The organism is Actinomadura macrotermitis (assembly GCF_009604375.1).
GTDB lineage: Bacteria > Actinomycetota > Actinomycetes > Streptosporangiales > Streptosporangiaceae > Spirillospora > Spirillospora macrotermitis.
Genome location: NZ_WEGH01000003.1, coordinates 456,937 through 676,261, shown reverse-complemented (window position 1 = coordinate 676,261; position 219,325 = coordinate 456,937). Strand labels below are relative to the sequence as shown.

Below are 219,325 nucleotides of genomic sequence, written 5' to 3'. Positions count from 1 at the left end.
CCAGGAACAGCCCGACGCCGGGGGTGAACTCCGACGGCTTGAACACCACGGTGTTGCCGGCCGCGAGCGCGTAGGCGATCGAGCCCATCGGGGTGAAGATCGGGTAGTTCCACGGGCCGATGACGCCGACCACGCCGAGCGGCTGGTACTCCAGCACGCACTTGTGGTTGAGCGCCATCAGGCCCGGGTAGACGCCGCGCGGGCCGAGCACCTTCTCGGCGTTGCGGGCGGCCCAGTCCAGGTGCGTGATCGCCATGATCGTCTCGAGCTGCGCGTCCTGCAGCGTCTTGCCGGTCTCCTGGTGGATGAGCTCGGCCATCCGGCTGAGGTTGCGGGTGAGCGACCCCTTGACGTTGAGCAGCCGCAGCCGGCGCTCCTTCCAGCCGAGGGCGCCCCACCAGGCGGCCGCCTCGCGGGCCCGCTCGAGCGCCTGCCCGACGGCCGCCGCGTCGTGCACGGGGTGCTCGGCGACGACCTCGCCGGTGGCGGGGTTGAGCGAGGAGAAGGTGGCGGGGTTCTCGGTGACCACGGACATGGGGACCTCCGGGACGAGGTAAGTGAATGCTTGCGGCGACTTACCGGCTAGTAAATCACCTTAGGCCAGGAATCTCCCCAGGGGCCGGGGAACCCCTCAGGCGTCGGGGATCCAGCTGCCGTGGAAGCCCGCCGGGACGCGCCGCGGCAGGTGCACGGTGGCGGTGAGCGAGAGGTCGGCGGCGTTCAGGACCCGCAGCTCGGAGCCCTGCCCGGCCCGGTCGGACACGATCGTCAGCAGCCACCCGTCATCCTCGGCGCGCGCGCTCTCGGCCGGGACGAACACCGCCTCACCTGCGGCCATGCCCTCGCCGAGGTCGTGGGCGGAGGAGGAGGGGCGCTCCAGGTCGTACTTGACGATGGCGTCGTCGGCGACGGTGTAGAGGTAGCGGTGGCCGTGCCCGGTGCGGGTCTCGTTGTGCGTGGGGAACTCCACACCCCGGTCGTCCAGGGCCTCCTCGGACACCTTCCCGGTGGCCGGGTCCAGCGTCCAGCGGTGCAGCCGGGCCGACTCGGTCCCGGCGGCGGCGCGCGCCGGGTCGGGGGCGCCGCCGATGTCGGCCCACAGGCCGGCGAAGTCGGCGTCGCGGTAGCGGGCGCCGTCCACGACGATCCGCCCGGCGGCGTCCTCGTAGGCGTTGCCCACGTGGAAGACGTAGCAGGGGTCCACCTCGAACCAGCGGACCGGGCCGCCGGCGCGGGGCATCACGCCGAGCCGGGCGCCGTAGCCGTCGTCCCAGCGGTAGGGCATGCCCCCGCCGGTCAGGGCGAGGTCCAGGTCGAACACCACCGGCAGGTCCAGCCAGACGACGTGGTGCCCGGTGATCGCGAAGTCGTGCATCATCGTCGGCCCCGGCACCTCGATCTCGCGGCTCTCCACCAGCTCCCCGGCGGCCGACAGCCGGTGGTAGGTGAGGTAGGGCGGCAGGAAGCCGGTGCCGAAGAACAGCAGCTCGCCGGTGACCGGGTCCTGCTTGGGGTGCGCGGTCATCGCCGATGTCAGCCGGCCGCCGAAGTCGCACGGGCCGACGGTGTCCAGCCCCGGCGTCACCTCGTAGGGGAAGCCGACCTCGACCAGCGTCAGGATCTTGTCCGCGTGCGCGATGACGTGGGTGTTGGCGGGGACCGCGGTGCGGTCGAAGGTGAGGTCGTCGCGGACGAACCGGGCGTCCTCGGTGAACCCGCTCGTCCGGATCCAGCGGTTGCGGTACCACTCGGCGCGCCCGTCGCGCAGCCGCAGGCCGTGCAGCATGCCGTGCCCGAGGAACCAGTGCTTGCTGGGCTCGCCCGGCCTGGGGTTCGGGCCGTTGCGGAGGTAGCGGCCGGTCAGCTCGGCGGGCAGTGTGCCGGTGACGGCGAGGTCGGTGGCGGTGATCTCGTCGGGGACGGGGGCCAGGTGGCCGGTCAGCCAGCTCTCGGTCATGCCGTGCTCCTTCGGTTCCGGGGGAGGGGGGTCAGCGCGCCTGTTCGTACGCGGCCTCGTCGATGCCGTGCTCGGCGAAGTGGCGCTTGCGGGCGGCCTCGGGGTAGCGGGCGGTGAACACGGCCGGGACGGCGAACCCGGCGACCTTGACGGCGATGAGCAGGGCGGTCTGGTGCGGCGCCCAGTGCTGGACGCAGGCGAGCGCGATCGCGGTGAGGGTGAACCCGGTGGCCCAGACGACGGCGATGACGGTCACGATGCTGCGGAACAGGCCGGTCGCGGCGACCTCGGCGGTCACGTCGCGGCGGGCGATGCCCTCGGTGAAGGGGCGGCCGATCGCCAGGCCGCCCCAGGCGGTGACGGCGAGCCAGCCGATGGCGAGGGCGGCGCCGTACTTCAGGATCCCCGCGTCCGGGGCGCTGACGGCGAACGCGGTGAGCGCGGCCATGTAGACGGCGGTGGAGCACTCCAGGATCTGCGCCCCCCACGGCTGGCCGCTCCGGCGCTGCAGGACCAGCACGGCCAGGGCGACGGCGAGGCCGGCGGCGGCGCCGGCCCGGTCGTCGATGTCGGCGACCACGGCGAGGGTGATCCAGGGGAGGAAGGTGAGGCCGTAGTACTTCAACATCGGGGGGCCTTTCGGGACGTTCCAAGTTCGACATGTCAAAAGTTAGACGTTCCACAAGTGACATGTCAATAGAGACATGTAGAGTGAGGAGCATGAGTCTTCGACACGCGGTACTTGGACTGATCGCCGAGCTGGACGGTGCCAGCGGATACGACCTGCTCAAGATGTTCGAGATCTCGCTCGGCAACGTCTGGCCGGCCACCCAGAGCCAGCTCTACGGCGAGCTCGGCAAGCTCACCGACGCGGGCCTGATCGAGGTCGTGGGCGAGGGGCCGCGCGGCCGCAAGGCCTACGGCATCACCGAGGCGGGCCGCACGGAGCTGCTGCGCTGGATCACCGAGGTGCCGGTCAAGCCGGCCCGCCGCGACGACGCCATGCTGCGGGTGTTCTTCCTCGGGCAGGTCGACCCCGCCAAGGCGCAGGAGTTCCTCGGCGGGCAGGCGGCCGTGCTGCGCGAGCGGACCGAGCAGCTGAAGGCGCTGGAGGGCGCCATCGACTGGGACGACGACAACCTGTCGGTCTACGGGCGCCTGGTGATGGAGTACGGGCGGCGGTTCCTCGCCATGCGCGGCGAGTGGTACGCGTGGGCCGCGGAGGAGATCGCCGAAACGGAGCCGGCGCGCCGGGCGGTCAGCTCACCCAGAACTTGAACAGCAGGTGCCCGATCCGGATGGACATCTCGCCGAGGCCGATCGCGTCGCAGATCCAGTAGGTCAGGTCGAAGAACGCCTCGTTCAGCGGCCGGACCAGCCACAGCAGGGCGAGCAGCACCAGGAACGCGTACCCGCCGTACTGGTTCGCCGTCGCCACCCACGAGCGCGGCAGGTAGGGCTCGACGATGCCGAAGCCGTCCAGCCCCGGGATCGGCAGCAGGTTCAGCAGCGCGGCGGTCACCTGCAGGAACCCCAGGAACGCCAGGCCCGCCCAGAACACCGCGTGCTCCTTGTGCGCGAAGTTCTTGAAGATCACCGCGATCATGATCGCGAACAGGACGTTGGTCAGCGGCCCGGCGGCCGAGACCAGGCTGTGCCGCAGCCGGCCCCGGATCGCGCCCCGGTCGATCCACACCGCGCCGCCGGGGAAGCCGATCCCGCCGAGCAGGATGAACAGCACCGGGATGGCGAAGCTGAGGATGCCGTCGGCGTACTTCAGCGGGTTCAGCGTCAGGTAGCCGCGGGTCGCCACGCTGTGGTCGCCGGACCGGTAGGCCAGGTAGGCGTGCCCGAACTCGTGCACGCACAGTGTCACGATCCAGCCCGCCACGACGAACGCGAACAGCGCGATCCGGGCGGGCCGGTCCACGATCGTGCCGTACCGCCAGGCGATGAGGCCGGTCAGCACGGTGACCGCGACGATCGCCAGGAAGAGCGGGCTCGGGCCCGCCGCCGGACGGCGGTCCCCGATCCTGTGCACCGTGCCCATGCCCCGTACCCCTCTCCCCGATGATCTGCACTCGCGACGCTACCGTCCCCGCGGTAGGGCCCGTGTCAAGGCCCGGTGAGGACCGGCACGACGTAGGTGCGCAGGAAGGCGCGCAGCCCGCCGGCGTCGCGCTGCCGGTCCATCGCGATCAGCGAGGTGATGATCCGGAACAGGAACTCCACACTGCCCTCCACCTCGATGTCGGCGCGCAGCATCCGGTGCCGCTGCGCGATCTCGAAGGACGGCCGGACGTACTCGCAGCACAGCGACAGCACCTGCTCGGCGGCCGCCGCGACGGCGGCCTGCATGTGCCCGGCGGCCTCGGGGACCAGGAACCGCGCGATCGTCGGGTCCTCGCGGACGAACGCGACCGCGCCGACGATCCCCTCCACGATCGCGTCCGGCACCGACCGCTCCCGGCGCAGCCGCTCGGCCAGAAGGTCCAGGAAGCGCCGCAGGTCGCGCAGCACCACGCCCAGGATCAGCTCGTCGCGGCCGCCGGGCACCGCCCGGTAGACCGTGGCCCGCGACAGCCCGGCCTGCGCCGCGATGTCCTCGACGGTGGTCTTGGCCACGCCGAAGCGGGCGAAGCACTCCCCGGCGGCGTCGATGATGCGCTCACGGGTGCGGTCGGCGGTCGCGGCGGGGCCGGCGGGCGGTACGGCGGGGGGCACGGCGGCGGACATGGCAGCAGGGTACGCGTTCACTTACCCCGGCTCACCACCTAGCCGAGGGTGTACTCCAGCGACCAGGCGTGGCCGCCGTCGGGGCCGGCGATGATCTGCCCGCTGCCGCGGATGCCGGCCAGCTCCCCGGTGCCCGAGGCCGGCACGATCAGCCAGTGCAGCCACTGGGTGGCCTCGCCGCCGTCGTCGCTGCCCGCGCTGTGCTGCAGGACGAAGCTCCCCTCGCGGCCGTGCAGGATCCCGCGGACCGTCTCCATCCCGACGTAGGCGGCGGGCCCGGCCTCGGTCCGCACCGTGATCAGCTCGGCGGTGCTGGTGCCCACCAGGTCGCCGTGGAAGGTCTTGCGGACCTGCACCCGGGTGAGCGTCACACCGTCGTGATCCTCATAGGGCTTCTCGGCGTCCCAGGCGTCGATGTCGAACGTGCCGTCGGCTTGTGCGGTCATGGTCGTCATCATGCCACCGGGCACCCTCAGAACAGGGTGCCCTCGTGCTCGATGCCGCGCAGCGCGTCGTAGTCGAGCGTCACGCAGTCGATGCCGCGGTCGGCGGCCAGCACCCGCGCCTGCGGCTTGATCTCCTGGGCGGCGAACACGCCGCGGACCGGCGCCAGCAGCGGGTCGCGGTTCAGCAGCTCCAGGTAGCGGGTGAGCTGCTCCACGCCGTCGATCTCGCCGCGCCGCTTGATCTCCACCGCGACGGTGGCGTTGCCGGCGTCGCGGCACAGGATGTCGACCGGGCCGATCGCGGTCGGGTACTCGCGGCGGACCAGGGTGTAGCCGGGGCCGAGCGTGGTGATGTGCTCGGCGAGCAGCTCCTGCAGGTGCGCCTCCACCCCGTCCTTGATCAGGCCGGGGTCCACGCCGAGCTCGTGGCTGGAGTCGTGCACGATCTCGTGCACGGTGAGGATGAGGCGCTCGCCGGACTTGCCGTGGGTGACCGTCCAGCGCGCGACCGCGCCGGTCTCGTCGGGCTCGGGGAAGGGCTCCTCGCGCAGCGAGCAGGGCGGGTTCATCCAGTTCAGCGGCTTGAAGGCGCGGTCGTCGGCATGGACGCTGACGCTGCCGTCGGCCTTGATCAGCACGAGCCGCAGGGCGAGCGGGAGGTGGGCGGTGAGCTTTCCGGCGTAGTCGACGCTGCACCGGGCGATTACGAGACGCACGTTGGCCGAGCTTAGTGAGCCCGCGGGGTGCTCGGGGCCGGTCCGGCGCAGAAGGCGGGATGAGCGGGGCCGATCCGGGGTAGACGAAGGCAATGGCCGTACGTCACCACTTCATCGACGCTCCGCCCGACGCCGTCTGGGCGGCCCTGGCGGACGGGTCCCGCTACGCCGACTGGGTCGTCGGCACCAAGCGCATCCTGCGGGAGGACCCGCAGTGGCCGCAGGTGGGCGCCGAGATCAGGTTCGAGTTCGGCGCCGGGCCGCTGACGTTCTCCGACCGCACGGTGGTGCGGGTCTGCGAGCCGCCGGAGCGGCTGGAGCTGGAGATCAAGGCGCGGATCTTCGGCACGGTGCGGATGGCGTTCAGCCTCACCGCCTGGGGCGAGGGCACGCTGGTGATCGCCGACGAGCATCCGCTGACCGGGCTCGGCACCGGCCTGCAGGGCCCGCCCGCCGAGCTCGTGCTGAACCTGCGCAACCGGCTGATGCTGCGCAACCTGGACGCGGTCGTGCAGGACAAGCGGCGCAGCCCCGCGGTGCGCGTCTGAGCCGTGCCCGCCCGCTCGCCCGCCTGATCAGTCGCCCGCCAGCAGCCGCTGCGCCGCCGCCAGGCCCGGCCGCAGGACGTGCCGACCGAGCACGCCGTTCGCGCGCAGCGCCGCGCGGGCGGCGTTCGAGCCGCACGCGCCGTGCACGCCGCCGCCCGGGTGCGCCGACGCCGACGCCAGGTACAGCCCCTTCACGGGCGTCTCGGGGCGCCCGGTGCCCGGCACCGGGCGGAACACCAGCTGCTGGTGCGGGGCCGCGGTGCCGCCGTTCAGGGCGCCGTTGACCAGGTTGGCGTTGATGCCCTGCAGGTCGCCGGGCGCGAGGATGCGGCGCTCGGCGATCCGCTCGGTGAACCCGGGCGCGTAGCGCTCGACGACGGCCTCGATCCGCGCGGCCATCGCCGCGCGCTCGCGCTCGTCCCAGGAGCCGGTGATGCCGTCGGGCCCGGCGTCGCCGCGCACCCGCTGCGGGACGTGGGTGTAGGCCCAGACCGACTCGGTGCCGGCGGGGGAGCGGGACGGGTCGGCGGTGGTCATCTGGCCGAGCAGCGAGAACGGCTCGGCGGGCACGTGCCCGGTCGCGATCTGGGCGTTGAAGTCGGTGAGGGCGTCCATCCCGGACGCCAGGTGCACCGTGCCCGCGCGCGCGGCGTCCGGCGACGTCCACGGGATCGGGCCGGTCAGCGCCCAGTCGACCTTGAAGGTGGCGTAGTCCCACTGGAAGCGCTTCATGTCGTCGCGCAGCAGGGCCGGCAGGTGCTCCCAGCCGACCAGGCCGCCGTACAGGGCGGGCGCGGACACGTCGGCGAGCACCGCGCGGGTCGCGCGGACCGCCTCGCCGGAGGCGGTGCGGACGCCGAGCGCGCGGCCCTCGCGCACGACGACCTCGGTCACCGGGGTGTCGCAGCGGACCCGGCCGCCCTTGCTCTCCAGCCGCCGCACCAGCGCGGCCGACAGCTCGCCCGCGCCGCCCTGCGGCACTGGCCAGCCGACGTCCTGGCCGAGCATCGCCAGCAGCCACCCGAAGATCGAGCCGCCCGCGGACTCGGGGAAGAAGTCGGCGTGCAGCGCCGCGCCGGCGAACAGCAGCGGCGCGCCTTCGCCGGTGAACTCCTCCTCGCCGAGGCGCCGTACGGGCAGGACGGCGAAACGGGCCAGCCGCAGGCCGCCCACCGCGCGCGCTTTGGCGACGAGCGAAAGCCCGGCGCGGACGGGCGGGAACGGGCTGAACAGCGCCTTCACCAGGTCGTCGCCCAGGTCCTCCCAGATCCCGTACAGGCGCAGCCACGCGTCGCCGTCGCCCTTGGACAGGGCGTTCAGCCCCTCGGCGGTGCGCTGCGGGTCGCGTTCGAGGACGGCGCAGCTGCCGTCGGGCAGCGGGTGCGCCATCACGGCGGGGGCGTGCAGCCACCGCAGCCCGTGCTCCTCCAGCCCGAGCGCCCGGACGGCCGGCGAGGCCACCCCGAGCGGGTAGAACGCGCTGCACAGGTCGCTCACGTAGTCGGGGTGGACGCCCCGGTCGCTGCGCACGGCGCCGCCCGGTGTGGGCTGCGCCTCCAGCACCTCCACGTCCCACCCGGCGTCCGCCAGGACGTTCGCCGCGACCAGCCCGTTGGGGCCGCTTCCGATCACCACTGCGTCGGCCATGCCTCTCCGTCTACCCCATCTCGGCCCGGATAAGGCGGCGGCGCGCGATGACCGGAGCATGGCCTACCCCGGCCGTAAAGGGTGCTGTCAACCCTGGAATTCTTACTGGGACGTGGTTAGCGTCACGGGAGTTGGGTGCTCGTCACTATCCGTGAAAGGAACCCAGTCATGTCCCTTGAGGTGTCCCCCGAGCTTCTGGAAACGGCTCGGCAGGGCGAGATCGACGACGCCGCCTTCGTCGAGTGCATCCGCACGTCGCTCCCGTACGCGTGGGAGATGGTCACCGGCCTGGTGGCGCGGCTGCAGGTCGACGGCGGCGAGTTCGCCGACAACCACACCCCGCCACCGGACGAGCAGGCCCGCGGCCAGTTGCTGCGGGTGCTGGCCAGCGACGCCATGCGCGGCTGCCTGGAGCGCTACTTCGGCGTGAAGCTGGCCTTCCAGAACTGCCACCGGCTCGCGGTCTTCCCGACCGGCGACTCGGCGGCGTACCGCACGTTCGTCACCGCACGCGAGCAGATCCTGAACCAGTCGCCGGAGCTCCGCGACTGCTGAACCGCCCGGGGGCCCGGGACCGCGCGGCGGTCCCGGGCCTTCGTTCATGTCGCGGCACGGTCATAGCGCGGCACGGACGCGGGGGAGGACCTCGGCGCCGAGCCGGGCGATGTTCTCCAGCGTCCGTTCGGCCGACCCCGCCGCCTCCACCAGCAGGATGAAATGGCCGATACCGGTCCGTTTCGCGGTCCGGAGGAGCGAGTCGGCGCAGTCGGCGGGCGACCCGACCGGATGCCGCCCGAGCAGCTCGCGCACGTAGCCCGCCGGATCGCGCGGGGGTCGGGGGCGGTCGTCGACGGGGACGTAGCCGTCCAGCCCCGGGCCGAGCCAGCGCGGCATCTCCCGCATCAGCAATTCCTCGGCCTCGCGGCGCGAACCGGCGACCTGCGCCAGATGCGTGGAGACGTGCGGCGCCGGCGGGCCGTAGCGCGCGACGGCCGCGGCCTTCTCCTCGTCGCCGACGTGCATGCCGAGCAGCATCGGCAGGCCCCGCTCCGCCGCCAGCCGCTCGGTCGCGGGCGAGGTGCAGGCGACCAGGACGGGCGGCGGCTCCGGCGCCCGCGGCACGACCGGGACCTCGCGGAACGCGAAGTGCTCGCCGTCCCAGCCGAGGCGCTCGGCGCGCAGCCACGCCAGCAGCAGGTCGAGCGACTCGGCGAAGCCGCGCTCGTAGCGGTCCAGGCCGGAGCCGAGCACCTCCAGCTCCCGCCAGGGGCCGCCGCGGCCGACGCCGAGCCGGAACCGGCCGCCCGAGACCAGCGCGAGCAGCGCGGCCTGCTCGGCGAGCGCGACGGGGTGGTGGACCGACAGGACGCTGACGGCCGTCCCCACGTGCACCCGCCGGGTGCGGCCGAGCAGGTGCCCGGCGAGCGCCGGCGCGGACGGCACCACGCCGTAGGACATGAAGTGGTGCTCGGCCAGCCACACGTCGTCGAAACCGGCCTCCTCGGCCGCCACCGCCGCGCGGACCGTCCGGTCCAGGGCGGCGGCGTCGTCCTGGCCGGGATAGCGGGCGGCGAGCAGGAAGACTCCGATGCGCACCCCCGGGTTCTACCCCGCGGGGCTTCTGGGAGACTGCGGGGCATGAGTGGCGTTTCGTTCAGCAAGGTCGGCGTGGTCGGACTGGGCACCATGGGCGCGGGCATCGCCGAGGTGCTGGCCCGGGGCGAGCTGGCCGTCGTCGGCATCGAGATCAACCGGGACGCGCTGGAGCGCGGCCGCGGGCACCTGGAGAAGTCCACCGGGCGGGCGGTGAAGCGGGGCCGGCTGACCGAGGACGGGCAGCGCGCGATCCTGGACCGCATCGCGCTGTCCACCGACTTCGGCGACCTGGCCGACTGCGACCTGGTCATCGAGGCGGTGCCCGAGCGGCTGGACCTGAAGCGCAAGGTCTTCGCCGAGCTGGACCGGGTCTGCCGCGCCGACGCGGTGCTGGCGACCAACACCTCCTCCCTCTCGGTCACCGACATCGCGGTGTCCACCGGCCGGCCCACCAAGATCGTCGGGGTGCACTTCTTCAACCCGGCGCCGGTGATGAAGCTGGTCGAGGTCATCGGCACCGTGCTCACCGAGGACGGCGCCGTCGGCCGCGTCGCGGACCTGGTGACCGCGCTCGGCAAGACCCCCGTGGTGATCGGCGACCGGGCCGGGTTCGTCGCCAACCGGCTGCTGTTCGGCTACCTCAACCAGGCCGCGGGCATGCTGGAGGCCGGGCACGCCACCCGCGACGACATCGACGCCGCGATGAAGGTGGGCGGCGGCCTGCCGATGGGCCCGTTCACCCTGATGGACCTGATCGGCCTGGACACCTGCCTGGAGGTGCTGGAGGCGATCTACGCCGAGTCCCGCGACCGGCGGCACGCCCCGGCGCCGGTGCTGCGCGAGCTCGTCACCGCCGGGCTGCTCGGCCGCAAGACCGGCCGCGGCTTCTACTCCTACGACGCGCCCGCCGAGGCCGAGGCCCCGGCGGACGCGCCCCGCCCGGTCGTCGGCGTCGCCGGCGACGGGGACGCTCCCGCCGCGCTCGGCGAGGTCGTGCGCGGCGACCTGAGCGGCGCGGACCTGATCGTCGCGCTGGACGAGAAGGCGCTCGCCGAGGCCGCCGCCGCGGCCAGGCCGGACGCCGTCCTCGCGGTCACCGGCCCGGTGATCGCCGCCGCCGTCGCGTCGGGCCGTCCCGCCGACGTGGTCGGCCTGCACTTCCCCGAGGCCGACCGCCCGCTCGCCGAGATCGCCACCACCGTCGTGACCGGCGAGGGCGTCGCCGACCGCGCCGCCGCCCTGGTCGCCGCGCTCGGCCTCACCCCGGTGCGCTGCCGCGACCGGGCCGGCCACATCGTGGACGCGCTGCGCTTCCCCTACCTCAACGACGCCGCCGCGATGCTCGGCGCGGGGTACGCGGACGCCGACTCCATCGACGCCGCCATGCGGCTCGGCTGCGGCTACCCGATCGGCCCGATCGCCGACCTGGACCGGCTCGGCCTGGACCGCGCCGTGGCCGTCCTGAACGCCCTGTACGCCGAGACGCGCGAGCCCGCCCTCGCGCCCGCCCCGCTGCTGGAGGAGCACGTCACCGCCGGGCGCCCGCTGCGCTGATCGCCGAATACGCTTGTTCGCATGAGCCCCCGCAAGAACCGCCGCGCCGTCCGACCCCCGTCGGGCGGCGCCGGCGGCGCATGGTCGCAGGAGACCGAGGACGGCCCGGACGGCGAGTGGATCGTCCGGTCCATCGCGGGGGCCAACGCCACCAAGCCCTACCGCTGCCCCGGCTGCGACCAGGAGATCCCGCCGGGCGTCGGGCACGTCGTCGCCTGGCCCGCCGACGGGCGCGGCGACGCCGACGACCGGCGGCACTGGCACCGTCCCTGCTGGCAGGCCCGCACCCGGCGGGGGCCGCGCATCCAGCGTTCCCGTAACGCGCCCCGCTACTGACGGGTCCTTTGCGAACTCCTGCGGCCGGGGCGGCGTCACAGGGAACGTGATCAGAACAGCACAGCTGAAGCGCGCCACCGCCGCCGCTGCCGTCGGCCTCTCCATCGCCGCCGTGGCGGCCGCCACCGAGGGGACCGCCGCCGCCGGGACCACCGTCGTCCAGCAGGCCGCCGCACAGGCCCGGCCGGGCACTGCGGTCAACCTCAAGTTCTCCGAGTCCCTGCGCAAGACGCTGGGCGACCGGTACTACACCGGCTACTACCACCGCCACCACCCGAGGACGCCGCGCAGCCGGGTCGTCGGGCCGAAGGGCGTCTACTACGGCAAGATCGTCGGCCGCTCGGCCGCCTCCACCGTCTACTACGCGGTCGGCGACATCCGGGTGAAGGGCGACCCGATCAGCGGCCAGGACGGCCCGCACATCTGGCGCAAGAAGGGCAACGGCAAGTGGGCCTATGTCGGTGACACCGGCGGCTACGTCTGCCCGACCGTTCCGCGCGCGCTGCTGCGGGTGTGGCACAAGGGCTGCGGCTGGTACTAAACAAGCGGTCATAAGGTGTCAGGGATCGGCGGAGAACATTCCGCCGGTCCCGTTTTCATGTGGAAAGAGGTGCCCGATGGGTGAGATCAGGGCGGCCACCGTGCTGCCGGCGCGGCGCGAGGAGATCACGCTGCACACCGGTGACGGGCTGGAGCTCGTCGGCGAGCTGGCGCTGCCGCCGGAGCGGCCGCCCGTCGCGACCCTGGTCTGCCTGCACCCGCTGCCGACCGCCGAGGGCATGATGGACAGCCACGTGCTGCGCAAGGCGTCCTACCGGCTGCCCGCGCTGGCGGACGTGGCGGTGCTGCGCTTCAACACCCGCGGCACCACCTCGGCGCGCGGCACCAGCCAGGGCGAGTTCGGCCACGGCGAGACCGAGCGCCACGACGTCGCCGCCGCGCTGGAGTACGCCGAGTACCACGACCTGCCGCACCCGTGGCTGCTCGGCTGGTCGTTCGGCACCGAGCTGGCGCTGAAGTGGGGGCGCGACCCGCTGGTGGAGGGCGCGATCCTGCTGTCGCCGCCGCTGCACCGCGCCACCGACGCCGACCTGGACGCCTGGGGCGCCGACGGGCGGCCGCTGGTCGCGCTCGTGCCCGAGTTCGACGACTACCTGCGGCCGGCCGAGGCGCGCGAGCGGTTCAAGCGGGTGCCGCAGGCCGAGGTGATCGGGGTGGACGGCGCCAAGCACCTGTGGGTCGGCGAGCCGTACGTGCGGATCGTGCTGAACGAGATCGTCCGCCGGGTGGCGCCCGCCGCCGCGCCGCTGCCCACCGAATGGGACGAATCGGACAATTAAACCCGGACGACCGATCACGGCCACTCACGTCTCAGCACCCCCGATCGGGGTGACGATTATCTGGCCGCCACGTGCACGGCGGATGCAGGGGGGTCGAACGGGGAGGTCGGTACCACCATGACCGTGCAGCTTCACGCCAGGGACGTCGGGGCGGGCACGCCGCTCGTACTGCTGCACGCGTTCCCGCTGTCGTCGGCGATGTGGCTCGCCCAGCGCGAGGGGCTGGGCGGCCGGTTCCGCGTCATCACCCCCGACCTGCGCGGCTTCGGCGGGTCGCAGCTCGGCGCGGACGAGCCGTCGATCGACGCGATGGCCGACGACGTCGCCCGGCTGCTCCGCCGCCTCGGCCTCGCCCGGGTCGTGCTCGGCGGGCTGTCCATGGGCGGCTACGTCGCGATGGCGCTCTGCCGCCGCCACCCCGACCTGGTCACCGGCCTGGTCCTCGCCGCCACCCGGGCGACCGCCGACACGGACGAGGTGCGCGCCGGCCGGCTCCGCCAGGCCGAGCGGCTGGAGCGGGAGGCGACCGTGCGCGTCCTGGTCGACGAGGTGCTGCCCGGCCTCGTCGGCCCCACCACCTACCGGCAGCGCGCCCTGGTCTACGGGCGGGTGCGCGGCCTGGTGCAGGCCACCCCGGCGCGCGCCGCCGCCTGGGCGCAGCGCGCGATGGCCGCGCGCGGCGAGGCGTTCGAGACGCTGCGCGGGCTGAAGGTCCCCGCCCTCGTCATGATCGGCGCCGAGGACGTCCTGGCCACCGAGGACGAGGCGCGCGCGATGGCGGACGCCCTCCCGAACGCCGAGCTGCTGGTGATCCCGCGCGCGGGCCACCTGATCCCGGTCGAGCAGCCCGACCTGTTCAACCAGGCCGTCGCCGAGTTCACCGCCGCCCTGTCCCGCGGCGCGCCCGGCTAGAGCGTCTCCTGGCGGGGCAGCACCACTTCGCGGATGAGCAGCGAGATCGCCGCCGCCGTCGGGATCGCCAGCAGCGCGCCGACCACGCCGAGCAGCGTGCCGCCGATCAGCGCCGCCACGATCGTCACCGCCGGCTGCACGTCCACCGTCCGCTTCATCACCCGCGGATAGACCAGGTAGTTCTCCACCTGCTGGTAGACCACGTAGAAGATCACCGCGGCGATGCCCTCGTAGGTGCCGGTCAAGAAGGCCACCAGGCACACCACCGTCGCGCCGATCGTCGCGCCGACCAGCGGGATCAGGTCGGTGACCGCCACGATCAGCGCCAGCGCCAGCGCGTAGGGGATGGAGAGGATCTCCAGGAAGATGTAGGACGTCACGCCCGCGATGAACGCGATGGTGAACTGGCCCGCCACGTAGCCGCCGATGCGCTCCAGGATCTCGTCGCCGAGCAGCGCCACCCGGGCCCGTCGCGAGCGCGGCGCCAGCTGGTAGAAGAACGTCTTGATCTGCGGCAGCGAGCCGAGGAAGTACAGCGACAGGATCAGCACCGTCAGCGTCTGGAAGGTGCCGCTGAGGGCCTGCTTGCCGACGTCCAGCGCGTACTTGGCCGCGTCCTGCTGGAACTTCGAGTCGTTGATCTTGTCCTGGATCTGCTGGAGCATGTGGTAGCGCTCGTCCCAGCGGGCGATCCGCTGGTTGCGGCGCAGCTGGGTGATGTAGTCCGGGACGTTCTTGGTCAGGTCGGCGACCTGCTCGGTGAGCGGCGGGATCAGCGACGCCACGAACCCGGCGAAGAACAGCAGCACCAGCAGGAACACCACGGCCACCGCCCACCCGCGCGACAGCCCGATCCGCTTCAGCCGCTCCACCGCCGGGTTCAGCCCGACCGCCAGGAACAGCGCCACCACGATCATCACCAGCACCGACCGGGCGTTGGTGGCGGCCTTCACCAGCAGCCAGGCGGTGATGACGCCGAGCGCGGCGGTGAACCCGAACACGAACGGGTGCGCCCGCCCGAGCGGCAGGCCGGGCCGGCCGAACGGGAACCGGTGGTCCACGCCCGCCTCGCGCCGGCGCTGCTCCACATCGTGCGCCGGGTCGGGCGCGGGCTCGGCGGCGACGACGGGTCCCTCGGCGCCGGCGGGCAGCGACTCGCGGGTGGACCCCTCGGCCTCGTCGCCCTCGCGCACGCTCTCGTCGCGGGCGTGCCGGGCCTCGGCCAGCTTGGCCCGGGCGCCCTCGGCGGCCGCCCCCAGCCGGGCCCGCACCCGGCCGCCCTTGCCGTCGCCGTCCTCGTCCGCGCCGGCGCGCGGCGTCGGCACGGGGGACGCCCCCTGGGGCTCGGCCGGGGGAGCCGGGGGCGGAACCGAGCCGCCGTCGCCGGGGCGCGCCTCCTCCTCCGACACCTCGGGGCCCTGCTGGGAAGTCTCGTCGGCCACGCCGCTCTCCTCGTCCGTGCTGTCACCCGATGCCCACGGCCCGGGAGGGAACCGTATATATCGGTTGAGATGCCGAAAAGCCTAGAGGTAGTTGCCCACCTCTAGGCTTTTCAGTCGATTCCCCCGGCGGACGTTCATCCGCCGTTCGGCGTCGCTACTCCTGCCACCAGTCCTCGTCGTCCTCGTCGGACTTCTTGGCCTGCGGGCCCTTGGCCTGCTGCTGCTGGGGCTTGGCGGCCTGCTGCTGCTTGGCCTGCTGCTGGGCCGGGGCCTGCTTCGGCTCGGGGGCCGGGGCGGGCTTGTCGGCCGGGGCCGGCGGGGTGTCCTCGACGCCGCCGAGGGCGGGCGCCACACCGCCGATCAGCTGGCGCAGCTGGTTCAGGTGGCTGGTGATGCTGTCGCGCTGGCGGGTCAGCTCGTCCACCTGGCGCTGCGCCGAGGTGCGCACCCGGTCGGCCTCGGCCTTGGTCTCGGCGAGCAGCTGCTCGGCCTGCGACTTGGCCTCGGCGATGACCTGGTCGGAGTTCTTGCGCGCGTTCGCCATGAGCTGCTTGGCGTGCGAGTCGGCCTCGCGCCGGGTCTGCTCGGCCTGCTGGGTGGCCTTGGCCGCCCGCTGCTCGGCGGACGCGGCGCGCTGCTCGGCCTCGGCGACCAGCTTCTGCGTGGCGGCCTGGGCGTTGGCGTGCCGCTCGGCGTCCTGCCGGTCGGCCTCCTCGCGGCGGGCCGCCAGCTGGATCTCGAACTCGGCCTCGGCCTGGGCGCGCTGGGCCTCGCTCTCCTCCAGGATGCGCTGGGCCTGCGCGCGCATCTCGTCGGCCTGCCGCTTGGCGGTGGTGAGGATCTCGTCCCGCTCGCGCTTGGTGGACGCCCGCAGCTGGGCGACCTCGCGCTCGGTGGTGGTGCGCAGCTTGGCGATCTCCCGCTCGGCCGCGGCGCGCTTCTCGGCGACCTCGTGGTCGGCGGTGGCGCGCAGCTTGGCGACCTCGCGCTCGGTGGTGGAGGTCAGCTCGTCGGCCTCGCGGCGGGCCGAGGTGCGCACCTCCTCCGCCTCGCGCTCGGCGGCGTTGCGCATGTCGTCGCCCTCGCGCTGGGCGGTGGCGCGCAGCTCGCCGGCCTCGTTCTCGGCCGTGGCGCGCAGCTCGGCCGCGTCGACCTTGGCCGCGGCCTTGATCTCGTTGGCCTCGCTGCGGGCGGCCTGGACGAGCTCGGTGGCCTGCTCCTCGGCGAGCCGCAGCAGCTGCTCGATGCGGGCGCCGAGACCCGAGTAGGTCGGGCGCTCCTGTTCCTGCAGCTGCCGGTGGGCGTCCGAAAGCTCGCGCTGCAGCGCCTGAGTGTCCTCGCGGGTCTTGCGGACCTCGGTCTCAAGCGCCTTGATCTGCTCATCGACCTGGTGCCGGTCGTAGCCGCGGAGCACCACATCGAACTCGCGTGGGGGCGTGTCCTCGAAGAAGTTGCTGAGCTGGGCGTCGATGTCGGACTGCATGTGGCTCAATCCTGGTGTGACGGGGCGACGGGTGGGGACCCTCCCCGCGTGCGCGGGGAGGCACGTACGGTACCGGGGACCGGTTGATCGCCTGGCTGAACGGATGCCGTGCCCCAGACCTCTTCCGGCGACAGAAGCGTACTCCGGGCGCTGCCGTGTTGGGGGCTCATCTTGACGCACTGCGCATTTTGTCGCTTTTGTCGTGGTGTGCTGGGTCACCTTCGCGGGCCCGGCAGCCCCGTGGCAAAAGCACCAGAGGTATCCGAACCGCTACAGAGTAGCGGCCTTCACGCTCCGTGATATCGATCACGTCACGATTTCGGGATCAGGCCTTCTGTACCAGTTCGGTGAGGACCCCGTGCGCGTCCTTGGGGTGCAGGAAGGTGATCCGTGACCCCATCGAACCGCGCCGCGGGGCGTCGTAAAGGACGCGCACGCCCTTGGCCGCGATGCCGTCGGCCTCCTCCTGGACGTCGCCGTCGGTGCCGAACGCGATGTGGTGCACGCCCTCGCCGTTCTTGGCCAGCCACTTGGCCACCGTCGAGTCGTCGCGGATCGGCTGGATCAGCTGGATGTAGCTGGCCGCCCCGTCCCCGGTCTCGTTGATCTTGAGCATGGCCTCCCGGACGCCCTGCTCCTCGTTCACCTCGAAGTGCACGTCGGTGAAGCCGTAGGTGGCGCGGTAGAACTCCACGGTCGCCTCCAGGTCGTGGCAGGCGATGCCGATGTGGTCGATGCGGGTCAGCATGCTGGTTCCCCTCCAAGGGCGGCGGACGGCGTGCGGGGTCGTCGTGGGTATGGTGGCAAACGTCGCCGTGTCACCCTGATGGAGGCCCCCTCATGTCTGCGAACTCCGTGATCGTCGCCGGAGCGCGTACCCCCGTCGGCCGCCTGCTGGGCTCGCTGAAGGACTTCTCCGCCGCCGACCTCGGCGCGCACGCGATCAAGGCCGCGCTGGAGCGCGCCGGCATCACCGGCGACCAGGTCCAGTACGTGATCCTCGGGCAGGTGCTGCAGGCGGGCGCGGGCCAGATCCCCTCGCGCCAGGCCGCGGTCAAGGCCGGCATCCCGATGAACGTGCCGTCCATCACCATCAACAAGGTGTGCCTGTCGGGCCTGGACGCCATCGCCCTCGCCGACCAGCTCATCCGGGCCGGCGAGTTCGACATCGTGGTGGCCGGCGGCATGGAGTCGATGACCCAGGCCCCGCACCTGCTGCCCAAGTCGCGCGGCGGCTACAAGTACGGCTCGGTCGAGGTGCTCGACCACATGGCGCACGACGCGCTCACCGACGCCTTCGACGGCGTCTCCATGGGCGAGTCCACCGAGCGGTACAACGCCAGGCTGGGCATCTCCCGCGAGGAGCAGGACGAGTTCTCCGCCCGCTCGCACCAGCGCGCCGCCGAGGCCGTCAAGAACGGCCTGTTCGAGGACGAGATCGCCCCCGTGGAGATCCCGCAGCGGCGCGGCGAGCCGGTCGTGTTCGCCACCGACGAGGGCGTGCGCGGCGACACCACCGCCGAGACGCTCGGCCGGCTGCGCCCGGCGTTCGCCAAGGACGGCACCATCACCGCCGGGTCGTCCTCGCAGATCTCCGACGGCGCCGCCGCCGTCGTGGTGATGTCCAAGGCCAAGGCGCAGGAGCTCGGCCTCACCTGGCTCGCCGAGATCGGCGCGCACGGCAACGTCGCCGGGCCGGACAACTCGCTGCAGTCCCAGCCGTCCAACGCCATCAGGCACGCCCTCGGCAAGGAGGGCATCGGCGTGGACGACCTGGACCTCATCGAGATCAACGAGGCCTTCGCCTCGGTCGGCATCCAGTCGATGCGCGACCTCGGCGTCGGCCCCGAGAAGGTCAACGTCAACGGCGGCGCGATCGCCCTCGGGCACCCGGTCGGCATGTCGGGCGCCCGCATCGTGCTGCACCTGGCCTACGAGCTGAAGCGCCGCGGCGGCGGCGTCGGCGCCGCGGGCCTGTGCGGCGGCGGCGGCCAGGGCGACGCGTTGATCATCCGCGTTCCCTCCGCCTGATCACTGCCCCGCGGGCTGGACGGTCACGGTCTTGAAGCCGAGGGCCTTCAGCATGTTCTCCAGCATCTGCTTGGTGTTCTGGTCGGCCCGGTCGCGCAGGCCGCTCTCGTTCGCGGCGGCCTGGATCTTCTGGCCCGCCAGCACGTAGAGCTGCTGCTGGTCGTTGGGGTTGCTGCCGAAAGCGTCCCCGATGCGGTTGAACAGGCCGCGCTGGGCCGAGTAGACGTAGCTGCGCTTGGGGTCGACGTTGGTCGGCTCCAGCTCGGCGCGGGGCAGCCGGACGGTGGCGGCGGTGCGGTCCTTGTTCACGGTGATCGCGCCGTCGCCGACCTTGCCGAAGTCCACGTAGGCGTCCACCGAGCCGTTGCCGATGAACAGGGTGCGCTTGCCCTGCAGCGAGCCCGGCAGGTACTTGGCGTCCTTCTCCAGGTCCACGATGACCTGGAAGTTGCCGCTGGCGGCCTCGTAGCGGTGCAGGTCGCGGATGGACTGCAGCAGCGCCGGGCCGCTGCGGTCCTTGGTCTCCTCGGCGAACGGGTTCAGCCACTTGGGCAGCATGTGCAGCGTCTGCTGCGCGAGCAGCACGAGCGCGACGGTCGCGACGACGAGCACCAGGGCGGTGCCGAAGCCGCCACGGCGGCGGGGGCCGGGGGGCCGAGGCGCCCGGAGCTTGCGACGCGCCTCGGTGTTGGGGGTGTCCCCCATGGAGGCGGGCGCCGGCGCGGCCGCCAGCTCCGGCTTGTGCTCCCGGAGGGGTTTGTCTTTCGGTTCGGAGCGTGCCATGTACCGGTGCATTCCCCTCAGGGCGCGCTTTCACCTCACCCGGCGGTGTCGGTCCTGACGTCCTGGTGATGCCGCAGGTCGGCGTCGTGCCCGGCGTGCTCGACCTCCAGCAGCGACTCACTGCGCAGGTGCGCCTCGTGCGCCGCGCGCCCGCCGCGCACCCCGAACAGCCGCTTGGTGACGACGATGTAGACGATCAGCCCGATGTTGATGACCAGCGCGCCGATCCGCACCACGGTGACCCGCTCGGCCAGCTCGTAGATCTCCACCGGCAGCCCGAACGAGGTCGCGATGACCGCGAAGTACTCGCCCCACCGCTTCAGCAGCCAGAGCCCGACGGCCTCGATGAGCTCGACGGCGGCGTACACCACCAGCGCGACCGCGAGCCAGCGCAGCGTCTCGGCCTTCATGTCGAACACGTGCCGCGCCGACTCCACCATCTTGGAGTGGTCCAGGTCCCAGCCGACCTGTTTGGCGATCGGCCGCAGCAGCGGGATCTCGTCCTCGAAGATCCGCTGGATCGAGCCGCGGCTCTCGGCGAACCGCCACACGCCGTAGGCGGCGACCAGCACCAGCAGGCCGCGGACGGCGCGCTCGACCGCGAAGAACCGCATGATGAACGCGTCCCGCAGCTCCTTGCCGCGCTTGACCAGCGGCGCCCGGTCGGCGGGTCCCGAGCCCTGCGGGGCGCCGGGCACGTAGGTGCCGCAGCGCAGGCAGCGCCACGCCTCGCCGACGGGGGTGCCGGTGGTCAGCCGCCGCCGCAGCTCCGGCTCGTCGGGGGCGTACGTGATGTGATCCCTGCGCGCGCAGGTCAGCAAACTCCAGTCCACGCAGTGACCTTAGACCCCCGGGGACGAATGTGACCGGGGTCATGAGACCGGCGGAAACCCTGCGCGTGAGCCGGTACGTTGGCCAACCGTGGACTTCGTACGTGTTTTCAAGCTCGCCTCGATCGCCGAGGCGACCTCGTTCCTGCTGCTGCTCCTGGTCGCGATGCCGCTGAAGTACCTGGCCGACCAGCCGCTCGCGGTGTCGATCGTGGGAATGGCGCACGGAGTCCTGTTCATGGCCTATGTCGGCCTGGCGATCGCGGCGCGCTTCCTGCTGCGCTGGTCGAACGGCCGCACGTTCCTGGCGCTGGTCGCCTCGGTGCTGCCGGTCGCGCCGTTCTTCGTCGAGCGCCACTGGATCAAGCCGGCCGCGCAGGCCGCGCACACCCCCGGCCAGAAGGTCGGGGTCTAGAGACTTCTGCATGGCCGCGGCGGGTCTGGGGGGTCCCGCCGTGGTCATGCAGAGGACGGCCCGCTCCCGTGCTTGCCGCCCTTGTGCCGGCCGGCCGCGGGCCCGGTGAACGACGAGGCGCGCAGCGCGCAGTCGCGGTAGGCGGCGAAGTGCACCCGCAGCCAGGCGCGGCGCCGGTCCTCGCTCCAGCCGCCGAACCGGCGCGCGGCGGCGGTGGCGGGCGCCTGCGGCGGGGGCTCGCCGAGCAGCCACGCGTCGACGAGGGCGCGGTAGCGCACCGCCGCCGGTGAGGCGCACGCCCGGGCGGTGACGAGCCCGTCCCTGATCTGCCGGACGGCCCGCGTCTGGTACCCCGGCGCCAGCTCCTCGTCCAGGTGCACCGTCGCGACACCGCCCGCGACCACCGTGGGCTCGGTGAGCGGGCGCTGCTCCACCCGGGTGAACCCGGCGGGCGTGCCGTTCAGCCGCGCCGCCAGCGGCACCGCCGCCGCCGTCAGCGTCGGCAGCGCCGCGCGCTGCGCCGGGTGCACGCAGACCGTCAGCGGCCACTCCCGGCAGGCGGGCGCGACCGGCGCGGCCTGCACCGCGCGGCCGCCGGTGGACGCCAGCCGCACCGTCGCCACCGCCGTCACCGCCAGCGCGACCGCGAGCGGGACGGCGACGAACGCGCGCCGGTTCGTCCAGCCCGCGTACGCCAGCACCAGCGCGGCGGTCAGCCCGGCCGCCCACACCAGCTGGTCGGCGAGCACGCCGGGCCGCAGCCCGGTGAACAGCGCGACCCGGCCGAACGCGGGCGGCGGCAGCAGGCTCAGCCAGGACCGGCCCGGCTCGCGCAGCATCGCCCACGGCCAGCTGAGCGCCAGCACCGCCACCGGCGTCGCCGGGCGCGGCGCCACCCGGCCCGCCAGGTACCCCGCCACCACGTGCAGCACCAGCGCGGACGCGCCGACCGGCACGCCGAGCGGGTGCAGCGGCCCGGCCCCCGCCCGCGCCAGCGTGCTCGTCACCACCACGGCGGTGACCGCGGTGTAGGCGATCAGCGCGCCCGCCGCGAGCAGCAGCAGGTCCAGCAGCGCGGCGGTCGCCGGCGAGCGGGCGGTGAGGTCGCGCAGGTAGTCCAGGTTGCGCTCGCGCACCGCCGCCCACGCCGACAGCGCGGCCGCGACCGGGCCGAGCAGCAGGACGGCGTTCAGCAGCGCCACCACCGAGTTGTCCCAGTAGGCGACGCCGGGGACCAGCGAGAGCCAGGCGGCGATCACGCCGGCCCCGGCGAGCGCGGGGACCGCGACGAGCAGCGCCGAGCGGCGGGCCTCCACCCGGAGCACCCGCCCGAACTCAGACACCGGCGCCGCTCCCGGCGGCCATGCGGCCGAGGACGATCCGGGGGAGCAGGGCGGCCAGCGGGCGCACGGACGGCCGGCGGCGGCCCGGCGCCGCGTCCGGGGCGGCGGGCAGCGGGACGGGCCGGCCGGCGCCGTGCGGCGGCAGCTCGGCCAGCCGCCCTCCCTCCAGCGCGAGCACCCGGTCGCACCAGGGGGTCAGCTCGGCGGCCGACCCGGCCGTCACCACGACCGTGGGCGCGAGCGAGCGCAGCACCGGGATCGTCTCGGCGGCGGCCGCGTCGCCGAGGCCGTTCAGCGGCTCGTCGAGCAGCACCAGCGCGGGCGCGTGCACACAGGTCGCGGCGAGGCCCGCGCGCAGCCGGACGTCCGGCGGCAGCAGCGACAGCTCGGTGCCGGCCGACTCGGTGAGGCCGAGCCGTTCCAGCGCCTGGTCCACATCGGCGGCGCGCATTCCTTTGTAATAGGCGGCATAGCCGATGAACTCGCCCGCCGTCATGGTCTCCGCCCAGCAGAAACGGCCCGGCAGATAACCGATCCGGCCGCGCACCGCGCGCAGCCCGGCGGAATTGCCGGTGTCGTGCCCGAGGATTTCCAGCACACCGGCCTGCGGCCGGCGCAAGGTCGCGAACGTGGCCAGCAGTGTGGATTTGCCCGCGCCCGGTGGACCGGCGATGCCGATCACGCCTTCGGCCATGCCGAAGGCCACCGGACGCAGCAGCCACCGCCCCCCGCGGCGGACACCCATGCCTGTGGCCACGATCGCGGAATTGCCCGCGATCATTTCTTACCCCCCGTTGTTCGCCCGGCTCGGCGCGGCGGCCCGTGCCGGCCGGGACTCCGCAAGGGTCCCGCGGCGGGCCTGATCTGCCGTCGCTTCCGGGCTTCGACCTGGTGACTATAACCAGCCTTGGTTATCGCTGTCAGCCCGCTTTGGCTGTTGGGCGCCGGGCCCCGGATTCTTTGCCCGGCGGAAAAAGGAGCGAATTTGCGTCATTGTTCCACTGTGTCCGGCCGGCCGGACGGCCCGCTCCGCTGGGAGCGGACGCGCGCACGGGGAGCAGGGGGATGAGGCAGGATGGACCCATGCCTTCTCGGGACTTTTCGTTGCACGGCGCCGTCGACCTGGGAGCCCGCCAGGCGGCCGCGAAGAAGCAGCAGGAACGCCAGGCCCAGGCCGGGCGGCCGCCCCAGGCCGGGGGCGCGCCGGGCGCGGCGGCCGGCCCCGCCGTCGTGGACGTCACCGACGAGACCTTCAACGCCGAGGTCGTCGAGCGGTCGCAGTCGGTGCCGGTGCTGGTCGACTTCTGGGCCGAATGGTGCGGGCCCTGCAAGCAGCTCGGCCCGATCCTGGAGAAGCTGGCGGCCGAGGCGGCCGGCCGGTGGATCCTGGCCAAGGTCGACATCGAGGCCAACCCGCAGCTGAACGCCTACATGCAGCAGATGGGCGTGCGCGGCATCCCGTTCGTCGCGGTGGTGGTGGCCGGGCAGCTGCTGCCGTTCCTGAACGGCGCCGCCCCCGAGCCGCAGGTGCGCGAGGCGATCGAGCAGCTCTTCGACGCGCTGCGCAAGGAGGGCATCCTCCCCGAGGGCCCGCCGCCCGAGGCCGGCCCCGGCGGCCCGGGCCTGCCGCCGCAGCCCGAGATCGACCCCGTCCTGCTGCGGGCCGAGCAGGCGCTGGAGAGCGGCGACCTGGACACCGCGGCCACCGCGTTCCAGCAGTACCTGGACACCCACCCGCAGGACCCGCACGCCCGCAGCGGCCTCGCGCTGGTCGAGCTCAGCCGCCGGGTGCAGGGCGTGGACGCGGCGCGGGCGCTGCAGGAGGCCGGCGAGCGGCCCGCCGACGCGCAGGCGCAGATCCGCGCCGCCGACCTGGACATGATGACGGGGAACGTGGACGGCGCGTTCGGCCGCCTGGTCGCCGCCGTGCGCGTCACCGCCGGCGACGACCGCGAGGCCGTCCGCAAGCACCTGCTGGCGCTGTTCGAGGTGCTGCCGGCCGACGACCCGCGCATCGGCAAGGCGCGCCGCTCGCTGCAGTCCGCCCTGTTCTAGGGGCCGTGGTGCCGAGGGCCCGTGTTCCGGCAGGCCGCGGGATGGGCATCACCACGGGGTGAGCGCGCGCGTGGTGACCATCTCCGCGGCCTACGGCGCGGGCGGCGCCGCCATCGGCCCCGCCGTCGCCGCCCGGCTCGGCCTGCCGTTCGTCGACCGCGCCATCCCGGCGGCGGTGGCCGCCGCGATCGGCTGCCCGCTGGAGGAGGCGCTCACCCACGACGGCCGGGCCGAGAGCGGCCTCGGCCGCATCCTGGCGGGCGCCGCGCGGCTGCCCACCGTCAGCTTCGCCGGGATCGACGCCTACCTGCCCGAGCAGGCGATCCTGCCCGAGGAGGAGTTCGTCCGCCGGACCGAGCGGTTCATCACCGCCGTCGCGGACGGCGACGGCGGGGTGATCCTCGGCCGGGCGGGCGCGGTGGTGCTGGCCGATCGCCCCGGTGTGCTGCACGTGCGGCTGGACGGCACCCGTGCGGCCAGGCTGGAACGGGCCGCGGCCGCGGCGATCGGGACGCCCCGGCGCGACGTTGAGCGTATGCTCGACGACAACGACCGCGCCCGCGCGGCCTATGTGAAGCATTTCTACGGGGCCGATCCCGCCGACCCGCGGCTCTACCACCTCGTGCTGGACACCGTGCGGCTGCCCGAGCCCGCCGCCGTCGAGGTGATCACGGCCGCGGCCGGGGCGGTCTGAGCGTCCCCGGACGAACCCGGTAGCAGAGGGAGCAATAGTCGTGGCCAGCGTGCCCAGCGTTTCGTACTCCATCACCGTCCGCCTGGAGGTGCCGGCCGGCGGCAAGGCGGTCAGCCAGATCACCCACGTGGTCGAGAACGCCGGCGGCATCGTCACCGCCCTGGACGTCAACACCGCCGGGCACGAGACGCTGCGCATCGACGTCACCATCGCCACCCGCGACACCGACCACGCCGAGGCGATCTCCGCCGCGCTGGAGAAGATCTCCGACATCCGCATCCACAAGGTCAGCGACCGGACCTTCCTGATGCACCTCGGCGGCAAGATCGAGATGCAGTCCAAGGTGCCGCTGCGCACCCGCGACGAGCTGTCGATGGCCTACACCCCCGGCGTCGCCCGGGTGTCGCTGGCGATCGCGCGCAACCCCGAGGACGTGCGCCGCCTCACCATCAAGCGCAACAGCGTCGCGGTCGTCACCGACGGCTCGGCCGTCCTCGGCCTCGGCAACATCGGCCCCGAGGCCGCGCTGCCGGTGATGGAGGGCAAGGCGGCGCTGTTCAAGCGGTTCGCCGGCATCGACGCCTGGCCGATCTGCCTGGACACCCAGGACACCGACGAGATCGTGCGCACGGTGCAGATCCTGGCGCCGGCGTTCGGCGGCATCAACCTGGAGGACATCTCCGCGCCGCGCTGCTTCGAGGTGGAGGCGCGGCTGCGCGAGCTGCTGGACATCCCGGTGTTCCACGACGACCAGCACGGCACCGCGATCTGCGTGCTGGCCGCGCTGACCAACGCGCTGCGCGTCGTCGGCAAGGACATCGGCGAGGTGCGCATCGCGATGGCGGGCGCGGGCGCGGCCGGCAGCGCGATCCTGAAGCTGCTGATGCACGCCGGCGCCCGGCACGTGGTGGTCTGCGACTACCGGGGCGCGGTCCACCTCGGCCGCGACGACCTGGACGACTCGCTGCGCTGGATCGCCGAGCACACCAACCAGGGCGGCTACGACGGCGACCTGCGCGGCGCGGTCAAGGACGCCGACGTGTTCGTCGGGGTGTCCGCGCCGGGCATCCTGACCGGCGACGACATCGCCACGATGGCCGACGACGCGATCGTGTTCGCGCTGGCCAACCCCGAGCCCGAGGTGTCCCCGGACGAGGCGCGCGAGCACGCCGCCGTCGTCGCGACCGGCCGCAGCGACTACCCCAACCAGATCAACAACGTGCTGGCGTTCCCGGGCGTCTTCCGCGGCCTGCTGGACGCGCAGGCCAACGGCGTCACCCAGGGCATGCTGCTGGCGGCGGCCAAGGCGCTGGCCGAGGTCGTCACCGACGACGAGCTCGGCCCGAACTACATCGTGCCGAGCGTGTTCCACCCCGACGTCAGCCCGCGCGTGGCGGGCGCGGTGCGCGAGGCCGCCGGCGGCCGCCCGCGCACCGAGGCGTAGGCGCGCGGCTAGCGGGTGCGGCGGACGGGCGCGGCCCAGTCGCCGCGTCCGCTGCCCGGCCAGAGCATCCCCCAGAACAGCAGCACGCCGCCGCCGGCGAGGCCGCCGACGACCATCCAGGCACCGGCGGACAGGCCGGGGCCGGTGTGCGGGAGCCGCGAGCCGGGTCCCTCGGCCTTGGCGTGGGCGGCCTCGCCCGTCTCCCCGCCGTGGCGCCCGGCGTGCCGTGCGGCGCCTTTGCGGCAGTGCGCGGTGCGGCGGGTCGCGGCGATGACGCGGCCCCCGGACCGGACGGTGACCATGGTGCGCTGGCCCTCGGCCAGGCGCACCGTGCGGGTGACCGTCCGGTTCGCCGGGACCTGCTCGGCCCGGACGCGCTCGAAGCCGGTGAACAGGTCGTAGGGCAGCGCCTCGCCGGTGCCGTTCACCACCGTCACCGGGACCTGCCGCGCCGGGCAGCCGACCTGGCCGATCACCGCGGTCAGGGACGGCTGCGGCAGGGCGGCCGAGGTGGACGCGGGCGTGGGCGGCGGCAGCATGAGAACCGGGATCAGCACGGATTTCCCCCCGAAATTATCCGTGTACGGATCTGTCGGGGGTGATCTACCCGTTCCGCGCCGCCGGAAGTCCTCGCGGGCCGCCGGGCCGGCTACTCGCCGCCCTTGCGGCCGAAGACCTGCTCGCGGCGGCGCGGCCAGATGCCGCCGTACCAGATGATGATCAGGCCGGTGATCATGGCGGCGCCGCCGGTCGCCGCGCGCGCCCACAGCAGCGCGTTGTCGGGGCCGGTGTGCGGCAGCTTGGTCGGCTTCCTGGTCGGCGCGGGCGCCGCGGTGCTGCGGTGCTTGCAGTTCGCGGTGAGGGTCTTGGCCATGACCGGCTCGTTCTTCCAGGTCACCTGGAGGCGGGTGCGGCGGTCCTCGCGCAGCGTCAGCGTGGTGGTGCGGGACGCGCCCGCCGCGATCGTGCCCGGCGTCGCCGCCGAGTCGTCGTCGCGCTCGATGGCGTAGTTCTCACTGCGCGACCCGGAGTTGCGGACGGTCACGTCCACCTTGCGCGCCGGGCAGCGCACCTGGCCGATGGTGATGGTGAGCGGCTGCACCGGGGCGGTGGTGGGGGGCTTGGGCGACGACGTGCCCGGCGAGGGGGAGGCCGGCCTGCCCGGGGTGTGGCTCGTGGAGGGCCTGGCGGTGGGGGTCTTGCCGCCCGACGGCGAGGCGCCGGGCGAGGCGGGCGCCGACCCGGAGGCGGAGGGCGATGGAGAGGTGGTGCCGGCGGCCTTCGACTCCGAGGTCCAGTCGATCAGCGGGGGGATGGCGATCAGCACCCCGATCACGAAGAACACGGCGGCGATGATGACCCTGGGCAACTGCATCGCGTCCTCCCCGGCCCGCCGGCGCTGCCGGACGGGTGGCCGATGATCCTAGATCATTGTTCACCTAGGCCCGTATTGTGCCCATTTCCTTAACGATAGGAACAGGTACCAGGCTAACGAGCGGGGGGTCGTACCGCTGGCGGTCCGCACAACGCATCATGGTTGGCATGGATGACGGCATCAGGGTGGGGCTCCTACTGGTCGCGACCCCGCAGCTCGACGACCCCAACTTCCGGCGCACCGTCGTCCTGGTCGTCGAGCACGACAGCGACGGCGGCACGCTCGGGGTCGTCCTCAACCGGCCGACCGAGATCCCGGTCGACCGGGTGCTGCCGCCGTGGGCGGAGCTGGCCACCGGGCCGCCCGTGCTGTTCCAGGGCGGCCCGGTCGCGCTGGACAACGCGCTCGCGCTCGCCCGGCTGCCCGGCGACGACGAGCCGCTCGGCTGGCGGGCGCTGGACGGCGACTCCGAGGTGGCCCGGGTCGGCCTGGTCGACCTGGACGCCCCGCCGGCGCTGCTCGCCCCCGAGCTGCTGCAGCTGCGCGTCTTCGCCGGCTACGCGGGCTGGACCGAGGGCCAGCTGCTGGCCGAGATCCAGGACGGCGCGTGGTACCTGGTGCCGGCCGAGGCGGGCGACGTGTTCGCCGCCGATCCGGACCGCCTCTGGCAGGAGGTGCTGCGCCGGCAGGGCGGCGACCTGGCGTTCGTCTCGACGTACCCTGACGACCCGACGCTCAACTAAGGTGGCTGACGTGAGCACGAAGATCCTTCCCGACCAGGACACCCGGACCGACCAGGTACCGGATCTCTCGCACGGTGACGGCGACCACGAGCGGTTCGCCCACTACGTGAAGAAGCAGAAGATCACCGAGAGCGCGGTGACCGGCACCCCGGTGATCGCACTGTGCGGCAAGGTCTGGGTGCCCAACCGCGATCCCAAGAAGTACCCGGTCTGCCCGGAGTGCAAGGAGATCTACGAGTCGATGCAGCCCGGCGGCAAGGGCGACGGCGACAAGTAGCGGGTACGCGTACGGCGAAGCGCGCACTGAACCGGTGACCGGCGGGGGATGATCGGTCACACGATTCACGTCTTTCGGCATCGGGGGATACATGAGGCGCGGCTTCGCCGTTTCGCTGTGCGCACTGTCGGTCACCTTCTGCGTCGCTTCGGGCGCGGCGAGTGAGCAGAGGCCGGTACGGGGGAGGGCGCTGGCGCAGCCCGCGTGCCCGTCCGCGCCGCCGGGGGCGCGGGTCGCGACCGGCCCGGGCGCGGGCCCGGAGGCGGGACCGGGCGGCGGCCCCGACCGCGACCGCCCCGGCCTCGGCGCCGGGCAGGCGACGGCGATGCTGGACGACCTGCGCGGCGTCCTGCGCCTGCGCTTCGGCAGCGACGACGAGCAGCGGCTGGAGGACGCCCGGCGGGTCGCCCGGCACATCACCGTCCCGGTCCGGCTGCACGTCGTCACCGCCGGCGCGGTGGGGCGGCTGTCGCGGGCCGCGCTGGACCGGCAGATCGCCACGCTGAACGACGCCTACGGCGGGCGCCGCGGCGGCGCCGACACCGGCGTCCGGTTCAAGCTGGTCGCCACCGACGTGACCGACAACGCGGCCTGGTTCCGCGCCCCGCAGCGGTACGAGCGGCCGATGAAGGCGGCGCTCGGCCGCGGCGGCGCCGGTACCCTCAACCTCTACACCGCGGCGGGCGAGGACGACGTGCTCGGCTTCTCCACGTTCCCGCAGGCCTACGCCCGCGACCCCGGGATCGACGGCGTCGTCGTCGACCACCGGACCCTGCCGGGCGGCCCGCTGCGGCACTTCGGCCGCGGCTACACCGCGGTGCACGAGATCGGGCACTGGCTCGGGCTGCTGCACACCTTCGAGAACGGCTGCGAGGAGCCGGGCGACGGCATCGCCGACACCCCCTACGAGGCGCGGCCGGCCGCGGCGTGCCCGGCCGGGCGCGACAGCTGCGAGCAGCCGGGTTACGACCCGGTGCACAACTTCATGGACTACGGATGGGACGAGTGCATGCGTGAATTCACCGGGGGCCAGGGACGGCGCATCCGGGCCGCCTGGGCGGCCTACCGCGCGCCGGGCCGCAAGTCGCTGCGGCTGCCGTTGACGGCCACCGGGGCGCGATCTGTCGGTGGGGATCGGTAGCCTTCGATGACCGTGAGCACTTTCGCCGCACCCGACATGCCCCCCGCGTTCCCCGAACGGGCCGCCTGGGGGACCGCCCCGTCCCTGCGCGCCTGGCAGCAGCAGGCGCTGGAGGCCTACTTCGGCTCCGACGGCCGGCAGCCGGGCCCGCGCGACTTCCTCACGGTCGCCACGCCCGGGGCCGGCAAGACCACCTTCGCGCTGCGCCTCGCCCGCGAGCTGCTGGAGCGCCGCATCGTGCAGGCGATCACGATCGTGTGCCCGACCGAGCACCTCAAGCGGCAGTGGGCCGAGGCGGCGTCGCGCGTCGGCATCAAGATCGACCCCGAGTTCCAGAACGCGCAGGGCAAGGCCGGCAAGGACTTCGACGGCATCGCGGTGACCTACGCCACGGTCGCCGCGCGGCCGCCGCTGCACCGCAACCGCACCGAGGCCCGCAAGACCCTGGTGGTCTTCGACGAGGTGCACCACGCCGGCGACGGCCTGTCGTGGGGCGACGCGGTGCGCGAGGCGTTCGAGCCGGCCACCCGGCGGCTGTCGCTGTCGGGCACCCCGTTCCGCACCGACATCAACCCGATCCCGTTCGTGCAGTACGAGGAGGGGCCCGACGGCATCCGCCGCAGCCGCGCCGACTACACCTACGGGTACGGGCCGGCCCTCGCCGACGGCGTCGTCCGGCCGGTGATCTTCATGGCGTACGCGGGCGAGATGCGCTGGCGCACCCGGGCCGGCGACGAGATCACCGCCACCCTCGGCGAGCCGCTCACCCAGGACCAGACCGCGCAGGCCTGGCGGGCCGCGCTGGACCCCAAGGGCGACTGGATCCAGCAGGTCATCGCCGCCGCCGACCGGCGCCTCACCGAGCTGCGCCGGGCCATCCCCGACGCGGGCGGCCTGGTCATCGCCACCGACCACGAGACGGCCCGCGCCTACGCCAAGATGCTGCGCGCCGTCTGCGGGCAGGGCGCCACCATCGTGCTGTCGGACGACCCGGGCGCGTCCAAGAAGATCAAGCAGTTCGCCGACTCCGAGGACCGCTGGATGGTCGCGGTGCGCATGGTGTCCGAGGGCGTGGACATCCCGCGGCTGGCGGTCGGCGTCTACGCCACCTCCACCAGCACGCCGCTGTTCTTCGCGCAGGCCATCGGCCGTTTCGTGCGCGCCCGGCGGCGCGGCGAGACCGCGTCGGTGTTCCTGCCGTCGGTGCCGACGCTGATGGGCCACGCCGCCGAGATGGAGACCGAGCGCGACCACGTGCTGGACCGGCCGGTGCGCGAGGACGGCCTCGACGACGACCTGCTCGCCGAGGCCAACCGCAGCCGCGACACCCCCGACGACCTCGGCGAGGAGTTCGCGTTCGAGACCGTCGAGGCGTCGGCGACCTTCGACCGGGTGCTGTACGACGGCGGCGAGTTCGGCATGCAGGCCGCGCCCGGCTCGGCCGAGGAGGAGGAGTTCCTCGGCATCCCGGGCCTGCTGGAGCCCGACCAGGTGTCGCAGCTGCTGCGCAAGCGGCAGGCGCAGCAGATCGCCAACGAGCGCAAGCGCAAGACCGGCGACCCGCGCGAGGACCGCACCGCCGCCGAGGACCTGCACGCGCTGCGCAAGGAGCTGAACGGCCTGGTCGGCGCGTGGAGCCACCGCACCGGCCAGCCGCACGGGGTGATCCACAACGAGCTGCGCCGCACCTGCGGCGGGCCGCCGCTGGCCGAGGCGTCCGGCAAGGAGGTCCGGGAGCGGATCGCCAAGATCCGCGACTGGGCCGCCAAGCGGCGCGGCTGAGTGCGCGCTACCGCTGGTCCGGGACGAGCCCGAGCCGGTCGACGATCTCGTCCACGATCCGCTCGGGCGAGTCCGAGACCGGGATGTACAGCGCGTGCTCGTCGGGGGCCGGCGGCTGCAGGTCGGCGAACTGGCTGTCGAGCATCTCGGGCCGGAAGAAGTGCCCGGTGCGCGCCTTGATCCGGGTGGCGATCAGCTCGCGGTCGCCGTCCAGGTAGACCAGCCGGACGCCGCGCATCATGTCGCGGTAGGAGCGCTTCAGCGCCGAGCAGGACACCACGCCGGGGGAGGTCCGGTCCGCGATCCACTCGGCGATGGCGCGCAGCCAGGGCGCGCGGTCGGCGTCGGTGAGCGGGACGCCCTCGCGCATCTTGGCGATGTTCTCGGGCGAGTGGAACTCGTCGGCCTCGGCGTAGGCCCAGCCGAGCCGCTCGGCGAGCAGCCGGCCGACGGTGGTCTTGCCGCTGCCCGAGACGCCCATGACGAGGACGACGGTCGCTTCGTCCGCCATGGCCTCAGGACCGGACCACGGGCGAGCCGGCCAGGTCGGCGCCCGCGCCGGCCAGTTCCTCCAGGGCCCGGTCGACGCTGTCCTTGGCCACGCCCGCGGTGAGATCGAGCAGCACCCGGGTGCGCAGGCCGTCGCCGACGGCGTCCAGGGCGGTCGCGCGGACGCAGTGGTCGGTGGCGATGCCGACGACGTCGACCTCGTCCACGCCGCGGGCGCGCAGCCAGGCGCCGAGCGGCGTGCCGTCGTCGGCGGCGCCCTCGAACCCGCTGTAGGCGGCGGACATGCGGCCCTTGCTGAACACCGCCTCGATCGGCGCGAGCGCCAGGTCGGGGTGGAAGTCGGCGCCGGGCGTGCCGATCACGCAGTGCGGCGGCCAGGTGGTGGCGTAGTCGGGCTCGGCGGAGAAGTGGCCGCCGGGGTCCAGGTGCAGGTCGCGGGTCGCCACGATGTGGCCGTACTCCTCGCGGTGGCCGGCGACGTACGCCGAGATCCCGGCCGCCACCTCGGCCCCGCCGCCCACCGCCAGCGACCCTCCCTCGCAGAAGTCGTTCTGCACGTCCACGATGATCAATGCCCTGCTCACGATCACTCCTCGGCCCGGTTCCCGGATATGTCCCCAGCCAACCGGAACGCTACTCATGGCGACCGGCCGGTCATGGGGGATCAGTGGCGCGCGAACTCCGTCGGCAGCGCCGGGTCGCCGCCGGACAGCTGCAGCGCGGTCGGCGGCAGCTCCGCGACCGAGGCCAGGTGCCGCTCCCGGGCGGCGCCGAGCGGCTCGCGGCCGACGACCTCGCCGCCGCGCACCAGCGGCACCTGCAGCACCCGGTCGCGGGCGCCGGGCGCCGGCTCGCCCACGGTGATCTCCTCGACGGCGGCGGTGCCGTGCGCGTCGATGCGGCGCACCGCCGCCTTGCGGCCGCCGCGGCTGGGCTTGCCCGCCGAGCGCTTGGCGACCGGCCGCATCGGCGCGTCCGGGCCCGTGCCGTCGGCACGCTCGACGAGCTTGTAGACCAGCGACGCGGTGGGCGCGCCCGAGCCGGTCACCAGGGACGTGCCGACGCCGTAGCCGTCCACCGGGGCGGCGGCGAGCGCGGCGATGCCGTACTCGTCCAGGTCGCCGGTCACCACGATGCGGGTCTGGTGCGCGCCGAGCGCGTCCAGCTGCTCGCGGACGCGGCGCGCCACCACGCCGAGGTCGCCGCTGTCGATGCGCACCGCGCCGAGCGACGGCCCGGCCAGCTCCACCGCGGTCCGCACCGCCCGCTCCACGTCGTAGGTGTCCACCAGCAGCGTGGTGCCCTCGCCGAGCGAGTCCAGCTGCGCCTGGAAGGCGTGCCGCTCGCTGTCGTGCAGCAGGGTGAAGGCGTGCGCGCTGGTGCCGGCCGTCGGCACGCCGTGGCGGCGGCCCGCCTCCAGATTGGAGGTGGTGGTGAACCCGGCGACGTAGGCGGCGCGGGCGGCGGCGACGGCGGCCCGCTCGTGGGTGCGCCGCGACCCCATCTCGATCAGCGGGCGGCCGTCCGCGGCGTGCGCCATCCGCGACGCCGCCGCCGCGATCGCGCAGTCGTGGTTGAGGATCGACAGCACGAGCGTCTCCAGCAGGACGGCCTCGGCGAACGTCCCCTCGACGGTCAGGATCGGCGAGTCGGGGAAATAGCACTCGCCCTCGGCGTATCCCCATATGTCGCCGGTGAAGCGGAACGTGCCCAGCCACTCGGCGGTGGGCTCGTCCACGATGCCGTCGCCGGTGAGGAACTCCAGCTCGGCGGGGCCGAAGGCGAACGCCTCGACGGCGTCCAGCAGCCGTCCGGTCCCGGCCACCACGCCGTACCGGCGGCCCGGCGGCAGCCGCCGCGCGAACACCTCGAACACCGCGCGCCGCTCGGCGGTGCCGCTCTTGAGGGCGGCCTGCAGCATCGTCAGTTCGTACCGGTCGGTCAGCAGGGCCGTGCTCTCACCAAGGTCCACAGACCGCACCCTACGGCCCGCCCGCCCGGCGTGTACGAGCAGGCCACTCCACCCCGGGACCGCCGGGGCGCATAGCATCGGGGTAGCGCGGCGGACGGGCCAGAAGGGATGAGTCAGCGGATCCATGAGTACCGCACCTGCACCGGTGGAGCTCGACCGGCCGGACACCGAGGAGGACGTGCGCGCCGACCGGCCGTGGCTGGCGATCGTCTGGAACGACCCCATCAACCTGATGTCGTACGTCACGTACGTGTTCCAGACCGTGTTCGGCTACCCCAAGTCCAAGGCCGAGAAGCTGATGATGGACGTGCACCACAAGGGCCGCGCCGTCGTGGCCAACGGCACCCGCGAGGAGATGGAGCGCGACGTGGAGATCCTGCATTCCTACGGGCTGTGGGCGACCGTGAAGCGCGACGACTGATGAGCGCGAGCAGCCGCGCGGCGGCTGGACCGAGGAGCCTGCGACGAGGGAAGCCGTCGCGTGAGGCGGCTGCGAGCCGCCCCGCGTCGTCTGGACTGAGGAGCGGCGGGAGCTTGCGACCAGAGCGACGAGGGAAGACGGCGTGTGAAGGGGCGGTGAGCCGCCGAGCGGAGGCTAGGCCATGGGCACTGCGCCGCCGAGCGGAGGCGAGGCCGTGAGCACCGTGAAGAGGACCCGGCGCGGGATCGTGGTGCGGCTGTCGGGCGAGGAGGCGTCGCTGGTCAAGGCGCTGATGGAGCAGCTGCAGGAGCTGCTCGGCGACCCGCCGGACGCCACCGGCGACCTGGCCGCGATCGGCATCGCCGAGAACGCGGTGACGCCCGAGGACCCGGTGCTGGCGCGGCTGTTCCCCGACGCCTACCGGGAGGACGGCGCGGCGGCCGGGGAGTTCCGCCGCTACACCGAGATGGGTCTGCGCGAGGGCAAGCGCGAGGCCGCCGACGTGGTGCTGGACACGCTGAAGGGCGCCTCGGACACCGGGGTGGAGACCGTCCTGGACCAGGCGCAGGCGCAGGCGTGGCTGAAGGCGCTGAACGACGTGCGCCTCGCCCTCGGCACCCGGCTGGACATCGGCGAGGACTGGTACGACGAGGTCGGCGAGCTGGACCCGGGCGACCCGCGGATGCCGATGTACGCCGCCTACGACTGGCTGACGATGGTGCAGGAGAGCCTCGTCCGCGCCCTCTGGTAGGCGTGGCCGCCGTCACCCCGGCCGGACGGGGCGCGCATACCGGCGGGCGGTAATCTTCGGCCATGCTGACGATCGAGCGAGCACTGGTTGACCGGATCGTCGCGCACGCGCGCGCCGACCACCCCGACGAGGCCTGCGGCGTCATCGCCGGGCCGGTCGGGTCCGACCGGCCCACCCGCTTCGTCGCCATGACCAACGCCGAGCGGTCCCCGACCTTCTACCGCTTCGACTCGCTGGAGCAGCTGAAGGTGTGGCGCGAGATGGACGACCGGGACGAGGAGCCCGTCGTGATCTACCACTCGCACACCGCCACCGAGGCCTACCCCTCGCGCACCGACGTGTCCTACGCGGCCGAGCCGAACGCGCACTACGTGCTGGTGTCCACCCGCGACGAGCACGAGACCGAGTTCCGCTCGTTCCGGATCGTGGACGGCGAGGTGACCGAGGAGCCGGTCACCGTCATCGAGCCCGGCGCCTGAGCCCGGGTCCTTGAGTCGGTAAACTGATGGTCATGTGGACGAGCGGGCAGACGGAGGGCGCACGGCGCCGTCCGGGCTCCGCCATGCCCCCCGTGCAGAGCTTCCTGTTCGGGCACTCGCGGGCCGAGGTCGTCTACGACTGTCGCCGAGCGCGCTGATCAAGCCCGGAATCATCCCGTCCCCCGCCCGGTTGTGCCAGGCGGCGGGGCCACCTTCACGACTCAAGGAGATCACGCGATGGCGATCGAGGTCCGGATCCCGACGATCCTGCGCAACCTGACCGGCGGCGAGAAGGCCGTCGAGGGCAAGGGCGCCACCCTGGACGAGCTGTTCGCGGACCTGGACGTCCGCCACCCCGGTCTGCGCGACCGGCTGGTGGACGCCAAGGGCCTGCGCAAGTTCGTCAACGTCTACCTCAACGACGAGGACGTGCGCTTCCTCGGCGGGCTGGAGACGGCCGTGTCCGACGGTGACAGCGTCACCGTTCTCCCGGCCGTCGCCGGCGGCTGAGTCCCGGAACCCGTGCCCATGCGTTTCGACTCGCTGCTGGACTCGCTCGGCCGCACGCCCCTGGTGGGCCTGCCCCGGCTCTCACCGAGCCAGGACGTGCGGCTCTGGGCCAAGCTGGAGGACCGTAACCCGACCGGTTCGGTCAAGGACCGGCCCGCCTTCCACATGATCGCCAAGGCGGAGAAGGAGGGGCTGCTCACCCCGGGCTGCACCATCCTGGAGCCGACCTCCGGCAACACCGGCATCTCCCTCGCCATGGTCGCCAAGCTGCGCGGCTACCGGATGGTGTGCGTGATGCCGGAGAACACCTCGGCGGAGCGGCGGCAGCTGCTGCGGATGTGGGGTGCGGAGATCATCTCCTCGCCGGCGGCGGGCGGCTCCAACGAGGCCGTCCGGGTGGCCAAGGGCCTGGCCGCCGAGCACCCCGACTGGGTGATGCTCTACCAGTACGGCAACGAGGCCAACGCGCTCGCCCACTACGAGACGACCGGCCCCGAGCTGCTGGAGGACCTGCCCACGATCACGCACTTCGTGGCCGGCCTCGGCACCACCGGGACGCTCATGGGCGTCGGCCGCTACCTGCGCGAGCAGGTGCCCGACGTCAAGATCGTCGCGGCCGAGCCGCGGTACGGGGAGCTCGTCTACGGCCTGCGCAACATCGACGAGGGCTTCATCCCCGAGCTGTACGACGACTCGGTGCTGACCACCCGCTTCTCGGTCGGCTCGCGGGACGCGCTGCGGCGCACCCGCGAGCTGCTGGAGCAGGAGGGCATCTTCGCCGGGATCTCCACCGGCGGCGCGCTGCACGCCGCGCTCGGCATGGCCCGCAAGGCCGTGCAGGCGGGCGAGCGCGCCGACATCGCCTTCGTCGTCGCCGACGGCGGCTGGAAGTACCTGTCGACCGGCGCCTACAACGGCACCCTGGAAGAGGCCGAGGCCGCCCTCGAAGGCCAGCTCTGGGCCTGACGGCAGAACCCTTTCACGCGCGGCCGCGGGGCCCGAGCCTGACGGCTCGGGCCCCGCGGCCGCGCGTGGGCGTACGTCGCGCCCGTCTCGGCCGAGCGGGCATCGTACGGGCGTGATCGTGGCGGCTGCCATGAAGTGCCTGTTCCGGGGGCGGTGTACGCGCATGATGGCGGTGGCTGCCGCGAAAAGCCTTGTTCCGGGCGGGTACGCTGCCTATTCGAACGAGATTCTAGTTTTGGGGCCGGGAGAGTGCGGATGAGCAGGTTCGGCGACGCGACGACGATCAAGCAGGTCGGCGAGGGCCGCTACGAGGCCGAGCTCGACGGCGCGTTCGGCATGGCCGAGGCCGTCAACGGCGGCTACCTGATGGCGCTGCTCGGCAACGCCGCGGTGGACGCCACCCCGCACGCCCACCCCGTCGCGACCGCGACGAGCTTCCTGCGCACCGCGCATCCCGGCCGCGCCGAGATCGTGGTCGACGTCCGCAAGGTCGGCCGGACCGCCGCCACCGCCCGCGTCACCCTGCGCCAGGACGACCGCGACGCGGTGGAGGCCCTCGTCACCACCGCCACCCTGGACGCCGCGACCGAGCCGTCCTTCCTCGGCGAGCCGCCCGCGCCCCGGCTGCCCGCGCTCGGGGACTGCGTCACCTTCGAGGACGCCGACCGCAACCCCGAGAGCTTTCCCGGGCAGGTCGAGATGCACTTCGACCCCGCCACGATGGGCTGGCTGGACGGCGAGCCGTCGGGCCGCCCCGAGCTGCGCGGCTGGTTCCGGCTGCGCGACCCGCACCCCAACGACGCCGCCGCGCTCGCCCTCGCCGTGGACGCGCTGCCGCCCGTCGCGCTGAACGCCGGCGCCCGCGGCTGGTCGCCGACCGTCGAGCTGACCTGGCACATGCGGGCCGTCCCGGCGCCCGGCCGGCTCGCCCTGCACGGCACCGGCCGGCTGGTCGCCGGCGGCTGGTTCGACGAGGAGGTCGAGGTCTGGGACGAGGCCGGCCGGCTCGTCGCGCAAAGCCGGCAGATCGCCCGGCTCGGCCGCGGCCCCGCGGCCTGACGGCCCCGCCGCGGCCGGGAGTGGCCGGTTTCACGTAAGTGACCATGTGATGTCGGCCGCATGAAGCACTTACTGACGGGCTTCGTCGCCTAGCCTTGGGGACCATGTCAGCTCTGCCCCTGGGAGCGGACCCCGAACCAGGGGCGCCGCCCGCCGATGCGCCGATCGGCATCTTCGACAGCGGTTTCGGCGGCCTCACCGTGGCCCGCGCGATCTTGGACCAGCTGCCGAACGAGCCCGTCGTCTATCTCGGCGACTCGGCCCGCCAGCCCTACGGCCCGCGGCCGATCGCGCAGGTGCGCGCGTTCGCGCTGGAGATGCTGGACGACCTGGTCGCGCAGGGCGTCAAGATGCTGGTGATCGCCTGCAACAGCGCCAGCTCGGCGATGCTGCGCGACGCCCGCGAGCGCTACGACGTCCCGGTCGTGGAGGTCATCAACCCGGCCGCCCGGCGCGCCGCCCGCGCCACCGCCAACGGCCGCGTCGGCGTGATCGCCACCAAGGCGACGATCAACAGCCGCTCCTACGACGACGCCTTCGCCGCCGCCCCGCACATCGAGCTGACCAGCGCCGCCTGCCCGCGCTTCGTGGACTTCGTGGAGTCGGGCACGACCGCCGGCCCCGAGCTGCTCGCCGCCGCCCGCGAGTACCTGCGGCCGATCGTCGAGGCGGACTGCGACACCCTGATCCTCGGCTGCACGCACTACCCATTGCTTACCGGCGTCATCTCGTATGTCGTCGGCGACGGGGTCACACTGGTCTCAAGTGCCGACGAGACAGCCAAGGACGTGTACCGCGTGCTGCAGGACCGCGGACTGGCCCGGGCCGAGGGGGCGCCCGCGCCCCGGCACCGGTTCCGCGCGACGGGGGACCCCGCCGTGTTCGCCGCGCTCGGCCGCCGGTTCCTCGGGCCCGAGATCGGCGCGGTGGAGACCTCCGCCGGCCGGGCCCTGACCACCTGATCCTCGGGGACAACGGAAGCGAGGAGGAGTGAGCGTGCGGGTCACTGTGATCGGCTGCTCCGGCAGCTACCCGGGGCCGGACAGCCCGGCGTCCAGCTACCTGGTGCAGGCCGACGGCTTCAACATGCTGCTCGACCTGGGCAGCGGCGCGCTCGGGACGCTGCAGCGGTTCCATCCGCTGTACGACATCGACGCCATCTGCATCTCCCATCTGCACGCCGACCACTGCCTGGACCTGTGCGGGTACTGGGTGGCGCGCACCTACTGCCCGGACGGCCCGGTGCCCAAGGTCCCGGTGCACGGGCCCGAGGGGACGGCGCTGCGGATGGCCAAGGCCTACGACCTGGACCCCGATCCCGGCATGACCGAGACGTTCGACTTCCTGGACCTGCGGCGCGGCCCGTACGAGATCGGACCGTTCCGCGTCACCACCGCGCTGATGCCGCACCCGATCGAGGCGTACTCCTTCCGTATCGAGCACGACGGCAAGGTGCTGGCCTACTCCGGCGACACCGGGGTCTCCGACACCCTGGTCGACGTGGCCCGGGACGCCGACCTGTTCCTGTGCGAGGCGTCCTTCCTGGAGCAGGAGAACCTGCCCCCGGACCTGCACCTGACCGCCCGCGAGGCCGGCGAGCACGCCGCCCGCGCCGGCGTCGGCAAGCTGGTGCTGACCCACCTGGTGCCGTGGAACGACAGCGACTGCTCGCTGGTGGAGGCCAAGTCCAGCGGCTACTCCGGCGAGATCGAGCTGGCCCAGGTGGGCGCGGTCTACGAGCTGTAGACCGGGCCGCGGGCCGGGGCCGTTAGGGTGGACGTCATGGCACGTCCTGACGATCGCGCACCCGACCAGCTCCGGCCCGTACGCATCCAGCGCGGCTGGCTCGACCACGCCGAGGGCTCGGTGCTCATCGAGTTCGGCGGCACCCGGGTGCTCTGCGCGGCCTCGGTGCAGGACTCGGTGCCGCGCTGGCGCCGCGACAGCGGCCTCGGCTGGGTCACCGCCGAGTACGCGATGCTGCCGCGCGCCACCAACACCCGCAACGACCGCGAGGCCGTCAAGGGCCGCATCGGCGGCCGCACCCACGAGATCTCCCGGCTGATCGGCCGGTCCATCCGCGGCTGCCTGGACCTGAGGAAGCTCGGCGAGAACACGATCCAGCTCGACTGCGACGTGCTGCAGGCCGACGGCGGCACCCGCACCGCCGCGGTCACCGGCGCCTACATCGCGCTCGCCGACGCCGTCTCCTGGATGCGGGGCAAGGGCCTGGTCAAGGCCGACCCGTTCGTCACCTCGGTCGCCGCGGTCAGCGTCGGCGTGGTGGACGGCGAGCCGCGCCTGGACCTGTGCTACACCGAGGACGCCGCCGCCGAGACCGACATGAACGTGGTGTGCACCGGCGACGGCCGCTTCATCGAGGTGCAGGGCACCGCCGAGGGCGCCCCGTTCGACCGCGCCGAGCTGGACGCGCTGCTGGACCTGGCCGCCGGCGGCTGCGCCGAGCTGACCCGGCTGCAGAAGGAGGCGCTGGCGTGACCACGATCGTGCTGGCGTCCCGCAACGAGGGCAAGATCGTCGAGCTGCGGCGCATCCTGTCCGGCATCGGCGTGGTCGGCCAGCCCGGCGACGCCCCCGACGTGCCCGAGACCGAGCTCACCTTCGCGGGCAACGCGCTGCTGAAGGCCCGCGCGATCGCCGCGCACACCGGGCTGCCCGCCGTCGCCGACGACTCCGGCCTCTGCGTCGACGCACTGAACGGCATGCCCGGCGTCCTGTCGGCGCGCTGGTCGGGCCGCTTCGGCGGGGCGGCCGGCGCGGGCAAGGACCGCGCGAACCTGGAGCTGCTGCTGGACCAGCTCGCCGACGTCGCCGACGAGGCGCGCGGCGCGCACTTCTTCTGCGCCGCCGCGCTGGTGGTGCCGGGCGGCGGCGAGCACGTGGTGGAGGGCCGCATGCACGGCCGGGTCGTCCGGGCGCCGCGCGGCGAGGGCGGCTTCGGCTACGACCCGATCTTCGTGCCGGTGGACGAGACGCGCACCACGGCCGAGCTGTCCCCGGCGGAGAAGGACGCGATCAGCCACCGCGGCGTCGCCTTCCGCGAACTGGCGAAGATCATTCCGGACGCGCTGGCGGCGGTGCGCGGCACCGGCTGAACCCCGGCCGGCGCGCGGCGGCCGAGGCCGTCGCCTGATCCGCCGAGAAACTCCGGATGTGTGACAACCGGGCGGCGTGCGGCGGGGGTTGTAGGGGGTGAAGGTCGTTCTTCCTCCCAAGGAGCACCATGAGCCACAAGCGCCGAACCCGCCGCCTGGCGATCACGATCGCCTCCGTGGGCGGGGCCGGGGCGCTGGCCGCCGGCCTGTGGGCCGGCGGCGCCGGCACCGCCGCGCCGCAGGCCAGGCAGGTCGCGGCCCAGCGGCCGCTCGCGTCCCCGAAGTCCCCCGCCCCGTGCCCGCCGGGCACGTCCAGGCCGCCTGTGACGAAGGCGCCATCGCCTCGTCCGGTGCCGCCGGGCGCGACGAGGCCGCCTGTGACCAAGGCGCCGTCGCCTCGTCCGGTGCCGCCGGGCGCGACGAGGCCGCCTGTGACCAAGGCGCCGTCACCCCGCCCGGTGCCGCCGGGCGCGGCCAGGCAGCCTGCGGTCAAGGTGCCGGAGCCCCGTGTGGTGTGGCCGCGCGCGTCCAGGCCGCCTGTGACGAAGGCGCCGACGCCCCGACCGGCGCCGCCGCGCGCGTCCAAGCCCCCGACGGTCCGGCCCGTGCCGCCGCGGCCGACCGCGGCCCCGGCCCCGGCGCCCTGCGGCACCCCCGGCAAGCCGCGCCGGTCCCCGGCGCCCGTCCCGCCCGCGCCGGGCGGAGTCCTGCCGACCGGCCGAGAGTAGGACCGTCTGTCCACGATGAGCGTCCAGGAGACCCGCGGGGCCGAGTTCACGTTCGAGGAGTTCGTGACCGCCTCCGCGGGCCGCCTGCTGCGCACCGCCGTCTTCCTGGTGTACGACCGGCACCTCGCCGAGGACCTCCTGCAGGTCGCCTACGAGCGCGTCGCGCGCCGCTGGAAGCGCGTCGCGGCCGGCAACCCCGAGGCCTACGCCCGCAAGGTGCTGGTCAACCTCGCCATCGACGAGGGCCGGCGCCGCCGCGACCTGCCGGTCGGCTCGGTCGCCGACGTCGAGCGGGTCGCGGGGGCGCCCGCGGCGGCCGGCGTCCCGCACGGCGAACTGGACGAGGTGCTGCGGGCGCTGCCCGCCAAGCAGCGGGCGGTGGTCGTGCTGCGGTACTGGTGCGACCTCGGCGAGCACGAGATCGCCGAGGCCCTGGGGATCTCCCGGGGCACGGTGAAGAGCCACACCTCACGCGCGATGGCCGCGCTGCGCGAGCACATGAAGGAGGGCCGGGCCGGTGGACGATGAGCTGGAGTCCCTGCTGCGCGCCCACTACCGGAACGCCGCCGACGACATTCAGGCGGGCCCGGACACGCTGCGGCGGCTGCGCGCCGCCCGGCCCGCGCCGCGCGCGCGCCGCTGGGGCCTGCCGCTCTGCGCCGCGCTGGTGACCGCGGCCGTCGTCCTCGCGGCGGCGGTGCTGGTGTGGCCGCGCGGCGAGCGCGCCGAGCCGGCCCGTCCCGCCGGACCGCCGGCGCCCACATCGACGCCCGCACCGGCGCCCACGCCTTCGGTCACCCGGCCGCCCGCGTCGCCGCGCCCGGTCCGCTCTCCCGGCGCGCGCAAGCCGCCGGACTCCACGGCGGGCCCGTCCCTGCTCCCGACGGCACGGCCGAAGCACTCGGTGCGGCCGTCCACGCGGGTCACCCCGGTCCCCCCGCCCCCCGGCAGGCCGACCGCCGAGCCGACCACGGGGCCGCGGTCGCGCTGACCGGTCAGCCCTGGACGCCGAGGCGCAGCCCCGGCAGCATGCTCCAGCCGACGGTCTCCATGACCGCGCGCAGCTGCGCCGGCATCCGGTCCAGCACCAGCGCGTGGCCGGCGCGGCGGGCCGCCACCTCGGCCAGCATGTTCAGCGCGCCGAGGTCGATGAACGTCAGCCCGGACAGGTCCAGGTGGATCTCGGCGCCGTGGCCGCCGGCCATCACCATCGCCAGGGCCTGGTCCAGCACCATGTGCCGGGAGGCGTCCAGCTCGCCGCTCAGCGCGAGGCCGCGCGGCCGGAACGTGCGGGTGATCCGCAGCACCAGGTCCTCGAACTCGGGGTCGGGGTCCACCAGCACGGCGTGCGCGCCGCCCACCGCCGCCAGCTCGTCCGGCGAGCAGGCGGCGCGGTCGAACTGGCAGACGACGGTGACCTGGGCGCTCGGCCGGGCCGTCTGCTCCAGCAGCCGCTCGCAGCACAGCAGCCGGTCCAGGCCGTCCGCGCCGCGCAGCGCCCACGTCAGGTCGGCGGCCACCCGGATGGCGCGGAAGCCGAGCGCCTCCGCCGCGGCGACCTCGGCGGCGAGCGCCGCCATCGCGGTGCCGGGGTCGGGCGCGCCGTCGCCGCCGCACAGCCGCGCGGGCGGGACGACCGTCAGCAGCGTCTCCGGCGGCGGCCCCACCACGCCCGGGACGAGCTCGTCGCCGGCGCCGAGGCAGATGACCTTCTCGCGGGCGAGCAGCCCGTCGCGGACGAACGCGCCCACCACATGGCGCCGTTCCTCCTGGCTCACGTACCCCAGCCAGGCGTGGTCACCTGGCCGCAGGTCGCGGACGGGTCTGCGAACGGTCCCCAAGGTCTCCATAGCGCCTTCCACCGCACTCGCGCACCGGGCGGGTCCAGCCTACGACGTCCGTACGACAGCGAGTAGCAGGACGTTCACAGTTTTCTGTCGCCATGTGAACCAGGGCGCGCGTTCCGGCGGACGTGCAGCCGGACGAACGTGCCGTCCCAGCCCGGCCGCAGCTCCAGCAGGTCGACCAGCAGCCGCACCGTCCACAGCCCGAACCCGCGCTGCAGCGCGGTCTCCGGCGGCAGGAAGCCGGTCAGCGCGCCGCTCTCCGGCCGCCAGAAGCCGTGATCGCCGATCTCGCAGAGCAGCTCGTCGCCGTCCGGCCACACCCACACGCCCATCGGCGGGGTGCCGTGCTGCAGCGCGTTGGCGGCGATCTCGTTGACGGCCGTCATCAGGTTCCCCGCCGCCAGGGCGTCCAGCCCGTGCGCGAGCGCGCGCTCGCCGACGAACGCCCGCAGCTCGTGCAGGTCGTCGGACTCCAGCGGCAGGTACTCGGCGGTGGGCGGCCGGTCGAAGCGCAGCCCGCGGTCGCAGCCCGCGCCGAAGGCCTTCGGCGGGACGTAGCGGTCGCTGCGCCGCGCCGCGCCGGCCGTCAGCAGCAGCGGATGCGTCCGCCGCGCCTCCTCGACGATCGCCGGCGGCAGGCCGACCCGGTCGTAGGGGCACAGCGCCGACGCGCCGGAATCGCCGAACACCTCGTTGATGAGGGACTCGTAGCGGATCCACTCCATGAGCTGGCGCGGCTCGTGGCCGTGCCACACCGGCTCGGCCAGCGCGAACACCCGCCGGGGCGACTTCTCCTGCACCAGGTACTGGTACTGGTTCAGCGTCCGGACCGGATGCTCGTAGAACTTCTCGGACTGGTAGAACTCGATGTGGTTGCGGCAGTCGTCGAGCGCCTCCTGCAGGACGGCCACGTTGACCGCCCGTGCGACGACGACGACGGCGCGGTCCTCCTCCAGGCCGCGGCGCAGGAAGGGCACGGCGCCCGTCAGGAAGTCCTCGGTGCCGTCGTACAGGAACGCCCGGTGCTCCAAGCTCCCCATCAGATCACTTCCCCACCGGCGCGGCGGTCACGTCCTCGTATCAGGCCGGGCATGCGGTGCCAGCCGATCAGGTCGATGGTGCTCGCCACGTTCGGCGGCAGGTCGTCCAGCACCACCGGGTCGCCGCCGGGGCGGTCCGCGGCGTACTGGACGAGCAGGTTCAGCCCGCCCAGGTCGAGGAAGCCGAGCCGGGACATGTCGATGTGCACCGGCCCCGGCAGCAGGCAGATCTGCGCGAGCTCCTCGGCGAACCTGGTCTGCCGCGCGTGGTCGAGCTCGCCCTCGATGCGCAGGCCCGGCGGCGCGTACGTCTGCACGATCTTCAGGGTGCCGTCGTCGAAGCGCGGGTCGTCCTCGATCAGCACCTCGTGGGTGTCCTGCAGCGCGGCGTACCGGTCGGGCGGGCAGCGCCGCCGGTCGACCTGGCAGACGGCCATCACCATCGTGCTCGGCCCGACCGCGCCGGCGATCTGGTGCTCGCAGCCGATCACCTGGGACAGGTCGATGCGGCCGTGCAGCAGCCAGCTGTTGTCGGTGGTCCAGCGCATCGCCCGGTAGCCCTCGTCATCGGTCCGGGCGAGCTCGGTCCGCAGGGTCTGCACCAGCTTGTCGGGGTCGAACCGGCCGCGCGAGTCCAGGCAGGCGTCCTCGCGCCGCACCACCACCAGCTGGCGCGTCTCGGTGTACCCGTGCAGCTGCAGCTTGGTGCGCGGCCCGATGCCGGGCAGCCGCTCGGGCTCGGTGTCGGTGACGTAGACGACCTTCTCGTTGTTGCCGAGGGCGTCGCTCATGAAGGTGGACATGACCCGGTTGCGCTCTTCCGGCCCCGAGTAGGGGAGGATCCCATGGTCGCCGGGACGGACGCCGCTGACGGCTCGCTTGGTGTACCAGGTTTCCATCGTCTGCCCACCGAGGTCGATGCGGATTGGTCCAGCGTACGCCGGACCGCCGTTCTGGGAAGCCCCTTCCACGAGATTTCCTCACGCCGGGTATGCGGTCAGCGACTCTGTGACCCGGACCGGGGGGAGCCCGACCCGCAGCCGGACGACGGTGGCGCCGCGGCCCGTGCGGATCTGGACGTGCGAGCAGAGCAGCCGGACGGCCCACAGCCCGAACCGCCCGGGCCCGTCCGACGGGGGCGGCAGCAGCCCGAACCCGGTGCCGCCGTTCCAGTCGCCGGCGTCGCGGACCTCGCAGACGAGCGCGGCGGGCTCGGTCCACAGCCGCAGGTGGATGGGCGGCGCCCCGTGCAGGGTCGCGTTCGTCATCACCTCGGTGACGGCGACGAGCAGCCGCTGCAGGGCGTCCTCGGGCAGCGTGGTCTGCCGCGCGAAGTCGGCGACGTAGGCGCGCAGCCAGTACAGGTCGACCAGGTCGATGCGCATGCCGTCGGCGTGCTCGGGCGGCGGCGGCAGCGGCTCGCGGTCGCACGCGGCGTTGTAGGCCCACGGGTCGAGGTAGCCGGGGTTCGGCACGGCCTGGGCGCCGCGCACCGTCTCGGGGTGGGTCTTGCGGGCGCCGGCGATGACTCCGGCGGGCAGCACCCGCGCCGAGTAGGGGCAGAGCAGCCTCGCGCCGGTGTGCGCGAGCGCCACGTTCGCCAGGGCTTCGGCGCGCTGCCACTCCAGCACTTCCAGCGGCGCGCGGCAGGTCCACACCGGCTCGCCGAGCAGCCGCAGCCGCCGCCCTTGGCCGGCGGCCTCCTCGGCGCGGGCGAGGCAGTCGGCCAGCGTCCGCGACGGGTGGGCGTACCAGGTGTCGGCCTGGACGAACTCGACCCGGTCGGCCGCCGCGCCGAGCGCGTCGCGCAGCAGCATCTCGCTGCCGAGGCAGGTGGCGGCCATGACCCGATCGCCGGCCGCGACCCCCTCGCGCAGGAACGGCAGTGCCCCGGCGAGGAACTCCTCCACCCCGCCGTAGGGAAGCACGCGATGGGAGAAAGCTTCGCTCACGGTGCCCGCCTGCGTAAGATCCGGTGCCCTCCGCCTGCCCCCCGTAACGGACAGGCCCGACCAGCGTAAGCCGGTTCGGGCCCGTTGCCGAGGAGAAGCTTTCAAATGCCCACCACCGGCCACTCTGGTGAGGGGGCTGTGAGGGGAGAGGTGTCCGGAGTGCGGGCGAGGGGATTCGAACCCCTACGGTGTCGCCACCAACAGGACCTAAACCTGCCGCGTATGCCTGATTTCGCCACGCCCGCGCACTATGCCGTGATCGATCGGCAGTCTAACGGCCGGACCGTCAGCGCCGGGGGAGATTCTCGCACGTACCGGCACGGCGGCGCGGCGCCCTTTTCACACGGGCCGCGCCGCCGCCGGAGCGGGCTTACAGGCCGAGGTCGCGGCGCAGCCGCTCGACGTGGCCGGTGGCCTTCACGTTGTAGTACGCCTTCTCGATCCGGCCGTCGGCGTCGATGATGAAGGTGGACCGGATGACGCCGACCACGACCTTGCCGTACAGCTTCTTCTCCCCGTAGGCGCCGTAGGCCTGCAGCACCTCGGTGCCCGGGTCCGACAGCAGCGGGAAGGACAGGCCCTCCTTCTCGCGGAACCGGGCGAGCTTGTCGGGCTTGTCGGGGGAGACGCCGACGACGGTGACGTTCGCCGCCTCCAGCTCGCCGAGGCTGCCCTGGAAGTCGACCGACTCCTTGGTGCAGCCGGGCGTCATCGCCGCCGGGTAGAAGTACAGGATCACCCGCTTGCCGCGCAGGGACGCGAGCGCGACGGGCTTGCCGTCGGCGTCGGGAAGCTCGAACTCGGGGGCGACGTCGCCGGGCTGCAGACGCTCGGACACCTGTTCCGCCTTTCGTGGAGTGGTCGCCACCAACCTACCGCCCGGGGGTGCGGCCAGCGCGCGGCGGCGGGACCTGACACACTGTTCGGATCATGCGTCGCTGAGCGATAGGAACACGGCATGGCTGACAGGTCCCGCGACCCGGAGGCGCTGGAGCGGGAGATCGTGCGCGCCCGTGCGGAGCTGGCGCGCGCCATCGACGAGCTGGCGGACCGGGTGAACCCCCGCAACGTCGCGCACCGGGGCGCCGAACGGCTGAAGGAAGAGGCCGACCAGGTCGTCCGGACGGTGAAGACCACGATCGCGCCGCCCGGCGAGGACGGCGAGCCGGGCGAGATCGACCAGCGGGTCGTGCTGGCCGGCGCCGTCGCGGTCGTCGCGCTGACGGCGCTGGTCCTCTGGCGGCGCCGCCGCCGCTGAACCCGCGCACACCGCCGGCGCCGATCCCCCTCGGGGTCGGCGCCTGCTCCTTTTCCCGGGCTCAGCGGAACTGCGGCAGGTGGTCGCGGTGCGCGGCCAGGCCCTCGTCCAGGATCTTCTGCGCGGTGTGCTTGCTGCGGACGAACGGGTGCGCGAGCAGCGCCTGCAGCGCGGTGCGGCGGTCGCCGGTGACGGCGGCGTCGGCGGCGAGCCGCTCGTACTCGTGGATCGCCTGGGTGAGGCCGCGGACGGGCCGGGGCAGCGCGCCCATGGTGAGCGGCACCGGGCCGGCCCGGCCGACCAGGGCCGGCACCTCCACGATCGCGTCGTCCTCCAGGGACGAGATCGCGCCGTTGTTGCGCACGTTGACGATCATCCGGCGCCGCTCGTCGCCGGCCAGGGCGCAGATGGTGTCGACGGCGAACTCGCCGTGCTCGCCGCCGCCGCGCTCGCGGCTCGGGTCGGGGTCGTCCTTGACCGACTCGGCGGTGACCTGGTCGTAGTAGGCCGGGAGCATCGCCAGGATGTCCTCGGCGCGGGTGGTGCCCTTGGCGCGCAGCTCGGCGACGACCTCGTCGTGGAAGAAGTAGTACTTGGCGTAGGAGTTCGGCAGGAAGCCGAGGACCTTGGCGAGCTCGGCCATCCGCGTCGGGTCGCGCCAGGGCGTGGCGCCGCCGCCCGGAATCTGCAGGTCCTCCAGCAGGGCGGGCAGGTCGAGCTCGACGCCGTCGAGGCGGACGCGTTCGGCCCAGGTGGCGTGGTTCAGCCCGATCCAGTCGGCCTCCAGCCGCTCGAAGGGCAGCCCGAGCAGCTCGGCCCACATCTCGGTGTCGCCGACGTGCTGGTCGCACAGGCCGATGACGCGGGCGCCGGTGTAGCGGGCGACGGCGTCGGTGACGATGTTGGTGGGGTTGGTGTAGTTGACGATCCAGGCGTCCCCGGCGAGCGCGGCGACCTCCAGCAGCACCGGGACCGAGCGCAGCGCCATCAGGAACCCGCCCGGCCCGGCGGTCTCCTGGCCCACCACGCCGTGGCGCAGCGGGATCGACTCGTCCAGGTGCCGGGCGGTGAGGCCGCCGGGACGGAAGGTGGTGAAGATGTAGTCGGCGCCGTCGAGGGCGGGCTTCAGCTCGGCGTGCGCGGTGACGGTGAACGCGGCGGAGCGGGCGGCGAACATGCGCGCCGCCAGCCGCGTCATGACCTCCAGGTGCGCGGCGTCGACGTCGTAGCAGGCGATCTCCGCGCCGGCCAGGTCGCTGGCGCGGTGCAGCAGGCCCCGGATCACGCCGGGCATGTAGCCGCTGCCCGCCCCCACGATCGCGATCTTCACGGCTTCTCCTAACGCAGCGTGGGCTGGGCCCGGGTGACCGAGTCGGCGCCGCGGCCGACCTCGGCCTCGGGGATGTGCGGGACGACGAAGGCGTACTCGGCCAGGACCTCCGCGGGCACCTCGCCGGACTCGCCGAACGCCGCGATCTCGCCCCAGCACGGCGCGCCGAGCGAGCCGCTGTGGTGGCGCACCGACAGGCCCGCGCACAGGTTGGCGAACCGCAGCCGCTGCTCCAGCGGCCAGCCCGCGAGCGTCCCGTAGACGAACCCGGCGGCGAACACGTCGCCGGCGCCGGTCGGGTCGAGCGCCTCGACCGGCAGCGCGGGCGCGGCGGCGCGCTCGCCGGTGCCGGCGTCGATCGCGATGGCGCCGCGCGCGCCCTGCTTGACCACCACGACCGGGACCCGCGCCGACAGCGCGGTCAGCGCCTCCTCGGGGGTGCCGGTGCGGGTGTAGGCCATGGCCTCGACGGCGTTCGGCAGGAACACGTCCACGTGCGCGAGCCGGTCCAGCACGTCCGAGGACCAGGTCTCGGTCGGGTCCCAGCCGAGGTCGGCGAAGACCAGGCCGCCCGCGCGCCGCATCGCCAGCGCCCACGGCGGGACGGGCCGGTCGATGTCGACGAAGCAGGTCGCGGCGCGCGGCGGGACGGCGACCAGCTCGGCGGCCTCCGGCGGCGGCGGCCGGGTGTAGGTGACCATGCTGCGGTCGCTGGCGTAGGCGAGCGAGACCGTGACCGGCGTCGGCCACGACGGCAGCCGCCGCGACCAGCGCAGGTCCACGTCCTCCTGCTCGGCCAGGGTGCGCCACAGGTAGGAGCCGAACAGGTCGTCGCCGAACGCGGCGGCCAGGCCGGTGCGCAGGCCGAGCCGGCTCATCGCGACGGCGATGTTGGCGATGCCGCCGGGCGCCGAGCCGAGGCCGTCGGTGACCAGCTCGGTGCCGGGCGGCGGCAGCCCGGGCAGCCCGGTGAAGATCATGTCCATGAAGACCTGGCCGGTCAGGAACACGTCCAGGCCGCGCTCGGGTCCGCCCAGGTGGGGGCGGTCGCCGTCGCAGGGGTCGGCGAAGGAGGTCATCTGGGGTCCAGGTCGGGGGCGGTGACGGTGAAGCGCGCCTCGACGGCGGCCCGGACGGTCTGGGTCTCGGGCTCCAGCGCGAGCGTCTCGGGGCCGTCGCCGGCCTCGGCCGCGCCGGCGAACCCCCGCACCAGCATGGGCTGCGGCATGCCGTCGGACGCGCCGAGCCCCTCGTCGGACAGCTCGATCAGGCCGGTGAGGCGGCAGCCGAGGGCGCCCGCGTAGCCGCGGGCGCGGGCGACGGCCTCGTGCACCGCCTGGCGCGCGGCGCGCTCGTACACATCGCTGCCGGGGCGCAGCGCCCACTCGGGGCCGAGCACGCTGGCGCGTTCCAGGTCGCCGAGCCGGGTGAGCAGCTCGCCGAGGACGGTGAAGTCGGCGACCGTCAGCTTGATCCAGGCGGTGCCCTGGTAGGCGCGGATGTCGCCTTCGCGGCGCCGGTACTTCAGCAGCGGGACGACCGACAGCCCGCCGGTCTCCACCCGCTCGACCGCCTCGCCGTAGGAGCGGACCAGGTCCAGGCACGCGGCGTTGCGCGCGACCAGGCCGTCCAGCGCCTTGCGGCGGTCGCCCTCCTGCGACTGGACCTGCACGGACACGCGCGCGATCTCGGGTTCGGCCTCCAGGACGGCCTCGCCGCGCACACTGATCACCGGGGCGTCGGTCATAGGGTCAACCTAACCGGTCCGGCACTGAACCGGTAAAGGGCCGTCGGACCTGTTAAAGGAACGTCTTGCCCTCGCCGCGGTAGGTCGGCACGGTGCGCGCCACCCGGTCGTCCTCGATCAGGTGCAGCGCGTCGAAGCGCTCGCACAGCTCACCGGCCTTGGTGTGCCGGAACCAGACGCGGTCGCCGATGCCGAGCAGGTCGGCGGGCGGGCCGAGCAGCGGCGTCTGCACCTCGCCCGCGCCCTCGTTGGCGTCGAAGGACAGCCCGGTCGGCAGGTAGGGCTGCGGCAGCCGGATGCTGTCGGCGGGGCCCGAGGCCAGGTAGCCGCCGCCGAGGCAGGTCGCCACGCCGGGGCCGGGGCGGCGCACGACCGGCAGCGCGAACAGCGCGGCGGGGCGGCCGGAGAAGTTGGAGTAGTAGTCGAACAGGTGCGGCTGGTAGAAGCCCGACCCGGCGGCGACCTCGGTGACGGCGCGCTCGGCGACGGTCTTCTCGATGCTGCCGGTGCCGCCGCCGTTGACGAACTCCAGCTCGGCGACCTCGGTGACGGCCCGCACGATCGCGGCGCGGCGGCGGGCGATCTCCAGCCGGGAGCGCTGCTGCATGGCGCGGATGACGCGGCCCATCGCGGGCTTGCCGGGCGGGGTGTCGCCGACGCCGGCGATCTGCGACTCGTAGGCCATCAGCCCGGCCAGGTGCAGCCCGGGCCGCTTGGCGATCAGCTCGGCCAGGCCGCGGACCTGCGCGGGGGTGCGCAGCGGGGAGCGCAGCGCGCCGATCCGCACCTTTCCGGCGAGCGGCCGGTAGGAGGCGTCGATGTCCACGCAGACGCGGATGCGGGCGCCGCCGGCGGCGGCCTCGATCAGGTCCAGGTGCGCGGGGGAGTCGACCATCAGGGTGATCGCGGCCGCGGCGGCGGGGTCGGCGGCCAGCTCGGCGATCGCGGTGCGGTCGGCGGTCGGGTAGGCGACCAGGATGTCGTCGCTGACGCCCGCGCGGGCCAGCCAGAGCGCCTCGGGGAGGGTGAACGCCATGATGCCGGCGAACCCGTCCATGGCCAGGATGTCCTCCAGCAGCGCACGGCAGCGCACCGACTTGCTGGCCACCCGGATGGGCTTGCCGGCGGCGCGGGCCACCATGGCCTCGGCGTTGGCGCGCAGCGCCGCCATGTCGACCACGGCGAAGGGCGCCTCGAGGGCGGCGGTGGCGGCGTCGTAACGGTCCCGGAGGTTCATAGGGTCCAGGGTGCCACAAAATCCCTTAACATGAAAAGCATTCACATACTAGCGGGACTGCGGGTGCGCGGCGAAGAAGTCCCAGAGTGTCGTGCTCGCGCCCTTCGGCCACTGGTGCCGCCCGCCCTCGACCCGGCAGTAGGCGACCTCGGTCCCGCCGTCCCCCTTGCCCGTCGCGGTGCAGTCGGTGCCGCTGCTCAGCGCGCGCACCTTCTGCTTCGGCTCGGGCAGTCTGCCGAGCCTGCGCCAGAACTCCACCGCGTCGCGGACCGGCGGGAACGGCCGCGAGTCGTTGATGTCGCGGCGACCGCCGCCGTTGATCGGGACGTTGGTGTCGGCGGTGCCATGGAAGATCATCGCCGAGACGGGCCGGCCCGGGTCGCACTTGGTGACCAGCGAGCCCTCCACCACGCCGATCGCCGCGACCTTCTCCGGCTTCTCGCACGCCATCCGGTAGGCCATCCCGGCGCCGTTGGAGAACCCGGTCACATAGACGCGCCGCGAGTCGGCCAGCCCGCTGTCGGTCAGCTTGTCGATCAGCCTGCTCAGGAAGTCGACGTCCTTGATGTTGCCGAACTTGGCGGCGCCGCAGCAGTCGCCGGCGTTCCAGGTGGTCATGAAGCCGTCGGGGTAGGCGACCAGGAAGCCCTTGTCGTCGGACAGGCCGTCGAAGCCGGTGAGCTGCTCCATCTTCTGCATGTTGGCGAGGCCGCCGTGCAAGGCGAGGACGAGCGGCAGCGGCTTGGCGGGCTTGCCGTCCCGCCACGTGCCGTCCGCCAGCTTCGGCGGGACGTGCAGCAGGTACTCGCGGTGCCCGACCGTCCCGACGTCCAGTTTCTGCTTGTGGGTGCCGGCGGCGGTCGGGATGCCCGCCACCGTCTCCGGCCGCTTCCCGCTCTTACCGGTCTTGCCGGGCTTGCCGCCGCCTTCGTCGGTCTGGCATGCCGTGAGCGCCAGGGAGATCGCCAGGACCAGGAGGAGGAGTCGCCGCATGGCACCGAATCTAACCGGTGCCGCGCACACCAAACTACCGATCGGTAAGCCGGGCCAGGGCGGCCAGCCGGCGGTGCGACTCCAGCCGCGCCCGCCGGTCGTGGGTGCTGGTGTGCACCAGGAACTCGTCGGCGCCGGTCCGCTCGATCAGTCCTTCCAGCGCCTCGGCGACCTCGTCGTCGGTGCCGTGGACCTGGCCGCGCATCGACTCGCCGAACACCCGCCGCTCCCGCTCGGACATGTCCATCGCGCGGATCTCGGCGGCGGGCGGCAGCGGCGGGAAGTCGCCGCGCGTCCGCGCGTGGGCGAACGCCCACGCCTCGGGCACCAGCATCTCCCGCGCCTCCTGCCTGCTGTCGGCGATGGCCACCGTCCCCGACACGACCACGTACGGACGGGCGCCCCGGAAGTCCGCCCGGTACCGCTCGATCGCCGGGACGATCCGCTCCTCGGGGCCGCCGACGACCAGCGGCAGCCCGAGCTCCGCCGCGATGCCGGCCCCGGCGCCGGTCGCCAGCACGAAGGCCGGGATCTTCAGGCCCTCCGCGGGCCACGCGTGGACCCCGTCGCCGTTGCCGCCCTCCAGGAACCCCAGCAGCTCCCGCAGCTGCCCGGCGAAGGCGTCCGCGTCGTCCTTGCCATGCCCGAGGGCGCGCCGGACGCCGCCGGTGAACCCGACCGACCGCCCGAGCCCCATGTCGATCCGCCCCGGATACAGCGCCTCCAGCACCCCGAACTGCTCGGCGACGACGAGCGGCCGGTGGTTGGGCAGCATCACCCCGCCCGTCCCGACCCGGATGCGCGACGTCGCCGCCGCCACGGCCGCCGCCAGCACGGTGGGCGCCGACCCGGCGATGCCCGGCACGCTGTGATGCTCCGACACCCAGAACCGGTGATACCCGAGCGCCTCGATCTCCCGCGCGAACGCCACCGTCTCCCGCAGCGCCTCGGGATGGGACTGCCCCTCCCGCCGCCGCGACCGGTCGAGAACGGAGAACCGCGTCGTTTCCAGTACCGAGCTCACACCCGTTCCCAACGCCGCCCACCGCGGAGGATTCCCTGCCGGGAGGCGCCGGCGCGCATGCCATGCTCCTGCGATGCGGTTCGGTATGGAGCTGTCCTCGATCCAGCGCATCGAGTGCATCAGGATCGAGGACCACGAGGGATGGCACGGCTGGCAGAGCATCCCCGGCGCGGTGATCGGAACGTGGCACGGCGAGCAGGCCACGCGGATCACCGGCCTGCTGGACGGCCTGAGCGAGTGCGGCCTCACGCGCTGCTTCCTCCCCGGTTACGGGATCAGGGCCTACGACGCCGAGCGGCTCGCCCTGGAGGTCGCGTTCTGCTTCCGCTGCGACAACCTCCTGGTGCTGGGCGGCGGTGCGAACGATCTGCGCGGGTTCAAGACGAAGAACCGGAAGGCGCAGCATCTGCTCCGCGCGTTCCAGGCGTGGGGCTGACCGCGTCCTACTCGCCGGTGACGCCGTCGATGCGTTCGCGGAGCAGGTCGGCGTGGCCGTTGTGGCGGGCGTACTCCTCGAGCATGTGGGTGATGATCCAGCGGAGCGACAGCGTCTTGTCGTAGGCGCGGCCGGTGACGTCGAGGGACTCGGCGGCCTCCACCGCGGCGCGGGAGCGGGCGCAGGCCTCCTCCCACAGCTCCAGGGCCTTGCCGGCGTCCACGTCGTCGACGTCGAAATCGTCGCCGCCCTGGTCCGCCCAGGCGCCGGTGCCGTCCAGGGCCTTGCCGAACCACTCCTGCTCGCCGCGGGTCATGTGCCGCACCAGCCCGAGCAGGGACAGGCTCGACGGCGGCACGGCCCGCTGCTTGAGCTGCCCGGCGGTCAGCCCGGCGCACTTGCGGGCCAGGGTCTCGCGGTGGAACTGCAGGAAGCCGGCCAGAGTGGCGCGCTCGTCGCCCTCCGCCGGGGGGCTGGTCCGCTTCGGATGATCACTCATCGGCCCATCATGGCGAGGGACGGCGAGAATGCACGCTTCGCCGGCACCCCATGCGTCGCTTTGGAGGGGCCGGACGGACACTAAGGCCTGTCCGGCCCGGGGCCCACCGGGCGATCAGCCGTCCTCGATGTCGGAGATCAGCTTGTTGCTGAGGTCGCTCTGCACTGCCAGGCGGGTGTGTCCTGCGTCGGGGCCGGTGCCCCAGGTGAGGGTGACCGTGGTGAACAGGTGACCGGCGCCCGAGTCGTGGTAGCGCACCTCCCAGCGGGTGGGAACGTCCTGGGCTCGGAGCACGCCGTCGGCGTGGTTGGCTTCCTCCCAGGCGGCGAGCCGCTGCCGCAGGTCCTCGGTGAGGTAGTGCGCCCGCAGCTCGCTGCCCAGGTCGTCGGTGCCGTCGGAGACCGCGTCGATGTAGGCCCCGTAGAAGTCGGCGACCCGGTCGACCGCCGAGTCCGGGCTGCCGCCCCGGATCTCATCGCCTTTGGTGGAATCGCTCAACACATTCGCCTTTCAACGTGATCGACATAAGCGACTCCACTTTGCTGTTCCATGGTTACCGTCCGCTATGACTGGCGAGGCCACACCTCGCTGGCCTTGGGTTCCACCGTCTGAAACCGGCTCTGGGTGACACCTGGTGCGCTTGGACGTGAACGCCGACACCGCACCTGCCAGGCGGTCAATGCGCCCTGCTCGGCCCGCGAGGAGGAACGGAACGGATTTTGGCGGTAGCGGGCCGAGTCCGGTGTCGGTCGTTCAGGCCAACTGGTCGGGTAGCGGGTCGGCTGGCGCGGTCCGAACGGCGGCGCGGCTTACCCGGTGCGCGCGGGCGAGGGCCGCGATGGAGGTGCCCTCGTTGCGAAACGCCGTCCGTACCCCGCTGCGCCGCGCTGCCCGGCCTGGTCGAGCGTGACGGCCGTCGGGGTGGACGTCCGGCACCGCCGCCGCGGCCTGGCGACCGCCGTCACCGCCGCCCTGGCGCGCGCCGGCCGACCACCGGGGATATGGGGGGTGTATCTGCAGGTGGAGGACGGCAACGAGGCCGCTCGCGTGCTGTACCGGCGGCCGGGCTTCAGCGACCACCATGGCCACCACTACCGCGTCGCCCTCGCATTTATTTGACCTTGAGGTCAAGAAAGCCCTAGGGTTCTCGGCATGGGCAGGGCCAAGCAATTCGATCCGGACGTCGCCGTCGAGCGGGCGATGCAGGTCTTCTGGCGCAAGGGGTATGGAGCCACCTCGCCGCAGGACCTCGTCGACGCCCTCGGTATCGGCAAGGGGTCGCTCTACAACGCCTTCGGCAGCAAGCACGCCCTGTTCGAGCTGGCCCTGCGCCGCTACCGCGACGAGCAGGCGGTCCAGCTGATCGAGCTGCTGGAGCGGCCCGGCCCGGTGCCGGTACGTCTTCGTGAGGCGTTGGAGCTGCTCGTCCGGATGGACCTGGACGACCCCGACCGCAAGGGGTGCATGGCCGTCAACGCCGCCGCCGAACTGGGCGGCGTCGACCAGGTCGCCACCGATCTGGTCCGCCGCATGCTGGAGCGCACCGAGAGCGCCTTCCAGGCGCTGGTCGAGGAGGGGCAGCGCAGCGGCCAGATCGACCCCGGCCGGGACGCCCGCAAGCTCGCCAGCCTGCTGCTGACCACCATGATCGGGATGCGCCTGACCGCGCGGACCGCGGACGGCCCGGACCGGCTGAACCGGGTGGTCGACGCCCTGCTGGACTCCCTGTAGGACCCGCCCGGCCGCCGGCCGGGCCCTTTTACGGCCTGATTTTGTACCTGCGATTCAAGAATGGACGACCCTCATGGACCTGCGCCTCACCGGAAAGACCGCCCTCGTCACCGGCGCCAGCCGCGGCATCGGCCTCGCCACCGTGCGGACCCTGATCGCCGAGGGCGTCCGCGTCGCGGGCGCCGCCCGCACCCTCACCCCCGGGCTGAAGGAGAGCGGCGCGCTCCCGGTGCTCGCCGACCTGTCCACCCCGCAGGGCGCCGCCGACGCCGTCGCCCGCGCCGAGGCCGAGCTGGGCGGCCTCGACCTGCTGGTCAACAACGTCGGCGGCGGCGACGGCGTCGAGATCGGCGGCTTCCTCGACGTCGACGACGAGCACTGGCGGCACACCTTCGACGTCAACCTGTTCAGCGCCGTGCGGGTGAGCCGCGCCGCGCTGCCCGGACTGGTCGAGCGGCGCGGCGCGATCGTCAACGTCTCCTCGATCGGCGCGCGGCTGCCCGGCGGCCGGCCGATCGCCTACAACATCGCCAAGGCCGGTCTCACCGCGTTCGGCAAGGCGCTCGCCGAGGAGTTCGGCCCGCTCGGGGTGCGCGTCAACACCGTCTCGCCCGGCCCGGTCCGCACCGCGATCTGGGAGGCGGCCGACGGCTTCGGCGGCAGGCTCGCGGAGGCGAACGGCGTGCCGCACGCCGAGTTCCTCCAGCATGTCCCGGCCGCCATGGGCATGACCTCGGGCCGGATCGCCGAGCCCGAGGAGGTCGCCGGGCTGATCGCCTTCCTGCTGTCGGACGCGGCCGGCAGCATCCTCGGCGCCGACCACCTGATCGACGGCGGCATCGTCAAGACGGCCTGACCTCGGCCAGCCACTCGACCAGCAGGCGGTTCACCTCCGCGGCGCGCTCCTGCTGGATCCAGTGGCCGCAGCCGTCGAGCAGGTGGGACGACACCAGGCCCGGCAGCGTGTCGGGGTACGCCTCGATCGCGTCGGACAACCAGGTCGTCGAGGCGTCCTCGGCGCCGCCGGCGAACAGCGACGGCTGGGCGATGGGCGCCCCGTACCAGGGCTTCAGGTCGGCCCAGTCCCGGTCCATGTTGCGGTACCGGTTGAGGGCGCCGGTCAGTCCGGTCCGCTCGAACTCGCCGGCGTAGAAGTCCAGGTCGTCCTCGCTCAGCCAGGACGGCGCCGGGCCGGCGGGGAAGCGCTCGCGCAGCGTGCCGCCGTCGCGGGACACGAAGTGGGGGTCGGGTTCGCCGGGGGCGGGCATGGTGCCGGCCGACAGCGCCGCGTAGATGCCCGCCAGCCACCCCCGGACGTCCGGCTCGATCTCGGCCTCGGCCCGGCCGGGCTCCTGGAAGTAGCTGACGTAGAACTCCTGGTCCCCGCCCATCCCGGCGAACACCTCGCTCGGGCGGGGACCGCCGGGCGGGGTGTAGGGGACGCTCAGCATCGCGACCGCGGTGAAGACCTCCGGCCGCACCAGCGCGCTGTCGGCGGCGATGACCGACCCCCAGTCGTGGCCGACGACGACCGCGGTCTCCTCGCCGAGCGCGCGCACCACCGCGACGTTGTCCTCGATCAGGTCGAGCATCCGGTACGCCGCGACGTCGCCGGGCCTGGAGGAGCGGCCGTAGCCGCGCACGTCGATCGCCGCCGCCCGGTAGCCGGCCGCGGCCAGGGCCGGCAGCTGGTGCCGCCAGGAGTACCAGGACTCGGGGAACCCGTGCACCAGCAGCACCAGGGGCCCGGTGCCCTGCTCCACCAGATGGGTCCGGCCCGCCGGAGTCGGGACGAGACGGTGTACGGCCTGTGCCATGGTGCCCCCCTTGGTCGCATGTGCCCGCTGACCTGCGCGAACAAGAACGATCATGCAACGGGCCGGCCGGGGGCGCCAAGCGAAGTTGCCGTTCCGGCAAATCCGCAGCGTGGCCCCCGGCCGCGTCCGGCGTCACTCGGGGTTGGTGATGCGGGCCAGGATGACGCCGCCGAGGATCAGCGCCAGCGCCGCCACCCGCCCCGCGCTCAGCGGGTCCTTCTGGACGACGAACCCGAGCGTGACCGCGCCGAGCGCCCCGATCCCGGTGAAGACGGCGTAGGCCGTCCCGACCGGGAGCGTGCGCATGGCGAGCGACAGCAGGTACACCGCGACCATCATCAGCGCCACGCTGAGCAGGGTCGGCAGCGGGCGGGTGAAGTTCTCGGTCGGCTTGATGCTCTGCGACCAGGCGATCTCCACCACGCCGGCCGCCAGCAGGACGAGCCATCCCATCGTCAGTACTCCTTCGCGAGCGTGGCGGCGGTGTGCAGGGCGGCGGCGTAGGAGTCGTCGTGCGCGGCCCGCAGGTGCGCCAGGTTCGGGTCGATGCGCGAGTTGACCAGCTCGGCGTTGATGAACGTGACGTCCTCGACGGCGAAGTGCCCGGCGATGAAGTCGCGCAGGTAGCGCTCCTGGTAGTCGTACGGCGCGCGCGGCGCGCCGGGCGCGTAGGAGCCGCCGCGCGCCGAGGCGACCACGAAGCGGCGGCCGGCCAGCGACATCTTCGGGAAGGTGACCTGGTCGATCCACGCCTTCAGCGACGCGGGGATGCCGAAGTTGTACATCGGCGTCGCGATCAGCACGACGTCGGCGGCGACCAGCTCGTTGAACAGCGGCTCCAGGGTCGCCCACGCGGCCTTCTGCCCGGGGGGCCGCGCCGCCTCGTGCAGGCGGTCCAGGTCGGTGACGCCGGTGCGCAGGACGTTGTCGCACAGCTCGGTCCACGCCTCGTCGATGAAGGGGACGGGGGCGGCGGCCAGGTCGCGGTACAGGTAGGTGCCGCCCGGGTGGACCGCGCGCCAGGCCTCGGCGAAGGCGGTGCCGACCTCGCGGCTGACCGAGCGGCGGCGGGCGCTGGCGTCCAGGTGCAGAAGGGTGTTCATGAGGGGCTCCCCGGAAGAGAAATGGACGGGATGTCCGCTTACGGTAGAGCCTAAGCGGACACGTTGTCCAGATATTCCGGGGTCGGTTAGAGTCGCCCCCATGAACCTGCTCGCCGGACCGGACGGTCCACCGCGCGAACGGGCGGACGCGGCCCGCAACCGCGCCCGGGTGCTGGACGCCGCCGCCGGGCTGTTCGCGTCCCGCGACCCGCGCACCGTGACCATGGACGACATCGCCAAGGCCGCCGGCGTCGGCCGCGGCACCCTCTACCGCCGCTACCCCGACATCCACTCGATCGCGGTCGCGCTGCTGGACGAGCACGAGCGCCGCCTCCAGGAGAGGCTGCTGCGCGGCGACCCGCCGCTCGGCCCCGGCGCGCCGCCGGCGGAGCGGCTCGCCGCCTTCTACGCGGCCATGGTCGAGCTGCTGGAAGCCCACATCGGCCTGGTGCTCGGCGCCGAGGCGGGCGGCGCGCGGCTGACGACGGGCGCCTACGGCTTCTGGCGCGTGCACGTGCGCGCGCTGCTCGTCGCGGGGGGCGTCCCCGAGCCGGACACGCTGATCGAGCCGCTGCTCGCGCCGCTCGCCTCGGAGGTCTACACGCACCAGCGCGATCTCGGCCTGTCCCCGGAGCAGATCGCCGCGGGCCTCGCCCGGCTGGCCCACGGGGTGCTCTGACCGCTCAGGAGGCGGCCGGGCCGCCGTTGGCGTCCACGGCCCGCTGCGCCGCGGCGGCGATCGCACGCCCTGTCCGATCCCCTTGGTGGCACTGCGGCGCGTGGTCTCCGCCGCACGTCACAGCGTGGATGCGGCAGCGCGGGCGGGGTACCGGGCGTAAGCTCGTATCCCATCCTGACGGCCATGCCCTGGCGGTGCGGGCACGCCGGACGGCGGGCCCGCACATCCCGGTGGCGGCCGGAGCGCGACCGTGACCGCCCACCCCGAAAGTGACATCGTGACCGAATACGTGCTGACGCTCTCCTGCCCGGACCGCCCCGGCATCATCGCGGCGGTCTCCGGGCTGCTCGCCGAGCGCGGGTGCAACATCCTGGAGAGCCAGCAGTTCAGCGACCGCGACACTGGCACGTTCTTCATGCGGGTGCAGTTCGCCGCCCTGCCGGACACCGACGAGGCCGAACTGCGGCACTCGTTCGCCGCGCTCGCGCCCGAGCTCGGGCTGGAGTGGCGGCTGTACGACAGCGCCACCAAGCAGCGCGTCATGATCATGGTGTCCAAGGGCGGGCACTGCCTGAACGACCTGCTCTACCGGCAGCGCTCGGGCCTGCTGGACATCGAGATCGTCGCGGTGGTGTCCAACCACCCCGACCTGCGCCCGCTCACCCAGTCCTACGGGATCGACTACCACCACCTCCCGGCCGGCCCCGGCGGCAAGGCCGCGCAGGAGGCCGAGATCCTCACCCTGGTCGAGCACTACCGCGCCGACCTGGTGGTGCTCGCCCGCTACATGCAGATCCTGTCCGACGACTTCTGCGCCAAGCTGCCCGGCCGGATCATCAACATCCACCACTCGTTCCTGCCGAGCTTCAAGGGCGCGCGCCCCTACCACCAGGCGCACGCGCGCGGCGTGAAGCTGATCGGCGCGACCGCCCACTACGTGACGGCCGACCTGGACGAGGGCCCGATCATCGAGCAGGAGGTCGCCCGCGTCGACCACGCCCACAGCGCCGAGGAACTGGTGGCGGTCGGCCGCGACGTGGAGTGCCTGGCGCTGGCCCGCGCCGTCCGCTGGCACATCGAGCACCGGGTGCTGCTGAACCACGACCGCACCGTCGTCTTCCGCTGACCCGCCGCGCCACCTGATTCACTGCGCCGCCTTGGGTGGACCCTTGCCCCGGGCTGGGTAACGGTCCTGCCGGGGGTGCCGATGCCCCTCGGGGGTGGGGTGATGAGCGACTCGCCGGCGTCGGAGGCGATCGGGGAGGCCGGGGCCCGGCGGGCGCGCCGGCCGGCCGGCGCGGAAGCGCCGCCGGAACACGCGGCGGCCGGGCTCGGCGTCACGGTGCTGGTCGTCGTGGTGACCGGGCTGGCCGCGCTGGAGGTCCTGACGACGATGACGGGGCTGCCCGGCGAGCCGCTGCCGTCCGGCCGCGTCCTGGCCGCGCTGCGCCGGACCCACTGGGGCGATCCGGCGGTGCTGGCGGCCGGCGCGGTCCTGGCCGTCGCGGGGCTCGGCCTGCTGGCCGCGGTGCTGCCCGGCCGGTCGCGGGTGATCCCGCTCGGCGGCCGCGACGGAGGGGTCGCGGGCGGCATCGGCCGCGCCGCGCTGCTGCGCGCGCTGGACGACGCGGTGCGCGAGGTGCCCGGCGTCCACCGGTCCCGGGTGCGGCTGCGCGGCCTGCGCCGCGAGCGCGTCAGCGTGCACGCCGGCACCCGCCACCGCAACACCCCGAACCTCCCCGAGGTGATCCGGCTCGCGGTCGTCGCCCGGCTGGAGCGGCTCGGCCTGGCGCACCGGTTCGCCGTCGAGGTCGAGCTGTGGCGCCGGGGGGAGTGACGATGCGGACGGTCATCGTGCCGGCGGGCGCGTTCCTGCTGGCGGCGGGTGCCGGGACGCTGCTGCTCGGCCTCGGGCCGACCGCGGACGTCCCCCTGCTCGCCCCGGCCGTGGCCCGCTTCGCCGCGGCGCACCAGCTGTTCTGGCCGGTCGTCGCGGCGGTGCTGGAGACCGCCCTGGTCGCCGCGGCGATGACGCTGCCGGCGCAGTGGCGCGCCGTGCGGTACCGCCGCCGCTCCGGGCTGGACGGCCCGGCCCGCGAGCGCGCCCGCGCCGCCGCCGGCGACCTGCGCCGGGAGGCGCTGGAGCTGGAGGACGTGCGCGACGTCCGGGTGGGCCTCACCGGTCCCGCCGCGCGGCCCCGGCTGCTGCTGACCGTCACCTGTCCGCCGGACGCCCCGCTCGCCGAGGTGTGCGCGGCGCTCGGCGCGGGTCCCGTCCACCGCTACCGGGCGGCGGCCGGGCTGGACGGCCTGGTGGCCGACGTCCGTTTCGACGTGCTGCCCGGGGCGGCGGCACAGTCGGACAAACTGCGCTGAATCCATGGTTTTGACGTTCCGTATTGGGTAGGTAGCTCTACGTATCTGACAGCTCGAACAGCATCGGGGGATAGCTGTGAGCATCGGTGACAAGACCGACCGCTACGCGGGCAAGGCCAAGCAGGCCGCGGGCAAGGCCACGCGCAACCGCCAGCTCGAGGGCGAGGGCCAGGCCGACCAGGTCAAGGCCCGCGCCAACGAGCGGGTGGACGACGCCAAGGAGAAGGCCGGCGCCGCCGCGGACAAGATCAAGGGCGTGTTCAACAGTGCCCGGGACGACGACCGCCGGTAGTTCCGGCCGCGTTCGCCCGGGGGCTTCGCCCTAGCGGTCGAGTGGTGGGGGGCCGGTGACGCATGCGTCACCGGCCCTTCGCATACCGCCATACCGTCATTGACCTGCATATTGTCGGCAAAAGTGGTTTTGGGGTCACGGTGGGCGAGCATGATCGGCACATCACGGACAAGCAGGGGGGATCGTCGTGAGCCACGAGCAGCAGAACACACCGGGGAGCGGATCGGCCACCGCGCAGGCCACCAAGGACCCGTCGCGCGACTCGCCGCCGCGCCAGGCCGCGCGCTCGGGGGCCGAGCACCACGGCGACCGGCCGTCCGGGCTGCAAAAGAGCGGCAGCGGGATGAGCGAGCTGGTCACCGACCACGGCAAGACCAAGATCGCCGACGGGGTGGTGGCCAAGGTCTCGGGCATGGCCGCCCGCGAGATCGGCGGCGTGCACGCGATGGGCGGCGGCATGTCCCGCACGTTCGGGGCGGTCAAGGAGAAGCTGCCGGGACAGAAGTCCAGCGTCTCGCAGGGCGTGTCGGTGCAGGTCGGCGAGCGGCAGGCGGCCGTGGACATCGACCTGGTCGTCGACTACGGGGTGTCCATCCCCGACCTGGCCAACGCGGTGCGCGACAACGTCATCGGCGAGGTCGAGCACATGACCGGCCTGGAGGTCGTCGAGGTGAACATCAGCGTGGACGACATCCACCTGCCCGGCGACGACGACGGCGACGGCGACAAGAACGGCGACCAGCAGAAGGCCGAGCAGGACAAGCCACGGGTGCAGTGAGCGCCGTGACCGTCACCGTGACCGACACCGTGGAGGACACCGTGGCCGACACAGCGACCGGTACGGCGACCGGCACCGCGCCGGCCCCGGCACCGGCCGACCCGGGCGCGGCCGTCCGGCTCGCCGAGCGCGTCGCCGGGGTGGCGGCCGCCGTGCCGGACGTGGCCGCCCTGGCGGCGGGCCCGCACAACCAGGTGGTGACCTACCGGCCGGGACCGCCGCTCACCGGCGTCGCGATCCGCCCGGACGAGGTCGAGATCGGGGTGGTCGCCCGGTTCGGGCGCCCGCTCCCCGAGATCGCCGACGAGGTGCGCACGGCGGTCCGGCCGTGGACGGGGGAGCGGCCGGTGACCGTGCTGATCGCGGACATCACCGATGCGGGTGACTGAGCGGCGGCCGGCGCGGACCCGGCCGGCCGCGGAACGCGCCGCGTTCCGGGCCTGGGCGCGTGCCCACCACCCGGACGCGGGCGGCGACCCGGCGGAGTTCGCCGCCGGGCTGCAGCACTGGCGCCGGCGCGCCGCGCGCCCGGCGGGCGAGGTCGTCCTGGTCCGGCGGGGCCGCTGGCCGCTCTCGGCGCTGCGGCGCCGGCGGGAGCGGCGCCGGCGGGCCGGGCGGCTGCGCTGACGGCGCCGCAACGAAGGGGGACAGCGATGAACGGCAAGTCATGGGCCCTGGCAGGGCTCGCATACGGCACGGCGCTCGGGTTCGCCGGCATCTTCGGCGGGTTCGGCGGCTTCCTCATCGTCCTGCTGCTCGGCGTGCTGGGCTTCCTCGGCGGCCGCGCGATGGAGGGCGAACTGGACATGAGCGGGCTGTTCGCCTCGCTCGGCGGGCAGAAGAAGCCATGAGCGGCGGGCAGCGCGGGGCGACCATGATCCCCGACCGGGTCGTCGCCCGGATCGCGTCCCGGGCCGCCGGCGAGACCGGCGAGACCGGCGGCGTGGCCCGCCGGATGCTCGGCGTCCCGGTCGGCGGCCGCCGCGCCGCGCGCACCGACGTGGACGTGGACGGCGACGTGGTCACCGCGCGGATCGAGCTGGCGGTCGACTACCCGGCGCCGGTGCGCGAGGTCGCCCGGCACGTCCGCGAGCAGGTGCGCGAGCGGGTGGAGGAGATGACCGGCTTCACCGTCCGGCAGGTGGACGTGGAGGTCGGCGCGCTGGAGCGGACCTCCCGGCCCCGCCTGGCGGGCCGCTCCCGGGCGGAGGTGCGCTGATGACGACCCACGCGGGACCGATCCCGCACGCCAAGCCCGCGCCCGCCGCGCCGGCCGGCGGCGCCGCCGACCGGCGCGCGCGGCGCGCGTTCCGGCCGCGCCGGATCCTCACCTCGCTGCTGGCGGCGCTGCTGCTCACCGCCGCGGGGGTGCTCACCGCGCTGGAGGCGATCACGGCGCTGGCCGACCGGCCGGCGCGGATCGTCCCTTACCCGCGCATCGAGCACTGGGCACAGGGCACCGCCTGGCGGGACTGGGCGCCGCTGACGATCGCCGCCGCGGTGGCGGTGGTCGGCGCGTTCTTCCTGCTCGCCGGGCTGCTGCCGGGCCGGCCCCGGCTGGTCCCGCTGCACGGCGACGACCCGGACCTGCTGATCGGCGTCACCCGGCACGGCCTGAAGGCCGCCGCGAGCGACGCCGCCGCGCGGGTCGAGGGCGTCCGGCACGTGCGCAAGGTCAAGCTCGGCAAGCACAAGATCACCATGACGGTGGCGACGTCGCTGCGGGTGGCCGAGGGGCTGCAGGACAAGGTCACCGAGGCGGTGCGGCAGCGGCTGGCGGACCTCGGCCCGGTGCCCGCGCGCCGCGTCACCGTCAAGGTGCGGACCAAGGGAGGCTGACATGGACCGACGAGCCGCCCGGATCAACCGGTTCGGGCTGATCGTGTTCGGGATCCTGCTGCTGGCGGCCGGCGCCGCCGCGCTCGCCCGCGGGCTCGGCGCGTTCGGCGGGGCACGCTCCCGCGACGCGCTGATCACCGGCGCGATGCGCGACTACGCGGGCGGGCACGGCTGGTTCTGGTACGCCGTCGCGGCGGCCGGGGTGGTGGCCGCGCTGCTCGGCATCGTCTGGCTGCTCGCGCAGTCGCGCACCGACCGGCTGCCCGGGCTCGCGCTGGAACCCGACGCCGCGGACGGCCGCACCCGGGTGTCGGAGCGGGCCGTCACCGACGCGCTGGAGACCGAGATCGAGGACTACCCGGGGGTGCGCGCCGCGCACGCCCGGCTCGTCGGGTCGCCGGACGCGCCGCGGCTGCGCCTGCACGTGTCCTACGACCGCCGCGCCGACCTGCAGGGGCTGCGCCGCGGCATCGCCGACCAGGCGGTGACGCGGCTCTGCACGGCGCTGGACCGGCGGTCGCTGCCGACGGTGGTCCGGCTGCAGCTGGTGTCGGGCGGGGAGCGGCGCCGCACCGTAGCGTAACCAGCGGCCTTTGTCCGTTATTGGGGGTTCTGCGGGCCAAATCCGGGCCGTCGCTGGCTAGTCTTCGTAGTGATCGCCCGACGTCGAGGGGATGGAGGGACGCACTTGCTACTTGTTCGACGAGTACCGGCCGGCTCCATCACGGAGCCCTTCGATGCACAGGGGTGAGACAACAGCCGAACGTGTTCATCCGGGCCCCTTCCACTGAGCGGCCCGACCCGGGGACCCGTGGCACGCACCGCCACCGGTCCCCGTGGTGTGTCCGGGGCCGGTCTCACCGGTGCGCCACCACGATCATGCGGCGGCTCGCCGCGGTCAGCGGCCCGCCGCCGTCCCCGTACCCCTCGGCCCGCCGGAAGCCCGCCGCGAGCAGCAGGGCGCGCAGCTCGGTGAAGGTGTAGAGCCGCACGAAGAAGCGCGTGTGCCGGGCGCGCCCGTCGCGCACGGTGGTCCGGACGACCTGGACGCGGCCGGTGAGCGGGTCCCAGACGGGCCGGTCGACGACCAGGTCGTCGCCCTTCTCGGCCACCGGCACCACGGGGGAGCGCTCGCGCAGCGTCCAGGCCAGGTTGTTGAGGTCCAGCAGGAACCGGCCGCCGGGCCGCAGCGCGGCGGCGGCCTGGGCGAGGACGCACCGGTTCCCCTCGTCGTCGAAGTAGCCGAACGCGGTGAACCAGCTGACGATCGCGTCGAACCGCTCCAGCCACGGCAGATCGCGCATGTCGCCCTGGCGGTAGTCGACGGCCGCCCCGCGTTCGGCGGCGTCCCGCCGGGCGCGGTCCAGGAACAGGGGCGAGGAGTGCAGCCCGACGACCTGGCAGCCCCGTTCGGCGAGGCGGTTCGCGATCCGGCCGTGGCCGCAGGCCAGGTCCAGGACGTCGCGGCCGGGGCCGAGTTCCAGCAGGCGCCAGATGAGATCGGTCTCGGCGGCCGCGCGCCCGTCGACGTCGTCGGCGTAGAAGTACAGGTAGTCCGCACCGAACAGCTCTGCCTCGTCCATGGTCCCCATTGTGTGGCGCAGACCACCCGGGCGCCGGGTTGTCTTTTCCAACGCGCAGGGGCATGCTGGCGGCAAGTCAGTTGGATAATCCAACCTAGGTGGTCGTGATGCGTGAAGCGGTGATCGTGGAGGCCGTCCGGACGCCGGTCGGCAAGGGCAAGCCGGGCGGGGCGCTGCACGAGGAGCACCCCGCCGACCTGCTCGCCCGCACCCTGAAGACCCTCGTCGAGCGGGCCGGCCTGGACCCGGCGCTGATCGACGACGTGATCGGCGGCGTCGTCACCCAGGCCGGCGATCAGGCCCTCAACCTCACCCGCAGCGCGGTGCTGGCGGCCGGGTTCCCCGAGTCGGTGCCCGCCATGACCGTCGACCGGCAGTGCGGCTCGTCCCAGCAGGCCCTGCACATCGCGGCGCAGGGCGTCATCAGCGGCGCCTACGACATCGCCATCGGCTGCGGCGTGGAGTCGATGTCGCGCGTCCCGATGGGCTCGGCGGTGCTGCCCGGCAGCGACCCGTTCGGGCCGCTGGTCGGCGAGCGCTACCCCGGCGGCCTGGTCGGGCAGGGCATCAGCGCCGAGCTGATCGCCGCCCGCTGGGACCTGTCGCGCGAGGAGCTCGACGGCTACGCCTACGAGTCGCACCGCCGCGCCGCCGCCGCGTGGAAGAACGGCGAGTTCGACCGCGAGGTCGCCTGGGCCGGGCAGCCCGACGAGACCGTCCGCCCCGGCACCTCGCCCGAGATCCTGGCCGGCCTCCGCCCCGCCTACTACGACCCCGCCCAGGCCGAGCGGTTCCCCGAGATCGGCTGGAAGGTCACCGCGGGCAACGCCTCGCCGATCAACGACGGCGCCGCCGCCGTCCTGGTGATGGGCGCCGACGTCGCCGAGCGGCTCGGCCTGCGCCCGCGCGCCCGGTTCCACTCCTTCGCCGTCGTCGGCGACGACCCGCTGCTGATGCTCACCGCGATCATCCCGGCGACCGCCAGGGTGCTGGACCGCGCCGGCCTGTCCCTCGCCGACATCGACCTGTTCGAGGTCAACGAGGCGTTCTCCCCGGTCGTGCTCGCCTGGCAGCGCGAGACCGGCGCCGACCCGGCCAAGGTCAACGTGCGCGGCGGCGCCATCGCCATCGGGCACCCGCTCGGCGCGTCCGGCGCCCGGCTGATGACCACGCTGCTGCACAACCTGGAGGACCGCGGCGCCCGCTACGGCCTGCAGACCATGTGCGAGGCGGGCGGGCTGGCGAACGCGACCGTCATCGAGCGCCTGTGAACCGGCCGGAGGCCGGCCGGGGGGTGCGGGGGGTCGTCCCCCCTCGAACGGTTCGGCACCGGCCGGAGGCCGGCCGGGGGGTGCGGGGGGTCGTCCCCCCTCGGACGACGCCGAACCGCGGATAGGCTGCGGGCATGCCGAAGGACGCCGACCCCCGGCCCTGTTCGATCGCCGACACCCTGGACCTGGTCGGCGAGCGGTGGAGCCTGCTCGCCATCCGGGAGATCAGCCACGGCGTGCGGCGGTTCGACGGCATCGCCCGCAACACCGGGGCGTCCCGCGACATCCTCACCGCCCGGCTGCGCAAGCTGGAGGCCGCCGGGATCGTCCGCCGCGAGCTCTACCAGGAGCACCCGCCCCGCCACGAGTACCGCCTGACGCCGGCGGGCGTCGAGCTGTGCGAGGTGCTGCTCGTCCTGATGAAGTGGGGCGACCGGCACCTGAACGCGGGCGACCCGCCCGTCCGGTGGCACCACGGCTGCGGCGAGCTGCTCGAACCCGCCGTCGTCTGCGCGCACTGCGGCGAGCCCGCGCTGCAGGGCGTGCACGATCCGGTCGGCCGCGGTGTGAGGCCCGTGGTGTGAGGCCCGTGGTGTGAGGTAAGTCTTCGCCAAGTCGGGAGTCCCGGTCGCGTCCTGGGGAATGACAGCCCAGATCGCGAACCGAAGGAGTCTCACATGGTGGACGCACGTGCCGGGCAGCCCGCGCGCCCGAGCGACCTGGTCGACGTGCCGCGCCTCGTCACGGCCTACTACGGCCTGCGGCCCGACCCCTCGGTGGCCGCGCAGCGGGTCGCGTTCGGCACCTCCGGGCACCGCGGCTCGGCGCTGGACGCGGCGTTCAACGAGGACCACATCCTGGCCACCAGCCAGGCGATCTGCGAGTACCGCGCCGCGCAGGGCACCACCGGGCCGCTGTTCCTCGGCGCCGACACCCACGCCCTGTCGGCGCCCGCGCAGGCGTCGGCGCTGGAGGTGTTCACCGCCAACGACGTGCGGGTGCTGGTCGACTCGCGGGACGGGTACACCCCCACCCCGGCCGTCTCGCACGCCATCCTCACCCACAACCGCGGCCGCGACTCCGGCCGCGCCGACGGCGTCGTGGTGACGCCGTCGCACAACCCGCCGCGCGACGGCGGCTTCAAGTACAACCCGCCGGACGGCGGCCCGGCCGGCACCGAGGCGACGACCTGGATCCAGGACCGCGCCAACGCGATCATCGAGGGCGGGCTGAAGGACGTCCGCCGCGTCCCCTACGAGCGGGCGCTGACCCTCGCCGGCCGCCACGACTTCCTCGGCCACTACGTCGACGACCTCGGCTCGGTCGTCGACCTGGACGCGATCCGCGGCGCGGGCGTGCGCATCGGCGCCGACCCGCTCGGCGGCGCGAGCGTCGCCTACTGGGCCGCGATCGCCGAGCGGCACCGGCTGGACCTCACCGTCGTCAACCCCGACACCGACCCGACCTGGCGGTTCATGACGCTGGACTGGGACGGCAAGATCCGGATGGACTGCTCCTCGCCGCACGCGATGGCCTCGCTCATCGAGAACCGGTCGGCCTACGACATCGCCACCGGCAACGACGCCGACGCCGACCGGCACGGCATCGTCACCCCCGACGCGGGCCTGATGAACCCCAACCACTTCCTGGCCACCGCCATCGCCTACCTGTACGAGCACCGCGACGGCTGGCCCGGCGGCGCCGGGGTCGGCAAGACCCTGGTCTCCAGCGGCATGATCGACCGGGTCGCGGCCGGGCTCGGGCGCCGCCTGGTCGAGGTGCCGGTCGGTTTCAAGTGGTTCGTCCCGGGCCTGCTGGACGGCTCGCTCGGCTTCGGCGGCGAGGAGAGCGCGGGGGCGTCCTTCCTGCGCCGCGACGGCTCGGCGTGGACGACCGACAAGGACGGCATCATCCTCGCCCTGCTCGCCTCGGAGATCCTCGCCGTCACCGGCGAGTCCCCGAGCCGCCGCTACGCCGCCCTCACCGAACGCTACGGCGACCCGGCCTACGCCCGCGTGGACGCCCCGGCGACGCCCGAGGAGAAGGCGGTCCTGAAGAAGCTGTCGCCGTCCCAGGTCACCGCGGACACCCTCGCCGGCGAGCCGATCACCGCCGTCCTCACCAAGGCCCCGGGCAACGACGCCCCCATCGGCGGCATCAAGGTGACGACCGAGTCGTCCTGGTTCGCGGCCCGCCCGTCGGGCACCGAGGACGTCTACAAGATCTACGCCGAGTCCTTCCAGGGGCCGGACCACCTCGAAACCGTCCAGGAAGAGGCCCGCGCCCTGGTCAACGCCGCCCTGTCCTGAGACGGCTCAGCAGGCCCTGCGGGCCGGGCCGCTCCGTCCGTAAGGGTCAGGCGCGGCGGGCGCGCAGTTCGACGGCGTCCAGGAACAGCTCCAGGGCGACCTCGAACTGGTCCTCGGCGTCCACCTCGGGCAGGTGGGGGGCGACCGAGGCGATGTTGGGGTAGTGCTCGGGGGGCAGCGCCAGGTACTCCCGGCTCCAGGCGCGGCGGTCGCCCGCCGCGGCGGCCGCGGGCAGCGTCAGCTGGACCGCCTCGAAGGCCGAGTAGGCCAGCGCGACGTCGACCAGCGCCCGGTAGCAGGAGGCGGCCTCGCGGCCGTGCAGGCCGGCCTGCCGCAGCGCGCCGATCACGATCTCGGCCCCGGCGAACTCGGCGTCGCGGCGGGCGGTGCGGCCGGCGACCAGGGCCGCCGCGTGGGGGTGGACGCGGCAGGCCCGGCGCACCCGCCGGGCCAGGTCGGTCAGCGTGCGGCGCCACTCGGGGGAGGGGGCGAAGCCGTCCAGCGACTCGGCCAGGAGGCGGTCGGTGACGGCGAGCAGCAGGTCGTCCTTGTCGCCGAAGTGCCGCAGCACGGCGGTGTGGTCCACGCCGAGCTCGGTGCCGAGCCGCCGGAAGGTCAGCGAGTCCGCGCCGTCCCGCTCCATGATCGCCATGGCGGTGTCCACGATGAGCCCGGGGGTGAGAAAGCCCAGGGAGCGGCGCCGGCGCGCTGGAGCGGGAGCTGGATCCGTCACCGCACCAGCCTATCGAGAAAGCTAAGCACCACTGTTGACACCAATGGTGCTCAGTTGTTTCATGCGGGGTACCCCCCAACGGACGGAGTTCCGATGCCCAAGCGAAGCCTGACGGCGGCGGCCACCACGGCCCTGCTGCTGACCGCCGCGCTGTCCGCCCCGGCCAAGGCCGACGACGGCCCGCTGCCGCTGCCGCTCCTGCCCCACGTGCCCTTCTACCCGACGACCACGATCGCGCCCGCCGCCCACCCCGAACCGCTGGTCCCGCAGGCCCGCGAGCTCGACGCGAGCTACACCTACCGGGGCAAGACCCGAACCGTGCGCGACTTCCTGGCCCGCTCCTCGACGCTCGGCTACCTGGTCCTGCGCGACAACGCGATCGTCGACGAGCGCTACTTCTCCGGCTACAACGCCGCCAGCCGGTTCAACTCCTGGTCGGTCGGCAAGTCCATCACCGCCACCGCCGTCGGCGCGGCCATCGCCGACGGCCGCATCCGCTCGGTCGCCGACCCGGTGACCCGGTACGTCCCCGAGCTGCGCGGCACCGGCTACGACGGCGTCAGCATCCGGGACGTGCTGCACATGGCGTCCGGCCACAAGTACGACGAGACCGACTACGCCGACCCCACCAAGGGCTCGACCGCCACGACCATCCGCATGGTCCTCGGCGCGCCGCTCACCGCGCAGGCCCGCGAGGCGGAGCGCGAGCGGCCGCCGGGCACCCGGTGGAACTACGACTCGATGAACACCTTCGTGCTCGGCTGGGTCGTGGCCAAGGCGACCGGGCGGCAGCTGTCGGCCTACGTCCAGGACCGGATCTGGCGCCCGGCCGGCATGGAGACGCCGATGCTCATGGGCCACGACTACACGGGCAGCGACATCGGCTACTGCTGCTACCACGCCACCGTCCGCGACTTCGCCCGCTTCGGCCTGCTCTACCTGCGCGACGGCCGCGCGGGCGGCCGCCAGGTCATCCCCTCCTCCTGGGTGCGGGACTCCACCCACAGCACCGAGCCCTACCTGCAGCCCGGCCACCTGGAGCCCGACAACCCGGGCAGCTCCGACAGCGCCTACGGGTACGGCTACCAGTGGTGGCGCGGCGACGGGGACCGCGGCGACTACAGCGCTGTCGGCATCCTCGGGCAGTACGTCTACGTCTCGCCCAAGGACCGGGTCGTCATCGTCAAGACCAGCCAGGACCTCAACTCCGACGCCAACATGGCCGAGGCGCTCCCCGCCTTCCGCGCCGTGGCGGACGCGGTGGCCCGCCGCCGCTGACCCGCCCGCCCGCGCCCCGTCCCTCCCGGGACGGGGCGCGACGCGGGGGGATCAAGGCGTGCATCGGGGCGCGGAAGATGTTTTGCTCCCCTTGTACGCCGACCCGAAGGGAAGCCGCCATGGCCGACAAGACCCCCGACCCCTCCCTGCGGCAGCTGGACGTCCTCGTCGGCACCTGGAAGGTGACCACCACCGACGCCGACGGAAAGACCGAAGAGGGCACGGTGAGCTTCGCGTGGCTGGAAGGCGGCTTCTTCCTGGTCCAGAAGATCGACCTGGGCGACACCGATGCCGTGGAGTACATCGGCCACGACGCGGAGACCGGCACCCTGAAGTCGCACCTGTTCGGCAACTCCCCGGAGATCCTGGAGTACACCTGGCAGGTCGAGGGCGACACCCTGACGATCTGGTACGGCGGCACGGACTCGCCCGCCCGCTACACCGGCCGGTTCAACGAGGACCGCACCGCCAACACCGGCGCCTGGGAGTGGCCGGGCGGCGGCTACCGGTCGACGATGGTCCGGGCGTAGGCCCCGGCCCGCCACCGCCCTATCGGGGGTAGGGCGGTGGCGGGCCGAACAGCCAGTTGCCTTCGGCGTGGGGGTCGGGGCTGGTGTAGTAGTCCATGACGCACGCGGTCAGCTCGGTGTGGTCGATCTGGCCGTCGCCGTCGCGGTCCAGGCGGGCGAACGCCTGGGCGATCTGGTCGGAGGGCAGGCCGGGGGCGTGCCCGTGGACGAAGGCGGTGTACTCGGTCAGGCTGATGGTGCCGTTGCGGTCGCGGTCGGCCACGGCCATCACCGCGTCGGCCAGCCCGCCCAGGGTGTGGCGGGCCAGCTGCGGGTCGCGGGTCAGGGCGGTGCAGGCGGTGAGGAACTCCTGCCTGGTCAGCCGCCCGTCGCCGTCGGTGTCCAGCGGGGCGTGCAGGCGCCGCCAGATGTTGAGGTAGGCGTCGATCATGTCCTGCTCGGCGTCGCTGCCCGGCTCGTAGCCCAGCGCGGACGCGGCGCGGCGCCCCATCTGGACGTGGTCGGCCTCGGTGAAGGCCCCGTCGCCGTCGGCGTCCAGCCAGTGGAAGCTCGCCTGGAACTTGGCCAGGACGAACGGGTGCACATCGGCCGCACTGTCGGTGTCGCCCATCATCGGCTCCGCCCTCTCATCGGTACCGGTCAGGGCAACCGTAGGGACAGGCGCGCCGCGTGCGCGGACCGTGCCGCACAATCCCGCCGGCGAAACTCACCCGCCCGCCATCTCGGCAGGCGGCCGATGCCATGCAGGTGTGGCCGGCCGTCACTCGATGACGTTGACGGCGAGGCCGCCAGGCCCGGTGAAGGAGACGGGGCCGGTGAGAACATCCGCACGCGGATGGTGACAGTCTCACCGGCCCCGGACAACTCCAGAGGCGAAACTCGGATGGTGCAGGATACAGCGGGCGTCCGGTAGCGCGCCGTCGTGTTCGTGTGCGGCCGCGTCAAGGCCGGCGTACATCGCGCGCGGGTGTGGGGGCGAGCGCGCGCGGCGGGGTCACCTGGGGGAGAGCTTGAACTCGGCGTCGAAGGTGACGGTCTGGGGGGTCCTCAGCACCGTATAGCAGCCACCGCTCTCTGCGGTCGCGCTGGTGTACTTCATGATCTGGGTGCGGTTGTTGTAGGTCGCGACGAACTTGTTGAAGTTGATCCGGCAGTTGGTGGCGGAGAATATGATCCCCTCGGAGTAGGCCCTGTTGCCGATGAGCTTGGTGACGCCGGTGGTCGCGTCGTAGCCGGTCGAGGTGAAGTTGATGTATCCGAAGCCAAAGCCGCTGTTGCCGTAGAGCGCGCCCTTCTCTCCGGTGAAGGTCGGACAGTCGAGCCCCTGGGTGAGTTCGAGGTAGACCGACGCCACGCCGCTGGTCATGCCGTACATGGTCCCCAGCTGGTTGACCATGGGGCAGGTGAACACGACCTGGCCGGCGGCGTTGCGCACGGTCACCGCAGTGGTGGTGACGGCGCGGTAGTCGCCGGTGGCGGCGTGCGCGGGCGCCGGGGTCAGCGCCACCAGCGCCGCGGCCGGGGCGAGGACGCCCACCAGGGCGCGGGTCAGGGTGCGGGTGCGGGAGGGGGTGGGGAGCATGGGGCGATGCCTCCTTGTGCCCGCCGGGGCGGGCGCGTCGGGAAGGTCTGGTGACCGTTCGCCCCCCACGATATTTAGGTCGGGTACAAGATCAAAGCGCCGTGCGTGGACGCAACCGGCCTTGCGCGAGCGTCACCGCCGGCCGCGGCCCGCGGCCGGTCAGCACTCGATGACGTTGACGGCCAGGCCGCCGCGCGAGGTCTCCTTGTACTTATCGAGCATGTCGCGGCCGGTGTCGCGCATCGTCTTGATGGCCTTGTCCAGCGACACGAAGTGGCGGCCGTCGCCGCGCAGGGCGATGCGGGTCGCGCTGATCGCCTTGATCGCGCCGACCGCGTTGCGCTCGATGCAGGGGACCTGGACCAGGCCGCCGACCGGGTCGCAGGTGAGGCCGAGGTTGTGCTCGATGCCGATCTCGGCGGCGTTCTCCACCTGCTCGGGGGTGCCGCCGAGGACCTCGGTCAGGCCCGCCGCCGCCATCGAGCAGGCCGAGCCGACCTCGCCCTGGCAGCCGACCTCGGCGCCCGAGATCGAGGCGTTCTGCTTGAACAGCACGCCGATCGCGCCGGCCGCCAGCAGGAACCGGACGGCGCCCGCGTCGTCCGCGCCCGGGACGAACCGGTCGTAGTAGTGCAGGACGGCGGGGACGATGCCCGCCGCGCCGTTCGTCGGCGCCGTCACGATCCGGCCCCCCGCGGCGTTCTCCTCGTTGACCGCGAGCGCGAACAGCGTCACCCAGTCCATCGCGGCGAGCGGGTCGTCGCTGCCCTTCTCCGAGGTGAGCTGGCGGTGCAGCTGCGGCGCGCGGCGGCGGACCTTCAGGCCGCCCGGCAGCAGCCCCTCGCGGCCGCAGCCCCGCGCCACGCACTCCTGCATGACGCGCCAGTGCTCGATCAGCCCCGCGCGGATCTCGGCCTCGGTGCGGCCGAACGCCTGCTCGTTCTCCATCATCAGCGCCGAGATCGACAGGCCCGTCTCGTGGCAGCGCTCCAGCAGCTCGGCGGCCGTGTCGAAGCGGTGCGGCAGGACGGTGTCGTCGGCCTTGATGCGGTCCGCGCCGGTGGCGTTCTCGTCCACGACGAACCCGCCGCCGACCGAGTAGTAGACCTTCGAGCGCAGTTCCCCGCCGGAGGCGTCGAACGCGGTGAAGCTCATCCCGTTCGGGTGCCCCGGCAGGGACTTCTTGCGTTCGAAGACCAGGTCCTCGCCCACCACGAACGGGATGTCGTGCGAGCGGAACAGGCGCAGGGTGCCCGACTCGCGGATGGCCGCGAGGCGGTCGTCGACGGTGTCGACGTCCACCAGCTCGGGCTTGTCGCCCTCCAGCCCGAGGATGACGGCCTTGTCGCTGCCGTGCCCCTTGCCGGTCAGGCCGAGCGACCCGTACAGGATCGCCCGCACCGACGCGGTCTTGGCCAGCAGGCCGTCCTGGTCCAGGCCCCGCGCGAAGCGGTGCGCGGCCGCCATCGGGCCGCCGGTGTGCGAGGAGGACGGCCCGATGCCGATCTTGAAGAGGTCGAAAACGCTGATGGCCATGAGAAGTGCCGCTACCTCGTTGTAGCTGTCCGCCCCGCGGGCCCGCGGCCCGCGGGGCGGACGGATGAGTTACAGGTTCGGGTACAGGGGGTGCTTGTCGGCCAGCGCCTTCACCCGGCCCGCCAGCGCGTCCCTGTCGAAGGACGGCTGCAGGGCGAGGGCGATGACGTCCGCGACCTCGGCGAAGTCCGCGGCGGTGAAGCCGCGGGTGGCGAGGGCGGGCGTGCCGATCCGCAGCCCCGAGGTGACCATCGGCGGCCGCGGGTCGTTCGGCACCGCGTTGCGGTTCACCGTGATGCCGATCTCGTGCAGCCGGTCCTCGGCGTCGCGGCCGGTCAGCTCCGAGTCCACCAGGTCCACCAGGACCAGGTGCACGTCGGTGCCGCCGGTCAGCACCTTCACGCCGGCCTTCGCCGAGTCCTCGGCGAGCAGCCGCTCGGCCAGGATCCGGGCGCCGTCCAGCGTGCGCTGCTGCCGGTCCTTGAAGTCGTCCGAGGCGGCGAACTTCAGCGCCACCGCCTTGGCCGCGATGACGTGCTCCAGCGGACCGCCCTGCATGCCCGGGAAGACCGCGGAGTTGATCTTCTTGCCGAGCTCCTCGCGGGACAGGATCATGCCGCCGCGCGGGCCGCCCAGGGTCTTGTGCGTCGTGGTGGTCACCACGTCGGCGTGCGGCACCGGCGAGGGGTGCAGCCCCGCCGCGACCAGGCCGGCGAAGTGCGCCATGTCGACCATCAGCAGCGCCCCGACCGAGTCGGCGATTTCCCGGAACGCCGCGAAGTCCAGCTGCCGCGGGTAGGCCGACCAGCCCGCCACGATCATCTTCGGCCGGTGCGCCACCGCCAGCGAGGCGACCTCGTCCATGTCGACCAGGCCGTCCTCCGCGCGGACGTGGTAGGGCATCACGTTCAGCGTCTTGCCGGAGTAGTTCAGCCGCATGCCGTGGGTGAGGTGCCCGCCGTGCGCCAGGTCCAGCCCGAGGATGGTGTCGCCGTGCTGCAGCAGCGCGAAGTACACCGCCGTGTTGGCCTGCGCGCCCGAGTGCGGCTGCACGTTGGCGTGCTCGGCGCCGAACAGCTCCTTGGCCCGGTCGATCGCCAGCTGCTCGGTGACGTCGACGAACTCGCAGCCGCCGTAGTAGCGCCGGCCCGGGTAGCCCTCGGCGTACTTGTTGGTCAGCACCGAGCCCTGCGCCTCCAGCACCGCGGCCGGCGCGAAGTTCTCGGAGGCGATCATCTCCAGGGTGGACTGCTGGCGGTGCAGCTCGCTCGCGACCGCTGCGGCCACCTCGGGGTCGGCCGCGGCCAGCGGGTCGTACAGCTCCACGGTCAGTTCTCCTCGATCAGCTTGGTGTAGGCCTCGGCGTCCAGCAGGTCGCCCGGCTCGTCGCTGATGCGCACCTTGAAGATCCAGCCCTCGCCGTAGGGGTCGTCGTTGATGACCTTGGGCTCGTCGATCACGCCGGTGTTCACCGCGGTGATCTCACCGCTGACCGGGGAGTACAGGTCGCTGACCGACTTGGTCGACTCCACCTCGCCGCAGGTCTCGCCGGCCTCGACGGCGTCGCCCTCGGACGGCTGCAGCTCGATGTAGACGATCTCGCCCAGGGCGTCGGCGGCGTGCGCGGTGATGCCGACCGTGACGATGCCGGACTCGTTGTCCAGGCCGGCGACCCACTCGTGCTCTTCGCTGTAACGCAGCTGCTCCGGAACGCTCACGATGTGCTTCTCTCCAGGTCTCAGGAACGCTTGTAGAACGGCAGGTCGACCACGTCGACCGGCTCGGGCCGGCCACGGACGTCCACGGCGAGGCCGGACGCCTCGACGCCGGTGTCGAGGTACGCCATGGCGATCGGCGTGCCCAGTGTGGGCGACGGGGCGCCGCTCGTCACGACACCGCACGGCGCGCCGTCCGACGTGACGACCGCGTACCCCTTGCGGGGCGCCCGCCGCCCGCGGGCGACCAGCCCTACGAGCCTACGGCCTGGCGGCGTCTGTGCCTGCGCCGCCAGGGCGGACTTGCCCACGAATTCACCGGGCTTGTCCAGTTTGACCACTCGGCCGAGGCCCGCCTCGAACGGCGTGGTCTCCCGGGTGAGCTCGTTGCCGTACAGCGGCATGCCCGCCTCCAGGCGGAGCGAATCACGCGACGCCAGCCCGCACGGGACGACGCCGTCGACGGCGTCCAGCACCTTCCACAGCTTCGCGGCGTCTTCGGACGAAACAAACAATTCGACGCCGTCTTCGCCCGTGTAACCCGTGCGGGCGATCAGCGAATCCACCCCGGCCACCTCGCCGGCCATGATGGCGTAGTACTTGAGGTCGTCCAGCGGGGCGTCGGTGAAGTCGGCGATGATGCCCGCCGCCTTCGGGCCCTGCAAGGCGATCAGCGCGTAGGAGTCGGACCTGTCGTCCACGACGGTGTCGAAGCCCTCGGCCCGCTCGACCAGGGCGTCCCGCACCACCGCGACGTTGGCGGCGTTCGCCACCACCATGTAGGTCTGCTCGGCCAGCCGGTAGACGATCAGGTCGTCCAGCACCCCGCCGTCGTGCGCGCAGATCATGGTGTAGCGGGCCTTGCCCACCGGCATCGGCGAGATGTTCCCCACCAGCGCGAAGTCGAGCGCGGCGGCGGCCTGCGGGCCGGACAGGAAGATCTCCCCCATGTGCGACAGGTCGAACAGCCCGGCGCCGGTGCGGACGGCCTGGTGCTCGGCGGTCTCGCTCGCGTAGCGCAGCGGCATCAGGTAGCCCGCGAAGTCGACGAGGTTGGCGCCCAGCTCCCGGTGGACGTCATAAAGCGGCGTCTTCTTCACGGACGGATCATCGGCGGACATGGGTCGGCTCCTTCTTCGCGGGCGCACGTGGGAACCATCGTCCCACCTGGCCGGGCGTCAGCGGTGCCTCCCCCTCTGTCATCGGCGCCTGAGAGCTTCACCCCATGAGCTGGGGCTTTCACCTTCGGCGGGGGACGCGAGGGTCCCCGCTTTCCAGAGGTCGCCTGACCCGCGCGGTCCATGTGCCTGAGAGGTTTTCGGGGAGGAGTTGCTCCTTCGGCGTTCCTGGCTGGCGACCAGGAACTCTCCCGCACGGGATCATCGGCTTCGGTAAAACTTAGCAGCGTGCACAAGGTGCGGCTAGCTGCGCCGGGTTAGCCTCTGACAAGGCGGAAGCTTGGCCCAGAAGTTGTTGTCCCTGCGCAGGCGGGGGTGTTCCGCCGTCCTCGCCGGTGTAGCCGGTTCGAGCGATTTGATCCCCGCGCACGCGGGGTTGCGGGGCGCCCGGCTGGCCGGGCGCCCCGTCTTCATCAGACCGGGGTGACGTAGGCGCCGGAGATGCCGCCGTCCACGAGGAACTCCGAGGCGGTGATGAAGCTGGAGTCGTCCGAGGCGAGGAAGGCCACGGCCGCCGCGATCTCGGAGGCCTCGGCGAAGCGGCCCGTCGGGATGTGGACGAGGCGCCGCGCCGCCCGCTCGGGGTCGGCGGCGAAGAGCTCTTGCAGGAGCGGAGTGTTGACCGGGCCCGGGCACAACGCGTTCACCCGGATGCCCTCGCGGGCGAACTGGACGCCGAGCTCCCGCGACATCGCCAGCACCCCGCCCTTGGACGCGGTGTAGGAGATCTGCGACGTCGCCGCGCCCATGCGGGCCACGAACGAGGCGGTGTTGATGATCGAGCCCTTGCCCTGTTCGCGCATGTACGGGATGACGTACTTGCAGCACAGGTAGACGCTGGTGAGGTTGACGTCCTGGACGCGGCGCCAGGCGTCCAGGCCGGTCTCCAGGATCGAGTCGTCGTCCGGCGGGGAAATGCCGGCGTTGTTGAACGCGACGTCGATGCGGCCGTAGGTGTCGTGCGCGGCCTTGAAGAGGGCCTTCACCTCGTCCTCGGCGGTGACGTCGACCTTGACGTACAGGCCGCCGGTCTCCTCGGCGGCCTGCTTGCCGGTGGTCTCGTCCAGGTCGGCGACGACGACCGTCGCGCCCTCCTCGGCGAAGCGGCGGACGGTGGCCAGCCCGATGCCGCTGCCGCCGCCGGTCACGACGGCCACGCGGCCCTGCAGACGCTGCACTTATGACTCCTCTGTGGCGATGAAGACGTTCTTGGTCTCGGTGAAGGCGGACAGGGCGTCCGGCCCGAGCTCGCGGCCGAGGCCGGACTGCTTGAAGCCGCCGAACGGGGTCCAGTACCGCACCGAGGAGTGGGAGTTGACCGACAGGTTCCCGGCCTCGACGGCGCGGGCCATCCGCAGGCCGCGGCCGAGGTCGCGGGTCCAGATGGAGCCCGACAGCCCGTAGGGGGTGTCGTTGGCGATGCGGACGGCGTCGGCCTCGTCGTCGAAGGGGACGACGAGCGCGACCGGCCCGAAGATCTCCTCGTGCCAGGCCGGGAGGGCGGCGTGGTCGGGGGAGGCGAGCACGGTGGGCGCGAACCAGTGGCCGGGGCCGGCGGGGGCGGTGCCCCGGAAGGCCACGGGGGAGCCTTCCGGGACGTAGGAGGCGACCTTGGCGAGGTGGGCGGCGCTGATCAGCGGGCCCATCTGGGTCGCGGGGGAGCGGGGGTCGCCGACGGTGAAGCCGCGCACGGCCGGTTCGAGCAGTTCCATGAACCGGTCGTAGACGGGCCGCTGGACGAGGACGCGGGAGCGGGCGCAGCAGTCCTGCCCGGCGTTGTCGAAGACGGCTCCGGGCGCGGCGGCGGCGGCCTTCTCCAGGTCGGCGTCGGCGAAGACGATGTTGGCGCTCTTGCCGCCGAGCTCCAGGGTGAGGCGTTTCACGCCGGGCGCGCAGGCCGCCATGATCTCCTTGCCGACCCGGGTGGAGCCGGTGAAGACGATCTTGCGGACGTCCGGGTGGTCCACCAGCCGCCGCCCGGCGACCGGCCCGGCGCCCGGCAGTACCTGCAGGACGCCCTCGGGCAGCCCGGCCTCCAGGGCCAGCTCGCCGACGCGGCGGGCGGTGAGCGGGGTGAGCTCGGCCGGTTTGACGATCACGGTGTTGCCGGCGGCGAGCGCGGGCGCCATCCCCCAGCCCATGATCGGCATGGGGAAGTTCCACGGCACGATCACGCCGACGACGCCGAGCGGCTCGGCGAAGGTGATGTTGATGCCGCCGGGGACCGGGATCTGCTGCCCGAGCAGCCGTTCGGGCCCGGCGGCGTAGTACTCGATCACGTCGCGCAGGTTGCCGGCCTCCCAGCGGGCCTGCCCGATCGGGTGGCCGGCGTTGCGGACCTCCAGCCCGGCCAGTTCCTCCAGGTGCGCGTCGACGCGGTCGGCGAAGGCGCGCAGCAGCCGGGCGCGGTCGCCGGGCGCCAGCTCGCGCCAGGCCGGGAACGCCTTGGCGGCGCGCGCCACGGCCGCGTCGGTCTCCGCCGCCGAGGCGAGCGGTACTTTCTCGACGACCTCCCCGGTCGCCGGATCGATCACATCGAAGTCCATGTATCCCCTTAGAGCCGTTCGAAGCCGCGGAACATCTCCCAGTCGGTGACGGCGCGGTCGAACGCCGCCAGCTCGACGCGGGCGTTGTTGGCGTAGTGCGCGACGACGTCCTTGCCGAAGGCCTCCGCGGCCAGGGCGCTGCCCTCCCAGTCGGCGAGGGCGTCGCGGAGCGTCGTCGCGACCGCCGGGGCGTCGGCGGCGTAGGCGTTGCCGGTGCAGGGCTCCTCCAGCGGCAGCTCGTTCTCGATGCCGTGCAGGCCGCCGGCGATCAGCGCGGCGACCGCGAGGTAGGGGTTGACGTCGCCGCCGGGCACCCGGTTCTCCACGCGCAGCGACGGCCCGTGCCCGACCAGGCGCAGCGCGCAGGTCCGGTTGTCCACGCCCCACTTGATCGCGGTGGGCGCGAACGAGCCGGGCTGGTAGCGCTTGTAGGAGTTGATGTTGGGCGCGAGCAGCAGGGTGAGGTCGCGCAGCGCGGCCTGCTGCCCGGCGATGAAGTGCGCGCCCGCCGTGGACAGGCCGAACGGGCCGTCGCCGGCCATGACCGGGACGCCGTCCCGGTCGCGCAGCGAGACGTGCACGTGGCAGGAGTTGCCCTCGCGGTCGTTCGGCTTGGCCATGAAGGTGATCGACATGCCCTCCTGGGCGGCGATCTCCTTGGCGCCGTTCTTGTACAGGACGTGGTCGTCGCAGGCGTTCAGCGCCTCGCTGAAGCGGAACACGATCTCGTGCTGGCCGGGGTTGCACTCGCCCTTGGCCGACTCGACGTACATGCCGGCGCCGGTCATGCCGTTGCGGATGCGCCGCAGCAGGGGTTCGACGCGGGCGCCGCCGAGCAGCGAGTAGTCCACGTTGTACTGGTTGGCGGGGGTGAGGTCGCGGTAGGCCTTCCGCCAGCCCTCCTCGTAGGAGTCGCGGTAGACGACGAACTCCAGCTCGGTGCCGACGTAGGCGTCCCAGCCCCGCGCCGCCAGCCGGTCCAGCTGGCGGCGCAGGATCTGCCGGGGGGAGGCGGTCACCGGGGAGCCGTCCTCCCAGACGACGTCGGCCTGCACCAGGGCCGCGCCCTCCTGCCAGGGGACGAGGCGCAGGGTGGCCAGGTCGGGGCGCATGACGAAGTCGCCGTAGCCGCTCTCCCAGGACGACATGGCGTAGCCGTCCACGGTGTTCATGTCGACGTCCACCGCGAGCAGGTAGTTGCAGCCCTCCGAGCCGTGCCCGGCGACCTCCTCCAGGAAGTAGCGCGCCGACAGGCGCTTGCCCTGCAGGCGGCCCTGCATGTCGGTGATCGCGATGATCACGGTGTCGATCCGGCCCTCGTCGGCCAGGGATCGCAGTTCGTCCAGGGTGAGCGGCACCTTGCCCTGCCTCCTTTTAGGCGATGGCCTTCAGTTCGTTCTCGATCGCGGCGAGTTCTTCCGGGCTGCCCTGCACCTTCGGGCCGGTGAACCACTTGCGGGCCGACACGATCCACCACAGGCCCGCGCCGCCGAGGACGACCAGCACCGCGATCGGCGCGTAGTTGAAGGTGTCGACGGTGATCGGGTTGGCGGGCGGCAGCATGAACAGCACCGAGATGAAGGCCACCCAGACCACCGCGACGACGCCGATCGGGCGGCTCCACCGGCCGAGGTGCCAGGGGCCGCGCTGGAACGCGTCGCCCTGGCGCAGCCGCAGGAACGTCGGGGTGACGTAGGCGATGTACAGGCCGATCACCGCGACCGAGGTGACGGCGAGGTAGGCGGTCTTGTTCCACAGGGCGGGCAGGGCGAGCACGAACGCGCCGCCCGCGGCGAGCCAGATGGCGTTGGTGGGGATGCGGGCGCGCTTGTTGATGCGGTGCCAGAAGGAGGAGAACGGCAGCGCGCCGTCCCGGGAGAACGCGTAGATCATCCGGGAGTTGGCGGTGACCGAGGCCATCCCGCAGAAGAACTGGGCGACGAAGGAGATCAGGATGAGCAGCTTGCCCATCGTGCCGCCGGTCGCCGCGATGAAGATCTCGGCGGGGCCGCCGGTGACGGACTTGGCGTAGTCCTGGATGGCGAAGGTGACGCCGAGCAGCAGCACCCAGCCGGCCACGATGGAGATCAGCACCGAGTTGACGATGCCCTTCGGGCCGGAGCGGGCCGCGTCGCGGGTCTCCTCGGTCATGTGCGCCGAGGCGTCGTAGCCGGTGAGGGTGTACTGCGACAGCAGCAGGCCGATGAGCGCGGCGTAGGCGCCGTACTGCCAGCCGGTCTCGTTGACGAACTCGGTGAACACGAACGAGGTGCTCTGGTGGTGCGCCGGCTTGAACACCAGCACCCCGACGACGAAGGCGACGCCGGCGACGTGCCACCACACGCTGACGGTGCCGAGGAGCGCGACGAGCCGGACGCCGAACTGGTTCAGCAGGGCGTGCGCGGCGAGGATGACCACGAACAGCACGAAGGTGTGGCCGAGCGACACCGAGAACCCGAACTGCAGGTCCAGCAGCGGGTTGAGGAAGGCCGCCGAGCCGTAGACGATCCCGGCGGTGACCGCGACCTGGCCGATGAAGTTGAACCAGCCGGTGAACCAGGCCCAGGCGGCGCCGTTGCGCGGGGCGAGCTTGGCGGCCCAGTAGTACAGGCCGCCGGCGGTCGGGTAGCTGGAGCAGACCTCGGCCATGGCGAGGGCGACCAGCAGCGTCAGGGCGCCGACGAACAGCCAGCCCCAGGTGATCACCACCGGGCCGCCGCCGGCCAGCCCGATCGTGTAGGAGGTGAGGCAGCCGGTCAGCACCGAGATGATGGTGAAGGAGACCGCGAAGTTGGAGAAGCCGGACATCGTGCGGCTGAGTTCCTGGGCGTAGCCCAGTTCGTGCAGCCGCTTCTCGTCGTCGTTCTCGCCGGTGGAGGGGGTCGGGGGGTTCGGCACGGATGCCTTGGGCTCGTCGAGGCTCACGAGCGGCTCCTCAGGAAGCGCCGTTAACGGGCTAAGTTCAGACCATTAAGGTTTACGGCGCCCCGTCCGTCAAGGGGGCGGTGCATCGCGAAACAGACATGTAACGTGGGCCCGGAGGACCCCCGCCAGACCCCGTCCCCGACCGAAGGGCGCCCATGCCGAGGACGACCGACGGCTCCGTCCCCGCCGCGCTCCCGCAGGCCGCCGACGTCACCGCCGCCGCGGTGTTCCGCCCGGTCCGGGCGGGCAACGCCTTCGAGGAGACCGTGGAGCGGCTGCTGCAGGCGATCAAGCTCGGCGTCGTCGACCACGGCGACCGGCTGCCGCCCGAGCGCGAGCTGGCGCCGCTGCTCGGCGTCAGCCGGGTCACGCTGCGCGAGGCGATCCGCGCCCTCCAGCAGGAGGGGTTCGTGGAGTCGCGCCGCGGCCGGGCCGGCGGCACCTTCGTCATCTACCGCCGCCCGCCGCCGCGCCGCGCCGACCTGCGCCGCGCCCTGGCCGACATGGGCGACGAGCTGAACGACACCCTCACCTACCGGATGGCGGTGGAGACCGGCGCCGCGCAGGTGCTCGCCACCACCGCGCTCACCGCCGACCAGCGCACGCTGCTGCGCACCCGGCTGGCCGAGCTGAACGCGGCCGGCGCCGCCGACTACCGCCGGCTGGACACCCTGTTCCACCTCACCATCGCCGAGCTGACCGGGTCCCGGCTGCTCGCCTCGGCCTGCGCCGACGCCCGGATGCGGGTCACCGACCTGCTGAACGCGATCCCGGTCCTCGGGCCGAACATCGAGCACGCCGCCGCCCAGCACGCCGCGATCGTGGACGCCGTCCTGATGGCCGACCCCGAGGCCGCCCGGCGCGCCGTCGCCGAGCACCTGGAGGGCACCGCCGCGCTGCTGCGCGGTTTCCTGGGGTAGGGATGGTTTTCTGCGCAGTCGGCGCGGAGGGCGTCAAGTACGCTGAGTTGGTCGCACGTGATCACGAGGGGTTGAACGCATGGTCTGGCTGGCCGGTGTGCTGATCCTGTTCCTCGGCCTGCTGGCGTCCATCGCGCTGCACGAGCTGGGGCACTTCAGCTTCGCCAAGCTGTTTCGGGTGCGGACCACACAGTTCATGGTCGGTTTCGGCCCGACGCTGTGGTCCAAGCGCAAGGGGGAGACCGAGTACGGGGTGAAGTGGGTCCCGCTCGGCGGCTACATCCGCATGATCGGGATGCTGCCGCCGCGCAAGGGCGACGCCCCCGGCCAGGTCCGCCGGATCAGCACCGGCCCCTGGCAGGGCCTCATCGAGTCCGCCCGGGGCGCGGCGCTGGAGGAGGTCCGGCCCGGCGACGAGGACCGCGTCTTCTACGCCAAGAAGTGGTGGCAGAAGCTCATCATCATGTTCGCGGGCCCGGCCATGAACCTGGTGCTGGCGGTGCTGTTCTTCTCGGTCCTGCTGATGGGCATCGGCATGGAGAAGCACGACGCCGAGCCCGTGGTGAGCGCGGTGTCCAAGTGCGTGGTGCCCGCCGACGCCAAGACCGACACCTGCCCGGCGAGCGCCACGCCCACCCCGGCGGCGCAGGCCGGGCTGCGGCCCCGCGACCGGTTCGTCTCCTTCAACGGCACCCGGATCGAGAACTACCCGCAGCTGCAGCGCCTGATCCGCGACTCGGCCGGCAAGACGGTGGCGCTGGTCGTCGAGCGCGACGGCAAGCAGATCACCAGCCAGGTGCCGATCATCAAGAACCAGCTGCCCGACCTGAAGGACCCCGACAAGACCGTCACGGTGGGCTTCCTCGGCATCTCCCCGGTCATGACCACCACCTACGAGCGGCAGGGCCCGCTGACGGTGGCCCGCTACATGGGCGCGCTCACCCAGCGCACCGCCGAGTCGCTGCTGCACATGCCGCAGAAGATGGTCGGCATCTGGGACGCCGCGTTCGGCGACGGCAAGCGCGACGTCAACGGCCCGATCGGCGTGGTCGGCGTCAGCCGGCTCGGCGGCGAGGTGGCCGCCGCCGAGGAGCCGACCAAGCGCAAGATCGCCATGTTCGTCGGGCTGCTCGGCTCGCTGAACCTGGCCGTCGCGCTGTTCAACCTGGTGCCGCTGCTGCCGCTGGACGGCGGCCACATGGCCGGCGCGCTGCTGGAGGCGGTCAAGAAGGCCTTCGCGCGGCTGCGCGGCCGCCCCGACCCCGGCCCGGTGGACGTGGCCAAGGCGCTGCCGGTCACCTACGTCATGGCGAGCGTGCTGATCGTGATGGGCGCGCTGCTGATCTACGCCGACCTGGTCAACCCGATCCGGCTCTCGGGCTAGCGGCCGGTTAGAGGCCGGCCAGCGCGCCGGTCTTCAGGAAGTCCTCCAGCGCGGCGGTGTAGGGCGCGATGTCCAGGCCCTGGGCGTCCAGCCAGGCGTCCGAGCCGTAGGTCCCCGCGTACCGCTCGGCGCCGTCGCAGATCAGCGTGACCACGCTGCCGCGCTCGCCGCGCGCCCGCATCTCGGCGATCAGCAGCGCCGCGCCCCACATGTTGGTGCCGGTGGAGCCGCCGACGCTGCGGCCGGTGACCCGGCCGGTCCAGCGCATCGCCGCGACCGACGCCGCGTCGGGCACCTGCACCATCCGGTCGATCACGGTGGGCAGGAACGACGGCTCGACGCGGGGGCGGCCGATGCCCTCGATCCGCGACCCGGCCGCGGTGCGCGCGGGGTCCTCGTCGGCGTAGGCGCCGAAGAAGGCCGAGCCCTCGGGGTCGACCACCGCGACCCGGGTCTGGAACCGCTGGTAGCGGGCGTAGCGGCCGATCGTGGCGGAGGTGCCGCCGGTGCCGGCGCCGACCACGATCCAGGCCGGCTCGGGGAAGCGCTCCAGCCGCAGCTGCCCGAAGATCGACTCGGCGATGTTGTTGTTGCCGCGCCAGTCGGTGGCCCGCTCGGCGTAGGTGAACTGGTCCATGAAGTGCCCGCCGCACTCGGCGGCGAGCCGCCGCGACTCGGCGTAGATCGTCGTCGGGTCCTTGACCAGGTGGCACCGGCCGCCGTAGAACTCGATCAGCTCGATCTTCTCCACGCTGGTGGCGGCCGGCATCACCGCGGTGAACGGCAGGCCGAGCAGCCGCGCGAAGTAGGCCTCGCTGACCGCGGTGGACCCGCTGGACGCCTCGATGATCGTGGTGCCCTCCCGGATCCAGCCGTTGGCCAGGCCGTACAGGAACAGCGACCGGGCCAGCCGGTGCTTCAGCGAGCCGGTCGGGTGCACCGACTCGTCCTTGAGGTAGAGGTCGATGCCCCACTCGGGCGGCAGCGGGAACACGTGCAGATGCGTGTCGGCGCTCCGGTTGGCGTCGGCCTCCACCTTGCGGATGGCCTCGGCGATCCACTCCCGGCAGCCCGGGTCGCAGCGGTCCACGATACGGCTCATGCCATCCCCCCTGATCACGTCGTTCCCGCACGATATCGCCGCACGTCACCGGGGCAGAATGGGAGGACGGGGGATTCATGATCGACTTTTTTCACCGGCGGATCGTGGAGACCGGGCGGCTGCCGCTGTTCGCGTTCCTGGCCGCCTTCATCGTCACGTTCGTGCTGACCCGGGTGAACGTCCGGCTGATCCGCGCGAACGTGCGCTGGTGGTTCAAGAACGTCCAGGCGGGCGAGGTGCACATCCACCACATGGTGCTCGGGGTGGTGCTGATGCTGGTCGGCGGCGTCGGGGGCTTCGCCATCCCGGACTTCTTCGGCGCGCTGAACGTCGCGGCGGCGGTGGTGTTCGGCATGGGCGCCGCCCTGGTGCTGGACGAGTTCGCGCTGATCCTGCACCTGTCGGACGTGTACTGGACCGAGAAGGGCCGCGCGTCGCTGGACGCGGTGTTCGTCGCGGTCGCGATGACCGGCCTGCTGCTGCTCGGCGTCCGGCCGTTCGGGTTCGAGGGGGTGGAGTCCGACCCGGGCGGGGCGCAGCTCAGCCGGGTCGTGCTGATCGCCACCTACGCCCTCTCGCTCGCGATCAACCTCGGGCTCGCGGTGGTCACGCTGCTCAAGGGCAAGATCTGGACGGGGCTGCTCGGCCTGTTCGTGCCCGCGCTGCTGATCGTCGGCGCGATCCGGGTGGCCCGGCCGGGCTCGCCGTGGTCGCGCTGGCGCTACCGGCCCGGCTCGCGCAAGTACCGGCGGGCGCTGCACCGCGAGGCCCGGTTCCGGCGGCCGCTGATCAGGGGCAAGATCTGGGTGCAGGAGTTCATCGCCGGCCGGCACGAGCGGGCCCCGGCGGAGCTGCCGCCCGGCCGGGAGACCGGGCCGGGGGAGCGGTGAGCGCGCTCAGTCGATGACCGGGGCGACCGCGCGCACCGTGTCGATGGTGTCGGCCTCGGCCGCCCGCTTGTCCGGCCGGTAGCGCAGCACCCGGGCGAAGCGGAGCGCGAGGCCGCCGGGGTAGCGGGGGCTGCGCTGCACCCCGTCGAAGGCGATCTCCACGACGAGCTCGGGGCGCACGTGCACCGTCCAGTCGTCCTCGCGGACGGCCAGGGCGCGCAGCCGCTCGGTCTGCCAGGCCAGCAGCTCGTCGGTGAGGCCCTTGAAGGTCTTGCCGAGCATGACGAACCCGCCGCTCTGCGGATCGCGGGCGCCGAGGTGCAGGTTGGACAGCAGGCCCGCGCGGCGGCCGTGCCCCCACTCCACGGCGAGCACCACCAGGTCCAGGGTGTGCCGCGGCTTCACCTTGATCCACCCGGCGCCGCGGCGGCCCGCGGTGTAGGGCGTCTCGGGCGATTTGACCAGCACGCCCTCGTGGCCGCGCGCGACGGCGTCGTCGAAGAACGCCTTCGCCTCGCCGGGGTCGGCGGTGACGATGCGCGGCATCCGCAGTGGCCCGGGGACGACCCGGGCGAGCGCCTCGCCGCGCTCGTGGCCGGGCCGGTCGAGCAGGTCGGCGCCGTCCAGGTGCAGCACGTCGAACAGCAAGACCGACAGCGGGACCTGCGGGGCGTCGCGGGCGGTGCGGGTCGCGGTGCGCGCGGCGGTGACCTGGAAGGGGTGCGGCGAGCCGTCCGGGCGCAGCGCGATCAGCTCGCCGTCGAACACCGCGTCGCGGACCGGCAGCTCCTTCAGCGCCGCGACGACCTCGGGCAGCCGGCCGGTGATCTCGTCGAGGGTGCGGGTGAAGACGCGGACCGTGCCGCCGGTGATGTGGACCTGGGCGCGGACGCCGTCCAGCTTCCACTCCACCGCCGCCGGGCCGCCGATCTTGGCCAGGGCCTCGTCGACCGACGGCGCGGCGGCGGCCAGCATCGGCCTGACCGGGCGGCCGACCTCCAGCGTGAACGCCGCCAGCCCCGCGGCGCCGTCGGCGAGCGCCGTGGTGGCGACCGGGCCGAGCGCGCCGCGCAGCATCACCGCGCGCCGCACCTGCGCCGCCGGGACCCCGGCCGCCGCCGCGATCGCCTCGGCCATCACGCCGTCCAGCGCGCCCTGGCGCAGCTCGCCCGACAGCAGCCGGACCAGGAACCCCTGCTCGGCGCCGGTGGCGCGGGCGAACAGGACGTGCAGCAGCTCGCGCCGCCGGGCCACCGAGCCCTTGCCCGCGACCGCGCCGATCTCGCCGAACGCCGCGTCGACCTGCGCCACCGTCAGCGACGGCTCCCCGGCGGGCGGCGGCGTCTCGCGCAGCGCCGCGTAGCCGACGCCGATCTGCCGCTGGGGCAGCTCGCCGGACAGGTAGGCGACGACGACGGCGGCCTCGCCCGGCGCGGCGCCCCGCAGACAGGCCGCCAGCGCGGCCACCTTGACCTTGCGGGCGGGTGAGGCCGACACCGCCTCGGACGTCTGGGCGATCTCTGCGAGCAGCACGTCACCCATTGTGTCGCCCGGGTCCGACATTACGAGGCGGCGGGGAGTCTGGTCAGACGGCGCCGGGCTGAATACCTTTTCAACGGGTAGGGGCAATCGGGGGATTAAGGAGCCGTGGTGGGCCTTCCGCGTCCGTCGGAGCCATTTCAACGGGTCTATTCGGCGCCCGAGCCGCCGTCGCCGGCCCGCCGGCCGCGGCTGCTCGCGTGGATCGTCGGGCTGGCCGCGTTCGCGCTCGCCGCGGGGACGGTGTTCCTGCTGGCCCCCGGTGGCGACGAGGGCCGCACGGTGGCACGCTCCACTCCGCCGTCCAGTGCCCCGCGGGCGAGCGCGCCGCCGACGAGCGCCCCGCCGTCCACCACGCGGCCGAGTCCGGCGCCCACCACGGCGGCCCCGGTGCGCCCCCTTGCCGCGCTGCCGCCGGTGTGCGGCGCGCCGTCGCCGGCGACCGTGCGCACCCTGGTGCCGTCCGCCCGCCGCGACCAGGGCGCCAATGAGATCCTCACCACGTGCACCTACACCGCGACCCGGGGCCCGTTCCGCTGGCTGCGGGTCGAGGCGCGCCTGAGCGCGCCGTCCAACAGCGCCGCCCCGGTGGAGGACGCGCGCCGCTTCTTCGCCTCGCAGTGGGCGCAGGCCCGCGACAACGACCTGGCCCGGGTGCTCACCCTGGAGCGGACGAGCGGCCTCGGCGACGAGGCGTTCCGCCTGTTCAAGGTCGACAAGGGGCAGCCGACGGCCGTCGGCGAGGTGACCATGCGGCTGCGCAACGCCGTGGTGACGGTGGGCTACAGCGAAATGGTGCCGGCCAAGGGCGACGCCGCCGGGCGCGAGCGCGCCTGCCTGGCAAAGGCGGCGCAGGTCGCCCGGGAAGTGATGAAGACCTACCGATGAACCATTTGTGACCTCAATTGGCCGATCATGGCTTATGTACTGTCAATCCCTCCTAGGGTGTTCCGTAAAGGGGAGGGAGATGACGGCCGGGGCCGGTGTGACGGAACCCGGTCGTCGTGTGAACGCCTGGGAGGAGGAGGTCGACGCCGTGGCCGCGAAACCGGCAGGTGTGTCCTGGGTGTGATGACCCCAGGTGAGGGGCGGGAGCACCCGCCACGCAGTGTGCAGGGGCCGCCGGGCGTACGATGCCCGGTGGCCCCCGTGATCTCCCGGGGGCCGACCGCGGCCGGGACCCGGCCGTGACAGCGCACGGAGCGGAGAGTCAAGTGGAACCGGTTACCGTCTGGTGGGCAGACCCGGCCGCCGCGACCCCCGCGCTGATCGCGCTGCTGAACCCGGTGGAACGCGCCCGCCGCGACCGCTACCAGCGCCCGCAGGACCAGGACCGGTTCACGCTCGGCGTCGCGATGAGCCGCACCGCGCTCGCGCCGCTGCTCGGCGTCGCACCGGAACGTGTTCCCCTCGACCGCACCTGCGCGGACTGCGGCGCGCCGCACGGCGCCCCCCGCGTCGCGGGCGGCCCGCACCTGTCGGTCTCGCACTCGGGCGACCGGGTCGCGGTGGCGCTGTCCCCGCACGGCCCGCTCGGCGTGGACGTCGAGGCCGCGACCGGCCGGATGACGGCCGACATCGCCGGCCACCTCCTGGCGCCCGGCGAGTCCGCCGCGGCCGAGGCCGACCTGCTCGCCTACTGGACGCGCAAGGAGGCCCTCACCAAGGCCACCGGCGACGGCCTGCGCGAGCCCTTCACGAACCTGCGCGTGTCGCCCCCGTCCGCCCCGCCCCGCCTGCTCGCCTGGGAGGGCCGCCCCGACCTGGCGGCCCGCTTCACCCTGCACGCCCTGGACCCGGGCCCCGGCCACACCGCCTGCCTGGCCCTGCTGGACCACCCCGCCGAGGTCCCCGTCCAGGAACGCCCCTTCGCCCCGGCCGGCTAGGAGGCGGCGATCTCCTCGGCGATGACGGCGTCGACCTCGGCCTTGCGGTCGGCCTCCTCGGCCGCGAAGCGCTCGGCGTCGAGCTTCTCGGCGAGCTCCTCGTCCTGGCGCATCAGCGCCTCCAGGTCGGACCTGGACGCCTCCAGCACGCCCATCTCCTCGAACGTGGCCTGGATGCGCGGGCTCCACAGGCCGATGTCCTTCACGCACGGCACGATCCGGCTGAACAGCAGGCTCTGGAACATCCGCATGTAGGGAGAGTTCCGCACCAGCTCGTCGACCTCGTTCGAGTCGATGCCGAAGTTCGTCCAGATCTCCCGGCCGCGGATGCGGTCGCGCATCAGGTAGCAGCCGTCGATGACGAACTCCTCGCGCTCCTTCAGCTCCGGCGCCGACAGCTCCTTGTAGTAGTCGCGCAGGGCGAGGCGGCCGAACGCGACGTGCCGCGCCTCGTCCTGCATGACGTAGGACAGGATCTGCTTCGGCAGCGGCTTGGTCGTGACGTCGCGGATGACGCCGAACGCGGCGAGCGCCAGGCCCTCGATCAGCACCTGCATGCCGAGGTAGGGCATGTCCCAGCGCGCGTCGCTCAGCGTCTCGGTCAGCAGGTCCTGCAGCTTGGTGTTGATCGGGTAGACCATCCCGATCTTGTCCTGCAGGAAGCGGGAGAAGATCTCCACGTGCCGGGCCTCGTCCATGGTCTGGGTGGCCGAGTAGAACTTGGCGTCCAGGTCGGGCACCGTCTCCACGATCCGGGCGGCGGTGATCATCGCGCCCTGCTCGCCGTGCACGAACTGGGAGAACTGCCACGAGGTGGAGTGCTGGCGCAGCAGCCGGCGGTCCTTGTCGCCCATCTTGTCCCAGTACGGTGTGCCGTAGATGGCGAGGGCCTGGTCGGGGATGCCGAGCGCGTTGCCCGGGTCGACCTCCAGGTCCCAGTCGATGCGCTTGACCGAGTCCCACTGCTTGTCCTTGCCCTTCTGGTACAGGGCGAGGAGCCGGTCGCGGCCGTCGTCGTACTCCCAGGTGAACCGGGTGTCCCCGGCGAGCGGCACGTCCCAGGTGGACGTGGGGACCGGGTCGGTGTAGAGGTCATGGGTCGACACGGGTGGTACCTCCGCGGGAGAGCCTACGTACGATGTACGTCCGACGTACGTTGTACGTACCGTGTCATGGGGTACTTACCGTGTCAATGGCACAGAAGGCGGTCGGATGGCAAGGAAAGACGTTCCGGAGACGCGGCCGGCCCTCACCCGCGCGCGGATCGTGCAGGCGGCCGTCGACCTGATCGAGCGCTCCGGAGTCGAGGCCCTGTCCATGCGCGCCGTCGCCGCCGAGGTGGGCGTGGCGGTGATGTCGCTGTACAACCACGTGCCGAACAAGGCCGCCCTCCTGGAGGGGGTGGCCGCCTACGTCGTCGCCGGCATGGACCTGGAGGTCGCCGACCCCGCCGAACTGGACTGGCGCGACCAGGCCCGCGCCCTCATCCGCGCCTTCCGCAAGGCCGCGCACGACCATCCGCGCTGCATCACGGTCCTGTTCACCCACAAGATCGAGACCCCGGTGGCGCTGCGCCCGGCCGAGCGCGCCCTCGCCCTCGCCGACGCGGCCGGCTTCGACGGCCCCACCTCGGTGCGCATCATGCGCGCCCTGCTGGCCTACGCCCTCGGCGCCCAGCTGCGCGAGACCAGCACGGTCGAGGTCCTGGACCGGCTGCCCGAGGGCCTGGCCGGCGTCTACCCCGGCCTCGACCCGGCCGAGTACCCGCACGTCGTGGCGCTGTCGGCGGAACTGTCGCGGCACGACCCCGAGACCGACTTCGAGTTCGGCCTGGACCTGCTCATCACCGCCCTGGACGCCCTGCCCCGCCGCAGCCGCCCCGCCTAAAGGCCGTGTCGTAACTGTGGGGTGGACCGGGGCGATGTCCTGGTGTGGTGCAGGTGCTGTCAGCGGTTGAGGCGCGGTGGCCGGCTGACCGACCATCACAGCCCGCTTCACCACACAGTGACGAGACAGCCTTCAGAGGAGATGCTCGGGGCATGCGGGGCTTGACTTGAGGTTCGTCTCGTTCCCGATGCGTTCCTAAGGCTGCCGAGCTGGTGCGGATCGATGGAGAGCGCGTCTTTTGGCGCCGCACCGCCTGACTTTCCGGCCAATGGAGGATCTCATGGCAGTCGACAACATCAACCCCACCCCGCTCGCGTACAAGGGAGACCGCCTCAAGGGACGCAGGGTCCTGGTCGTCGGCGCGTCGAGCGGCATCGGCGCGGCGGCCGTGCGTCGCTTCGCCGCAGAGGGGGCCGCAGTGATCGCCACCGCCCGCCGGGAGGAGCGGCTCGCCGCGTTGTGCAAGGAGGTCACCGCCGAGGGCGGGGACGCCTCGTTCGTCGTCGGCGACGTCACCGACGAGGAATCCATCGCCGAGGCCGTGAACGTCGCGGTGGAACGCATGGGAGGCCTGGACGGCGCTTTCAACGCCGCCGGCGTCGGTGGAGCGGGCCGGTTGCACGAGACCGAGGCCGCCGACTTCGATCGGGTCGTCGCGGTCAACCTGCGCGGCACGTTCCTCGCCATGAAGTATCAGATCAGGGCGATGCTGGCGGGCGAGGGCGGCGCGATCGTCAACACCTCCTCGATCGGTGGCCTGGTGGCCGCGCCGGCCCTGACGTCCTACGGCGCCACCAAGTGGGGTGTCAACAGCCTCACCAAGAGTGCCGCGGTCGGCTACGCCGCGCAGAACATCCGGGTCAATGCCATCGCCCCGGCCGCCACTTTGAGCGAGATGCTCGAACAGTGGCTGCCCACCGACGAGGCCAAGCGTGCGATGGCCGCCCAGACTCCTCTCAACTTCATCGCCTTGCCCGACGACATGGCGCGCGTGGCCCTCTATCTGCTGTCTGACGAGTCTCGCTGGATCACCGGCACTGTCCTGCCCGTCGACGGTGGAGCCTCCGCGACCTGATGCGTCCCCGCACCGCCGACCCGGGCGCCCACGGCCGGACCGTGTCGGCCTGGTCGAAGGGGCGCCGGGCGGGCGCGGGCGTTACGGGAGGACGTGCCTCAGGGCGGGGCGGAGTATGTCGGCGAACGAGTCGGTGGTCCGCGTGCCGAGCCAGTGCCGGGCGGCGGTTCTGATGGCGGCGGCGATCGCCGCCGCCATGACCTGGGGATAGAGGTCGCGCTCGGGGTCGGCGCCGGTGCGTTCGGCGATCGCTTCGGCCAGGGGTTCCTCGGCCGCCGTGAAGGCCTTCAGGACCTCCCTTTCGAGGCCGGGCTCGGACATCATCAGCTGCAGGCCGGCCTTGTCGGGCTCCGGGCCGGTGTAGTGCTCGATCACGGCCGCCTCGATGGCCTGGCCGAGCGGTTCGCCGGCCGGCCTGGAGCGCAGCGCCCGGCCGAGGCGCCGGGCGCGGTCGGTCTCCAGGGCGCAGATCGCCTCCTCCCGGCTGGCGAAGTAGTTGTTGTAGGTGCGGGGCGACACCCCGGCCGCCTCGGCGATGTCGCGCACCCGCACGAGGGCGAGGCCCTGGGGGCCCTGCTCGATGGCCAGGCGGAGCGCGGCGGTGCTGATCGCTTCGCGGGTCGTCTGCTTGTTGCGGGTCCGCAGGTCCGCGGGTTCACCGTCGTTCATGCCCGTCACCCTATCCACTTTTTGCGTGCCGCGCATTAAGTGCGTGGCACGCAAGTTTGTGAGTAGAGTGTGCCGCAGTCGACTGGCACTCGACTCCGGAGAGTGCCAGGCGGGTGGGGCGGCGAGGCCTGTGCGCAGGCCGTCCGTCGCGGGCGCCGTCCCTCCCGGTCAGGTGAAGGAGGAGACATGCCCGCAAGGATGATCGCGTTCGATGAGGAGGCCCGCCGGGGCCTGGAACGCGGCATGAACCAGCTCGCTGACGCCGTCAAGGTGACCCTTGGCCCCAAGGGCCGCAACGTGGTGCTGGAGAAGAAGTGGGGCGCTCCCACGATCACCAACGACGGTGTCTCCATCGCCAAGGAGATCGAGCTGGAGGACCCGTGGGAGAAGATCGGGGCCGAGCTCGTCAAGGAAGTGGCCAAGAAGACCGACGACGTCGCCGGTGACGGCACCACCACCGCGACCGTGCTGGCCCAGGCGCTGGTCCGCGAGGGTCTGCGCAACGTGGCCGCCGGCGCCAACCCGATGTCGCTCAAGCGGGGTATCGAGGCCGCCGTCGAGCGTGTGAGCGCGGAGCTTTCCGCGCTGGCCAAAGATGTGGAGACCAAGGAGCAGATCGCTTCGACGGCCTCCATCTCCGCCGGTGACGCCCAGATCGGCGAGATGATCGCCGAGGCGATGGACAAGGTCGGCAAGGAAGGTGTCATCACCGTCGAGGAGAGCAACACCTTCGGCCTGGAGCTCGAGCTCACCGAGGGCATGCGCTTCGACAAGGGCTACCTGGCGCCGCACTTCGTGACCGACGCCGACCGCCTTGAGGCGGTGCTGGACGAGCCGTACGTGCTCCTGGTCGGGGGGAAGGTCACGGCGAACAAGGACCTGCTCCCGGTGCTGGAAGCGGTGATGCAGACGGGCAAGCCCCTCCTTCTGATCGCCGAGGACGTCGAGGCGGAGGCGCTTGCCACGCTGCTGGTCAACAAGATCCGTGGCATCTTCAAGTCGGTCGCGGTCAAGGCGCCGGGCTTCGGTGACCGCCGCAAGGCCATGCTGGGCGACATCGCGACCCTGACCGGTGGCCAGGTCATCAGCGAGGACGTCGGCCTGAAGCTGGAGAACACCACCCTGGACATGCTGGGCCGTGCCCGCAAGGTGGTCGTCTCCAAGGACGAGACCACCATCGTCGACGGTGCCGGTGACGCCAACGAGATCGCCGGCCGGGTCAACCAGATCCGCACCGAGATCGACGCGACCGACTCCGACTACGACCGCGAGAAGCTGCAGGAGCGGCTGGCCAAGCTGGCCGGCGGTGTGGCGGTCATCAAGGCCGGCGCGGCGACCGAGGTGGAGCTCAAGGAGCGCAAGCACCGCATCGAGGACGCGGTGCGCAACGCCAAGGCGGCCGTGGAGGAGGGCATCGTCCCCGGCGGTGGCGTGGCGCTGCTGCAGGCCGGCACCAAGGCCTTCGACAAGCTGGAGCTGGCCGGCGACGAGGCCACCGGCGCCAACATCGTCAAGCGCGCGCTGGAGGAGCCCCTCAAGCAGATCGCCGTCAACGCCGGCCTGGAGGGCGGTGTGGTGGTGGAGAAGGTGCGCAACCTGACCCCCGGCGAGGGCCTGAACGCCGCCACCGGCGAGTACGTCAACATGTTCGAGTCCGGCATCCTGGACCCGGCCAAGGTGACGCGCTCGGCGCTGCAGAACGCCTCCTCGATCGCGGCCCTGTTCCTGACCACCGAGGCCGTCATCGCCGAGAAGCCGGAGAAGAACGCCGCCCCGGCCATGCCCGACGGCGCCGGCGGCATGGACTTCTGACCCCGTGCCGGGTAGAGGCGGCCCTGGGAAGCCGCCTCTACCCGGCGGCCGCGCTAACCGATCCAGGTGACGACGGCGTGGCCGTCGCGGGCCGCGGCCTGGAAGAACTCCACCAGCGACGCGTAGTGGTAGGTCACGTACTCCAGCGGTTCGCCGCGCTCCCACACGATGTGGGGGTAGATGTCGGCCTTGGCGAGGTCCGCGGGGGTGACGCCCTCGGCCAGGGCGTGGTGGGGGAACGCGGGGAACGCCGCGACGGCGGCGCGGACCCGCTCGGGAGTCAGGTAGCGGGGCGGTCCGTACCCCCAGGCGTCGGCGCCGGGGATCTGCTCCTCGCCGTAGGCGATGTCGACGGGGAACCCGGCACGGTGCAGCAGGAAGTCCAGGGCCTGCCAGGTCTTGTCGATGTCATGGCAGCGCGCCCTCGACGGCCCGGGGGCCTCGTCGAGTTCCGCCTCGATCAGCCGGTCGACCAGCTCCCGGCCCGCGGCCGGGTCGCCGATCGTGCGCTCCAGCTCGGCGGGGGTCAGGCGGACGTACTCTCCGATCATGCTCATGGCGGGGATGCTAGGGCGGGGCACCGACAGTCGGCCGGTGCGCAGAAGGGCAGGGGGCTGCGGCCGCCGGATGTGAATATCTGTCAAGATTTCCGGGGTGCGTTGACAGTGCCGCCGGGGCGCGGCCAACCTGAGTGAAATTCATATTCTCCTCGGGTGGTGGCATGTCCCGTAGGCATCCGGTCGTCCTGGCGATCCTGCTCCTGTCCCTGCTGGTCGCTCCGGCCGCGTCCGGGGCCGCGCCGCCGGACGCCGACGTGGGGGTGGACGGCGCGCCGTTCACCGGCACCGACGCGCAGGGCCGCGTCCGCGGGTACATCGACGCCCACTCCCACCCGATGGCCTACGAGGCGTTCGGCGGCCGGCTCATGTGCGGCAAGCCCTGGGACCCCGACGGGCCCGCCGCGGCCCTGCGCGACTGCCCCGACCACGAGCCGAACGGCGTCCCCGCCTGGTACGAGAACTTCACCCGGCGCGGCACCCCGTTCGGCACGCACGACACCCGGGGCTGGCCGACGTTCAAGGACTGGCCCGCCTACGACTCGCGGACGCACCAGCAGACCTACTACCGCTGGCTCGAGCGGTCCTGGCGGGCCGGGCAGCGGGTCCTGGTCAACGACCTGGTCGCCAACCGGGTGCTGTGCGACCTGTACCCGCTGAAGAAGAACTCCTGCGACGAGATGGACACCATCCGGCTGGAGGCCCGCCGCACCCGCGAGCTGCAGGACTACATCGACCGGCAGAACGGCGGGCCGGGGCGCGGCTGGTTCCGGATCGTGCGCGGTCCCGCCGAGGCGCGGGCCGTCATCAAGCAGGGCAAGCTGGCGGTCGTCCTCGGCATCGAGGCCTCCGAGCCGTTCGGCTGCAAGCAGGTGCTCGGCAAGCCGCAGTGCACCGCCGCCGACATCGACAGGGGCCTGGACGAGGTGCGCCGGCTCGGCGTCAGCTCGATGTTCCTCTGCCACAAGTTCGACAACGCGCTGTGCGGCATCCGGTTCGACGAGGGGATCACCGGCGTGCTGGTGAACACCGGCAACGCCATCAGCAGCGGCCGGTTCTGGCAGGCCGACACCTGCACCGGCCCGCAGCACGACAGCACGCTGTCGCCGGTCAACGACGCGCTCGCCGGGCCGCTGCGGTTCCTGCGGCCGGCCGGGATCACGCTGCCGGTCTATCCGAAGGCGCCGCACTGCAACGTCAACGGGCTCACCGCGCTCGGCGAGCACATGGTCCGCGGCATGATCAAGCGCGGGATGATCGTCGAGGTGGACCACATGAGCGTCAAGGCGGCCGGCCGGACGCTGGACCTGCTGGAGCAGGCGCACTACTCGGGCGTCATCTCCTCGCACAGCTGGATGGACGCCGCCTACGCGCGGCGGGTCTACCGGCTCGGCGGCATGGTCGCCCCGTACGCCTCCACCGCCGCCTCGTTCACCGAGGGGTGGAAGGCCGCCAAGGCCCAGCGCGACGGCCGCTACCTGTTCGGCTACGGGTACGGGCTGGACGCCAACGGGATGGGCGCGCTGCCCGGGCGGCGCGAGGGCAGCGCGGTCCGCTACCCCTTCACCTCGCCGTTCGACAAGAAGGTCACCGTCCGCCAGTTGCGCACCGGTGAGCGGAACTGGGACCTCAACACCGACGGCGTGGCGCACTACGGCCTGGTGCCCGACTGGCTGAAGGACGCCACCGACATCGGCGGCCCGGCGCTCACCGAGGACCTCTCCCTGGGGGCCGAGGCCTACCTGCAGATGTGGCAGCGGGCCTCGGGCGTCAGGTGACGTAGGGGCCGAGGCCCTCCCAGCAGAAGTCGGTCATGTAGCGGGCGGCGTCCTCGGCCGTCACCTCGGGGCGGGCGGTGCGCCACAGGGCGAGCCGCTCGCTCGCGCCGATGATGATCTCGGTGTAGGCGTCGATGGCGGTGCCGGGCGCGTCGGGCACGAACGCGCGCAGCACCCCGCTGATCAGCGTGCTCTGCTGGCGCCGCGTCTCCTCGACGGCGTCGGCCGACTCCGGCGAGCCCGACATGGGCTTCTGCAGGAGCATCACGAACGAGCGGCTGTGGGTGTCGATGAAGTCGAAGTAGGCGACCATGCCCCGGAACAGGATCTCCTGCGGTGTGGACGCCCCCGCGACGGCCTTCTGGGTGACCTCGAACAGCTCGGCCCGGGAGCGGGCGATGCAGCCGAGCAGCAGGCCCTCCTTGGAGCCGAAGTACTCGTACAGCATCGGCTTGGAGACGCCGCAGCGCTCGGCGATCTCGTCCATCGAGGCGCCCTGGTAGCCGTGCTCGCCGAAGACCTCCTCGGCGACGTCCAGCATCTGCTGCTCGCGCTGCGCGCGCGACATCCGGCGGCGGCGCGGGGGACCGGATGTGCTGGCGCTCACAGCGGAATCCTATCTGTTGGACCTACCGTCAGTAACCTACTCATAGTAACTTACTCATAGTAGGTCACTGCGGGAAGGAAGATCATGAGCGAGCGCGCACCGGCGATCGTCATCATCGGCTCGGGCTTCGCCGGGCTCGGCATGGCGATCCAGCTGAAGAAGTCCGGCTTCGACGACTTCGTCATCCTGGAGAAGAGCGACGCCCTCGGCGGTACCTGGCACGACAACACCTATCCCGGATGCGCCTGCGACGTGCCGTCGCACATGTACTCCTTCTCCTTCGAGCTGAACCCCGGCTGGTCGCGCATGTTCGCGCCGCAGCCGGAGATCCGCGCCTACATGGAGCGGGTGGCCGACAAGTACGCGATCCGCGACCACCTGCGCTTCGGCGCGGCCGTGGACAGCCTGGAGTACGACGACGACGCCAAGCGCTGGAACGTCGCGCTGGCGGACGGCGAGGTGCTCACCCCGAAGGCCGTCGTCTCCGGACAGGGCGCGCTGCACGTCCCCTCCTACCCCGACCTGCCCGGCATCGAGCGGTTCCAGGGGACGACCTTCCACTCGGCCGAGTGGAACCACGACTACGACCTGGCCGGCAAGCGCGTCGCGGTGATCGGGACGGGCGCCTCGGCGATCCAGTTCGTGCCGCGGATCGCCAAGCAGGTCGACGAGCTGGTGCTGTTCCAGCGGACGCCGCCGTGGATCCAGCCGAAGCCCGACCGCCCGATCCCCGCGCCGGTGCGCAAGGTGTTCGAGAAGGTCCCCGGCGCCGCCCGCGCGTTCCGCGGCGGCATCTACTGGGCGCTGGAGGCCCGCGCGGTCGGCTTCACCATCGACCCGCGCCTGTCGCTGCCGCAGGAGAAGCTCGCCCGCTGGCACATCGACCGGCAGATCGCCGACCCCGAGCTGCGCGCCAAGGTGACGCCCGACTACACCATCGGCTGCAAGCGGGTGCTGCTGTCCAACGACTACTACCCGGCGCTCACCCGGCCCAACGTGCAGGTGGAGACCTCCGGCGTGGCCGAGGTGCGCGAGAACTCCATCGTCACCGAGGACGGCACCGAGTACGAGGTCGACTGCATCATCTACGGCACCGGCTTCAAGGTGACCGACGCGATCGGCCAGTACCGCATCGTCGGCCGCGACGGGCTGAAGATCCAGGAGGCGTGGGCGGACGGCGTCGAGGCCTACCGCGGCACCACCGTCCCCGGCTTCCCGAACCTGTTCTTCCTGCTCGGCCCGAACACCGGCCTCGGCCACAACTCGGTCGTGTTCATGATCGAGGTGCAGATCCAGCACGTGCTGAGCTGCCTGCGGCTGCTGCAGGCCAGGGGCGGCGACGCGATCGAGCCGAAGCCCGAGGCGCTGCGCTCGTTCAACGACCGCATGCACCGGCGGCTGAACCGGGCGGTGTGGAACGAGGGCGGCTGCCAGAGCTGGTACCTGGACGAGAACGGAGTCAACCGCACGCTGTGGCCGGGGCACACCTTCGAGTTCTGGGCGGGGTCGCGCAAGGCCAAGGAGTCCGACTACGTCATCACCCGCTGACGGCGGCGCCCGCCCCGCGCGCCGGGGCGGGCGCTACTTCAGCGGCGCGAACAGCGGCCGGACGCCGGCGATGAACTGCCGGATGATCGGCCGCTGCTCGGGCGGGGTGCGCCCGCGCAGGCCGAGCACCGGGTCCAGGCCGTCGTAGTAGGGCGCCATCGCCAGGTGCGGCAGCGCCATCAGCAGCAGCGCGGACAGGATGTCGGGATCGGCGTCGGCGCGGATGTCGCCGCGCTCCTGCCACAGCTCGATCGCCGGCCGCACGACCTGCAGGTAGTGCTGGTTGGAGGTGTCGCGCACGATCGAGCGGACGCTGTTGTCGAGCTCGAAGTTGGTGGCGGCGGTGACGGCCCGCTCCAGCGGGTGCTCGGCCATGTACTCGCTCCACTCGCACAAGACGTCGAACAGCCAGCCGTCGAAGGGCTGCTCGAAGTCCAGGCGGGCGATGCGGCGCTCCATCTCCTCGCGGATCCGCCGCGAGGCCTCGTCGCAGACGAAGGCGAAGAACTCCAGCTTGTCGCTGAAGTACTGGAACAGCGAGCCCTTGGCGATCCCGGCCTCGCGGGCGATGGTGTTGAGGCTGCCCGTGGAGTATCCGTGCTCCCCGAACTCGCGCATGGCGACTTCCAGGACGCGTTCGCGCTTGGCGACGTTGAGGCGGTACCACGTGGAGGTGGGCATGAACCTCTGCGGCCTTCCGTCAAGGATGGGCGATCGGAGGGTCAGGATAACGTTCCGCACGGCGCGGCGCGCGGCGCCCGCGCGGTCAGTAGTAGTGCCGCAGCTCCGGCCAGAGCGCTGACCAGGGCCGATGCGGTCCCTCGCACAGCAGGACCGGCCCCCGGTCCTCCTCGTTGTCCACCCCGGTGCGGGTCTCGGCGACCCGGCGGCACGAGGAGAAGAACCGCTCGTGGCCGCGGTCGCCGCGCTGGGTGATGATGAGGACCGGGCCGTCGCGGTCGTCCGGCGGCGGGCCCCAGTCGGCGAAGGCCATGTGCCCCGAGTAGGGCGCGGGCAGGCCGAGGCGCGGCCCGTAGAACGCGATCGCGCCGGCCTCGCCGTAGTTCTCGGTGAAGATCACCGCCCGGCCGCGCCGCTCCGCCGGGATCCGCGCCCAGCCCGCGGCCGCGGCGCGGGCGAGCGCGGGCCAGCCGACCTGCTCGCCCTGCTCGGGGTCGACCGCGTTCGGCACGGCGAGCGCGCTCACCGGCAGGAGCGGCAGGGCGACCAGGGCGCTCATCGCGGCCGCGACGAGCAGCGCGGCCGCCCCGGCCGCCCAGCGCGCGCCGCCGCGCAGCCACCGGGCGAGCGGCGCGCAGCCCGCCGCCATCAACACGATCAGCAGCGGCAGCGCGTAGTACGGCTTGCCGCCGGTGGCGAGGACGAGCCCGCACAGCAGCAGGTAGGCGGGCGGCAGGGCGCGGGCCCAGCGCAGCGCCGGGTCGCGCCGGAGGCGCAGCGCGCCGGCGACCCAGACCGGCACGAACAGCGGCGACAGGTAGACGATCTGCAGCGGCACGAGCATCAGCCGGTTCTCCGCGCCGTCGTCGGCGCTGATCCCGCCCGCGACGGTGAGCTGCGGCCAGCCGTGCGCCGCCTGCCACCACAGGTTCGGCAGCGCGATGAGCAGCGCCGCGGCCACCCCGGCGAGCGGCCACGGGCCGCGCAGCGTGCGGCGCGGCCCGGTCAGCGCGACGGCGGCTGCCAGCGCGGCGGCGAGCAGCACCACCAGGTACTTGTTCTGCATGGCGATCCCGGCGGTGACGCCGATCGGCAGCCACCAGCGGCCGTCGCCGGTGCGCAGCAGGCGGAGCGCCAGCAGGGAGAGCACTATCCAGGCGAGCATGTCGAACGTCGCGGTGGACACCATGTGCCCGATCCCGAGCACGTAGCCGGACGCGGCGGTCAGCACGGCCGCGAGGACCTGCGCGCGGCGGCCCCCGCCGAGCTCGCGGGCGATCGCGGCGATCGCGACGACGGCCGCCGCGCAGGCGAGGGTGGCCGCGACCCGCAGGCCCGGCACCGACCGGCCGAACAGCGCGGTGGTCGCCTTGGCGATCATCGGGGTGAGCGGCGGCTGGTCCACGTACCCCCAGGCCGGATGACCGGCGGCGGCGAGGAAGTACAGCTCGTCGCGGTGCGGGCCGTAGCGGGCGGACAGCGCGGTGAGGACGCCGGCGAGGACCGCGGCGACCGCGAGGACCTGGGCGGCGGCGAACGGCGGCAGCGGTTCCCGGGCGTCCCTGTTCCCCTCGCCCATCGCACGCTCCCGGAGGCCGGTGATGATCGTGACGGACTCTACCCGCCGGGGTGGGCCCGGCTCAGCCGCGTGGCCGGTGGCGGCCGGGGCAGCCGCCGCCGCCGGCGTCGTCGATGACGGTGAGCAGGCCGCGCAGGACCTCGCGCTGCTCGGCGGTCAGCGGGGCGAGCACCTCCTCGGCGGCCTGCCGGCGGATCCCGGCCATCTCGGCGCGGACGGCGCGGCCCCGCTCGGTCGGCTCGACCAGCAGGGAGCGGCGGTTGGCGGGGTCGGGGGTGCGGGTGACCAGGCCCGCCTCCTCCAGGGCGTCCACCAGGGTGGTGACCGAGCGCGGCACCACCTGCAGCCGGTCGGCCAGGTCCACCATGCGCAGCGGCCCGCCGCCGACGACGAGGCGCAGCACGCGGGCCTGCGCGGGGGTGAGGCCGAGCGGGGCGAGGCGCTCGGTCTGGGCGCGGCGGATCCGCTTCGCCGCCCGCACGAACAGGTCGGCCAGGTCGCTCTCCATGCATGTGAGCTTAACTCATTGTCCCGGAAATAATTATGAGGCAAGCTCAGTTAGAGTGACATCCCCTCCGGTGCGAGGCCTGTGAAGGAGCCGCCTGTGAAGCCCGCCGAGACCCCCGCCCCCGCCCCCGCCCCCGCCGACACCCGGCGCGTCCTCCGCCTGTTCCGCCCCTACCGCGCCCGCCTCGCCGTGGTCGGCCTGCTGGTCGGCCTGTCCTCGCTGGTCGCGCTCGCCTCCCCGTTCATGCTGCGCGCCGTGCTGGACGTCGCGCTGCCCCAGGGCCGCACCGGCCTGCTGACGCTGCTCGCCCTCGGCATGATCGCGGTGGCGGTGGCGACCAGCGTGTTCGGCGTCGTGCAGACCTACCTGTCCACCGGCGTCGGCCAGCGCGTCATGCACGACCTGCGCACCGCCGTCTACGCGCACCTGCAGCGGATGCCGCTGGCGTTCTTCACCCGGACCCGCACCGGCGAGGTGCAGTCACGGCTGGCCAGCGACATCGGGTCGATGCAGTCGACCGTCACCTCCACCGCCACCTCGCTGATCTCCAACTTCACCTCGGTCGTGGCGACCGTGGTGGCGATGGTGTTCCTGGACTGGCGGCTCACCCTGATCTCGCTGGTCATGCTGCCGTTCTTCGTCTGGGTGAGCCGCCGCGTCGGCGCCGAGCGCAAGAAGATCACCACCCGGCGGCAGGGGCAGCTGGCCGCCATGTCGGCGATCGTGGAGGAGTCGCTGTCGGTGAGCGGCATCCTGCTCGGCCGCACCATGGGCCGCGCCCCCGCGCTGACCGAGCGGTTCGCCGCCGAGTCCCGCGACCTGGTCGACCTGGAGATCCGGGCCGGCATGGCCGGGCGGTGGCGGCAGTCGACGATCGGCATCATCATGTCGGCGATGCCCGCCGTCATCTACTGGGCGGCCGGCCTCACCGTCTCCCATGGCCGCCCGCTGGTCTCCATCGGCACCCTGGTCGCGTTCACCACCCTGCAGTCGGGCCTGCTGCGCCCGATGGTGCAGCTGCTGCAGACCGGCGTGGAGGTGCAGAGCTCGATGGCGCTGTTCCGCCGCGTCTTCGAGTACCTGGACCTGGAGCCGGGGCTGGAGGAGCCCGCCGAGCCGCGGCCGCTCCGCGCGGTGCGCGGCGACGTGCGGTTCGAGCACGTCGGGTTCGCCTACGAGCCCGGCGCCGACGAGGCGCTGCACGACATCGACCTCACCGTCCCGGCGGGCACGGGCCTGGCCGTCGTCGGCGCGACCGGCTCGGGCAAGACGACCCTCAGCTACCTGGTGCCGCGCCTGTACGACGCCACCGCCGGCCGGATCACCATCGACGGCGTGGACGTGCGCGACGCCTCCTTCGCCGACCTGGCGGACGCGGTCGGCGTGGTCTCCCAGGAGACCTACCTGTTCCACGCCACGGTCGCCGACAACCTGCGCTTCGCCAAGCCGGACGCGACCGACGAGGAGCTGCACGCCGCCGCCCGCGCCGCGCAGATCCACGAGCACATCAGCGCGCTGCCCGACGGCTACGACACGATGGTCGGCGAGCGCGGGTACCGCTTCTCCGGCGGCGAGAAGCAGCGCCTGGCCATCGCCCGCACCATCCTGCGCGACCCGCCGGTGCTGGTGCTGGACGAGGCGACCAGCGCGCTCGACACCCGCACCGAGCAGGCCGTCCAGCAGGCGATCGACGCGCTCAGCCGGGGCCGCACCACCATCACCATCGCGCACCGGCTGTCGACCGTCCGCGACGCGGACCAGATCGTCGTGCTGGAGCACGGCCGGATCGCCGAGCGCGGCACCCATGAGGAGCTGCTGGAGCGCGGCGGCCGCTACGCCGCGCTGGTCGCCCGTGACGGCGACCTCGCCCCCGCCGCCTGAGCGGGCGACGAATGGCCCGGATATGTGGTGATATGTGGGTTGGTTCCCCCGCGGCCGGAAGGACGGGCCCATGGTGCTGATCGACGGCGGCGACCGGTCGTGCGTGCGGTTGCTGCTGGAGCTGCGCGCGCGCATCGCCGGCATGCCGGACGGCACGGTCGTGCACCTCATCGCGACCGACCCCGCCGCGCCCATCGACCTGCCCGCCTGGTGCCACCTGACCGGCCACGCCTACCTCGGGCCCGTCGCCGTCCCCGGCGACCCGCGCCCCGCCTACGGGCTGCGCGTGGCCGCCGACGCCCGGCCGACGCAGGAGGCGTCGCCCTGGCGGGCCGGCTGACCCGCGCGAGCGGATAGCGTGGGGCGCGATATGAGCGCCACTCTCGTCGTCAAGGACCTCGCCGCCGGCCACGGCGACCGCACCCTGTTCTCCGGCCTGGACCTGGTCGTCGCGCCCGGGGACGTCGTCGGCCTCGTCGGCGCCAACGGCGCGGGCAAGTCGACCCTGCTGCGGCTGCTCGCCGGCCTCGGCACGCCCGAGGCGGGGGAGGTGCGCCTCAGCCCCGCCTCCGCCGTCGTCGGCCACCTGCCGCAGGAGCCCGAGCGGCGCCCCGGCGAGACGGTCGGGCAGTTCCTGGCCCGCCGCACCGGCGTGGCGCGGGCCCAGACCGACCTGGACGCCGCGACGCAGGGCCTGGTGGACGGCGCGGAGGGCGCCGACGACGCCTACGCCGTCGCGCTGGAGCGCTGGCTCGCGCTCGGCGGCGCCGACCTGGAGGACCGCGCCGGCGAGGTCGCCGCCGACCTCGGCCTCGCCGTCGGCCTGGACCAGCCGATGACGGCGCTGTCGGGCGGCCAGGCGGCCCGTGCCGGCCTGGCCTCGCTGCTGCTCAGCCGCTACGACGTCTTCCTGCTCGACGAGCCCACCAACGACCTGGACCTGGACGGCCTGGACCGGCTGGAGCGCTTCGTCACCGGCCTGCGCGCCGGGACCGTCCTGGTCAGCCACGACCGCGAGTTCCTCACCCGCACCGTCACCCGCGTCGTGGAGCTGGACCTGGCCCAGCAGCAGGTCAACACCTTCGGCGGCGGCTACGCCTCCTACCTCGCCGAGCGCGAGGTCGCGCGGCGGCACGCCCGCGAGGAGTACGAGGAGTACGCCGGCAAGCTGTCGGGGCTGCAGGAGCGCGGCCGCACGCAGCGCGCCTGGATGGACAAGGGCGTCAAGAACGCCCGCCGCAAGGCCACCGACAACGACAAGATCGGGCGCAAGTTCCGGTCCGAGGCCAGCGAGAAGCAGGCCGCCAAGGCCCGCCAGACCGAGAAGGCGATCGAGCGGCTGGAGGTGGTGGCCGAGCCGCGCAAGGAGTGGGAGCTGCGGATGGAGATCGCCGCCGCGCCCCGCTCGGGCGCGGTGGTGGCGACGCTGCGCGGCGCGGTCGTGCGGCGCGGCGCCTTCGCCCTCGGCCCGGTCGACCTGGAGATCGGCTGGGCCGAGCGGGTCGCGATCACCGGCGCCAACGGCGCGGGCAAGACCACCCTGCTGGCCGCGCTGCTCGGCCGCACCGCCCTGGCCGAGGGGCACGCCGCGCTCGGGCCCGGCGTCGTCGTCGGCGAGGTCGACCAGGCGCGCGGGCTGTTCCTCGGCGACGACGCGCTGCTGGACGCCTTCGGCGCGGCCGTCCCCGACCTGCCCCCGGCCGAGGTGCGCACCCTGCTGGCCAAGTTCGGGCTGCGCGCCGACCACGTGCTGCGGCCCGCCGCGTCCCTGTCGCCGGGCGAGCGCACCCGCGCCGCCCTCGCGCTGCTGCAGGCGCGCGGCGTCAACCTGCTGGTGCTGGACGAGCCGACCAACCACCTGGACCTGCCCGCGATCGAGCAGCTGGAGTCGGCGCTGGACTCCTACCCCGGCACGCTCCTGCTGGTCACCCACGACCGCCGGATGCTGGAGGCGGTCCACACCACCCGCCGCCTGCACGTGGACGCCGGCCGCGTCCAGGAGACGACCCCCGCCTGATCAGCCCGCCAGGCGGACCAGGATGCGGCCGACCTCGTCGATGATCTCGCGGGCGGCGGTGTCGTCGTCGGCGAGCGCGACCTCCCGGCCCGCCTCGCCGATCACCGTGGTCAGCACCAGGCTGAGCACCTGGGTGGCGCGGTCGCCGCCGCGGCCGCGCAGCAGCCTGGTGTTCTGCCCGATCCACCGCTGCGCCCGCTGCCGGCGCAGCAGCGAGAAGCCCGGCGGGCCCTCGCCGCCGTGGAACAGGCGGGCCTCCGCGCGGCGCTCCCAGCACACCTGGAGGTAGGCGCGGGCGCCCGCGACGAACAGGGCGATCGGCTCGCGCTCCCCGGCGGCGCGGGCGGCGGCGACGGCCTGCGCGGCGCGCTCGTCCTGCTCGCCCGACAGTTCCTCCCAGAGCGCGGTGTACAGGCCGGCCTTGCCGCCGTAGTGGTGGTAGAGGCTGCCGACGCTGATCCCGGAGCGCTCGACGATCTCGGCGATGCCGGCGTCGGCGTAGCCCCGGTCGGCGAACACCGGCAGGGCCGCGTCCAGCAGGGCCCGGCGGGTGGCGTCGGCCCGCGCCCAGTGGCGGCCGCCCTCGCCGCCGGCCCTCTCCGTCCGCATACCGCCATCCTGTCAATACCAGTGGTGCGCCGACCACCAGGACCACGCCCCGCAGGGATCTTTGTAACGGGCCTTGATGTAGCCGAGACCCCAGGCGATCTGGGTGGGGGAGGACGTCCGCCAGTCCGCGCCCGCGCTGGCGAGCTTGCTGCCGGGCAGCGCCTGCGGGATGCCGTAGGCGCCGCTGGAGGGGTTCTCCGCCCGCTCGTTCCAGCCGCTCTCGTGCTCCCAGAGCGTCTCCAGCGACGACCAGCAGCGGTCCCAGCCCTTCAGCGCGCTCATCTTTCGGCCGTACTGCTTGTTCTCGCCCGCGCTGGGGTTGGACTTGGCGAGCCGCTCGCGCTCCTGCTCGGCCTTCAGCTTGGCGCGCGCCTTGGCGTCCACCTTCGCCTTGGCCTTCAGCGCCGCCAGCTCCCGGACGTGCTGCTCGTAGGCGCGCTCCTTGGCCCGCGCGACGACGTCGGCCGCGATCGGGTCCATGTCGGACGCGGTGAGCTTGGCGAGCATGTCGTTGGCCGTCATGCCGTCGCCCGCCCCGGGCGGCGGCGCGCTCTTGCCGCCGCCGAGGTCCTCCAGGTCCAGTGCCACCAGGCCGCCCGCCAGGGCGGCGATGCAGACCACCGCGATGGTGGCGTTGTGGGTGAGGAACCGCAGGGCGCGGCGCCCGCCCGGCGGCTTCGGGGGAGCCCCGCCGCCGGGCGGCGGCGCGTTCTCCCGGGAGGGCCTGGGGGCGGGCGGGCGCGGCGCGGCGGGCGCGGGCGCCCCCCGTGCCCTTCCGCCCCTGGTCCTGGCCGTGGGTTTCCTGCGCGTGCCGTGACTCTGTGGCATGGGATCAGATTGCCTTACCGCCGGCGATGTGTGGCCCGTCTTGACGGGCTACGCAGGACGACTCACGCACGGTTCATGTTCAAAGATCTACGTCGCCGGCGGCGAGACGGGCCGGCTGCAGCGCTCCGAAGAGCTCCTCGTGCATGCCGCCGAGCGCGCCGAGCGCCCCGGCCGGCGACTCCAGCGCCTGGTTGACCGCGCCGGCCAGCTCCCGCCCGGCGTCGGTGACGAGGACCAGGGTGGCGCGCCGGTCGCGCGGGTGCGGGGAGCGGGAGACCAGGCCGGCCCGCTCCAGCTGGTCCACGGTCAGCTTCACCGAGGTGGGATGCAGCATCAGCATCCGGCCGAGGGTGCTCAGCCGGGCCTGTCCGGTGGCGGTCAGCGCCAGTGTGGTCAGCAGGAAGTAGCCGGTTCGGCTGAGGCCCGCCTTCTGCAGTTCGGCGTCCATCGCCTTCTTGATGATGGCGTGGAGCCGGCCGATCGAGCAGACGGCCATGAAGGGCCAGGGGCTGCCGGGCAGCCCCTGGTCGGCCCAGCGGTCGTGGATCCCGGTGACCAGCGGGTCCGTGCCCGGGTGAGTGTTGATGTGCACCGGATGATCGTAGCTTCGGACAAAGTGGGTTGTAAGTACTCGCTTCTTAGACCTTTTTTCAATAGAGTGCTCCAGATCACAGGCGGTGCCAGAGTGTCGTCATGACAACGCGGTGCCGCCGGTGTCCTCGGTCCCGCCAGGGACCGTGGGCGGGACGCGACCTGCGCCCGCCCGCGGGCTGGACGGGGCCGATGTTTCGGATGAGCGCCGACGTCCGAGCACGAAGGAGGCTGGCATGACCCTTCACCCCGCCCCCGAGGGGGAGGTCACCGGCTGATGGTCCTCAGCCTGAACAAGGCCCCCGACCTCGCCCGGCGGCGGATCTCCTCCGCCCTGGACGAGACCGGCCTGCTCTGCGTGACGTTCCTGGAGGGCATCCGCCGCACCTGGGACCTGCGCCAGTGGTGGGGCGAGTTCATCGAGCAGTGCTGGTTCCTGGCCCGCGTCACCAGCGTGCCGGTCATGCTGATCGCCGTCCCGCTCGGCGCGACCATCTCGCTGCAGGTGGGCGACATCGCGCGCCAGCTCGGCGCGCAGTCGGGCACCGGCGCGCTGCTGGTCGCCGCGATGATCCAGCAGGTCGCCCCGCTCGCCGCCGCGCTGCTGGTGTCGGGCGTCGGCGGCTCGGCCATCACCTCCGACATGGGGGCGCGCAACATCCGCGACGAGCTCTCGGCCATGGAGGTCATGGGCATCAACCCGATCCACCGCCTGGTCACCCCCAGGCTGTGGGCGGGCAGCACGATCTCGGCCCTGCTGTGCTCGGTGGTGATCCTCGCCGGCGTGCTGGGCGGCTACTACTTCAACGTCATCCAGCAGGGCGTCAGCCCCGGCGCGTTCTTCGACGGCGCCACCACCCTGCTGCAGTTCTCGGACCTGGTGATCACGCTGCTCAAGGCGTGGATCTTCGGCTTCATCGCCGCCGCGGTGGCCTGCTACATGGGCATGAACTGCGACTACGGCCCGGTCGGCGTCGGCCGGGCGGTCAACAAGGCGGTGGTGGTCACCTCGATCGTGGTGTTCGCGGCCAACTACGTGCTCACCATGATCTACCAGGTCCTCGTCCCCCCGAGGATGTAATGGTCGCCTCTTCCCCCGTCAGCAGATTAGGCCGGGCCCTGCAGCACCGGACGGCAGGCCTGGCGCCCTCGGCCGACCTGCCGGTCTTCCTCGGCCGGGTGCTCTACCACCTGTTCGTCGACATCATCGCCCGGCGCAAGTACGGCAGGACCCTGGCCAAGCAGGTCAGCGACATCACCGTCGGCGTCGGCGCGCTGGTCATCGGCGGCGGCATGATCTTCGTGATCGCCACGATGTCGCTGGCCACCGGCGCCATGGTCGGCCTGCAGGGCTACCCGGGCCTGGAGCGGATCGGCGCCGAGGCCTTCACCGGCCTGGTCGCCAGCTACTCCAACGTCCGCGAGGTCACCCCGATCATCGCGGGCGTCGCGCTGGTCGCGCAGGTGGGCACCGGCTTCACCGCCGAGATCGGCGCGATGCGCATCTCCGAGGAGATCGACGCGCTGGAGGTCATGGGCATCAACTCCCTGGCCTACCTGGTGTGCACCCGCGTCGCGGCCGGCGTGATCGCGCTCGTCCCGCTCTACCTGGTGTCGCTGTTCGCGGCGTTCTTCGCCACCCGGTTCATCACCATCAACTACTACGGGCTGTCGCCGGGCATCTACGACTACTACTTCCACCTCTACCTGCCGCCGATCGACGTGTTCTACAGCGTCATCAAGGTCGCGGTGTTCGCCTTCATCGTGATGTTCATCCACTGCTACCGCGGCTACTACGCGGCGGGCGGCCCGGTCGGCGTCGGCGTCGCGGCGGGCCGGGCGATCCGCGAGTCCACCATCTTGATGATCCTGATGAACCTGGTCCTGTCGTACATCTTCTGGGGACACGGCAGCACAGTGAGGTTGACCGGATGAGCGACGAAACCCTCTCCCCGCGCTCGCGCACCCTGTTCGGCCTCGCCGGCGCGGGCGTCATCGCCGCCGCCGCGGCCGTCGTGGCGATCAGCTCCACCCCCTCGCACGCGGGCTCGACGTACCTGGAGGCGGCGTTCTCGCGCGCCGGGCAGGGCCTGGACCCCGGCAAGTCGGACGTGAAGATCCGCGGCATCACCGTCGGCACCGTCGAGAAGATCGACCTGCGCCGGGACGGCCGGGTGGACGTGAAGCTGCGGCTGGACAAGGGCGTCAAGGTCGCCAAGACCGCGACCGCCACCGTCGAGCCGGTGTCGGTGTTCGGCCCGAAGGACATCTCGCTGGACCTCGGCGCGGGCGAGCTGTCGGGCCCCTACCTGGCCGACGGCGGCCGGATCGCCCAGACCAAGGACCCGCAGGAGCTGTCGGACACCGCCTGGCCCACCTACCGGCTGACCAAGGCGATCAACCCCGACGAGCTGGCGGGCATCCTGCACACCTTCTCGGCCGGCCTGAACGGCCAGGGCCCCGCGCTCCGCCGCACCCTGGACAACGGCGCCAAGGTCATCGACGCCACCCACGCCGACCGCGCCTACCTCGCGCAGATCCTCGACCAGGCGCACGGCCTGTCGGGCACGCTCGCCGACCGCGGCGGCACCCTCAACGGCACGATCCGCGACTTCAACTCGCTCGCGCCGGTCGTCTACAGCCGGCCCGACAAGGTGCAGCAGCTCCTGGCGCAGGGCTCCCGGCTCGCCGACGGCGTCGGCGGCACGCTGGCGGCGCACGGCACCAACCTCGGCCGCGTCATCGACGGCACCGGCAAGGCGCTCACCGTGGTGGCGGCGCGCGACGAGAAGCTGCCCGTCATGATCGACGGGCTGAACGGCTTCTTCAACCTGCTCGCCGGGATCATCCGCACCCCCGGGCCGCAGGGCACGATGCTCGCCCAGGCACTGGACGTCTTCCCGCTGGACCTCTGCCAGATCTTCGTCGACAACTGCACGCCCAAGCCGAAGTCCACCGCCTTCGACCTGAGCACCGGCGGCGCGAAGAAGACCGGGCAGGGCCGGCGATGAGCGCGCGCCGCAGGCCCGGCCGCGGGCCCCAGTACGCGGTGACGGCCAAGTTCGGCGTGTTCGTCGTGCTCACCGGCCTGCTGACGTTCTTCATCGGCCAGCAGATCCTGGCCACCAGCTTCGCCGACCGCTACCGGATCAGCGCCGTCTTCGACGACGTCACCGGCCTGCTCGAGCACGACACCGTCAAGATCGCCGGCACCCCGGTCGGCCAGGTGGCCGGCATGCGGATCCGCCAGGGCAAGGCGGTGGTCGTCATGGAGATCGACAAGGACGTGCACGTCCCCGACGACTCCACCGCCGCGATCCGCTGGCGCAACGTCATCGGCCAGCGGGTGGTCTACCTGGAGCCCGGCCGCAGCCCGAACACGCTGCCCCCGCACGGCCGCGTCCCGCACACCCGCTCGGTGGTCGACCTCGGCGAGGTCGTCAACAGCCTCGGGCCGCTCACCCGCAACCTGGATCCCGACCAGCTCAACAAGATCCTGTTCGCGTTCTCCCAGGCGCTGGACGGCAACGAGCAGAACATCAACCTGATGATCAACAACCTGGACGGGCTGCTGCGGACCTTCTCGGCCCGCAGGCAGACCATTCAGGAGATGATCCGGAACTACGAGACGGTGAGCCGGGCGGTGGCCACCCGCGACCGCGAGATCGCCGAGAGCGTCGACAACCTCGCCGAGCTGACGAAGGTGTTCGCGAGCAACCGCAGGCTGCTCGACAACGCCGTGGTGCAGATCTCCGGCGTCACCACCAACCTCAACCAGGTGCTCGGCGGCAACGACGCCGAGCTGGCGCGGATCATCGACAACCTCGGCAGGTTCAGCGACACCTTCCGCATCAACGTGGACGCGCTGGAGACGATGGTGCGGAACCTGCCGCTGACGCTGCGGCAGCTGTTCGCCGCCGCCAACGGCGGCCACTACCTGCGCACCAACGCGCTCTGCCTGAACATCGTGCAGGGGCCCTGCCCCTTCCCGATGCACCTGCCGGCCGCGCCGGGGCAGCCGCCGCAGAACAGCACGCCCAGCCAGGACGACCTGAACAAGCTCAAGCGGATGCTGGCGGGGGTGAAGTGAGGTGGCGCTGAAATCCCTGCGCGACGTCAACCACAAGGTCGTCGCGATCATCTCGCTCACCGCGCTCGCCGCCGCCTGCGTGTTCGCCTTCGCGATCGGCCAGCTGCACCTGCTGGACCGCGGCTACACCATGAGCGGCGAGTTCAGCGACACCGCCGGCATCAAGAAGGGCCAGGACGTGCGGGTGGCCGGCATGAAGGCGGGCCGGATCACCCAGGTGCGGCCCGACTTCCGCACCGGAAAGATCATCATCACCTGGCACGTGAACCAGGGCGTCGACCTCGGTCCCGACACCCGGGCCGAGATCCAGACGACGACGCTGCTCGGCGGCCGGTACCTGCGGCTGGCCGGACCGGTCGCCAAGCCCTACCTGGCCGATCTGCCCGAGTCCAGGCGGCGCATCCCGCTGGCGCGCACCACCGTCCCGTTCACGGTGCCCGACGCGCTGGAGGGCGCGCAGAACATCGTCGGCCGGCTCGACGAGAAGAGCATCGACAAGCTGCTCACCTCGGCCGGGAAGATCCAGTCGCCGAGCGCGCAGAAGCTCAAGCAGATCCTGGTCAACGTGCAGACGGTGTCGCGCACGCTGAACGACTCCCAGCCCGAGATCGAGAAGCTGATCGCCAACAGCAAGAACGTGACCGCGACGCTGGCCGCCAAGGACGACAAGCTGCGCCAGATCATCGACTCCAGCCGCGTCCTGCTGCAGGCGCTGGTCGAGCGGCGCAACGAGCTGGCCGCGACCATCGGCCAGGGCAGCCGCACCGTGCGGACCCTGTCCGACGTCATCGAGCGGAACCAGAAGCAGCTCGACACGCTGCTGGACAACCTGCACCTGCTCACCACCCGGCTGGCCCCCAACATGGACGCCCTCAACACCGACTTCTCGCTGCTCGGCCCGACGTTCGCCCAGGTGGCGACGTTGAAGGGCAACGGCAAGTGGGTGGAGGGCCTGCTCACCGGGCTCGGCCCGCTCCAGCCGCCCGGACCGATCTCCACCCGCCGGCCCCCGGCCGGACAGGCAGGAGGGAACTGATGAGCGACCGCACCCCCCGGCGGCGCCCCCTGCGCAGCGGCCTCGTGGCCGGCCTCTGCCTCGCCCTGCTCTCCTCCCTCGGCGGCTGCTCCCTGCGGGACGCCGGCACCGGCGAGCGCACCATGACGGTGTACGTCCCGAAGGCCCGCTCCTTCTACAAGGAGTCCAAGGTCAAGGTGATGGGCGCCGACGTCGGCCTGGTCGACAAGGTGGAGAACCAGGGCGACCGCATCAAGGTCACCTTCCACCTGGACCGGGACGTGCCGCTGCCCAAGGGCGTGCAGGCCTCGATCGTCCCGCTGAACCTGGTCGGCGAGCGCAACCTGGTGCTGCACCCGGCGTGGAAGCCCGGCGAGGAGAAGGAGACCTCCGACACCATCCCGATCGAGCGCACCCACGTGCCGGTCGAGGTGGACGACGCGCTGTCGTCCTTCACCAACCTCGCCAACGCCCTGGACCCGACCAAGATGCAGACCGCGCTCGGCAACGCGGCCCGCTCCTTCGACGGCAACGGCCGCGACTTCAACGCCACGCTGGAGGAGGGCGGCCGGCTGGTGGAGAACGTCGCCGGCCAGGACAAGGAGCTGATCGCGGTCGCCCGCAACCTCAGCCGGCTGGCCGGGGTGGTGCGCGGCCGCGAGCAGGTCCTCGGCGAGATGATCCGCAACTTCGGCGAGGCCACCCGGGTGCTCGGCGCCGAGCGCGGCGACCTGCAGGAGCTGGTCGCCGGGCTGCTGGCGCTGTCGCGGAACGGCGGCAAGCTGCTGGAGAAGTACAAGGGGCAGTTGCCTTACGACCTGGCGGTCCTCACCAAGACCGCGCTGATCCTGAAGGGCAACGCCAAGGAGCTCGCGCAGCTGGTCGGGGCGCTGCCGGAGATCGCCCGGACCTTCATCAACGCCTACAACCCCAAGAACCAGTCGGTCCAGATCCGCTTCGCCACCGACGCGTTCCTGCGGACCTGGCTGAAGGGCCTGCTGAACAGCGACCAGGTCAACTGCCCGCTGCCGAAGCCGAACTCCAACTGCCCCTTCACCCCCTTCCCCGCCACGGGAGGCCGCAAGTGAGCCGCAAGATCACGCTGCTGGTCGTCGCGCTCACGCTGGCGCTCAGCGGCTGCTCCTACAAGACCTTCGGCGCGCCCGGCGGGAAGCTGACCCTGACCGCCACCTTCGACGACGCGCAGGGCCTGGTCGCCGGGCACAGCGTGAAGATGTCCGACGTCACCATCGGCAGCGTCAAGAAGGTCGAGCTGGCCGGCTACCGGAGCAAGGTCACCCTGTCGATCGAGGACGACGTGCGGCTGCCGCAGGGCACCCGCGCCGAGATCAAGGTGACCTCGCTGCTCGGCGAGAACTACGTCGACATGATCCTGCCGCCCGGCGGCAGCCTGGACCGCGGCCCCTACCTGGCCAACCGGGCCGTGATCGCCGACACCAGCGTGCAGCCGGCGTTCGAGCAGGTGGTGGGGCAGACCGGGCCGCTGCTGAAGGCGCTGGCCGGCAACGACGTGGCGACCGTCATCAACGCGGGCGCGACCGCCCTGGACGGCAACGGCGGGAAGCTGAACACCACCATCGCCAAGTCCGGCGACCTGCTGAAGCTGTTCGCCGGCCAGCGGCAGGAGCTCGGCGAGGCCGTCGACCGGTTCGCCCGGCTCGGCCGGTCCCTGGCGCAGGGGAGCGGCGCGCTGGACGCCGCGCCCGGCGAGCTGGCCAAGACGACCCGGCTGCTGCGGGAGAACAAGGACCAGATCCTGTCCACGGTCGAGAAGCTGACCGAGATGGCGGCGCAGCTGAACGACAAGGTGCTGGAGGGGCGGGTCGCGCGGTTCCGCGGCCTGCTGAAGGACCTGGACCCGGTGCTCGCCCAGCTCGGCGGCAACCGCAGGCGGCTCACCGCCCTGGTCAACGGCCTGGTCTCCTTCACCGACCGGCTGCCGCGGGCCACCTGGGACGGGCAGATCCTGCTCTACCCGATCCTCCGCCTGACCTGGCCCAACGGGCAGCCGCTCATCCCGGGCCAGAACGTGCCCGGCCCGGGTAAGGCCAAGAGCGGTACGGCTCCCAAGCTGCCCAAGGAGCTGCGCGGCGCGCTGCCGGACATCGACAAGATCCTGGAGCCGCGGCGATGAACAGGCGACTGACGATCAACCTCGGCGTCTTCGCCGCGCTCGCCGTCATCATGACGATCTGGGCGTTCAACAGCGTGGTCCGGTTCGACTTCATCGACCGGCCCTACAACATCACCGTGGAGTTCCAGTCCTCGCCGGGCCTGCACCCCAACTTCGAGGTGGACTACCTCGGGCTGCGGATCGGGAAGATCGACTCGGTGCGGCTGCGCGGGGACCGGGTCGTGGTCAAGCTCGACATCGACCGCGGCATCAAGATCCCCAAGGGGGTCAGCGCGGCCGCGGCCCGCAAGTCGGCGGTCGGCGAGCCGGTCGTCGAGCTGACCCCGCCGCCGGGCCAGGGGCAGGGCAAGGGCGAGACGATGAAGGCCGGCGACCGCATCCCGGTCGAGCGGACCAAGGTGCCGCCCAAGTACGGCGACCTGTTCGGCGCGGTGCTGTCCACGCTGAAGGCGATCAACCCCGAGGACGCCAAGATCCTCACCCACGAGCTGGCCGAGGGCTGGGCGGGCCGCGAGGGCTCGCTGCGCCAGATCATCAACGGGGGCGACCAGCTGACCGCGACGTTCGCCGAGAACACCGAGCTGCTGGACGGCCTGGTCAAGGACTTCAGCCGGCTCGGCGCGGTGCTGAACGCCAACCGCGGCGACCTCGGCGCGGGCATCGACAACGTGGCCGCGCTGACCGGCGCGCTCGCCCAGGTGCGGGGCCAGCTGGCGCAGCTGCGCGACCAGGGGCCGGGGCTGCTGAAGACCGTCAACGGGCTGCTGGACAAGACCGGCCCCGACTTCGGCTGCATGATCGACAGCCTGGGCACCCTGAACATCAGCGGCTACAACCCGCGCGTGCTGTCCGACCTCGGCTCCACCCTGGACCAGGCGCCCCAGCTGAAGACGGTGCTGGACAACGTCATCGGGGACGAGGGCGGCAAGCCCGTCCTGAACGTGGTCTTCCTGGTCACGCTGAAGACGCGGGCCACGGTCGAGTACAAGTACGTCAAGCCGCAGCCGACGGTGAACGGCAAGCTGACCTGCGCGGACGGCCGCGATCCGATCACCACGCCGCAGAAGTCCTACCGGGCCAAGCAGCCCGGCCAGACCATCCCGACGCACGACCCGTCCATCCAGGGCAGGCCGCAGGACATCAGGGCCAGGCAGGCGGCGGACAAGGACTCTTCTGCCGGGCCGCCGCTTTGGCTAGTGTACGTTCCCCCGGTTCTGGCACTGCTGGTGCTGATCAGGGTGATGGCGGGCTCGGTGCCCGTGGTGTCCCGGATGGCCCGCCTGTCGCGCCTGCGGCGGCGCGGGCGGGAATGACCCCAACCCCCCGAGGAGTGCCGAAGTGACAGCCAAGACCACCAAGGACGTCCCCGAGGGGGTCGCGGCGGCCGACGAGGAGGCCACCGCGACCGGAACCGGGGAGACGGCGGAGGCCGAGGCGGCCGGCAAGCCCAAGCGCAAGCGGCGGGTGCGGGTCATCGAGGTCATCGAGGACGACGACGAGGACCTCGAGGACGTCCTGGAGGCGCTGGACGCCGAAGAGATCGAGGAGGCCGAGGAGCCGGCCCCCAAGCCGAAACCGAAGCCCGCGGCCAAGAAGCCCGTGCTGGAGAAGCCCGTGGCCGAGAAGCCCGTGGTGAAGTCCGCCGCGGACGAGGAGGAGCCCGCGCCGCGGCCGACGCTGTTCGGCCTCGGCCGCCCCCAGGCGATCGCGGCGATCGTGGTGATCGCCGTCCTGGCGAGCCTGGCGGTCTGGCAGTGGCGCACCGCCGCCGCCCTGCAGGCCGACAAGGACGACCGCGCGGCGGTCGCCAAGATCGCCGCCGCGTACGGCGACGTCGCGGCCAGCTACAACGCCGCCAACTACCAGGAGCAGATGCGCAAGGCGCAGGAGCTCATGGGCGGCGACCTGCTGGAGAAGTACCGCTCCACGACGGTGCCGAGCCTGGCCGGGGCGTTCAAGTCCAACCCGAACGCCTCGCTGACCTCCAAGACCGTCGGCGTGACGGTCGGCGAGATCAACGGCAGGTTCGCCACCGCCGTGGTGACCGTCGACATCTCCGGCACCGCCGAGAAGGGCACCAGCCGGGTGCCGGCCAACCTGATCCGGCTGGCCCTGGCCAAGATCGACGGCAAGTGGAAGGTGACCCGGCAGTACGCCTCCGGCGAGGACGACGCCACCCAGGCCCAGAACCAGAGCGGCGGCGGCCTCACCCCGGGCGTGCCGGGCGCCGGGACCGCCCCGCAGCCGAGCACGGGCCCGAAGAAGAACTGACCCGCGACACCCCGGGCGGCCCGCGATCATGGAAATGACGCGGGCCGCCCGTATGTTGTCCGCAGCGGGACGAGGGGGCGCGGCGATGGATCCGGTGGTGCACGAGTTCGGCACGCTGCTCGGCGCGGCGGCGCTGCTGGAGCGGATCGCGGGCCGCGAGCTGGAGCGGCGCTGCGGGATCAGGCACCCGGTCTTCGAGGTGCTGCTGCGGCTGTCGGAGGCCGGCGAGGCGTCCATGAGCGACCTGGCCGGCGACCTGATCCTGACCAGCGGCGGCATGACGCGGCTGGTCGACCGGATGGAGGCCGCCGGGCTGGTCCGGCGGCACGCCGCCGCCGGCGACCGGCGCGGCCGCGTGGTGGCGCTCACCGAGGCGGGCCGGGCCAAGCTCGGCGAGGCGCTGGCCGTGCACGCCGAGACCCTCGACCGGCACTTCAGCGGGCCGCTCGGCGCGGAGGGGCGCCGGCGGCTGGTCGAGGGCCTCGGCGTCCTGCGCGAGCACGCCAGGGAGGAGCTGGGCGCGCTGCGCTGAAGGACCGCTTGGCCGAACGACGGGTTACAGGTACCTGGCGGCGGCGGCCTCGGCGGGGGCGTCGGCGCCGGTGACGCCGTCCGGGCCCTTCGGCACGCCGTCGTCGATGCCCTCGGGGCAGTTGATGGTGACGCGGTGCATCTTGCGGCGCTCGGTGTAGTCGGCGACGGCGTAGTGCTGGGTCGGGCGGTTGTCCCAGAACGCCAGCGTGCCGACCCGCCACTTCAGCCGGACCTGGAACTGCGGGTCGCGGACGGCGTCGAACAGCAGCGGCAGCAGCGCCTCGTTCTCGCGCCGCGACAGGCCGACCAGCCGCGTCACCGAGGAGCGGTTGACGTACAGGGCCTTGCGGCCGGTCTCGGGGTGCACCCGCACGACCGGGTGCACGACCGGCGGGTTCTTCTCCTGCAGCTCGCGCAGGTCCATCCGGTGGCCCTTGTCGATGGCCTTGGTGACCGACATCGTCAGGTCGTGCTCGGCGTACAGCTCGTCGCAGAGGCGCCGCAGCCAGGGCGCGAGCGAGTCGTAGGCCAGGTACATGTTGGCCCACAGCGTGTCGCCGCCGACCTGGGGCAGGATGACGGCGCGCAGCAGCGACCCCATCGGGGGCACCTTCATGAAGGTGTTGTCGCTGTGCCACTGGTCGCCGCCCTCGCCCTTGGGGTCGGTCTGGTCCAGGACGTGGACGGGGCTGCCGGAGGTGTCCATCGGCGGCATGTTGGCGGTGCCGAACTGCTTGGCGAAGACCACGTGCTCCTCGTCGCTGATGTGCTGGTCGCGGAAGAACAGCACCATGTGCGCGAGGAGGCCGTCGCGGACCTGCTGGATCTGCTCGGGGTCGAGGGGCTTGCTCAGGTCGATGCCGCTGACCTCGGCGCCGATGTTCCGGGTCAGGGGGTGGAATTCGATCATGTCCTGGGGCCTCCATCGGGGGATCACTCAGCCAAGCGAGCGCTAGGTTGATGTTAACCGATGGAGGCGGACACCTGTCCAGAGGCCCTAGCGCGAGTAGTGCTCCACCACCAGCTGCTCGTCGCAGACCACCGGGATCTCCCCGCGCTCGGGCAGCCGGACCAGCTGCGCGGCGAACGCGTCGTGCCGGACGTCCAGGTAGGGCGGCACGGCCTCGGCGTGCACGCCGGTCGCGGCGACCTGGAAGGGGACCATCGGACGGCTGCGCTCGTGGATCGCGATGACGTCGCCGGGGCGCAGCCGGTAGGACGGGCGGTCCACCCGGCGGCCGTTCACCGTCACGTGCCGGTGCACCACGAACTGGCGGGCCTGGTAGATCGTGCGGGCGAACCCGGCGCGCAGCACCAGGGCGTCCAGCCGGCGCTCCAGGTCGACCAGCAGCGCCTCGCCGGTCTTGCCCTCGTGCCGGGCGGCCTTGGCGAAGGCGTTGCGCAGCTGGGCCTCGCGGATGTTGTACTGCGCGCGCAGCCGCTGCTTCTCGCGCAGCCGGACCTTGTAGTCGGACTCGTTCTTGCGGCTTCTGCCGTGCTCGCCGGGCGGGTAGGGGCGGGCCTCGAAGTACTTCACGCTCTTCGGCGTCAGCGGGATGCCGAGCGCGCGCGACAGCCGGACCTTCGGCCGGGGGTTGTTCATTTCGCTCCTCCATGTGGTTAGGTAAGCCTTAGTTAGGTTAGCCTAACCTACAAGTTCGAGGAGGTTCCGGTGGACGACGAGACGAGCGGGCCGAGCGCGGCGGAGCGGGCGCGCACCCTGGCCTACGGGGTCGCGGACGGCGTCCTGGTCGCCCCCGGCGTGCCCTACGCGCCCGTGCCCGCGCACGCCACCGACGAGCACGGCGTCCCGCTGCTGCTGATGCCGGCGGCCTCGCCGGTCGTCCAGGCCCTCGGCGGCGAACCCGACCTGCCGGCGACCCTGCGCATCAGCGACGTCGCCCCGGTGCCGCTGCCCGACCGGGTGCGCGGCCGCGCCTGGCTGCACGGCTGGGTCTCCCGCGTCCCGCCGGCCGGCCTGCGCGACGCCGCGCTCCGGCTGTCCCGGCTGCACCCGCGCCCCGAACTGCTGGACCTGGCCCCGGACGCGGACTGGACGATCCTCACCATGGACGTCGCACAGATCGAGATCGAGGACGCCTGGGGCCCGGCGAACCCCGAACCCGAGGAGTACGCCGCCGCCGCGCCCGACCCGTTCGTCATGATCGAGGCCGGCATGCTGACACACCTGGACTCCTGCCACCGCGGCGAGCTGAAGAACCTGCTGTGCGCCCGCCACGACCCGGCGCCCGCGCTCCGCCCCCTCGGCCTGGACCGGCACGGCCTCTGGCTGCGCTGCACCACGCCGGACGAGGCGTTCGACCTGCGGATCGCGTTCCCCGAGCCCGTCCGGGACCTCACCGGCCTGCGCTGCGTCTACCGCAAGCTGTTCACCGCCACGGCCCCCTGACCGCCCCTGCCACGTCGGTGACGGCTGCTACGTTCCCGGCCATGCGAAGCAGCTACCTTGCCTGGGATGACGCGGTCGCCCTGTTCGAAGAGCGCAGTCTGCCGGAGAGCGCCTACCGCAACCTCTACCAAGAGGAGTACATCCTGGTCCCCGGCCCCGCGACGGTGACCGGGGAGCTTCCCCTGGACGACCACGACCAGACCCCCTGGCGGCACGACACCCCCGACCCGGCCACCGGCTACATCGTGGACGGCGACCTGACGATCGACGGCGGCCTCGTCGACGTCGACGACGGCGCCGCCGCGCTGGTCGTCCTCGGCGACCTGCGCGCCGGGGACGTCTACCTGGAGGGCGACGCCAAGCTGATCGTCCGCGGCGACGTGACGGCGCGGACCTTCGTGGGCGACATGACCGACAAGCTGGTGATGGTGCACGGCGACCTGCGCGCCACCGTGGCGATCTTCTGGAACGGGTTCTGCCCCGACCTGGTCACCGGCGTCCTGCACGGCAGGACCCTCGCGCCGTCCTACCTCGACCTGTCCACCGCCCCGATCGGCGGCCTCCTCGACCCCGCGCCCGGCGCCCCGCTCGGCGACCTGCTGGTCCCCGAGCTCCTCGTGGACGGCGCGCCCGGCGAAGACGACTTCACCGAGATCGGCGTCCGTGGAGGCGTCCTCCGCGAACGCGCCCTGGACGGCCTCCCCCTCACCCGGACCCCCTGACCGCCCGGCGGCTACGTATCCAGGGTGCTTTTTGCGGGTTTCCCCGGATGTTCGGTGACTCCGCCCTGCGCGATGCTCAAGTCCTGGCCGGAAGGGACACGGCGGAACGGTTCTTCTTCTGCGGGGTGGAAGAACCGGGAACCCGGGTCCCTACCGGCCGGCAGGTCCGGTGTCGTGCGATCTCGGGGGACGTGCGATCCCGGACCGGCCATGGGCGGCCCGGGGGCCGCCCGTGGCACGGGGCGACGGGGGATCGGGGGATCCCCGGGGGACTCTGCCTGTGGCCGCGGGGAACTACAGGTAGAAACCTGTCGCGGTGGCGGGGGCGTCCGTGGTTTCGGGACGCTTCTCGCCCCTGCGCAGGGCCACCAGCTCGGCGAGCGTGGCCCCGTCCGGGCCGATCGACGCGACGGCGCCCTCGGGGGCGTCCTCGCCCAGCCAGGCGACCGCCTCGGCGTGCGTCAGCCGGCCCACCTCGACCTGCGCCAGGCAGCGGCCCGGCCGCACGACCGCCGGGTGCAGCCGCGCCAGGTCCTCGTTCGTGGTGATCGCCACCAGCACGTCGCGGCCCTGGCCGAGCATGCCGTCGGTGAGGTTCAGCAGCCGGGACAGGCCCTGCCCGGTGGACGCCTTGGCCTCGCCGCGGATCAGCTCGTCGCAGTCCTCCAGGATCAGCAGCCGCCAGCGGCGGTTGTCCTCGTCGTCGTCATCGCCCACGGCCACCTCCATCAGGTAGCTGGGCGCGCCGAACAGCGCCTCGGGGTCCAGGACGCAGTCGGCCTGGCACCACTTGCCCCAGGCGCGGGCGAGCGCGCGCAGCGCCGTGGTCTTGCCGGTGCCCGGCGGGCCGTGCAGCAGGAGCAGCCGCCCGCTGACCTCCTCGCGGGTGAGCGACATGACCTCTTCGAGGGCCTGGGCCACCGGCGCGGTGTAGTTGTCGCGGATGTCGGCCCAGGAGTCGGCGGAGATGGCCCGCTCGGTCCGCACCGGGCCGTGCTGGCCCATGTGCCAGAAGCCCATCTCGACGTTGGTGTCGTCGGTCTTCGGCGGCTCGGTGGCGTCCTTGACGCACTCCTCCAGCACCGACGCGGCCAGCTCCTCGGTGACCGCCGACACCGCGACGTAGGCGGTGCCGTGCTTCCACCGGTTGGTGAGCAGGGTCCAGCCGTCGCCCTCGGCCAGCACCGACTCCTTGCCCTTCTCGTGCGCGACCCGCAGCACCCGGGCGTGGCCGGGCCGCAGCGGCGCCTCGGCGCGCACGTGCTCCAGCCGGGTCGAGCGGGACCAGGGCTGCTCCCCGGACGCGAACGGGCGCAGCGACAGCACGTCCATGACGTCGGCGGGGGAGTTGTTGTCGCTGAGGTTCAGCACGACCGGCAGGGTGAGGTCGGCGCCGGAGGCCGTGGCGGGCTCCGGCGCCTCCACCAGATGCAGGAACTCCTGCGACCCGTGTGACGTCATGTCACCGATGGTCGGCTCCGGTGCCCTGTCGCGTCCACCCAATTACGGTCATGCGCCCGAAGTGCCGTCCTTGGCGGCGGCGTCCGATTCCGCGGCGGCCTCGCGCGCGGCGCGCCGGGCCTGGCGCTCCTCGGACTCCTTGCGGTCCAGCTCGGCGGCCTCGGCCGGCGTCGGCGCGCTGCCGCCCAGGTAGGCCGGCTGCCACCAGGTCTCGCCCGGCTTCGGCAGCTCGGGGTACTCGCGCTGGGCCTTCTCGGCCAGCTCCGACAGCCGCGCGTGCAGCTCCTCGGTGGCCTTCTCGTAGTCGTCGCCGCGCTTGGGGTGCAGCGGCTCGCCGACCAGGATGGTGACCGGGACGCCGCGCTGGAACAGCCGCTTCTTGTGGCCCTTGGTCCACATCCGCTGCGGGCCCCAGATGGTGATCGGGATGATCGGGACGCCGGCCGCGACCGCCATCCGCACCGCGCCGCTCTTGATGTCCTTGACCTCGAAGGAGCGGCTGATGGTGGCCTCGGCGAACACGCCGATGATCTCGCCGTTCTTCAGCGCGGTGAGCGCCGCCTTGTAGGAGGACGCGCCCGCCAGCCGGTCCACCGGGATGTGGCGCATGTTGCGCATCAGCGGCCCGGAGACCTTGTGGTCGAAGACCTCCTTCTTCGCCATGAAGCGGACCAGCCGGCCCGCCGGGTGGGCCGCCAGGCCCGCGAAGATGAAGTCCAGGTAGCTGACGTGGTTGCTGACGAGCACCGCGCCGCCGGTCGGCGGGATGTGCTCGGTCCCCTCCAGGCGGAACTTCATGTTCAGCGCTTTGAACAGGGCCAGCGCAGTCTTGATCACCGGCGGGTACACGATTTCGGGCATGAGTGCACCGTACTTGAGGCTTCCATGATCAGCGAGTCGGCACCTACCTGCCGATAGATCACACAACGGGCCGGAACTCTGAGAAGGTTGTGCCCTGAGACCTGACGTGGCGGGAGGGGATGAAGCGATGAGCATGGAACCGTTGGACGTGGCGGGCGACGTGCACGCGCTCGTCCGCGACCTGCTGCCGGTGCTGGCGCCGACGGCCTGGTTCGACGGCGGCACCTCCGAGGTCGTGCTGCCGGTCGGCCGGTCCGAGGCGCGCGCGTCGACCTGGACGGTGCTGGAGCGCTGCGCGCGGGCCGAGCCCGCCGAATGGCCCGGCCTGGTGGCGGAGTGGGTGCGCGAGGTCGGCGACCGGGCGTTCCTGGCGGTCGGCGAGATGGAGCTGTTCGGCGACGTGCGCGAGCTGCTGCGGCTGCGGATCGTGCCGAAGCTCGCGCCGCGCGACCGCGAGGGCCTCGTCGTCGTCCCGGCCGGCGACCACTTCGACGCGATGGTGATGATCGAGCACCCGCGCTACGGCGGGCCGCTCACCCGGGCGCGGGCCGGGCTGCTCGGTCTGCGCAAGCTCGGCTACGTGATGACCAACACCCACGACCGCGAGCTGGCGGACGTGCAGGTGCGCGACCAGCCGCTGCTGCCGGGCCGCGACGTGCGGGTGGTGACCAAGCCGGGCAGCCGGTACGTGTCGGCGCTGCTCAGCGAGGTCGACCAGTTCCTGCCGGTGCCGAACGAGCACGGCGCCCTGGTCGGGGTGCCCTGCCACAGCACGCTGCTGCTGTACCCGATCACCTCGGCGGACGTGCGCACGGTGCTGCCGGTGTTCGCCGAGGTCGTCGCCGAGATGCACGCCGGCGCCGAGGACCCGTGCGCCCGCGGCGTCTACTGGAGCCATGGCGAGCGCCGGCTGACGCCGCTGTCCCCCGACGCCGCGGCGCGCCCCACCGGGGAGTTCGCCTCCCTGCTGCGCCGCCTGCGCCGCCGCTCCTAGGGGATCTTCCAGTCGACCGCTGCCGCGCCCTGCTGCTGGAGCAGCTGGTTGGCGCGGCTGAACGGCCGCGATCCGAAGAAGCCGCTGTTGGCCGCCATCGGGCTCGGGTGCGCCGACTCGATCACCGGGACGGACCCGAGCAGCGGCTTGAGGTTGCGGGCGTTGCGGCCCCACAGGATCGCCACCAGCGGCCTGTCCCGCGCGGCCAGCGCCCGGATCGCCTGCTCGGTGATCTCCTCCCACCCCTTGCCCTGGTGCGAGTTGGGCTTGCCCGGCATCACCGTCAGGGACCGGTTCAGCAGCAGGACGCCCTGCTCGGTCCACGGCGTGAGGTCGCCGTTGGAGGGCTGGGGCAGGCCGAGGTCGGCCTGCATCTCCCGGTAGATGTTGATGAGGCTGCCCGGCAGCGGCCGCACGTCCGGCGCGACCGAGAAGCTGAGGCCGACGGGGTGCCCGGGGGTGGGGTAGGGGTCCTGGCCGACGATCAGCACCCGGACCTCGTCGAAGGGCTGCTGGAAGGCGCGCAGGATGTTCGGCCCGGCGGGCAGGTAGCGGCGGCCCGCCGCGACCTCGGCGCGCAGGAAGTCGCCCATGGCGGCGATCCGTCCCGCCACCGGCTCCAGGGCGCGCGCCCAGCCCGCCTCGACGATCTCGCTCAGTGGTCGTCCCGTCATGAGGACGCAGCCTAGCGGCGGGGAGGGACATGGGGGTGGGGGGCTTTCGCTGTCCGTTTGAGGACGCGGTAATTTCGGAAGGCCATTTGGAGCGGTCGAAATCACTTGTGAACTGGGTGAAACGTCCCGTTAAGTCCGCGTTACTTCCTATCGATCCACATTGACCTACCGCCGAGTAGTCCGTAATTCCTGGAATGGCAGGCAGTGCGGACACGACGGAGACGGGCGAACATGAGCCAGCTGACCACGGTCGACACCACCTTCCTCAACGCGGAGTCCAGCACCACGCACGCGCACATCGCGGGCCTCGGCGTGCTCGACGCCGCCTCCTGCCCCGGCGGCCGCCTCACCGTGGCGGCGGTCGCCGACATGATCGGCAAGCGGGCCCACCTGGCGGCCCGGCCGCTCCGGCAGCGGCTGGCGCGGGTGCCGCTCGGCCTGGACCGCCCCTACTGGGAGGACGATCCGGACTTCGATCCGGCCCGGCACATCTTCGAGATCGCGCTCCCGGCGCCCGGCGACGACGCCCAGCTCGCCGACGCCGTCGCGATGCTGCACGAGACCCCGCTCGACCGCTCCCGCCCGCTGTGGGAGCTGGTGCTGATCCAGGGCCTGTCGGGCGGCCGGACCGCGGTGTACGTCAAGGTGCACCACGCCGCCGTCGACGGCGTCATGGCCGCCGAGACCCTCGCCGCGCTGCTGGACCTGTCGCCCGAGCCGCGCCCGCTGCCCGCCGACGAGGCCGCGCCGCAGCGCGCCCCCGGCGCCCTGGCCATGATGGGCACCGGCGTGCTGAAGACCGCGCTGCACCCGCTGAACAGCGCGCTGGCGATGGCCCGCTCGATGCCCTACCTGGACGAGGTGCCCGGCGTGGCCGCCATCCCCGGCGCCCGCCGGCTGTCGGCGTTCGTGCAGAGCGCGCTCGGCCAGGACGCCCTGCCGGAGGCGCCGCGTGTCAGCGCCCCGCCGACGCCGTTCAACCGGCCGATCGGGCGGGCCCGGTCGGTCGCCATCGGCGAGCTGCCGCTGGCGGAGGTCAAGGAGATCCGGCGGGCGCTCGGCGGCAGCGTCAACGACGTGGTGATGGCGCTCTGCGCGACGGCGCTGCGGACCTGGCTGGACAAGCGCGGCGTGCTGCCGGACGGCCCGCTCGTCGCCGGGGTGCCGGTGTCGCTGCGGCGCGGCGCCGCCGAACCGTCGGACGCGGGCAACCAGGTCTCGCTCATGACGGCGCCGCTGGCCACCCACCTGGCCGACCCGGCCGGCCGGTACGCGGCGGTCCGCGCCGACATGGACCTGGCCAAGCGGCGCTTCGCCGCCTCCGCCGGGACCTGGGTGCAGGACCTGGCCGGGCTGCTGCCGGCGCCGCTGGCGGGCCCGCTCACCCGGTTCGCGCTGTCGGCGCTGCCGCCCGCCGGGGTGCGCCCGATGAACCTGATCGTCTCCAACGTGCCGGGGCCGCAGTTCCCGCTCTACCTGTGCGGGGCGCGGGTGCTCGGCTACTACCCGATCTCGGTGGTGACCGACATGACCGGCGGGGTGAACATCACGGTGTTCTCCTACGACGGCAGGCTCGACATCGGCGTGGTCGCCTGCCGCGACCTGGTGCCCGACCCGGCCGAGCTGGTCGACCACCTCACCGACGCGCTGGACGAGCTGAAGGCGCTGGCGCGGGAGTGATGCCGAGGGCCGCCCGGTGCCGCCAGGCCAGCCGCAGCGTGGCGGCGCCGGCCGGCTGGAGGGGCGCCGGGAGCGTCCCGTCGAACGGCCGGCGGGAGACGGTGCCCTCGTCGTTGACGGCGACCAGCCCGTCCAGAGGGGAGTCGTCCGTGAGGACGGCGACGGTGAGCAGATCGGTCGCGAAGGTCAGCGGGTCCACGCCGAGGCCCAGGCAGTAGACCCGGATGCGGCCCTGCGCGCGCGCTTCGGACAGCCGCGTGTGCAGGGCCGCATCCTCGCCTTCGGGGCGGCCGAGCAGTTCCTCCCCGAACTCGCGGGTCATGTTCGCCCACAGGTCCAGTGGGGCGGGCGGCTGGAACAGCCCGACCGGCATCACCTGGTGCAGGCCGCCCGCGTGCGCGACCTTCGCCGGGTCGCGCCAGTGCAGCACGTAGGAGCCGGACGCGGTGACTGTGAGCGTGGAGATCGCCAGGAGCGCGGGGCGGCGGGCGAGGTCGAGCGGGTCGCCGATGCGCGCGCGCAGCGCGTGCCCGCCGGCGGCCAGTTCGTGCGCGGCGGCCTGGCCGACGTTCACCGCGTCGAAGTAGCGGCCGGGGCCGAACCGCAGCGTTCCCGCGCGCAGGTCGGCGTGCAGCAGCCGGTAGGCGGGACGGTCGTCGAAGATCGCGGGCGGGTCGAGTGCGGCGATCGCCTCGGCGTAGGTGGCAAAGCCCTCGGGGAGGCCGTCGGGCGGGTCGGCGACGGCGGGCGGGGCGGCGTCCTGGTCCCAGTCCAGACGGAGGCCGTCCAGCGGGACGGGCGCGTCGGGGACCCAGGCGGGGCAGGTGAGCAGGGACGTCCCGGCCACGCGCGGGGTGTCCGGATACAGGCCGTCCGCGAGCCGGCCGAAACCGTCCGGGTCGGACTTGAGGGCGTCGCGTACCTCGAGCCATGAGCGCATGCCCCTATCATCCCCAGTCCTATTAATCCCATATGGTGATTAATCGTGCGTAAAGAGCAGATTGGGATGGTGTCCCGGGCGGCCCCGGCCCGGGAGAAGGCGTCCGCGGCGGCATGGCTGATCTGGGGCGTCGGCGTCGCCGCCTACGTCATGGCGGTCCTGCACCGCACCTCCTTCGGCGTCGCCGGGCTGGACGCGGTGCACCGGTTCGGCGCCTCGGCCGGCATCCTGGCCACCTTCACCGTCCTGCAGCTGCTCGTCTACGCGGGCCTGCAGATCCCGGTCGGCCTCCTGCTGGACCGGCTCGGGCCGCGCCGGATGGTCGCCGGCGGCGCGCTGGTCATGGCGGCCGGGCAGGGGCTGCTCGCCTGCGCCACCGACGTGCCGACCGCCATCGCCGCCCGCGTCCTGGTCGGCGCGGGCGACGCGATGACGTTCATCAGCGTGCTCAGCATCGTCACCACCTGGTTCCCGGCCCGCCAGGTGCCGGTCGTCACCCAGCTGACCGGGCTGCTCGGGCAGCTCGGCCAGGTGCTGAGCGCGATCCCGCTCGTCGCGCTGCTGCACGGGCCCGGCTGGAGCCCGGCGTTCGGGTCGGCGGCCGCGCTCGGCCTGCTGGCCGGCGTGCTCGCCCTCGCCGTGCTGCGCGACGCCCCCGCCGGGACGCCCCGCCCGCCGTCGCCGACGCCGCGCGAGGTGGGCCGCAACCTGGTGGACGCCTGGCGCCACCCCGGGACGCGCCTCGGCCTCTGGACGCACTTCGTCACCCAGTTCCCCGCCAACACCTTCGCGCTGATGTGGGGATATCCCTACCTGGTGTCGGGCCAGGGCCTGCGCCCGGCGACGGCCAGCACGCTGCTGACGCTGTTCGTGCTGGCCACCATGGTGTCGGGGCCCTACGTCGGCCGGCTGGTCGCCCGGCACCCGCTGCGCCGCTCCTGGCTGGTGCTCGGCATCACCGGCGTCACCGCCGGGGCCTGGGCGGTCACCCTGGCCTGCCCGCCGCCCGCGCCGCCGTGGCTGCTGGCGGTCCTGGTCGTGTGCGTCGCGCTCGGCGGCCCCGGCTCGATGATCGGCTTCGACTACGCGCGGACGTTCAACCCGCCGGGGCGGCAGGGCACCGCCACCGGCATCGTCAACGTCGGCGGCTTCGTCGCCTCGCTGCTGGTCATCCTGCTGATCGGCTTCGTGCTGGACGCCCTGTCGCCCGGCCGGGAGTTCACCCCGCAGGCGTTCCGCGCCGCGTGGACGGTGCAGGCGCTGTTCTGGGCGGTCGGCGTGGCGGGCGTCCTGCGGACCCGCCACCTGGCCCGCCGCCTGATGGCCGCGCAGGCCTCCTAGCCCTCAGGCGGTGAAGTTGGCGCGGAGGGCGGCCAGGACGGCGTCGTCCAGGCCCAGGCCGTCGCGCAGGAAGGCGTCGAAGGAGCCGTAGCGGCGGTCGGCCTCCTCGAACGCGGCCTCCAGGTAGGCGGGGCGCTGCTCCAGCAGCGGGCGCAGCAGCTCGGGGTCCTTCATCTGGCCCGACTCGCCGAGGTAGCCGAGCAGCCTGCCGTAGCTCTTGCGGTGGTAGTCGTTGGAGCGCAGGTAGTCCGCCATGATCACCTCGCGGGAGGCGCCGAGGACGGTCAGCACGATCGCCGCCATCCAGCCCGTCCGGTCCTTGCCCGCGGTGCAGTGGAACAGCAGCGGGAGCCGGTCCGCCTCGGCGGCCAGGCGGACGGCGGCGGCGAACTGCGCGCGCTCGGAGCCGACCGCGACGAAGTCGCGGTTGATGTCCACCAGGACCCGCTCGGTGCGGCCGCCGCCGAACACCTCCTGCTGGCGGTCGTGGTCGCCGCTGCCGATGACCTCGTAGAAGACGTCCAGGTCGCCGCCGCCGACCGGCAGGTCGTGGTACGCCGCGCCCGCGGGGAGCTTGTCGCGGCCGTTGGTCTCGATCTCCAGCGGGGTGCGGAAGTCGACGACCGTGCGGATCCCGGCGAGCCGCTCCAGATCGGCCTCGGAGAGCCGGTTCAGCGCGTCGGCGCGCAGCAGGCGGCCGGAGGCCACCGTGCCTCCGCCGGCCAGCGGCAGGCCGCCGAGGTCGCGGATGTTCTCGGCCCCGTCGAGGGGGATGTGCCCATGCTCGTCATCGACCTTCATGTCCCCTATGTTCGCGGATTGGTGATGTGCCCTTGTTGTCCGGGGGCAGGGCGGCGGCGTCGTCCGGCGGGAGCCAGTCCCGTGCGGGGTCGTACTCCAGCCAGCGGCGGGCGCGGCCCGCCTCGGCGAGCCGCTGCAGCAGCGCGCCGAGCCGCGGGTGCCGGGCCTGCTCGTCCCAGACCAGCGACCAGGCGTACAGCGGCGTCGGATCGGCCAGCGGGACGGACCGGACGCCGGGGACGTCGGGCAGCCGCGCGTCGGCGGGGAAGAGGGTGAAGGCCGCCGGGTCCGCGCGCAGCCGGTCGAGCAGGTGCCCGGCGCCGAGGTTGACGCCCTCCGCGCGGTCCTCGATTCCGAACCGGTCGGCGAAGCAGCGCAGGAACTCCAGCCGGTCGGCGGCGGCGGGGAACAGCAGTCGGCTCCCGCGCAGGTCGTCCGGGCGTAGTTGCGCCGCGTCGGCGAGAGGGTGGGCGGCGCCCAGGACGGCGTCCACCGGCTCCAGCCGTACTACGCGGCGGGCGAGGGCGTCCTGCCGCGCGACCCCGGTGCGGTGCACCCGGCCGAAGCCGGCGTCGACCTCCCCGCGCAGCAGCGCGGACAGCACCGCGGGCAGGTCCCGGGCCCGGCCGAGGTCGACCGGCGGGCCGCCGCCGACGACCTCGCTGACGGTTCGGGCCGGGTCGTATAGATGCCCCCAGACGTCGACGCGCAGGGGGCTTTCGGCGCTGCGGGCGGCGGTGACGGCGGCGTCCGCGGCGGCGAGGGCACGGCGGGCCGGTTCGAGGAAGCCCTCGCCCGCCGGGGAGAGCGTCACCGTCCCGTGCCCGCGCTCCAGCAGCCGGACGCCGAGCAGCTCCTCCAGCCGGGCGACGCGCTTGGACAGCGCCTGCTGGGTCAGCGACAGCTCGGCCGCGGCGTGCCCGAAGTGCCGCGTCCCGGCCACCGCGACGAACGCCCGCACCTGGGCGAGATCGAGTTCCACGCTGCCCCACCATGCCCGACAACCGATGGTTGTCAAGTGCGCCCGGTGGCTGTTGGTCCGGCGGCCCGCCGGCGCGGTGGACTGGCGTTCCCCGGCACGAGGAGTCCGAAATGAACGCCAAGCAGGTCGTCGTCCGCTACGTCGAAGCCGTCGCGAACGGCGACATGGACGCCATCGTCGACAGCTTCACCCCCGACGTCACCTGGACCTACCCCGGCGACCTGCCCCTCAGCGGCACCTGGAAGGGCCGTGACGCCGTCGTCGGCGACTTCCTGGCGGGCGCGACGGCCGGGCTGTTCACCGAGCCGCCGCGGATCGCCCTCGTCCACGTGGTGGCCGAGGGCGACCAGGTCGTCGCCGAGTGGACGGCGCGCGGCGCCACCACCGGCGGCGCCGTCTACGACAACCGGTGCTGCGGGATCTTCACCGTCCGGGACGGGCGGATCGCCGCGGTCCGCGAGTACACCGACACCCGCCACGCCGGGCAGGCCCTGTTCGGCAAGGGCTGAGCGCCCGCGCGGGTCAGCGGCGCAGCTCCAGCGTGCAGCACTTCGGCCCGCCGCCCGCCTTGCGCAGCTCCGACAGGTCGACCGGGACGGGCCGGTAGCCGTTGCGGTCCAGTTCGGCGATCAGGCCGGCGGCCTCGGCGTTCACCACCACGTTGCGGCCGTCGCTGACCGCGTTCAGGCCGAGGACGGCCGCGTCCGCCTCGCCGGCGATGATCGCGTGCGGGAACAGCCGCTCCAGCACCGCCCGGCTGCCCGGGGAGAACGCGCCCGGGTAGTAGGCCACGTTCGCGCCGTCCAGCGGGAACAGCGCGGTGTCCAGGTGGTAGAAGCGCGGGTCGACCAGGCGCAGCGTCACCACCGGGCGGCCGAGGAACTCCTGCGCCTCCTGGTGGGCGGCCAGGTCGGTGCGGAAGCCGGTGCCGGCCAGGATCACGTGGTCCAGGGTGAGGAAGTCGCCCTCGCCCTCGTTGGTGTGCGCGGGCTCCAGCACGTCGGTGAAGCCGAGGGAGCGCAGCCAGGCGGCGTAGGCGGGGCCCTCGGCGGCGCGCTCGGCGTGGGTGAAGCGCGCCCCGTAGACACGGCCGCCGACGACCAGCGCGCCGTTGGCGGCGAAGACCATGTCGGGCAGGCCGGGCAGCGGGTCGATCAGGCTGACCTCGTGGCCGAGCGCGGTGTAGGCGTCGCGCAGCGCCTCCCACTGCGCGACGGCGCGGCCGGCGTCGGCGCCCGCTACCGGGTCCATCCACGGGTTGATGGCGTAGGTCACCGCGAAGTGGTCCGGGCGGCACATCAGGTAGTGGCGCCGCAGGGCGGCCCGGGCCGGGACGGCCGGGGCTTCGGCGGCGGCGGGGACAGAGGTCGGCTCCATTGCCGGCGTGACGGTCATGCGCTCTCCCGAGGCTTGCGGAACGATGATCGAAGCCTAGGAAGCGCGGACCCGCCGGCCAATGCGTCGAAGTTGCGCTGACCTGGTGTTTCGTTGCTTTTCCGGGGGCGCCGGCGGCGATTCGTTGTGCCGGGCCGCGCGGGGCGGCCCGGCACGTGCGGATCAGTGCCGGATCACAGGTTGATCATGTGGCCGGCCAGGCCGTGCACGGCCTCCTTGACGGCCTCGCCGAGCGTCGGGTGGGCGTGGATGTTGCGCGCCACCTCGTTGACGGTGAGGTCCCACTGCTGGGCCAGGGTCAGCTCCGGCAGCAGCTCGGTGACCTCCGGGCCGATCATGTGGGCGCCGATGATCTCGCCGTACCTGGCGTCGGAGATCACCTTGACGAACCCGTCGCCCTCGCCCATGCCGAGCGCCTTGCCGTTGGCGCTGAAGGGGAACTTGGCGACCTTGACGTCGAAGCCCTGCTCCTTGGCCTGCGCCTCGGTCCAGCCGAAGCTGGCCACCTGCGGCTGGCAGTAGGTGGCGCGCGGGATCATGACGTAGTCGATCTCCATGGTCTCGGCGTCGGCGATGGTCTCGGCGGCGACGATGCCCATGGCCTCGGCGGCGTGCGCCAGCATCAGCTTGGCGGTGACGTCGCCGATCGCGAAGATGTGCGGCACCGAGGTGCGGCAGCGCCCGTCGATGTCGATCGCGCCGCGCTCGGTCAGCTTGACGCCGGTCTTCTCCAGCCCGTAGCCCTCGACGTTCGGCGCGAACCCGATGGCCTGCAGGACCTTGTCGGCCTCCAGGGTCTGCTGCGCGCCGTCCTTGCCGGTCACGGTGACCTTGACCCGCTCGCCCGAGTCGTCGATCGCGTCGACGCGGGTGCCGGTCAGCACCTCGATGCCGAGCTTGCGGTAGCGCTTGGCGAGCTCCTTGGACACGTCGGCGTCCTCGTTGGGGACCATCCGGTCCAGGAACTCCACGATGGTGACCTTGACGCCATAGTTGTGCAGCACGTAGGCGAACTCGACGCCGATCGCGCCGGCGCCCGCGATGATGATGCTGCCCGGCAGCTCGGCGTCGAGGATCTGCTCCTCGTAGGTGACCACGCGCTCGGACAGCGAGGTGCCCGGCAGCAGCCTGGTGTGCGCGCCCGCGGCGATGATGCAGTGGTCGAAGGTGACGGTCTCCCCGCCGACCTGCAGGGTGTTGGGGTCGGTGAAGGTGCCGTGCCCCTCGAAGGAGGTGATCTTGTTCTTCTTCATCAGGAACTGGACGCCCTTGACGAGCTTCTCCGACACCTGGCGGCTGCGCCGGTGGGCGACGCCGTAGTCGAAGGAGATGGGCCCGTCGGAGCTGATCCCGTACTTGTCGGCCTCCTTGGTGACGATGTGCGCCAGCTCGGCGTTGCGCAGGAGGGCCTTGGAGGGGATGCAGCCGACGTTGAGGCAGACGCCGCCCCAGTACTTCTCCTCGATGATCGCCGTCTTCAGGCCCAGCTGTGCCGACCGGATCGCGGCGACATAACCACCAGGGCCCGAGCCCAGGACCACGACGTCAAAGTGATTGCTCATATTGAGGCACGATATTCGGCGCGGGCACCTGCTTGCATCCCGGCCCGGTCCCGGGCCGGACCGACCCCGAGGAGGTTTGTCCCATCCTGTTAGGGTTTCGTGCGACTTCTGGCCAGCGTGACGCGAACCTCAGCCCCAACCCGGAACACCCGGACCCGCCCGCGGCGTTGTTGCTCCGTCGCCCGGCGATTTACGGAGGAGAAGACGAGTGAGGATCCCCAAACCCGTCAACGCCGCCCTGGACTGGGCGGAGCATCACCGCAAGGCGCTGGCGGCGGTCATCGCCCTGGCGCTGGCGGCGGGCGCGGTGCTGGGGGCCCCGCCGGCGGTCGGCTACCCGGTCGCGGCGTTCATCGCGGGCCTGGCGGCCGGCGGCTTCTGGATCCACGTGCGGCTGACCAAGCGGGTGCTGCGGGCCCGCGCCGAGATCGACGACCTGCTGCGGCAGAACGGCGCGCTGCGGCACCGCAACACCGTGCTGAGCAGCGGGGTCATCACCCGCGAGTCGCAGACCACCCAGGCGCTGATCATGATCCCGGACGACGACGGCCCGCTGAAGGTCGACGCCGACCCGCAGCGCACCCAGCAGCTCCCGGAGCTTCCCGACGACTAGAAATGGTGTAAACCACCCATCTCCCGGAAATTCGGATGTATAGGCATCTGATTCGGGGGGATCGGTGGCCAGACGAGCGATCGCGGCCGCCTGCGCGGCGGCGCTGCTGTCCGGGGGCGTGACCGCCTGCGCGGGCGCCGGGCCCGACACCGCGCTGCCGGGCGCGGCCGGCTGCGGGATGCTCCCGCCCCGCCGCCCGGCCGCGCCGCCCGGCGGCCGCGGCGCGGCCCGCGACAATCCCGTCTACCGCGGCGGCCCGATGTGCCTGCCGGACTGCGACTTCGGCCCCGGCCCGGACGGCGGCCTGAGCGGCGCCACCCGCTACCTCGGCCACGTCGCGCACTGCCTGGACGTCGGCTGGGGACGGCTGTTCGCCGCGGTCGGCCTGCGCTACCGGCCGCCGAAGGTACGGATCGTGCCGATCCGCGACCGGGGCCGCCTCGGCTGCGGCGCCGGCATGGTGCAGGCGGCGGGGCTGTACTGCCCCGGCTCCGACGAGGTGATCGTCTCGGTGGGGCGGGACTGGTACGGGCCGGGCTACGAGCCCAGCATGGTCCTGCTGCTCGCCCACGAGTACGGCCACCACGTGCAGCGCTCCCTGCACATCGCCCAGTACGCCTACACGGCCGGCGGTGAGGTCGAGCGCCGGGCGGAACTACAGGCCGAGTGCTTCGGCGGGGTGTTCCTGGCGGCCGTCCGCGCGCGCTTCGACCAGACCGACGAATGGTGGGCCGGGTTCGTCGACACCGAGTCGCAGCCCGGCGACATCGCGGAGCGCCATTCGCACGGCGACTTCGCCAGCCGGCGGCGCTGGCTCGGCGCGGGCCTGCGGTCGGGGCGGCCCGGCGACTGCCGCACCTGGACCGCGCCCTCCTCCGAGGTCGCCGGCTGAGCCGGTCAGGCGTCCCGGTGCGCGACGATCCGCAGGCCGGTCGCGGTGCTCTCCCCGGCGTCGATGGCCCGCTGCTCCTCGTCCGCCCTGCCGCTCAGCTGCCGGAACATGTAGGGGCCGGTGGAGCGCTCGACCCGTCCGAACCGCGCGCGGACGGCCCGCTCGACGTCGCGCGCGGCGTGCAGGCCCGCCTCGGCGGTCCACTCTTCAAGGCAGTCGGCCCAGGGGCGCCCGGACGCCTGCCAGTCGTCCCGGCGGCCGTTCAGGAACCCCTCCGTGGAGCCGATCCGCGCGAAGGCCCATTCGGCCGTCCGCTCGTCCCACTCCTCCCACGCCCACTCGATGATGATCAGCACGCCGCCGGGCGCGAGCATGGCGTGCACCCGGTCCAGCAGCGCGCCGAGATCGGCGACGTGGTGCAGCGAGGTCGACGCGATCACCGCGTCGACCGGGCCGTCCGGCTCGAACTCCTCGAACCCGGTCCGCCGGTAGGCCGCCCCGGCCTTCGGCGCACTCGGGTCGACGCCCACCGCGTCGTACCCGCGCCCCCGCAGGTAGGGGACGAACCCGCCGAGCGGGCCGCAGCCGATCTCCACCACGCGGCCGGGCGCGGCGGGCAGGTGCGACCGGACGAACGGCCACATCACCCCCAGCCAGTGCTCCTGCCGGTTGACCTGGCCGAGCGGCGGGATCGAGGACTCCTCGCCGTGGTGATGATGGTGATGGTGGTGCCCCATGGGCCCAACCTACGCGAGCAGCTCCCGGAAGAACGCCCGCACGTCGGTGACCAGAAGGTCCGGAACATGCATGGCGGCGAAGTGCCCGCCCGCGTCGTACTCGGTCCAGCGCACCACCCGGTGCTCACGCTCGGCGAACCGGCGGACCGCCGCGTCACCCGCGAACACCGCCGCGCCGAGCGGCACCGGCGAGACCCGCGGCGGCACACCCCACGACGCCGCGGCCTCCCGGTACAGGCGGGCGGCGGACGGAGCGGTGCCGGTCAGCCAGTGGACCGCCACGTGGGTGAGGACCTCGTCGGGGTCCAGATCGTCCACGCCGTCGCCGTGCGCGGCGAACCAGTCGCCGTACCAGGCCAGCAGCCCGGCGGGGGAGTCGGCGAGCGCGAACGCCAGCGACTGCGGCCGTGTGCTCTGCACCATCGCGTAGCCGGAGAACTCTCGGTGCCATCGCTTCAGTGACGCCAGCCGCCGCTGGTCGGAGTCCGAGAGGCCGTCCATCAGGTCGTCGGACGGCGTGGTGATCAGGGCGTTGACGTGCACGCCCACCACCCGCTCGGGAGCCACCCGGCCGAGCTCGGGAGAGATCTTGGAACCGAAGTCGCCGCCCTGCGCGCCATAGCGGTCGTAGCCGAGGCGCCGCATCAGCTCCGCCCACGCCCGCGCGATCCGCTCGATGCCCCAACCCGGCTCGCGGGTCGGTCCGGAGAAGGCGAAACCGGGAAGAGACGGCACCACGACGTGGAAGGCGTCCGCCGGGTCGCCGCCGTGCGCGCGCGGGTCGGTGAGCGGCCCGATCATCCGCCGGAACTCGGCGAAGGTGCCGGGCCAGCCGTGCGTGAGGATCAGCGGCAGCGCGTCCGGCTCGGGGGAGCGGACGTGCGCGAAGTGCACCCGCTGCCCGTCGATCTCGGTGGTGAACTGCGGGAACGCGTTGAGTGCGGCCTCCTGCGCGCGCCAGTCGAAGCTGCTGGTCCAGCGGTCGGCCAAGGCCCGGACGTAGCCGGTGGGCGTCCCGTAGGACCAGCCGGCGCCGGGCAGCTCGTCCGGCCAGCGAGTGTGCAGCAGGCGCTCGCGCAGATCGTCCAGGTCGGCTTGCGGGACGTCGATACGGAAAGGGCGGATGTCTGCCATGCCTCCGACGCTAGGAGTGATTGCGGCCAGGTTCGGGCCGCGATAGGCAGAGCCCATGCTGGACACCTCGGCACGCCTGCTGCGCCTGCTCGCCCTCCTGCAGTCCCGGCCCGAATGGCGGGGGGCCGACCTCGCCGAACGGCTCGACGTGGCCGCCCGCACACTCCGCCGCGACATCGGCCGGTTGCGTGAACTCGGCTACCCCGTGCATGCCACGCCCGGCGTCGCAGGCGGCTACCGCCTCGGTGCCGGGGCACGGATGCCGCCGCTGCTGCTGGACGACGAGGAGGCCGTGGCCGTCGCGATCGGGCTGCGCGGCGGCGGCGTCGCCGGGATCGAGGAGACCGCCGGCCGGGCCCTGGCCAAACTGGAGCAGGTCCTGCCCGACCGGCTGCGGCAGCGGGTGCGGGCGCTGCAGACCGCGACTGTCGCGATCGGCGGCGGTGTGCCCGCGGCGGACGCCGGCGTGCTGGACCGGATCGCAGCGGCCCGTCGCGACCGCGAAGTGCTGCGCTTCGACTACCGCGACCACGACGGCGCCGAGACGGCCCGGTCGGCCGAACCGTGCAAGCTGGTCGCCCGAGCAGGCCGCTGGTACCTGCTCGGCTACGACCTGGGCCGGGACGGCTGGCGGATCTTCCGGGTGGACCGGCTGCGGCCGCGCACCCCGAACGGGCCGCGCTTCGCGCCGCGCCCCGAACCGGGCGGCGACGCCGCCCGCTATGTCGCCGAACGCCTGGTCAGAGAGATGTGGCCGGTGCGCGCGCGGGCACTGGTGCACGCCCCCGCCGCCCAGATCGCCGCCCGCACCAGCGGCCTGGTCGAACCGGTGGACGACCGGTCGTGCCTGCTGGAGCTGCGCGCCGACGGGCTGGACGCGGTCGTGTTCATGCTGGGGCTGCTGGACGCCGACTTCGAGGTGCTGGAACCGCCCGAGCTGGCAGGGCGGCTGCGGACCATGGCCGACCGTTTCGCGCGGGCCGCAGGAGAGGGGTGGGACGGGAGGTAAGGAAACTGTGACGTTGTGATCAAGCGATCACTGTGAGTAGCGTGCCAGACGTGCGGAGAAGGACCCCCGCTTTTTCCGGAGTCTTTTTCGGCGCTTTTCCATTACCCCCTGAAATCCCCCTGTCGGGCCGAACCGGAATCGGTGGTGTGGAACGTGACCGAACAGCGCTTGAGCCTGAGCACCGACGCCGCGCGCAATCTCGCGACGACGACCAAGACCGTCCCCCAGATGCAGGGCATCTCCTCGCGGTGGCTGCTGAAGCTGCTGCCCTGGGTGCAGGCGTCCGGCGGCGCGTACCGCGTCAACCGGCGGCTCACCTACACCGTCGGCGACGGCCGGGTCACGTTCGTGACCGAGGGCGCCGAGGTCCGGGTCATCCCGCGCGAGCTCGGCGAGCTGGCCGTGCTGCGCGGCTACGACGACGAGGAGGTGCTGGAGGCCCTGGCCGGCCGGTTCACCCAGCGCGAGTACGAGCCCGGCGACGTGCTCGTCCGGCGCGGCGGCCCGGCCGGGGAGGTGCACCTGGTCGCGCACGGCAAGCTGCACAAGATCGGCGTCGGCGAGTACGGCGACGAGGCGGTGCTGGGCACCCTGGCCGACGGCTCGTTCTTCGGCGAGGACGCGCTGCTGGAGGACGACGGCCGCTGGGAGTACACCGTCCGCGCCGCCACCCCCGTCATCGTGCTCACCCTCAGCCGGGGCGAGTTCGAGGAGGTCCTCGGCCGCTCGGAGACGCTGGGCGCGCACGTCGCCGAGTACCGCGACAGCCCCGACCGGGAGCTGGACGAGGGCGGCGAGGCCGCGATCGACCTGTCGGCCGGGCACGAGGGCGAGGTCGAGCTGCCCGGCACCTACGTCGACTACGAGCGCTCGCCGCGCGAGTACGAGCTGAGCGTCGCGCAGACCGTGCTGCGCGTGCACACCCGCGTCGCCGACCTGTACAACGAGCCGATGGACCAGGTCGAGCAGCAGCTGCGCCTCACCATCGAGGCGCTGCGCGAGCGGCAGGAGGCCGAGCTGGTCAACAACCGCGACTTCGGGCTGCTGCACAACGCCGACCTGTCGCAGCGCGTGCACACCCGCACCGGCCCGCCCACCCCCGACGACCTGGACGAGCTGCTCGCCCTGGTCTGGAAGGACCCGGCCTTCTTCCTCGCCCACCCCAAGGCGATCGCCGCGTTCGGCCGCGAGTGCAACCGCCGCGGCGTCTACCCCGACAGCATCGACGTCGCCGGGAACCGCATCCCCGCCTGGCGCGGCGTCCCCATCTACCCGTGCAACAAGATCCCGATCAGCCGGACGCAGACCAGCTCGATCCTGCTGATGCGCACCGGCGAGGAGGCGCAGGGCGTGGTCGGCCTGCACCAGACCGGCATCCCCGACGAGTACCGGCCCGGCCTGTCGGTGCGCTTCATGGGCATCAGCGAGCAGGCCATCCTGTCCTACCTGGTCAGCGCCTACTACTCGGCCGCGGTGCTGGTGCCCGACGCCCTGGCGATGCTGGAGAGCGTGGAGGTCGCGCACGCGGGCGGTGACCGGTGAGCGAACACCGGCTGACCCTGGACACACGGGCGGCGCGCAACCTCGCGACCACCACCAAGACCGTCCCGCAGATGCAGGGCCGCACGCCGCGCTGGCTGCTGCGGCTGCTGCCCTGGGAGGAGGCGCGCGGCGGCTCCTACCGGGTGAACCGGCGGCTCACCTACCAGGTCGGCGACGGCATCGTCACCTTCGTCAACGACGGCGCGCGGGTGCGGGTCATCCCCGCCGAGCTGGCCGAGCTGCCGCCGCTGCGCGACCTGGGCGACCCCGCCGTGCTGGAGGACATGGCCGGCCGGTTCGCCCAGCGCGAGTACGAGCCGGGCGAGGTGATCGTGCGGGCCGGGCGGCCCGTCGACCGGGTGGTGCTGATCGCGCACGGCAAGGTCGCGCGGCTCGGCCGGGGCGAGTACGGCGACGAGACGCAGCTGGGGGTGCTGGCCGACGGCCGGTTCCTCGGCGAACGCGCCCTGCTCGGCTCCGACGAGGAGTGGGAGCACACCGTCCGGGCGCTCACCCCGACGATCGCGCTCGTCCTGCCGGCCGCCGACATCGGCGAGCTGACCGGCCGCCACGCGGCGCTGGAGGAGCACCTGGCCGCCTACCGGGACGCGCCGCGGCCGGCGACCGACAAGAACGGCGAGGCGGCGATCGACCTGGCGGCCGGGCACGAGGGCGAGGTCGAGCTGCCCGGCACCTACGTCGACTACGACCCCTCCCCGCGCGAGTACGAGCTGAGCGTCGCGCAGACCCGATTGCGCATCCACACCCGCGTCGCCGACCTGTACAACGACCCGATGAACCAGGTCGAGCAGCAGCTGCGCCTCACCATCGAGGAGCTGCTGGAGCGCCAGGAGCACGAGCTGATCAACAACCGTGACTTCGGGCTGCTGCACAACGCCGACCTGCGCCAGCGGATCCCGACCCGCACCGGCCCGCCCACCCCCGACGACCTGGACGAGCTGCTCAGCCGCCGCCGCGGCTCGAAGTTCTTCCTCGCCCACCCCCGCACCATCGCCGCGTTCGGCCGCGAGTGCACCCGGCGCGGCGTCTACCCCGGCGTGATCGGCCGCGACGGCGCGCGGGTGCAGACCTGGCGCGGCGTGCCGATCTTCCCCAGCGACAAGATCCCGATCAGCGCCGCCGGCACCAGCTCGGTGCTGGTGCTGCGCACCGGCTCGGCCGAGCAGGGCGTGGTCGGGCTGCGCCGCACCGGCCTGGAGGGCGAGGTCCGGCCGGGGGTGTCGGTGCGCTTCACCGGCGTGGACGACAAGGCGATCCTGACCTACCTGGTCAGCGTCTACCACTCGGCTGCGGTGCTGGTCCCCGACGCCCTCGGCGTCCTGGAGAACGTCGAGATCGCCCGCTGACAGGAAGGCCAGGCACATGTCCGCTGCACAGGAGACCGGGGTGGGCCGGAGCGCCGCCGAGGTGCTGGCGTGGAGCCGGGACCTGCTCGATCCCGCGCTGCGCGCCGCGGCCGGGGAGCTGACCGGCGAGATGCGGCGCGTCGCCGAGTACCACTTCGGGTGGCGCGACGAGCACGACCGCCCGGCGCACGGCGGCGCCGGCAAGGCGATCCGCCCGGCGCTCACCCTGCTGGCGGCGGAGGCGGCCGGGGCCAGCGCGCGCGACGCGCTCCCGGCCGCCGTGGCGGTCGAGCTCGCGCACAACTTCTCGCTGCTGCACGACGACATCATGGACGGCGACCGCACCCGGCGGCACCGGCCGACCGCGTGGACGGTGTTCGGCGTGAACGCGGCGATGCTGGCGGGCGACGCGCTGCTGGCGCTGGCGTTCGAGACCCTCGCCGCCGGGCCCGTCACCGTCGAGGGGCTGCACGCGCTCAGCCGCGCCGTCGTCGCGCTGGTGGAGGGGCAGGCCGCCGACGTGGCGTTCGAGACGCGCACCGACGTCACGCTCGCCGAGTGCGAGGCGATGGCCGCGGGCAAGACCGGCGCGCTGCTCGGCGGCGCGTGCGCGCTCGGCGCGGCCTGCGGCGGCGACACCGCGCGGGTGGCGCGGCTGCGCGCGTTCGGCACCCGGATCGGGCTGGCCTTCCAGGTCGTGGACGACCTGCTCGGCATCTGGGGCGACCCGGCGGTGACCGGCAAGCCCGTCCACGCCGACCTGGTCGTCCGCAAGAAGTCGCTGCCGGTGGTGGCGGCGCTCGGCGCCGGCACCACCGCGAGCACCGCCCTCGCCGGGCTCTACCACCGCGAGCGGCCGCTCACCGCCGCCGAGGCGGCGCACGCGGCCGAGCTGGTCGAGCTGGCGGGCGGCCGCGCCTGGGCGCTGCGCCGGACCGACGAGCTGCTCGGCGCGGCCCTGGCCGAGCTGGACGCCGCCGCCCCGGCCGAACCGGCCGCCACGGAACTGAAGGAACTGGCCCTGCTCATCACCCACCGCGACCACTGACGGCGTTCATTTCCATCCCGGCCAAGGGCTCGCCTGGCGGCTCGCTGTGTTGATTGCCATCCCGGCCCAAGGGCGCCTGGCGGCTCGCCCTTGACCGTGCTTGGGCGAGTGCTGCATCGCTTCGCGATCAACCCGGCGCGGCTCGCCTTCGGCTTTGCCACGCCGGGTCGGTAACGCACTCGCGTGATCATGCAGGTCGTTTTCAAGGAAGCGCTGGGGCAGTCTGGGGGTATGGGCGGTCTGAGTCCGCGGCGGCGGGTGTTCGTGGTCGGGGTCGCCGTGGTGGTGCTCGTGCTGGGGCTGGTCGTCACCGTGCGGGTCGTCGGTGGTGGGGCGTCGCGGGCGGCCGGGGACCGGCCTGGAACCGTGCTGCTGGTGCCGGGTTACGGCGGCGGTACCGACGGGCTGCGGGTTCTGGCCGACCGGTTGCGGGCGGCGGGCCGGGACGCGGTCGTGGTCGACCTGCCCGGTGATGGCACCGGCGACCTCGCCGGGCAGGCGCGGGCGCTGGACCGGGCCGCGGACCGGGCGCTGCGCGGTGGCGCGCCGTCGGTGGACGTGGTCGGGCACTCGGCGGGCGGCGTCGTCGCGCGCCTGTGGGTGCGCGAGCGCGGCGGCGCCGGCAAGGCGCGGCGGATCGTCACCCTCGGCACACCGCACCGCGGCGTGGACCTGGCGGCGGCGGGCCTGGCGCTGGCGCCCGGCGCGTGCCGGCGGGCGTGCCAGGAGCTCGCGCCCGGCAGCGCGCTGCTCCGGCGGCTCGGCGACCGGGCGCCCGGGCCGGTGCGCTGGACGTCGGTGTGGAGCGAACGGGACGAGACCGTCCCGCCCGCGTCCTCGCCGCTCGCCGGCGCGGTCGACGTGGACCTGCAGCGGGTCTGCGCCGACGCCCGCACCCGGCATGCCGAGCTCCCGTCCGACCCGCTGGTGACCGGGATCGTGCTGCGCGCGCTCGGCGACGCGGCGCCGCCCGCCGGGTTCGGCCCCGCCGACTGCGCGGCGCTGCGGGTCAGCTCGTGATGTCGCGGGTGGCGAAGTTCGCCCAGGCCAGCACCAGGGCGACCGTCACGTAGACGAGCTGCAGCGCGACGCCGCGCTGGATGTCGTGCCACAGGACCGGGTCGCGGAAGAAGTCGATCCAGGCGAGCCAGTACCGGGTCAGCAGGTAGGGGTGGACGGCCGCGGCGGCGTCCAGCGTCACCAGGACCTGGCTGGTGACCAGGGCGGCGAGCGCGCCGAGCGCCGCGCCGAGCGGCGCGTCGGTGAACGTGGACAGCGCGAGCGCGATCGCCCCGACGCCCAGCATGCACACGCCGATGTAGAGCATCGCGGCGCCGATGCGGAGCAGCAGCTCGGGGGTGGTGAGGCCGGTGCCCGACACCGACGTCACCAGGTCCCGGCCGGCGATCGCGGTCGCGGGCGCGGTGCCGAACGCCGCCGCGCCGGCCGCGTAGGAGGTGACCGCGATCGCGACGACGGCGAGCAGCACGTACGCGGTGAGCGCGGCCATCTTGGCGACCAGCAGCCGGGTCCGCCCGACCGGGCGGAGCAGCAGGTAGCGCAGCGTCCCGGCGGCGGCCTCGCCCGCGACCGCGTCGCCGCCGACGACCGCGACCGACACCGGCAGGAACAGCGGCAGGTCCATGGCGAGGGCGGCGGCGGGGTAGAGCGTGCCGTTGGACAGCACCGCCGCCAGGAACGCCGGGCCCTGGCCGGGTGCCGGCGCGGCCCCGGTGACGGCCAGGAACGCGGCGACGACCGCGGGCAGCCCGCACAGCAGCGCCAGCGACACCCAGGTGCGGGGCCGCCGGACCATCGTGCGCAGCTCCGTCGCGATCACGCGGGCCGGTCCGAGCCGGGGCCGGAGACGGCGAGCACGACCTGCTCCAGCGTGCGGCGCTCGGGGCGCAGTTCGGCGATCCGGGCGCCCGCGCGCACCAGCCGGGCGTTCAGTTCGGCGGGGTCGGGGGTGCGGACCAGCAGCCGGTCGCCGTCGGCCACCTCGACCTGGCCGTCCAGCAGGGCGCGGACGCGATCCGCGTCGGGAGTGCGGATCTCGGTCCGGCCGGTCGGCGAGCGGATCTCGTCCATCCGCTGCTGCAGCACCAGCCGCCCGCCGTCCATCACGCCGACGTGGCTGCACAACTCCTCCACCTCGGTCAGCAGGTGGCTGCACAGCAGGATCGTGGTGCCCGCCGCGTTGAGGGCGGTGAGCAGGTCGCGGATCTCGCGGATGCCTTGGGGGTCCAGGCCGTTGGTGGGCTCGTCCAGGACGAGCAGCCGGGGCGCGCGCAGCAGTGCCGCCGCGAGGCCGAGACGCTGGCGCATGCCTAGTGAATACGTCCTGACGGGGCGGTTGTCCACGCCGCCGAGCCCGACACGTTCCAGGGCCTCGTTCACACGCGCGCGCCGCCCGCGGCGGGAACCGCCCGGTCCGGCGGCGTCCAGATAGGACAGGTTGGCGCGGCCCGACAGGTGCCCGTACGCGCCCGGCCCCTCGACGAGCGCGCCGACGTGCGGCAGCACCCGCAGCACGCGGCGCGGGACGGGCTCGCCGAGCACCTCGATCTCGCCCGAGGTGGCGTAGACGAGGCCGAGCAGCATCCGCACCAGGGTCGTCTTGCCCGAGCCGTTCGGGCCGAGCAGCCCGTACCGGTCGCCCTCGCCGACGCGCAACGCGACCGCGTCCACGGCGGTGACCCGCCCGTACCGCTTGGTCAGCCCGCGCGTGACGATCACGGGATCAGCTCGCCGGCCACCCGGGTCGCCAGCCCGGCCGTGATCGCGCCGGCGACCAGGTAGACCTGGTCGTGCGCGGGGTCGCTGACCAGCACGGCGGTGAGCACGGGCGAGCGCAGCGCGAGCGCCTCGCCGCCGCGCACCGCGAGCGGCGCGGCGGCCGCGTCGCGGGCGGCGTCCAGCAGCCGGGCGCCGTAGCGGCCGGGCAGCGGGACGACGGCGAACGAGGCGAACCCGCCCGCGTAGCCGCGCACGTTCGCCACCGACGCGGTGCCGGGCATCGCGGGCCGCCCGGCGAGGCGGCCGGGCAGCGGGACCAGGGTGCGCGCGGCCAGCCGGGAGAACAGGTCGGGCGTCTCCACCCGGGCGACCGGGACGCCGGGCGCGGGCCGGGGCGCGACCGCGTCCGCCGCCGGGCGCCGGAGGCGCAGGTCCAGGAAGCGGGTGGTCAGCGCGGGGCGGGCGGCGCCGCGCGCGGTGAGGCGCACCTCCAGCGGCAGCCCGGTGCGCGGGTCGGCCCAGACCTCGACGGCGCCGATCGTGGTGTCAGGGCCGGTGGCCGTCACCCGCAGGCCCGGCACCGCCCGGCCCGCGACGCGGCGGCTCTGCACCGCGGTGACGCGGTCGCCGGGGCCGGCCTGGCGCAGCAGCCGCCGCGCGAGCGCGGGCGGCAGCAGGTCGCCGGGGCGGGGGAGACGGACGACGGGCTCGCCGGCCACCCGGGTGAGCAGGTCGCGCTCGTAGTCCCAGACGGCGAGGCCCGTGCCGTCGCGGAAGTGGTCGCGTTCGCCGGTGGGCGACAGCAGCGCCACGCGCGACCGGCGCCCGTCGTCCCAGGCGCGGATGCGGGCCGTGCCGCCGAGCAGGGCGGCGGCGTCCTCCAGGCCGGGCAGGGCGGGCAGGGCGAGCGATCCGCGGCTCTCCGCCAGCCCCTCGTGCGCGACCCGGCCCGAGGCGAGGACGAGCCGCCGCAGCCGGTCCGGGCCCGGGTTCGCGGCGCGGGCCGGGTAGGCGGCGATCGCGGGCGGCGTCGCGCAGAGCACCGTGACGAACGCTCCGGCCAGGAGCCACCGGCGCCGCGCCGCGCCACGGACCACGCTCACCTTTGCCACCGTACGTGGCTCGTGTCCGCTTTCACCCCGGCCAGGAGGGGGAACGACCGAGATGGGCCAAGATCCGGTCCAGTGGTGTCATCTCGCCGTCGGTGGGCAGTTCGGGGCCGAACGCGGCACCGGGGGCCGTCCGGTAGCCGCCGCCGGGGACGGCGAGGGCGATCTCCAGGGCGGCGGGGGCCATGTCGTCGTCCAGCCGGAAGTCCAGGCCGAGGGAGCGGGCGACGTCCCAGCCGTGCACGACGTGGTCGATGAAGTGGAACCCGATCGCCATGGCGCCGGGGAACTCCGCCCCGGGGCCGAACTCGGGCAGCGCGAACGCCCGCTCTTCGACGCCCTCCTCGGCGAACGCGGCGATCACCTCCTCGGCCGCGCGGGCGTGGTCGCCGGCCAGGCCGTCGCCGAGCGGCGGGACCGCCCAGGCGGCGAGGTCGGCGCCGTCACCGCGCGCGGCCGCCGCGAAGCCCCGGTGCTGGGCGGTCAGATGGGCGGCCAGGTCGCCGAGCGTCCAGCCGGCGCACGGGGTGGGGCGGGCGAGGTCGGCGGGGGAGGCCTTGGCCAGCAGCGCCGCGCACTCCCGCACGGCCCGCGCGTCGAACGCGCGCAGCTCATCGATATGCATACGCGGACAATAAGCATGTGCCTACGATATGTCCACCTCTATTTTGGGGGGCATGCGCAACGACGGCGGGCGGCCCGACCTGGCCGCGATGATGGTGCCGCTCGGCCGCGCCCTGATGGCGGCCGAGCGGCCCGTGCTGGACGCCCACGGCCTCACCATGTGGGGCTACACGGTGCTGCTCGGGCTCGGCGACGAGCCGGTCCGCACCCAGGGCGCGCTCGCCCAGGCCATCGGCGCGGACAAGACCCGCATCATCGGCGTCCTGGACGACCTGCAGGAGAGCGGACTCATCGAGCGCCGCCCCGACCCCGGCGACCGGCGCGTCCACCTGGTGTCGCTCACCGGCGCGGGCCGCCGCGTGCGCGCGGCGGCGCAGGCGGCGATCCAGGAGCGCGAGGACCGGCTGCTCGCCCGGCTGCCCGCCGCCGACCGCGCGCCGTTCCTGCGCGCCCTGCAGGCCCTCGCCGCCCTGCCCCGCGACGAGATCGTCGGCTGACCTCCCGCAGGGCCGCCGGCAGCTCCCGCAGTGCCGGGGACGGCGGCCCGCACCGCCACCGGCTGTCCACGGAGCTGTTCTTCGTGCTCGCCGGGGAGATGCGGTTCTATCTCGGCGGCACGCGGGCCACGGTGGGCGAGGGCGGCCTGGTCGTCGTCCCGCCCGGGCTGCCGCACGCGTTCGGCGCCGCCGCGGGCACGCCGGCCGACGTGCTCGCGGTGCTGACGCCCGGTGTCGAGCGGTTCGAGTGCTTCCGCCGCCTCGGCCGGATCGGCGCGGGCGCGGAGGCGTTCGCGGACCTGCTGCCCGACCAGGAGCGCTTCGACGGGCACTTCCTGGACGTCCCGGACTGGCGGGCCGGCTGAGCGTCAGGCGATCCGGGCGGCGGCGTGCGCCATGCCGAGCCAGGTGTGCGGGTTGCCCTCCCAGCACCAGCCGAGCTTCGGCGCCCGCTCGCTGATCCACAGCGCCGGGACGCGCCGGTCGCCGCACCGCGAGCCGCCGAGCGAGAAGCACTTGTTCTTCGCCAGCAGCTCCGGATGCTGGGTGACCAGGGCGATGCCCTCCTCGATCGTCAGCAGGGTGCGGCCGCGCTCCGCGAGCACCGCCATCGCCTCGTTGGGGATCGCGCCGCAGAACTCCTCGCCGCGGTCGGCGTCCAGCAGCAGGTAGGCGCGGGCGTCGGGGAGCTCCACCCCCTTGGCCGGGACGAAGTCCACCAGCTCGCCGGCTTTGTAGTGCCGGTCGATGACGCCGGCCTTCCGGCCGTTGGCCAGCCTGAGCCGCGGCACCATCTCCTCGATCGGCACCAGCTCGCGGGTGACGACCAGCGTGAACGGCGCCCGCCCCTCGGCCGGCGCGGCCATCGCGCCGGCGTGCGCGACGGCCGCCCGCCGCAGCGACGCCGCCAGATCCGCCGGCGGCTCCGGGTAGTCCCGGTCGCGCAGGACGGCGATCTGGCGGTCGAACTCGGTGCCCGCGTCGAACGGGGTCGATGTCATGAGCACGTCCTCTCCGTATGCTGTACTCTATACAGCATACGGAGAAAAGGAGATGGTGCAATCCCCTACAGGTGCACACCCCCGCGGACGTCACGGATCTGCACGCTCTTGCCGAGGTCGCCGTGGGCGTTGACGTTGTTGAGGTTGCTGTTCCCGCCCGCCCGCACATCGTTGCGGGCCCGTCCCCACAGGTCCTCGACCTGGTCCCGGAACGCCGGGTCCTCCTCCAGCGACCGCCGGATCACGCCCTCCAGCACCTCCAGCCGCTCCGGCGAGCCCGGGTCCTCGGCGGCGCGCTCCAGGGCCTGCTCGTCCTCGGGCCGCCCCCGGAACCGCTCCTTGAACCTGCGGACCAGGGCCGCCATGGCCTCGCGCGCGGGCTCCCCGGCCAGCTCGACGGCCTTGCCCGCGGCGGCGGTGGCGATGGCGATGGTCATCGGATCGGTCATGGGCGACTCCCCGTTCCGGATCTGCTTGGCATCCAGTCCACCACGCCCCCGCCACGCCCGCCACCGCCCTCCGCGAGGATGGCGCCATGAACAGCTTCACCGTCCATGGCACCACGGCCGCGGGCGACGAGCTCCGCATGACCAACGGCGGCACCGACGTGTTCCTGGACGTGCTCACCCTCGCCGCCTGCGCCCTCGCCCGGACGCCCTGGCAGCAGAACCTGGCGCTGCACTTCGCCGACGGGCACCGCCTCGGCCGGGGCGACTTCGGCTACGACCTGAGCGAGCTCCCGTGGACCGCCGGCTGGCCGCAGGAGAAGGACTTCCACCTGGAGGTGATCGACGCCGCGGCGGCCGGCCACGGCTGGGAGCGCCTGGACCACCCCGCCGATCGCGCCCGCGCCTACCTCGCCGCCTACCGCCCGATGCTCGCGGGATTCACGCCCGTCCCGGTCTTCCGGAGCGCCTGGTGGGGGGACTGGCGCATCGCGCCTCCCGCGGAACGGCTGGAACGCTGCCCCCGGCACGAGATCTACGAGGGAGAGCTGGGCTGCCGGCTCTGCGCACCGTGACAGGGGCCGCTAGGTTCACCGGTCATGAACGGCGTTCTGGGGACCCTCGGCTCGGCGGCGGGCATGTTCGCCGGCACCAACATCGACGATCTCATCGTGCTCACCGTGCTGTTCCTGTCCGCGCGGGCGAACGGCAGGCCCCGCCCCTGGCAGGTGTGGGCCGGCCAGTACGCCGGGATCGCGGCGCTGACGGCGGTGTCGGTGGTGGCGGCGCTCGGCCTGACGATCGTCCCCGACCGCTGGGTCGGGCTGCTCGGCCTGGTGCCGTTCGCGCTCGGGGTGCGCGGCCTGGTCGCCGCGCTGCGCGCCGGGGACGCCGAGGACGACCCGCCGGCCGTCGCGGGCGGCCTGCTGCCGGTCGCGGGCGTGACCGTCGCCAACGGCGCCGACAACATCTCGGTCTACACGCCGGTGTTCCGCACCATCGGCCCCGGCGCGACGGCCGTCACCATCGCGGTGTTCGCCGCCGGCGTCGCCCTGTGGTGCCTGGCCGCGTCCTGGCTCGGCTCGCACGAGCGCGTCATCGGCTTCGTGGAGCGCTATGGCCGATGGCTCGTGCCGATCGTCTTCATGACGATCGGCGCCCTGATCCTCCTGGGCGCGGGCTGATCGCGAAGCGATTCGCACTCGCCCGAGCACGGTCAAGAGAGCGAGCCGCCAGGCGAGTTCCCGGGCCGGGGTGTGAAAACACAGCACGGTCAGGAGGGCGAGCCCTCCTGACCGTGCTGGAGATCACGACGCTACCTGCTCCTCCTCGGCGGGGACCTGGGCGGTCTCGCCGGGCAGCGTGGCCTGCTGGGCGTCCTGCTCCCGCGTGCCCGACGACGGCCAGGCGGAGAGCTTGGTGCGGCGAGGGTTGGCCAGAGGGGTGCTCATCGTTGTCGCTGTCCTCCTGTGGGGCCTATGGGATAGGAAGAGATCTTCGCGGATGACCCACCCTGTTCGGCAAAATGGTCTAGACCTTGTGCCGAATGCGCCGGTGGCGGCGGGGGCGGACGGTGCGCCAATGGTGATCTTGTGGTGCGCCGCGGGCGGCCGGGGGCCGCGGATCGCGGTGACCTGCGTCATACCTCCCGATATATGAGCGGGCCGGGCGGCTGGCGCCCGGCGCGTCCTTGACGGGTCGTTTCCCTCACTTGACATGCTGGCCGGTCAGGGCCGCAGTTGATGCCCCGGCGTGGTGAAAGGTTTGCCAAGAGGGCGCAATGTCCTAGGTCGTGCCTTTCCACGGCCCGGGGAAAGGCACCGCCCGGGGCCTGCGGCGACCGGCCGGAAGGCGTCAGAGGTCGTGGAGTCCGCTGAGCACCTGCCTGAGGGTCTCCAGGTCGGGCGGCCGGTGCGAGGCGGGCGGGTGGGCGGTGACGAGCCCGTCCGCCAGCAGCCCGCGCAGCAGGGCCTTGACGACGCTGACCGGCAGCGCCAGCCGCGCCCCCAGCTCCGCCACCGGCAGCGGGCCGCCGCCGCACAGCCGCAGGATGGCGGCCCGCTCGGACGCCAGGCCGGGCGGCGCCTCGTCCGCGACGGCGACCAGCGTGACCAGGTCCAGCGCCGCGCCGCCCGCCGCGCGGGTGCGGCCGCCGGTGATGACGAACAGCCGGGCGGGGCCCGCCTCGCGGGCGCTCATGCCGCGCCGAGCCGGCGCACCAGGTCGTCCATGGCGCGCGCGACCTGGCCCACGTCGGCGTCGGCGGCCGCGACCACCGCCAGGTGGGCGCCCGCGCCGGCCGGGACGATCAGCAGCACGCCGCCGTGGAACTCCACCATCGACCGGCCCGCGCCGCGCCCGTCGCCGAACGCGCCGGAGGCGCCGGCCGCCAGGCTCTGCACGCCCGCGGCGATCGCGGCGAGCCGGTCGGCGGCCTCGGCGTCCAGGCCGCCGGTGCGGCGCACCTTCAGGCCCTCGGCGGACAGCACCAGGGCGTGCCGGATCCCGGGCGCCCGGTGCAGCACGTCCTCCAGCGGCGGGTCGGGGTTCACGCCCCTGCCTCCTTCACTCGGGGTCGCGTCCGGCCTGGTGGAACGCCACGAAACGGACGGCGCTGTCGGGGAGCGCCGCGGGCTCGTCCGCCGGGGCCGGCACCGACAGCGGCTCGGCCGAGGGCCGCAGGAGCGGGGGCGGCGCCTCCTGGCGGGTGACCAGCCGCCGCGGGATCAGCACGACCACGCCGGTGCCGCCGCGCGCCGACGGCCGGAAGCTCACCCGCAGCCCGAGCCGGCAGGCCAGCAGGCCGACGACGGCGAGGCCGTGGCGCGGCCCGGGCAGGTTGCCGGGGCCGGGCGGCTCGGACACCGCGCGCTGCGCCCGCTCGCGCTCGTGCGGGCGCATGCCGAGGCCGCCGTCCTCCACGGTGACGATGACGCCCGCGTCCTCCTCCTCGACGTAGACGTGCACGGCGGTGCCGGGCGGGGAGAAGGCGGTGGCGTTGTCCAGCAGCTCGGCGAGCGCGTGCATGACGCCCTCGGCGGCGTGCCCGGCGACGGCGGCGTCGCCGGTGCCGTGCAGCCGGACCCGCGGGAAGTCGGTGATGCGGCCGAGCGCGCCGCGCAGCACGTCCTCCATCGGGACCGGCCCGGGCCAGCGCCGCGCGGACCCGCCGCCCGCCAGCAGCGCGACGCCGTCGGCGAGGCGGCCCATCCGCGAGGCGCGGTGGTCCAGGTCGAGCAGGTCGTCGAAGACCTCCTGCTCGTCGTGGCGGAACTGCAGCTCGTGCAGCTCGGCGAGCATGCCGGTGATCATCTCCTGCAGCCGGGCGGCGGCGCTCGCGCAGGCGGTCAGGGTGGCGGCGGCGGTGCGCTCGCCGTCGGCCAGGGCGCGCACGGCGTCGGCCAGCAGCCGGGCGGCGAGCGGGTCGGCGGGCCGCGGTGCCTCCCGCAGGACGCGGTCGGCGGTGGCGTGCTCGCCGCGCACCCGCTCGATCGCGGCGGGCAGCGTCTCCTCGGCGATCAGCCGGAGCTCGTCGTGCAGCGAGGCGGCGCAGGCGCGGGCGGCCGCGGCGGACCGCTCGGTGGCGGCGACCTCGTGGGCGAGGGCGTGCAGCAGCCGGCGCAGCGCGGCGCTGTCGGGGCGCGGCGCGGCGGCGAGCGCGGCGTCGGGGGACGCGCCCTCGCGGATGTGCCGCACGAGCAGCGGCAGCGCGCCGTCGGCCAGCTCGGCGGCCTGCCGCTCCAGCCGCGCGGCGCCGTCGGCGAGCCCGGTGAGGTGCGCGCGGGACCGCCGCGCGGCGGCCGCGTGGTGGGCGACGGCCGCCAGGACGAGGGCGACGGCGAGCCCGGCGGCGCCGCCGCTCCAGGCCGTCAGCGGCCGGACGGCGGGCGGGACGGCCGTCAGCGCCCACAGCCAGGCGCCGCCGAGCACGGCCACCGCGGCCACCCAGACGATCAGTGCCCGTTCCAGCGGCGGCCGGCCGGGTTCCGCTTCGCGTGCTGACATGGCTCAGGACCTCGGCGTGGGGCAACGGGGCACCCGTCGAGCATGCAGCACTTCCCAGGGGCGGCGAGAGGTGTTCCGTCAAAAAGCCGGTCACCCGCGGAAAATGAAGCGGACAGCCTTCAATAAAGGCCTGCAGAATGGCGAGCTGACGATATCTGCTGGTTTATCCGGATGCTTCTTACAAAGGCGCGGTGAGCCTGGCGATCAGGGCGAGATGATCGGTGCCGGCGTCCACCAGCAGCCGCTGCGCCTGCGGCGCCGGCGGCCGGCCCAGCCGGACCGGGTTGCCGACCATGCCGATGCGGCTGATGCCGTCGCCGCCCGCCAGCCGCGACTCGGGCGTGGCGAGCTCGGCCAGCCGGTAGAAGCGCCAGGCGTTGCCCGCCGGGTGGCTGGCCAGCAGCAGGTCGGGGCGGCGCCAGGCGATGAACGCCCAGCGGCCGCCCGCGCCGACGGCGCGGACCAGCACGACCCCGTCCGGGCGGTCCAGCAGCGTGGCGACGCGGGCCGCGACCGGGACGGGGTTGGTGAAGCCGCCCGAGACCGTGTAGAGGCCGTCCTCGAACTCCACCTCCCAGCCGGTGCCGTCCAGCGCGGCGGCCAGGTGCGCGAGCGGGTCCGCGGTGCCGGCGAGGCGCTGCAGTTCCTCCAGCTCGCTCCGGGTGAGCACGCGGGCGCGCGGCAGCAGCGGTGGAACGATCAGGTCGCCGGCCAGGTCGGGGTCGGCGGTGGCGACGACGTCCTTCACCTCGGCCCACACGCCGGCGGACAGCGCGTCGTCGGCCGCGCCGTCGCGCAGCAGGCCCATGCAGACGGCGGTGAGGACGGCGGCGAGCGGCCCGGTCTCCTCCGGCACGTCCTCGCCGGGCTCGGCCAGGCGCTCGGTCAGCCGGGCCAACTGGGGGCGCCAGGACCCGTCGTCCAGGTCCCAGACGCCATGGCCGAGGAGCTGCACGAACAGGCGCGCGACCAGCATGCGGACGAACAGCGGCGCGTCGAGGGCGGCGTCGACGGCGCGGGGGATCCAGCGCTGCCAGCCGGTCCGCTCGGGCACCTTGGCCGCGGCGGCGCCGGCGTCGGGCTCGGGGCCGTCGGTGAGCGGGGCGAGGGCGATGCCCCAGCCGTGGCCGCCGGCCGCGACGTTCGGGCGGCCGAACAGGGCGTCGGCCAGGGGGCGGCCGAGCGCGCGCTCGCAGGCGTCCAGGTAGGCGCTCCAGCGGTCCTGCGGGACCGAGCCGGCGCCGGGGGTCTTGTGCCCGGCGAGCTGCTGGGCCAGCCGGACGAGGTCGGCGCGGAAACGGCGGGCCAGGGCCTCGTCGGTGAAGATCTCGTCCTCGGTGTAGCCGGTCCGCAGCCGGGGGCCGTCCCCGTCGTCGCCGCGGGCGAACCGGCCGGGCTGGACGGTGAAGACCGCCGGCCCGTCACCGGCCCGGACGACGGCGTGCGCCGTGCCGAACACCTGGACCCGCGCACCCGCCGGGACGGTGCCGAGCGGCTCCCAGGAACCGGGCGAGCCGTCGGGGGAGCCCGCCACGGCGACCGGCTCGTCATGGGCGCGGGCGAGCGTCACCTGCAGGCCGTCGCCGGTGATCAGCGCGCCGAGGGCCGCCGGATCCGGGCGGGGGCCGGCGGGGCGGACCGTGCGGCGCCCCTCCAGGCTCGCCACCGGGTACGGCGTCCCCTCGGGCAGCAGCGAGGAGGCGACGGGCGCGAGGACCGCGAGCTCGCCGCCGCCCTGCTCGAGCAGCGCGGCGGTGAGGCCCGTGCCGCCGACGAGGGCATGGCGGCGCCCGCCCGCCGACCACTCCAGGAGGGTGCCGTGCCGGGGCCGCTCGTCCTCCAGCAGCCGGATCTCGGTCGCGCGGCCGTCGGTCGCCAGCACGATCGCGTCGCCGTCATACTCGCCCAGTTCCGGCTGGAGGCCGAGGACGACCCGGGCGGGGTCGAAGTGCCCGATGATGTCGAACAGCGCGTCACCGGACGGGTCGACGAGCGGCGCGTACAGCCGCAACTCGTCCACCGGGCCGGCCGGGACCTGCCCGAGCAGGCCGCCGTCCAGGTCGTGCAGGACGCGGACGCCGCCGTCGGCGCCGGGCTCGGGCAGCCGGTCCGCGATCTCCGCCAGCAGCGCGGCGGCGTAACCGGGCATCGCGACCGTCTCGGGCAGCCGGCGCAGCCACGGGGCCAGTCGCCCGACGGCGTCGCCGCGCAGCACCGTCCACAGCTCGTCGTTGTGGCCCCAGCCGTCCAGGGTGGGGTCGCCGGAGCCGATCGCGGCGACGACGTCGTCCTCCCCGGCCAGCAGGGCGAGCCGCGGCCGCAGGTCCCCGGCCAGCGCGTGGACGTAGCCGCGGCCGGCCTGCCGCACGTCGACGGGGGCGTAGGCGGTGTGCGCGGCGTCGCCGATCACCGTCACGCGGGCGCCGAGCGCGCGGGCCATCGGCACCGCCGTCTTCTCCAGGAACGGCAGGTCCACGGCGCGGCCGAGCAGGAGCAGCTCGTGCAGGCCGGCCTCGTCGGCGCGGTCCCGCCACTCCTTCAGCAGGGTCAGCGGCGAGGCGATCACGAGTCCACTCCCAGGAGCATCAGGCCGAGCGGCGTCACCGGCGCGTCCGGCTGGAACAGGCCGAGCTGGGTCCCGAGCCGGCCGAGCTGCCAGAGGCGCATCCCAAGCAGGCCCTCGCCCTCGTCGCCGGTCTTGTAGTAGAGGCCGCCGCGCCGGTGCACCTTGGCGGAGACCTTCAGCTGCCCGAGCGGGCCGACCCGCACCCGGCTGAGCGCGACCCGGCGCGCCTGCTCCAGCATGTCGTCGGCGAGGCGGGCGGCGAGGTCGCGCACCGGCCGGTCCTGGAACTCCTCGGTGCGCAGCGCCACCCAGCGGGGGTTGAGGAAGTCGTTCGGGCCGACGAACGCGGTGCGCGCGTCGCCCTCCAGTTCCCCGGCCCGCCGCCCGCCGACGAGCAGCAGCCCGACGTTCAGCAGCGGGTCCGCCGGGTCGCCGCCGCCGAGGACGATCCGCTCGATCGGGTTCGGGTGCCCGCCGCGCATGGTCGGCGGCAGCCCGTCCATGAACGCCCGCGTGCTGCCCGCGGGCATGCTCGCGGCCAGCCAGTCGCGCAGCTGCTGCCCGGTGCTGCCCTCGGGGCCGATCTGCCGGACCAGCGCGGCCCAGAGCCGCCGCCACGCCTCGGCCGAGTAGCGGCGCAGCAGCGCGCCGCGCCACCCGGCGACCTCGGGGATGGTGCGCAGCACCGGGTCGGTCACCGCCTGGTCGCCGAAGGCCACCGCGGACTCGACGGCCTCGTCCCACCCCTGCCGGTGCAGCAGGACCGACCTGCCGATGACGCGCAGCGTGGCCCGGCGGCGGACGTCGTCGGGCTCCCACTCGGCGGGATCGTGGCGGCCGGCCCGCACGGCGGTGAAGAGCCCGCTCAGCCAGGCGGCCTCGGGGGCGTCCCCGTCCTGCAAGGCGAGCGCCCGCAGGGCCTCCAGCCGGTCCCAGGGGAGCCGGTCGTGGGCGGCGGCCTCGATCAGCGGTGCGAACAGCTCCCGCACCGAGGGCGGGCAGGCGTGCCGGCCGGGCCGCAGCGCGCCGTCCCGGACGGCCACCGTCCCGAGGAGCACGCTCGGCCGCCCGTATACGGACCAGTAGCCCCAATTGTCGGCCGAGTAGGAGCGCCCGCCTTCGGTGGCGGCGCCGGCGACGTCGAGCTCGTCGCCCAGCCACGGCTCCACCCGGTCCGCCCCGTGCAGCGGTTCGCCGTCGTGCAGCAGGGACACCGCGCCGAGGACGATCTCGCACCGCCGCACCAGACGCCGGCATCCGCCGTCGTCCAGCCCCTCCCGCGCCGCGTGCGCGGCGAGCGCCGCGTAGAGGGCGTAGTAGCGGATGTGGCGCGTCCCCGAGGTGACGCCCGGCACCAGATGGGCGGCGGCCTGGAACACCGGCCCCTCGACGGCCAGCGGATACCGGCCCACCCCAAGGTCCAGCCCCCGCGCCGACCAGCCCGGCCCGTCGATGACCGTCGTCACCCGTTCACCTTCGATCTTTCGGTTCCCGGATGAAACGTACCGGTTCGCCCGCCCGGCCCGCCCGGCAAGATCGAACTTTCGCGCCCCGGTACCGTCCTCCCATGACCTGGGGCATCGGCGGCGTGCCGCGGCCGGGCACCCGCCCGGCCGCCGAACCGCTCCTCTACCTGGACGTCGACGGCGTCCTCAACCCCGAAGACCCCGCGGGCCGCTTCACCGCCCACACCGTCGGTTCCCTCACTCTTCGCATTCCCGACACCCACGCCGCATGGCTGCGCGAACTGTCGGCCGCCTACGAACTGATCTGGGCGACCACCTGGGAGCACCACGCCAACGCGTACATCGCCCCGCTCCTCGGCCTGCCCGAACTGCCCGTCGTCGAGTTCACCGCCTACGAGCCCCGCCCCGACGACCCGCGCTGCACGCCGCTCCAGATCCCGCAGATGTACAAGTGGGCGCCGATCCTGCGCCACGCGGACGGCCGCCGCTTCGCGCCGGCCTGACCCGCCGCCACGTGACCCGCCTACTCCATTGGAGCAGCCGCGGCTAAGGCGGCTGCCTGCTCCTTCGCTCGCTTCGGCGGCGGGGCTAATGGGTCGCGGGTCTGGCGGGGCTTTGGGACGATCCGGGGATGGCGGATATTCGGGATGTGGCCGGTGTGGTGCAGGCGCAGGCGCGCGGAGAACGGATCAGGTTCCTGTTCTTCTGGGGGCATCGGCCCGGGGCGTCCGGGGTCGGCGCCGGGTGCCTCAGCCAGTGGTGGGACGGGGCGCCGTTCACCGTGGACGGCACCACCTACGCGACCGCCGAGCACTACATGATGGCCGGCAAGGCGCGGCTGTTCGGGGACGCTGAGATGGAGCGGCGCATCCTGGAGGCGGCGCACCCCAAGCAGGCCAAGGACCTCGGCGGCCAGGTGCGCGGGTTCGACCAGGAGACGTGGAACGCGCACCGGAGCGAGATCGTCGTGCAGGGCAACCTCGCCAAGTTCGGGCAGCATCCCGAGCTCGGCGCGTACCTGCTCGGCACCGGGGAGCGGGTGCTGGTCGAGGCGAGCCCGATGGACCGGATCTGGGGCATCGGGCTCGCCGCCGACGACGAGCGGGCCGGGCAGGCCGCCCGCTGGCGCGGCCTGAACCTGCTCGGCTTCGCCCTGATGGACGTCCGCGCGCGGCTGCGCGGCTAGGGGTTCACGACCGCCATCCAGATCGGCTCGCTGCGGTCCCGCATGGCGGCGACGGCGCGTTCGGCCTGCGCCAGCGGGAACCGGTGGGTGATCAGCTCATCGGCGTCCAGGACGCCCCGGCCGAGCAGGTCCAGCACCTCCTGCGCATCCGTGCGAGTGCACGCGCGGGTGCCCACGAACCGCCAGCATCTGCTCATCCAGATGCGGGCGGGGATGGGCAGCGGGCCCGGGTTGCCGCCCATGTGCACCAATGTGCCGCCGGTGGCCATCGCCGCGGCCGCCTGCGCCATCACCGGGCCGTCCGGGACGAAGTCGAGGACGGCGTGGACGCCCTCGGGCGCGATCTCCCGCAGCCGCCGGGTGAGGCCCTGCGCGGCGGCCCAGCCGTCCGGCAGCTCCCCCAGCGCGACCGTCTCGGTGGGCAGGCCGCCCGCGAGCCGCCGGACGGCGGCCAGGCGTTCGGCGCTGCGGCCGACCAGGACGAGCCGGGCGACCCCGAAGAACGGTGCGAGCTTGACGGCGGCGGTGCCCATCGTGCCGGTCGCCGCGGTGACGACCAGGGTCGCGCCGAGCGGGAGGTCGGCGCACTTGAGCGCCCGCACGGCGTTGGCCAGGTCGTGGACCTTGGCGCCCACGTCGAAGCCGACCCGGTCCGGCAGCGGGTCGAGCAGCCAGTGCGGGACGCGCACGTACTCGGCCAGCCCGCCGTCGTGGTAGGCGTCGTACAGCGGCGTCGGCGCGTCGCCGAAGGAGGCGTGCCCGACCATCGCCTGCTGGGCGCACATCATCTCGCGGTCGGTCCGGCAGGGGACGCAGTTCCGGCAGGTGAGGTTGGGGTGGAGCCGTACCCGGTCGCCCTCGGCGAACCCGGTGACGCCGGCGCCGACGGCGGCGACGGTCCCGGCCGCCTCGTGGCCGAGCGTGGTGGGCAGGTGCTTGAACGCGCCCAGCTCCAGCAGTTTCATCATCCCCGGGGCGAGCCCGGCCGCGGCCACCTTGACCAGCACGTCGCGCGGGCCCGGCTCGGGTACCGGGACCTTGGTCAGGTGCAGCGCGGTGGAACCCTTGAGCGCCTGTGCGGCGAGCATGAGGTTCATGCGGCGGAGTCTCCCAGGCGCTGCTGGAGGAAGGCGTGAGTGCGGTCCCAGGCCTCGGTGGCAGGGCCGGGCCGGTACATGTGCGGGCGGGCGTCGCATGCGAACGCGTGCCCGGCGTCGGCGTAGACGTGCTGCTCGAAGTCCACGCCCGCCTTCCCCAGCGTCTCCTCGATCGCGGCGACCTGCTCGGCCGGGATGGTCGGGTCGTCGGCGCCGACGTGCAGCAGCATCGGCGCGTCGATCGACGCGGCGCGGTCCAGGACGGCGTGCGGCCCGGCGGCGATGCCCGGCCCGTAGAACACGACCGTGCCGGCGAGCCCCGGGATCGCGGTGGCGGCGGTGAACGCGGCGCGCCCGCCGAAGCAGAAGCCGACGACGGCGGTGCGGCCCGCCGCGACGCCCTCTTCCTGGGCCAGGTGGTCCAGGACGGCGCGCACGTCGGTGACGATCGCGTCCGGCCCGATGGCGCCGATCAGCGGCATCGCCTCGGCGTGCTGGTCGTAGGCGAGCGTGCCCACGCCGTTGCGGTGGAACAGGTCGGGCGCGAGCGCCAGGAGACCGTGCTCGGCGAACCGGCGGGCGATGTCCTGGATGTGCTCGTTGACGCCGAACGCCTCCTGGAGCACGACCACGGCCCGTCCGGTGGGCGCGGCGGGCCGGGCCGCGTACACCCGCATCGGCCCGTCGGCGGTCTCCACGGTGATCCAGTCCTGCATGTCGTCCTCCTCTAGTCCGTGGGCAGCGCGTCGTAGTAGCGGGCGGCGCCCGGGTGCAGCGGGATCGGGGCGCGGCCCATCGCCACCGGGTCGAGCGGGTAGGTGACCGGGCTGCGCTCGGGCGGGATGTGCCGGTACTGGCGTTCGAGCAGGTCGCGGGTCTCGCCGAGGACCCAGGCGATGGCGTAGGCGACGTCCTCGGGCAGGTCCGAGCGCGTCAGCACCAGGAAGTCGGAGAAGTCCAGGGTCTGAAAGCGCGGGCAGCCGGGGAAGTAGCCCTCCTCGATCACCGCGGACGGCCAGGCGTGGTCGGCCCGCAGCCCGTCGAGGACGTCCTGCTCCACTTCCAGGAAGTGCATGTCGCCGCCGAACTCCTGCCAGTGCGGCAGCATGACGGCCTCGTGCACGACCGTGTCCGCGCGGCCCGCCAGCACGTGGTCGAACGACTCGAACGGCCGCTCGTCCTCCAGGAACGTGCCGCCCCAGCCGCGCACGTCCACGCCGGAGCGTTCCAGCAGCTCGTGCGCGGCGAGGCCGACGTGGTTCACCCCGTCGTTGACCGAGGTGGCCACGGTGAGGGCGGGCTTCGCGGCGCGCAGTTCGGCGAACGAGGTGATGCCGAGCGCGCGCCGCACCCCGACGACGAGCCGGTCGCGTTGCGGCACGACGCCGAGGGCGCGCAGTTCGGGGAAGGCCTCGCCGTGGTGGATCCCGCGCCCGTCCAGCGCGGCGGCGGCGAACGCGGCGGGCGTCGTCAGCGCGACGTGCACCTCGCCGTGCCCGACCGCGCGCACGGCGTCGGTGAAGCCGCGGCCGTTCCAGACGGCGATCTTGGTGTGCGGTCCGCAGCGGTCGGTGAGCTCCTGGGAGATCCAGCCGCAGACGCGGTGCAGGTTGGCCATGCCCCAGTCGCCGCGCAGGTGCAGCGTGAGCGACCGGGCGATCGCCGGTTCGGGCGGGCGCGGGGCGGGTGTGGTGGTCATGGGGTCCTCTCGGGCGACACGGTGATGTGGCGGGCCAGGGCGGCGCCGACGCGCGCGGCCTGGTCCGGCGGGAAGACCGCGGCGATGTAGCGGTCGGGTTTGACCAGGACGAACCGGCCCCGGGCGCCGGCCAGGGCGGCCTCGAGGCGGCCGTCGGCGTCGGCGACGGCCTGCCGTTCGCCGCGCGGCCGGGGCAGGCGCTCGCCGAGGCGGACCTCGACCCGGGTGACCGGCGGGAGCGCCGCCGCGGCGCGGTCCCAGGCGGCGGCGCCGACGTCGACGCCGAGCAGCGCCAGGCCGGTGCCGAGCACGTCGTCGAGCAGGCGCGGGCGCAGGCTCGGCGGCACCAGCACGCGCGGCTGGGGGAGTTGGGTGCCGACGAGCCGCTCGTCCCCCTGACCGGTGCGGACGACCAGGCCCGCGGTGTGCACCGCGCGCGGGCGGAAGCGCATCTCGCACAGGTAGCGCCGTCCCCACGGGGTGAGGAGCAGGGCCCGCACGGCGGTGTCGCGGAGCCGTCCGCGCATCGGGTCGACGGTCATGACGACCCGGCCGAGCCGCTCGGAGAACTCGACCATGGCGGCGGCGTGCGGGCGGCGCTCGGCCTCGTAGGTGTCGAGCAGGCTCTCGGCGGCGCGGCCGTGCCACACCTCGGCCAGTTTCCAGGCCAGGTTGGCGGCGTCGCGGACGCCCGAGTTGAGGCCCTGCCCGGCGAACGGCGGCATCATGTGCGCCGCGTCGCCGAGCAGGAAGCAGCGGCCGTCGCGCCAGCGGTCGGCGACCACCGCGTTGAAGGTGTAGTTGGTGCAGCGCTCGACCTGGTCGGGGGTGATGGCGCGGTAGGGGGAGACCAGCCGCTCGATCGTGGCGAAGTCGGGCCGGGCGCCGCTGTCGCCCTCGCCGGGCCGGAGCCGGAACTCGTAGCGGCAGCGCCCGTCCCGGCCGGGCACGATCACGGTGGGCCGCTCGGGGCGGCCGAGGTGCATGCCGTAGCGCTCGTCGTGCTCGTCGCCGAGGGTGTCGGCGACGAGCCAGACGTCGCGGTGGCTGGTGCCGGTCATGCCGATGCGCCGCAGCTCGCGGATCGTGCTGCGGCCGCCGTCGCAGCCGAGCACCCAGCTCACCGGCAGGTCGGTGACGCCGTCGCCGGCGCGCAGGTGGGCGACGGCGCCGTCGGCGGCGTCGCTGACCGCGACCAGCTCGGTCGCGAACCGCACGTCCGCCCCGTCGCGGTCCTTCAGCGCCTGCAGCAGCAGGCGCTCCAGCTCGGGCTGGGCGAACTGGTTCTTGAAGGTGTAGCCGAGCCGGTAGGGCTCGGGGCCGCGGGCGTGGAACAGCGGCCGGCCCTTGCGGTCGTAGTAGCGGGTGCCGGTGCCCGGGACGACGATGCCGAGCACGGCCTCGGCCAGGCCGGCCGCCTGCAGGGTGCGCAGCGACTCGTCGTCCAGGCTGATCGCCTTGGCCTCGTCGCTGGTGGCGGCGTTGCGCTCGGCCAGCACGACCGGCACGCCCCGGGCGGCGAGCAGGTTCGCCATGGTCAGCCCGACGGGGCCGGCGCCCACGATGAGGACGGGGAGGTTCATGTCAGTTGTCCTTTCGCGCCCTTGCGGGCGAGGTACTCCCACCCCGCGTCCAGCTGTGCCGCGGGCCAGCACTCGGCCCGCTTGGCCGCGGCCTCGGCGGCGTCCGACCACACCCGCACGGGCCCGGCCGCCATCGCCGCCAGCTGCACCCGGCAGGCGCGGTCGAGCAGGACGGCGTGCATCACCGCGGCCTGCGCGCTCGGTCCCGCCGCGACGAGCCCGTGCTTCGGCATCAGCGCGGCGGGCGCGCCGCCGAGCGTGTCCGCCAGCGCCGCGCCGAGCTCCGGCGTCCGCACCAGGCCGCCGGTCGCGGTGAACCGCGGCACGTCCGCGCCGCCGAACAGGGCGCCGTCGTGCGAGATCGGCAGGAGCGGGACGCCGAGCGCGGCGAACGCCACCGCCGCCTCGGCGTGGGTGTGGACCGAGCAGTGCAGCTCCGGCCGGCGCCGCAGGATCTCCAGGTGGATGTGACACTCCTTGTGCGGAGCGCCCTCGCCTTCGACGACCTCGGCGTCGAAGGAGACGAGCTGCACCCGCTCCGCGCCGATCTCCTCGAAGCCCCAGCCCGGCGCCTTGATCCAGATCCCGCGCCCGGCGGGGTCGCGGACCGCCGCGTGGCCCCACACCAGGTCGGACTGGCCGGCCGCGGCCAGGGCGCGGTTCGCCTCGGCCGCCGTCGCGCGGGCCTGCGCGGGCGTCACGGCCGCACCACCGCCATCCAGATCGGCTCGGCGCGCCGGTCCATGGCGGCCAGCGCGTCGTTGACGTCGGCGAGGGCGTACCGGTGGGTGATCAGGTCGTCGGCGCGCAGCGCGCCCGACCCGAGCAGGTCCAGCGCGGCGGCGGTGTCGGTGCGGGTGCAGCCCCGGGTGCCGACGACGCGCCAGCAGCGGTGCTGGAGGTCGCGGGCGGAGTAGGGGAACGGGGACCTGTTGCCGCCCATGTGCACGAGCGTCCCGCCGGTGGCGAGGGCCGCGGTGGCCTGGGCGGTGCCGGCGCCCTGCGGTAGGAAGTCCAGCACCGCGTCGGCGCCTTCGGGGGCGAGTTCGCGCAGCCGCGCGGTCAGACCGTGCCCGCTCTCCCAGCCGGCGCCGAGTTCGTCCAGCGCGACGGTCTCGGCGGGCAGCGAGCTGAGCGCGCGCACCGGGTCCAGCCGCTCGGCCGAGCGGCCGACGAGGACGAGCCGGCCCGCGCCGAAGAACGGCGCCAGCCGCACCGCCGCGGTGCCCATCGTCCCGGTCGCCGCCGTGATCACGAGTGTGCCGCCGGGCGGGAGCGCCGCGCACTTCAGCGCCCGGACCGCGTTGCCGAGGTCGTGGACCTTGGCGCCGACGTCGAACCCGACGCCCGCGGGCAGCACGTCCACCAGCCACGACGGCACCCGCACGTACTCGGCGAGCCCGCCGTCGTGGTAGCGCTCGTACAGCGGCATCGGGCCGTTCCCGTGCGCGCCGTGGCCGATCATCGCGGCCGACGGGCACATCTGCTCGCGGTCGCTCCGGCAGAACCGGCAGGTCCGGCACGCCAGGACGGCGTGCACCCGCACCCGCGCGCCGGCGAGCGCGGCGTCCACCTCGGCCCCGGCCCGCACCACCGTCCCGGCGATCTCGTGGCCGGGCACGGCGGGCAGGTGCCGGAACGCGCCGCGGGCCAGCAGCTTGGGCAGGCTCGGCGCCAGGCCCGCCGCCTTCACCTCGACCAGGACGTCGTGCGGTCCCGGCTCGGGCACGGCGATCCGCTCCAGCCGGAGCGGGCCGGTCCGCTCGTGCGCCCGCGCCGCCAGCATCGGCGTCATCGCAGCCGCTCGATCTCGGCGGCCGGCAGCCGCTCGGCCGTCCTGGTCGTCTCGGCGACCTGCGGCAGCTCCCGCGCCGACACGACCGTGAGGTGCGCGCTCGGCTCGTGGTGGATGCCGGTGAACGCGATCCCCACCGGGATCCGCACGAAGTCGCCGGGCTCCAGCGTCACCGTGCCGCGCTGGGTGACCAGCGTGCGCCGCCCGCTGATCTGGTACTGGACCTCGTCGGCGTTGCGGATGCGGCGGTAGACGCGGCCGTCGGACGCCTCGGCGAACGTGCGCCCGATGAACACGTGGGAGGAGGTGTAGAGCCAGGTGGTGCCGGGGGTGTCGGCCGGCTTGGCGATGCGCAGCCGCTCGGACTCGGACTTGGCGTGCTCCAGCAGGGTCAGCTCGTCGATCGGGGCCATCACCACGTCGTGGCCGGGCCCGGCGAGGCACTCGGTGATCAGTTCGTTGGTGACGACCGGCTCCCAGCCCTCGAACGGCGGGACGACGAACTCGGAGGTGCGGTAGTGCGGGTGCGCCTCGGCGACCGGCGCCGGCACGTAGAACAGGATGTGGATGTCCTCGCGGCCGAAGTTGTCGTGCGCGACGCCGACCGGCAGGCGGGAGAAGTCGCCGGGCACCAGGTCGACGCTGCCGAGGTCGGTCATCAGCGACCTTACCCCGGTGACCTGGTAGGACATCTCGTCCACGTCGCAGTTGCGGTGGTAGAACGGCTGCCGGTTGTTCATCGTCTGCCATTCGAGCCGCATGAAGTCGCTCTCGTAGACGCCGCGCGGGTGGGCGAACGGCTGGTGCACGTAGTCCGGCGGGAAGTGCACGACCTGGATCTCGGGGTGGTCGCGCCAGCGCTTGCGGCCGTCGGGCGGCATCAGCGGCTCGGCCAGCAGCAGCTCCTCCCGGCGCTCGAACACCCGCGGCGGCGCGTCGAAGGGGAAGGACTCGAAATGCTCGTGCACGGTGCCCATGTCAGTTCTCCTCGGTGAGAGCGGCGGGGGAGAGATAACCCTTCTCGCGGTAGTACGCCTCGGCCCCGGGATGCAGGGGCACGGGCAGGCCGCGGCAGATCTCGCGCATGTCGACCGGGGCGGTCATCGCGCGGGTGGGCCCGGTGAAGCGGGCGGAGATGGCGTCCTTCTGCTCGTCGATGGCCCGGACGGCCAGGTAGGCCAGCTCGTCGGGCAGGTCGTCGGCGCAGTAGAGGATCCAGCCGGAGAAGTCGATGGTCGGGACGTCGCGGTCCAGCCCCCGCAGCCGGCCCTTCTCCAGCACCCCGGCGGGCATGCCCAGCGCGGTGCAGTGCGCCATGACGTGCTCGTCCAGCGGCAGGAACCGCAGGTCGTACTGCGTGGTGAGCTTCTGCCAGCGCACCGTCATGATCGCCTCGTCGAAGACGGCGTCGAAGGCGGGGTCGGCGGGCACCGCGTCGGGGGAGTTCTGCGAGCGCGGCCGGTCGCGCAGCACCCGGCCGCCCCAGCCCTCCAGGTCCTCCTGGGTGAAGCCGTGGCAGGCCAGGATCTCGTCCATCACCCAGCGCGCCGGATGCCCCATCTCGCGCGTCGGCATCGAGATCTTCAGCGGGATCCGGCCCGCCGGGATGTCGGCCAGGCCGGTGATCCCGGTCTCGGCCCGGACGGCGAGCGCGAGCCGGTCGTCGTGCGCGAAGGCGGCGACCGCCTTCAGCGGCAGCGGCTCGGGGTAGGGCCCCTTGCCCGCGCACGCCATCGCCAGGGCCCAGTTCGGCGTGGTGACGCCGAACTGGTAGCGGCCCTCGGCCACCAGCCGGGGCCCGTCCATGCCGAGCGCGGCGGGCGGCGTGCCGGTGACGGCCGCGATCGTCGAGCCGTCCGGCAGCGGGCTGCCGTAGCCGCCCATGCCGTTGGCCAGCAGACTGCCGATGTTCATCCAGTTCTGGCCCGGACACAGGATCCGGACGTCCACCGCTCGCATGTCGCCTCCCCTCCCTCTCACGCCTCGGCGCGCACGGTGTTGCGCAGCGTGCCGATGCCGCTGATCTCCACCTCGACGATGTCGCCGTCGGCCAGGAACACCTGCGGGTCGCGCCGGTAGCCGACGCCGCCGGGGGTGCCGGTCAAGATCACGTCGCCGGTCTCCAGCCGGGTGAACTGCGAGACCACCCGGATCAGCTCGGGCACGTCGAAGATGAGCCGGTCGGTGGTGGCCGACTGCAGCTGCCGGCCGTTCAGCCGCAGCGCGATGTCGAGCGCGCCGGGGTCGAGCTCGTCGGCGGTCACCAGCACCGGGCCGAGCGGGGTGGCGCCGTCCCAGGCCTTGCCCTGCATCCACTGGTGGGTCAGGTACTGGAAGTCGCGCATGGTCACGTCGTTGCAGATGGTGTACCCGAGGACGTGGTCGAGCGCCTTCTCCCGCGGGATCCGGCGGCCCGGCGTGCCGATCACCACGGCCAACTCGGCCTCGTAGTCGACCTGCGCCGACTCGGGCGGGAGCGCGATGGGGGCGCCGTGGCCGATCAGGCTGGAGGCGAACTTGGGGAACAGCACCGGGTAGGTCGGCAGCTCCCGGCCGGTCTCCTCGATGTGCGAGCGGTAGTTGAGGCCGACGCAGAAGACCTTCTCGGGGCGCGCGACCGGCAGCAGCGTCAGCCCGTCCAGCGGCACGCTCTCCTCCGCCGCCGCCCCCGCGAGGGCGCCGGGGGAGAGGTGCCGGTCGATCCGGTCCACTCCGCGCAGCCGGTGGACGCGCGTGCCGTCGACCCGGCCGACCGCCTCGGCTCCGTCCCCGTCCAGATAGGCGACCAACCGCATCCCGGCTCCCGTCGTCGTGCTGTCCTGATTTTCAGAGCAGCCATCCTGTATTTCGAAACAGGTTAGGCCTAGAGGGGGTGCGGGTCAATGCGTTAGCCTCGTTTCAGAAATCAGGATCTCACTCCTGAAATTCAGGACAAGGAGCGGCACATGGCCATCGCCGAACTGGGGCACACCGGACTCTGGGTCTACGACCTCCCCCTGATGCGGGACTTCTACGAGCGGGTGCTCGGCCTGACCGTCACCGACGAGGACGCCGAGCTCGGCATCGTGTTCTTCAGCTCCCGGCCGGACGAGGAGCACCACGAGTTCGTGCTCCAGACCGGCCGGACCGCCGAGCCCGGCGCCAAGCAGCAGCACCAGATCTCGTGGCGGGTGGAGACGCTGGAGGACATCCGGGCCTTCCACCGCACGTTCCAGGAGGAGGGCGTCGAGGTGCAGCAGGAGGTCACCCACGGCAACGCCTTCGGGATCTACTTCTTCGACCCCGAGGGCAACCGCAACGAGGTCTACCTGCGCCTGGACCGCGACGTGCGGCAGCCGTTCCGCAAGAGCATCGACTTCGGGCTGCCCGCCGAGCAGATCTACGCCGAGGCCGACCGGCTGCTCGCCGACGGCGGGCCGGCCTACCAGCCCGTTCAGTGAGCGGGCCGGTGAGCAGAGGCCGCTGAGCAGGAACCGAAGGCGCGGTGCCCGCGGGCACCGCGCCTTCGGCGTTCACGGCGAGCCGATGACCGAGATCCGGTCGGCGGGCAGCTCCAGCCACACCGTGTCCCCGGAGGCGGCGGTGAGCCCGGGGTCCTGGCGCGTCACCCAGACCGTCTCTCCCACGCGGACGTGGCAGTCCACGCACTCGCCCACGAACATCACCCGCTCGACCTCGCCCGTGATCACGTTCGGCGTGCCGGCCGGCTCGGACAGGTGCAGCCGCACCGCTTCGGGGCGCACGGCCAGCAGGACCTGCTCGCCCGTCTTGCCGCCGTCCGCGCCGGACGCGACATCGAGGGCGCCCACCGGCGTCTCGACCCGCCCGCCCGCCGCCCGCGTGCCCTCCAGGAAGTTCGTCGTACCGACGAAGTCGGCCACGAACCGCGTCCCCGGCCGCTGGTAGATCTCGCGCGGCGTGCCCTCCTGGGCGATCCGGCCGGCCTGCATCACCGCGATCCGGCCGGACATGCTGAGCGCCTCGTCCTGGTCGTGCGTCACGAACAGCGTCGTGATGCCGAGCTCCTGCTGCAGCGAGGCCAGCTCGGCGCGCATCGCCTGGCGCAGCTTGGCGTCCAGGTTCGACAGCGGCTCGTCCAGCAGCAGCAGCTTCGGCCGCCGGACCAGCGCGCGGGCGAGCGCCAGCCGCTGCTGCTGCCCGCCCGACAGCCGCGTCGCCATCCGGCTCTCGTACCCCGCGAGGTGGACGGCCGCGAGCGCGCTCTCGACCCGCCGCGCGATCTCCTTCTTCGCCACCTTGGGGCGGCTCACCCGGAGCGGGAACGCGGCGTTGTCGAAGACGCTCATGTGCGGCCAGATGCCGTAGCTCTGGAACACCATGCCGATGTCGCGCCGCTCGGGCGGCACGAACCGGCCCGCCTCGGTCACCACCGTGCCGTCGATGACGATCCGGCCCCCGTCCGGCCGCTCCAGCCCGGCCACGGCGCGCAGCGTGGAGGTCTTGCCGCAGCCCGACGGCCCGAGCAGCGTGTAGACCTCCCCCTCCCGGACCTGGAAGCCGACGTCGTCGACGGCCTGGACGGTGGCGCCGCGGTCGGCGAACCCCTTGCGCAGCCCTTCGACCGCCAGCGGCGTGCCCGTCATGAGATCGCCTTCCCTTCGTTCTTGCGCGTGAGCAGGAGGAACAGCACCACGATCGGGGTCATGCAGCCGATCATCAGCAGGGTGAGCGCGGAGGACGCGCCCACCTGGCCGGTGCTGAACAGCGTCCACGACGCCACCGAGAGCGTCAGGGTGTCCTGGCCGCCGACCAGCGTCGGCACGGTGAGGTCGCGCAGGCTGAGCAGCGCCAGCCACAGCCAGGTGTAGGTCAGCACCGGGCGCAGCAGCGGCAGCGTGATCCGGCGGACGGCGGTCCAGGACCGCGCGCCCGACATCGCCGCGGCCTCCTCCAGCTCGGTGTGGATCTGCAGCAGCCCGGCGTTGAACATGCGGGTGCCGAACGCCAGCTGGATCAGCGCGGTCACCACGACCAGCAGCGTCAGCGTGCCGTACAGCCCGTACCAGCCTCGGGTCCAGTACAGCGCGGCGATCATCGCGCCGAACGCGAAGACGGTGCTCGGCACCGCCTGCGGCAGGAACGCGACCAGGTCGTAGACGAACCGGTGCCGGCCCCGCGAGCGGACGACGACGAACGCGAACGCCAGGCTCATCAGCACCGCGAGCGTCGGCGCCAGCACCATGAGCTCGGCCGACGTGCGCAGCCCGCGCCCGACGAACGCCCAGTCCAGGTGCCGGTAGTTGTCGAGCGACACCACCTCCAGCGCCTTGGCCGACGGCTTCTGCACGAACGGCAGCAGCGAGATCCACACGACCATGAGCATCGGCAGCAGGGTCGACCAGAGGAAGTAGCCGCCGACCAGCAGCCAGGCCGCCCAGCGCCACCGGCCGAGCCGGACGCGGGCCGGGCGGTGGCCCTTGCCCGCCACGACCTGGTACTTGCGGCCCGCCCGCAGCGTGCGCTGGTACCACAGGCTGAACGCCAGCCCGAGCAGGATCATCACGCCGCTGAACGCGGCCGGCACGCCGTACTCGGGCTGCCCGGCCGAGGGGTTGGCCGCCACGTACAGGTAGCTGCTGAACACATAGATCCGGTTGGACAGCCCCATGATCAGCGGGATGTCCAGCGAGGAGATCGCGATCGTGCCGGCGAACAGCCCGGCGCCGAGCAGGCTGGGGCGGATCAGCGGCAGCGTGACCCGCCGCAGCACCGTCCACGGCCCGGCGCCCGACGCCCGCGCCGCCTCTTCCAGCGACCCGTCGAGCGTGCGCAGCCCGCTGGAGACCATCGTGAAGACCAGCGCCGACAGCGCGAGGCCCTCGACGAGGCCCATGCCGGCCAGCGACACGATGTCGACCGGGGCCTCGGCCAGCCCGAACCCCTCCATCAGCCACTGGTTGACCGCGCCGATGCGCGGGTGGAACAGGAAGATCCACCCCATCGCGGTGAAGAAGCCGGGGATGAGGATGCGCAGCACCATCACCGTGCCGACGGTGCGCTCCCAGCCGAAGTCGGTGCGCTCCACCAGCAGCGCGATCGCGGTGCCGAGGAACAGCGCCACGGCCAGGGTCACCGCGACGTAGACCAGGGTGTTGCGCACGACCTCCCACACCTGGGCGTCGCCGAACAGCGCCCGGTGGTTGGCCAGGGTGAACGCGCCGTCGGGCGAGCCGTGGGCGCGGAAGCCGAGGACGACCACCAGCGCGAGCAGCCCGGCGACGCAGAGGGCGGGCACGGTGATCAGGGCGGTCGGGACGGCCAGCGCGGAGGGCCGCCGCCGGGGCCGGCCCCCCTCGTCCGGCGGTCGCGGCGGGCGGGGCGGCGCGGTCCCGGCGGAGCCGCCGCCGGGACCGGTGGTGAGCTGCGTCATTTGTTCGTCAGCAGGGAGACCAGCTCACCCTTGAACTTGGGGTTGTAGAGCTCGGGGTGGGCGAGGGTGAACTCGTAGTCGACGCGGGTGAACTTCACCCCCTGCTTCTCGTACTCGGCGAGCTGCCCGGCCGTCCGGCTGCCGGCGACGCGGTGGTTGTCGGCGAAGTCGTGTTCGAAGACGATCTTCTGCGCCTCGGGCGTCAGCAGCCAGCTCACCCAGAGCTTGGCGGCGTTCGGGTGCCGGGCGTTCTTGGGGACGGCGGCGTAGCGGGTGGAGGTGATCGCCGCGTCCTTCAGCACCGCGGTCTTCAGCGGCGCGCCCTGCGCGGCGAAGACGTCGGCGATGTTCTTGCCGCAGGAGATCCACATCGCGGCGAACTCGCCGGAGGCGATCCGGTTCAGCTCGCCGCAGCCGAGGAAGCCGGCCGCCTTGAAGCCCTTGAGGTAGGCGCGCAGCCCGTCGGCGCCCATGCCCTCCTTGGTCCCGAGCACGTTGAACTGCGCCGCGTAGGGGGTGCTGGCGACGGGCTTGCCCACCTTGAGCACGTCCTGCGCGGTGGCGGGCACCGCGTTCTGGGCGAGCTGGGTGGTGTTGTAGGTGAAGCCGGGGATGAGGTCGACGAAGGTCAGCGCGCTGCCGTCGTTGTTCGCCAGGCCCTTGGTCCACGGCGCGAACGCGGTCCAGTCGACCTTCGCCAGCACGTCGTCGCGCTTCGGGCCGAGGCCGAGGACGAGCTCGGGGCTGCCGAGGTAGGCGTCGGTGGAGGCGGGCGACTTGGCCTTGTACTCCTGCGCCAGCTTGGCGGCGTTGCCCGGCTGGTTCTGGTTGGGCGTCAGCGTGATCTTGATGTCCAGCCCGTACGCCCGCTTGAAGGTGTCGGTCAGGACCTTGCCGGTGTCGCGCCCGTCGAAGCCCCAGTTGAGGTCGAGCGCGCCCTCCTTCTTGGCGGCGGCGACCAGCTCGGCCAGCGCCGGGGTGGCGGCCAGCCGGTCCTTGGCGGCGCCCGCCGCCTGGGTGGCGGCGGCCTTGTCGCCGGTGTCGGAGCCGCAGCCGGCCGCGGCCCCCGCGATCAGCGTCATCAACGTCGCCGCCGTCACGGCGGACCGCCACGGCCGGCGCGTGCCCGGCCCTCTCGGGTGGAGCCCCATCCGAACCCTCCTCCTCGGCCATGTCCCGCTTTGCGGGACAGTGGTCCTGAATTATGCAACTGAGGTGGGGTGGCGACAAGGGGGCACTGTTGCCTCCGTCACACCGTCCTGGTGTGAAAGACAGTGCTCCTGTTATATGGGACACACCTCTGAGCTGGGAAGACAGGGCGGTCCGGACATCTAGGACAAGGGTCGCGCGACCGCCGAAAAAAAGCGGCCCCGGCGGGTTCTCCGGGGCCGCGAAGCGCTATGAGCGCAGGTCAGGACGCGAGGACGGCGAGCCTTTCGGTGATCGCGGCGGCGGCCGCGCGGACCGCGTCCGCCACCTCGGGCACCCGCTCCTCGGGGACCCGGTGCGACAGCGCGGCGATGCTCACGGCCGCCACGACGTCGCCGTGCTCGCCGCGGATCGGGGCGGCGACGCCCAGCACCTCGGCGTCCAGTTCGCCGCGGGTGACGGCCACGCCCGCGGCCCTGATCTCGGCCAGCCGCTCGCGCAGCACGTCCGCGTCGGTCACCGTCGCGCCGGTGAACCGGGGCAGCCCGCTCTGCTCGATCACCTCGGTGACCTCCCGCTCGGGCGCCCAGGCCAGCAGGACCAGCGCCGCCGCGCCCGCGTTGACCGGCAGCACGTGCCCGCGCTCGTAGGAGAGCCGGACCGGATGGTCGGTCTCCTCGCGCTCCAGGCAGACCACGGTGGCGCCCGTCCGGCGGGTGAGCAGCGCCGTCTCGCCGACCGCCTCGGTCAGCCCGCGCATCACCGGCCGGGCGATCTCCGACAGCCCGACGCCCTTGCGGGCGAGCCGGGCCAGCTCGAAGACGCGGGGGCCGAGGCGGTACCCGGCCGGCCGCTGCTCCTCGATGAACCCCGACGACGCCAGGCTCTGCAGGTAGCGGTAGGCGGTGGAACGGGCGACACCGAGCCGGTCGGCCACCTCCTGGCCGCTGAGGACGAGCCGGGAGTCGTCGAAGAGCAGCAGGATGTCGAGGGCGCGGTCGGCGGTGGAGTTGCGCTCCCGGTAACCGCTCGACCGGGTGGACCGCTGTCCTGTCATGCAGGAGACCTTACATGGATGGCAGGTCTGTCCGCGGTGTTTCGCCGCTCGGCCAGGGCCGATCGCACGACCGTTCCCGATCGCACCGGAGGTCGTCCGCAGGCACGGCCCGGACCTGCCCGGCCCGGACCTGCCCGGCCCGGACCTGCCCGGCCCGGACCTGCCCGGCTTCGCCCCGGTGGACCTCCGCGCGCGGCCGCGGGGCCGGCGCCGACGCCGACGCGCCGAGACCCGAGGAGCCGATGCGGAACGGCGAGGGCGCGTACCGGCGCCGGAGGACCATCTCGTTGTAGCGGTTGGTCCCCATATGCCACTTCAGCACGCCGGTCATCCAGTCGCGGATCTCCTGCAGGTAGGCGTCCAGGCTCGCGCGGGCGGCGTCGTCCAGCCCGAGCGCGTCCGCCAGCCGGGGGACCTCGGTGGCCGCCAGGTGCTCGAACTGGCGCAGCCGCGCCGTCCTCAGGTCGGCGACGATCGCGGTGGCGCGCTCGCGGGAGCAGCGCAGGAACTCCTGGACGGCCAGGACGCCGTTGCAGAGCTCCCCCTCGAACTCGATCTCCTTCTGGTAGGAGAAGACGTCGTTGGTCAGAGTGCCGTAGTCCATCGCCGCCGCCTCCAGCTCGCGCATGCCGCGGGCGGCGAACAGCTCCGGCGGGAGATCGGTGCCGTGTCCGATCCGGGACAGGCTCATCGTCAGCTCCGACCCGAACGTGCGGCGCCGCATCTCCAGGTAGTCGATCGGGTCGGCCACCCGCCGCTGGATGTGCCCGGCCAGCTCCCACAGCCAGCTCTCGGTCATCGTCGCGACGGCGTGGTGGAACTGCTCGCGCTGGCCGGGCGACATGGGCGCCGCGGTGCGCTTCCACAGGTCGGCCAGGCCCGCCTCGACGGGGTTGGCCGGGGCGGGCGTCTCCCCGCAGTCCAGCGGCATGAACAGCGGGACGCGCGCGCAGAACGCCCTGGCGCCCGGCATGTCGCGGTCACGGCCGAAGATGCCGGGGAAGTAGTCGTCGGCGTAGGTGCCCCAGGCCAGCCACTGCGTCGACAGCTCCAGCGCCTCGGCGGACACGTCGGGGGCGATGGTCTCCGCGCAGAGCGCGAGGTCCATCCCGGCCAGGTAGTCGGCCGTCCAGATCGGGACGGGGTGCCGGGCGACCGGCTCGAACATGCCCATCTCGGCGCACCAGGTGACGCAGCGCCGCCGGGCCCGCTCGCCGTGCGGGTTGGTCCGCGCGGGGTAGGGCAGCGCGAAGTCGGGCCAGCGGGTCGGCCCGACGCGCTCGTAGGGGACGTGCACGTAGCCCTTGTCCGCCGCCTTCAGCAGGGCCGGGACGCGCGCCGCCGCCATGCCGAGGCCGGTCCCCTGCGCCGCCCCCTTGTTCATGTACCGGCTGGACCGCAGGTGCCACTCGTGCCCGCCCGACTGCCAGTCCTGCAGCCCCTTGGCGTAGGCGAGGACGGCGGCCCGCTCGGCCGGGTCCAGGGCCTGCTCGGCGAACAGGATCGGCAGTTCGGTGAAGACGGTGTTCTCGAACTGCTTCAGCCGGGAGGTGAGCAGCTCGTTGACGGTGTCGGCGGCCTGCTGCGGCCCGACGCCGAGGAAGTGCCGCACCACGAGCACGCAGTTGTTGATCTCGCCCTCGGTCTCGGTCTCGCGCTGGTAGGAGAAGATGTCGTTGCGCAGGTGCACCCCGTCGGCGAAGGTGTCCTTCAGCACCCGCAGCGGCCGGGTCGCCACCACCCGCTCGGGCACCTCGGCGCGCGCCGCGACCTCGACCAGGTCGGCCGACCAGGGCGCCCCGCCGACCCGGCGGCGCATCTCGACGTACTCGATCGGGTTGGCCAGCCGCGCCTCGCTGATGTTGGACAGCTCCCACAGCGACTCGCGCAGCAGCGCGTCGGTGCTCTCGGTGAACCGCCGCCGCCACGCGTCCGACATCGCCGGGACGGTCCGCGCCCACAGGTCGGCCAGCCCCCGCTCGGCCGCGTTGGCCGGCTCCAGGGCGCACCCGGGCTCCATGAACGCCGCCAGCCGGTCCAGGTAGGCGCGGGCGCCCTCCTGGTCGCGGGTGCGCTTGTAGACCTCCAGGAAGTGGTCGTCGAAGTAGAACACCCACACGTACCAGTCGGTGATCAGCTCCAGGTCCGCGGGCGAGCAGTCGGGGTGGGTGTAGGCGCACAGCAGCGGGTAGTCGTGCGCGTCCAGCTCGGCCTCGTCCCAGATCTCCGGCGTGCCGGGGTCGCGGGTGTCGTCGAGCATCCCCATCCGGCGGGCCCACGCGGTGCTGTGCGCCCGCGCCCCCTCCAGGTGCGGGTGGAGCCGGGCGGGATGCGGGACGTAGAACTCGGGCAGCTCGAACGGTTGCACGCGGCACGGCCCTCTCACTCGGCGACAGGTCCCCGGGCCGATAACTTACCGTACTCAAAGGATGGCGAACGGTGACATTGACCTGACCTTCCGGCGGTGCCCTCAGCGATGTGTCCATTTTTGTTCTATGGGTACGGAACGGCCATGAGCAGCAGGTCACGTCAGTCGAAGAAGGTGGTCAAGAGCGGGGACGGCATGGAGCAGAACCTCCAGCTCGCCCGCCAGGTGCTGGACGCCGCCCAGCGCGAGATGGCCGACAAGGCCCGCCAGCGCGTCCCGGCGCTGAGGATGGGCGCCCTGGCCGGCACGTTCGGCGTCTTCGCCACCGCCGCGTCCTACCGGCTCAACGTGATGCTGCTGGAGAAGAAGCTGTCGCCCGAGGTCGCCGCGCTGGTGGCCGCCACCGCCTACAGCGGCGGCGCCGCGGGCGCCGCGCTGATGGCGGTCCGCCGCTGGCGCGGGCTGCCCGCACCGCTGCCCACCGACACCGCCCGCCAGGTCGCCGAGATCCTCACCGACGGCGGCGACTGAGCGCTATTTGTCGGTGAAGGCGACCTTGCTGCCGGTGACGCGGAGCGTGACGCCCTTGGACGTCACCGTCAGGCTCTGGAAGGCCATCCCGAGCGGCAGCCCCTTCACCGGCACGGTGAAGTCCAGCGGCGCGCCGAGCGAGTCGAGCGGGACGCCCTCGACCCGGGCGCCCTTCACGTGGATGTTGTCGCCCTCCTTGACCACCGTCGCGGTCGCCTCGGCGTCGGTGACCCCGAGGTCCATCTTGGCCCGGACGGTGGTCGGCCCGGCCGAGCTCAGCACCAGCCCCGGGGTGTCGCTCGCGCCCGCCAGGTCGCCGAAGCTGACGAACGCGGTGCCCTCGACCGAGCCGAGGGTGCCGCTGCGGTAGCCCGAGTCGACCCGCACGTCCCGGGCCCGCACGTCCAGCGAGGTGATGGTGAGCGGCCCCTCCTTGAGGTCGCGGGCCTTCAGCCGCACGTCCCCGAAGTGCCGCGACAGGGCCTGGGTGAGGAAGGGGAAGCCTTTGATGCTCACTTCCGGCTTGGCCGGAAATCCCTCTTTCTGAATCTCCTCCGCCATCGTGCCCTCGGCGTAGGAGGCGGCGGCGCGGTCGCCGACCACCAGCGCCCCGACCAGCACGGCGCAGACGATCACCAGGAAGTAGGGCCACCGGCGCGCCCGGCGCTGCGGCGGCTGGAACTCCCGGGTGGCGGTCACCAGACCCGACGCCTCAGCATGGACTCACTTAATTCCGCAAAAGTCCCCGTGTCAATGTCCTCCCGCACAAGGAATGGATGCCCATAGACTCCACATCATGACGGCTGGTCCTTCCGCCGATTCCCTGGCCGCGCCGGTCCTGGTCGTCCGCACCAGGAACGGCGTGCACCGGCTCCGCCCCGGTGCCGTCTACCACGTCGGCCGCGATCCGGCCGCCGACATCGTGGTCGACGAGCCGCGGGTGTCGTGGCGGCACGCGGTGATCCGCCCCGAGCAGGGGCACTGGACGATCGAGGACGTCAGCACCAACGGCACCTACCTGGACGGCCGCCGCATCACCCGGATGGCGATCGCCGGCGAGCGCGTCTTCCTGCTCGGCAACGCCGTGGACGGCCCCGCGCTGGCGTGCTCCGCCGGCGAGCCCGCCGCGCCCCCGGCGCCCGGCGCGTCCGCCCCGCACGCCGCCCAGCACGCGCCGCCGCGCGGGCCGCGGGTGGACCGCAACCCCAGCCAGATCATCCGGGTCGCGCCGCGCGCGCAGCAGGCGCCGCGCACGCTGCGCATCGGCCGCGCCCCCGACAACGACATCGTCGTCGCCGACCTGGTGGTGTCGCGCTACCACGCCGAGCTGCGCATGACCGGCCCCGGCCGGTGCGAGATCGTCGACCTCGGCAGCCACAACGGCACCTACGTCAACGGCGTGCGGGTGCAGTCGTCGGCGCTCACCGAGCACGACCTGCTCGGCATCGGCCACGCCACCTACCGGCTGGTCGGCCAGGAGCTGCGCGAGTTCCTCGACACCGGCGACGTGTCGGTGCAGGTGCAGGACATCACCGTGCGCACCGGCGACGGCAAGGTCATCATGGACCGGGTCGCCTTCCCGATCCCCGAGCGCTCGCTGGTCGCGGTCATCGGGCCGAGCGGCGCGGGCAAGTCGACCCTGCTCGGCGCGGTCACCGGCATGCGGCCGGCCACCGAGGGCACCGTCCGCTACGACAACCGCGACCTGTACAGCGACTACGACGAGCTGCGGCACCGCATCGGGCTGGTCCCGCAGGAGGACATCCTGCACACCCAGCTCGCCACCCGGCAGGCGCTGCTGTTCGCCGCCGAGCTGCGCTTCCCCGGCGACACCCGCAAGGACGAGCGGGAGCGGCGGGTCGACGAGGTGCTGCAGGAGCTCGGCCTGGCCCCGCACGCCAAGACCCGCATCGACCGGCTGTCGGGCGGCCAGCGCAAGCGGGTCAGCGTCGCGCTGGAGCTGCTGACCAAGCCGTCGCTGCTGTTCCTGGACGAGCCGACCTCCGGCCTGGACCCGGGCCTGGACAAGACCGTCATGGAGATGCTGAAGGGCCTGGCGCACGACGGCCGCACCGTCATCGTGGTCACCCACAGCGTCGCCAACCTCGACACCTGCGACCGGCTGCTGGTGCTGGTGCCCGGCGGGAAGCTGGCCTACTACGGGCCGCCCGCCGAGGGGCTGGCGCACTTCGGCAAGCAGACCTGGGCCGAGGTGTTCCAGGCGTTCGACCGCGAGCCGAACCGCGACTGGGCCGCCGAGTTCCGCAACTCGCCCCGGTACACCCGTTATGTGGCGTCGGGGATGTCCGGCGGCAACGGCCACACCGACGCCCGCACGCCGTCGCCGCCCCCGCCGCAGCAGTCGCGGTTCGGGCAGCTCAGCACGCTGTGCCGGCGCTACCTGGCGGTGATCGCCTCCGACCGCGCCTACCTGGCGCTGATCGGGGTGATGCCGCTGCTGCTCGGCGGGCTGATCGTGGCGATCCCGTCGGACAAGGGCCTGGCCGGGCCGCCGGGCACCAACCCGGACGCCTCGTCCAAGCTGATGGTGCTGGTGTTCGCGGCGTGCTTCGTCGGGGCCGGCAACGCGATCCGCGAGCTGGTCAAGGAACGCACGATCTACCAGCGAGAACGCGCGGCGGGCCTGTCCGCCGCCGTCTACCTGATGTCCAAGCTGCTGGTGCTCGGCGTGATCACCGCGATCCAGGCGGTGGTGCTGGTCGGCGTCGGCCTGCTCGGCACCCGGCTGCCCGACAGCGGCATCGTGCTGCCGGTGCTGCCGGAGCTGATGATCGAGATGGCCGTGCTCGGCGGCGTGTCGCTGGCGCTCGGCCTGCTGCTGTCGGCGTCGGTCAGCACCTCGGAGAAGACGCTGCCGCTGCTGATCGTGTCGTCGATGGGGCAGCTGGTGCTGTGCGGGGCGCTGGTGGCGCTGAACGGCACCGTCGGGCTGGAGCAGCTGGCCTGGATCTCGCCGTCGCGGTGGGGGATGGGCGCGGCGGCGGGCACCATCGACCTCGGCGTGATCCAGCAGGGCGTGTCCGACCCCGACCCGCTGTGGAAGCACGACCAGGCCCATCTGCTGACCAACCTCGGCCTGGACGTCGCGCTCGGCCTGGTGTTCGTGGTGCTCACCTGGTGGCGGCTGGAGCGGCTGCGGCCCCGCCGCCGCTGATCCCGCCGGCCCGGTCTCACCTGCGCGAAGCTGGGTACAGGACCGATCATGGACAGTGCCGACGGCGTGCAGTACGCCGAGATCACCCTGATCGTGAACGGGACCGCGCACCGGCCGCGGGTCGATACCAGGGCGTCCGTGCTGGACGTGCTGCGCGAGACGCTCGGCCTCACCGGCGCCAAGAAGGGCTGCGACCACGGCCAGTGCGGCGCCTGCACCGTCCTGCTGGACGGCCGCCGCGCCAACGCCTGCCTCGCCCTGGCCGTCGCGCACGACGGCGCGGAGATCACCACCGTGGAGGGGCTGGCGGACGGCGACGAGCTCAGCCCCGTCCAGCGCGCCTTCCTGGAGGAGGACGCCTACCAGTGCGGTTACTGCACGCCGGGCCAGCTCTGCTCGGCGACCGGCATGCTGGCGGAGGTCGCGCGGGGCTGGCCGAGCGCCGCCACCGCCCCGGTGGCCGACAAGCCGGTGCTGGACGACGCCGAGATCCGCGAGCGGATGAGCGGCAACCTGTGCCGCTGCGGCGCCTACGCCAACATCGTCGCGGCGATCCGCGAGGTGGGCGCATGAGGCCCTTCGCCTACGAGCGCGCCACCGACGCGGACGCCGCCCGCGCCGCCCACGACGGGCAGGCCGCCTACCTCGGCGGCGGCACCAACCTGGTCGACCTGATGCGGCTCGGCGTCGCCACCCCGGCCCGGCTGATCGACGTCTCGCGCCTTCCGTACGACCGGATCGAGACCGGCCCGGACGGCGCGCTGCGCATCGGCGCGGCCGTCAGCAACAGCGACCTGGCCGCCGACCCCGCCGTCCGCGACGCCTTCCCGGTGCTGGCCGAGGCGGTGCTGGCGGGGGCGTCCGGGCAGATCCGCAACCTCGCCACGGTCGGCGGGAACCTGCTGCAGCGCACCCGCTGCCCCTACTTCCAGGACATCACCAAACCCTGCAACAAGCGCGTCCCCGGCAGCGGCTGCCCCGCCCGCGACGGCGAGCACACCAACCACGCGATCATCGGGCACACCCGGTCGTGCGTGGCGACCCACCCCTCCGACATGGCCGTCGCGCTCACCGCCCTGGACGCCGTCGTGCACGTGCACGGCCGCGACCCGGTCCCGCTGGCCAGGCTGTACCGGCTGCCCGGCGACGATCCCGCGCGCGACACCACCCTGGAGCCCGGCGACCTGATCACGGCGGTGGAGGTGCCGCCGCTGCGGATGCCGTCGCGGTACCGCAAGGTCCGCGAGCGCGCCTCGTTCGCGTTCGCGCTGGTGTCGGCGGCGGTCGCCCTGGAGGTGGCCGACGGCGTCGTCCGCGACTGCCGGATCGCGCTCGGCGGCGTCGCGCACCGGCCCTGGCGGGCGCTGCGCGCCGAGGAGGTGCTGCGCGGCGGCCCGGCGACCGAGGAGGCGTTCCGGCGCGCCGCGCTCGCCGAGATGGAGCACGCCGAGCCGCTGCGCGACAACGCCTACAAGGTGCCGATGGCGACGAACGTGATCTGCCGGGTGCTGACGGAACTGGGGGAGCGGGCATGAGGGTCGAAGGCCGCGAGAAGGTCACCGGGACGGCCCGGTACGCCTACGAGTACCCGGTCGAGGGCGTCGCCTACGCCGTCGCGGTCCAGGCGGCGTCGGACCCCGGGATGATCACCGCCGTGCACGACGCCGAGGTGCGCGCGCTGCCCGGCGTCATCACCGTGCTGTCCTGCCAGAACGCGCCGTCCATCGAGCCGGTGGACGACCCCGAGCTGGCCCTGTTCCAGTCCCGCCGGGTCGCCTACCGGGGGCAGCTCGTCGCCGCGGTGGTCGCCGAGACGCTGGAGACCGCCCGCGAGGCCGCCCGCCTGCTGCGGATCGACTACGAAGCCACCACCGCGCCGAAGGTGCGGCTCAGCCCGCGCGACCCCGGCCTCTGCAAGCCCGAGAAGGCCAACGGCGGGTATCCCGCCGACACCGCGGACGGCGACCCCGACGCCGCCTTCGCCGCCTCGGCCATCCGGATCGACGCGACCTACCGGACACCCGCCGAGCACAACAACCCGATGGAGCCGCACGCGACCATCGCCGTCTGGGACGGCGACGAGCTGACGCTGTACGACTCCAACCAGGGCGCGGCCACCGCCGCCGCCACCGTCCGCAAGATCTTCGGCATCGAGCGGGTGCGCGTGGTGTCCCCGCACGTCGGCGGCGGGTTCGGGTCCAAGGGCACGCCGCGCCCCAACATCGTGCTGGCCGCGATGGCGGCGCGCGCCGCCGGCCGGCCGGTGAAGGTCGCGCTCACCCGCCAGCAGCTGTTCACCGCCGTCGGGTACCGGTCGCCGACGATCCAGCGGGTCCGGCTCGGCGCGCAGGCCGACGGCACCCTCACCACCGTCGTGCACGAGGTCGCCGTGCAGTCCTCCACGCTGCGCGAGTTCACCGAGCAGGCCGCCGTGCCGGCCCGGGTGATGTACCGGGCGCCGAACCGGCGCACCGCGCACCGGCTGGCCCGGCTGGACGTGCCGACGCCGTCGTGGATGCGGGCGCCCGGCGAGACGCCCGGCATGTTCGCCCTGGAGTGCGCCATGGACGAGCTCGCCGTCGCCGCCGGCGTCGACCCGGTCGAGCTGCGCATCCGCAACGAGCCCGAGACCGACCCCGAGACCGGGCTGCCGTTCAGCTCCCGCAACCTGGTGGCGTGCCTGCGCCGCGGCGCCGAGCTGTTCGGCTGGGCCGACCGCGACCCCGCGCCCGCCGCGCGCCGCCGGGGCCGCAAGCTGTACGGGACCGGCGTCGCGGCGGCGACCTACCCGGCGTCGCGGCAGCCGTGCCGGGCCACCGCCCGCGCCGAGGCCGACGGCCGGTTCACCGTCCGCATCGCCGCCGCCGACATCGGCACCGGCGCCCGCACCGCGCTCACCCGGATCGCCGCCGAGACCCTCAAGGCCGACCCGGGCGACGTCACCGTCGAGATCGGCGACAGCTCGCTGCCCCGCGCGTCCCTGGCGGGCGGCTCGATGGGCACCGCCAGCTGGGGCACCGCCGTCGTCCGCGCCTGCGAGGCGCTGCGCGGGAAGCTGGACGGCGCCGGGCCGCCGCAGGAGGCCGAGGCCGACACCGCCGACGAGGTCAAGAACCAGGAGAAGTACGCCCGGCACGCCTTCGGCGCCCACTTCGTCGAGGTCGAGGTGGACGTCGACACCGGCGAGGTCCACGTTCCGCGCATGCTCGGCGTCTTCGCGGCGGGCCGCATCATCGAGCCCGTCACGGCCCGCTCCCAGTTCATCGGCGGCATGACGATGGGCATCGGCATGGCGCTGATGGAGGAGGGGATCATGGACCGCCGGTTCGGCGACTACCTCAACCACGACCTGGCCCAGTACCACGTCCCGGTCTGCGCCGACGTCCGCGGCATCGACGCCGTCTGGATCGACGAGCACGACCCGCACCTGAACCCGATGGGGGCCAAGGGCATCGGCGAGATCGGCATCGTCGGCGCGGCGGCGGCGATCGCCAACGCCCTGCACCACGCCACCGGCCTGCGCCTGCGCGACCTGCCCCTCACCCCGGCCCGCGTCCTGTCCGGCCTGTGACCCAGGGCAACGCCGGTGCCAAGGGTCGGCAGGCGTCCGGTCAAGCGCGGCCGCACCCCCCTTGACCAGGCGTTTCGCCCATGTCTCCCTGGAAACGACTAATGCTGCCGGATGATTGCATACCGCATCAAGCGGCTTGAGATCTGGCACGGCCGGGCGAAGGAGCACCGGAACGATCCTGCGGCCGAGCCGCCTTCCCGGCCCTACGCGAACAAGGAGGTTCCGTGGTGCAGACCAAGCTCAAGAGCGACCAGTTGATGAACCGCGAGGTCATCGGCGGTGACGGGGGCAAGCTCGGCACCGTGAAGCAGGTCTACCTCAACGACGGCACCGGGGCGCCCGAGTGGGTGACCGTCCACACCGGCTGGTTCGGCACGCGGGAGAGCTTCATCCCGCTGGCCGAGGCGACCGAGGCGCAGGGCGCGATCAAGGTGCCCTACGACAAGGACAAGGTCAAGGACGCCCCGAAGATCGACGCGGACGCGCACCTGGACCAGAACGAGGTCATGTCCCTCTACCGCCACTACGGCCTGCCGGGCGGGCCCGGCCAGGCGCCCGGGCGCCAGAGCGGCCGGCGCGAGGGCGAGGCGCGCCAGGGCGAGGCCGCCCCCCGGCCGCAGCCGCCGGCCGGCGGCAAGACCGCCCGCGGCGACGTGGCGCGCTCCGGCGGCGACGTCGAGATGACGCGCTCGGAGGAGCGGATGCGCGTCGGCACCGAGGAGCGCGAGACCGGCCGGGTCCGGCTGCGCAAGTGGGTGGAGACCGAGCAGGTCAGCACGACCGTGCCGGTCGCCCACGAGGAGCTGGTGATCGAGCACGAGCCCATCACCGAGGGCCGCCCGGGCGAGATGCACATCGGCGAGGAGGAGCGGGAGATCATCCTGCACGAGGAGCGCCCCGTCGTCAGCAAGGAGCAGGTCCCGGTCGAGCGCGTCCACGTCGGCACCCAGAAGGTGACCGGCGAGCAGGAGGTCGAGAGCGAGGTCAGCCGGGAGCAGGTCGAGATCGTCGACGAGCAGGGCCGCGCGGTGCGGGACCCGGGCTCCGGCGGCGGCCGCCACCGCGACAAGGGCTGACGGCACCACCGGCACGGTCCCCGGGGCGCTCCGCCCCGGGGACCGCGCATGTCACAGGGGCCTGGTGCGCGCCTGGCTCCAGATGTGCAGCAGGCAGCCGGACGGGTCGGTGTGCAGGCGCAGCCGGTGGTCGCCGTGGTCGGCGGGCAGGCGCGGCAGGGGCAGCGTCCGCCCGCCGATCTCGCGGAGGGCGACGCGGCCGGTGTGGAAGCGGCAGGAGATCTCCGCGAAGCGGTCATAGGAACGGTCGGGGCCCGGGTCGGCCGAGGAGACCACCACCGTCAGGGGGAGTTCGCCGTCCTCGATGGGGGCCCAGAACAGAACGGCGCCCGGGACGGCGTCGATGATGCCGGCGGACTCGGCATGCGGGGGGACGGGCAGGATCTCGCCGATGGAGCCGCCGCGGTCCAGCAGCGCGAACTGCCAGGCCCGGACCTGCACGCGCAGGTCGAGCCGCCGCGGCGCCGAGGCGGCGCGCCGCTTGGGGATGGAATCGGCGGGGAAGCCGCATTCGGCGATGTACGCGGCGTACTCCTCATCGGTCAAGCGCCGGGCGCGCTCGGCGATCCCGGGGACGTCGCCCGGCTCGGGCGCCTCGAAGGTGCTGACGGCGGTGGAGAACGAGGATTCCGCGGCGGGCTCGGGGAGGCGCCAGCGGGTCGTCTGGATCGTGCCGCAGCGGCGGCAGGCGATCCGGCGGACGTTGACGGTCGCTCCGTCCCGGCCGGTCTCGGTTCCGGTGGGCCGCAGGACGTCGTCCCCGGGGAAGTCGTGGGAGTGGCCGCAGGCACGGGCGATCAGCGCCGCCGCGGCGTCGTCGCGGCTGGGGAACGGCATCATCGCCCACCTCGCGGGGTCGACAGCAGCCGGCGGCCGCGTTCGGGGGTGAGCGTCGCGGCCAGGACCGGCTCGGCCAGCAGCACGACCGGGGCGATGTGGTCGTCGGATCTGGGGCGCCAATGCGGCAGCGCGTCCCGCACGGCCTGCCATAACGCGTCCGGGTCGGCGGCGTGCCGTTCGAGGGCCTGATGGACCAGGGCGTCGAACCCGGGATCGCCGAAGACCAGGCGGTGCTCACCGCGCCGCAGGCGGGCCTGGTACCGGGCGACGACGAGCTGGAGCTCGTCCGAGTCGCCGTTCAGCGCCGACCGCAGGATCGAACCGCGGCCGCGCGAGGCTTCGGCGGCGTGCTCGGCGAACAGCAGCGGCAGGAACTCCTCGGTGAACAAGGGGCTGCCCACAAAGCCTTCCGGCACGAACGAGGGGTGCAGCAGCCGCGCGGCCTCGTACGACCGGTCCAGGAAGTACAGGAGCTGGGCGCGCAGGACGGCGGCGCGGTCACGGCCGAACTCCCCGGCCTGGGCCAGCCGGGCCTCGGCGCCGTCGACCTCGCCGGCCAGGGCGTCGAGCCGTGCCTGTTCGACGGCGTCGTCCCAGGCGTCACGGGTATCGCCCTCAGGACGGCGCATCCGGTGGAACTCGGCGTACAGGCTCTCCATCAGCGCGGCGAAGGAAGGGAACCGCTCCGGCGGCGCGGCGCGCCAGGAGAACAGGCTGTAGGCCGCCCATTCGCCCTGGTCGTCGACGTCGCCGGAGTCCAGGAACAGCACGCCCGCGTCGGCCTCCAGGGAGATCATCAAGCCCCGGCTGAACTTGTTGCCGTCCGGGGAGGCGACGCCGTCCTCGCCGGGGCCCTCCCACTCCTCCCAGTACGGCTCGACGTCGCGCAGCCAGGCCACATTGCCGGTGTCGCGCAGCCGCCACACGAAGCAGCCGGCGTCGCGCCACCCGTCCGTCGTCAGCAGGAACTCCCGGTAGGACGGCGGCAGCGTCCGGCCGATCCGCTCCTCCGCCGCGGCGACGGCCTCGGGGGTCGCCGGAGCGAAGCCCAGCCACCGCCCGCGCGCGACCTCCGGATCCAGCTCATCGGGGTCGGTGCCGCGGACCCATTCCTCGCTCCAGCGCGTCAGCCATGGCTTCCACTCCATGCGAGCACTATGGCCGCCGCCTACGACACATCGCGGAGGACCTGCTCGCGCAGAATGTCGGCGTGGCCGCAGTGCTGGGCCAGTTCGCGCAGCATGTGCAGGTAGACCCAGCGCAGCGGCAGGGGCCCCCGGCGGTTGCCGCGCACCACGTCGTCCAGGGACAGTCCCGCCGCGGCCCGGCGGGACTCCGCGCACGCCCGCCGGTAGGCCTCCTGGACGGAGGAGACCGTGTCGCCGGCGGCCAGGTCGAACGACTCGTCGGGAGTGTCGGGAATGCCGATCTCGGCGCGGGACCGGCACGCGATCGCCTCGTCGAACCAGACCTTCTCCACGAACGTGACGTGCTTGACCAGGCCGAGCAGGGTGGTCTTGGACGGCACCAGCGCGCGGCGCGCCTGCTCCTCGGTCAACCCGTTCAGGCTGTCGTGCATCCGGGAGCGGTGCTCGTCGAGGAACACCTCGAACTGGTCGCGGAAGGGCGCGTGGAAGACGGCGGGCTCCACCGAGGGCATGTTGACCATGTCCGCAAAGATAGGCCCGCGATCACGCGACGGCGGCGTCCAGCATGGGCCCCAGTTCCGCGGCCACCGCCGTCAGGGCCCGTGCGTCGTGTTCGGCGCGGGCGATCAGCAGCGCGCCCTCCACGGCGCTGATCATCAGGGTGGCCAGGGCCGGCGCGCGGCCGGCCGGGACGCCCATGCCCGTCAGCGCCTCGGCCAGCGGGCGGGCCCAGCAGGCGAACGCCTCGGCGGCCGCCCGGGTCGACCCGCCGCGGTCGATCGTCGCCGCCGCGACCGGGCAGCCCGCGTCGAGGCCCTCGTCGATCCACTGGCCCGCCATGGCCGCCAGCAGCCCGCCCGGCGTAGGCTCGGGCATCCGCTCCATGAACCGCGCCACCCGGCCGGCGGCGTAGCGGCCCGCCCACTCCACCGCCTCGTTGACCAGCTGCTCCTTGCCGCCGGGGAAGTAGTGCTGCAGCGATCCCCGGGGGGCCCCGGCGTGCGCGGCGACATCGCGCACGCCCGTGGCGGCGACGCCGTCGCGCCGGATGAGCTGGGCCGCGCTGAAGACCATCCGCTCGCGCGGTCCGCGTTCCGCCATCTCCGGCCTCCCTACTTGACCTGCGCCGCTCTTATGACCACTGTCATAACCACGGTCCATTATGACGCTCGGAAGGCGGCGCGAGGTGGAGATCGGATTCATCGGCCTCGGCGTCATGGGGCAGCCCATGGCGCTGAACCTGGCCCGGGCGGGCACGCCCCTGCTGGTCTGGAACCGCACCCCGGCCCGCGCCGAACCGCTGCGCGCGGCCGGCGCGGCCGTCGCCGAGAGCCCCGAGGAGGTGTTCGCGCGCACCCGCACCGTCTTCATGATGCTGGCCGACGGCGCCGCCATCGACGCGGTGCTGCGCCGGGTCGCCATCGCCGGCCGCACCGTCGTCCACATGGGGACGACGTCGCCGGAGTACTCCCGCGCGCTGCAGGCCGAGGTCGGCGCCGCCGGGGGACGCTACGTCGAGGCGCCCGTCTCCGGCTCCCGCGTGCCCGCCGAGGCCGGGCAGCTGGTGGCGATGCTGGCGGGCGACCCCGCCGCCGTGGCCGAGGTCCGCCCGCTGCTCGCGCCCATGTGCCGGGAGAGCTTCGCCTGCGGCGCCGTCCCGGACGCGCTGCTCACCAAGCTGGCGGTCAACCTCTTCCTGATCACCATGGTCACCGGCCTGACCGAGGCGTTCCACTTCGCCGACCGCCACGGCCTGGACCGCCGCCTGTTCCTGGACGTCCTGGACGCCGGCCCCATGGCCAGCGGCGTCTCCCGCATGAAGGCGCCCAAGCTGCTGACCGGGGACTTCTCCGTCCAGGCGGGCGCCCTGGACGTGCTGTACAACAACCGCCTCATCGCCGCCGCCGCCCGCGCGTCCGGCCTGGCGTCCCCGCTGCTGGACGTCTGCCACGCCCTGTTCGACGAGACCGTCGCCCTGGGCCACGGCGGCTCCGACATGGTCGCCGTCCTGCACGCCATCCAAGCCCGCAGCACCCCGCCGCCCGGATGATCGAGGATCAACGCCGTTGAAGTCGCGGCCACCGGCCGGAAAGACTGCCGCATGGGCACCCGGCGCTTCGTCTTCCTCGATCCCGACGGCACCAGTGGCGGCGGCTGGCTGTATGTGGTGGTCGAGGCGGAGACCGGCGTCTTCTATCAGCACCAGTACGGCGGAACCGCCTGCCGGCAGGGCGAAGTGGAGGGCTTCCTGGTGCCGCTGGTCGGCCCTGACGAACTGGACGCCCTGCGCGAGCTGTTCGAGAGGCACTTCCGTGGCGCCGGCACCCGGGACCACACGTGGCAGGACGCCGAGCGGGACAGGCTCCGCGAGATCGTCGGAGCCGTCCGCTACTGGACGAGCGACGGGACCACCGACGAGCCGCATGTCCTGCGGCTGGACGAGAGCCGGATGCGCGAGGCCGACGAAGCATGGGTCCCGGTGAGCACGCCGGACGGCCCCGGCGTGCTGCTCTGGCACAACTCGGACTGACCTCGACGGCCTTCGATGACGGGCCGGCCCCTTGGAACGATCCATATGCGGGGTTCGGTGAAGGGTGCCACCATCGCCGGACGATCCAGGGAGGTGAACGGTTTGGACGAGCCGATGGTCCGGCCGAACGAGACGACGGTGCCCTTGTTGCCGTGCGTGTCGGTGGAGGAGAGTCTGGCGTTCTACAAGGCGCTGGGGTTCGAGGTCACCGCTGAACAGAGCAAGCCCTACATCTACCTGGCGCTGCGATGGAGCGGCTTCGAACTGCGCTTCGGGCCGGCGCCCGAAGGGCTGGACCCGGCCAGGGAGGCATCCGGGGCCTGCCTGGTCATGGTCGATGCGGTGGCGCCCTACCACGCGGCGTTCGTCGCGGCGATGCGCCGGGTGTACGGAAAGGTGCTGAACACGGGCCTGCCGCGGATCACCCGCTACCGGCCCGGCGCATCGCGGTTCACGCTGTTCGACCCGTCGGGGAACTCGGTCGTCTTCGTCCAGCGCGACGAGCCCGAGGAGCTGGATTACGGCGGTTCGAAGGAGCTGGCGGGCCTGGCCAGGGTGCTCGACAACGTCCGCATCCTGCGCGAGTTCAAAAACGACGACCTGCAAGCGTTCCGGGCGCTCAAGTCCGGGGTCCGCAGGCACGGCCCCGTCGCCCCGGCGGCCGAACGGGCCATCGCCCTGTGCCACCTCGCCGAGCTGGCCACCATCCTCGGCGAACCCGCCGGTCCTTGGCTCACCGAGCTGCGCGGCCTGGAACTCACCCACGACGACAGGGCGCGCATCGAGGCGGAACTCGGCCATCTCGCCGATCTCCAGGAATGGCTCCCCGCCAAGTGACGGGTACGGACAGGGGCTGATCGAACTGCAGTGCGTTCCGGCCCGGCCGATCCTCGGCCGGGCCGGAAGGGCGGCTGAGGGGTCAGCCGGTTTCGGCCGCGGTGAGGACGGTCCGCACCGTCGCGCACAGCTGTTCGTCGTCGGGCATGCTGTGCCATCCGCCGGGGACGACGGGGCGTCGATCGGAGGTGAGCAGCGGCCGCAGAGCGGGAGCCACTGGCCCGGCCGGCGGGCCCAGGTCCGCGAGCAGCCCGAGCATCCGGATCGCGTAGCCGCCTAGGGCGTGGTCTTGGGCGAGGGCCAGGCGGGCGGCCAGCGCGGCGGCCCGGGCGTCCGCGGGGTCGCCGGTGATCCGCCAGAGGACGTGTGCGATCTGCAACCGTTCCCAGCCCTGCCCCTGCCACCCGCGCAGGCGGCCCTCCACCGGTGCCGCCGCCGGGCCCAGTTCGGCCAGCACCAGCAGGTCGGGACGGTTCGTGTCGTCGCGCACCAGCTCCAGCAGAGCGGCCGGATCCCGGGTAAGCCGCCAGTGCCGGGTCGCGTTCCGCAGCCGTTCCCCTGCCGGGGCGTCGTCCTTGGCGAGCGAGGCGAGCACCCGGGGCAACGCCACCGCCGCCGCCTCGGGATTGTCGAGCGCGACCAGCGCGTCCAGCGCCCACGGCTCCGCGTCGGTGGCGAGGAGCGGCTCCAGTTCGCCGATGGCCGGGCGGGCGTCCGGTCCCCATTCCGCGAGCACCCGGGCGTAAGCCCGCCGTTCCTGCATCGTCGTGGCGGAGCGCAGCCTGTCCCGGACGACGGGGAGCAACTCGGCGGAGTGTGCGCGCAGCGGGACGAGGAGCTCGTGAAGGGACGGCCGGTGCCACCATCCACCGTGGCCGGTCGCATACGCGGCCCCGTGCGCCGGAGTGCCGAGCCTTTCGGCCAGCAGCGCGACGGCGCGCGGCTCGCCGATGCGGACCAGCGCGTGCAGCGCCGCCACCGCGGCCTTGGAATCGGCGTCCCGGCAGACGGCAGCGAGCTCGTCCGCCCAGGGCCCGGCCTCGCGGCCGGCGGAGGCCAGGACCGAGGCGGCGAACCGCCGGTCTTCCGGATCGCCGCCGGACAGATGCGCGGCGACGAGCGGCAGCAGCTCGGCGACCGGGGAGCGCCAACGGCTCATCACCTCGGCCGCCGGGCGCAGCGCACGGGGGTCCGGGCTGCGGAGCAGCTTCGCTGCGAGCCGCGTCCGGCCGTCGCGGTCCTCGCCGAGGAGCCCGTCCGTCCAGGCCGGGGTCGCCGGACCGCACCAGGCGGACCTCCAGGCATCGCGCTTCGCCGTGCCCAGATAGGCCCCGGCCACGTCGATGTGCCGGGGGTCCCGGCCCCCGAGCCCGCAGCGGCGCAGGGCGAGCACGCCCGCGAACCGCTGGGCTTCGTCATCATGCCGGGGGAGAGCGGCAAGCCAGTCGATCACCTCGGGAGGCCACGGCGTTTCGGTGTGCCGCAGCAGCTGGCCGGCGGCGAAGACGAGACCGAGCCGGGACGGCTCGTCGTCCTCTTCCCGCCAGCGGGCGAGCAACGCCGGCAGTACCTGGTCCGCGTGTGCGGCGGCCTGCGCCAGCGGAAAGGCGACACACCTGCGGACGGCGAGGTCGGCGTCCACGAGCAGGGCCAGCAGCGGCGGTATCGCGGCCGCCCATGCCGCAGGCCACGCGGCGGTGACGAACTGCGGCCTGGCCCGCCGGCCGGTTCGCGCGAGGTTCCCGATGAGGTCGAGCGCCGCCTGGCGCGGGCCGAAGGCCGGGTCCACGGCCCAGGCCACGAGAGCCGGCAGCACGGCGGGCGCGGCGGACGTCACCGCGCCACCCTGATGGTGGATCTTGTTGAACAGCTCACCGAAGGCCTCGCCGGCCCGCTCGGGATCCGTACAGGCCAGCAGCAGTCCGGGGATGTCTTCGGCGGTGCCGTAGTGGTGGTGGAGACGAACCCACGCAACAGCGGGCGTCAGGTCCTGGGGCATCCAGGTGACTTCTTCTCATAGCGCGGTCGTTGAGGTCGGGATGCTACCCAACCCCCAACCCCACTGAGATGCCCCGGTCCGAGGTCGGAAGGCCCGATCGGCCTTGGCACGCATGCCGGTGTAAGAGCGCGCGGCCGGTTGACCGAACGTACGCTGCGGGCATGACAGCCGAGCGCACGCGTGACGAAGTGCCGCAGCCCGTCTCCAAGTCCGGCGGCTGGACGCGGAAGATCGGCTGGGGTGCGCTCGCGCTGTTCCTCGCCGCGTTCACCGTCTTCGAGAGCGTCAAGTACGGGGTGCCGACGACCGCCGGCGCGCTGGTCTTCTTCGTGCTGCCCGACGCGGTGCGGACGGCCGGGGCCCGCCCGCCCGGCGTCCTCTACCAGGCCGCGCACCGCGTGTGGATTCCGCTCGTGGTGCTGGTCGCCTATTCCATCGGGCCGGTGGAATGGCCGCCGCTGTTCACCGCCGCTCTGGGCTGGCTCACCCGCATCGTCGTGGAGCGTGTGCTCGGGCGCGGGCCCACCGGCCCTTGGACGGACGCGCGGCCGCGGTGACACCGAGGCCTCGGCCGTACGGTCGTCATTGAGAATCCGGGTTTTTCCGCGCCCGGCTTGACGACTTCCCTGTCGGCATGTGATCCTGATAGGGGGATCGAGGTTGACAATACATATAGCTGTGGGCATCGGTTTGCTTTTTGGTCTATGCTGCCTCTTTGCGCCTGCCCTCGACATCTCCTTCCGCTGTACCGGCTGATGTCGTCCGGCGTGTGCGCCGTCAGTCCGCCGCGATCCCTCGGAAGGACATCTGTTGGCTGTCTCGAACGCCTCCGCTGTACCCGCCGGCCCCCGCCGTGTCTCCTTCGCCCGCCTCCAGGAGCAGCTCGAAATCCCCGACCTTCTCGCCCTGCAGACCAATTCGTTCGACTGGCTGCTGGGTAACGAGAAGTGGAAGGCCCGGGTCGAGGCGGCCCAGAAGGCCGGAAGTAAGAGCGTCCCGACCCAGTCGGGCCTCGAAGAGATTTTCGAAGAGATCAGTCCGATTGAGGACTTCTCCGGGACCATGTCGCTGTCCTTCCGGGATCACCGGTTCGAGCCGCCCAAGTACTCCGTGGAGGAGTGCAAGGACAAGGACATGACCTACTCCGCCCCGATGTTCGTCACGGCGGAGTTCATCAACAACACCACCGGTGAGATCAAGAGCCAGACGGTGTTCATGGGCGACTTCCCGCTCATGACGCCCAAGGGCACCTTCATCATCAACGGCACCGAGCGGGTGGTCGTCTCCCAGCTGGTGCGTTCGCCCGGCGTCTACTTCGACCGCGCGCTGGACAAGGCCTCGGACAAGGACATCTACGGCTGCCGGGTCATCCCCAGCCGTGGTGCCTGGCTGGAGTTCGAGATCGACAAGCGCGACAACGTGGGTGTGCGCATCGACCGCAAGCGCAAGCAGCCCGTCACGGTGCTGCTGAAGGCGCTCGGCTGGGACGAGGCGCGCATCCGTGAGCGCTTCGGCTCGTATGAGTCGATCAACATCACGCTGGAGAAGGACCACACCTCCGGCCAGGACGACGCGCTGCTGGACATCTACCGCAAGCTGCGCCCGGGCGAGCCGCCGACCAAGGAGTCGGCGCAGACCCTGCTGGAGAACCTCTACTTCAACCCCAAGCGCTACGACCTGGCCAAGGTCGGGCGTTACAAGGTGAACAAGAAGCTCGGGCTCGACCTGGACATGACCCAGGGCACGCTGACCGAGGACGACGTCGTCGCCACGATCGAGTACCTGGTCCGCCTGCACGCCGGTGAGGAGGAGGCGACCCTCGGCGCGACCGAGGTGCCGATCGAGGTCGATGACATCGACCACTTCGGCAACCGCCGCCTGCGCACCGTCGGCGAGCTCATCCAGAACCAGGTCCGTCTGGGCCTGGCGCGGATGGAGCGCGTGGTCCGCGAGCGGATGACGACCCAGGACGTCGAGGCGATCACGCCCCAGACCCTGATCAACATCCGCCCCGTCGTCGCCTCCATCAGAGAGTTCTTCGGCACCAGCCAGCTCTCGCAGTTCCTTCAGCAGAGCAATCCCCTGGACGGGCTGACGCACAAGCGGCGTCTGTCGGCTCTTGGCCCGGGAGGTCTGTCGCGTGAGCGGGCGGGGATGGAGGTCCGTGACGTCCACCCGTCGCACTACGGCCGGATGTGCCCGATCGAGACTCCTGAGGGCCCCAACATCGGCCTGATCGGCTCGCTCGCGGCGTTCGGCCGGGTGAACCCCTTCGGCTTCGTCGAAACGCCTTACCGCAAGGTCGTCGAGGGTCGTGTGACCGACCAGATCGACTACCTCACCGCGGACGAGGAGGACCGTTTCGTCATCGCGCAGGCCAACTCCGCACTGGCCGAGGACGGTTCGTTCGCCGAGCCGCGGGTGCTGGTGCGCAAGAAGGGTGGCGAGGTCGAACTCGTGGGTCCGCGCGAAGTCCAGTACATGGACGTCTCGGCGCGGCAGATGACCTCGGTCGCCACCGCGATGATCCCGTTCCTGGAGCACGACGACGCCAACCGCGCGCTGATGGGCTCCAACATGCAGCGCCAGTCGGTTCCGCTGCTGCGCAGCGAGGCCCCGCTGGTCGGTACCGGCATGGAGTACCGCGCCGCGGTCGACGCCGGTGACGTGATCGTGGCCGAGAAGGCCGGCGTGGTCGAGGAGGTCTCGGCCGACTACGTGACCGTCATGAACGACGACGCCACCCGCACCACCTACCGGCTCATCAAGTTCAAGCGCTCCAACCAGGGCACCTGCTACGACCAGAAACCCCTGGTGGCCGAGGGGGAACGGATCGTGGCGGGTCAGGTCCTGGCGGACGGGCCGTGCACCGACCAGGGCGAGATGGCGCTGGGCAAGAACCTGCTGGTGGCCTACATGCCGTGGGAGGGCCACAACTACGAGGACGCGATCATCTTGTCGCAGCGCCTCGTGCAGGACGACATCCTGTCCTCGATCCACATCGAGGAGCACGAGGTCGACGCCCGCGACACCAAGCTGGGCCCCGAGGAGATCACCCGGGACATCCCGAACGTCTCCGAGGAGGTGCTGGCCGACCTCGACGAGCGCGGCATCATCCGTATCGGTGCCGATGTCGTCCCCGGCGACATCCTGGTCGGCAAGGTCACGCCCAAGGGTGAGACCGAGCTGACGCCCGAGGAGCGGCTGCTGCGTGCGATCTTCGGTGAGAAGGCGCGCGAGGTGCGCGACACCTCGCTGAAGGTGCCGCACGGCGAGCAGGGCAAGGTCATCGGCGTGCGGGTGTTCTCCCGCGACGAGGGCGACGAGCTCCCGCCGGGCGTGAACGAGCTGGTCCGCGTCTACGTGGCCCAGAAGCGCAAGATCACCGACGGCGACAAGCTCGCCGGCCGCCACGGCAACAAGGGCGTCATCTCCAAGATCCTTCCGGTCGAGGACATGCCCTTCCTCGAAGACGGCACCCCCGTGGACATCATCCTCAACCCCCTCGGCGTGCCGGGCCGGATGAACGTCGGCCAGGTCCTGGAGACCCATCTGGGCTGGATCGCCGCCCAGGGCTGGGACATCGGCGGGGTGCGGGAGGAGTGGGCCGAGCGGCTGCGCGAGAAGGGCTTCGGGCACGCCGGGCCCCGCACCAGCGTCGCCACCCCGGTGTTCGACGGCGCGGACGAAGAGGAGATCATCGGCCTGCTGGGCAGCACCCTGCCCAACCGCGACGGCGACCGCCGGGTCATGCCCAGCGGCAAGGCGCGGCTGTTCGACGGCCGGTCCGGCGAGCCCTTCCCGCACCCGATCTCGGTCGGCTACACCTACATCCTCAAGCTGCACCACCTGGTCGACGACAAGATCCACGCCCGGTCGACCGGCCCGTACTCCATGATCACCCAGCAGCCGCTGGGCGGTAAGGCGCAGTTCGGCGGTCAGCGCTTCGGTGAGATGGAGGTGTGGGCGCTGGAGGCCTACGGCGCCGCCTACGCCCTGCAGGAGCTGCTGACGATCAAGTCCGACGACGTCCTCGGCCGCGTGAAGGTCTACGAGGCCATCGTCAAGGGCGAGAACATCCCGGAGCCGGGCATCCCGGAGTCGTTCAAGGTCCTCATCAAGGAGATGCAGTCGCTCTGCCTCAACGTCGAGGTGCTCTCCAGCGACGGCATGTCCATCGAGATGCGCGACACCGACGAGGACGTCTTCCGCGCGGCCGAGGAACTCGGCATCGACCTGTCCCGGCGCCCCAACGAGGGCACGATGAGCGTCGACGAGGTCTGAGGAGCGGCACGACCGGTCCGCGAGCCGCCGCCCTTGCGAGCGGCGGCTCGCTTCCGCGCCGTCGTCGCGGCGGACGACACCGGGATGACCATGGGCGCGGCCAGGCTGAACCGCGATCATTCGGGCAACACCGTGCACGTCGCCGGCGCCGGCGTACGCCGAGGACTACTGGGCGATGCGGTTCAACACGGTCGCGGAGGCCAACGTCCGTGCGGTCATCCGGTGCAGGGACACGTCAGGCCGCGCATCACGCACGCCTGCTGTGAGCGGCGGCCCGCACGGTGCCCGGCGGGCTATGGCGGCGTGCCTGCCGGGTCGGTGCGCATCGCCGTCGCCAGCCGTGTGACCGAGCGCCCGGCGGCGAGCAGCGGGCCGGGGTCGCGCAGCGCCCGGCTCAGCATGAACGCCCCTTCCAGCGACGTCAGGATCGCGGTCGCCAGGTCGCGGGCCCCCTCGGGATCGGCCACGAACCGCGCGCACCAGGCCGCGAGCCCGTCGGTCCACGCCGTGAACACCTCCGCCGTCGCACGCCGCAGGGGCTCGTTGGTGCTCGCGACCTCCAGCGCGATCGTGGCGATCGGGCACGCGTCGGCGTAGCCGGTCGCGGCGAGGTCGTCGGCCGCCCGCGCGAACGCCGCGCCGAGCGCCTCGACCGGGTCGTCCGGGCCGTGCTCCAGCAGCGCGAGCACCATCGCCCCGTAGGCCGCGCCGCCCGCCCGGATGACGGCCTCGGCGAGGGCGTCCTTGTTCGGGAAGAAGTGGTAGATCGACCCGATGCGCGCCTGCGACGCGGCGGCGATCTGCTGGAGCCCGGTGGCGCTGTAGCCCTGCCGCCGGAACAGCTCGCCGGCCGCCTGGGCGATGCGGTCGCGGGTGTCGTTCGGTGGAGCGGCCATGTCCGGTCCCTTTCCCTGGGCGCTCCCCGCATGGTAGTCCTGACTTGAACGATCATTCAAGGAGCGTGCCCATGCCCATCGCCGAGACCCCCGCGGGGCCCATCGAGTACACCGACACGGGCGGGACCGGCCCCGTCGTCGTGCTGACCCACGGCTTCCCGATGAACCATCTGCAGTGGCGCAAGGTCGTGCCGCTGCTGCCCGGCGCCCGCTGCATCGCGCCGACGCTGCCGCTCGGCAGCCACCGCACGCCCATGCGGCCGGGCGCCGACCTGTCGCAGGAAGGCCAGGCACGGATCCTGGCGGACTTCCTGGACGCCCTCGGCCTGGAGGACGTGACCCTGGTGATGAACGACTGGGGCGGCCCGCAGTTCCTCGTCGCGCTGGGCCGCGCCGACCGCGTCGGCCGGATGGTCTTCGTCGCCTGCGAGGCCTTCGACAACTTCCCGCCGCCGCATGCGCGCCCGGCCGTCCTGCTGCTCCGGGCGCCCGGCGGGGCGTGGCTGCTCATGCAGCTGCTGCGGACGCCGCTGTTCCGGCACGGCCGCAAGGCCTGGGGCGCGGTCAGCCGCACCCGCATCCCCGACGACGTCCTGGACTCCTGGTTCGAGCCGGCCCGGCGCAGCCGCGCCGTCCGCCGGGACCTGCGCGCCTTCGGCACCGGCAGCCCGCCGCGCCGCACGCTGCTGGCCTGGAGCGAGGCGCTGCGCGGCTTCGACCGCCCGGCGCTGGTCGTGTGGGCCGGAAAGGACGTCATGATGCCGCGCGATCACGGCCGGCGGCTCGCCGAGCTCCTCCCGCAGGGCCGCCTGGTCGAGGTCGCCGACAGCGCGACGCTCATCCCCGAGGACCGCCCCGAGGAACTGGCGCAGATCCTGCGCGACTTCCTCGCCGAGACCGCGGAACGGCCCTGACGCCTTTCCGCGGTCTATGAGGAAGGGCATGTCCATGCGCTCCGATGTCGTCCGGCATGGCGCCCCCGCCTGCTGTCCGAAGACCGCGATGCCCGGACGGGGCCGCGCCGGTCCCGCCGGCGCGGCCCCGCGAGGGTCAGGAGCAGTGGCTCCAGCCGCTCAGCCACGAGCTGCCGGGGGCGCTGCCGCCCCAGATGACGCAGCGGGCGTCGCCGTCCGCCCAGATCGGGCCGGCGTACTTGGAGTAGTAGCCGCGGTCGGTCACCGCGGACTGGCCGGACACCTGCAGCGTCGCGCTCAGGTTGACCGGGCCGGAGCCGAACACCGGGGCCTCCCGCACGGTGACGACGCAGTTGTGGCCGTTGTCGGAGTTGTAGGCCAGCACCGTGGTCGCCTCGGACCCGTGCCCGACGGCGTCGATCACCTGGTAGCCGCTGCCGCACAGCTGCGCGCCGTACAGCACCGACCACTTGATGCCGTTCGCCTGCGCGGGCACCATGACGGCGGTGGCCGCGGCGGCCACGGCTGCGACCGGAAGCACCCTGCGCACGAGCTTGTTCATCGTTTCCTCTCCGTGGCCGCGTTGGGGCCGCGGCCGCCGAAGATGATCTTCGCATGGGCTCTCGCCGCCGGCTTGAAGATCAAAAAGAATTCCGCACCCCCTCGCCCGTGACCGCCCTGGGCGCCCGACCGGGCCCTGGCACTTTTCCCCGGCACCGATCGCATCTGTGCGGAAGGATGTGCCCATGCGCTCAGATGTCGTATTGCGTCGCCTTGACCAGGATCTGCTCACGGATCTGCTGCACGCCGCGGTCGAGGACGCCGACCCCCTTGAGGTGATGCCGCCGGTGGAGGGGCCCGACGGGTGGACGGCCGAGCGCCGGGCGGCGTTCGTGCGGTTCCACCGGACGCGGACGCTGGCGGCCGACCCGGTGGAGATCACCTACGCCATCGTGGTGGCCGGGCGTGTGGCGGGGGCCGCGCGCCTGTTCCCCATGGAGCCGGCCGGGACGGCCGAAGCGGGAGTCTGGATCGGACGCTCCCACCGTGGCACCGGCGTGGGCGGCGCGGTGCTGGAACTCCTTCTGGCCGAAGCCCGCGACGAAGGGTTCACCTCGGTGTACGTGAGCACCGAGCCGCAGAACGCGGCGGTGCGGGCGCTCATGGCACGCAAGGGGGTGACCCTCGTCCCCGACGCGGACGCCCTGATCGCCTACGTGGATCTCACGGCAGAGGCACGGTGACGTGCGTGTCAGCGGTCGGCGCGGGAGAGGGCGGCGAGTTCTGCGCAGTGAGCTGATTCCAACCTGATCTTGCTGGTCGTGGCCGGTGCGGGGCCGCGACCGCGCACCGCCACGTCACCGAGGTCGTGGAGCTGCTCGCCGAGCCCGCCCCGCGCCAAGCACTGCGGATCGCGGCACGATGGAATCAGCTCAATGTGATCTTCGTCGGGACCCCGGTAAACCAGGGGAGGGCAACACCCGTCCCTCCTGTACCGCACGTTATCCGGACGTGCAGGCCAGGAGGTCCATTCCTTTGCGTATCCGAGTTCTCTCGCTGTCCGTCGCGGCGTGCACCGCGGCCTGCGGCATGGCAGTGCTCACCCCCACCGCGTTCGCGGCAGGACTCGCCAAGCCCTTCGACTTCAACGGCGACGGCTACGCCGACCTCGCGATCGGCAGCCCCTACGGGAAGGTCGGCACCAAGAAGGCCGCCGGCTTCGTCACCGTGACCTACGGGAGCAAGAGCGGCCTGAACACCGGCAAGCGCCAGGTGCTGTCGCAGGACACCAAGGGGGTCACCGGCACCGCCGAGGCCAACGACCACTTCGGCCACGCGGTCGCCTCGGCCGACTTCGACCACGACGGCTACGCCGACCTCGCGGTCGGCGCCCCCGACGAGGACTCCGGCGCCAAGAAGAACGTCGGTGCCGTCACCGTCTTCTGGGGCGGTCGGTCGGGGCTGGGCACCAACGCCGTCACCGCGCTGCCCGACCCCACCGTCCCGGCCGGCATGCGCGCCGGGCTGGAGCTCGGCGCCAGTGGCGCCAACCGCCTCGGCCACGCCTACTTCGTCTGGTCCGGTGTCTACGGGTGGGGCTCGGCCACCTTCACCCCGGGCGGCGCCCGCGCCGCGTCCGGACGTCCCGCCGGGGACCTGACGCTGCACACCGCGCCGCGCCCGGGTGAGAAGCCCGGCACCGCCCGCGCCGCCGCCGTGCCCCTGCTCTTCAAGGCGAGGTTCGCCTTCGGCAACGTGACCGGCAAGGGCGAGTCGCTGATCATGTCGTCCTCGACGGAGGACGACGCCCAGATCAGCGTGTTGGACCCGGTGAACGACCACAGCTTCAAGCTGGTGTCCTCCATGTACGCCGCGCCCGGGCCGCTCGCGGTGGGCGACTTCGACGGCGACCGCCACGCCGACATCGCGATCGGGCAGCAGAACGACTACTACCGCACCGGCGGCCAGGTCACCGTCTTCAAGGGCTCGGCCGCGGGCATCGCCCCGGCCGCCAAGTACACGATCAACGCCGACACCGCCGGTGTCCCGGGCGCCGCCGCCAAGGACTTCCGGTTCGGCGCCGACGTGTCGGCCGGTGACGTCAACAAGGACGGCAAGGCCGACCTGGCCGTCGGCGCCTCCGGCACCAAGGTCGGCACGGCCGCCTCGGCGGGCGGTGTCTACCTGCTGTTCGGCTCCCGCGGCGGCCTGACCGGCGCCAAGGCCCAGTGGATCTCGCAGGCGACGGCCGGCGTGCCCGGCACCGCCGCCAAGGGCGACAACCTCGGCTGGCAGGTCAGCCTGCTCGACCACAACAAGGACGGGTACGCCGACCTCGTCGCCGGCGCTCCCTGGGACAACTCCGGCGAGGGCTCGGTCACGCTGGTGCGGGGCCGCTCGACCGGGTTCACGCCGGTGTCGGGCGCCGTCTGGTACACGCCCAAGACGTTCGGCATCTCGGGCAAGAACGCCCAGCTCGGCTACCACATCGGACGCTGACCCCCGGCCCGGCGCCCGCGCCGCCGGGCCCTCGGCCTCCCCGTCCCCCGGACCGCGCCGCCGGGGGACGGGGGCCGGCCGCCATCAGCGCTCCAGCGCCTCGCCGATCGCCTTTGTTCGCAACCTTCCGGGTGAGGTTCTGTGGGTGCCGCGTCAGACGACCCGCGCGGCGAGAGCGGCCGGGGCCCGCCCATCATGCGGACGCTCACCCGCGCCTGGGGCTACGAGGTAATGGCCGACGGGCGGCTGCGGGTCTGGTTCGAGGTGGCCTGCGCGTAGCGGGGAAGGTCACTCGGGCCGGTCGAAGGCGGCCCGGCTGGCCTCGATGTGGTCGATCGTCCGCCGCGCCGGCCTGGACGCCGTCCACCGTCAATGGCCGGGGACCGACGACGGCTTCACCGCGCTGACCCGCCTGCCCGCGCACTGACCACCGCAGGCGGATCAGCCGTCGAGTTCGGTGGGCAGGCCGAAGGACGCGAAGATCTCGGCGTCCTGGAACACCGAGTTGCGGCTGATGCCCCCGGCGGTGACGGTGAAGATCTGCAGCGTGTGGATCGCGTAGCCGTCGCCGGCGCGCCGGTAGGCGACGAGGCCGGGCTGGCCGTTGGCCGTGACCGGTTCCATGAGCCAGTCCGTTCCGGCCGCGCCGAAGACCCACTCCATGAACAGGCCGTAGTTGTCCCGCCCGGCGAACCAGTTGATCATCGGCGGCATCTCCATGACGACGTCGTCGGTGAGCAGCCGCTTGATGCCCTCGACGTCGGCGTGCGCGAAGGCCTTCATGTAGCGGTCGACCCAGGCGCGCTGCTCGGCCGCGGACGGCTCGCCGGGCGGCTCCCGCCGGACCCCGGCCTCCTTCACCCGGGTGCGGGCCTGCTGCAGGGAGCTGTTCACCGACACGGTGGTGGTGCCGAGGATCTCCGCCGCCTCGGCCGCGGAGAAGCCGAGCACGTCGCGCAGGATCAGCGCGCCGCGCTGGCGCGCCGACAGGTGCTGCAGGGCCGCGGCGAACGCCAGGCGCAGGCTGCTGCGCTCGATCACGGTCCCGGCCGGGTCGCCCGCGTCCAGCAGCGAGTCCGGCAGGGGCTGGAGCCAGGCGAGGTTCTCGCCCCGCACGAGCGGCGCGAGCGGGTCCGACTCGGCCACCAGCCCCGACGGCATCGGCCGGCGGCCGCGGCCCTCCAGCGCGGTCAGGCAGGCGTTCGTCGCGATCCGGTAGAGCCAGGTGCGCAGGGAGGCGCGCGCGGCGTCGTACCGCTCCCGCGCCCGCCACGCCCGCAGGTAGATCTCCTGGACCAGGTCCTCGGCGTCGTGGACCGAGCCGAGCATCCGGTAGCAGTACGCCAGCAGCTCGGTCCGGAACGGCTCGATCAACCGCTCGAAGCCCTCGTCCACGCGCCCACGCTCCTTCTCCGCCCGCGAAGCCTACGGCCCCTGCGGGCACGGGTGGGCCCGCAGGGACGCCGTCAGCTCGGCCGGACGACCGGGCTGTTGTGGTAGGCCGCGATCAGCCAGGCGCCGTCGCGCTTCTCCAGCACCCAGGTCGCGTGCACCATGCGCTCGGCGGGGACCTCGTCCTCGCCCTGGAACTTGACGCCGGTCTCGCTCACCACGATCGCGGCGTCCCCGCCGAGAAAGCGGACGCTCTCCATCCGGTCGATGGTCGTGCTGCCCTTGAGGTAGGACGCGAAGCCCTCGGCCATGTTCCGGCGGACCTCCTCCCTGGACGCGCGGTAGGAGCCGGGCAGGATCGAGGTGGCGTCCTCGGTGTAGTCCTTCACGAAGGCGTCGGCGTCGCCTGCCTCCCACGCCTTGTACAGGTCCTCCAGGACGGCCTTGATGGCGGTCACGTCATCCGAACGGGTCTCGGTCATGGCTGTCTCCTCGCTCGCCCGCCCCGCTCTGGGGCAGGTTCACGGGTACATACCGGCGAGCCGTCCGGGACTCATCGCGTCGGGCCGGAGAATTTTCCCGCCCGAATGTTCTCAGGTTCGGGGCGTGGTGCGCGGGGCGAGGCGGTCGCGCTCACGCCACGCGCGCTCCCACCGCCGGGTCATCTCGGGGTAGACGATCAGGTACCGGAACGGCTTGATGAAGGCCATGTACAGGCGCCCGAACATGCCGTTGGGTTTGACGAGCGCGGCCATGCGGAGCTCGTAGCCGCCGTCGCCGGACGGCACCCATCCCAGGTGGCACACCGCGTGCACGGTCTTGTTCGCCAACTCCATGGCGTACTCGTCGTCGAGCACGTACAGCCGGGTGAACGGGGTGCCGGGAACGGGCGTGCCGGCCGCGGCCGCGGGGATGTCGGGCGGCAGGTCCTCACGCAGCGAACGGACCCGCGCGCTCAGGCTCGTCTTGGGGTCGTCCCAGCCGAGCAGGGCGCCGAGCTTCCAGCGGAGGGCGAACAGGAGCCGCACCGCGCGGCCCGACTTGCCGGGTCCGCCGAGCGCCTCGAGCGCATCGAGCACGACGGGGAAGTCGCCGGGGCCGGCGCCGGGGGTGCGGTAGCGCCACACGTCCTCCACCCGGAAGCCCGGGGTGAGTTCGTGGATGCGCCATGGGCGTGCGGTGTGCTCGGTGTGCGGGAGCCGTGCCGACATGATCTCCTCCTTGAGATCCGCGTTTATACGCTCGCGTATACAAGTGAGCGTAGGCCCGGATATACGGGTGCGTATATGTCTGTGCGGGGTGACGTGGGTCACCGTCCGGCGCGCCGAAGGCGGCCCGGGCCTTGCCTCGAGGACGGCGCGGTGGCGGACAAGGCCGCCCTGCTCGGCCTCATCGCCGGCGGCACCCTCCCTGAAGAGGCCATCGTCCGCCGGGTCGGCGTCGTCGGCCGGACCAGCATGACCTTCGAGAACCCGGACGGAGCGACGTTCAGCGCGGGCAGCCGCTGCACCCACGCCTTCGCCGCGGACGCCTCCGGCGCGTGGCGCCTGCTCTCGGCCCAGGGCACGGCCGGCAAGCGGGCCGGACGCTGTTCGAGATCGACGCCGGCACGGCGGATCTCCCGGCCGCCTTCAAGGAGGACCTGTCGGCTGCCAATGACCGCGCCCAGGGGACATGCGTCCCCCGGCCCGCTCCGGGGGCGACGGCGGGCAGGCGCAGCCCCCGGCGACGTTTTGCCCAATCCCTGCGATTTCGGCGGAAGATCGAGAGTGACGTGCTTTCCGGGATGAGGCGGCCTTGCCGGGGGATGATCGAAGCGGGAAGCTGGGGGCCGACGAGGGGAGCTGGGCGATGGAGCGGGCCGACGCGCTGGTGCTGTTCGGGATCACCGGGGATCTGGCGTACAAGATGCTGTTGCCGGCCTTGTACCAGCTGACCGCGGACGGGGTGCTGGACCTGCCGGTCGTGGGGGTCGCCAAGACCGACCTCGACCTGGCCGGGCTGCGCGAGCGGGCCCGGGAGGCGTGCGAGGCCAAGCACGACAAGGTGGACGACGCGGCGTTCGAGAAGTTCGCGGGCAACCTCCGGCTCGTCGCCGGCGACTACGCCGACGACGCCACCTTCGACGCGATCCGCGGCGAGGTCGGCGACGCCGGCTTCCTCACCCACTACCTGGCGGTCCCCCCGTCGCTGTTCGTGACGGCCGCGGCGGGCCTGGCCAAGGCCGGCCTGAACCGCAACGCGCGGCTGGTCGTGGAGAAGCCGTTCGGCAAGGACCTGGAGTCGGCGCGGGCGCTGAACGCCGAGCTGCTGGAGTTCTTCGACGAGGACCACCTGCGGCGCGTCGACCACTTCCTCGGCAAGGAGCCGATCGAGGACCTGCTGATGTTCCGGTTCGGGAACATGCTGCTGGAGCCGATCTGGAACCGCCACTACGTCGACAACGTGCAGATCACGATGGCCGAGGACTTCGACGTCGCCAACCGGGGCTCGTTCTACGACGCCAACGGCGCGATCCGCGACGTCGTCCAGAACCACCTCCTGCAGATCCTCGCGCTGCTGGCCATGGACACGCCGCCGTCGACCGACGCCCGCGCCTTCATCGACGAGAAGTGGCGGGTGCTGCGCGCCGTCGAGGCCGTCCAGCCGGACGACGTGCTGCGCGGCCGGTACGAGGGCTACCTCGGCACCGAGGGCGTCCGCGAGGACTCCACGACCGAGACCTACGCGGCGCTGCGGCTGCGCGTCAACAACTGGCGGTGGGCGGACGTGCCGTTCTACATCCGCGCCGGCAAGGCCCTCGGCACCACCGACCTGGAGGTGGTGGCCGAGCTGCGCACCCCGCCCGTCGACTTCTTCGAGGGCGACCTGAAGCCCAACCTGATCCGGTTCCGGATCCAGCCGGACGCGGGCGTCACGTTCGACCTGCTCGCCAAGGTCCCGGGCCAGAGCACCACCTGCCGGGTCCCGCTCAGCGTGGACTTCACCAAGGTGCTCGGGCCCATGGAGGCGGCCTACCAGCGCATCCTCGCCGACGCGGTGACCGGCGACCCGCGGCGCTTCGTCCGCTTCGACCTGGCCGAGGAGTCCTGGCGCATCGTCCAGCCCGTCCTCGACCTGACCACCCAGCCCCTCCCTTACGCCAAGGGCTCCTGGGGCCCGGACGAGGCCGCCGCCTTCGTCCCCGGCGGCTGGCACGAGATCTCCACCACCTTCGACTGACCCGCGGGGTCACAGGCGTAAGGGCTCGCCCTCCAGCCAGCGGGCGAGGGCGGCCCGGTCGATGAGGTGCAGGTAGCCGGTCCCTTCGGCGATGGCGGGCTCGGTGAACCCGCCCGAGGTGACGATCGCGCCGGTGTGCCCGGCGTAGGAGCTGTGCACGGCGCCGATGAGGTTGCGGACCGCCGGCGCGCCGACCCGGCCCGTCCAGCGTTTGCACTGGACGGCGATCGGGCGGCCGTCGGGCGCCACCGCCGTCACGTCGACGCCCCGGTCCCCGGCGCGGCCGACGACCTGGACGGAGCGGTAGCCGTCGCGGCGCAGCAGGTCGGCGGTGAGCCGCTCGAACTCCGGGCCCGACATGCCGTCGACCCGGGCCAGCTGAGCGCGCTCGCGAAGCTCCCGCCGCTCGCGGCGGGCGACGTACCGCTGCCGCACGACGATCCCCGCCAGGACGCCGAAGAAGAGCAGTGCGGTCAGCACCTGGGGCCAGTACGCCACCACCAGCCGCCCGAGGAGGACGAGCACGGCGGCGGCGAGCAGCCCGAGCACCAGCGCGCCCCCGGCGAACAGGACGGCCCCCGCCGCCGAGCGTCCGGGCGGCGTCGGACCAGGCGGTGTCGATTCGGGCGGGGGCGGGGACGGAGCGGGCTCTGCCATGCGGGCCTCCTGCCGTTCTGCGGCTGACAGCAGGATGACACGGCCCACTGACAATCCGTCATCGGCGGGGGCTGAAGATCTCCGGAAAAAACTTCGGGAAGGATGTCGAGAGCGCGCGGGTGGCTCCGACCACCTTGCGAAACAGACGAGCGAAGGAGTCACCGTGAAGTACATGCTGCTGATCTACAACCGGCCCGGGTTCGTGGAGGAGCTGACCGAGGCCGAGCGCGGCGAGCTGTTCGGCGAGGTGGACGCGATCATGAAGGAGCTGACCGAGTCCGGCGAGCTGATCGGCGGGCAGGCCCTCGCCGACCCCTCGACGACGCGGACGGTGCGGCAGCGGGACGGGCTGCCGGCCGTCACCGACGGGCCCTTCCTGGAGTCCAAGGAGGTCTTCGCCGGGTACATCGCGGTGGACTGCGAGAGCCTGGAGCGGGCCACCGAGATCGCCGCGCGCTGGCCCGACGTGCGCTTCGGCGGCGCGATGGAGGTGCGCGCGATCATGCACGACTCCGGGGCGGAGATGTGATCGACGGCCCGTCCGCCGAGCACCTGCTGCGCGAGCACGCGCCGCGGGTGCTCGGCGCCCTGGTCCGGCGGCACGGCCAGTTCGACGCGTGCGAGGACGCGGTGCAGGAGGCGCTGCTGGCCGCCGCGACGCAGTGGCCGGCCGAGGGCGTGCCGGACGACCCGCGCGCCTGGCTGCTCACCGTCGCGTCCCGCCGCCTCACCGACCGGTGGCGCAGCGAGAGCGCCCGCCGGGAGCGCGAGGCCGCGACCGCGCTCGCCGAGGCCGCGCCCGGGGCGGTGCCCGACCGGGACGACACGCTGGCCCTGCTGTTCCTGTGCTGCCACCCGGCGCTGACGCCGTCGTCGCAGGTCGCGCTGACGCTGCGGGCCGTCGGCGGCCTCACCACCGCGCAGGTCGCGCGGGCGTTCCTGGTGCCCGAGGTCACCATGGGCCAGCGGATCAGCCGGGCCAAGCAGAAGATCAAGGCGGCCGGGGCGCGGTTCGACCTGCCGCCGCCGGGGGAGCGGGCCGGGCGGCTCGGCGCCGTCCTGCACGTGCTCTACCTGATCTTCAACGAGGGGTACACCGCGTCTGGCGGCGCCGGCCTGCAGCGCGCCGAGCTGACCGGGGAGGCGATCCGGCTCGCCCGCGCGCTGCACGCGCTGCTGCCGGGCGACGGCGAGGTCGCCGGCCTGCTCGCGCTGATGCTGCTCACCGACGCCCGCCGCGACGCGCGCAGCGGCCCGGGAGGCGCGCTGGTCCCGCTCGCCGAGCAGGACCGGTCGGCGTGGGACCGGGCCGCGATCGCCGAGGGCGCCGCGCTGATCACCGACGCGCTCACCTGGTCGCCGCCGGGCCCCTACCAGCTGCAGGCCGCGATCGCCGCCGTGCACGCCGAGGCGCCGCGCGCCGAGGACACCGACTGGCCGCAGGTCCTCGCCCTGTACCGGCTGCTGGCGCGGATCGCGCCGAACCCGATGGTCACCCTGAACGCGGCCGTCGCGGTCGCGATGGTGGAGGGGCCGCGCGCGGGCCTGGACCACCTGGGGCCCCTGGACGGCGACGCGCGCATGAGCGGCCACCACCGGCTCGCCGCCGTCCGCGCCCACCTGCTCGAACTCGCGGGCGAGACCGACGCCGCCCGCACGTCCTACCGCGAGGCCGCGCGCCGCACCACCAGCCTGCCCGAACAGCGCTACCTGGAGGCCCGCGCCTCCCGTCTCAGCGAAGGAACACCATGAACGCCACCCTTTCGGTCCCCGGCGCCACCCTCTACCACGAGGTGCGCGGCACCGGCCCGGTGCTGCTGCTGATCACCGGCGGGATCATGGACGCCGCCGCGTTCGGCGGGCTGGCCGCCGCGCTCGCCGACCGCTACACCGTCGTCACCTACGACCGGCGCGGCAACTCCCGCAGCCCGCTGGACGGCCCCGCCGAGCCGCAGCGCGTCACCGTCCACGCCGACGACGCGCACCGCCTGCTCGCCGCCGTCACCGACGAGCCCGCCCACGTGTTCGGCGTCAGCTCCGGCGCGATGATCGGCCTGGAGCTCGCCGCGCGGCACCCCGGGCAGGTGCGGCGCGTGGTCGCGCACGAGCCGCCGGTCCTGGAGTTCCTGCCGGACGCCGGGCACTGGCGCGAGGTCGTCCGCAAGGTCGAGGAGGCCTACCGGGCGGGCGGCGCGGGCGCCGCCATGGGCGTCTTCGGCGAGGCCATGGGCATGGGCGAGGAGGAGCCGGCCGGCGAGCCGACGCCCGAGCTCATGGAGATGTTCGGCCGGATGGAGAAGAACATGGACTTCTTCGCCGGCTACGAGGTGCCCGGATTCAGCGGCCACGTCCCCGACGTGGCGGCGCTGCGCGGCGCCGGCGTCGTCGTGCTGGCGGGCGCCGGTTCGGTGGGCGAACCGCCGCACCGGGCCGCCCACGCCGTGGCCGAGCGCCTCGGCACCGAGGCCGTCACCGTCCCCGGCGGGCACGGCGGCTTCGGCCTGCCCGGCTTCGCGGGGCGCCTCGCCGAACTCCTCGGCTGATTTCGGCAAAGCCGCCTGTGGCGGCCGGGGCGGCGGGGAGCGGGCGGCCTAGCATCCGGTGCCGTGGATCAGTTGGCGTTGGTGTTCATCGTGCTGCTCGCGGCGATCCTGGCCGAGCCGCTGAGCCTGCGGATCGGGATCTCCCCGCCGGTCCTGATGACGGTCTTCGGGATCGTGCTCGCGCTCATCCCGCAGGTCCCCGACGTGCGGATCGAGCCGCACCTGATCCTGCCGCTGGTGCTGCCGCCGCTGCTGTACGCCGCGGCGCGGCGCACGTCCTGGGTGGCGTTCCGCGAGGACTGGGTCGCGATCACGATGCGCGCGGTGGTGCTGGTGCTGGTCACCGCCGCCGCCGTCGCCGCGGTCTTCCACGCGCTGCACCCGGCCGTGCCGGTCGCCGCCGCCGTCGCGCTCGGCGCGGTGGTGGCGCCGCCGGACCCGATCGCGGCGACGGCGGTCGCGTCCCGGCTCGGCCTGCCGCGCCGGCTGGTGTCGGTGCTGGAGGGCGAGGGCCTGTTCAACGACGTCACCGCGATCGTGCTGTACGGCGTCGCGGTGCACGCCGTGCTGACCGGGGCCTTCTCGGCCTGGGAGGCGCTCGGCGACTTCGTGGTGTCGGCGCTGGTCGCGGTCGTGGTCGGCGGGCTGCTCGGCTGGGTGACCGGCCGGATGATGGACCGGCTGGACGAGGCCTCCTGGAAGGTCGCGCTCAGCCTGCTGGTGCCGTTCGCCGCCTACGGGATCGCCGAGGCGTGGAGCGGGTCGGCGGTGCTGGCGGTGCTGGTCTGCGCGCTGTACCTGACCGACGCCACCACCAAGACCGACGACAGCTCCTACCGGCTGATCGGCGACTCCTTCTGGGACATCACCGACCTGCTGATCAGCGGGTTCGTGTTCGGGCTGATCGGCCTGGAGCTCAGCACCGTGCTGAAGGCGGCGGGCCCGCACTGGCCGCGGCTGCTGGGCGGCACCGCCGTGATCATCGCGGTCGTGGTGCTGCTCCGCCTGGTGTGGCTGCTCGGCATCTGGCTGATCATGCACTGGGTGGCGCGCAAGAGCTCGGTCGACGAGCCCCGCACCTGGCGCGAGATGCTGGTGAACTGGTGGGCCGGGATGCGCGGCGTCGCCACCGTCGCCCTCGCCCTGGCGCTGCCGTTCACCACCGACGACGGCTCGCCGTTCCCGGCCCGCGGGGAGATCCTGTTCACCGCCTTCGCCGTCGTGCTGTTCACCCTGCTGGTGCAGGGGCCGACGCTGCCGCTGCTGGTCCGGATGACCGGGGTCAGCGAGGACACCGCGCAGGAGCGGGCGCTGGAGCGGCAGCTGTGGACGCGGGTGCTGCGCGCCGAGCTGGACCGCCTCAAGGAGATCGCGCAGGAGCAGGACCTCCCCGAGGGGATCTACGACCGGATCCGCGACGACGTCATGCGGCGCCTCACCAGCGCCGACCCCGAGGCCGCCGGCGAGGACGCCGCGCTGATCCGGCGGAACATGCGCAAGCTCGGCCGGCTGCAGGCGATCCGCCAGGACGTGCTCGCCGCCGGCCGCCGCGAGGCGCTCGCCGCCCGCCGCGAGCCGGGCATGCCGCCCGACATCGTCGACGACGTCATGCGCCGGCTGGACCTGCGCAGCGAGCAGTGAGGCGGGCGGCGGGCGGCGGCCGTCAGGCGAGCAGCTCCTGCAGTTCGGCGATCGCCTCGCGGAGCCGGCCCGCGAAGGTGTGCATCGCCCCGGCCACCGACCGCGGCGTGCTCAGGTAGACGTTGAACCGGTCGGGCAGCAGCACGTAGGCGACGCCGATGCACTGGTCGCTCGTCGCGCCGAACCCGAAGTACTGGATGTTGACCGACGGCGCCGAGCTGGTGCTCAGGTAGTCGTCGCGCATCGTGACCCAGCCGGGCGTCTCGTACAGCGGCAGCGGCTCGGTACCGCCGGCGCGCCGGTGGATCAGCTGCAGCTCCCACAGGTGCTGCTCGGGCGCCCGCCCGGCCTGGCAGTCCTTGGCGCGCTCGACGTGCTTCCCGGCGGCGGCGCGGAACGCCGCGCGGCGGGTCTCGGCGCTCGCGGCCGGGTCGTCCATCGCTTCGACGAACTCCAGCACCTGCGGGGTGACGACGCGCATCGCCTCGGTGCGGCCGCGCCGGTACTGGCGGGTCGCGATCGACTCGTAGGTGGCGCCGGTCAGGCCCTTGGCGCGCCGGTGCGCCAGCTGGTAGGCCATCTGGACGAACGCGTCGGGGGAGACGCCGAGGGCCTTGGCGCTGGAGGTGCCGAAGTCGTCGAACGACACGGTCTCGGTCGCCGTCGCGTCGGCGTAGGCGGCGAAGGACGCCGCGGCGGCGCGCACGTCGGCGCGCCGGGCGTCGTCCAGCGCGAACGTGATCGGCTCGACGGCCGGGGTGCCGTCGGTGACGGGGCCGTCCGGGCGGGCGGTCAGGATCTCGTCGACGAAGCTGAGGATGGTGGTGCCGTCCAGGCCGCAGTGCTCGACGTTGATGCCGGCCCGGCCGTCCGCGAAGACGATCAGCGAGACGGCCTTGTCGAACCAGCGGTTGCCGCTGTCGCCGTGCAGCAGATGGTCGCACGCCTCCAGCTCGCTCGCGGGGGCCAGGTCCTCCAGGCAGAGACAGAACAGCGCGGTCTCGATGTCGTCGAACTGCTCGGCGTTGGCCTTCAGCAGCTCTTCGCGCGAGGCCGCCCACTCGGCGCGGGCCTTGGTCGTCAGGTGCCCGACCGAGGTGTCGGGGTCGGCCTGCTCGGCCTTGGTGACGGCGCGCAGCGCGATCGCGACCTCGTCCGCGGAGTACGGCCGGCCGTCCGCGCCGAGCACGTCCATCCGGAACATGTTCCCGCGGAAGAACACCACGATGTGCCGCGCGTGAGAGGGGCCGGGCCACTCGTCGGTGTAGGGGGTGCGGACGGTGTCCTGCTCGGCGCCCGGGATCCGCGTCGTGGAGAACAGGTACTTGTTCTGCTCCATCGACAGCGGCGTGCCGCGCTGGGTGACCGGCGGGACCGTCTCGGCGTCCAGGCGCAGCTTGTAGTCGACGGCGCCGGCGACGAGCGCGGCGGCCCGCTCGATCTGCGGCAGCCCCGCGTCCTGGAACAGGAAGAAGAAGTTGGCGTTCAGCGCGATCCGGTCGCGGCGGCCCAGGTAGCGGTACGGCCAGAACGTGTCGAGCCAGCTGTGCACGCCCTCGGCGGCGTCGTAGGCCGCCAGCTCGGCGTGCAGCCGGCGGCCGGTCCCGCCCGGCTCCAGGAACGCGGCGACCTCGGCCCGCGTCGCGGCGAGCTCCTCCTCGGTCAGCAGCGGCGCGCACCACTCCAGGAACCGCGCGCAGGTGTCCTCCAGCGCCGGCAGCGGCACGCGCGGCAGCAGCTCCTCGTTGCTGAAGGTCGACGGTGTGCTGTTCATTCAGTCCTCGTTCCGGGGTGATGCGGAGGTGACCGTGTTCGTGGCCAGATCCAGGATCGTGCGTTCCCGCGACCCGTTCGGGCGGGAGACGTAGAGCTGCGCGTACAGCCAGCCCTCCGACTCCAGCCCGGCGGGGTCGACGCCGACGTCGGCCAGCGTCTCCATGACCTGTTCCTGCTCGTCGGCCGTCGCGAACAACCGCTGCTTGAAAACGCGCTCCAGGCGCACTGTTTCGTAACCCGCCGCCGCCAGGCACTCGGCGATCGGGTCGAAGGAGAACATGCGCAGGACGAAGTGCGCCATCCAGGGCCGGCGGTCGGGGTCGTGGGCCTGCACGACGCGCGCGATCGTCCGCTCGGTGACGTAGCCGAGGCAGCCGGTCGACACGACCAGGTCCGCCGAGCCGAGCACGGTGCGCTCGTGGTCGGTCGGGTCGCGTTCCTCCAGGTCGGCGTGCACGCCCTCGTCGAGGAAGCCCGCCATCAGCGCGTACGACAGCGCTTCCTGGGAGGAGTCCAGGCCGACGAAGCGGACGCCGCCGAGGCGGGTGGCGGCGGTGGCGCGGACCAGCTCGCGGTCGCGGGCCAGCAGCGTGGCGCGGGTCTGCCCGGCGGCGCCGGGGCCGTCGTAGCGCTCGTACAGCTCGTCCATGGTCGCGTCGCACTTCAGCAGGGCGGCGTTGACGCCGTAGGAGCAGCCGATGTCCAGCACCGTCGGCGCCGGGACGCCCTCGACGTCCCGGTACTCCTGGACCAGCCGGGTGAAGTACGGCTTGGCGAGCTGGGGGATGCGGTACTCCAGCCCCCGCAGGGTGCCGAAGTAGGCGCGCGGGTCGGGTTCGGTGTAGATGTGGTCGAGCGAGATCTTCCCTGGCGTGCCGGTCTGCACGGTGTGGTGCTCCTCTCGGGGTGCGGGGGCGCCGTCAGTCCAGGAGCCGGTCGCCGCGTACGGCCCGTCCCTCGGCGGCCAGGTGCTCGGGCAGCACCCGGCCGAACAGCTGCCGGGTGCGCGCGACGCTGCCGATGACGCCGGGCCGCTCGCTGTAGGCGAAGATCGCCGAGTGCCGGGCCGTCGCGCCGCCGACCCGGCTCACCCGGTGCAGCGCGTAGCGGCCCTGGAACAGCTGCAGGTCGCCCGGCCGCAGCGGGAGCCGCCGCACCAGCCGGCCGCCCGCGCCGGTGATCACGTCCCGGACGTCGTCCAGGTTCTCCGACGCGGTCGAGCGGATGCCGGGGCAGTACTCGAAGACGCCGCCCTCGTCGGGCTCCTGGGTGAGCATGCTGACCGTGAACTCGTTGGTGTCGAAGTGCCACGGGTGCTCCATGCCGGGCTCGACGACGTTCAGGCAGAGCCCGGCCAGCGGGTCAGCGAGCTCGTGCACCTCCGCCAGCCCGAAGCAGTCCGCGACGAAGCGCCGGAACTCCTCGCTGGTGTACAGCCGCTGGATGATGAAGTCCTCGGGCAGCAGGTCGCGCGGCACGAAGGCGTTGCCGCGCTCGAAGGTGATCCGCCCCGGGTGCCCCTCCGGCAGGGGGGTGTCCAGGGCGATGTTGTAGGCGTTGACCGTCTCCACGTCGTAGTGCGCGGACGGCGCGGCGGTCGCGCATTCGCGGCGCAGCCCGTCGCGCAGTTCGGGGCGGACGAAGTCGGGCAGCACGCTGCACCCGCTTTCGCGCAGGTCGTCCCGGACCCGCGCGACGACGGCGCGCCATCGCGGCCCGCCGGGTTCCGCCAGTGGATAACGCGCCGTGTCGACCACGTGGTCGACCGTCCGAGCCGCCGAAGTGCCCATGAGGGAGTCCTCTCCACGCGCGGACGCCGCGCCCGGCCGGGGGCGCCCGGCCTGTTCACGATGCCCAGGACGGTTTTTAGCACGTGGCGCCTTATCAATTACCTTCGGTAAAGGCCCGCCCGTTTTAGGTGGAAAATCTAGGCCGTGACCGTGACCTGTGGCTTCGAGGCCCTGCGAAGACGCCCCGCGCACGCCCCGGCACGCTAGGTGTGTCCCACATCACTGCCTTAAGACTGTCCATATATGGACAAAGCGCACATCAAGGTTGGTATCACTCACGAGCCGTACCGGCCCGCCGACCGGCGGTAACGCGGCGGGGGCACGGGACGCCCGTCGCGGCGCCTTGACCGACGGCTCTTGACGCATATAACGGCCCAAGTAAGGTCAGGAAGAACGCCCGGCGGCCGCACGGCCGCTTCGTACAGTGCGCCAATGGCGCCGAGAATCCGGATCCGGACCTCCCTCCTGTAGGAAAATGAGCGTTGAACATGGTGGCGGCGAGAACGCGTTCCGCCATGTCAACGAGGTGGGCGAGGCCGTCGCCGACGCCGTCGTACAGGCGCGCGACATCCGCGGGGGAGTGCACCTGCACACGGGCGCCGCGGAGCTGCCGCCGCCGCGGCAGCTGCCCGGCACCGGCTCCCTGGTCGACCGGGCCGAGGCGCTGCGGACCCTCGACCGGATCGGCGACCGGCCGCCCCGCGTGGTCGTGGTGAGCGGACCGGCGGGCGTCGGGAAGACGGCCGTGGCGCTGCGCTGGGCGCACCGCCGGCTGGAGGAGTTCCCCGACGGGCAGCTGTACGCCGACCTGCAGGGGCACGCCGCCGTCGACCCGGCCCTGCCGGGCGAGGTGCTGGCGGGGTTCATCCGCGGCCTCGGGGTCGCGGCGGAGCGGGTCCCGGCGGGGCTGGCCGAGCGCGCCGCCCTCTACCGCTCCCTGACGGCCGGGCGGCGGCTGCTGGTCGTCCTCGACGACGCCTACTCGGTGGCCCAGGTCGTCCCGCTGCTCCCCGGCTCGGCCGGCAGCGTCGCCGTGGTGACGAGCCGGCGCCGGCTCGCCGTGCTGATGGTGCGGGGCGCGCGCGGGGTGCAGCTCGGCCCGCTGACGCAGGACGCGGCGCTGGAGCTGCTGGCCGAGGTGCTCGGCGCCGACCGCGTCGCCCGCGAGCCCGGCATGGCGGCGCGCCTGGCCGAGCTGTGCGCCTGCTCGCCGCTCGCGCTCAGCGTCGCCGCCGCGCGGCTGGTGACCCGCCCGCACCGGTCGCTGGCGGAGATGGTCGACGCGCTCGCCGGGGAGAGGCGGCGGCTGAAGGAGCTGACCTTGCCGGACGCGGACGACGAGATGACGGTGCGCGCGGCGCTGGCCCTGTCCTACCAGGGGCTTTCGGAGCCGGTGCGGCACCTGTACCGGCTGCTCGGCTCGTACCCGGGCCGGACGTTCGGTGTCGCGGCCGCCGCGGCCCTGACCGGGGCGCCGCCCGGCGACGCCGCCGAGTGGCTGGACGAACTGGCCGACGCCAACCTGCTGGAGGACCTGCCGGGCGCCCGGTACCGGCTCCACGACCTGACCAGGCTGCACGCGATGGAACTGGGCGAGGCGGCCGAGCCCGAGGCCCTCGCCCGCCTCACCGCCTGGACGGTCCAGGCCACGCTGGCCGCGAGCGGGGCCGTCGCGCCCTACCGGCGGCTCGCCGAGCCGGAACCGCTCCCGGACGTGCCCCCGCCGCCGGAGTTCACTTCCGCCGCAGAGGCGCTCACCTGGCTGGAGGAGGAGTTCGGGAACCTGCGGGCGCTGGCCGACCGCGCGCACCGGTCCGGGCTGCACCGGCCGGTGTGGCAGCTCGTGGACGCGGCCTGGCCGCTGTTCCTGCACCGCAGGTACCACGCGCACCGGCTCGCCTTCGACAGTACGGGCCTCGCCGCAGCGCGCGCGGACGGGGACCGCCGCGCCGAGGCCAAGATGCTCAACCGCACCGGGCTGGCCCGACGCGACCAGGGCGACCTGGACGGCGCGGCCCGCGACTTCCAGGCCGCCCACGCCATCTGGCACGAGCTCGGCGACCGGGCGCGCATGGCGGGCACCGACCGCAGGCTCGGCCTGCTGGCGGTGGACCGGCACGACCCCGCGGCGGCCGAACACCACCACCGGGCGGCGCTGGCGGTCTACCGGCTGCTGGCCGACGACCGCCACGTCGCGCTCACCATCTGCGATTTCGCCGCCGTCCTCATCGACACCGGGCGCGCCGCCGAGGCAGACGCGCTCCTGGAAGAGGCACGCGGCCTCCTGGCGGCCCGGCCGGATCCCTACAACCAGGCCCGCGTCCTGATCCTGCTGGGCCGGGCCCGCATGGACGGCCCGGCCCGCGAGGAGGCGCGCGCGCTGCTCGACCGCGGCCTGGCGGTGATGCGCGAGATCGGGTCGGCCGCCGGAGAGGCCGGCGCGCTGCGGGCCTGCGGGGACCTGGCGCGGCGGGACGGGCGGACGGGCGAGGCCGACCGCTGCTACGAGCAGGCCCGCCGGATCCTGGCCGGCGCGGGCGCGCCGGCCGGGACCCCCGGCGAGCAGGACTGACCGCGCGGGCCGGTCAGCGGTCCCAGCGCGCCGGCACCGCCCGCGGCGCCGCCCGGCACCGCTCCGCCAGCTCCGCGCGCGACAGCGACGCGGCGGCGGGCACCCGGTGGGTGATCTTCCAGCCCGCCTGCACCACCCCGGCCCGCAGCGCCGCCGGGGCGTCCCCGGTCCGCAGCAGCTCGCTCAGGAACGTCGCGAACAGGGTGTCGCCCGCCCCCGCGGTGTTGACGACCGCGCCCGGTGTCACGGCCGCGACCGTGACCAGGCGGCCGT

The 219,325-nt window shown here is 73.2% G+C and carries 229 protein-coding genes, 1 tRNA gene, 1 pseudogene and 2 riboswitches (2 of these 233 running past the window's edge); of the genes and pseudogenes, 115 read left to right on the top strand and 116 right to left on the bottom strand.

The genetic code is table 11. The features are described from left to right. From ACRB68_RS24370 to ACRB68_RS24360, 3 genes are all read right to left on the bottom strand, one after another. A protein-coding gene (locus tag ACRB68_RS24370) for an aldehyde dehydrogenase family protein (protein WP_153536241.1) crosses the window boundary here: on the bottom strand, positions 1-535 show its start. The gene continues 968 nt to the left of window position 1, outside the view; the window shows 535 of its 1,503 coding nt (coding positions 1-535); the start codon lies at positions 533-535; the stop codon falls past the left edge of the window. A 96-nt stretch (positions 536-631) separates the two neighbouring features. Continuing rightward, positions 632-1,957 carry a carotenoid oxygenase family protein gene (locus ACRB68_RS24365; RefSeq protein WP_153536239.1) on the bottom strand — a complete coding sequence of 442 codons (1,326 nt, stop codon included), beginning with the start codon at positions 1,955-1,957 and terminating at the stop codon, positions 632-634. A gap of 31 nt (positions 1,958-1,988) precedes the next feature. After that, positions 1,989-2,585: a hypothetical protein gene (locus tag ACRB68_RS24360; RefSeq protein ID WP_153536237.1), complete on the bottom strand. Its 597-nt coding sequence runs from the start codon at positions 2,583-2,585 to the stop codon at positions 1,989-1,991. A 92-nt stretch (positions 2,586-2,677) separates the two neighbouring features. Here ACRB68_RS24360 and ACRB68_RS24355 point away from each other — a divergent pair, with 92 nt between their 5' ends. Beyond that, the gene (locus ACRB68_RS24355) at positions 2,678-3,235 is read left to right on the top strand and encodes a PadR family transcriptional regulator (RefSeq protein ID WP_153536235.1); all 558 of its coding nucleotides are present in this window, start codon (positions 2,678-2,680) and stop codon (positions 3,233-3,235) included. On the opposite strand, the gene ACRB68_RS24350 is transcribed toward ACRB68_RS24355, so the two are convergent. The 4 genes from ACRB68_RS24350 to nucS form a co-directional block, all read right to left on the bottom strand. Continuing rightward, a complete protein-coding gene (locus tag ACRB68_RS24350) occupies positions 3,216-4,007 on the bottom strand; it encodes a site-2 protease family protein (RefSeq protein WP_153536233.1) in 792 nt (263 codons plus the stop codon). The two genes, ACRB68_RS24355 and ACRB68_RS24350, sit on opposite strands and share 20 nt — an antisense overlap. A gap of 65 nt (positions 4,008-4,072) precedes the next feature. After that, complete coding sequence (locus tag ACRB68_RS24345) at positions 4,073-4,693, bottom strand: TetR/AcrR family transcriptional regulator (protein ID WP_153536231.1); 621 nt, start codon at positions 4,691-4,693, stop codon at positions 4,073-4,075. Between the two features lie 38 nt (positions 4,694-4,731). Next, positions 4,732-5,139: a DUF3224 domain-containing protein gene (locus ACRB68_RS24340; RefSeq protein WP_235959872.1), complete on the bottom strand. Its 408-nt coding sequence runs from the start codon at positions 5,137-5,139 to the stop codon at positions 4,732-4,734. A 26-nt stretch (positions 5,140-5,165) separates the two neighbouring features. Next, on the bottom strand, positions 5,166-5,855 hold the full coding sequence (nucS, locus tag ACRB68_RS24335) for an endonuclease NucS (protein WP_328594700.1): 690 nt from the start codon (positions 5,853-5,855) through the stop codon (positions 5,166-5,168). Between the two features lie 92 nt (positions 5,856-5,947). Between nucS and ACRB68_RS24330 the strand changes: the two genes are divergently transcribed. Further along, a complete protein-coding gene (locus ACRB68_RS24330) occupies positions 5,948-6,403 on the top strand; it encodes an SRPBCC family protein (protein WP_153536229.1) in 456 nt (151 codons plus the stop codon). Positions 6,404-6,430: 27 nt separating this feature from the next. Here the strand turns inward: ACRB68_RS24330 and ACRB68_RS24325 are convergent, their stop codons facing one another. After that, complete coding sequence (locus ACRB68_RS24325) at positions 6,431-8,050, bottom strand: phytoene desaturase family protein (protein ID WP_153536227.1); 1,620 nt, start codon at positions 8,048-8,050, stop codon at positions 6,431-6,433. Positions 8,051-8,218: 168 nt separating this feature from the next. On the opposite strand from ACRB68_RS24325, the gene ACRB68_RS24320 reads away from it, so the two are divergent. Beyond that, complete coding sequence (locus ACRB68_RS24320; protein WP_153536225.1) at positions 8,219-8,605, top strand: SCO5389 family protein; 387 nt, start codon at positions 8,219-8,221, stop codon at positions 8,603-8,605. 60 nt (positions 8,606-8,665) lie between these two features. Here ACRB68_RS24320 and ACRB68_RS24315 read toward each other — a convergent pair whose 3' ends face one another. Next, entirely contained in the window at positions 8,666-9,646 is a 981-nt protein-coding gene (locus ACRB68_RS24315; protein ID WP_328594699.1) for an LLM class flavin-dependent oxidoreductase, read from the bottom strand. Between the two features lie 42 nt (positions 9,647-9,688). Between ACRB68_RS24315 and ACRB68_RS24310 the strand changes: the two genes are divergently transcribed. The 5 genes from ACRB68_RS24310 to ACRB68_RS24290 all read left to right on the top strand — a co-directional run bounded on the left by ACRB68_RS24310 (position 9,689) and on the right by ACRB68_RS24290 (position 13,788). Further along, positions 9,689-11,200 (top strand): 3-hydroxyacyl-CoA dehydrogenase, encoded by a 1,512-nt coding sequence (locus ACRB68_RS24310; RefSeq protein ID WP_153536223.1) that lies wholly within the window; start codon positions 9,689-9,691, stop codon positions 11,198-11,200. Between the two features lie 21 nt (positions 11,201-11,221). Continuing rightward, a complete protein-coding gene (locus ACRB68_RS24305; RefSeq protein WP_153536221.1) occupies positions 11,222-11,536 on the top strand; it encodes an ATP/GTP-binding protein in 315 nt (104 codons plus the stop codon). 46 nt (positions 11,537-11,582) lie between these two features. Then, complete coding sequence (locus tag ACRB68_RS24300; protein WP_153536219.1) at positions 11,583-12,077, top strand: hypothetical protein; 495 nt, start codon at positions 11,583-11,585, stop codon at positions 12,075-12,077. 76 nt (positions 12,078-12,153) lie between these two features. Further along, the gene (locus ACRB68_RS24295) at positions 12,154-12,876 is read left to right on the top strand and encodes an alpha/beta hydrolase (protein ID WP_153536217.1); all 723 of its coding nucleotides are present in this window, start codon (positions 12,154-12,156) and stop codon (positions 12,874-12,876) included. A gap of 117 nt (positions 12,877-12,993) precedes the next feature. Next, positions 12,994-13,788: an alpha/beta fold hydrolase gene (locus tag ACRB68_RS24290; protein WP_153536215.1), complete on the top strand. Its 795-nt coding sequence runs from the start codon at positions 12,994-12,996 to the stop codon at positions 13,786-13,788. On the opposite strand, the gene ACRB68_RS24285 is transcribed toward ACRB68_RS24290, so the two are convergent. From ACRB68_RS24285 to mce, 3 genes are all read right to left on the bottom strand, one after another. Then, positions 13,785-15,230 carry an AI-2E family transporter gene (locus tag ACRB68_RS24285; RefSeq protein WP_328594698.1) on the bottom strand — a complete coding sequence of 482 codons (1,446 nt, stop codon included), beginning with the start codon at positions 15,228-15,230 and terminating at the stop codon, positions 13,785-13,787. The genes ACRB68_RS24290 and ACRB68_RS24285 overlap by 4 nt on opposite strands. Before the next feature lie 154 nt (positions 15,231-15,384). Beyond that, complete coding sequence (locus tag ACRB68_RS24280; RefSeq protein WP_153536213.1) at positions 15,385-16,713, bottom strand: DivIVA domain-containing protein; 1,329 nt, start codon at positions 16,711-16,713, stop codon at positions 15,385-15,387. 325 nt (positions 16,714-17,038) lie between these two features. Beyond that, a complete protein-coding gene (mce, locus tag ACRB68_RS24275) occupies positions 17,039-17,461 on the bottom strand; it encodes a methylmalonyl-CoA epimerase (protein WP_153536211.1) in 423 nt (140 codons plus the stop codon). 92 nt (positions 17,462-17,553) lie between these two features. Between mce and ACRB68_RS24270 the strand changes: the two genes are divergently transcribed. Beyond that, complete coding sequence (locus ACRB68_RS24270; RefSeq protein ID WP_153536209.1) at positions 17,554-18,744, top strand: acetyl-CoA C-acetyltransferase; 1,191 nt, start codon at positions 17,554-17,556, stop codon at positions 18,742-18,744. Here the strand turns inward: ACRB68_RS24270 and ACRB68_RS24265 are convergent, their stop codons facing one another. Together ACRB68_RS24265 and ACRB68_RS24260 are read right to left on the bottom strand one after the other, a co-directional pair. Next, positions 18,745-19,527, bottom strand: a complete 783-nt coding sequence (locus ACRB68_RS24265) for a DUF4230 domain-containing protein (protein ID WP_235959871.1) — start codon at positions 19,525-19,527, stop codon at positions 18,745-18,747. Between the two features lie 35 nt (positions 19,528-19,562). Then, the gene (locus tag ACRB68_RS24260; RefSeq protein ID WP_207709806.1) at positions 19,563-20,360 is read right to left on the bottom strand and encodes a DUF2127 domain-containing protein; all 798 of its coding nucleotides are present in this window, start codon (positions 20,358-20,360) and stop codon (positions 19,563-19,565) included. 88 nt (positions 20,361-20,448) lie between these two features. On the opposite strand from ACRB68_RS24260, the gene ACRB68_RS24255 reads away from it, so the two are divergent. Continuing rightward, positions 20,449-20,772, top strand: coding sequence for a DUF3817 domain-containing protein (locus ACRB68_RS24255; protein ID WP_328594697.1), 324 nt, complete (start codon positions 20,449-20,451; stop codon positions 20,770-20,772). Positions 20,773-20,816: 44 nt separating this feature from the next. On the opposite strand, the gene ACRB68_RS24250 is transcribed toward ACRB68_RS24255, so the two are convergent. Then, complete coding sequence (locus ACRB68_RS24250; protein ID WP_194293429.1) at positions 20,817-22,115, bottom strand: hypothetical protein; 1,299 nt, start codon at positions 22,113-22,115, stop codon at positions 20,817-20,819. After that, complete coding sequence (locus tag ACRB68_RS24245; RefSeq protein ID WP_235959870.1) at positions 22,108-22,860, bottom strand: ATP-binding cassette domain-containing protein; 753 nt, start codon at positions 22,858-22,860, stop codon at positions 22,108-22,110. The genes ACRB68_RS24250 and ACRB68_RS24245 overlap by 8 nt, the downstream gene beginning before the upstream one ends. Positions 22,861-23,198: 338 nt before the next feature. On the opposite strand from ACRB68_RS24245, the gene ACRB68_RS24240 reads away from it, so the two are divergent. The 3 genes from ACRB68_RS24240 (at position 23,199) to ACRB68_RS24230 (ending at position 26,308) form a co-directional block, all read left to right on the top strand. Then, complete coding sequence (locus ACRB68_RS24240; RefSeq protein WP_153536205.1) at positions 23,199-24,170, top strand: tetratricopeptide repeat protein; 972 nt, start codon at positions 23,199-23,201, stop codon at positions 24,168-24,170. Positions 24,171-24,240: 70 nt separating this feature from the next. Next, a complete protein-coding gene (locus ACRB68_RS24235; protein WP_328594696.1) occupies positions 24,241-24,864 on the top strand; it encodes a cytidylate kinase-like family protein in 624 nt (207 codons plus the stop codon). Positions 24,865-24,904: 40 nt separating this feature from the next. Next, entirely contained in the window at positions 24,905-26,308 is a 1,404-nt protein-coding gene (locus ACRB68_RS24230) for an NAD-dependent malic enzyme (RefSeq protein ID WP_328594695.1), read from the top strand. An 8-nt stretch (positions 26,309-26,316) separates the two neighbouring features. On the opposite strand, the gene ACRB68_RS24225 is transcribed toward ACRB68_RS24230, so the two are convergent. Both ACRB68_RS24225 and ACRB68_RS24220 read right to left on the bottom strand, forming a co-directional pair. Further along, positions 26,317-26,865 carry a hypothetical protein gene (locus ACRB68_RS24225; RefSeq protein ID WP_153536203.1) on the bottom strand — a complete coding sequence of 183 codons (549 nt, stop codon included), beginning with the start codon at positions 26,863-26,865 and terminating at the stop codon, positions 26,317-26,319. A gap of 92 nt (positions 26,866-26,957) precedes the next feature. Continuing rightward, positions 26,958-27,683, bottom strand: a complete 726-nt coding sequence (locus ACRB68_RS24220; RefSeq protein WP_153536201.1) for a hypothetical protein — start codon at positions 27,681-27,683, stop codon at positions 26,958-26,960. 167 nt (positions 27,684-27,850) lie between these two features. Between ACRB68_RS24220 and ACRB68_RS24215 the strand changes: the two genes are divergently transcribed. The 4 genes from ACRB68_RS24215 (at position 27,851) to ACRB68_RS24200 (ending at position 31,626) form a co-directional block, all read left to right on the top strand. After that, positions 27,851-28,426: a YqgE/AlgH family protein gene (locus tag ACRB68_RS24215; protein ID WP_153536199.1), complete on the top strand. Its 576-nt coding sequence runs from the start codon at positions 27,851-27,853 to the stop codon at positions 28,424-28,426. A 10-nt stretch (positions 28,427-28,436) separates the two neighbouring features. Further along, positions 28,437-28,703, top strand: coding sequence for a DUF3039 domain-containing protein (locus ACRB68_RS24210; protein WP_328594694.1), 267 nt, complete (start codon positions 28,437-28,439; stop codon positions 28,701-28,703). 91 nt (positions 28,704-28,794) lie between these two features. Continuing rightward, positions 28,795-29,844: a zinc metalloprotease gene (locus tag ACRB68_RS24205; RefSeq protein WP_153536197.1), complete on the top strand. Its 1,050-nt coding sequence runs from the start codon at positions 28,795-28,797 to the stop codon at positions 29,842-29,844. 36 nt (positions 29,845-29,880) lie between these two features. After that, positions 29,881-31,626, top strand: a complete 1,746-nt coding sequence (locus ACRB68_RS24200) for a DEAD/DEAH box helicase (RefSeq protein WP_153537705.1) — start codon at positions 29,881-29,883, stop codon at positions 31,624-31,626. A gap of 7 nt (positions 31,627-31,633) precedes the next feature. On the opposite strand, the gene ACRB68_RS24195 is transcribed toward ACRB68_RS24200, so the two are convergent. The 3 genes from ACRB68_RS24195 to ACRB68_RS24185 all read right to left on the bottom strand — a co-directional run bounded on the left by ACRB68_RS24195 (position 31,634) and on the right by ACRB68_RS24185 (position 34,108). Then, the gene (locus ACRB68_RS24195) at positions 31,634-32,137 is read right to left on the bottom strand and encodes a gluconokinase (RefSeq protein WP_153536195.1); all 504 of its coding nucleotides are present in this window, start codon (positions 32,135-32,137) and stop codon (positions 31,634-31,636) included. Positions 32,138-32,141: 4 nt separating this feature from the next. After that, positions 32,142-32,720: a nicotinamidase gene (locus tag ACRB68_RS24190; protein WP_328594693.1), complete on the bottom strand. Its 579-nt coding sequence runs from the start codon at positions 32,718-32,720 to the stop codon at positions 32,142-32,144. A gap of 80 nt (positions 32,721-32,800) precedes the next feature. Continuing rightward, positions 32,801-34,108 carry a nicotinate phosphoribosyltransferase gene (locus ACRB68_RS24185; protein ID WP_328594692.1) on the bottom strand — a complete coding sequence of 436 codons (1,308 nt, stop codon included), beginning with the start codon at positions 34,106-34,108 and terminating at the stop codon, positions 32,801-32,803. Between the two features lie 124 nt (positions 34,109-34,232). Between ACRB68_RS24185 and clpS the strand changes: the two genes are divergently transcribed. The 12 genes from clpS to ACRB68_RS24125 all read left to right on the top strand — a co-directional run bounded on the left by clpS (position 34,233) and on the right by ACRB68_RS24125 (position 43,129). Continuing rightward, complete coding sequence (clpS, locus tag ACRB68_RS24180; RefSeq protein WP_153536189.1) at positions 34,233-34,529, top strand: ATP-dependent Clp protease adapter ClpS; 297 nt, start codon at positions 34,233-34,235, stop codon at positions 34,527-34,529. A gap of 214 nt (positions 34,530-34,743) precedes the next feature. Beyond that, positions 34,744-35,280, top strand: coding sequence for a DUF2017 domain-containing protein (locus ACRB68_RS24175; protein ID WP_328594691.1), 537 nt, complete (start codon positions 34,744-34,746; stop codon positions 35,278-35,280). 62 nt (positions 35,281-35,342) lie between these two features. Next, positions 35,343-35,759: a Mov34/MPN/PAD-1 family protein gene (locus ACRB68_RS24170; RefSeq protein ID WP_153536185.1), complete on the top strand. Its 417-nt coding sequence runs from the start codon at positions 35,343-35,345 to the stop codon at positions 35,757-35,759. A gap of 237 nt (positions 35,760-35,996) precedes the next feature. After that, positions 35,997-36,269: a MoaD/ThiS family protein gene (locus ACRB68_RS24165; protein WP_153536183.1), complete on the top strand. Its 273-nt coding sequence runs from the start codon at positions 35,997-35,999 to the stop codon at positions 36,267-36,269. An 18-nt stretch (positions 36,270-36,287) separates the two neighbouring features. Next, entirely contained in the window at positions 36,288-37,235 is a 948-nt protein-coding gene (locus ACRB68_RS24160; protein ID WP_153536181.1) for a PLP-dependent cysteine synthase family protein, read from the top strand. 255 nt (positions 37,236-37,490) lie between these two features. Continuing rightward, the gene (locus ACRB68_RS24155; protein WP_153536179.1) at positions 37,491-38,294 is read left to right on the top strand and encodes a thioesterase family protein; all 804 of its coding nucleotides are present in this window, start codon (positions 37,491-37,493) and stop codon (positions 38,292-38,294) included. Positions 38,295-38,398: 104 nt separating this feature from the next. Next, positions 38,399-39,256 carry a glutamate racemase gene (gene murI, locus ACRB68_RS24150; protein ID WP_153536177.1) on the top strand — a complete coding sequence of 286 codons (858 nt, stop codon included), beginning with the start codon at positions 38,399-38,401 and terminating at the stop codon, positions 39,254-39,256. A gap of 34 nt (positions 39,257-39,290) precedes the next feature. Next, positions 39,291-40,040, top strand: coding sequence for an MBL fold metallo-hydrolase (locus ACRB68_RS24145; protein ID WP_328594689.1), 750 nt, complete (start codon positions 39,291-39,293; stop codon positions 40,038-40,040). A gap of 36 nt (positions 40,041-40,076) precedes the next feature. After that, on the top strand, positions 40,077-40,793 hold the full coding sequence (gene rph, locus ACRB68_RS24140; RefSeq protein ID WP_153536175.1) for a ribonuclease PH: 717 nt from the start codon (positions 40,077-40,079) through the stop codon (positions 40,791-40,793). Continuing rightward, the gene (rdgB, locus tag ACRB68_RS24135; protein ID WP_328594688.1) at positions 40,790-41,410 is read left to right on the top strand and encodes an RdgB/HAM1 family non-canonical purine NTP pyrophosphatase; all 621 of its coding nucleotides are present in this window, start codon (positions 40,790-40,792) and stop codon (positions 41,408-41,410) included. Before rph ends, rdgB begins: the two co-directional genes overlap by 4 nt. A gap of 743 nt (positions 41,411-42,153) precedes the next feature. Continuing rightward, positions 42,154-42,666 carry a SigE family RNA polymerase sigma factor gene (locus ACRB68_RS24130; RefSeq protein ID WP_153536173.1) on the top strand — a complete coding sequence of 171 codons (513 nt, stop codon included), beginning with the start codon at positions 42,154-42,156 and terminating at the stop codon, positions 42,664-42,666. Continuing rightward, positions 42,656-43,129, top strand: a complete 474-nt coding sequence (locus ACRB68_RS24125) for a hypothetical protein (protein ID WP_153536171.1) — start codon at positions 42,656-42,658, stop codon at positions 43,127-43,129. The genes ACRB68_RS24130 and ACRB68_RS24125 overlap by 11 nt, the downstream gene beginning before the upstream one ends. 4 nt (positions 43,130-43,133) lie before the next feature. Here ACRB68_RS24125 and ACRB68_RS24120 read toward each other — a convergent pair whose 3' ends face one another. The 6 genes from ACRB68_RS24120 to bcp form a co-directional block, all read right to left on the bottom strand. Continuing rightward, entirely contained in the window at positions 43,134-43,988 is an 855-nt protein-coding gene (locus ACRB68_RS24120; protein ID WP_153536169.1) for an MEDS domain-containing protein, read from the bottom strand. Between the two features lie 74 nt (positions 43,989-44,062). Next, positions 44,063-45,025, bottom strand: coding sequence for a sensor histidine kinase (locus ACRB68_RS24115; RefSeq protein ID WP_153536167.1), 963 nt, complete (start codon positions 45,023-45,025; stop codon positions 44,063-44,065). Then, positions 45,025-45,924, bottom strand: coding sequence for an MEDS domain-containing protein (locus ACRB68_RS24110; RefSeq protein ID WP_153536165.1), 900 nt, complete (start codon positions 45,922-45,924; stop codon positions 45,025-45,027). The genes ACRB68_RS24115 and ACRB68_RS24110 overlap by 1 nt, the downstream gene beginning before the upstream one ends. Before the next feature lie 81 nt (positions 45,925-46,005). Then, the gene (locus ACRB68_RS24105) at positions 46,006-46,977 is read right to left on the bottom strand and encodes a sensor histidine kinase (protein WP_328594686.1); all 972 of its coding nucleotides are present in this window, start codon (positions 46,975-46,977) and stop codon (positions 46,006-46,008) included. Positions 46,978-47,137: 160 nt separating this feature from the next. Continuing rightward, a tRNA-Leu gene (locus tag ACRB68_RS24100) sits at positions 47,138-47,222 on the bottom strand. A gap of 125 nt (positions 47,223-47,347) precedes the next feature. Then, positions 47,348-47,815 carry a thioredoxin-dependent thiol peroxidase gene (bcp, locus tag ACRB68_RS24095; RefSeq protein ID WP_328594685.1) on the bottom strand — a complete coding sequence of 156 codons (468 nt, stop codon included), beginning with the start codon at positions 47,813-47,815 and terminating at the stop codon, positions 47,348-47,350. Between the two features lie 120 nt (positions 47,816-47,935). On the opposite strand from bcp, the gene ACRB68_RS24090 reads away from it, so the two are divergent. Further along, positions 47,936-48,235 carry a DUF3618 domain-containing protein gene (locus tag ACRB68_RS24090; RefSeq protein ID WP_153536161.1) on the top strand — a complete coding sequence of 100 codons (300 nt, stop codon included), beginning with the start codon at positions 47,936-47,938 and terminating at the stop codon, positions 48,233-48,235. A 61-nt stretch (positions 48,236-48,296) separates the two neighbouring features. Here ACRB68_RS24090 and ACRB68_RS42555 read toward each other — a convergent pair whose 3' ends face one another. The 6 genes from ACRB68_RS42555 to ACRB68_RS24060 are packed head-to-tail and all read right to left on the bottom strand — an operon-like array spanning position 48,297 to position 54,566. Then, the gene (locus tag ACRB68_RS42555; RefSeq protein WP_328594683.1) at positions 48,297-49,565 is read right to left on the bottom strand and encodes a family 4 glycosyl hydrolase; all 1,269 of its coding nucleotides are present in this window, start codon (positions 49,563-49,565) and stop codon (positions 48,297-48,299) included. 8 nt (positions 49,566-49,573) lie between these two features. Continuing rightward, a complete protein-coding gene (locus ACRB68_RS24080) occupies positions 49,574-50,644 on the bottom strand; it encodes a carbohydrate kinase family protein (RefSeq protein ID WP_153536159.1) in 1,071 nt (356 codons plus the stop codon). Beyond that, positions 50,641-51,312, bottom strand: a complete 672-nt coding sequence (locus ACRB68_RS24075) for an SIMPL domain-containing protein (protein WP_153536157.1) — start codon at positions 51,310-51,312, stop codon at positions 50,641-50,643. The genes ACRB68_RS24080 and ACRB68_RS24075 overlap by 4 nt, the downstream gene beginning before the upstream one ends. Before the next feature lie 52 nt (positions 51,313-51,364). Next, positions 51,365-52,549: an amino acid deaminase/aldolase gene (locus tag ACRB68_RS24070; RefSeq protein WP_153536155.1), complete on the bottom strand. Its 1,185-nt coding sequence runs from the start codon at positions 52,547-52,549 to the stop codon at positions 51,365-51,367. 48 nt (positions 52,550-52,597) lie between these two features. After that, positions 52,598-53,542 (bottom strand): alpha/beta hydrolase family esterase, encoded by a 945-nt coding sequence (locus tag ACRB68_RS24065; protein WP_153536153.1) that lies wholly within the window; start codon positions 53,540-53,542, stop codon positions 52,598-52,600. A 34-nt stretch (positions 53,543-53,576) separates the two neighbouring features. After that, complete coding sequence (locus tag ACRB68_RS24060) at positions 53,577-54,566, bottom strand: MsnO8 family LLM class oxidoreductase (RefSeq protein WP_328594682.1); 990 nt, start codon at positions 54,564-54,566, stop codon at positions 53,577-53,579. A gap of 73 nt (positions 54,567-54,639) precedes the next feature. On the opposite strand from ACRB68_RS24060, the gene ACRB68_RS24055 reads away from it, so the two are divergent. Continuing rightward, positions 54,640-55,002, top strand: coding sequence for a hypothetical protein (locus ACRB68_RS24055; RefSeq protein ID WP_153536149.1), 363 nt, complete (start codon positions 54,640-54,642; stop codon positions 55,000-55,002). A gap of 7 nt (positions 55,003-55,009) precedes the next feature. Here the strand turns inward: ACRB68_RS24055 and ACRB68_RS24050 are convergent, their stop codons facing one another. Both ACRB68_RS24050 and ACRB68_RS24045 read right to left on the bottom strand, forming a co-directional pair. Next, entirely contained in the window at positions 55,010-55,501 is a 492-nt protein-coding gene (locus tag ACRB68_RS24050; protein ID WP_153536147.1) for a DinB family protein, read from the bottom strand. 114 nt (positions 55,502-55,615) lie between these two features. Then, positions 55,616-55,999, bottom strand: a complete 384-nt coding sequence (locus ACRB68_RS24045) for a hypothetical protein (RefSeq protein WP_153536145.1) — start codon at positions 55,997-55,999, stop codon at positions 55,616-55,618. Positions 56,000-56,317: 318 nt separating this feature from the next. Between ACRB68_RS24045 and ACRB68_RS41505 the strand changes: the two genes are divergently transcribed. The 3 genes from ACRB68_RS41505 to ACRB68_RS24030 all read left to right on the top strand — a co-directional run bounded on the left by ACRB68_RS41505 (position 56,318) and on the right by ACRB68_RS24030 (position 58,088). After that, positions 56,318-56,620, top strand: coding sequence for a GNAT family N-acetyltransferase (locus tag ACRB68_RS41505; RefSeq protein WP_207709805.1), 303 nt, complete (start codon positions 56,318-56,320; stop codon positions 56,618-56,620). 33 nt (positions 56,621-56,653) lie between these two features. Then, entirely contained in the window at positions 56,654-57,232 is a 579-nt protein-coding gene (locus ACRB68_RS24035) for a TetR/AcrR family transcriptional regulator (protein WP_153536143.1), read from the top strand. Positions 57,233-57,305: 73 nt separating this feature from the next. Then, positions 57,306-58,088, top strand: coding sequence for an oxidoreductase (locus tag ACRB68_RS24030; protein WP_153536141.1), 783 nt, complete (start codon positions 57,306-57,308; stop codon positions 58,086-58,088). Here ACRB68_RS24030 and ACRB68_RS24025 read toward each other — a convergent pair. The 3 genes from ACRB68_RS24025 to ACRB68_RS24015 all read right to left on the bottom strand — a co-directional run bounded on the left by ACRB68_RS24025 (position 58,075) and on the right by ACRB68_RS24015 (position 60,152). Then, positions 58,075-59,049, bottom strand: a complete 975-nt coding sequence (locus ACRB68_RS24025) for an alpha/beta fold hydrolase (protein WP_153536139.1) — start codon at positions 59,047-59,049, stop codon at positions 58,075-58,077. The two genes, ACRB68_RS24030 and ACRB68_RS24025, sit on opposite strands and share 14 nt — an antisense overlap. 132 nt (positions 59,050-59,181) lie before the next feature. Further along, positions 59,182-59,502: a DMT family transporter gene (locus tag ACRB68_RS24020; RefSeq protein WP_153536137.1), complete on the bottom strand. Its 321-nt coding sequence runs from the start codon at positions 59,500-59,502 to the stop codon at positions 59,182-59,184. A 2-nt stretch (positions 59,503-59,504) separates the two neighbouring features. Further along, entirely contained in the window at positions 59,505-60,152 is a 648-nt protein-coding gene (locus ACRB68_RS24015; RefSeq protein WP_153536135.1) for an FMN-dependent NADH-azoreductase, read from the bottom strand. A 100-nt stretch (positions 60,153-60,252) separates the two neighbouring features. On the opposite strand from ACRB68_RS24015, the gene ACRB68_RS24010 reads away from it, so the two are divergent. The 12 genes from ACRB68_RS24010 to amaP all read left to right on the top strand — a co-directional run bounded on the left by ACRB68_RS24010 (position 60,253) and on the right by amaP (position 66,699). Then, positions 60,253-60,831 carry a TetR/AcrR family transcriptional regulator gene (locus ACRB68_RS24010; RefSeq protein ID WP_153536133.1) on the top strand — a complete coding sequence of 193 codons (579 nt, stop codon included), beginning with the start codon at positions 60,253-60,255 and terminating at the stop codon, positions 60,829-60,831. Positions 60,832-61,108: 277 nt separating this feature from the next. Then, a complete protein-coding gene (purU, locus tag ACRB68_RS24005; RefSeq protein WP_407924306.1) occupies positions 61,109-61,957 on the top strand; it encodes a formyltetrahydrofolate deformylase in 849 nt (282 codons plus the stop codon). Between the two features lie 102 nt (positions 61,958-62,059). Further along, positions 62,060-62,668: a DUF6286 domain-containing protein gene (locus ACRB68_RS24000; protein ID WP_153536131.1), complete on the top strand. Its 609-nt coding sequence runs from the start codon at positions 62,060-62,062 to the stop codon at positions 62,666-62,668. A 2-nt stretch (positions 62,669-62,670) separates the two neighbouring features. After that, positions 62,671-63,207 carry a hypothetical protein gene (locus ACRB68_RS23995; protein ID WP_153536129.1) on the top strand — a complete coding sequence of 179 codons (537 nt, stop codon included), beginning with the start codon at positions 62,671-62,673 and terminating at the stop codon, positions 63,205-63,207. 76 nt (positions 63,208-63,283) lie between these two features. Continuing rightward, positions 63,284-63,499 carry a CsbD family protein gene (locus ACRB68_RS23990; RefSeq protein WP_328594680.1) on the top strand — a complete coding sequence of 72 codons (216 nt, stop codon included), beginning with the start codon at positions 63,284-63,286 and terminating at the stop codon, positions 63,497-63,499. A 343-nt stretch (positions 63,500-63,842) separates the two neighbouring features. Continuing rightward, positions 63,843-64,277, top strand: a complete 435-nt coding sequence (locus ACRB68_RS23985) for an Asp23/Gls24 family envelope stress response protein (RefSeq protein WP_153537693.1) — start codon at positions 63,843-63,845, stop codon at positions 64,275-64,277. 5 nt (positions 64,278-64,282) lie between these two features. Then, a complete protein-coding gene (locus ACRB68_RS41500; protein WP_235959868.1) occupies positions 64,283-64,666 on the top strand; it encodes a hypothetical protein in 384 nt (127 codons plus the stop codon). Then, the gene (locus tag ACRB68_RS23975) at positions 64,653-64,904 is read left to right on the top strand and encodes a hypothetical protein (RefSeq protein ID WP_153536127.1); all 252 of its coding nucleotides are present in this window, start codon (positions 64,653-64,655) and stop codon (positions 64,902-64,904) included. The genes ACRB68_RS41500 and ACRB68_RS23975 overlap by 14 nt, the downstream gene beginning before the upstream one ends. Before the next feature lie 26 nt (positions 64,905-64,930). After that, positions 64,931-65,128, top strand: a complete 198-nt coding sequence (locus ACRB68_RS23970) for a hypothetical protein (RefSeq protein WP_153536125.1) — start codon at positions 64,931-64,933, stop codon at positions 65,126-65,128. Next, positions 65,125-65,496, top strand: a complete 372-nt coding sequence (locus ACRB68_RS23965) for an Asp23/Gls24 family envelope stress response protein (RefSeq protein ID WP_153536123.1) — start codon at positions 65,125-65,127, stop codon at positions 65,494-65,496. Before ACRB68_RS23970 ends, ACRB68_RS23965 begins: the two co-directional genes overlap by 4 nt. Further along, positions 65,496-66,116, top strand: a complete 621-nt coding sequence (locus ACRB68_RS23960) for a DUF6286 domain-containing protein (protein WP_153536121.1) — start codon at positions 65,496-65,498, stop codon at positions 66,114-66,116. Before ACRB68_RS23965 ends, ACRB68_RS23960 begins: the two co-directional genes overlap by 1 nt. Before the next feature lies 1 nt (position 66,117). Beyond that, the gene (gene amaP, locus ACRB68_RS23955; RefSeq protein WP_153536119.1) at positions 66,118-66,699 is read left to right on the top strand and encodes an alkaline shock response membrane anchor protein AmaP; all 582 of its coding nucleotides are present in this window, start codon (positions 66,118-66,120) and stop codon (positions 66,697-66,699) included. Positions 66,700-66,973: 274 nt separating this feature from the next. On the opposite strand, the gene ACRB68_RS23950 is transcribed toward amaP, so the two are convergent. Next, entirely contained in the window at positions 66,974-67,699 is a 726-nt protein-coding gene (locus ACRB68_RS23950; RefSeq protein ID WP_207709804.1) for an SAM-dependent methyltransferase, read from the bottom strand. A 107-nt stretch (positions 67,700-67,806) separates the two neighbouring features. Here ACRB68_RS23950 and ACRB68_RS23945 point away from each other — a divergent pair, with 107 nt between their 5' ends. From ACRB68_RS23945 to pgm, 3 genes are all read left to right on the top strand, one after another. Further along, on the top strand, positions 67,807-68,970 hold the full coding sequence (locus ACRB68_RS23945; RefSeq protein WP_153536115.1) for a thiolase family protein: 1,164 nt from the start codon (positions 67,807-67,809) through the stop codon (positions 68,968-68,970). A 134-nt stretch (positions 68,971-69,104) separates the two neighbouring features. After that, a complete protein-coding gene (locus ACRB68_RS23940) occupies positions 69,105-69,554 on the top strand; it encodes a winged helix-turn-helix transcriptional regulator (RefSeq protein ID WP_153536113.1) in 450 nt (149 codons plus the stop codon). A 93-nt stretch (positions 69,555-69,647) separates the two neighbouring features. Next, positions 69,648-71,279, top strand: coding sequence for a phosphoglucomutase (alpha-D-glucose-1,6-bisphosphate-dependent) (gene pgm / locus ACRB68_RS23935; protein WP_153536111.1), 1,632 nt, complete (start codon positions 69,648-69,650; stop codon positions 71,277-71,279). 46 nt (positions 71,280-71,325) lie between these two features. On the opposite strand, the gene ACRB68_RS23930 is transcribed toward pgm, so the two are convergent. Further along, positions 71,326-72,012, bottom strand: a complete 687-nt coding sequence (locus tag ACRB68_RS23930; RefSeq protein WP_328594677.1) for a TetR/AcrR family transcriptional regulator — start codon at positions 72,010-72,012, stop codon at positions 71,326-71,328. A gap of 93 nt (positions 72,013-72,105) precedes the next feature. Between ACRB68_RS23930 and ACRB68_RS23925 the strand changes: the two genes are divergently transcribed. Beyond that, complete coding sequence (locus ACRB68_RS23925; RefSeq protein ID WP_153536109.1) at positions 72,106-73,290, top strand: serine hydrolase domain-containing protein; 1,185 nt, start codon at positions 72,106-72,108, stop codon at positions 73,288-73,290. A 119-nt stretch (positions 73,291-73,409) separates the two neighbouring features. Then, positions 73,410-73,820, top strand: a complete 411-nt coding sequence (locus ACRB68_RS23920; RefSeq protein WP_153536107.1) for a hypothetical protein — start codon at positions 73,410-73,412, stop codon at positions 73,818-73,820. A gap of 19 nt (positions 73,821-73,839) precedes the next feature. On the opposite strand, the gene ACRB68_RS23915 is transcribed toward ACRB68_RS23920, so the two are convergent. The 10 genes from ACRB68_RS23915 to ACRB68_RS23870 form a co-directional block, all read right to left on the bottom strand. Beyond that, entirely contained in the window at positions 73,840-74,433 is a 594-nt protein-coding gene (locus tag ACRB68_RS23915) for an EF-hand domain-containing protein (RefSeq protein WP_153536105.1), read from the bottom strand. A 381-nt stretch (positions 74,434-74,814) separates the two neighbouring features. Continuing rightward, positions 74,815-75,402, bottom strand: a complete 588-nt coding sequence (locus ACRB68_RS23910) for a hypothetical protein (protein WP_153536103.1) — start codon at positions 75,400-75,402, stop codon at positions 74,815-74,817. 159 nt (positions 75,403-75,561) lie between these two features. Further along, entirely contained in the window at positions 75,562-76,938 is a 1,377-nt protein-coding gene (locus tag ACRB68_RS23905) for an L-serine ammonia-lyase (RefSeq protein ID WP_153536101.1), read from the bottom strand. A gap of 69 nt (positions 76,939-77,007) precedes the next feature. Continuing rightward, the gene (locus ACRB68_RS23900) at positions 77,008-78,264 is read right to left on the bottom strand and encodes a serine hydroxymethyltransferase (protein WP_407924305.1); all 1,257 of its coding nucleotides are present in this window, start codon (positions 78,262-78,264) and stop codon (positions 77,008-77,010) included. A 2-nt stretch (positions 78,265-78,266) separates the two neighbouring features. After that, entirely contained in the window at positions 78,267-78,656 is a 390-nt protein-coding gene (gene gcvH, locus ACRB68_RS23895; protein ID WP_328594676.1) for a glycine cleavage system protein GcvH, read from the bottom strand. 20 nt (positions 78,657-78,676) lie between these two features. Beyond that, positions 78,677-79,774, bottom strand: a complete 1,098-nt coding sequence (gene gcvT / locus ACRB68_RS23890; RefSeq protein WP_153536097.1) for a glycine cleavage system aminomethyltransferase GcvT — start codon at positions 79,772-79,774, stop codon at positions 78,677-78,679. 65 nt (positions 79,775-79,839) lie between these two features. After that, a riboswitch (glycine riboswitch) is annotated at positions 79,840-79,937 on the bottom strand. A gap of 1 nt (position 79,938) precedes the next feature. Next, a riboswitch (glycine riboswitch) is annotated at positions 79,939-80,035 on the bottom strand. Between the two features lie 209 nt (positions 80,036-80,244). Beyond that, on the bottom strand, positions 80,245-81,009 hold the full coding sequence (locus tag ACRB68_RS23885) for a 3-oxoacyl-ACP reductase (protein ID WP_328594675.1): 765 nt from the start codon (positions 81,007-81,009) through the stop codon (positions 80,245-80,247). Then, the gene (locus tag ACRB68_RS23880; protein WP_153536095.1) at positions 81,010-82,377 is read right to left on the bottom strand and encodes an aldehyde dehydrogenase family protein; all 1,368 of its coding nucleotides are present in this window, start codon (positions 82,375-82,377) and stop codon (positions 81,010-81,012) included. A gap of 8 nt (positions 82,378-82,385) precedes the next feature. Next, positions 82,386-83,735 (bottom strand): glutamine synthetase family protein, encoded by a 1,350-nt coding sequence (locus ACRB68_RS23875; RefSeq protein WP_328594673.1) that lies wholly within the window; start codon positions 83,733-83,735, stop codon positions 82,386-82,388. A gap of 16 nt (positions 83,736-83,751) precedes the next feature. Further along, on the bottom strand, positions 83,752-85,302 hold the full coding sequence (locus tag ACRB68_RS23870; protein ID WP_328594672.1) for an amino acid permease: 1,551 nt from the start codon (positions 85,300-85,302) through the stop codon (positions 83,752-83,754). A 155-nt stretch (positions 85,303-85,457) separates the two neighbouring features. Between ACRB68_RS23870 and ACRB68_RS23865 the strand changes: the two genes are divergently transcribed. Both ACRB68_RS23865 and ACRB68_RS23860 read left to right on the top strand, forming a co-directional pair. Then, positions 85,458-86,222: a FadR/GntR family transcriptional regulator gene (locus ACRB68_RS23865; RefSeq protein WP_153536093.1), complete on the top strand. Its 765-nt coding sequence runs from the start codon at positions 85,458-85,460 to the stop codon at positions 86,220-86,222. Positions 86,223-86,301: 79 nt separating this feature from the next. After that, a complete protein-coding gene (locus ACRB68_RS23860; RefSeq protein WP_153536091.1) occupies positions 86,302-87,606 on the top strand; it encodes a M50 family metallopeptidase in 1,305 nt (434 codons plus the stop codon). Between the two features lie 7 nt (positions 87,607-87,613). Here ACRB68_RS23860 and cds1 read toward each other — a convergent pair whose 3' ends face one another. After that, entirely contained in the window at positions 87,614-88,708 is a 1,095-nt protein-coding gene (gene cds1 / locus ACRB68_RS23855) for an L-cysteine desulfhydrase Cds1 (RefSeq protein ID WP_153536089.1), read from the bottom strand. Between the two features lie 77 nt (positions 88,709-88,785). Between cds1 and ACRB68_RS23850 the strand changes: the two genes are divergently transcribed. Then, the gene (locus ACRB68_RS23850; RefSeq protein ID WP_153536087.1) at positions 88,786-89,598 is read left to right on the top strand and encodes a hypothetical protein; all 813 of its coding nucleotides are present in this window, start codon (positions 88,786-88,788) and stop codon (positions 89,596-89,598) included. A gap of 6 nt (positions 89,599-89,604) precedes the next feature. Here ACRB68_RS23850 and ACRB68_RS23845 read toward each other — a convergent pair whose 3' ends face one another. Next, complete coding sequence (locus tag ACRB68_RS23845; RefSeq protein WP_153536085.1) at positions 89,605-91,140, bottom strand: ATP-dependent DNA ligase; 1,536 nt, start codon at positions 91,138-91,140, stop codon at positions 89,605-89,607. Positions 91,141-91,248: 108 nt separating this feature from the next. Here ACRB68_RS23845 and ACRB68_RS23840 point away from each other — a divergent pair, with 108 nt between their 5' ends. Then, a complete protein-coding gene (locus tag ACRB68_RS23840) occupies positions 91,249-92,025 on the top strand; it encodes a hypothetical protein (RefSeq protein ID WP_153536083.1) in 777 nt (258 codons plus the stop codon). 326 nt (positions 92,026-92,351) lie between these two features. After that, positions 92,352-93,023, top strand: coding sequence for a 4'-phosphopantetheinyl transferase family protein (locus ACRB68_RS42120; protein ID WP_328594670.1), 672 nt, complete (start codon positions 92,352-92,354; stop codon positions 93,021-93,023). Here ACRB68_RS42120 and ACRB68_RS23830 read toward each other — a convergent pair. Further along, positions 93,020-94,129 (bottom strand): ferritin-like domain-containing protein, encoded by a 1,110-nt coding sequence (locus ACRB68_RS23830; RefSeq protein WP_328594669.1) that lies wholly within the window; start codon positions 94,127-94,129, stop codon positions 93,020-93,022. The two genes, ACRB68_RS42120 and ACRB68_RS23830, sit on opposite strands and share 4 nt — an antisense overlap. A gap of 106 nt (positions 94,130-94,235) precedes the next feature. Between ACRB68_RS23830 and ACRB68_RS23825 the strand changes: the two genes are divergently transcribed. After that, positions 94,236-94,910, top strand: a complete 675-nt coding sequence (locus ACRB68_RS23825; RefSeq protein WP_153536079.1) for a TetR/AcrR family transcriptional regulator — start codon at positions 94,236-94,238, stop codon at positions 94,908-94,910. Positions 94,911-95,190: 280 nt separating this feature from the next. Beyond that, positions 95,191-95,985: an SDR family NAD(P)-dependent oxidoreductase gene (locus tag ACRB68_RS23820; protein WP_153536077.1), complete on the top strand. Its 795-nt coding sequence runs from the start codon at positions 95,191-95,193 to the stop codon at positions 95,983-95,985. A gap of 81 nt (positions 95,986-96,066) precedes the next feature. Here ACRB68_RS23820 and ACRB68_RS23815 read toward each other — a convergent pair whose 3' ends face one another. Beyond that, a complete protein-coding gene (locus tag ACRB68_RS23815; protein WP_153536075.1) occupies positions 96,067-96,654 on the bottom strand; it encodes a TetR/AcrR family transcriptional regulator in 588 nt (195 codons plus the stop codon). Positions 96,655-96,840: 186 nt separating this feature from the next. Here ACRB68_RS23815 and groL point away from each other — a divergent pair, with 186 nt between their 5' ends. Beyond that, a complete protein-coding gene (gene groL, locus ACRB68_RS23810) occupies positions 96,841-98,466 on the top strand; it encodes a chaperonin GroEL (protein ID WP_153536074.1) in 1,626 nt (541 codons plus the stop codon). Between the two features lie 53 nt (positions 98,467-98,519). Here groL and ACRB68_RS23805 read toward each other — a convergent pair whose 3' ends face one another. Further along, a complete protein-coding gene (locus tag ACRB68_RS23805) occupies positions 98,520-99,023 on the bottom strand; it encodes a YfbM family protein (RefSeq protein ID WP_153536072.1) in 504 nt (167 codons plus the stop codon). 164 nt (positions 99,024-99,187) lie between these two features. Here ACRB68_RS23805 and ACRB68_RS23800 point away from each other — a divergent pair, with 164 nt between their 5' ends. Beyond that, positions 99,188-100,801 (top strand): amidohydrolase family protein, encoded by a 1,614-nt coding sequence (locus tag ACRB68_RS23800; protein WP_153536070.1) that lies wholly within the window; start codon positions 99,188-99,190, stop codon positions 100,799-100,801. On the opposite strand, the gene ACRB68_RS23795 is transcribed toward ACRB68_RS23800, so the two are convergent. Then, positions 100,794-101,408 (bottom strand): TetR/AcrR family transcriptional regulator, encoded by a 615-nt coding sequence (locus ACRB68_RS23795; RefSeq protein WP_328594667.1) that lies wholly within the window; start codon positions 101,406-101,408, stop codon positions 100,794-100,796. The genes ACRB68_RS23800 and ACRB68_RS23795 overlap by 8 nt on opposite strands. An 84-nt stretch (positions 101,409-101,492) precedes the next feature. Between ACRB68_RS23795 and ACRB68_RS23790 the strand changes: the two genes are divergently transcribed. After that, a complete protein-coding gene (locus ACRB68_RS23790; protein WP_153536068.1) occupies positions 101,493-102,956 on the top strand; it encodes a flavin-containing monooxygenase in 1,464 nt (487 codons plus the stop codon). A gap of 33 nt (positions 102,957-102,989) precedes the next feature. On the opposite strand, the gene ACRB68_RS23785 is transcribed toward ACRB68_RS23790, so the two are convergent. The 3 genes from ACRB68_RS23785 to ACRB68_RS23775 all read right to left on the bottom strand — a co-directional run bounded on the left by ACRB68_RS23785 (position 102,990) and on the right by ACRB68_RS23775 (position 105,724). Further along, positions 102,990-103,637, bottom strand: a complete 648-nt coding sequence (locus tag ACRB68_RS23785; RefSeq protein ID WP_153536066.1) for a TetR/AcrR family transcriptional regulator — start codon at positions 103,635-103,637, stop codon at positions 102,990-102,992. 85 nt (positions 103,638-103,722) lie between these two features. After that, positions 103,723-105,216: an ArnT family glycosyltransferase gene (locus ACRB68_RS23780; protein WP_153536065.1), complete on the bottom strand. Its 1,494-nt coding sequence runs from the start codon at positions 105,214-105,216 to the stop codon at positions 103,723-103,725. A gap of 61 nt (positions 105,217-105,277) precedes the next feature. Continuing rightward, positions 105,278-105,724, bottom strand: coding sequence for a MarR family winged helix-turn-helix transcriptional regulator (locus ACRB68_RS23775; RefSeq protein ID WP_153536063.1), 447 nt, complete (start codon positions 105,722-105,724; stop codon positions 105,278-105,280). 96 nt (positions 105,725-105,820) lie between these two features. On the opposite strand from ACRB68_RS23775, the gene ACRB68_RS23770 reads away from it, so the two are divergent. The 3 genes from ACRB68_RS23770 to ACRB68_RS23760 all read left to right on the top strand — a co-directional run bounded on the left by ACRB68_RS23770 (position 105,821) and on the right by ACRB68_RS23760 (position 109,622). Beyond that, positions 105,821-107,605, top strand: a complete 1,785-nt coding sequence (locus tag ACRB68_RS23770; RefSeq protein WP_328594665.1) for an ABC transporter ATP-binding protein — start codon at positions 105,821-105,823, stop codon at positions 107,603-107,605. Positions 107,606-107,675: 70 nt separating this feature from the next. Then, positions 107,676-107,945, top strand: a complete 270-nt coding sequence (locus tag ACRB68_RS23765) for a sulfurtransferase TusA family protein (protein WP_153536061.1) — start codon at positions 107,676-107,678, stop codon at positions 107,943-107,945. Positions 107,946-107,975: 30 nt separating this feature from the next. Beyond that, complete coding sequence (locus ACRB68_RS23760) at positions 107,976-109,622, top strand: ABC-F family ATP-binding cassette domain-containing protein (protein WP_153536059.1); 1,647 nt, start codon at positions 107,976-107,978, stop codon at positions 109,620-109,622. On the opposite strand, the gene ACRB68_RS23755 is transcribed toward ACRB68_RS23760, so the two are convergent. The 3 genes from ACRB68_RS23755 to ACRB68_RS23745 form a co-directional block, all read right to left on the bottom strand. Continuing rightward, a complete protein-coding gene (locus ACRB68_RS23755) occupies positions 109,623-110,231 on the bottom strand; it encodes a TetR/AcrR family transcriptional regulator (RefSeq protein WP_153536057.1) in 609 nt (202 codons plus the stop codon). A gap of 12 nt (positions 110,232-110,243) precedes the next feature. After that, positions 110,244-111,059, bottom strand: coding sequence for an aggregation-promoting factor C-terminal-like domain-containing protein (locus tag ACRB68_RS23750; protein WP_153536055.1), 816 nt, complete (start codon positions 111,057-111,059; stop codon positions 110,244-110,246). Positions 111,060-111,138: 79 nt separating this feature from the next. Then, positions 111,139-111,651: a MarR family winged helix-turn-helix transcriptional regulator gene (locus tag ACRB68_RS23745; RefSeq protein WP_328594664.1), complete on the bottom strand. Its 513-nt coding sequence runs from the start codon at positions 111,649-111,651 to the stop codon at positions 111,139-111,141. Between the two features lie 276 nt (positions 111,652-111,927). On the opposite strand from ACRB68_RS23745, the gene ACRB68_RS23740 reads away from it, so the two are divergent. From ACRB68_RS23740 to ACRB68_RS23695, 10 genes are all read left to right on the top strand, one after another. Beyond that, positions 111,928-112,731, top strand: a complete 804-nt coding sequence (locus ACRB68_RS23740; RefSeq protein ID WP_153536053.1) for an MlaE family ABC transporter permease — start codon at positions 111,928-111,930, stop codon at positions 112,729-112,731. Further along, on the top strand, positions 112,731-113,585 hold the full coding sequence (locus ACRB68_RS23735; protein ID WP_153536051.1) for an MlaE family ABC transporter permease: 855 nt from the start codon (positions 112,731-112,733) through the stop codon (positions 113,583-113,585). The genes ACRB68_RS23740 and ACRB68_RS23735 overlap by 1 nt, the downstream gene beginning before the upstream one ends. Further along, positions 113,582-114,661: an MCE family protein gene (locus tag ACRB68_RS23730; protein WP_153536049.1), complete on the top strand. Its 1,080-nt coding sequence runs from the start codon at positions 113,582-113,584 to the stop codon at positions 114,659-114,661. The genes ACRB68_RS23735 and ACRB68_RS23730 overlap by 4 nt, the downstream gene beginning before the upstream one ends. Then, a complete protein-coding gene (locus tag ACRB68_RS23725; RefSeq protein ID WP_153536048.1) occupies positions 114,658-115,740 on the top strand; it encodes an MCE family protein in 1,083 nt (360 codons plus the stop codon). The genes ACRB68_RS23730 and ACRB68_RS23725 overlap by 4 nt, the downstream gene beginning before the upstream one ends. Before the next feature lies 1 nt (position 115,741). Beyond that, positions 115,742-116,776: an MlaD family protein gene (locus ACRB68_RS23720; protein ID WP_328594662.1), complete on the top strand. Its 1,035-nt coding sequence runs from the start codon at positions 115,742-115,744 to the stop codon at positions 116,774-116,776. Beyond that, the gene (locus ACRB68_RS23715) at positions 116,776-117,843 is read left to right on the top strand and encodes an MCE family protein (protein WP_153536046.1); all 1,068 of its coding nucleotides are present in this window, start codon (positions 116,776-116,778) and stop codon (positions 117,841-117,843) included. The genes ACRB68_RS23720 and ACRB68_RS23715 overlap by 1 nt, the downstream gene beginning before the upstream one ends. Next, positions 117,840-118,910: an MCE family protein gene (locus ACRB68_RS23710; protein WP_328594661.1), complete on the top strand. Its 1,071-nt coding sequence runs from the start codon at positions 117,840-117,842 to the stop codon at positions 118,908-118,910. Before ACRB68_RS23715 ends, ACRB68_RS23710 begins: the two co-directional genes overlap by 4 nt. Continuing rightward, entirely contained in the window at positions 118,907-120,223 is a 1,317-nt protein-coding gene (locus tag ACRB68_RS23705; protein ID WP_153536044.1) for an MCE family protein, read from the top strand. The genes ACRB68_RS23710 and ACRB68_RS23705 overlap by 4 nt, the downstream gene beginning before the upstream one ends. Before the next feature lie 25 nt (positions 120,224-120,248). Beyond that, the gene (locus ACRB68_RS23700) at positions 120,249-121,181 is read left to right on the top strand and encodes a hypothetical protein (RefSeq protein ID WP_153536042.1); all 933 of its coding nucleotides are present in this window, start codon (positions 120,249-120,251) and stop codon (positions 121,179-121,181) included. An 85-nt stretch (positions 121,182-121,266) separates the two neighbouring features. After that, positions 121,267-121,713, top strand: coding sequence for a MarR family winged helix-turn-helix transcriptional regulator (locus ACRB68_RS23695; protein ID WP_207709803.1), 447 nt, complete (start codon positions 121,267-121,269; stop codon positions 121,711-121,713). 24 nt (positions 121,714-121,737) lie between these two features. On the opposite strand, the gene ACRB68_RS23690 is transcribed toward ACRB68_RS23695, so the two are convergent. After that, complete coding sequence (locus ACRB68_RS23690; protein ID WP_153536038.1) at positions 121,738-122,625, bottom strand: TauD/TfdA dioxygenase family protein; 888 nt, start codon at positions 122,623-122,625, stop codon at positions 121,738-121,740. A gap of 87 nt (positions 122,626-122,712) precedes the next feature. Continuing rightward, complete coding sequence (gene rpsD / locus ACRB68_RS23685; RefSeq protein ID WP_153536036.1) at positions 122,713-123,318, bottom strand: 30S ribosomal protein S4; 606 nt, start codon at positions 123,316-123,318, stop codon at positions 122,713-122,715. A gap of 69 nt (positions 123,319-123,387) precedes the next feature. On the opposite strand from rpsD, the gene ACRB68_RS23680 reads away from it, so the two are divergent. Together ACRB68_RS23680 and ACRB68_RS23675 are read left to right on the top strand one after the other, a co-directional pair. Beyond that, positions 123,388-124,125, top strand: coding sequence for a DUF2470 domain-containing protein (locus ACRB68_RS23680; protein ID WP_328594659.1), 738 nt, complete (start codon positions 123,388-123,390; stop codon positions 124,123-124,125). 41 nt (positions 124,126-124,166) lie between these two features. Continuing rightward, entirely contained in the window at positions 124,167-124,847 is a 681-nt protein-coding gene (locus ACRB68_RS23675; RefSeq protein ID WP_153536035.1) for a bactofilin family protein, read from the top strand. 294 nt (positions 124,848-125,141) lie between these two features. On the opposite strand, the gene ACRB68_RS23670 is transcribed toward ACRB68_RS23675, so the two are convergent. Both ACRB68_RS23670 and ACRB68_RS23665 read right to left on the bottom strand, forming a co-directional pair. Then, positions 125,142-126,308: a DUF5925 domain-containing protein gene (locus ACRB68_RS23670; RefSeq protein WP_153536033.1), complete on the bottom strand. Its 1,167-nt coding sequence runs from the start codon at positions 126,306-126,308 to the stop codon at positions 125,142-125,144. 48 nt (positions 126,309-126,356) lie between these two features. Further along, positions 126,357-127,169: a lysophospholipid acyltransferase family protein gene (locus tag ACRB68_RS23665; RefSeq protein WP_153536031.1), complete on the bottom strand. Its 813-nt coding sequence runs from the start codon at positions 127,167-127,169 to the stop codon at positions 126,357-126,359. 127 nt (positions 127,170-127,296) lie between these two features. Between ACRB68_RS23665 and ACRB68_RS23660 the strand changes: the two genes are divergently transcribed. Next, a complete protein-coding gene (locus tag ACRB68_RS23660; protein ID WP_153536029.1) occupies positions 127,297-128,163 on the top strand; it encodes a hypothetical protein in 867 nt (288 codons plus the stop codon). On the opposite strand, the gene ACRB68_RS23655 is transcribed toward ACRB68_RS23660, so the two are convergent. Next, the gene (locus ACRB68_RS23655) at positions 128,160-128,837 is read right to left on the bottom strand and encodes a uracil-DNA glycosylase (RefSeq protein ID WP_153536027.1); all 678 of its coding nucleotides are present in this window, start codon (positions 128,835-128,837) and stop codon (positions 128,160-128,162) included. The genes ACRB68_RS23660 and ACRB68_RS23655 overlap by 4 nt on opposite strands. Before the next feature lie 231 nt (positions 128,838-129,068). Between ACRB68_RS23655 and ACRB68_RS23650 the strand changes: the two genes are divergently transcribed. Beyond that, positions 129,069-130,517, top strand: coding sequence for a WS/DGAT/MGAT family O-acyltransferase (locus tag ACRB68_RS23650; protein WP_153536025.1), 1,449 nt, complete (start codon positions 129,069-129,071; stop codon positions 130,515-130,517). On the opposite strand, the gene ACRB68_RS23645 is transcribed toward ACRB68_RS23650, so the two are convergent. Then, positions 130,474-131,457, bottom strand: coding sequence for a transcriptional regulator (locus ACRB68_RS23645; protein ID WP_153536023.1), 984 nt, complete (start codon positions 131,455-131,457; stop codon positions 130,474-130,476). The two genes, ACRB68_RS23650 and ACRB68_RS23645, sit on opposite strands and share 44 nt — an antisense overlap. Before the next feature lie 45 nt (positions 131,458-131,502). On the opposite strand from ACRB68_RS23645, the gene ACRB68_RS23640 reads away from it, so the two are divergent. Then, complete coding sequence (locus ACRB68_RS23640; protein WP_328594655.1) at positions 131,503-132,798, top strand: MFS transporter; 1,296 nt, start codon at positions 131,503-131,505, stop codon at positions 132,796-132,798. Positions 132,799-132,801: 3 nt separating this feature from the next. On the opposite strand, the gene ACRB68_RS23635 is transcribed toward ACRB68_RS23640, so the two are convergent. Together ACRB68_RS23635 and ACRB68_RS23630 are read right to left on the bottom strand one after the other, a co-directional pair. Then, the gene (locus ACRB68_RS23635; RefSeq protein WP_153536021.1) at positions 132,802-133,599 is read right to left on the bottom strand and encodes a tyrosine-protein phosphatase; all 798 of its coding nucleotides are present in this window, start codon (positions 133,597-133,599) and stop codon (positions 132,802-132,804) included. Next, the gene (locus ACRB68_RS23630; RefSeq protein ID WP_207709802.1) at positions 133,586-134,581 is read right to left on the bottom strand and encodes a LysR family transcriptional regulator; all 996 of its coding nucleotides are present in this window, start codon (positions 134,579-134,581) and stop codon (positions 133,586-133,588) included. Before ACRB68_RS23630 ends, ACRB68_RS23635 begins: the two co-directional genes overlap by 14 nt. 110 nt (positions 134,582-134,691) lie before the next feature. Here ACRB68_RS23630 and ACRB68_RS23625 point away from each other — a divergent pair, with 110 nt between their 5' ends. Continuing rightward, a complete protein-coding gene (locus ACRB68_RS23625; RefSeq protein WP_153536017.1) occupies positions 134,692-135,090 on the top strand; it encodes a nuclear transport factor 2 family protein in 399 nt (132 codons plus the stop codon). Between the two features lie 13 nt (positions 135,091-135,103). Here ACRB68_RS23625 and ddaH read toward each other — a convergent pair whose 3' ends face one another. Next, positions 135,104-135,958 (bottom strand): dimethylargininase, encoded by an 855-nt coding sequence (ddaH, locus tag ACRB68_RS23620; RefSeq protein ID WP_407924312.1) that lies wholly within the window; start codon positions 135,956-135,958, stop codon positions 135,104-135,106. 191 nt (positions 135,959-136,149) lie between these two features. Further along, positions 136,150-137,538, bottom strand: a complete 1,389-nt coding sequence (gene lpdA / locus ACRB68_RS23615; protein WP_153536013.1) for a dihydrolipoyl dehydrogenase — start codon at positions 137,536-137,538, stop codon at positions 136,150-136,152. 208 nt (positions 137,539-137,746) lie between these two features. On the opposite strand from lpdA, the gene ACRB68_RS23610 reads away from it, so the two are divergent. Together ACRB68_RS23610 and ACRB68_RS23605 are read left to right on the top strand one after the other, a co-directional pair. After that, positions 137,747-138,151, top strand: coding sequence for a hypothetical protein (locus ACRB68_RS23610; protein ID WP_153536011.1), 405 nt, complete (start codon positions 137,747-137,749; stop codon positions 138,149-138,151). Positions 138,152-138,215: 64 nt separating this feature from the next. Further along, on the top strand, positions 138,216-139,043 hold the full coding sequence (locus ACRB68_RS23605; RefSeq protein ID WP_153536009.1) for a neutral zinc metallopeptidase: 828 nt from the start codon (positions 138,216-138,218) through the stop codon (positions 139,041-139,043). A gap of 5 nt (positions 139,044-139,048) precedes the next feature. Here the strand turns inward: ACRB68_RS23605 and ACRB68_RS23600 are convergent, their stop codons facing one another. Then, positions 139,049-139,780: a class I SAM-dependent methyltransferase gene (locus ACRB68_RS23600; protein WP_153536007.1), complete on the bottom strand. Its 732-nt coding sequence runs from the start codon at positions 139,778-139,780 to the stop codon at positions 139,049-139,051. 9 nt (positions 139,781-139,789) lie between these two features. Further along, positions 139,790-140,914, bottom strand: a complete 1,125-nt coding sequence (locus ACRB68_RS23595) for an epoxide hydrolase family protein (RefSeq protein ID WP_153536005.1) — start codon at positions 140,912-140,914, stop codon at positions 139,790-139,792. Positions 140,915-140,969: 55 nt separating this feature from the next. Here ACRB68_RS23595 and ACRB68_RS23590 point away from each other — a divergent pair, with 55 nt between their 5' ends. The 5 genes from ACRB68_RS23590 (at position 140,970) to ACRB68_RS23570 (ending at position 146,900) form a co-directional block, all read left to right on the top strand. Further along, a complete protein-coding gene (locus ACRB68_RS23590) occupies positions 140,970-141,923 on the top strand; it encodes a helix-turn-helix transcriptional regulator (RefSeq protein ID WP_153536003.1) in 954 nt (317 codons plus the stop codon). Between the two features lie 153 nt (positions 141,924-142,076). Continuing rightward, a complete protein-coding gene (locus ACRB68_RS23585) occupies positions 142,077-143,465 on the top strand; it encodes a family 2B encapsulin nanocompartment shell protein (RefSeq protein WP_328594654.1) in 1,389 nt (462 codons plus the stop codon). Next, positions 143,462-144,832, top strand: coding sequence for a family 2B encapsulin nanocompartment shell protein (locus tag ACRB68_RS23580; protein ID WP_328594653.1), 1,371 nt, complete (start codon positions 143,462-143,464; stop codon positions 144,830-144,832). Before ACRB68_RS23585 ends, ACRB68_RS23580 begins: the two co-directional genes overlap by 4 nt. A 16-nt stretch (positions 144,833-144,848) precedes the next feature. Next, positions 144,849-145,880, top strand: coding sequence for a polyprenyl synthetase family protein (locus tag ACRB68_RS23575; RefSeq protein ID WP_153536001.1), 1,032 nt, complete (start codon positions 144,849-144,851; stop codon positions 145,878-145,880). Between the two features lie 231 nt (positions 145,881-146,111). Beyond that, the gene (locus ACRB68_RS23570; RefSeq protein WP_153535999.1) at positions 146,112-146,900 is read left to right on the top strand and encodes an esterase/lipase family protein; all 789 of its coding nucleotides are present in this window, start codon (positions 146,112-146,114) and stop codon (positions 146,898-146,900) included. Here the strand turns inward: ACRB68_RS23570 and ACRB68_RS23565 are convergent. From ACRB68_RS23565 to ACRB68_RS23550, 4 genes are read right to left on the bottom strand one after another with little or no spacing between them, the layout of a single operon-like run. Continuing rightward, positions 146,890-147,720: an ABC transporter permease gene (locus tag ACRB68_RS23565; RefSeq protein WP_207709801.1), complete on the bottom strand. Its 831-nt coding sequence runs from the start codon at positions 147,718-147,720 to the stop codon at positions 146,890-146,892. The genes ACRB68_RS23570 and ACRB68_RS23565 overlap by 11 nt on opposite strands. Continuing rightward, complete coding sequence (locus ACRB68_RS23560; RefSeq protein WP_207709800.1) at positions 147,717-148,619, bottom strand: ABC transporter ATP-binding protein; 903 nt, start codon at positions 148,617-148,619, stop codon at positions 147,717-147,719. Before ACRB68_RS23560 ends, ACRB68_RS23565 begins: the two co-directional genes overlap by 4 nt. Beyond that, the gene (locus tag ACRB68_RS23555; protein ID WP_153535998.1) at positions 148,616-149,722 is read right to left on the bottom strand and encodes a hypothetical protein; all 1,107 of its coding nucleotides are present in this window, start codon (positions 149,720-149,722) and stop codon (positions 148,616-148,618) included. The genes ACRB68_RS23560 and ACRB68_RS23555 overlap by 4 nt, the downstream gene beginning before the upstream one ends. Before the next feature lie 31 nt (positions 149,723-149,753). Beyond that, the gene (locus ACRB68_RS23550; RefSeq protein WP_153535996.1) at positions 149,754-150,353 is read right to left on the bottom strand and encodes a TIGR03086 family metal-binding protein; all 600 of its coding nucleotides are present in this window, start codon (positions 150,351-150,353) and stop codon (positions 149,754-149,756) included. Positions 150,354-150,405: 52 nt separating this feature from the next. Here ACRB68_RS23550 and ACRB68_RS23545 point away from each other — a divergent pair, with 52 nt between their 5' ends. Next, positions 150,406-150,849 (top strand): MarR family winged helix-turn-helix transcriptional regulator, encoded by a 444-nt coding sequence (locus ACRB68_RS23545; protein ID WP_207709799.1) that lies wholly within the window; start codon positions 150,406-150,408, stop codon positions 150,847-150,849. After that, positions 150,846-151,214 carry a cupin domain-containing protein gene (locus ACRB68_RS23540; RefSeq protein ID WP_153537658.1) on the top strand — a complete coding sequence of 123 codons (369 nt, stop codon included), beginning with the start codon at positions 150,846-150,848 and terminating at the stop codon, positions 151,212-151,214. The genes ACRB68_RS23545 and ACRB68_RS23540 overlap by 4 nt, the downstream gene beginning before the upstream one ends. Positions 151,215-151,217: 3 nt before the next feature. Here ACRB68_RS23540 and ACRB68_RS23535 read toward each other — a convergent pair whose 3' ends face one another. Together ACRB68_RS23535 and ACRB68_RS23530 are read right to left on the bottom strand one after the other, a co-directional pair. Next, on the bottom strand, positions 151,218-151,850 hold the full coding sequence (locus ACRB68_RS23535) for a DUF5701 family protein (RefSeq protein ID WP_153535992.1): 633 nt from the start codon (positions 151,848-151,850) through the stop codon (positions 151,218-151,220). 65 nt (positions 151,851-151,915) lie between these two features. Further along, entirely contained in the window at positions 151,916-152,299 is a 384-nt protein-coding gene (locus ACRB68_RS23530; protein ID WP_153535990.1) for a hypothetical protein, read from the bottom strand. A gap of 86 nt (positions 152,300-152,385) precedes the next feature. On the opposite strand from ACRB68_RS23530, the gene ACRB68_RS23525 reads away from it, so the two are divergent. After that, positions 152,386-152,871, top strand: coding sequence for a hypothetical protein (locus ACRB68_RS23525; RefSeq protein ID WP_153535988.1), 486 nt, complete (start codon positions 152,386-152,388; stop codon positions 152,869-152,871). A 24-nt stretch (positions 152,872-152,895) separates the two neighbouring features. Further along, complete coding sequence (locus ACRB68_RS23520; RefSeq protein ID WP_153535986.1) at positions 152,896-153,480, top strand: cadmium resistance transporter; 585 nt, start codon at positions 152,896-152,898, stop codon at positions 153,478-153,480. A gap of 123 nt (positions 153,481-153,603) precedes the next feature. On the opposite strand, the gene ACRB68_RS40280 is transcribed toward ACRB68_RS23520, so the two are convergent. The 6 genes from ACRB68_RS40280 to ACRB68_RS23495 all read right to left on the bottom strand — a co-directional run bounded on the left by ACRB68_RS40280 (position 153,604) and on the right by ACRB68_RS23495 (position 160,333). Further along, complete coding sequence (locus ACRB68_RS40280) at positions 153,604-153,747, bottom strand: hypothetical protein (protein WP_194293428.1); 144 nt, start codon at positions 153,745-153,747, stop codon at positions 153,604-153,606. A 403-nt stretch (positions 153,748-154,150) separates the two neighbouring features. Next, positions 154,151-154,495: a DUF742 domain-containing protein gene (locus ACRB68_RS23515; protein ID WP_153535984.1), complete on the bottom strand. Its 345-nt coding sequence runs from the start codon at positions 154,493-154,495 to the stop codon at positions 154,151-154,153. Next, positions 154,492-154,848 carry a roadblock/LC7 domain-containing protein gene (locus tag ACRB68_RS23510; RefSeq protein ID WP_328594650.1) on the bottom strand — a complete coding sequence of 119 codons (357 nt, stop codon included), beginning with the start codon at positions 154,846-154,848 and terminating at the stop codon, positions 154,492-154,494. The genes ACRB68_RS23515 and ACRB68_RS23510 overlap by 4 nt, the downstream gene beginning before the upstream one ends. Positions 154,849-154,861: 13 nt before the next feature. Beyond that, the gene (locus ACRB68_RS23505; protein ID WP_153535981.1) at positions 154,862-156,301 is read right to left on the bottom strand and encodes an ATP-binding protein; all 1,440 of its coding nucleotides are present in this window, start codon (positions 156,299-156,301) and stop codon (positions 154,862-154,864) included. Between the two features lie 178 nt (positions 156,302-156,479). Then, complete coding sequence (locus ACRB68_RS23500) at positions 156,480-158,867, bottom strand: hypothetical protein (protein ID WP_153535972.1); 2,388 nt, start codon at positions 158,865-158,867, stop codon at positions 156,480-156,482. Beyond that, entirely contained in the window at positions 158,864-160,333 is a 1,470-nt protein-coding gene (locus ACRB68_RS23495; RefSeq protein WP_153535971.1) for a hypothetical protein, read from the bottom strand. The genes ACRB68_RS23500 and ACRB68_RS23495 overlap by 4 nt, the downstream gene beginning before the upstream one ends. Before the next feature lie 101 nt (positions 160,334-160,434). Here ACRB68_RS23495 and ACRB68_RS23490 point away from each other — a divergent pair, with 101 nt between their 5' ends. Together ACRB68_RS23490 and ACRB68_RS23485 are read left to right on the top strand one after the other, a co-directional pair. Continuing rightward, positions 160,435-160,836: an HAD domain-containing protein gene (locus tag ACRB68_RS23490; RefSeq protein ID WP_153535970.1), complete on the top strand. Its 402-nt coding sequence runs from the start codon at positions 160,435-160,437 to the stop codon at positions 160,834-160,836. 128 nt (positions 160,837-160,964) lie between these two features. Then, positions 160,965-161,519: an NADAR family protein gene (locus ACRB68_RS23485; RefSeq protein ID WP_153535969.1), complete on the top strand. Its 555-nt coding sequence runs from the start codon at positions 160,965-160,967 to the stop codon at positions 161,517-161,519. Here the strand turns inward: ACRB68_RS23485 and ACRB68_RS23480 are convergent. Genes ACRB68_RS23480 through ACRB68_RS23440 form a run of 9 tightly spaced genes read right to left on the bottom strand, consistent with a single transcriptional unit; the run spans position 161,516 to position 170,488 of the window. After that, positions 161,516-162,616, bottom strand: coding sequence for an alcohol dehydrogenase catalytic domain-containing protein (locus ACRB68_RS23480; RefSeq protein ID WP_153535968.1), 1,101 nt, complete (start codon positions 162,614-162,616; stop codon positions 161,516-161,518). The genes ACRB68_RS23485 and ACRB68_RS23480 overlap by 4 nt on opposite strands. Next, positions 162,613-163,332 (bottom strand): dienelactone hydrolase family protein, encoded by a 720-nt coding sequence (locus ACRB68_RS23475; protein ID WP_153535967.1) that lies wholly within the window; start codon positions 163,330-163,332, stop codon positions 162,613-162,615. Before ACRB68_RS23475 ends, ACRB68_RS23480 begins: the two co-directional genes overlap by 4 nt. An 11-nt stretch (positions 163,333-163,343) precedes the next feature. Continuing rightward, entirely contained in the window at positions 163,344-164,315 is a 972-nt protein-coding gene (locus ACRB68_RS23470; RefSeq protein ID WP_153535966.1) for a TAXI family TRAP transporter solute-binding subunit, read from the bottom strand. Further along, entirely contained in the window at positions 164,312-165,898 is a 1,587-nt protein-coding gene (locus ACRB68_RS23465; protein WP_153535965.1) for a bifunctional 3-(3-hydroxy-phenyl)propionate/3-hydroxycinnamic acid hydroxylase, read from the bottom strand. The genes ACRB68_RS23470 and ACRB68_RS23465 overlap by 4 nt, the downstream gene beginning before the upstream one ends. Continuing rightward, positions 165,895-166,599 (bottom strand): class II aldolase/adducin family protein, encoded by a 705-nt coding sequence (locus tag ACRB68_RS23460; RefSeq protein ID WP_328594649.1) that lies wholly within the window; start codon positions 166,597-166,599, stop codon positions 165,895-165,897. The genes ACRB68_RS23465 and ACRB68_RS23460 overlap by 4 nt, the downstream gene beginning before the upstream one ends. After that, positions 166,596-167,693: an alcohol dehydrogenase catalytic domain-containing protein gene (locus ACRB68_RS23455; RefSeq protein WP_153535964.1), complete on the bottom strand. Its 1,098-nt coding sequence runs from the start codon at positions 167,691-167,693 to the stop codon at positions 166,596-166,598. Before ACRB68_RS23455 ends, ACRB68_RS23460 begins: the two co-directional genes overlap by 4 nt. Beyond that, on the bottom strand, positions 167,690-168,670 hold the full coding sequence (locus ACRB68_RS23450) for a cupin domain-containing protein (RefSeq protein ID WP_153535963.1): 981 nt from the start codon (positions 168,668-168,670) through the stop codon (positions 167,690-167,692). The genes ACRB68_RS23455 and ACRB68_RS23450 overlap by 4 nt, the downstream gene beginning before the upstream one ends. Position 168,671: 1 nt before the next feature. After that, positions 168,672-169,652 carry a TAXI family TRAP transporter solute-binding subunit gene (locus ACRB68_RS23445; protein ID WP_153535961.1) on the bottom strand — a complete coding sequence of 327 codons (981 nt, stop codon included), beginning with the start codon at positions 169,650-169,652 and terminating at the stop codon, positions 168,672-168,674. A gap of 17 nt (positions 169,653-169,669) precedes the next feature. After that, positions 169,670-170,488, bottom strand: coding sequence for a fumarylacetoacetate hydrolase family protein (locus tag ACRB68_RS23440; RefSeq protein WP_153535959.1), 819 nt, complete (start codon positions 170,486-170,488; stop codon positions 169,670-169,672). A 150-nt stretch (positions 170,489-170,638) separates the two neighbouring features. Between ACRB68_RS23440 and ACRB68_RS23435 the strand changes: the two genes are divergently transcribed. Then, positions 170,639-171,133: a VOC family protein gene (locus tag ACRB68_RS23435; RefSeq protein ID WP_153535957.1), complete on the top strand. Its 495-nt coding sequence runs from the start codon at positions 170,639-170,641 to the stop codon at positions 171,131-171,133. A 72-nt stretch (positions 171,134-171,205) separates the two neighbouring features. Here the strand turns inward: ACRB68_RS23435 and ACRB68_RS23430 are convergent, their stop codons facing one another. The 5 genes from ACRB68_RS23430 to ACRB68_RS23410 all read right to left on the bottom strand — a co-directional run bounded on the left by ACRB68_RS23430 (position 171,206) and on the right by ACRB68_RS23410 (position 178,658). Then, entirely contained in the window at positions 171,206-172,297 is a 1,092-nt protein-coding gene (locus ACRB68_RS23430; RefSeq protein WP_153535954.1) for an ABC transporter ATP-binding protein, read from the bottom strand. Beyond that, positions 172,294-174,084, bottom strand: a complete 1,791-nt coding sequence (locus ACRB68_RS23425) for an ABC transporter permease (protein WP_153535952.1) — start codon at positions 174,082-174,084, stop codon at positions 172,294-172,296. The genes ACRB68_RS23430 and ACRB68_RS23425 overlap by 4 nt, the downstream gene beginning before the upstream one ends. Next, a complete protein-coding gene (locus ACRB68_RS23420; protein WP_235959867.1) occupies positions 174,081-175,166 on the bottom strand; it encodes an ABC transporter substrate-binding protein in 1,086 nt (361 codons plus the stop codon). Before ACRB68_RS23420 ends, ACRB68_RS23425 begins: the two co-directional genes overlap by 4 nt. Before the next feature lie 329 nt (positions 175,167-175,495). Further along, positions 175,496-176,290, bottom strand: a complete 795-nt coding sequence (locus ACRB68_RS23415) for an IclR family transcriptional regulator (protein ID WP_153535948.1) — start codon at positions 176,288-176,290, stop codon at positions 175,496-175,498. Between the two features lie 10 nt (positions 176,291-176,300). Further along, complete coding sequence (locus tag ACRB68_RS23410) at positions 176,301-178,658, bottom strand: terpene synthase family protein (protein WP_328594648.1); 2,358 nt, start codon at positions 178,656-178,658, stop codon at positions 176,301-176,303. A gap of 144 nt (positions 178,659-178,802) precedes the next feature. On the opposite strand from ACRB68_RS23410, the gene ACRB68_RS23405 reads away from it, so the two are divergent. Next, on the top strand, positions 178,803-179,189 hold the full coding sequence (locus tag ACRB68_RS23405) for a phage holin family protein (RefSeq protein ID WP_194293427.1): 387 nt from the start codon (positions 178,803-178,805) through the stop codon (positions 179,187-179,189). Between the two features lie 3 nt (positions 179,190-179,192). Here the strand turns inward: ACRB68_RS23405 and ACRB68_RS23400 are convergent, their stop codons facing one another. Beyond that, a complete protein-coding gene (locus ACRB68_RS23400; protein ID WP_153535944.1) occupies positions 179,193-179,888 on the bottom strand; it encodes an LmeA family phospholipid-binding protein in 696 nt (231 codons plus the stop codon). Positions 179,889-179,985: 97 nt separating this feature from the next. On the opposite strand from ACRB68_RS23400, the gene ACRB68_RS23395 reads away from it, so the two are divergent. From ACRB68_RS23395 to ACRB68_RS23375, 5 genes are all read left to right on the top strand, one after another. Further along, a complete protein-coding gene (locus ACRB68_RS23395) occupies positions 179,986-182,364 on the top strand; it encodes an FHA domain-containing protein (RefSeq protein WP_153535942.1) in 2,379 nt (792 codons plus the stop codon). 48 nt (positions 182,365-182,412) lie between these two features. After that, positions 182,413-182,937, top strand: a complete 525-nt coding sequence (locus tag ACRB68_RS23390) for a (2Fe-2S)-binding protein (RefSeq protein WP_153535940.1) — start codon at positions 182,413-182,415, stop codon at positions 182,935-182,937. Then, positions 182,934-183,899: an FAD binding domain-containing protein gene (locus ACRB68_RS23385; protein WP_153535938.1), complete on the top strand. Its 966-nt coding sequence runs from the start codon at positions 182,934-182,936 to the stop codon at positions 183,897-183,899. The genes ACRB68_RS23390 and ACRB68_RS23385 overlap by 4 nt, the downstream gene beginning before the upstream one ends. Next, complete coding sequence (locus tag ACRB68_RS23380) at positions 183,896-185,935, top strand: xanthine dehydrogenase family protein molybdopterin-binding subunit (protein ID WP_153535936.1); 2,040 nt, start codon at positions 183,896-183,898, stop codon at positions 185,933-185,935. The genes ACRB68_RS23385 and ACRB68_RS23380 overlap by 4 nt, the downstream gene beginning before the upstream one ends. A 224-nt stretch (positions 185,936-186,159) precedes the next feature. After that, complete coding sequence (locus ACRB68_RS23375) at positions 186,160-187,011, top strand: PRC and DUF2382 domain-containing protein (RefSeq protein WP_328594646.1); 852 nt, start codon at positions 186,160-186,162, stop codon at positions 187,009-187,011. 51 nt (positions 187,012-187,062) lie between these two features. On the opposite strand, the gene ACRB68_RS23370 is transcribed toward ACRB68_RS23375, so the two are convergent. From ACRB68_RS23370 to ACRB68_RS23355, 4 genes are read right to left on the bottom strand one after another with little or no spacing between them, the layout of a single operon-like run. Then, a complete protein-coding gene (locus ACRB68_RS23370) occupies positions 187,063-187,851 on the bottom strand; it encodes a hypothetical protein (RefSeq protein ID WP_153535934.1) in 789 nt (262 codons plus the stop codon). Beyond that, positions 187,848-188,999 carry an SMI1/KNR4 family protein gene (locus ACRB68_RS23365; RefSeq protein ID WP_153535932.1) on the bottom strand — a complete coding sequence of 384 codons (1,152 nt, stop codon included), beginning with the start codon at positions 188,997-188,999 and terminating at the stop codon, positions 187,848-187,850. The genes ACRB68_RS23370 and ACRB68_RS23365 overlap by 4 nt, the downstream gene beginning before the upstream one ends. Before the next feature lie 20 nt (positions 189,000-189,019). After that, entirely contained in the window at positions 189,020-189,520 is a 501-nt protein-coding gene (locus tag ACRB68_RS23360; protein ID WP_235959866.1) for a DinB family protein, read from the bottom strand. 22 nt (positions 189,521-189,542) lie between these two features. After that, entirely contained in the window at positions 189,543-190,100 is a 558-nt protein-coding gene (locus ACRB68_RS23355) for a TetR/AcrR family transcriptional regulator (RefSeq protein ID WP_153535930.1), read from the bottom strand. An 85-nt stretch (positions 190,101-190,185) separates the two neighbouring features. Between ACRB68_RS23355 and ACRB68_RS23350 the strand changes: the two genes are divergently transcribed. From ACRB68_RS23350 to ACRB68_RS23340, 3 genes are all read left to right on the top strand, one after another. After that, positions 190,186-191,049 (top strand): NAD(P)-dependent oxidoreductase, encoded by an 864-nt coding sequence (locus ACRB68_RS23350; RefSeq protein WP_328594644.1) that lies wholly within the window; start codon positions 190,186-190,188, stop codon positions 191,047-191,049. Between the two features lie 51 nt (positions 191,050-191,100). Further along, positions 191,101-191,529 (top strand): DUF6210 family protein, encoded by a 429-nt coding sequence (locus tag ACRB68_RS23345; RefSeq protein WP_153535926.1) that lies wholly within the window; start codon positions 191,101-191,103, stop codon positions 191,527-191,529. A 102-nt stretch (positions 191,530-191,631) separates the two neighbouring features. Beyond that, positions 191,632-192,366 (top strand): VOC family protein, encoded by a 735-nt coding sequence (locus ACRB68_RS23340; RefSeq protein WP_153537648.1) that lies wholly within the window; start codon positions 191,632-191,634, stop codon positions 192,364-192,366. An 82-nt stretch (positions 192,367-192,448) separates the two neighbouring features. Here ACRB68_RS23340 and ACRB68_RS23335 read toward each other — a convergent pair whose 3' ends face one another. Then, positions 192,449-194,365, bottom strand: a complete 1,917-nt coding sequence (locus ACRB68_RS23335; RefSeq protein ID WP_153535924.1) for a HEAT repeat domain-containing protein — start codon at positions 194,363-194,365, stop codon at positions 192,449-192,451. A gap of 161 nt (positions 194,366-194,526) precedes the next feature. Between ACRB68_RS23335 and ACRB68_RS23330 the strand changes: the two genes are divergently transcribed. Together ACRB68_RS23330 and rpoB are read left to right on the top strand one after the other, a co-directional pair. Continuing rightward, positions 194,527-194,922, top strand: coding sequence for a DUF4260 domain-containing protein (locus ACRB68_RS23330; protein ID WP_153535922.1), 396 nt, complete (start codon positions 194,527-194,529; stop codon positions 194,920-194,922). A 250-nt stretch (positions 194,923-195,172) separates the two neighbouring features. Beyond that, positions 195,173-198,649: a DNA-directed RNA polymerase subunit beta gene (gene rpoB, locus ACRB68_RS23325; protein ID WP_153535920.1), complete on the top strand. Its 3,477-nt coding sequence runs from the start codon at positions 195,173-195,175 to the stop codon at positions 198,647-198,649. 293 nt (positions 198,650-198,942) lie between these two features. On the opposite strand, the gene ACRB68_RS23320 is transcribed toward rpoB, so the two are convergent. Next, on the bottom strand, positions 198,943-199,545 hold the full coding sequence (locus ACRB68_RS23320; RefSeq protein ID WP_153535918.1) for a TetR/AcrR family transcriptional regulator: 603 nt from the start codon (positions 199,543-199,545) through the stop codon (positions 198,943-198,945). Between the two features lie 71 nt (positions 199,546-199,616). Here ACRB68_RS23320 and ACRB68_RS23315 point away from each other — a divergent pair, with 71 nt between their 5' ends. After that, a complete protein-coding gene (locus tag ACRB68_RS23315) occupies positions 199,617-200,459 on the top strand; it encodes an alpha/beta fold hydrolase (RefSeq protein ID WP_153535916.1) in 843 nt (280 codons plus the stop codon). 136 nt (positions 200,460-200,595) lie between these two features. On the opposite strand, the gene ACRB68_RS23310 is transcribed toward ACRB68_RS23315, so the two are convergent. Beyond that, the gene (locus ACRB68_RS23310) at positions 200,596-201,021 is read right to left on the bottom strand and encodes a hypothetical protein (RefSeq protein ID WP_153535914.1); all 426 of its coding nucleotides are present in this window, start codon (positions 201,019-201,021) and stop codon (positions 200,596-200,598) included. Between the two features lie 184 nt (positions 201,022-201,205). Here ACRB68_RS23310 and ACRB68_RS23305 point away from each other — a divergent pair, with 184 nt between their 5' ends. From ACRB68_RS23305 to ACRB68_RS23295, 3 genes are all read left to right on the top strand, one after another. After that, positions 201,206-201,703 carry a GNAT family N-acetyltransferase gene (locus ACRB68_RS23305; RefSeq protein ID WP_153535912.1) on the top strand — a complete coding sequence of 166 codons (498 nt, stop codon included), beginning with the start codon at positions 201,206-201,208 and terminating at the stop codon, positions 201,701-201,703. A 346-nt stretch (positions 201,704-202,049) separates the two neighbouring features. Further along, on the top strand, positions 202,050-203,459 hold the full coding sequence (locus ACRB68_RS23300) for an FG-GAP-like repeat-containing protein (protein ID WP_194293426.1): 1,410 nt from the start codon (positions 202,050-202,052) through the stop codon (positions 203,457-203,459). Between the two features lie 141 nt (positions 203,460-203,600). Continuing rightward, positions 203,601-203,738, top strand: a complete 138-nt coding sequence (locus tag ACRB68_RS23295) for an ATP-binding protein (protein WP_153535908.1) — start codon at positions 203,601-203,603, stop codon at positions 203,736-203,738. A 162-nt stretch (positions 203,739-203,900) separates the two neighbouring features. On the opposite strand, the pseudogene ACRB68_RS23290 reads toward ACRB68_RS23295, so the two are convergent. From ACRB68_RS23290 to ACRB68_RS23280, 3 genes and pseudogenes are all read right to left on the bottom strand, one after another. After that, positions 203,901-204,863, bottom strand: a pseudogene (locus tag ACRB68_RS23290) (sigma-70 family RNA polymerase sigma factor); the annotation flags it as partial. 62 nt (positions 204,864-204,925) lie between these two features. After that, on the bottom strand, positions 204,926-205,333 hold the full coding sequence (locus ACRB68_RS23285) for an SgcJ/EcaC family oxidoreductase (protein ID WP_153535906.1): 408 nt from the start codon (positions 205,331-205,333) through the stop codon (positions 204,926-204,928). Positions 205,334-205,444: 111 nt separating this feature from the next. Next, the gene (locus ACRB68_RS23280; RefSeq protein ID WP_153535904.1) at positions 205,445-206,062 is read right to left on the bottom strand and encodes a DUF2867 domain-containing protein; all 618 of its coding nucleotides are present in this window, start codon (positions 206,060-206,062) and stop codon (positions 205,445-205,447) included. A gap of 640 nt (positions 206,063-206,702) precedes the next feature. Here ACRB68_RS23280 and zwf point away from each other — a divergent pair. Continuing rightward, positions 206,703-208,073 (top strand): glucose-6-phosphate dehydrogenase, encoded by a 1,371-nt coding sequence (gene zwf, locus ACRB68_RS23275; RefSeq protein WP_153535902.1) that lies wholly within the window; start codon positions 206,703-206,705, stop codon positions 208,071-208,073. Between the two features lie 9 nt (positions 208,074-208,082). On the opposite strand, the gene ACRB68_RS23270 is transcribed toward zwf, so the two are convergent. Next, the gene (locus ACRB68_RS23270) at positions 208,083-208,730 is read right to left on the bottom strand and encodes a restriction endonuclease (RefSeq protein ID WP_153535899.1); all 648 of its coding nucleotides are present in this window, start codon (positions 208,728-208,730) and stop codon (positions 208,083-208,085) included. Between the two features lie 172 nt (positions 208,731-208,902). Here ACRB68_RS23270 and ACRB68_RS23265 point away from each other — a divergent pair, with 172 nt between their 5' ends. The 4 genes from ACRB68_RS23265 to ACRB68_RS23250 all read left to right on the top strand — a co-directional run bounded on the left by ACRB68_RS23265 (position 208,903) and on the right by ACRB68_RS23250 (position 212,914). Next, complete coding sequence (locus ACRB68_RS23265; protein ID WP_153537644.1) at positions 208,903-209,259, top strand: YciI family protein; 357 nt, start codon at positions 208,903-208,905, stop codon at positions 209,257-209,259. Beyond that, on the top strand, positions 209,256-210,482 hold the full coding sequence (locus ACRB68_RS23260; RefSeq protein ID WP_407924303.1) for an RNA polymerase sigma factor: 1,227 nt from the start codon (positions 209,256-209,258) through the stop codon (positions 210,480-210,482). The genes ACRB68_RS23265 and ACRB68_RS23260 overlap by 4 nt, the downstream gene beginning before the upstream one ends. Then, the gene (locus ACRB68_RS23255; RefSeq protein ID WP_153535897.1) at positions 210,479-211,273 is read left to right on the top strand and encodes an alpha/beta fold hydrolase; all 795 of its coding nucleotides are present in this window, start codon (positions 210,479-210,481) and stop codon (positions 211,271-211,273) included. The genes ACRB68_RS23260 and ACRB68_RS23255 overlap by 4 nt, the downstream gene beginning before the upstream one ends. 63 nt (positions 211,274-211,336) lie before the next feature. Further along, entirely contained in the window at positions 211,337-212,914 is a 1,578-nt protein-coding gene (locus ACRB68_RS23250) for a Na+/H+ antiporter (protein WP_328594640.1), read from the top strand. A 22-nt stretch (positions 212,915-212,936) separates the two neighbouring features. Here the strand turns inward: ACRB68_RS23250 and ACRB68_RS23245 are convergent, their stop codons facing one another. From ACRB68_RS23245 to ACRB68_RS23235, 3 genes are read right to left on the bottom strand one after another with little or no spacing between them, the layout of a single operon-like run. Further along, a complete protein-coding gene (locus ACRB68_RS23245) occupies positions 212,937-214,688 on the bottom strand; it encodes a choline/carnitine O-acyltransferase (RefSeq protein ID WP_153535893.1) in 1,752 nt (583 codons plus the stop codon). Further along, complete coding sequence (locus ACRB68_RS23240; protein ID WP_207709797.1) at positions 214,689-215,576, bottom strand: class I SAM-dependent methyltransferase; 888 nt, start codon at positions 215,574-215,576, stop codon at positions 214,689-214,691. A gap of 34 nt (positions 215,577-215,610) precedes the next feature. Continuing rightward, on the bottom strand, positions 215,611-216,480 hold the full coding sequence (locus tag ACRB68_RS23235) for a HalD/BesD family halogenase (protein ID WP_153535891.1): 870 nt from the start codon (positions 216,478-216,480) through the stop codon (positions 215,611-215,613). Between the two features lie 475 nt (positions 216,481-216,955). Here ACRB68_RS23235 and ACRB68_RS23230 point away from each other — a divergent pair, with 475 nt between their 5' ends. Beyond that, complete coding sequence (locus tag ACRB68_RS23230) at positions 216,956-219,052, top strand: ATP-binding protein (RefSeq protein ID WP_153535889.1); 2,097 nt, start codon at positions 216,956-216,958, stop codon at positions 219,050-219,052. A gap of 13 nt (positions 219,053-219,065) precedes the next feature. Here the strand turns inward: ACRB68_RS23230 and ACRB68_RS42115 are convergent, their stop codons facing one another. Beyond that, on the bottom strand, positions 219,066-219,325 hold the 3' end of the coding sequence (locus ACRB68_RS42115) for a carbohydrate kinase family protein (protein WP_153535887.1). Its footprint extends 667 nt past the window's final position; the window shows 260 of its 927 coding nt (coding positions 668-927); its start codon lies beyond the right edge, outside the window; its stop codon occupies positions 219,066-219,068.

Bases quoted from the DNA above. Each gene is read 5' to 3' on its own strand.
- clpS (WP_153536189.1), top strand. From the start codon at position 34,233: ATGAGTACCGCACCTGCACCGGTGGAGCTCGACCGGCCGGACACCGAG.
- ACRB68_RS23865 (WP_153536093.1), top strand. From the start codon at position 85,458: ATGCCGAGGACGACCGACGGCTCCGTCCCCGCCGCGCTCCCGCAGGCC.
- ACRB68_RS23595 (WP_153536005.1), bottom strand. From the start codon at position 140,914: ATGGCAGACATCCGCCCTTTCCGTATCGACGTCCCGCAAGCCGACCTG.
- ACRB68_RS23445 (WP_153535961.1), bottom strand. From the start codon at position 169,652: ATGCGAGCGGTGGACGTCCGGATCCTGTGTCCGGGCCAGAACTGGATG.
- ACRB68_RS23405 (WP_194293427.1), top strand. From the start codon at position 178,803: ATGAGCAGCAGGTCACGTCAGTCGAAGAAGGTGGTCAAGAGCGGGGAC.
- lpdA (WP_153536013.1), bottom strand. From the start codon at position 137,538: ATGAGCAATCACTTTGACGTCGTGGTCCTGGGCTCGGGCCCTGGTGGT.
- ACRB68_RS24325 (WP_153536227.1), bottom strand. From the start codon at position 8,050: ATGGCCGACGCAGTGGTGATCGGAAGCGGCCCCAACGGGCTGGTCGCG.
- ACRB68_RS23815 (WP_153536075.1), bottom strand. From the start codon at position 96,654: ATGAACGACGGTGAACCCGCGGACCTGCGGACCCGCAACAAGCAGACG.
- ACRB68_RS24035 (WP_153536143.1), top strand. From the start codon at position 56,654: ATGGGCAGGGCCAAGCAATTCGATCCGGACGTCGCCGTCGAGCGGGCG.
- ACRB68_RS23280 (WP_153535904.1), bottom strand. From the start codon at position 206,062: ATGTCGGCACGGCTCCCGCACACCGAGCACACCGCACGCCCATGGCGC.
- ACRB68_RS23590 (WP_153536003.1), top strand. From the start codon at position 140,970: ATGCTGGACACCTCGGCACGCCTGCTGCGCCTGCTCGCCCTCCTGCAG.
- ACRB68_RS23600 (WP_153536007.1), bottom strand. From the start codon at position 139,780: ATGGGGCACCACCATCACCATCATCACCACGGCGAGGAGTCCTCGATC.
- ACRB68_RS23570 (WP_153535999.1), top strand. From the start codon at position 146,112: ATGGGCGGTCTGAGTCCGCGGCGGCGGGTGTTCGTGGTCGGGGTCGCC.
- ACRB68_RS23740 (WP_153536053.1), top strand. From the start codon at position 111,928: ATGGTCCTCAGCCTGAACAAGGCCCCCGACCTCGCCCGGCGGCGGATC.
- ACRB68_RS24240 (WP_153536205.1), top strand. From the start codon at position 23,199: ATGCCTTCTCGGGACTTTTCGTTGCACGGCGCCGTCGACCTGGGAGCC.
- ACRB68_RS23380 (WP_153535936.1), top strand. From the start codon at position 183,896: ATGAGGGTCGAAGGCCGCGAGAAGGTCACCGGGACGGCCCGGTACGCC.
- ACRB68_RS23470 (WP_153535966.1), bottom strand. From the start codon at position 164,315: ATGACCACCACACCCGCCCCGCGCCCGCCCGAACCGGCGATCGCCCGG.
- ACRB68_RS23925 (WP_153536109.1), top strand. From the start codon at position 72,106: ATGCCCAAGCGAAGCCTGACGGCGGCGGCCACCACGGCCCTGCTGCTG.
- ACRB68_RS23995 (WP_153536129.1), top strand. From the start codon at position 62,671: ATGCGGACGGTCATCGTGCCGGCGGGCGCGTTCCTGCTGGCGGCGGGT.
- rpsD (WP_153536036.1), bottom strand. From the start codon at position 123,318: ATGAACAACCCCCGGCCGAAGGTCCGGCTGTCGCGCGCGCTCGGCATC.
- ACRB68_RS24070 (WP_153536155.1), bottom strand. From the start codon at position 52,549: ATGAACCTCCGGGACCGTTACGACGCCGCCACCGCCGCCCTCGAGGCG.
- ACRB68_RS24160 (WP_153536181.1), top strand. From the start codon at position 36,288: ATGCGTTTCGACTCGCTGCTGGACTCGCTCGGCCGCACGCCCCTGGTG.
- ACRB68_RS23625 (WP_153536017.1), top strand. From the start codon at position 134,692: ATGAACGCCAAGCAGGTCGTCGTCCGCTACGTCGAAGCCGTCGCGAAC.
- ACRB68_RS23530 (WP_153535990.1), bottom strand. From the start codon at position 152,299: ATGACCGATCCGATGACCATCGCCATCGCCACCGCCGCCGCGGGCAAG.
- ACRB68_RS23480 (WP_153535968.1), bottom strand. From the start codon at position 162,616: ATGAACCTCATGCTCGCCGCACAGGCGCTCAAGGGTTCCACCGCGCTG.
- ACRB68_RS23940 (WP_153536113.1), top strand. From the start codon at position 69,105: ATGCCGAAGGACGCCGACCCCCGGCCCTGTTCGATCGCCGACACCCTG.
- ACRB68_RS23655 (WP_153536027.1), bottom strand. From the start codon at position 128,837: ATGACGGGACGACCACTGAGCGAGATCGTCGAGGCGGGCTGGGCGCGC.
- ACRB68_RS23335 (WP_153535924.1), bottom strand. From the start codon at position 194,365: ATGCCCCAGGACCTGACGCCCGCTGTTGCGTGGGTTCGTCTCCACCAC.
- ACRB68_RS23385 (WP_153535938.1), top strand. From the start codon at position 182,934: ATGAGGCCCTTCGCCTACGAGCGCGCCACCGACGCGGACGCCGCCCGC.
- ACRB68_RS23780 (WP_153536065.1), bottom strand. From the start codon at position 105,216: ATGGGCGAGGGGAACAGGGACGCCCGGGAACCGCTGCCGCCGTTCGCC.
- ACRB68_RS24270 (WP_153536209.1), top strand. From the start codon at position 17,554: ATGTCTGCGAACTCCGTGATCGTCGCCGGAGCGCGTACCCCCGTCGGC.
- ACRB68_RS23725 (WP_153536048.1), top strand. From the start codon at position 114,658: ATGAGCGCGCGCCGCAGGCCCGGCCGCGGGCCCCAGTACGCGGTGACG.
- ACRB68_RS23785 (WP_153536066.1), bottom strand. From the start codon at position 103,637: ATGCCCACCTCCACGTGGTACCGCCTCAACGTCGCCAAGCGCGAACGC.
- ACRB68_RS23535 (WP_153535992.1), bottom strand. From the start codon at position 151,850: ATGACATCGACCCCGTTCGACGCGGGCACCGAGTTCGACCGCCAGATC.
- ACRB68_RS24345 (WP_153536231.1), bottom strand. From the start codon at position 4,693: ATGTCCGCCGCCGTGCCCCCCGCCGTACCGCCCGCCGGCCCCGCCGCG.
- ACRB68_RS24195 (WP_153536195.1), bottom strand. From the start codon at position 32,137: ATGGCGGACGAAGCGACCGTCGTCCTCGTCATGGGCGTCTCGGGCAGC.
- ACRB68_RS24090 (WP_153536161.1), top strand. From the start codon at position 47,936: ATGGCTGACAGGTCCCGCGACCCGGAGGCGCTGGAGCGGGAGATCGTG.
- ACRB68_RS23695 (WP_207709803.1), top strand. From the start codon at position 121,267: ATGGATCCGGTGGTGCACGAGTTCGGCACGCTGCTCGGCGCGGCGGCG.
- cds1 (WP_153536089.1), bottom strand. From the start codon at position 88,708: ATGAGCCGTATCGTGGACCGCTGCGACCCGGGCTGCCGGGAGTGGATC.
- ACRB68_RS23235 (WP_153535891.1), bottom strand. From the start codon at position 216,480: ATGGGCACTTCGGCGGCTCGGACGGTCGACCACGTGGTCGACACGGCG.
- ACRB68_RS24015 (WP_153536135.1), bottom strand. From the start codon at position 60,152: ATGAACACCCTTCTGCACCTGGACGCCAGCGCCCGCCGCCGCTCGGTC.
- ACRB68_RS24025 (WP_153536139.1), bottom strand. From the start codon at position 59,049: ATGGCACAGGCCGTACACCGTCTCGTCCCGACTCCGGCGGGCCGGACC.
- ACRB68_RS24205 (WP_153536197.1), top strand. From the start codon at position 28,795: ATGAGGCGCGGCTTCGCCGTTTCGCTGTGCGCACTGTCGGTCACCTTC.
- ACRB68_RS23465 (WP_153535965.1), bottom strand. From the start codon at position 165,898: ATGAACCTCCCCGTCCTCATCGTGGGCGCCGGCCCCGTCGGGCTGACC.
- ACRB68_RS23520 (WP_153535986.1), top strand. From the start codon at position 152,896: ATGAACGGCGTTCTGGGGACCCTCGGCTCGGCGGCGGGCATGTTCGCC.
- ACRB68_RS23300 (WP_194293426.1), top strand. From the start codon at position 202,050: ATGGCAGTGCTCACCCCCACCGCGTTCGCGGCAGGACTCGCCAAGCCC.
- ACRB68_RS23490 (WP_153535970.1), top strand. From the start codon at position 160,435: ATGACCTGGGGCATCGGCGGCGTGCCGCGGCCGGGCACCCGCCCGGCC.
- ACRB68_RS23715 (WP_153536046.1), top strand. From the start codon at position 116,776: ATGAGCGACCGCACCCCCCGGCGGCGCCCCCTGCGCAGCGGCCTCGTG.
- ACRB68_RS23425 (WP_153535952.1), bottom strand. From the start codon at position 174,084: ATGACGCAGCTCACCACCGGTCCCGGCGGCGGCTCCGCCGGGACCGCG.
- ACRB68_RS24050 (WP_153536147.1), bottom strand. From the start codon at position 55,501: ATGAGTGATCATCCGAAGCGGACCAGCCCCCCGGCGGAGGGCGACGAG.
- ACRB68_RS24360 (WP_153536237.1), bottom strand. From the start codon at position 2,585: ATGTTGAAGTACTACGGCCTCACCTTCCTCCCCTGGATCACCCTCGCC.
- ACRB68_RS24330 (WP_153536229.1), top strand. From the start codon at position 5,948: ATGGCCGTACGTCACCACTTCATCGACGCTCCGCCCGACGCCGTCTGG.
- murI (WP_153536177.1), top strand. From the start codon at position 38,399: ATGTCAGCTCTGCCCCTGGGAGCGGACCCCGAACCAGGGGCGCCGCCC.
- ACRB68_RS23790 (WP_153536068.1), top strand. From the start codon at position 101,493: ATGAGCGAGCGCGCACCGGCGATCGTCATCATCGGCTCGGGCTTCGCC.
- ACRB68_RS23245 (WP_153535893.1), bottom strand. From the start codon at position 214,688: ATGAACAGCACACCGTCGACCTTCAGCAACGAGGAGCTGCTGCCGCGC.
- ACRB68_RS23395 (WP_153535942.1), top strand. From the start codon at position 179,986: ATGACGGCTGGTCCTTCCGCCGATTCCCTGGCCGCGCCGGTCCTGGTC.
- ACRB68_RS23485 (WP_153535969.1), top strand. From the start codon at position 160,965: ATGGCGGATATTCGGGATGTGGCCGGTGTGGTGCAGGCGCAGGCGCGC.
- ACRB68_RS24165 (WP_153536183.1), top strand. From the start codon at position 35,997: ATGGCGATCGAGGTCCGGATCCCGACGATCCTGCGCAACCTGACCGGC.
- groL (WP_153536074.1), top strand. From the start codon at position 96,841: ATGCCCGCAAGGATGATCGCGTTCGATGAGGAGGCCCGCCGGGGCCTG.
- ACRB68_RS23950 (WP_207709804.1), bottom strand. From the start codon at position 67,699: ATGGACGAGGCAGAGCTGTTCGGTGCGGACTACCTGTACTTCTACGCC.
- ACRB68_RS24120 (WP_153536169.1), bottom strand. From the start codon at position 43,988: ATGGAGACCTTGGGGACCGTTCGCAGACCCGTCCGCGACCTGCGGCCA.
- ACRB68_RS23845 (WP_153536085.1), bottom strand. From the start codon at position 91,140: ATGGGTGACGTGCTGCTCGCAGAGATCGCCCAGACGTCCGAGGCGGTG.
- ACRB68_RS40280 (WP_194293428.1), bottom strand. From the start codon at position 153,747: ATGAGCACCCCTCTGGCCAACCCTCGCCGCACCAAGCTCTCCGCCTGG.
- ACRB68_RS23800 (WP_153536070.1), top strand. From the start codon at position 99,188: ATGTCCCGTAGGCATCCGGTCGTCCTGGCGATCCTGCTCCTGTCCCTG.
- ACRB68_RS24365 (WP_153536239.1), bottom strand. From the start codon at position 1,957: ATGACCGAGAGCTGGCTGACCGGCCACCTGGCCCCCGTCCCCGACGAG.
- ACRB68_RS23945 (WP_153536115.1), top strand. From the start codon at position 67,807: ATGCGTGAAGCGGTGATCGTGGAGGCCGTCCGGACGCCGGTCGGCAAG.
- ACRB68_RS23850 (WP_153536087.1), top strand. From the start codon at position 88,786: ATGATCGACTTTTTTCACCGGCGGATCGTGGAGACCGGGCGGCTGCCG.
- ACRB68_RS23255 (WP_153535897.1), top strand. From the start codon at position 210,479: ATGAACGCCACCCTTTCGGTCCCCGGCGCCACCCTCTACCACGAGGTG.
- ACRB68_RS23315 (WP_153535916.1), top strand. From the start codon at position 199,617: ATGCCCATCGCCGAGACCCCCGCGGGGCCCATCGAGTACACCGACACG.
- ACRB68_RS23635 (WP_153536021.1), bottom strand. From the start codon at position 133,599: ATGAAGGTCGATGACGAGCATGGGCACATCCCCCTCGACGGGGCCGAG.
- ACRB68_RS23915 (WP_153536105.1), bottom strand. From the start codon at position 74,433: ATGATGGGCGACACCGACAGTGCGGCCGATGTGCACCCGTTCGTCCTG.
- ACRB68_RS23965 (WP_153536123.1), top strand. From the start codon at position 65,125: ATGAGCGGCGGGCAGCGCGGGGCGACCATGATCCCCGACCGGGTCGTC.
- ACRB68_RS23370 (WP_153535934.1), bottom strand. From the start codon at position 187,851: ATGATGCCGTTCCCCAGCCGCGACGACGCCGCGGCGGCGCTGATCGCC.
- ACRB68_RS23975 (WP_153536127.1), top strand. From the start codon at position 64,653: ATGCGGGTGACTGAGCGGCGGCCGGCGCGGACCCGGCCGGCCGCGGAA.
- ACRB68_RS24350 (WP_153536233.1), bottom strand. From the start codon at position 4,007: ATGGGCACGGTGCACAGGATCGGGGACCGCCGTCCGGCGGCGGGCCCG.
- ACRB68_RS23265 (WP_153537644.1), top strand. From the start codon at position 208,903: ATGCTGCTGATCTACAACCGGCCCGGGTTCGTGGAGGAGCTGACCGAG.
- ddaH (WP_407924312.1), bottom strand. From the start codon at position 135,958: ATGGAGCCGACCTCTGTCCCCGCCGCCGCCGAAGCCCCGGCCGTCCCG.
- ACRB68_RS23690 (WP_153536038.1), bottom strand. From the start codon at position 122,625: ATGATCGAATTCCACCCCCTGACCCGGAACATCGGCGCCGAGGTCAGC.
- ACRB68_RS23660 (WP_153536029.1), top strand. From the start codon at position 127,297: ATGAGCATGGAACCGTTGGACGTGGCGGGCGACGTGCACGCGCTCGTC.
- ACRB68_RS23320 (WP_153535918.1), bottom strand. From the start codon at position 199,545: ATGGCCGCTCCACCGAACGACACCCGCGACCGCATCGCCCAGGCGGCC.
- ACRB68_RS24215 (WP_153536199.1), top strand. From the start codon at position 27,851: ATGGATGACGGCATCAGGGTGGGGCTCCTACTGGTCGCGACCCCGCAG.
- ACRB68_RS23420 (WP_235959867.1), bottom strand. From the start codon at position 175,166: ATGACGCTGATCGCGGGGGCCGCGGCCGGCTGCGGCTCCGACACCGGC.
- ACRB68_RS23880 (WP_153536095.1), bottom strand. From the start codon at position 82,377: ATGGACTTCGATGTGATCGATCCGGCGACCGGGGAGGTCGTCGAGAAA.
- ACRB68_RS23285 (WP_153535906.1), bottom strand. From the start codon at position 205,333: ATGACCGAGACCCGTTCGGATGACGTGACCGCCATCAAGGCCGTCCTG.
- amaP (WP_153536119.1), top strand. From the start codon at position 66,118: ATGGACCGACGAGCCGCCCGGATCAACCGGTTCGGGCTGATCGTGTTC.
- ACRB68_RS24130 (WP_153536173.1), top strand. From the start codon at position 42,154: ATGAGCGTCCAGGAGACCCGCGGGGCCGAGTTCACGTTCGAGGAGTTC.
- ACRB68_RS23550 (WP_153535996.1), bottom strand. From the start codon at position 150,353: ATGCATATCGATGAGCTGCGCGCGTTCGACGCGCGGGCCGTGCGGGAG.
- ACRB68_RS23645 (WP_153536023.1), bottom strand. From the start codon at position 131,457: ATGCGCTCATGGCTCGAGGTACGCGACGCCCTCAAGTCCGACCCGGAC.
- ACRB68_RS23575 (WP_153536001.1), top strand. From the start codon at position 144,849: ATGTCCGCTGCACAGGAGACCGGGGTGGGCCGGAGCGCCGCCGAGGTG.
- ACRB68_RS23760 (WP_153536059.1), top strand. From the start codon at position 107,976: ATGAGCGCCACTCTCGTCGTCAAGGACCTCGCCGCCGGCCACGGCGAC.
- ACRB68_RS24080 (WP_153536159.1), bottom strand. From the start codon at position 50,644: ATGACCTCCTTCGCCGACCCCTGCGACGGCGACCGCCCCCACCTGGGC.
- ACRB68_RS23750 (WP_153536055.1), bottom strand. From the start codon at position 111,059: ATGCCACAGAGTCACGGCACGCGCAGGAAACCCACGGCCAGGACCAGG.
- ACRB68_RS24020 (WP_153536137.1), bottom strand. From the start codon at position 59,502: ATGGGATGGCTCGTCCTGCTGGCGGCCGGCGTGGTGGAGATCGCCTGG.
- rph (WP_153536175.1), top strand. From the start codon at position 40,077: ATGGCACGTCCTGACGATCGCGCACCCGACCAGCTCCGGCCCGTACGC.
- ACRB68_RS23705 (WP_153536044.1), top strand. From the start codon at position 118,907: ATGAACAGGCGACTGACGATCAACCTCGGCGTCTTCGCCGCGCTCGCC.
- ACRB68_RS23330 (WP_153535922.1), top strand. From the start codon at position 194,527: ATGACAGCCGAGCGCACGCGTGACGAAGTGCCGCAGCCCGTCTCCAAG.
- ACRB68_RS24065 (WP_153536153.1), bottom strand. From the start codon at position 53,542: ATGCGGCGACTCCTCCTCCTGGTCCTGGCGATCTCCCTGGCGCTCACG.
- ACRB68_RS24265 (WP_235959871.1), bottom strand. From the start codon at position 19,527: ATGGCACGCTCCGAACCGAAAGACAAACCCCTCCGGGAGCACAAGCCG.
- ACRB68_RS23270 (WP_153535899.1), bottom strand. From the start codon at position 208,730: ATGGCAGAGCCCGCTCCGTCCCCGCCCCCGCCCGAATCGACACCGCCT.
- ACRB68_RS23345 (WP_153535926.1), top strand. From the start codon at position 191,101: ATGGGCACCCGGCGCTTCGTCTTCCTCGATCCCGACGGCACCAGTGGC.
- ACRB68_RS23775 (WP_153536063.1), bottom strand. From the start codon at position 105,724: ATGGAGAGCGACCTGGCCGACCTGTTCGTGCGGGCGGCGAAGCGGATC.
- ACRB68_RS24030 (WP_153536141.1), top strand. From the start codon at position 57,306: ATGGACCTGCGCCTCACCGGAAAGACCGCCCTCGTCACCGGCGCCAGC.
- pgm (WP_153536111.1), top strand. From the start codon at position 69,648: ATGGTGGACGCACGTGCCGGGCAGCCCGCGCGCCCGAGCGACCTGGTC.
- ACRB68_RS24295 (WP_153536217.1), top strand. From the start codon at position 12,154: ATGGGTGAGATCAGGGCGGCCACCGTGCTGCCGGCGCGGCGCGAGGAG.
- ACRB68_RS23505 (WP_153535981.1), bottom strand. From the start codon at position 156,301: ATGTCAGCACGCGAAGCGGAACCCGGCCGGCCGCCGCTGGAACGGGCA.
- ACRB68_RS23860 (WP_153536091.1), top strand. From the start codon at position 86,302: ATGGTCTGGCTGGCCGGTGTGCTGATCCTGTTCCTCGGCCTGCTGGCG.
- ACRB68_RS23545 (WP_207709799.1), top strand. From the start codon at position 150,406: ATGCGCAACGACGGCGGGCGGCCCGACCTGGCCGCGATGATGGTGCCG.
- ACRB68_RS23665 (WP_153536031.1), bottom strand. From the start codon at position 127,169: ATGCCCGAAATCGTGTACCCGCCGGTGATCAAGACTGCGCTGGCCCTG.
- gcvT (WP_153536097.1), bottom strand. From the start codon at position 79,774: ATGTCCGCCGATGATCCGTCCGTGAAGAAGACGCCGCTTTATGACGTC.
- ACRB68_RS23905 (WP_153536101.1), bottom strand. From the start codon at position 76,938: ATGGCCATCAGCGTTTTCGACCTCTTCAAGATCGGCATCGGGCCGTCC.
- ACRB68_RS23390 (WP_153535940.1), top strand. From the start codon at position 182,413: ATGGACAGTGCCGACGGCGTGCAGTACGCCGAGATCACCCTGATCGTG.
- ACRB68_RS23515 (WP_153535984.1), bottom strand. From the start codon at position 154,495: ATGAGCGCCCGCGAGGCGGGCCCCGCCCGGCTGTTCGTCATCACCGGC.
- mce (WP_153536211.1), bottom strand. From the start codon at position 17,461: ATGCTGACCCGCATCGACCACATCGGCATCGCCTGCCACGACCTGGAG.
- ACRB68_RS23820 (WP_153536077.1), top strand. From the start codon at position 95,191: ATGGCAGTCGACAACATCAACCCCACCCCGCTCGCGTACAAGGGAGAC.
- ACRB68_RS24245 (WP_235959870.1), bottom strand. From the start codon at position 22,860: ATGGGTGTCCGCCGCGGGGGGCGGTGGCTGCTGCGTCCGGTGGCCTTC.
- ACRB68_RS24010 (WP_153536133.1), top strand. From the start codon at position 60,253: ATGAACCTGCTCGCCGGACCGGACGGTCCACCGCGCGAACGGGCGGAC.
- ACRB68_RS23960 (WP_153536121.1), top strand. From the start codon at position 65,496: ATGACGACCCACGCGGGACCGATCCCGCACGCCAAGCCCGCGCCCGCC.
- ACRB68_RS23450 (WP_153535963.1), bottom strand. From the start codon at position 168,670: ATGGGCACCGTGCACGAGCATTTCGAGTCCTTCCCCTTCGACGCGCCG.
- ACRB68_RS24305 (WP_153536221.1), top strand. From the start codon at position 11,222: ATGAGCCCCCGCAAGAACCGCCGCGCCGTCCGACCCCCGTCGGGCGGC.
- ACRB68_RS23985 (WP_153537693.1), top strand. From the start codon at position 63,843: ATGAGCGAGCTGGTCACCGACCACGGCAAGACCAAGATCGCCGACGGG.
- ACRB68_RS23430 (WP_153535954.1), bottom strand. From the start codon at position 172,297: ATGACGGGCACGCCGCTGGCGGTCGAAGGGCTGCGCAAGGGGTTCGCC.
- ACRB68_RS23825 (WP_153536079.1), top strand. From the start codon at position 94,236: ATGGCAAGGAAAGACGTTCCGGAGACGCGGCCGGCCCTCACCCGCGCG.
- ACRB68_RS24170 (WP_153536185.1), top strand. From the start codon at position 35,343: ATGCTGACGATCGAGCGAGCACTGGTTGACCGGATCGTCGCGCACGCG.
- ACRB68_RS23670 (WP_153536033.1), bottom strand. From the start codon at position 126,308: ATGACGTCACACGGGTCGCAGGAGTTCCTGCATCTGGTGGAGGCGCCG.
- ACRB68_RS24200 (WP_153537705.1), top strand. From the start codon at position 29,881: ATGCCCCCCGCGTTCCCCGAACGGGCCGCCTGGGGGACCGCCCCGTCC.
- ACRB68_RS24055 (WP_153536149.1), top strand. From the start codon at position 54,640: ATGCGGTTCGGTATGGAGCTGTCCTCGATCCAGCGCATCGAGTGCATC.
- ACRB68_RS24000 (WP_153536131.1), top strand. From the start codon at position 62,060: ATGAGCGACTCGCCGGCGTCGGAGGCGATCGGGGAGGCCGGGGCCCGG.
- zwf (WP_153535902.1), top strand. From the start codon at position 206,703: ATGGAGCGGGCCGACGCGCTGGTGCTGTTCGGGATCACCGGGGATCTG.
- ACRB68_RS23675 (WP_153536035.1), top strand. From the start codon at position 124,167: ATGCGAAGCAGCTACCTTGCCTGGGATGACGCGGTCGCCCTGTTCGAA.
- ACRB68_RS23755 (WP_153536057.1), bottom strand. From the start codon at position 110,231: ATGCGGACGGAGAGGGCCGGCGGCGAGGGCGGCCGCCACTGGGCGCGG.
- ACRB68_RS23970 (WP_153536125.1), top strand. From the start codon at position 64,931: ATGAACGGCAAGTCATGGGCCCTGGCAGGGCTCGCATACGGCACGGCG.
- ACRB68_RS23230 (WP_153535889.1), top strand. From the start codon at position 216,956: ATGAGCGTTGAACATGGTGGCGGCGAGAACGCGTTCCGCCATGTCAAC.
- ACRB68_RS23525 (WP_153535988.1), top strand. From the start codon at position 152,386: ATGAACAGCTTCACCGTCCATGGCACCACGGCCGCGGGCGACGAGCTC.
- ACRB68_RS23305 (WP_153535912.1), top strand. From the start codon at position 201,206: ATGCGCTCAGATGTCGTATTGCGTCGCCTTGACCAGGATCTGCTCACG.
- ACRB68_RS24290 (WP_153536215.1), top strand. From the start codon at position 12,994: ATGACCGTGCAGCTTCACGCCAGGGACGTCGGGGCGGGCACGCCGCTC.
- ACRB68_RS24320 (WP_153536225.1), top strand. From the start codon at position 8,219: ATGTCCCTTGAGGTGTCCCCCGAGCTTCTGGAAACGGCTCGGCAGGGC.
- ACRB68_RS23355 (WP_153535930.1), bottom strand. From the start codon at position 190,100: ATGGCGGAACGCGGACCGCGCGAGCGGATGGTCTTCAGCGCGGCCCAG.
- ACRB68_RS23455 (WP_153535964.1), bottom strand. From the start codon at position 167,693: ATGACGCCGATGCTGGCGGCGCGGGCGCACGAGCGGACCGGCCCGCTC.
- ACRB68_RS23650 (WP_153536025.1), top strand. From the start codon at position 129,069: ATGAGCCAGCTGACCACGGTCGACACCACCTTCCTCAACGCGGAGTCC.
- ACRB68_RS23435 (WP_153535957.1), top strand. From the start codon at position 170,639: ATGGCCATCGCCGAACTGGGGCACACCGGACTCTGGGTCTACGACCTC.
- ACRB68_RS23735 (WP_153536051.1), top strand. From the start codon at position 112,731: ATGGTCGCCTCTTCCCCCGTCAGCAGATTAGGCCGGGCCCTGCAGCAC.
- ACRB68_RS24155 (WP_153536179.1), top strand. From the start codon at position 37,491: ATGAGCAGGTTCGGCGACGCGACGACGATCAAGCAGGTCGGCGAGGGC.
- ACRB68_RS24280 (WP_153536213.1), bottom strand. From the start codon at position 16,713: ATGCAGTCCGACATCGACGCCCAGCTCAGCAACTTCTTCGAGGACACG.
- ACRB68_RS23910 (WP_153536103.1), bottom strand. From the start codon at position 75,402: ATGCTCCCCACCCCCTCCCGCACCCGCACCCTGACCCGCGCCCTGGTG.
- ACRB68_RS24115 (WP_153536167.1), bottom strand. From the start codon at position 45,025: ATGGGGAGCTTGGAGCACCGGGCGTTCCTGTACGACGGCACCGAGGAC.
- ACRB68_RS24340 (WP_235959872.1), bottom strand. From the start codon at position 5,139: ATGACCGCACAAGCCGACGGCACGTTCGACATCGACGCCTGGGACGCC.
- ACRB68_RS23805 (WP_153536072.1), bottom strand. From the start codon at position 99,023: ATGAGCATGATCGGAGAGTACGTCCGCCTGACCCCCGCCGAGCTGGAG.
- ACRB68_RS23730 (WP_153536049.1), top strand. From the start codon at position 113,582: ATGAGCGACGAAACCCTCTCCCCGCGCTCGCGCACCCTGTTCGGCCTC.
- ACRB68_RS23475 (WP_153535967.1), bottom strand. From the start codon at position 163,332: ATGCAGGACTGGATCACCGTGGAGACCGCCGACGGGCCGATGCGGGTG.
- ACRB68_RS24110 (WP_153536165.1), bottom strand. From the start codon at position 45,924: ATGGAAACCTGGTACACCAAGCGAGCCGTCAGCGGCGTCCGTCCCGGC.
- ACRB68_RS24310 (WP_153536223.1), top strand. From the start codon at position 9,689: ATGAGTGGCGTTTCGTTCAGCAAGGTCGGCGTGGTCGGACTGGGCACC.
- ACRB68_RS23920 (WP_153536107.1), top strand. From the start codon at position 73,410: ATGGCCGACAAGACCCCCGACCCCTCCCTGCGGCAGCTGGACGTCCTC.
- ACRB68_RS23415 (WP_153535948.1), bottom strand. From the start codon at position 176,290: ATGACAGGACAGCGGTCCACCCGGTCGAGCGGTTACCGGGAGCGCAAC.
- ACRB68_RS23765 (WP_153536061.1), top strand. From the start codon at position 107,676: ATGGTGCTGATCGACGGCGGCGACCGGTCGTGCGTGCGGTTGCTGCTG.
- ACRB68_RS24220 (WP_153536201.1), bottom strand. From the start codon at position 27,683: ATGCAGTTGCCCAGGGTCATCATCGCCGCCGTGTTCTTCGTGATCGGG.
- ACRB68_RS23365 (WP_153535932.1), bottom strand. From the start codon at position 188,999: ATGGAGTGGAAGCCATGGCTGACGCGCTGGAGCGAGGAATGGGTCCGC.
- ACRB68_RS23310 (WP_153535914.1), bottom strand. From the start codon at position 201,021: ATGAACAAGCTCGTGCGCAGGGTGCTTCCGGTCGCAGCCGTGGCCGCC.
- ACRB68_RS23440 (WP_153535959.1), bottom strand. From the start codon at position 170,488: ATGCGGTTGGTCGCCTATCTGGACGGGGACGGAGCCGAGGCGGTCGGC.
- ACRB68_RS24355 (WP_153536235.1), top strand. From the start codon at position 2,678: ATGAGTCTTCGACACGCGGTACTTGGACTGATCGCCGAGCTGGACGGT.
- ACRB68_RS24075 (WP_153536157.1), bottom strand. From the start codon at position 51,312: ATGACCGACGCCCCGGTGATCAGTGTGCGCGGCGAGGCCGTCCTGGAG.
- ACRB68_RS23360 (WP_235959866.1), bottom strand. From the start codon at position 189,520: ATGGTCAACATGCCCTCGGTGGAGCCCGCCGTCTTCCACGCGCCCTTC.